The 230686-nt window shown below is 49.8% G+C and carries 194 protein-coding genes, 5 tRNA genes, 3 pseudogenes and 3 CRISPR repeat arrays (2 of these 205 running past the window's edge); of the genes and pseudogenes, 150 read left to right on the plus strand and 52 right to left on the minus strand.

The annotated features are described in order from the left end of the window. From CXIVA_RS09260 to CXIVA_RS14550, 3 genes are all read right to left on the minus strand, one after another. On the minus strand, positions 1–1048 hold the 5' portion of the coding sequence (locus CXIVA_RS09260) for a hypothetical protein (RefSeq protein WP_013977760.1). 479 nt of this gene lie to the left of the window's left edge; the window shows 1048 of its 1527 coding nt (coding positions 1–1048); the start codon lies at positions 1046–1048; its stop codon lies off the left edge, out of view. 87 nt (positions 1049–1135) lie between these two features. After that, positions 1136–1597, minus strand: a complete 462-nt coding sequence (locus tag CXIVA_RS14545; protein ID WP_013977761.1) for a WYL domain-containing protein — start codon at positions 1595–1597, stop codon at positions 1136–1138. After that, positions 1570–2931, minus strand: a complete 1362-nt coding sequence (locus CXIVA_RS14550; RefSeq protein ID WP_013977762.1) for a relaxase/mobilization nuclease domain-containing protein — start codon at positions 2929–2931, stop codon at positions 1570–1572. Before CXIVA_RS14550 ends, CXIVA_RS14545 begins: the two co-directional genes overlap by 28 nt. 595 nt (positions 2932–3526) lie before the next feature. Between CXIVA_RS14550 and CXIVA_RS09275 the strand changes: the two genes are divergently transcribed. The 23 genes from CXIVA_RS09275 (at position 3527) to CXIVA_RS09385 (ending at position 33383) form a co-directional block, all read left to right on the plus strand. Further along, entirely contained in the window at positions 3527–3745 is a 219-nt protein-coding gene (locus tag CXIVA_RS09275; protein WP_041727813.1) for a helix-turn-helix transcriptional regulator, read from the plus strand. A gap of 52 nt (positions 3746–3797) precedes the next feature. Next, the gene (locus CXIVA_RS09280) at positions 3798–4400 is read left to right on the plus strand and encodes a DUF1819 family protein (RefSeq protein WP_013977765.1); all 603 of its coding nucleotides are present in this window, start codon (positions 3798–3800) and stop codon (positions 4398–4400) included. A 76-nt stretch (positions 4401–4476) separates the two neighbouring features. Next, positions 4477–5055, plus strand: a complete 579-nt coding sequence (locus CXIVA_RS09285; RefSeq protein WP_013977766.1) for a DUF1788 domain-containing protein — start codon at positions 4477–4479, stop codon at positions 5053–5055. A 13-nt stretch (positions 5056–5068) separates the two neighbouring features. Then, positions 5069–8713 carry a BREX system P-loop protein BrxC gene (gene brxC / locus CXIVA_RS09290; RefSeq protein WP_013977767.1) on the plus strand — a complete coding sequence of 1215 codons (3645 nt, stop codon included), beginning with the start codon at positions 5069–5071 and terminating at the stop codon, positions 8711–8713. An 11-nt stretch (positions 8714–8724) separates the two neighbouring features. Then, positions 8725–9564: a trypsin-like peptidase domain-containing protein gene (locus CXIVA_RS09295; RefSeq protein ID WP_013977768.1), complete on the plus strand. Its 840-nt coding sequence runs from the start codon at positions 8725–8727 to the stop codon at positions 9562–9564. Beyond that, on the plus strand, positions 9557–13207 hold the full coding sequence (gene pglX, locus CXIVA_RS09300; protein ID WP_013977769.1) for a BREX-1 system adenine-specific DNA-methyltransferase PglX: 3651 nt from the start codon (positions 9557–9559) through the stop codon (positions 13205–13207). The genes CXIVA_RS09295 and pglX overlap by 8 nt, the downstream gene beginning before the upstream one ends. Positions 13208–13219: 12 nt before the next feature. Beyond that, a complete protein-coding gene (locus tag CXIVA_RS09305) occupies positions 13220–14209 on the plus strand; it encodes a Fic family protein (protein ID WP_013977770.1) in 990 nt (329 codons plus the stop codon). A gap of 14 nt (positions 14210–14223) precedes the next feature. Beyond that, complete coding sequence (locus tag CXIVA_RS09310) at positions 14224–17907, plus strand: hypothetical protein (protein ID WP_013977771.1); 3684 nt, start codon at positions 14224–14226, stop codon at positions 17905–17907. Positions 17908–17925: 18 nt separating this feature from the next. Next, complete coding sequence (gene pglZ / locus CXIVA_RS09315) at positions 17926–20493, plus strand: BREX-1 system phosphatase PglZ type A (RefSeq protein WP_013977772.1); 2568 nt, start codon at positions 17926–17928, stop codon at positions 20491–20493. Between the two features lie 27 nt (positions 20494–20520). Beyond that, positions 20521–22581 (plus strand): protease Lon-related BREX system protein BrxL, encoded by a 2061-nt coding sequence (brxL, locus tag CXIVA_RS09320; protein ID WP_013977773.1) that lies wholly within the window; start codon positions 20521–20523, stop codon positions 22579–22581. A 28-nt stretch (positions 22582–22609) separates the two neighbouring features. Next, positions 22610–23650 (plus strand): DUF4297 domain-containing protein, encoded by a 1041-nt coding sequence (locus CXIVA_RS09325; protein ID WP_158309838.1) that lies wholly within the window; start codon positions 22610–22612, stop codon positions 23648–23650. Then, positions 23634–25316, plus strand: a complete 1683-nt coding sequence (locus CXIVA_RS09330; protein WP_013977775.1) for a hypothetical protein — start codon at positions 23634–23636, stop codon at positions 25314–25316. Before CXIVA_RS09325 ends, CXIVA_RS09330 begins: the two co-directional genes overlap by 17 nt. A gap of 1 nt (position 25317) precedes the next feature. Next, complete coding sequence (locus CXIVA_RS09335; protein ID WP_013977776.1) at positions 25318–25653, plus strand: hypothetical protein; 336 nt, start codon at positions 25318–25320, stop codon at positions 25651–25653. Positions 25654–25689: 36 nt separating this feature from the next. Continuing rightward, positions 25690–26247, plus strand: a complete 558-nt coding sequence (locus CXIVA_RS09340; protein ID WP_013977777.1) for an O-acetyl-ADP-ribose deacetylase — start codon at positions 25690–25692, stop codon at positions 26245–26247. Positions 26248–26306: 59 nt separating this feature from the next. Continuing rightward, entirely contained in the window at positions 26307–26945 is a 639-nt protein-coding gene (locus tag CXIVA_RS09345) for an NADAR domain-containing protein (RefSeq protein ID WP_013977778.1), read from the plus strand. Positions 26946–26951: 6 nt separating this feature from the next. Further along, entirely contained in the window at positions 26952–27206 is a 255-nt protein-coding gene (locus CXIVA_RS09350; RefSeq protein WP_013977779.1) for a hypothetical protein, read from the plus strand. Then, complete coding sequence (locus CXIVA_RS09355) at positions 27206–28126, plus strand: restriction endonuclease (protein WP_013977780.1); 921 nt, start codon at positions 27206–27208, stop codon at positions 28124–28126. Before CXIVA_RS09350 ends, CXIVA_RS09355 begins: the two co-directional genes overlap by 1 nt. 366 nt (positions 28127–28492) lie before the next feature. After that, positions 28493–29137, plus strand: coding sequence for a cyclase family protein (locus CXIVA_RS09360; RefSeq protein WP_013977782.1), 645 nt, complete (start codon positions 28493–28495; stop codon positions 29135–29137). Between the two features lie 515 nt (positions 29138–29652). Continuing rightward, positions 29653–30426 carry a nuclear transport factor 2 family protein gene (locus CXIVA_RS09365; RefSeq protein ID WP_013977783.1) on the plus strand — a complete coding sequence of 258 codons (774 nt, stop codon included), beginning with the start codon at positions 29653–29655 and terminating at the stop codon, positions 30424–30426. 21 nt (positions 30427–30447) lie between these two features. Continuing rightward, positions 30448–30924: an Rrf2 family transcriptional regulator gene (locus CXIVA_RS09370; RefSeq protein WP_347475626.1), complete on the plus strand. Its 477-nt coding sequence runs from the start codon at positions 30448–30450 to the stop codon at positions 30922–30924. Between the two features lie 57 nt (positions 30925–30981). Then, a complete protein-coding gene (locus CXIVA_RS09375; RefSeq protein ID WP_013977785.1) occupies positions 30982–31602 on the plus strand; it encodes a 4Fe-4S binding protein in 621 nt (206 codons plus the stop codon). Positions 31603–31618: 16 nt separating this feature from the next. After that, positions 31619–32413, plus strand: a complete 795-nt coding sequence (locus CXIVA_RS09380) for a protein-ADP-ribose hydrolase (protein ID WP_041728896.1) — start codon at positions 31619–31621, stop codon at positions 32411–32413. Beyond that, positions 32394–33383, plus strand: a complete 990-nt coding sequence (locus CXIVA_RS09385; protein ID WP_013977787.1) for a hypothetical protein — start codon at positions 32394–32396, stop codon at positions 33381–33383. The genes CXIVA_RS09380 and CXIVA_RS09385 overlap by 20 nt, the downstream gene beginning before the upstream one ends. 68 nt (positions 33384–33451) lie before the next feature. Here the strand turns inward: CXIVA_RS09385 and CXIVA_RS09390 are convergent, their stop codons facing one another. After that, on the minus strand, positions 33452–33616 hold the full coding sequence (locus tag CXIVA_RS09390; protein ID WP_013977788.1) for a hypothetical protein: 165 nt from the start codon (positions 33614–33616) through the stop codon (positions 33452–33454). Positions 33617–33706: 90 nt separating this feature from the next. Here CXIVA_RS09390 and CXIVA_RS13500 point away from each other — a divergent pair, with 90 nt between their 5' ends. From CXIVA_RS13500 to CXIVA_RS09430, 9 genes and pseudogenes are all read left to right on the plus strand, one after another. Beyond that, on the plus strand, positions 33707–34447 hold the full coding sequence (locus CXIVA_RS13500) for an acyl-CoA dehydrogenase (protein WP_148267810.1): 741 nt from the start codon (positions 33707–33709) through the stop codon (positions 34445–34447). A 78-nt stretch (positions 34448–34525) separates the two neighbouring features. After that, complete coding sequence (locus tag CXIVA_RS09400) at positions 34526–34813, plus strand: transposase (RefSeq protein ID WP_013977790.1); 288 nt, start codon at positions 34526–34528, stop codon at positions 34811–34813. A 77-nt stretch (positions 34814–34890) separates the two neighbouring features. After that, positions 34891–35199 (plus strand): IS3 family transposase, encoded by a 309-nt coding sequence (locus CXIVA_RS14505; protein WP_013977791.1) that lies wholly within the window; start codon positions 34891–34893, stop codon positions 35197–35199. Positions 35200–35211: 12 nt separating this feature from the next. Further along, positions 35212–35718, plus strand: a pseudogene (locus CXIVA_RS14385) (IS3 family transposase); the annotation flags it as partial. 66 nt (positions 35719–35784) lie between these two features. Continuing rightward, positions 35785–36954 carry a hypothetical protein gene (locus tag CXIVA_RS09410; protein ID WP_013977793.1) on the plus strand — a complete coding sequence of 390 codons (1170 nt, stop codon included), beginning with the start codon at positions 35785–35787 and terminating at the stop codon, positions 36952–36954. A 19-nt stretch (positions 36955–36973) separates the two neighbouring features. Continuing rightward, the gene (locus CXIVA_RS09415; protein WP_041728908.1) at positions 36974–37210 is read left to right on the plus strand and encodes a helix-turn-helix transcriptional regulator; all 237 of its coding nucleotides are present in this window, start codon (positions 36974–36976) and stop codon (positions 37208–37210) included. 60 nt (positions 37211–37270) lie between these two features. Then, complete coding sequence (locus CXIVA_RS14240) at positions 37271–37897, plus strand: hypothetical protein (RefSeq protein WP_013977795.1); 627 nt, start codon at positions 37271–37273, stop codon at positions 37895–37897. A gap of 88 nt (positions 37898–37985) precedes the next feature. Beyond that, the gene (locus tag CXIVA_RS09425; protein WP_013977796.1) at positions 37986–39764 is read left to right on the plus strand and encodes a DUF262 domain-containing protein; all 1779 of its coding nucleotides are present in this window, start codon (positions 37986–37988) and stop codon (positions 39762–39764) included. A 41-nt stretch (positions 39765–39805) separates the two neighbouring features. Beyond that, complete coding sequence (locus tag CXIVA_RS09430) at positions 39806–41476, plus strand: AIPR family protein (protein WP_013977797.1); 1671 nt, start codon at positions 39806–39808, stop codon at positions 41474–41476. Between the two features lie 208 nt (positions 41477–41684). Here CXIVA_RS09430 and CXIVA_RS09435 read toward each other — a convergent pair. Beyond that, positions 41685–42593 (minus strand): annotated as a pseudogene (locus tag CXIVA_RS09435) (IS256 family transposase); the annotation flags it as partial. A 496-nt stretch (positions 42594–43089) separates the two neighbouring features. Here CXIVA_RS09435 and CXIVA_RS09440 point away from each other — a divergent pair. The 5 genes from CXIVA_RS09440 to CXIVA_RS09460 all read left to right on the plus strand — a co-directional run bounded on the left by CXIVA_RS09440 (position 43090) and on the right by CXIVA_RS09460 (position 46591). Beyond that, positions 43090–43455 (plus strand): ACT domain-containing protein, encoded by a 366-nt coding sequence (locus CXIVA_RS09440; RefSeq protein WP_013977799.1) that lies wholly within the window; start codon positions 43090–43092, stop codon positions 43453–43455. Between the two features lie 19 nt (positions 43456–43474). Continuing rightward, the gene (locus CXIVA_RS09445; protein ID WP_013977800.1) at positions 43475–44119 is read left to right on the plus strand and encodes a flavodoxin family protein; all 645 of its coding nucleotides are present in this window, start codon (positions 43475–43477) and stop codon (positions 44117–44119) included. A 200-nt stretch (positions 44120–44319) separates the two neighbouring features. Beyond that, on the plus strand, positions 44320–45132 hold the full coding sequence (locus CXIVA_RS09450; protein WP_013977801.1) for a nitroreductase family protein: 813 nt from the start codon (positions 44320–44322) through the stop codon (positions 45130–45132). Positions 45133–45134: 2 nt separating this feature from the next. Then, positions 45135–45581, plus strand: a complete 447-nt coding sequence (locus CXIVA_RS09455; RefSeq protein WP_013977802.1) for an Rrf2 family transcriptional regulator — start codon at positions 45135–45137, stop codon at positions 45579–45581. Then, positions 45578–46591 (plus strand): NADP-dependent oxidoreductase, encoded by a 1014-nt coding sequence (locus tag CXIVA_RS09460; RefSeq protein ID WP_013977803.1) that lies wholly within the window; start codon positions 45578–45580, stop codon positions 46589–46591. The genes CXIVA_RS09455 and CXIVA_RS09460 overlap by 4 nt, the downstream gene beginning before the upstream one ends. 200 nt (positions 46592–46791) lie before the next feature. Here the strand turns inward: CXIVA_RS09460 and CXIVA_RS09465 are convergent, their stop codons facing one another. Together CXIVA_RS09465 and CXIVA_RS09470 are read right to left on the minus strand one after the other, a co-directional pair. Next, positions 46792–47118: a branched-chain amino acid transporter permease gene (locus tag CXIVA_RS09465; RefSeq protein WP_041728917.1), complete on the minus strand. Its 327-nt coding sequence runs from the start codon at positions 47116–47118 to the stop codon at positions 46792–46794. Positions 47119–47123: 5 nt separating this feature from the next. Then, positions 47124–47834 (minus strand): AzlC family ABC transporter permease, encoded by a 711-nt coding sequence (locus CXIVA_RS09470; protein ID WP_013977805.1) that lies wholly within the window; start codon positions 47832–47834, stop codon positions 47124–47126. A gap of 113 nt (positions 47835–47947) precedes the next feature. On the opposite strand from CXIVA_RS09470, the gene CXIVA_RS09475 reads away from it, so the two are divergent. From CXIVA_RS09475 to CXIVA_RS09535, 15 genes are all read left to right on the plus strand, one after another. Further along, positions 47948–48490, plus strand: a complete 543-nt coding sequence (locus tag CXIVA_RS09475; RefSeq protein WP_013977806.1) for an XRE family transcriptional regulator — start codon at positions 47948–47950, stop codon at positions 48488–48490. 332 nt (positions 48491–48822) lie between these two features. Then, entirely contained in the window at positions 48823–49335 is a 513-nt protein-coding gene (locus CXIVA_RS14510) for an LPXTG cell wall anchor domain-containing protein (protein ID WP_013977808.1), read from the plus strand. Between the two features lie 193 nt (positions 49336–49528). After that, the gene (locus CXIVA_RS09485) at positions 49529–50104 is read left to right on the plus strand and encodes a DUF3841 domain-containing protein (protein ID WP_013977809.1); all 576 of its coding nucleotides are present in this window, start codon (positions 49529–49531) and stop codon (positions 50102–50104) included. A 168-nt stretch (positions 50105–50272) separates the two neighbouring features. After that, the gene (locus tag CXIVA_RS09490; protein ID WP_013977810.1) at positions 50273–50809 is read left to right on the plus strand and encodes an O-acetyl-ADP-ribose deacetylase; all 537 of its coding nucleotides are present in this window, start codon (positions 50273–50275) and stop codon (positions 50807–50809) included. Positions 50810–50852: 43 nt separating this feature from the next. Then, a complete protein-coding gene (locus tag CXIVA_RS14155) occupies positions 50853–51008 on the plus strand; it encodes a hypothetical protein (protein WP_013977811.1) in 156 nt (51 codons plus the stop codon). Further along, positions 50995–51063, plus strand: a complete 69-nt coding sequence (locus CXIVA_RS13915) for an SEC-C metal-binding domain-containing protein (protein ID WP_347475649.1) — start codon at positions 50995–50997, stop codon at positions 51061–51063. Before CXIVA_RS14155 ends, CXIVA_RS13915 begins: the two co-directional genes overlap by 14 nt. A 71-nt stretch (positions 51064–51134) precedes the next feature. After that, positions 51135–51353, plus strand: a complete 219-nt coding sequence (locus CXIVA_RS09495; RefSeq protein WP_013977812.1) for a DUF6219 family protein — start codon at positions 51135–51137, stop codon at positions 51351–51353. Between the two features lie 196 nt (positions 51354–51549). Next, a complete protein-coding gene (locus tag CXIVA_RS14035; RefSeq protein ID WP_013977813.1) occupies positions 51550–51738 on the plus strand; it encodes a hypothetical protein in 189 nt (62 codons plus the stop codon). A gap of 350 nt (positions 51739–52088) precedes the next feature. After that, entirely contained in the window at positions 52089–56000 is a 3912-nt protein-coding gene (locus tag CXIVA_RS09505) for a SpaA isopeptide-forming pilin-related protein (protein WP_050979237.1), read from the plus strand. Positions 56001–56082: 82 nt separating this feature from the next. Next, positions 56083–57690: an isopeptide-forming domain-containing fimbrial protein gene (locus CXIVA_RS09510; protein ID WP_013977815.1), complete on the plus strand. Its 1608-nt coding sequence runs from the start codon at positions 56083–56085 to the stop codon at positions 57688–57690. 164 nt (positions 57691–57854) lie between these two features. After that, on the plus strand, positions 57855–58721 hold the full coding sequence (locus tag CXIVA_RS09515; RefSeq protein WP_013977816.1) for a class C sortase: 867 nt from the start codon (positions 57855–57857) through the stop codon (positions 58719–58721). A gap of 52 nt (positions 58722–58773) precedes the next feature. Continuing rightward, positions 58774–59532, plus strand: coding sequence for a hypothetical protein (locus tag CXIVA_RS09520; protein WP_148267814.1), 759 nt, complete (start codon positions 58774–58776; stop codon positions 59530–59532). Positions 59533–59704: 172 nt separating this feature from the next. Continuing rightward, positions 59705–60019, plus strand: coding sequence for a helix-turn-helix domain-containing protein (locus CXIVA_RS09525; RefSeq protein WP_041727822.1), 315 nt, complete (start codon positions 59705–59707; stop codon positions 60017–60019). 224 nt (positions 60020–60243) lie between these two features. Next, positions 60244–61272, plus strand: coding sequence for a hypothetical protein (locus CXIVA_RS09530; RefSeq protein ID WP_013977820.1), 1029 nt, complete (start codon positions 60244–60246; stop codon positions 61270–61272). A gap of 59 nt (positions 61273–61331) precedes the next feature. Then, entirely contained in the window at positions 61332–62006 is a 675-nt protein-coding gene (locus CXIVA_RS09535; protein ID WP_013977821.1) for a TIGR00266 family protein, read from the plus strand. A gap of 82 nt (positions 62007–62088) precedes the next feature. On the opposite strand, the gene panF is transcribed toward CXIVA_RS09535, so the two are convergent. After that, complete coding sequence (panF, locus tag CXIVA_RS09540; RefSeq protein ID WP_013977822.1) at positions 62089–63579, minus strand: sodium/pantothenate symporter; 1491 nt, start codon at positions 63577–63579, stop codon at positions 62089–62091. A gap of 1 nt (position 63580) precedes the next feature. After that, positions 63581–63853, minus strand: a complete 273-nt coding sequence (locus tag CXIVA_RS09545; RefSeq protein WP_013977823.1) for a YhdT family protein — start codon at positions 63851–63853, stop codon at positions 63581–63583. A gap of 314 nt (positions 63854–64167) precedes the next feature. Between CXIVA_RS09545 and CXIVA_RS09550 the strand changes: the two genes are divergently transcribed. The 8 genes from CXIVA_RS09550 (at position 64168) to bsh (ending at position 73577) form a co-directional block, all read left to right on the plus strand. Further along, the gene (locus tag CXIVA_RS09550; RefSeq protein WP_013977824.1) at positions 64168–65256 is read left to right on the plus strand and encodes a sulfite exporter TauE/SafE family protein; all 1089 of its coding nucleotides are present in this window, start codon (positions 64168–64170) and stop codon (positions 65254–65256) included. Between the two features lie 100 nt (positions 65257–65356). Continuing rightward, positions 65357–66034, plus strand: coding sequence for a helix-turn-helix transcriptional regulator (locus CXIVA_RS09555; protein ID WP_013977825.1), 678 nt, complete (start codon positions 65357–65359; stop codon positions 66032–66034). Positions 66035–66225: 191 nt separating this feature from the next. Beyond that, positions 66226–67170, plus strand: coding sequence for a hypothetical protein (locus CXIVA_RS09560; protein WP_013977826.1), 945 nt, complete (start codon positions 66226–66228; stop codon positions 67168–67170). Positions 67171–67548: 378 nt separating this feature from the next. Then, positions 67549–69999, plus strand: coding sequence for a LuxR C-terminal-related transcriptional regulator (locus CXIVA_RS09570; RefSeq protein ID WP_013977828.1), 2451 nt, complete (start codon positions 67549–67551; stop codon positions 69997–69999). A gap of 141 nt (positions 70000–70140) precedes the next feature. After that, positions 70141–70857: an aquaporin gene (locus CXIVA_RS09575; RefSeq protein WP_013977829.1), complete on the plus strand. Its 717-nt coding sequence runs from the start codon at positions 70141–70143 to the stop codon at positions 70855–70857. A 153-nt stretch (positions 70858–71010) separates the two neighbouring features. Continuing rightward, complete coding sequence (locus CXIVA_RS09580; protein WP_013977830.1) at positions 71011–71418, plus strand: VOC family protein; 408 nt, start codon at positions 71011–71013, stop codon at positions 71416–71418. A 177-nt stretch (positions 71419–71595) separates the two neighbouring features. Beyond that, a complete protein-coding gene (locus CXIVA_RS09585; RefSeq protein ID WP_013977831.1) occupies positions 71596–72324 on the plus strand; it encodes a DUF6198 family protein in 729 nt (242 codons plus the stop codon). A gap of 278 nt (positions 72325–72602) precedes the next feature. After that, positions 72603–73577, plus strand: coding sequence for a choloylglycine hydrolase (gene bsh, locus CXIVA_RS09595; RefSeq protein ID WP_013977832.1), 975 nt, complete (start codon positions 72603–72605; stop codon positions 73575–73577). A gap of 72 nt (positions 73578–73649) precedes the next feature. Here the strand turns inward: bsh and CXIVA_RS09600 are convergent, their stop codons facing one another. After that, positions 73650–75596, minus strand: coding sequence for an FAD-dependent oxidoreductase (locus tag CXIVA_RS09600; RefSeq protein ID WP_013977833.1), 1947 nt, complete (start codon positions 75594–75596; stop codon positions 73650–73652). 142 nt (positions 75597–75738) lie between these two features. On the opposite strand from CXIVA_RS09600, the gene CXIVA_RS09605 reads away from it, so the two are divergent. Further along, entirely contained in the window at positions 75739–76779 is a 1041-nt protein-coding gene (locus CXIVA_RS09605) for a Gfo/Idh/MocA family oxidoreductase (protein ID WP_013977834.1), read from the plus strand. A gap of 22 nt (positions 76780–76801) precedes the next feature. Here the strand turns inward: CXIVA_RS09605 and CXIVA_RS09610 are convergent, their stop codons facing one another. Next, positions 76802–78448: a fused MFS/spermidine synthase gene (locus tag CXIVA_RS09610; protein WP_013977835.1), complete on the minus strand. Its 1647-nt coding sequence runs from the start codon at positions 78446–78448 to the stop codon at positions 76802–76804. A 236-nt stretch (positions 78449–78684) separates the two neighbouring features. Here CXIVA_RS09610 and CXIVA_RS09615 point away from each other — a divergent pair, with 236 nt between their 5' ends. From CXIVA_RS09615 to xdh, 7 genes are all read left to right on the plus strand, one after another. Beyond that, on the plus strand, positions 78685–79614 hold the full coding sequence (locus CXIVA_RS09615) for an exopolyphosphatase (protein WP_013977836.1): 930 nt from the start codon (positions 78685–78687) through the stop codon (positions 79612–79614). Positions 79615–79624: 10 nt separating this feature from the next. Next, positions 79625–81847, plus strand: a complete 2223-nt coding sequence (gene ppk1, locus CXIVA_RS09620) for a polyphosphate kinase 1 (RefSeq protein ID WP_013977837.1) — start codon at positions 79625–79627, stop codon at positions 81845–81847. 272 nt (positions 81848–82119) lie between these two features. Continuing rightward, entirely contained in the window at positions 82120–84237 is a 2118-nt protein-coding gene (locus CXIVA_RS13510; RefSeq protein ID WP_013977838.1) for an InlB B-repeat-containing protein, read from the plus strand. Positions 84238–84474: 237 nt separating this feature from the next. Continuing rightward, positions 84475–85056 (plus strand): GNAT family N-acetyltransferase, encoded by a 582-nt coding sequence (locus CXIVA_RS13920; RefSeq protein WP_013977839.1) that lies wholly within the window; start codon positions 84475–84477, stop codon positions 85054–85056. 201 nt (positions 85057–85257) lie between these two features. After that, a complete protein-coding gene (locus CXIVA_RS09635) occupies positions 85258–88911 on the plus strand; it encodes an InlB B-repeat-containing protein (RefSeq protein WP_013977840.1) in 3654 nt (1217 codons plus the stop codon). A gap of 304 nt (positions 88912–89215) precedes the next feature. Further along, positions 89216–89821, plus strand: coding sequence for a nucleotidyltransferase family protein (locus CXIVA_RS09640; protein WP_013977841.1), 606 nt, complete (start codon positions 89216–89218; stop codon positions 89819–89821). Positions 89822–89834: 13 nt separating this feature from the next. Continuing rightward, positions 89835–92399, plus strand: a complete 2565-nt coding sequence (gene xdh / locus CXIVA_RS09645; protein ID WP_013977842.1) for a selenium-dependent xanthine dehydrogenase — start codon at positions 89835–89837, stop codon at positions 92397–92399. Positions 92400–92596: 197 nt separating this feature from the next. Here the strand turns inward: xdh and CXIVA_RS09650 are convergent, their stop codons facing one another. Next, positions 92597–93235, minus strand: a complete 639-nt coding sequence (locus tag CXIVA_RS09650) for a helix-turn-helix transcriptional regulator (protein ID WP_013977843.1) — start codon at positions 93233–93235, stop codon at positions 92597–92599. Between the two features lie 172 nt (positions 93236–93407). Between CXIVA_RS09650 and hydA the strand changes: the two genes are divergently transcribed. After that, positions 93408–94802: a dihydropyrimidinase gene (gene hydA / locus CXIVA_RS09655; RefSeq protein ID WP_013977844.1), complete on the plus strand. Its 1395-nt coding sequence runs from the start codon at positions 93408–93410 to the stop codon at positions 94800–94802. 22 nt (positions 94803–94824) lie between these two features. Here the strand turns inward: hydA and CXIVA_RS09660 are convergent, their stop codons facing one another. Both CXIVA_RS09660 and CXIVA_RS09665 read right to left on the minus strand, forming a co-directional pair. Next, positions 94825–95172: a P-II family nitrogen regulator gene (locus tag CXIVA_RS09660; RefSeq protein WP_013977845.1), complete on the minus strand. Its 348-nt coding sequence runs from the start codon at positions 95170–95172 to the stop codon at positions 94825–94827. Between the two features lie 16 nt (positions 95173–95188). Beyond that, positions 95189–96430, minus strand: a complete 1242-nt coding sequence (locus CXIVA_RS09665) for an ammonium transporter (RefSeq protein WP_013977846.1) — start codon at positions 96428–96430, stop codon at positions 95189–95191. A gap of 384 nt (positions 96431–96814) precedes the next feature. Here CXIVA_RS09665 and CXIVA_RS09675 point away from each other — a divergent pair, with 384 nt between their 5' ends. From CXIVA_RS09675 to CXIVA_RS09700, 5 genes are all read left to right on the plus strand, one after another. Continuing rightward, positions 96815–97654: an EFR1 family ferrodoxin gene (locus CXIVA_RS09675; protein ID WP_013977847.1), complete on the plus strand. Its 840-nt coding sequence runs from the start codon at positions 96815–96817 to the stop codon at positions 97652–97654. Between the two features lie 363 nt (positions 97655–98017). Further along, positions 98018–99010 (plus strand): flavodoxin family protein, encoded by a 993-nt coding sequence (locus CXIVA_RS09685; RefSeq protein WP_013977848.1) that lies wholly within the window; start codon positions 98018–98020, stop codon positions 99008–99010. 21 nt (positions 99011–99031) lie between these two features. Beyond that, entirely contained in the window at positions 99032–100237 is a 1206-nt protein-coding gene (locus CXIVA_RS09690) for a class I SAM-dependent methyltransferase (RefSeq protein WP_013977849.1), read from the plus strand. 132 nt (positions 100238–100369) lie between these two features. Beyond that, on the plus strand, positions 100370–101071 hold the full coding sequence (locus CXIVA_RS09695; RefSeq protein ID WP_013977850.1) for an FprA family A-type flavoprotein: 702 nt from the start codon (positions 100370–100372) through the stop codon (positions 101069–101071). 27 nt (positions 101072–101098) lie between these two features. Continuing rightward, positions 101099–101566: a VOC family protein gene (locus tag CXIVA_RS09700; protein ID WP_013977851.1), complete on the plus strand. Its 468-nt coding sequence runs from the start codon at positions 101099–101101 to the stop codon at positions 101564–101566. Between the two features lie 59 nt (positions 101567–101625). Here CXIVA_RS09700 and CXIVA_RS09705 read toward each other — a convergent pair whose 3' ends face one another. Further along, the gene (locus CXIVA_RS09705) at positions 101626–102462 is read right to left on the minus strand and encodes a LytTR family DNA-binding domain-containing protein (RefSeq protein WP_013977852.1); all 837 of its coding nucleotides are present in this window, start codon (positions 102460–102462) and stop codon (positions 101626–101628) included. A gap of 473 nt (positions 102463–102935) precedes the next feature. On the opposite strand from CXIVA_RS09705, the gene CXIVA_RS09710 reads away from it, so the two are divergent. The 6 genes from CXIVA_RS09710 to malQ all read left to right on the plus strand — a co-directional run bounded on the left by CXIVA_RS09710 (position 102936) and on the right by malQ (position 109855). After that, a complete protein-coding gene (locus CXIVA_RS09710; RefSeq protein ID WP_013977853.1) occupies positions 102936–104282 on the plus strand; it encodes an ABC transporter substrate-binding protein in 1347 nt (448 codons plus the stop codon). Positions 104283–104441: 159 nt separating this feature from the next. Continuing rightward, positions 104442–105293, plus strand: a complete 852-nt coding sequence (locus tag CXIVA_RS09715; RefSeq protein WP_013977854.1) for a sugar ABC transporter permease — start codon at positions 104442–104444, stop codon at positions 105291–105293. After that, entirely contained in the window at positions 105294–106136 is an 843-nt protein-coding gene (locus tag CXIVA_RS09720) for a carbohydrate ABC transporter permease (RefSeq protein WP_013977855.1), read from the plus strand. A gap of 81 nt (positions 106137–106217) precedes the next feature. Then, complete coding sequence (locus CXIVA_RS09725; protein WP_013977856.1) at positions 106218–107231, plus strand: LacI family DNA-binding transcriptional regulator; 1014 nt, start codon at positions 106218–106220, stop codon at positions 107229–107231. A gap of 26 nt (positions 107232–107257) precedes the next feature. After that, a complete protein-coding gene (ugpC, locus tag CXIVA_RS09730) occupies positions 107258–108355 on the plus strand; it encodes a sn-glycerol-3-phosphate ABC transporter ATP-binding protein UgpC (RefSeq protein WP_013977857.1) in 1098 nt (365 codons plus the stop codon). Positions 108356–108367: 12 nt separating this feature from the next. After that, positions 108368–109855 (plus strand): 4-alpha-glucanotransferase, encoded by a 1488-nt coding sequence (malQ, locus tag CXIVA_RS09735; protein WP_013977858.1) that lies wholly within the window; start codon positions 108368–108370, stop codon positions 109853–109855. Positions 109856–109909: 54 nt separating this feature from the next. Here the strand turns inward: malQ and CXIVA_RS09740 are convergent, their stop codons facing one another. Continuing rightward, positions 109910–110503: a TetR/AcrR family transcriptional regulator gene (locus tag CXIVA_RS09740; RefSeq protein ID WP_013977859.1), complete on the minus strand. Its 594-nt coding sequence runs from the start codon at positions 110501–110503 to the stop codon at positions 109910–109912. A 154-nt stretch (positions 110504–110657) separates the two neighbouring features. On the opposite strand from CXIVA_RS09740, the gene CXIVA_RS09745 reads away from it, so the two are divergent. Both CXIVA_RS09745 and CXIVA_RS09750 read left to right on the plus strand, forming a co-directional pair. Further along, positions 110658–112154 carry a radical SAM protein gene (locus tag CXIVA_RS09745; RefSeq protein WP_013977860.1) on the plus strand — a complete coding sequence of 499 codons (1497 nt, stop codon included), beginning with the start codon at positions 110658–110660 and terminating at the stop codon, positions 112152–112154. 126 nt (positions 112155–112280) lie between these two features. Next, positions 112281–112934, plus strand: coding sequence for a phosphatase PAP2 family protein (locus tag CXIVA_RS09750; RefSeq protein WP_013977861.1), 654 nt, complete (start codon positions 112281–112283; stop codon positions 112932–112934). A 174-nt stretch (positions 112935–113108) separates the two neighbouring features. Here CXIVA_RS09750 and CXIVA_RS09755 read toward each other — a convergent pair. Beyond that, positions 113109–113180: transfer RNA gene (locus CXIVA_RS09755), tRNA-Glu, on the minus strand. Positions 113181–113402: 222 nt separating this feature from the next. Here CXIVA_RS09755 and CXIVA_RS09760 point away from each other — a divergent pair. Next, positions 113403–113918: a flavodoxin family protein gene (locus CXIVA_RS09760; protein ID WP_013977862.1), complete on the plus strand. Its 516-nt coding sequence runs from the start codon at positions 113403–113405 to the stop codon at positions 113916–113918. 182 nt (positions 113919–114100) lie between these two features. On the opposite strand, the gene CXIVA_RS09765 is transcribed toward CXIVA_RS09760, so the two are convergent. From CXIVA_RS09765 to CXIVA_RS09775, 3 genes are all read right to left on the minus strand, one after another. Continuing rightward, positions 114101–116242, minus strand: coding sequence for a Gldg family protein (locus CXIVA_RS09765; protein WP_013977863.1), 2142 nt, complete (start codon positions 116240–116242; stop codon positions 114101–114103). Further along, on the minus strand, positions 116242–117387 hold the full coding sequence (locus tag CXIVA_RS09770) for an ABC transporter ATP-binding protein (RefSeq protein WP_013977864.1): 1146 nt from the start codon (positions 117385–117387) through the stop codon (positions 116242–116244). The genes CXIVA_RS09765 and CXIVA_RS09770 overlap by 1 nt, the downstream gene beginning before the upstream one ends. A gap of 95 nt (positions 117388–117482) precedes the next feature. Further along, positions 117483–118838, minus strand: coding sequence for an NAD(P)-dependent oxidoreductase (locus tag CXIVA_RS09775; protein ID WP_013977865.1), 1356 nt, complete (start codon positions 118836–118838; stop codon positions 117483–117485). A gap of 314 nt (positions 118839–119152) precedes the next feature. Here CXIVA_RS09775 and CXIVA_RS09780 point away from each other — a divergent pair, with 314 nt between their 5' ends. Further along, a complete protein-coding gene (locus tag CXIVA_RS09780) occupies positions 119153–119737 on the plus strand; it encodes an isochorismatase family cysteine hydrolase (RefSeq protein WP_013977866.1) in 585 nt (194 codons plus the stop codon). Between the two features lie 18 nt (positions 119738–119755). Here the strand turns inward: CXIVA_RS09780 and CXIVA_RS09785 are convergent, their stop codons facing one another. The 3 genes from CXIVA_RS09785 to idi form a co-directional block, all read right to left on the minus strand. Beyond that, positions 119756–121345 carry an AarF/UbiB family protein gene (locus tag CXIVA_RS09785; protein ID WP_013977867.1) on the minus strand — a complete coding sequence of 530 codons (1590 nt, stop codon included), beginning with the start codon at positions 121343–121345 and terminating at the stop codon, positions 119756–119758. 8 nt (positions 121346–121353) lie between these two features. Beyond that, positions 121354–121683, minus strand: a complete 330-nt coding sequence (locus CXIVA_RS09790) for a hypothetical protein (protein ID WP_013977868.1) — start codon at positions 121681–121683, stop codon at positions 121354–121356. 175 nt (positions 121684–121858) lie between these two features. Continuing rightward, the gene (gene idi, locus CXIVA_RS09795) at positions 121859–122389 is read right to left on the minus strand and encodes an isopentenyl-diphosphate Delta-isomerase (RefSeq protein ID WP_013977869.1); all 531 of its coding nucleotides are present in this window, start codon (positions 122387–122389) and stop codon (positions 121859–121861) included. A gap of 161 nt (positions 122390–122550) precedes the next feature. Here idi and CXIVA_RS09800 point away from each other — a divergent pair, with 161 nt between their 5' ends. After that, on the plus strand, positions 122551–123462 hold the full coding sequence (locus tag CXIVA_RS09800) for a LysR family transcriptional regulator (protein ID WP_013977870.1): 912 nt from the start codon (positions 122551–122553) through the stop codon (positions 123460–123462). A gap of 5 nt (positions 123463–123467) precedes the next feature. Here the strand turns inward: CXIVA_RS09800 and CXIVA_RS09805 are convergent, their stop codons facing one another. Further along, the gene (locus CXIVA_RS09805) at positions 123468–124712 is read right to left on the minus strand and encodes a uroporphyrinogen decarboxylase family protein (protein ID WP_013977871.1); all 1245 of its coding nucleotides are present in this window, start codon (positions 124710–124712) and stop codon (positions 123468–123470) included. Between the two features lie 274 nt (positions 124713–124986). On the opposite strand from CXIVA_RS09805, the gene asrA reads away from it, so the two are divergent. The 5 genes from asrA (at position 124987) to CXIVA_RS09830 (ending at position 130268) form a co-directional block, all read left to right on the plus strand. Then, positions 124987–126012 (plus strand): anaerobic sulfite reductase subunit AsrA, encoded by a 1026-nt coding sequence (asrA, locus tag CXIVA_RS09810; protein ID WP_013977872.1) that lies wholly within the window; start codon positions 124987–124989, stop codon positions 126010–126012. A gap of 4 nt (positions 126013–126016) precedes the next feature. Beyond that, the gene (gene asrB / locus CXIVA_RS09815) at positions 126017–126817 is read left to right on the plus strand and encodes an anaerobic sulfite reductase subunit AsrB (protein WP_013977873.1); all 801 of its coding nucleotides are present in this window, start codon (positions 126017–126019) and stop codon (positions 126815–126817) included. A 15-nt stretch (positions 126818–126832) separates the two neighbouring features. Then, positions 126833–127822 (plus strand): sulfite reductase subunit C, encoded by a 990-nt coding sequence (asrC, locus tag CXIVA_RS09820; RefSeq protein ID WP_013977874.1) that lies wholly within the window; start codon positions 126833–126835, stop codon positions 127820–127822. A gap of 193 nt (positions 127823–128015) precedes the next feature. After that, positions 128016–129104, plus strand: a complete 1089-nt coding sequence (locus tag CXIVA_RS09825; protein WP_013977875.1) for a 5-bromo-4-chloroindolyl phosphate hydrolysis family protein — start codon at positions 128016–128018, stop codon at positions 129102–129104. Positions 129105–129116: 12 nt separating this feature from the next. Beyond that, complete coding sequence (locus CXIVA_RS09830) at positions 129117–130268, plus strand: toxic anion resistance protein (RefSeq protein ID WP_013977876.1); 1152 nt, start codon at positions 129117–129119, stop codon at positions 130266–130268. Positions 130269–130273: 5 nt separating this feature from the next. Here CXIVA_RS09830 and CXIVA_RS09835 read toward each other — a convergent pair whose 3' ends face one another. Then, positions 130274–131224 (minus strand): L-lactate dehydrogenase, encoded by a 951-nt coding sequence (locus CXIVA_RS09835; protein WP_013977877.1) that lies wholly within the window; start codon positions 131222–131224, stop codon positions 130274–130276. A gap of 137 nt (positions 131225–131361) precedes the next feature. Between CXIVA_RS09835 and CXIVA_RS09840 the strand changes: the two genes are divergently transcribed. The 3 genes from CXIVA_RS09840 (at position 131362) to CXIVA_RS09850 (ending at position 134823) form a co-directional block, all read left to right on the plus strand. Beyond that, positions 131362–132561 carry a hypothetical protein gene (locus CXIVA_RS09840; RefSeq protein WP_013977878.1) on the plus strand — a complete coding sequence of 400 codons (1200 nt, stop codon included), beginning with the start codon at positions 131362–131364 and terminating at the stop codon, positions 132559–132561. A gap of 1 nt (position 132562) precedes the next feature. After that, complete coding sequence (hflX, locus tag CXIVA_RS09845; protein WP_041727840.1) at positions 132563–133804, plus strand: GTPase HflX; 1242 nt, start codon at positions 132563–132565, stop codon at positions 133802–133804. A 194-nt stretch (positions 133805–133998) separates the two neighbouring features. Continuing rightward, entirely contained in the window at positions 133999–134823 is an 825-nt protein-coding gene (locus CXIVA_RS09850) for a LytTR family DNA-binding domain-containing protein (RefSeq protein ID WP_013977880.1), read from the plus strand. A 128-nt stretch (positions 134824–134951) separates the two neighbouring features. Here the strand turns inward: CXIVA_RS09850 and gap are convergent, their stop codons facing one another. Together gap and CXIVA_RS09860 are read right to left on the minus strand one after the other, a co-directional pair. Continuing rightward, complete coding sequence (gene gap / locus CXIVA_RS09855) at positions 134952–135986, minus strand: type I glyceraldehyde-3-phosphate dehydrogenase (RefSeq protein WP_013977881.1); 1035 nt, start codon at positions 135984–135986, stop codon at positions 134952–134954. Positions 135987–136208: 222 nt separating this feature from the next. After that, complete coding sequence (locus tag CXIVA_RS09860; protein WP_013977882.1) at positions 136209–136682, minus strand: gamma carbonic anhydrase family protein; 474 nt, start codon at positions 136680–136682, stop codon at positions 136209–136211. A gap of 303 nt (positions 136683–136985) precedes the next feature. On the opposite strand from CXIVA_RS09860, the gene CXIVA_RS09870 reads away from it, so the two are divergent. The 11 genes from CXIVA_RS09870 (at position 136986) to CXIVA_RS09920 (ending at position 151514) form a co-directional block, all read left to right on the plus strand. Further along, entirely contained in the window at positions 136986–137801 is an 816-nt protein-coding gene (locus CXIVA_RS09870) for an Ig-like domain-containing protein (RefSeq protein ID WP_013977883.1), read from the plus strand. 258 nt (positions 137802–138059) lie between these two features. After that, positions 138060–140672 carry a cation-translocating P-type ATPase gene (locus CXIVA_RS09875; protein ID WP_013977884.1) on the plus strand — a complete coding sequence of 871 codons (2613 nt, stop codon included), beginning with the start codon at positions 138060–138062 and terminating at the stop codon, positions 140670–140672. 157 nt (positions 140673–140829) lie between these two features. After that, a complete protein-coding gene (argC, locus tag CXIVA_RS09880; protein WP_013977885.1) occupies positions 140830–141825 on the plus strand; it encodes an N-acetyl-gamma-glutamyl-phosphate reductase in 996 nt (331 codons plus the stop codon). A 203-nt stretch (positions 141826–142028) separates the two neighbouring features. Continuing rightward, a complete protein-coding gene (locus CXIVA_RS09885) occupies positions 142029–143429 on the plus strand; it encodes a VWA-like domain-containing protein (RefSeq protein ID WP_013977886.1) in 1401 nt (466 codons plus the stop codon). Continuing rightward, complete coding sequence (locus tag CXIVA_RS09890) at positions 143426–144982, plus strand: AAA family ATPase (protein WP_013977887.1); 1557 nt, start codon at positions 143426–143428, stop codon at positions 144980–144982. The genes CXIVA_RS09885 and CXIVA_RS09890 overlap by 4 nt, the downstream gene beginning before the upstream one ends. A 1-nt stretch (position 144983) precedes the next feature. Next, positions 144984–146303 carry a leucine-rich repeat domain-containing protein gene (locus CXIVA_RS09895; protein WP_013977888.1) on the plus strand — a complete coding sequence of 440 codons (1320 nt, stop codon included), beginning with the start codon at positions 144984–144986 and terminating at the stop codon, positions 146301–146303. A 21-nt stretch (positions 146304–146324) separates the two neighbouring features. Next, on the plus strand, positions 146325–147152 hold the full coding sequence (larE, locus tag CXIVA_RS09900; RefSeq protein WP_013977889.1) for an ATP-dependent sacrificial sulfur transferase LarE: 828 nt from the start codon (positions 146325–146327) through the stop codon (positions 147150–147152). Between the two features lie 30 nt (positions 147153–147182). Further along, positions 147183–148496 carry a hypothetical protein gene (locus tag CXIVA_RS09905; protein ID WP_013977890.1) on the plus strand — a complete coding sequence of 438 codons (1314 nt, stop codon included), beginning with the start codon at positions 147183–147185 and terminating at the stop codon, positions 148494–148496. 97 nt (positions 148497–148593) lie between these two features. Beyond that, positions 148594–149604, plus strand: a complete 1011-nt coding sequence (locus tag CXIVA_RS09910; RefSeq protein WP_013977891.1) for an ABC transporter substrate-binding protein — start codon at positions 148594–148596, stop codon at positions 149602–149604. 180 nt (positions 149605–149784) lie between these two features. Further along, complete coding sequence (locus CXIVA_RS09915) at positions 149785–150726, plus strand: ABC transporter permease (protein WP_013977892.1); 942 nt, start codon at positions 149785–149787, stop codon at positions 150724–150726. Then, a complete protein-coding gene (locus CXIVA_RS09920; protein WP_013977893.1) occupies positions 150720–151514 on the plus strand; it encodes an ABC transporter ATP-binding protein in 795 nt (264 codons plus the stop codon). The genes CXIVA_RS09915 and CXIVA_RS09920 overlap by 7 nt, the downstream gene beginning before the upstream one ends. A gap of 172 nt (positions 151515–151686) precedes the next feature. On the opposite strand, the gene CXIVA_RS09925 is transcribed toward CXIVA_RS09920, so the two are convergent. Together CXIVA_RS09925 and CXIVA_RS09930 are read right to left on the minus strand one after the other, a co-directional pair. Next, positions 151687–152520: a hypothetical protein gene (locus CXIVA_RS09925; protein ID WP_013977894.1), complete on the minus strand. Its 834-nt coding sequence runs from the start codon at positions 152518–152520 to the stop codon at positions 151687–151689. A gap of 30 nt (positions 152521–152550) precedes the next feature. Then, complete coding sequence (locus tag CXIVA_RS09930) at positions 152551–153414, minus strand: DegV family protein (RefSeq protein WP_013977895.1); 864 nt, start codon at positions 153412–153414, stop codon at positions 152551–152553. Between the two features lie 316 nt (positions 153415–153730). Here CXIVA_RS09930 and secA point away from each other — a divergent pair, with 316 nt between their 5' ends. The 4 genes from secA (at position 153731) to CXIVA_RS09950 (ending at position 160154) form a co-directional block, all read left to right on the plus strand. Then, the gene (gene secA, locus CXIVA_RS09935; protein ID WP_013977896.1) at positions 153731–156304 is read left to right on the plus strand and encodes a preprotein translocase subunit SecA; all 2574 of its coding nucleotides are present in this window, start codon (positions 153731–153733) and stop codon (positions 156302–156304) included. A gap of 344 nt (positions 156305–156648) precedes the next feature. Next, positions 156649–157839: a cysteine desulfurase NifS gene (nifS, locus tag CXIVA_RS09940; protein ID WP_013977897.1), complete on the plus strand. Its 1191-nt coding sequence runs from the start codon at positions 156649–156651 to the stop codon at positions 157837–157839. Next, entirely contained in the window at positions 157826–158272 is a 447-nt protein-coding gene (gene nifU, locus CXIVA_RS09945; RefSeq protein WP_013977898.1) for a Fe-S cluster assembly scaffold protein NifU, read from the plus strand. Before nifS ends, nifU begins: the two co-directional genes overlap by 14 nt. Before the next feature lie 283 nt (positions 158273–158555). Then, entirely contained in the window at positions 158556–160154 is a 1599-nt protein-coding gene (locus CXIVA_RS09950) for a helix-turn-helix domain-containing protein (protein ID WP_013977899.1), read from the plus strand. Between the two features lie 12 nt (positions 160155–160166). On the opposite strand, the gene CXIVA_RS13515 is transcribed toward CXIVA_RS09950, so the two are convergent. Then, positions 160167–162074 carry a sensor histidine kinase gene (locus tag CXIVA_RS13515; protein WP_013977900.1) on the minus strand — a complete coding sequence of 636 codons (1908 nt, stop codon included), beginning with the start codon at positions 162072–162074 and terminating at the stop codon, positions 160167–160169. 107 nt (positions 162075–162181) lie between these two features. Here CXIVA_RS13515 and CXIVA_RS09960 point away from each other — a divergent pair, with 107 nt between their 5' ends. From CXIVA_RS09960 to CXIVA_RS09980, 5 genes are all read left to right on the plus strand, one after another. After that, on the plus strand, positions 162182–163546 hold the full coding sequence (locus CXIVA_RS09960) for an extracellular solute-binding protein (RefSeq protein ID WP_013977901.1): 1365 nt from the start codon (positions 162182–162184) through the stop codon (positions 163544–163546). A 75-nt stretch (positions 163547–163621) separates the two neighbouring features. Beyond that, a tRNA-Val gene (locus tag CXIVA_RS09965) sits at positions 163622–163694 on the plus strand. A gap of 23 nt (positions 163695–163717) precedes the next feature. Then, positions 163718–163791, plus strand: a tRNA-Met gene (locus CXIVA_RS09970). Positions 163792–163873: 82 nt separating this feature from the next. Continuing rightward, a complete protein-coding gene (cls, locus tag CXIVA_RS09975) occupies positions 163874–165427 on the plus strand; it encodes a cardiolipin synthase (protein WP_013977902.1) in 1554 nt (517 codons plus the stop codon). 37 nt (positions 165428–165464) lie between these two features. Then, entirely contained in the window at positions 165465–165932 is a 468-nt protein-coding gene (locus CXIVA_RS09980; RefSeq protein WP_013977903.1) for an HD domain-containing protein, read from the plus strand. Positions 165933–165946: 14 nt separating this feature from the next. Here the strand turns inward: CXIVA_RS09980 and CXIVA_RS09985 are convergent, their stop codons facing one another. Continuing rightward, entirely contained in the window at positions 165947–166504 is a 558-nt protein-coding gene (locus CXIVA_RS09985) for a prephenate dehydratase domain-containing protein (protein ID WP_013977904.1), read from the minus strand. Positions 166505–166716: 212 nt separating this feature from the next. Here CXIVA_RS09985 and CXIVA_RS09990 point away from each other — a divergent pair, with 212 nt between their 5' ends. Beyond that, positions 166717–167901, plus strand: coding sequence for a pyridoxal phosphate-dependent aminotransferase (locus tag CXIVA_RS09990; RefSeq protein ID WP_013977905.1), 1185 nt, complete (start codon positions 166717–166719; stop codon positions 167899–167901). Here CXIVA_RS09990 and CXIVA_RS09995 read toward each other — a convergent pair. Then, entirely contained in the window at positions 167862–169493 is a 1632-nt protein-coding gene (locus tag CXIVA_RS09995) for an FUSC family protein (protein WP_083835018.1), read from the minus strand. The genes CXIVA_RS09990 and CXIVA_RS09995 overlap by 40 nt on opposite strands. A gap of 69 nt (positions 169494–169562) precedes the next feature. Here CXIVA_RS09995 and srtB point away from each other — a divergent pair, with 69 nt between their 5' ends. From srtB to CXIVA_RS13520, 10 genes are all read left to right on the plus strand, one after another. Beyond that, on the plus strand, positions 169563–170324 hold the full coding sequence (gene srtB / locus CXIVA_RS10000) for a class B sortase (protein WP_013977907.1): 762 nt from the start codon (positions 169563–169565) through the stop codon (positions 170322–170324). Between the two features lie 105 nt (positions 170325–170429). Next, entirely contained in the window at positions 170430–170972 is a 543-nt protein-coding gene (gene ispF / locus CXIVA_RS10005; RefSeq protein WP_013977909.1) for a 2-C-methyl-D-erythritol 2,4-cyclodiphosphate synthase, read from the plus strand. 40 nt (positions 170973–171012) lie between these two features. Next, entirely contained in the window at positions 171013–172107 is a 1095-nt protein-coding gene (locus tag CXIVA_RS10010; RefSeq protein WP_013977910.1) for an aminoglycoside phosphotransferase family protein, read from the plus strand. Positions 172108–172130: 23 nt separating this feature from the next. Continuing rightward, on the plus strand, positions 172131–173537 hold the full coding sequence (gene cysS / locus CXIVA_RS10015) for a cysteine--tRNA ligase (protein WP_013977911.1): 1407 nt from the start codon (positions 172131–172133) through the stop codon (positions 173535–173537). Beyond that, positions 173522–173956: a ribonuclease III domain-containing protein gene (locus tag CXIVA_RS10020; protein WP_013977912.1), complete on the plus strand. Its 435-nt coding sequence runs from the start codon at positions 173522–173524 to the stop codon at positions 173954–173956. Before cysS ends, CXIVA_RS10020 begins: the two co-directional genes overlap by 16 nt. 91 nt (positions 173957–174047) lie before the next feature. Continuing rightward, positions 174048–174791, plus strand: a complete 744-nt coding sequence (rlmB, locus tag CXIVA_RS10025) for a 23S rRNA (guanosine(2251)-2'-O)-methyltransferase RlmB (protein WP_013977913.1) — start codon at positions 174048–174050, stop codon at positions 174789–174791. Positions 174792–174840: 49 nt separating this feature from the next. Then, a complete protein-coding gene (locus CXIVA_RS10030) occupies positions 174841–175422 on the plus strand; it encodes a sigma-70 family RNA polymerase sigma factor (RefSeq protein WP_013977914.1) in 582 nt (193 codons plus the stop codon). Beyond that, entirely contained in the window at positions 175419–177194 is a 1776-nt protein-coding gene (locus tag CXIVA_RS10035) for a peptidoglycan-binding protein (RefSeq protein ID WP_013977915.1), read from the plus strand. Before CXIVA_RS10030 ends, CXIVA_RS10035 begins: the two co-directional genes overlap by 4 nt. Positions 177195–177330: 136 nt before the next feature. Next, positions 177331–177990 (plus strand): HAD family phosphatase, encoded by a 660-nt coding sequence (locus CXIVA_RS10040; protein WP_013977916.1) that lies wholly within the window; start codon positions 177331–177333, stop codon positions 177988–177990. A 28-nt stretch (positions 177991–178018) separates the two neighbouring features. Then, positions 178019–178975, plus strand: coding sequence for a CPBP family intramembrane glutamic endopeptidase (locus tag CXIVA_RS13520; RefSeq protein ID WP_158309839.1), 957 nt, complete (start codon positions 178019–178021; stop codon positions 178973–178975). Positions 178976–179154: 179 nt separating this feature from the next. On the opposite strand, the gene CXIVA_RS10050 is transcribed toward CXIVA_RS13520, so the two are convergent. After that, the gene (locus tag CXIVA_RS10050; protein ID WP_013977918.1) at positions 179155–179697 is read right to left on the minus strand and encodes a glutathione peroxidase; all 543 of its coding nucleotides are present in this window, start codon (positions 179695–179697) and stop codon (positions 179155–179157) included. A gap of 728 nt (positions 179698–180425) precedes the next feature. Between CXIVA_RS10050 and CXIVA_RS10055 the strand changes: the two genes are divergently transcribed. From CXIVA_RS10055 to cas2e, 8 genes are read left to right on the plus strand one after another with little or no spacing between them, the layout of a single operon-like run. Then, complete coding sequence (locus CXIVA_RS10055) at positions 180426–183197, plus strand: CRISPR-associated helicase/endonuclease Cas3 (protein WP_050979240.1); 2772 nt, start codon at positions 180426–180428, stop codon at positions 183195–183197. Then, complete coding sequence (locus tag CXIVA_RS10060; RefSeq protein ID WP_158309840.1) at positions 183181–184938, plus strand: type I-E CRISPR-associated protein Cse1/CasA; 1758 nt, start codon at positions 183181–183183, stop codon at positions 184936–184938. Before CXIVA_RS10055 ends, CXIVA_RS10060 begins: the two co-directional genes overlap by 17 nt. Then, on the plus strand, positions 184935–185516 hold the full coding sequence (gene casB, locus CXIVA_RS10065) for a type I-E CRISPR-associated protein Cse2/CasB (protein WP_013977921.1): 582 nt from the start codon (positions 184935–184937) through the stop codon (positions 185514–185516). The genes CXIVA_RS10060 and casB overlap by 4 nt, the downstream gene beginning before the upstream one ends. Positions 185517–185565: 49 nt before the next feature. Next, the gene (gene cas7e / locus CXIVA_RS10070) at positions 185566–186627 is read left to right on the plus strand and encodes a type I-E CRISPR-associated protein Cas7/Cse4/CasC (RefSeq protein ID WP_013977922.1); all 1062 of its coding nucleotides are present in this window, start codon (positions 185566–185568) and stop codon (positions 186625–186627) included. Positions 186628–186642: 15 nt separating this feature from the next. Further along, positions 186643–187362, plus strand: coding sequence for a type I-E CRISPR-associated protein Cas5/CasD (cas5e, locus tag CXIVA_RS10075; protein ID WP_013977923.1), 720 nt, complete (start codon positions 186643–186645; stop codon positions 187360–187362). Position 187363: 1 nt separating this feature from the next. Continuing rightward, positions 187364–187996 (plus strand): type I-E CRISPR-associated protein Cas6/Cse3/CasE, encoded by a 633-nt coding sequence (gene cas6e, locus CXIVA_RS10080; protein ID WP_013977924.1) that lies wholly within the window; start codon positions 187364–187366, stop codon positions 187994–187996. A gap of 16 nt (positions 187997–188012) precedes the next feature. Then, complete coding sequence (gene cas1e / locus CXIVA_RS10085) at positions 188013–188948, plus strand: type I-E CRISPR-associated endonuclease Cas1e (protein WP_347475627.1); 936 nt, start codon at positions 188013–188015, stop codon at positions 188946–188948. Between the two features lie 6 nt (positions 188949–188954). Next, positions 188955–189890, plus strand: coding sequence for a type I-E CRISPR-associated endoribonuclease Cas2e (cas2e, locus tag CXIVA_RS10090; protein WP_013977926.1), 936 nt, complete (start codon positions 188955–188957; stop codon positions 189888–189890). Positions 189891–189966: 76 nt separating this feature from the next. Next, positions 189967–193593: a CRISPR direct-repeat array (repeat unit 28 nt; unit sequence GTAATTCCCGCGCGAGCGGGGGTGATCC). 76 nt (positions 193594–193669) lie between these two features. Here cas2e and CXIVA_RS10095 read toward each other — a convergent pair. The 5 genes and pseudogenes from CXIVA_RS10095 to CXIVA_RS10110 form a co-directional block, all read right to left on the minus strand. After that, entirely contained in the window at positions 193670–194578 is a 909-nt protein-coding gene (locus CXIVA_RS10095) for an IS3 family transposase (protein WP_041727858.1), read from the minus strand. Next, positions 194575–194862 (minus strand): transposase, encoded by a 288-nt coding sequence (locus CXIVA_RS10100; RefSeq protein ID WP_013977790.1) that lies wholly within the window; start codon positions 194860–194862, stop codon positions 194575–194577. The genes CXIVA_RS10095 and CXIVA_RS10100 overlap by 4 nt, the downstream gene beginning before the upstream one ends. Before the next feature lie 106 nt (positions 194863–194968). Continuing rightward, positions 194969–195728: a CRISPR direct-repeat array (repeat unit 28 nt; unit sequence GTAATTCCCGCGCGAGCGGGGGTGATCC). An 87-nt stretch (positions 195729–195815) separates the two neighbouring features. Next, positions 195816–196322: pseudogene (locus tag CXIVA_RS14395) on the minus strand (IS3 family transposase); the annotation flags it as partial. 12 nt (positions 196323–196334) lie between these two features. Continuing rightward, on the minus strand, positions 196335–196643 hold the full coding sequence (locus CXIVA_RS14515; protein ID WP_013977791.1) for an IS3 family transposase: 309 nt from the start codon (positions 196641–196643) through the stop codon (positions 196335–196337). A 77-nt stretch (positions 196644–196720) separates the two neighbouring features. Beyond that, a complete protein-coding gene (locus CXIVA_RS10110) occupies positions 196721–197008 on the minus strand; it encodes a transposase (protein WP_013977790.1) in 288 nt (95 codons plus the stop codon). A gap of 95 nt (positions 197009–197103) precedes the next feature. Next, positions 197104–198168: a CRISPR direct-repeat array (repeat unit 28 nt; unit sequence GTAATTCCCGCGCGAGCGGGGGTGATCC). Between the two features lie 723 nt (positions 198169–198891). On the opposite strand from CXIVA_RS10110, the gene CXIVA_RS10115 reads away from it, so the two are divergent. From CXIVA_RS10115 to CXIVA_RS10135, 4 genes are all read left to right on the plus strand, one after another. After that, complete coding sequence (locus CXIVA_RS10115; protein WP_013977933.1) at positions 198892–199224, plus strand: hypothetical protein; 333 nt, start codon at positions 198892–198894, stop codon at positions 199222–199224. Between the two features lie 66 nt (positions 199225–199290). After that, the gene (locus tag CXIVA_RS10120) at positions 199291–199746 is read left to right on the plus strand and encodes a hypothetical protein (protein ID WP_041727861.1); all 456 of its coding nucleotides are present in this window, start codon (positions 199291–199293) and stop codon (positions 199744–199746) included. 110 nt (positions 199747–199856) lie between these two features. After that, the gene (locus CXIVA_RS10125; RefSeq protein ID WP_013977935.1) at positions 199857–200066 is read left to right on the plus strand and encodes a hypothetical protein; all 210 of its coding nucleotides are present in this window, start codon (positions 199857–199859) and stop codon (positions 200064–200066) included. A 365-nt stretch (positions 200067–200431) separates the two neighbouring features. Further along, positions 200432–200767 (plus strand): hypothetical protein, encoded by a 336-nt coding sequence (locus CXIVA_RS10135; protein WP_013977937.1) that lies wholly within the window; start codon positions 200432–200434, stop codon positions 200765–200767. A gap of 135 nt (positions 200768–200902) precedes the next feature. Here the strand turns inward: CXIVA_RS10135 and CXIVA_RS10140 are convergent, their stop codons facing one another. Both CXIVA_RS10140 and CXIVA_RS10145 read right to left on the minus strand, forming a co-directional pair. Next, entirely contained in the window at positions 200903–201193 is a 291-nt protein-coding gene (locus CXIVA_RS10140; protein WP_013977938.1) for a hypothetical protein, read from the minus strand. Next, positions 201190–201453, minus strand: a complete 264-nt coding sequence (locus tag CXIVA_RS10145; protein ID WP_013977939.1) for a hypothetical protein — start codon at positions 201451–201453, stop codon at positions 201190–201192. The genes CXIVA_RS10140 and CXIVA_RS10145 overlap by 4 nt, the downstream gene beginning before the upstream one ends. A 350-nt stretch (positions 201454–201803) precedes the next feature. Here CXIVA_RS10145 and CXIVA_RS14130 point away from each other — a divergent pair, with 350 nt between their 5' ends. Further along, complete coding sequence (locus CXIVA_RS14130; protein ID WP_158309841.1) at positions 201804–201974, plus strand: hypothetical protein; 171 nt, start codon at positions 201804–201806, stop codon at positions 201972–201974. A 121-nt stretch (positions 201975–202095) separates the two neighbouring features. Here the strand turns inward: CXIVA_RS14130 and CXIVA_RS10150 are convergent, their stop codons facing one another. The 3 genes from CXIVA_RS10150 to CXIVA_RS13525 form a co-directional block, all read right to left on the minus strand. Next, complete coding sequence (locus CXIVA_RS10150; protein WP_013977941.1) at positions 202096–202965, minus strand: radical SAM protein; 870 nt, start codon at positions 202963–202965, stop codon at positions 202096–202098. A gap of 295 nt (positions 202966–203260) precedes the next feature. Beyond that, complete coding sequence (locus CXIVA_RS10155) at positions 203261–204082, minus strand: hypothetical protein (protein ID WP_013977943.1); 822 nt, start codon at positions 204080–204082, stop codon at positions 203261–203263. 182 nt (positions 204083–204264) lie between these two features. Further along, a complete protein-coding gene (locus tag CXIVA_RS13525; protein ID WP_013977944.1) occupies positions 204265–205215 on the minus strand; it encodes a LysR family transcriptional regulator in 951 nt (316 codons plus the stop codon). A gap of 336 nt (positions 205216–205551) precedes the next feature. Between CXIVA_RS13525 and CXIVA_RS10165 the strand changes: the two genes are divergently transcribed. Continuing rightward, the gene (locus tag CXIVA_RS10165; protein ID WP_013977945.1) at positions 205552–206850 is read left to right on the plus strand and encodes an MFS transporter; all 1299 of its coding nucleotides are present in this window, start codon (positions 205552–205554) and stop codon (positions 206848–206850) included. 185 nt (positions 206851–207035) lie between these two features. On the opposite strand, the gene CXIVA_RS10170 is transcribed toward CXIVA_RS10165, so the two are convergent. Further along, entirely contained in the window at positions 207036–209282 is a 2247-nt protein-coding gene (locus tag CXIVA_RS10170; RefSeq protein ID WP_050979241.1) for a SulP family inorganic anion transporter, read from the minus strand. Between the two features lie 408 nt (positions 209283–209690). Here CXIVA_RS10170 and rbr point away from each other — a divergent pair, with 408 nt between their 5' ends. Then, a complete protein-coding gene (rbr, locus tag CXIVA_RS10175) occupies positions 209691–210338 on the plus strand; it encodes a rubrerythrin (RefSeq protein WP_013977947.1) in 648 nt (215 codons plus the stop codon). Positions 210339–210422: 84 nt separating this feature from the next. Here rbr and CXIVA_RS10180 read toward each other — a convergent pair. After that, positions 210423–210495 (minus strand) — tRNA-Thr (locus CXIVA_RS10180). Positions 210496–210844: 349 nt separating this feature from the next. On the opposite strand from CXIVA_RS10180, the gene CXIVA_RS10185 reads away from it, so the two are divergent. Then, complete coding sequence (locus tag CXIVA_RS10185; RefSeq protein ID WP_013977948.1) at positions 210845–211606, plus strand: sirohydrochlorin cobaltochelatase; 762 nt, start codon at positions 210845–210847, stop codon at positions 211604–211606. 143 nt (positions 211607–211749) lie between these two features. Here the strand turns inward: CXIVA_RS10185 and CXIVA_RS10190 are convergent. Together CXIVA_RS10190 and CXIVA_RS10195 are read right to left on the minus strand one after the other, a co-directional pair. Beyond that, a tRNA-Leu gene (locus tag CXIVA_RS10190) sits at positions 211750–211834 on the minus strand. Between the two features lie 143 nt (positions 211835–211977). After that, entirely contained in the window at positions 211978–213999 is a 2022-nt protein-coding gene (locus CXIVA_RS10195; protein ID WP_013977949.1) for an FAD-dependent oxidoreductase, read from the minus strand. A gap of 264 nt (positions 214000–214263) precedes the next feature. Here CXIVA_RS10195 and CXIVA_RS10200 point away from each other — a divergent pair, with 264 nt between their 5' ends. Further along, positions 214264–215043, plus strand: a complete 780-nt coding sequence (locus tag CXIVA_RS10200) for a hypothetical protein (protein ID WP_013977950.1) — start codon at positions 214264–214266, stop codon at positions 215041–215043. A 36-nt stretch (positions 215044–215079) separates the two neighbouring features. Here CXIVA_RS10200 and CXIVA_RS10205 read toward each other — a convergent pair whose 3' ends face one another. Beyond that, on the minus strand, positions 215080–215856 hold the full coding sequence (locus CXIVA_RS10205; RefSeq protein ID WP_013977951.1) for an MBL fold metallo-hydrolase: 777 nt from the start codon (positions 215854–215856) through the stop codon (positions 215080–215082). A gap of 182 nt (positions 215857–216038) precedes the next feature. Between CXIVA_RS10205 and CXIVA_RS10210 the strand changes: the two genes are divergently transcribed. The 5 genes from CXIVA_RS10210 (at position 216039) to CXIVA_RS10230 (ending at position 219981) form a co-directional block, all read left to right on the plus strand. Then, the gene (locus CXIVA_RS10210) at positions 216039–216659 is read left to right on the plus strand and encodes a DUF47 family protein (protein ID WP_013977952.1); all 621 of its coding nucleotides are present in this window, start codon (positions 216039–216041) and stop codon (positions 216657–216659) included. Positions 216660–216672: 13 nt separating this feature from the next. Continuing rightward, positions 216673–217662 (plus strand): inorganic phosphate transporter, encoded by a 990-nt coding sequence (locus CXIVA_RS10215; protein ID WP_013977953.1) that lies wholly within the window; start codon positions 216673–216675, stop codon positions 217660–217662. 107 nt (positions 217663–217769) lie between these two features. Then, entirely contained in the window at positions 217770–218654 is an 885-nt protein-coding gene (gene dapA / locus CXIVA_RS10220; protein WP_013977954.1) for a 4-hydroxy-tetrahydrodipicolinate synthase, read from the plus strand. 31 nt (positions 218655–218685) lie between these two features. Continuing rightward, entirely contained in the window at positions 218686–219339 is a 654-nt protein-coding gene (locus CXIVA_RS10225) for an HAD hydrolase-like protein (protein WP_013977955.1), read from the plus strand. A 108-nt stretch (positions 219340–219447) separates the two neighbouring features. Then, positions 219448–219981: a nitroreductase family protein gene (locus tag CXIVA_RS10230; RefSeq protein WP_013977956.1), complete on the plus strand. Its 534-nt coding sequence runs from the start codon at positions 219448–219450 to the stop codon at positions 219979–219981. A gap of 92 nt (positions 219982–220073) precedes the next feature. Here the strand turns inward: CXIVA_RS10230 and CXIVA_RS10235 are convergent, their stop codons facing one another. Together CXIVA_RS10235 and ade are read right to left on the minus strand one after the other, a co-directional pair. Continuing rightward, on the minus strand, positions 220074–221387 hold the full coding sequence (locus CXIVA_RS10235; RefSeq protein ID WP_013977957.1) for an aspartate kinase: 1314 nt from the start codon (positions 221385–221387) through the stop codon (positions 220074–220076). A 158-nt stretch (positions 221388–221545) separates the two neighbouring features. Beyond that, positions 221546–223276: an adenine deaminase gene (ade, locus tag CXIVA_RS10240; RefSeq protein WP_013977958.1), complete on the minus strand. Its 1731-nt coding sequence runs from the start codon at positions 223274–223276 to the stop codon at positions 221546–221548. Positions 223277–223450: 174 nt separating this feature from the next. Between ade and CXIVA_RS10245 the strand changes: the two genes are divergently transcribed. Next, the gene (locus CXIVA_RS10245; RefSeq protein WP_013977959.1) at positions 223451–224818 is read left to right on the plus strand and encodes an NCS2 family permease; all 1368 of its coding nucleotides are present in this window, start codon (positions 223451–223453) and stop codon (positions 224816–224818) included. Here CXIVA_RS10245 and CXIVA_RS10250 read toward each other — a convergent pair whose 3' ends face one another. Further along, positions 224819–225451, minus strand: coding sequence for a 16S rRNA pseudouridine(516) synthase (locus CXIVA_RS10250; RefSeq protein ID WP_013977960.1), 633 nt, complete (start codon positions 225449–225451; stop codon positions 224819–224821). A 236-nt stretch (positions 225452–225687) separates the two neighbouring features. Here CXIVA_RS10250 and CXIVA_RS10255 point away from each other — a divergent pair, with 236 nt between their 5' ends. Together CXIVA_RS10255 and CXIVA_RS10260 are read left to right on the plus strand one after the other, a co-directional pair. Beyond that, positions 225688–226722 carry a hypothetical protein gene (locus tag CXIVA_RS10255; protein WP_013977961.1) on the plus strand — a complete coding sequence of 345 codons (1035 nt, stop codon included), beginning with the start codon at positions 225688–225690 and terminating at the stop codon, positions 226720–226722. 248 nt (positions 226723–226970) lie between these two features. Continuing rightward, entirely contained in the window at positions 226971–228878 is a 1908-nt protein-coding gene (locus tag CXIVA_RS10260; protein WP_013977962.1) for an ABC-F family ATP-binding cassette domain-containing protein, read from the plus strand. A gap of 117 nt (positions 228879–228995) precedes the next feature. Here CXIVA_RS10260 and CXIVA_RS10265 read toward each other — a convergent pair whose 3' ends face one another. Next, positions 228996–230003 carry a prephenate dehydratase gene (locus CXIVA_RS10265; protein ID WP_013977963.1) on the minus strand — a complete coding sequence of 336 codons (1008 nt, stop codon included), beginning with the start codon at positions 230001–230003 and terminating at the stop codon, positions 228996–228998. Between the two features lie 77 nt (positions 230004–230080). Between CXIVA_RS10265 and CXIVA_RS10270 the strand changes: the two genes are divergently transcribed. Further along, positions 230081–230686, plus strand: the 5' portion of a protein-coding gene (locus CXIVA_RS10270) for a LysR family transcriptional regulator (RefSeq protein ID WP_013977964.1). 270 nt of this gene lie beyond the right edge of the window; the window shows 606 of its 876 coding nt (coding positions 1–606); its start codon is at positions 230081–230083; its stop codon lies off the right edge, out of view.

The following is a 230686-nucleotide window of genomic DNA, read 5'->3' on the forward strand; positions in this document are numbered from 1 at the left end:
CACGGAAGGGAATGTCGAGCTCTTCGGCAAGACGCAGGGCCTTGCCTTCTTTGACGGCATCCCGGATTGTATCCGTACAGGAAGAAGAGCGAAGGATCTTATCACAGGCAGCGGAAACAGAAGGGAGCTGAACATCTTCGTCATCTGCCCAATGCTGTACAGATAGAATGACGTCGTAGTCCTGATCTGTAAGATTATAATGTGGCGCTATCTCGAGGAACCGCAGTAACATATTTTCGGCGTCTTCAAGTTCTGAAATACCTGGTACCGGTCCCTCATCGAGAAGTCCGTCGATCAGTGTTGTGATTCCTTTGAATTCTTCTTCAGTCGGCTGTCCGAACAGAATCTCTTCAGCGTTTGCCTTCTGCCAGCAGGTGAGAGAAGAGTATGCGTTTACAACACCGTTGACCGTACCTTCTATGAGCAGCCAGTGCCGGATCTCATCGGTTTCTGGCTCCAGCCTTTCCACGGCATGGATGCGGCCCCAACTGTGAACCTTCTTTGCCAGTTGAAAAATCTCGCTGTTCCCATCTTCCCATTTCTGTATATTCCAAACGGCGAAGATGGTGAATTCATCATAGAGACCCAGACGCCGGATAACCTCACGGACTTTCTCGTCATTGACAAGAAATAGCTCCATGAGTTCCATGCCGATTTTGACACATTCGATATGGGTAGAATGCAGCATCATGGACAAGGCTGTCTGAAAGACATTGCCGGCATCCAGTCTTGCCGAATGATCGATCACATACTTCTGAAGTTCATCGATCACACTGATAGCTCTGTTTTCCTTAGTCCAGACATTAAACAGGGCCTCAGCTTCCGGATAATTTCCGCTGGCGGCACTTTTCAGTGCCTTCGCCATACCTTTTGCCTGTGACGCGTCCAGACCTGAATGCTGCATGTGATACATAGCAACACCGTCCATTGCGCCGGGAGCCCATTTAAAGGGGGCGCCGTCCGGATCTTCATCCTGTAGAGAAAAGCTTTCATCAAGTATGCCGTCTGTTATATGGTCGCAGATCTGCTGATATATTGATTTTTCCATAAAACACCTCCGCAGGTAGAATGTATAGTTTTCCTGCTTACAATAAGAGTCTATCAAATGATCTGTCCTAAAAAACGGACTTTGAAATCAATCTTTATACTGCTCTGTAAGCCTCTTGGCCTCCGCCCTCATCTGATCCACAACAGTATCCGGAGCGACGATCTTGATGCCTTCGCCCAGCGCCATGATCCAGCCGAGAAACTGGTTGCTGACTGCGATATTGACATTGGTTCGGAAATGATTCTCGTCAACCGGAGCGATAAAGATGTCTTTGCCGAAGCGGTCGATCAGAACGCCGACCATGGAATTATCCGCTTCGATGGTGACACGGGTCTCTTCACCGCCGTACATGCCAAAGAGACTTTTGGTGTAGCGGGGAAGATTGAAAGCCTTGAACTGATCTTTGCCTTCACGGCGTTCATCGGTTACTGCGATCCGCAGCATCTTATCAACCCGGTAATGCTTGATCTTGCCATCTTCAGCATCATAGCCGACGAGATAGTAGTTCTCATCATCCCATATTAGGTCCAGGGACTGACGTGATACCAAGTTCCGTCTTTGCGCAGCTCCATTTTCTTCTCGACATTCCACTGATAATATTTGAAGCGGATCTGACTGTCTGCGCCGATTGCTTCGTGCAGCTTATCGACGTTATAGTAAATGCTCTCATTCATAGTCTTGATCCGGCCGGATATGATCACCTGGCGGTGCAGCTGTTTGCCTTCATGTTTGCTGACCAGCGCCTCCAGCTTTTTGATCAGTTCTTTCGATTTCTTATCGGTAATGAACTTGGCAGACTGCACGGAGTCCACAAGGAGCTTCAGTTCCGGCAGTTCAAAGTCCCGGCCGCCCAGGTGATAGAAACAGTCGCGGCCTTCTTTGACGGCAATGATATCCAGACCGAAATGACGCAGCTCCTCAAAGTCCAGATACAGCGTTTTTCGGTCCGCATTCACGCCGCAGGCTGAAAGCTTTTCTATGATCTGGGGCATGGTGAGCGCATGATTGTCGTCGGTCTCTTCCGAGAATATCTTTGCCAGATAGAGCATTTTCAGTTTTTGATTATCGCCTTTGCGTTCTTTATTTGCCATGGGAGTCCTCCATAAGATTCGGGTAAAAGATATGATGCCTTGAGTATACCATGAAGAAGTTGTGATCTGTCTCCTGAGGATCGCTTTTTCTGTCTCGAATTTTGTCTTTTCCGTTTTTTCCCCTGAAGCGATCTTGATGGCATTTTCTTTATCCAGTGCGTGCTGCCCGCAGCGTTGCGCCCAATATTCACGATCCGTGATCCGTACCTTGGCAGGAGAGAGGAGATCTACCTGATAGAGATTTTCTCTCTGACACATTTCCATCGTGAACTGTTTGAAACATTCCATGAAATGATCCGAGGCGTGATGCTTATTTCCGGCCGCACAATCGCCGGGATGGTCCATGAAATCCTCCCGTTCGACATCCAGCTTTCGGACACTGTTGATCACAATATGACAGTGAATATTACCGGCGCTGTTGTGTCCGTTGCGGTGCGTGCAGACAATGATCTGATGACCGGGAAATGACTTCCTGGCAAGTTCCATTCCGAGCTCCTGTGCACGTTCCGGAGTCAGACCGTTTTCGTCACGATCATTCGGATCGAAGCTGACGATGTAGTGATGAGCTTTGATCTCTCCGTAGGTCTGATTCTTTCCATACTTTGCATTCAGTGCCTGGCATTCCTGATTGAAAGAATAGGGGTCGCAGTTGATACCCTCCAGCAGGAAAAAATCACGCAGCATCATTTCACCGGATTCATCGAGAATCGGTTTGTTCGTAAATTCATCATGCTGCATGGTCAGGTAGTCTGTCGCTGAATCGTAATTGGCGTTATAGATCTTGATCTTCACTGTTGTATACGATTTCCTTCTTGACCACCGGGTGCCGGTTCGAAATGAGCTGGCGAACGTATTCTGTGCGAGGGAGTCTGGCGGCTTTCGCGTCTTCAGTCAGCACATCGTACATTTCTTTCGTCATCCGAAGGGTGATCTGGTAATCCTTTGAAGGCGACAGTTTTTTTCTTTGGTCTTGCCATAGGACTTGTCCTCCTCTTTGATTGTCGGAGACGGATCAAAAGCTGTGAGTGCTGCAGGCCGAACCGTTGCAAATAATGCGACTATTCATCGAGGGCTTGGGGAACCGTAATCCCCAACAAGATGCCTTGTGGTGAAATGCTCAGAAGAATGCTCAGAAGGAGTTATTGAACCTCAAGGAGAATCTTGCTCTAAGCTACTGAAAAAAGCCTCCTACTGAATAGTGGGGAGGCTAATCGCCCATTTGGTCGTGACAATCACGAAAAATGCACGAAAAAGTACTTGGGAAATATCAATATAGGAGAGTTGCAAAACTCAAGTTTCGATTGAAATTGAAAGCGACTATGATATGATAAAAGAGCCGCAGTATAAGCATTTATATGTGCTAAGTGAAAGCAAAAAGGTGACTATTATGGCAATGAACTATAACAAACTCTGGAAACTGTTGATCGATAGAGGGCTGATTAAAAAAGACCTGCGTGAGATGGCAGGCCTTTCCACCAATGTCATTGCAAAAATGGGAAAGAACGGAGATGTATCGACCGAAGTTCTGCGTAAAATCTGCAAAGCGCTGGACTGTGGTCTGGATGATATTGTTGAGATTGTTCCGGACGAGGACTCTGAGTCCTGAAAATGGGACACATGGACTGCTACAATACTATGGGAAAGAGGAACTTCTGATTATGGAGAGAAAAGAATACAGCGCCGGTGCTGTAAAGCATTCTTTCTGGTTTATGGAATTCCGCAAGGTTGTGTCTCTTCGTGCGGAGGGAAAGTCCTGGGATGAAATAAAGCAGTTAAATAAAGATGAAAATATATTCGGCGCTCCGACTCCGCTTCGCGCGAATCAGATCTGGAGCACAGTGTCGGGAAGAATGAAATGTCTGGATGATAGTTTTTATCCGGTTTTTCAGGCATGCGATATTGCTGCGCAGAAGCTTTTTGCGCTGGTGGCAGCCATGGCTTATGACACGCTGTTTGCCGAATTTGTATATGAGGTCGTTCGGGAGAAAATGATCATTGGCACGTCTGAACTTGCCGACAGTGATATACGCATTTTCTTCAAAAACAAACAGGAGCAGGACGACAAGGTTGCCAAGTGGACGGAAGCCACAACGAAGCGACTTGGCGCCTGCTATAAGACTATGCTCTTTGAAGCAGGTGTGACTGACAAGGCAAAAGACACAAGAAAGATCCTGAAACCGATTCTTGATCCGGCAATGGAAAGATGGCTGATGGATCACGGCATGGAATACTGCGTAAAGGCGCTGACGGGGGTTAGGTGAGTCTCCAAGAACACAAGCGATAGCGCAGTGTGATTGGAACAGACGAACCTATGCAGAATGAAATGGAGAAGAGGTAATGGCAAGCTTAACAGAACGGCTCGATCAGATGGAAGCCGCCATCCGGAAACCTTCTTTCCGGCAGTCAAGCGGCAGAGCCAATGAAGTGAATTACTGGGTGTTCGATTATCCGCCGGAAAAGGAACTGGAAGTCCGGGAGCGGATCGAATATCTGAAGAACAAAAACGCAAAGGGTGTTGATGGGTTTGAGCTCGTCGTGTTTGATCTCTATGACATCATCATCGACTATCTGGAGAAGGAAGACTTCCTGGAACAGTGTTACCGCTTCGAGAAGAAGCGCGGCCTTGACCGGATCACAAAAGCGGTCAGCAATTCCATGAAGGTCAACGATGATGACAGCCTGATTGTGCAGCACATCAAAGACAATACACCGGAGAATGCGGTGGTGTTCCTGACCGGAATCGGAAAGTGTTATCCGATCCTTCGGTCCCACAAGGTACTGAACAACTTGCACCAGGCATTTGTAAGAGTTCCGGTCGTTATGTTCTTCCCCGGAACCTATAACGAACAGGAGCTGATCCTGTTCAACGAGATCAAAGATGACAACTATTACCGGGCCTTCCGGTTAGTAAAGTGACGGAGGTAGAAAGATGCTTGTAAAAGATATGTTTGCCAAGAAGATCGACCGTGAGATTCAGGGTGTCATCATTGTTGGCCAGGGTGAAGAAACAAACGTATCCCAGGAACTGGATGAGTACGTAGTCACACGAGAATTACAGAAGCATTTTGCAGACTTCTTCTCCGCATATAAGAAAGGAATCCTCGGAACCACCCCGAAGATGGGCGTATGGATCTCCGGTTTCTTTGGAAGTGGTAAATCTCACTTCCTGAAGATTCTGTCCTACCTTCTGGAGAACAAACAGGTTGGAGATAAAAAGGCGCTCGATTTCTTTGTGGATGACAAGAAGATCGTCGACCCGATGGTGCTGGCAGATATGAAGCTGGCGGCAGAAACACCGACGGATGTGGTTCTCTTTAATATCGATTCCAAGAGTGATACCGGTAGCAAACAGAATAAGGATGCCATCGTTAATGTTTTCCTGCGTGTCTTCAACGAGATGCAGGGATTCTGCGGATCGCTTCCGCATCTGGCAGATCTGGAACAGCAGCTTACTGAAGCCGGACGTATGGATGAATTCAAAGAGGTATTTGCGGACGAATATGGCAAGCCCTGGGAAGAGAACCGTCATAAGTTCGACTTCATTCAGGATACCGTGGTTGACGTTCTCGTTGATATGGATTTCATGAGTGAATCGGCAGCGCGGAACTGGTGCGAGAAAGCGTCTGAGCCGTATCAGATCAGCATTGAGGATTTCGCTAAGAGAGTAAAGGCCTACATCAATGCAAAGGGCAACAATCATCATGTTGTCTTCCTGGTTGATGAGATCGGTCAGTATATCGGCGAGGACAGCAAGCTGATGTTAAACCTCCAGACCGTAACAGAGGAACTGGGGAAAGAATGCCAGGGCAAGGCCTGGGTCATTGTGACCAGCCAGCAGGATATTGATTCTGTCATAAAGGTCAAGGGCAATGACTTTTCCAAGATTCAGGGACGCTTTGATACAAGACTGTCCCTGTCATCTGCAAACGTAGATGCCGTTATTAAAAAGAGAATTCTGGATAAGACCGATACAGCGGCGCAGACATTGCGGCTGCTCTATGATCAGAAAGCAACCATCATCAAAAACCTGATCGTATTCAATGATGGTGTGGAAAAGAAATTATATGCAAACGGCAGCGACTTCTCTGAAGTCTATCCGTTCGTACCATATCAGTTCAACCTTCTGGCCAGTGTGCTGACCTCGATCCGTACACACGGAGCATCCGGCAAACATCTGTCTGAAGGAGAACGTTCTATGCTGGCGCTTTTCAAAGAGTCGGCAGCCAAACTGAAAGACGAAGAGATGGGCGTCATCGTACCGTTCCATCTGTTCTATGATGCGCTGGAGAACTTCCTGGACCACAGCCACCGGGGCGTCATTATCCGTGCCTATGACAACACCAAGATCAATCCGGAGCATAAGGAGTCCGGTGTCTTTGCCATAAACGTTCTGAAGACACTGTTCATGATCAAATATGTCCTGGAGATCGAGGCGAATATCGACAACATCACTTCCCTGATGATTAGCAACATCGATGATGACCGGATTGAGCTGAAGGGAAAAGTGGAAGAGGCTTTGAAGATCCTGATGCAGCAGATGCTTGTGCAGAAGAACGGCAGCCTCTATGTCTTCCTGACGGATGAAGAGCAGGAGATCAATCGTGCGATCGACAGCCAGAATGTCGAGATGGCGGAAGTGATCAATAAAGTCTCCGAGATGATCTTTGAGGATATCTTCACTGACAAGAAGTATCGTTATCCGTCCTTCAACGGCAGATATTCCTTCTCCTTCAATCAGGCAGTCGATGACCGTCCGTATAAGGCGAACCAGAACTACGATATCGGCCTGCGAATTCTGACGCCGTGGTATGAGGGTGGAAATGATGACGCGACGCTGCGTATGATGTCCGGCCAGGGCAAGGAAGTGCTGGTGGTTCTTCCAAATGATGCGGCGTTCCTGGATGAGATCCGACAGTATCTCAAGATCGAGAAGTTTCTGCGCCTTAATACGTCCACGCAGCTGACCAAGTACGAAACGATCAAGGAAGCAAAGCGCGTGGAGATGCGGGAGCGCAATGCCAACGCAAAGCTGTATCTGACAGAAGGGCTGAAGGATGCGACCATCTATGTCAATGCCGATACGGTCAAGACGAATGCAAAGGAAGTCACAAGCCGGATCAATGAAGCCATCGGCAGACTGGTGCAGACGGTTTATCATAAGCTGTCTTATATCGACGCGGTCTTTGGTGAAGCTGATATCTGCAAGATGTTCCGGACATCCAACCAGATGACACTTGGGCTGGAAGGTGGAACAGACGCGAACCAGCATGCGCTTGACGATGTTCTGGCTTTCATTGCCGGAAACAGCCATATGCACATGAAGACCTCTATGAAAACGGTGAAAGATCGTTTCATGAAAGCGCCCTATGGATTTGTGGAAGATGATGTTCATTGGCTGGTAGCGCGGCTCTTTAAGCGCGGAGATCTGGCATTCACGGTGAATGGAGCAAGCGTCAATCTGAACAATAAGAGCGATGAAGAGATCATCAGCTTTATTACAAAGAAAGCGTTCGTAGAAAAGCTCCTCATGGAAGAGCGTATCCGTGTCGCTGACAAGGATAAGAAAGAGGTCCGTGATGTCATGAAGGAAGTCTTCGGAACCGGCTCTGTGGCCGAGGACGAAGACACCATCATGAAGAATTTCCAACGATATGCAGAGAATACGATCCATGAGATCCAGCGTCTCGAACCCCAGTATCAGAGATTTGCATATCCGGGCAAGAAGGTGATGGAATCCGGCAAGAAGCTGATGCAGTCCGTGATCCAGATCCAGTCTCCGCTGGAATTCTTTCAGTACGTTTCAAAGATGCGGGAGACCTTCTATGACTTTGCAGAAGATTATGAGCCTGTGAAATCCTTCTTTGGAAGTGAACAGCAGGAGATTTTCACGCGGGCACTGGAGATGCTGGCGATCTATGACGACAGCAAGACCTATATCGTAGACACGGAGTTGGAAGAGATTGTTCATGAGATGCGGTCTATTACCAGACAGGATAAGCCGTATGGTAACATCCCGAAGCTTCCGAACCTGCGGGAACAGTTCATGACTTCTTACATGAAGGTACTGGACAAAGAGGAAAAGCCGGTTCTGGACGCAATTGAACAGGCGAGAGCGCGTGTCATCGAGGTGTTGGAACCAAAAGAATACAAAGATACCTATCTCGGCCGTTACAATACGCTGTTCAAAGAAATCCGGGATGGGGCCGAACATTGTAACAATGTTTCTTCGCTCCGCAGTTACGCCGATAAGGCAGAAGCACTGAAGATCCGTCTTCTAAATGAGATGGATACCAGAGATGAGCAGATCCTCAAAATAAAAGCAGAAGAAGCAAGGCGTGCAGCAGAGGAAGCTGCCAGAATAGCAAAAGAGCAGGGCAAGCCTGCCTGCCGTATCGCAGAGCCTCCTGCTCCATACCATACGAAGAAAACCAAGAATGTGACCATTAAGCATGTGACACACACATCTTCGTGGAGATTAGAGAGCAAAGACGATGTAGATAAATACTTGAATGCACTCCGCAAATCACTCCTTGCGGAACTGGATGAAAATGACATTGTAAACGTGGAGTTTTAACTGGAGGTAACATGGTTCCAAAAAGTATATCTGAGAATATGATGTATAACACCGTTAAACTTGAAACGCTTAACGGCTCAGCTGGAACTGGGTTTTTCTTTGATGTTTCTGTACGAGGGAAAACTGTTCCGGTCCTTATGACTAATAAGCATGTCGTTAATAACAATCCTCATGAAGCAATGACATTTTTACTTCATCTATGCGATGGTAATGGGGGAGATTCAGGAGAAAATTTTAAAGTGGTTTTTAACACAGACTGGATTTTCCATCCCACACATGACATTTGTTTTACATACGTTGCACCGCTATTGACTGAAGTTCAAAGGCGAACCGGAAAAACAGTATTTTATAGATCAATAGATGAATCAATTATCTACACCGAAAAAAAGCTTGAGGATCTTAATGCGCTAGAATCAGTTGTAATGATTGGATATCCAACGGGCCTTTGGGATAGTTTACATAATTATCCATTATTTAGAAAAGGCTTTACGGCAAGTCATCCTGGCTATGATTTTAATGAAAAAGGAATCGGGCTAATTGACATTGCTTGTTTCCCGGGATCATCAGGATCGCCGATTTTCATTCTTGATGAAAATGGTTATTCAGACAAAGAAGGGAACAGTTATATTGGAGCAAAAAGACTGATTTTCCTTGGCGTTCAATTTGCTGGTCCAACAATGGATGTAAATGGAGATATTATTCTTATTGATATACCTACACAGCAGAAAGCCATTTCGCATGCAAGAACAATGGTTAATTTGGGATATTACATCAAAGCACATGAATTACTGAAATTCAAACCCATGGTAGAGCAAGTTTTGTTGAAAAACGGAGAAATAGATAATGAATAAGACCGCCATAAAGAATTTCGCCATCTGGGCGAGAAATAAACTGATCGCAGATATCAGCTATCGTGCAGGCCTTATGGGGATTACTGCAGATGGGATCCATACTGCGCTTCCGCAGTCTACCGGTCAGACAGAATTTTATGATATCGGGACAGCAGAACCTTATGCGATCACGGGAGAAGCAATCCGTCAGAGAAAACATCTGGTGGAACTGATCCAAAGAAAAGAGAAGGATACAGATTATAAGACTGCTTATAAGTACATCATCGAGGAGGTCGCCTATACCTGGTTCAACCGCCTGATTGCTGTGCGCTTTATGGAGGTCAATGACTATCTGCCGAGCCATATCCGCGTGCTGTCTTCCGATACTGGAAAGATGGAGCCGGATCTGGTGACAACACCCTTTGATTTGGAGCTGGACTTCACCAGAGATGAGCAGCAGACAATTCTGGAACTGAAAAATGTAAATAAGCTGGATGAAGTATTCCGCCTGCTTTTCATCAAACAGTGTAATGCTCTCAATGAGATCCTTCCCGCACTTTTTGAGAAAACCCATGATTATACGGAACTTCTTCTGAATCTCTCCGTCATCGATCAGGATGGTATAGTTTACCATCTTGTGCATGATATTCCGGAGGAAGACTTCGATGTGGAACGAGGTGGCCAGGTCGAGATCATCGGCTGGCTGTACCAATATTACAACACGGAACCGAAGAATGAAGCCTTTGCAAAGAAGGGCAAGATCACCAAGGAGGAAGTGCCTGCAGTAACGCAGCTCTTCACGCCTGACTGGATTGTCCGTTATATGGTGGAGAACAGCCTTGGCCGTCTGTGGGTGGAGGGGCATCCGAATGATGATTTGAAGTCTGGATGGAAATACTATCTCGAAGAAGCAGAGCAGGAACCGGAGGTGCAGACGCAGCTTGCGGAAATTCGAGCTGAGTATGCGAAGTTGAATCCGGAAGATATCCGTGTCATTGATCCAGGTATGGGCAGCGGACATATTTTAGTCTATGCCTTTGATGTTTTGATGCAGATTTATGAGAGCGCCGGGTACAGCCAGCGCGACGCTGCCAGAAGCATTCTGGAAAACAATCTCTACGGTCTTGATATTGATGACCGTGCCTTTCAGATGGCGTACTTTGCCATCATGATGAAGGCACGGCAGTACAACCGGCGTATCCTGAACGGAGAGTACAGGCCCAATGTATATTCCATTCAAGAGAGTAATGGAATTGATCGTAATCAGCTCAAGTATTTTGGCGCGGGCTTGAATGAATTGGAGAAGAATAATGCCATCACGCAGATGAACGTACTTCTCGATACATTCAAGGATGCCAAGGAATACGGTTCAATTCTTTCGGTAGAGCAGTATGATTGGGATCTGCTGGATCGATTTGTGTCCAACATCGAAGTGATTGGACAGATGAGTATGTACACGGTGGGTTTGGATGATACCGCGGAGGAGTTAAAGCAGCTGATTGCTCAAGGAAAGGCACTTGCGCAAAAGTATCATGTGACAACTACGAACCCGCCCTATATGGCCATTAGTAGTGGAACCGGAAGGCTCAATGAGTATGTCAAGAATTATTATCCGGATAGCAAAAGCGATCTTTTTGCCGTTTTTATTGAAAAATGCAAAAGCTTGACTTTTAATCAAGGTTTCGATGCATTGATTACTATGCATAGTTGGATGTTTTTATCCAGTTTTGAGAAATTACGATTAAAAATAAAGAATACTGATATTATTAATATGGCACACTTAGGTGCTAGAGCATTTGAAGAGATAGGCGGTGAAGTTGTACAGACTACAGCATTTGTGTACCGAAACACTTCTTTTTCGGGGTGGAAATGCACATTTGTACGAATTGTTGATGCGAAGTCACAGTTAGAGAAAGAACGAATATTTCTGTCTGGAACTCAAAGATACTTGTTTAAGCAATCGAATTTCGACAAGATACCTGGGACTATATTTGGATATTGGATAAGCGATAAAACTATATCTGCTTTCGAGAATGCAGAAGATTTTATGTCTAAATATGCAGAAGCCGAAGGAAAAAATGTAACTACTGATAATGCTAGGTTTATTCGATGTTTTTGGGAAATATCATCTGAAGACACTGGTACATTATCAATGGGGAAAAAGTGGCTTTTGTGTGCGATGGGCGGAACATACAGAAAATGGTTTGGTAATGTTCAAAATGTTATAGATTGGTCGTCGAAAGCACGTAATTTTTATAAAGAAGCCCCTGCGGGAAGAATTATAAGACAAGAGTTTTGGAATTTACCTGGTGTAACATGGGGAAAAATAGGGACTGGTGATGCTAATTTTAGATTGTTGCCTTCTGAGTATATGTATCAAGAGACAGCCATTTTACAAAAGAAAATGGAAGACTCTCTGTTTTCACTTGCATTATTAAATGCTGCAACAAGTACTTACTTCTTAAAAGTAATAAGTCCTACGATGAACTTCCAACAGCAGGATATAAACTCAATTCCCATTCCTAAAGTAGGAAGTGAGGACAAGGCTAGAATTATAGAAATCACCAAAAAACTTATCCATAGCTCGATGGATGATTGGAACTCCTTTGAAACAGCATGGGGTTATGAAAGCCATCCGTTAGTAAAAATAGGCCTTAGATATTGCAGGCTGAATGATAATAATACAACGATTGAAGAGAGCTTCCGTGCCTGGTCAGATGAATGTGAAGGCCATTTTGAACAACTAAAAGCAAATGAAGAGGAACTGAACCGTATCTTTATTGATATCTATGGATTGCAGGATGAACTGACACCGGAAGTAGAGGATAAGGCTGTAACTATTCGCTGTGCTGATCTCCAGCGAGATATAAAATCACTGCTGTCATATGCGGTCGGCTGTATGTTTGGCCGCTATTCCCTTGGTACCACTGGACTTGCTTATGCCGGTGGTGATTGGAATGAGCAGAAATACGGGCAGTTCAAGCCAGATGCGGATAATGTCATTCCGATCACGGATGAGGAATATCTGGAGGATGATATCGTCTCCCGCCTCTGTGACTTCCTGAAGGTCGCCTTTGGCGAGCAGACGCTGGAGCAGAACCTGGACTATATTGCCAAGGCGCTTGACAACAAGGGTGATTCCAGCCGTGAGATCATTAGAAATTATTTCTTGAATGATTTCTTCAAGGATCATTGTCAGACTTATTCTGTGACCGGCTCCGGCAAGCGTCCGATTTACTGGCTCTTTGACAGCGGCAAGCAGAACGGATTCAAGGCTTTGATCTATTTGCACCGTTACAATGCGGATACGATCGGAAATCTTCGTATTGATTACCTGCACCGTATGCAGCGTGTCTATGAGAGTGAGATCAGCCGCATGCAGGATATGATCGACCACAGCACGAATGCTCGTGAAGTGGCACAGTCAACGAAACGCCGCGAAAAGTTGCAGAAACAGCTGAAAGAATGTCGTGAGTACGATGAGAAGCTTGCGCACTTGGCATTGTCTCGTATTGAACTGGATCTGGATGATGGGGTGAAAGTCAACTATCGAAAGCTCCAGATAGCAAACGATGGCAAGTTCTATGAGGTACTTGCGGATTCCAAGAATATCATGGCTAACGACAAGCTGTGGAAGCAGTATGTTGAGACATGGAAGAAATGACGGGAGAGGGATATGAGTGAAGTATACCAGCCGCCATTTCAAATGACGGAAGAGATTACAAATCTAATTGTGGAGATCGGAGAATACGTCGGATCGATCACGACATATGAATCGATGCATCAAAACCCGGTGCTGCGCAGAGAGAGCAGAATCAAGTCGATCTATTCATCTCTGGCGATTGAGCAGAACACCTTGTCGCTGGATCAGGTGACGGATGTCATTGAAGGGAAGAGGGTGTTGGGGCCTCCGCAGGATATCCGCGAGGTTAAGAATGCATACGAAGCATATGAACGTGTTTCTGCGCTAGATCCATACAGCGTGAAAAACCTGCTTCTTGCGCACAAGCTTCTGATGGATGGTCTGGTGAAAGAAGCCGGAAGTTTCCGAAGCGGGAATGTCGGTGTATATGCGGGAGATCAGCTGATTCATGCCGGAACACCGGCAAAGTATGTGCCTGATTTGATGGCACAGCTGATGACGTGGCTGAAAGAGTCGAAATTGCATCCTCTGGTGAAGAGCTGCATCTTCCATTATGAATTTGAGTTTATTCATCCTTTCGCGGATGGAAATGGCCGAACAGGCAGACTCTGGCAGTCGTTGATTTTGCAGAATTGGAAAGAAATCTTCGCCTGGCTTCCGGTGGAGACTTTGGTGCATGAGCATCAGGAAGAATACTATGAAGTGCTCGGGCGCGCGGATTATGCTGGAGATTCTACCGAGTTTGTTGAATTCATGCTGCGGATGATTCGTGATGCGTTAAAAGAGATCAGCGAGAATCAAAACAATGATGTCGTAATAAATGTCGCATCAAATGTCGTAACAAATGAGGATAAAGTCCTTGCTTTGCTGAGACAGGATGGAAAGCTGACCGCCAAGGTGCTGGCGTCTTCTTTGGGATTAACACAGCGACAAGTACAGAGGATATTAGCAAATCTGAAAGAGGAAAAAAAGATAATCCGTCACGGGGCCAGTAAGAACGGCTATTGGGAAGTGACAGATTGATGGGAGTCTATTGAATGAGTGTTACTGGCAAGATTAAGAGAAAAACGCATGTAAAAAATGTAGCCGCGGCACAGCCTGGCCAGGGAGATGTGTTATATCGTGCTTTGACTCCGACGAGTGATATACAAAATGGGCAGGAGTATATGGCTGCCCTTGATTGGGCGTTGGAACAGGATGATATTCGCAACATTGCTATTTCCGGTCCTTACGGGTCTGGGAAAAGCAGTGTCATTAATACATACATAAAAACAAGGAAACGTCAGAATGTGCTTCCTATTTCTCTTGCTGCCTTTAATCTGGAAGATATGCATACCAGTGGTGAGAATATTGACGATGATCTCGAAACAGGTATCTTAAAGCAACTATTCTACCATGTGCGAGCAGACAAAATACCAAAGAGTCGTTATCGGAAAATTCAGCCAGAAAAGTGGGTGGCGAATGCTCTTTTCGCGGCGCTCGGAGAACTGTTTTTATTAATCTTGCTGTATTTTGCACTCCCAAACCAAATGCAGACATTTACTGCATCGATAAGTAACCTTTCGGGTGTTTTTAGAATAGTCGCAATTATTATAGTACTTGCGATCATTTGGGTTGCATGTTTTGCTGCCGTTAGATGGTTTAGAAAAAATGGCAGTGTTCAGGAAATTAAGATTCTGGATAAGGCTACATTGAAGAATGGCGATAAGGATGACAACGAATCCGTATTTAATAAGAACTTGGATGAAATCATCTACTTCTTTGAGGAGACGGATTATCGTGTTGTTGTAATCGAGGATCTTGATCGCTTTGAAAGCACGAATATTTTTGTGGCTTTACGTGAACTGAATAATCTTCTCAATCATTACGAAGGCATTTCAGAAAAAGTTACATTCATATACGCCATCAAAGATGATATGTTCCAGAAAGAAGGGGAACGGACTAAGTTCTTTGACTTTATAGTCCCAATCGTTCCCTATATAAGCTCATCGAATTCAGGGGAGATACTGCGAGATCGTCTTCACTTTGATGATCAGAAGAATGAAAGCAGTCTATATGAGATTTCCGGTCAGTATATTTCGTTAATATCTCCCTACATTAGCGATATGCGCGACCTGGAATGTATCTGCAATGAATTCATTGTTTTTAAGAATACGCTTAAAGGAAATCAGCATCTTGATTTGAATGATCAGCGGATGTTCTCGTTGAGCGTATTTAAGAACTTGTTCCCAAAAGATTTTGCCCAGCTTGAAGATGAAACGGATGACAGTATCGTCCGATGTGCCTTCAATGATAGAAAGCGCTTTATTGCGGAAAAGGAAGATCGTTTAAAAGAAAAGCGAGAAGAGCAAGAGGAGATCATTCGAAAAGTAGAACAAGAAGTATTCAGCGATTCCAGAGATATCAAAGTCGCGCTTTTGATGTGCCTGATGGATTATAACGGCTGGGTTAGAAATATCACAGAGGGAAATAATAACTATTCATATGCAGACCTACTGAAAGATGATTTTGACTTTGACACACTTAAGAAAAAACAATTGAGTGTACATTATGCGTCGTATCTCAGTGGAACTTCATACCAGAATATTTCTGATATCGAGGCGCAAGTTATAAAAAAAGGTGGCGACTATTTCGATCGTCTTGATCGTGTAAAGAAAGGACTCGATGTCTGCAGAGAGGATGCTAAGAAGGAAATCGAGGAGTATGAGCGTACAATGAATGAACTGCGTACGTACTCGATCCAAAAAATAATTTCTGAATTTGGTACGGAATTCCTGAGTGAGGAAGTAAAGGAAAATGACCTTTTGGTATTTCTGCTAAGGAATGGATTTATAGATGAGAACTATGCGAATTATATCAATTATTTTCATCCAAACAGCATTTCAAAGGACGAGATGAATTTTATTCTCGCTGTCCGCAATCATAGATCTGAAATGGATTATACCTACCCGTTAAAGAGTGTTTCTCAGATATATGATCGGTTGCAGGATTACGAATTTCAACAGAAAGAAGCCTTAAATTACAATCTCACAGACTATGTCTTAGAAAAACGAAGAGGATCTTCCGCCGAAGGATACCTGATATCGCAACTAACAAACCATTCTGTAAGTAGTATGTCTTTTATAAAGTCATATATCGAAAGAGGCCGGAACATCGAACGGCTCATTCAGCTTCTTTGCCATGGAAACGATCATTTTTGGGTAGATGTCTGCAAAGATACAGGAATATCTCTTGAAACAAGGTTTGTGTATCTCGGCTTGATACTCTCATATGCCTCGACAGACGATATTGTGGCTCAGGATAAAGCAGAATCTAACGAAGATGCTCTTACTGACTTTTTCCTGAGTAATCCCGATGTCCTTGAGAAAATGGAAGGAGTTCCAGCTGAAAAACAGATTCAGGCTATCGATGCACTTGGACTAATATTTACGGATCTGGAAACACAGAACCTTAATGAAACTATCAGGCAGCATATTTTTGATAATTCATATTACGAAATCAATGAAGCGATGTTGCATAGAGTTGTTGAGTGGAAAAATCCGGAGTTAGCAGAAAAACTGAAATCTGAAAATTATTCCATTATCAGAACAATAGCATATCAGCCGCTGACAGATTATGTCCATCAGGAATTTGATCAGTATGTTTCTGACATAGTTTTAGGAATCCCTTCCAACACAGAAGAGGATATAGAGTCCGTTGAAGATATACTTGAGCGTTTGAGTCCAGATGGCATAGAACAGGCTCTTTCAGTTATTGAAAAAGAAAAGGTTGTTTGGAACGATATTAACGACTGTTGCAAGTCTGGATCAGAAGATGACGAGAACTATAAACAGAGTATATGGACATATCTTCTCGTCAATGAAAGGATCCTGTGTTCATGGGAGAACGTCGAGACATATTTTGGAGAATACAGTGGCGATGATACATGGGTGGCATATGTCTCAAATAATATAGACGCTCTGGTTAATGGCGCTGGTAAGGTGGAAATATCAGCGGAAGTAAAAGAGCAACTGTTATTCGCGGATTTGTCAGATAGTGTCTTCCGGAAATTTATATCTGGGATTTATAAAGAGCATTATAACGATACACTGAGCAAGCTAAATCCCATGAAGATTCAAGTGTTGATCGAAGAGCATGCGTTACCGTTCAGAAAAGAGTATTGGGATGAGCTTTCAACAGTTGCTGCAGATTTAAGAGTGCTATACGCCGAGGTCAATAATCAGGACTTTGTCCAATCTCTTGATGAAATAGATCTTACAGTGGACGAAGTAAATAATATGCTTGAATCGGATATGTTTGATAGTGATCAGAAAGACAGTATTCTTAAGAAGCTTGTACCGGCAGAGATGACGATCGAAACAGCGCGTATCCTTCGATTATTAACAAGGCCGGTTCCGAAGGAATACATTGACAGGGCATGGCGGTTACTTCCCGACGATGAAAAATATCAATTGTTTCTTAATCAAATGGAAGTTTACGCGAATAGTGAGCTGCCGGTTTTATTTGGACAATTATCGCCCGAGTATCAGCAATTCGTTGAGAGGACGCGGCACAAATATACTCTGGGATACTCCGATTATAATAAGGCGTTACTTGATAAACTGAAAACGCATGATTATATAACCAGTGTTGAAGATACATATATTGAGAAATCAGATAAACTGACGTTTTCGAGCAAGAAAGAGCATGTGCTCACCGGCTACGTTAAGAACGCCAGGTAAGTGTGGGGGGGATAATTTATGGCAGAGCTTAACCTGAAACAAATCATAGACCGGTTGAATGCAGAGTTTACAGGAGATACCCGGAAACTCGTGTTTTGGTACGACGATAAAGGCGAATTTGCAGAGGACATGGACAGTGTTGTTCTGGAGAATGCTAAGATTTATCATCTGGAGCCGGATAATCAGTTTTATACAAAGAGATTTTTGGAACGAGAAGATACAACGACCAATTACCTGATCTATGCACCGTTCCCGAAGCCGGATGTCAAAGATAATCACTTGGAGGACACTCTGCTGTACTCCAAGCGGTTCTTTGCGGACCGCGTGTCCTTACTGTCCGTTGATCTAGGCATTGAAGAGAAGTACAAACCGGTCATTGAGAAGCATATCAAGTTCTTTGCTAATAAAGAAAGAACGCAGCGATTTTATGATCTTGAGATTGAGAACTTTAATGAAGAGAACATTCTGGTTGGGATGCTTGCCAGCATCTGCCATACCCGGACGTGCTCTTTTGAAGAGGTCATCCGCGTCATATTGACTGATGGCAGCCTGGAGGACAACAAGTTCCTTGTGGAGATAGAGAAGTATGACCTGCTTTCGGCATTCTGGAAACTTTGTGAGCAGCATTTCGGCTATACAGATCCGAAACCGAATCTTGAGAAGCTGCTTGTCACGATGTTCGTGACGGCCACAGAACGGGAACTGTCGGGAGAAGTGCCGCAGCCGTGGAAGACCTTTGTTTCCTATAAGTCCGGAAACATCATTGCATTCCTGGATAATCTTTCAAACAGTGTTCTTTATCGGGATCGTTATGATGAGTTGTCTGCGCATGTGGCGACAGGACTGAACCTGACGACTGCGCTTTCGGGATATCTCCCTGAGGATCTGGTGGATTGTGATACTTTCATCGCGATTGATCAGATCATCGTGAAGTGGATTGTGGAAAGATTGACTGCTGAGGACACAGGTGCAAAGCTGGATCGTTATGATATTCCGACTCTCTGTGATAAGCGTTCAAAGATGCATTTTGGGAGGAGAACGGAAAAGACATATCAGCTCTTATCCAGTGCATTCCGTTTGATAGAAGCGGCGAATTATATAGCTCCGGAGGGATTTAAGAATATTATTGACCGGTACCGGAAGACAGATCATCTGATCGATCAGGAGTATCGGAAGTTCTATTACGCTTTTGACAAGGTGAATGCTTTCGAAGAAAGCAGAGAGGGCGGCCTGGGCCGTGCGATGGAAGAAACTAGTGCTTTTGAGACTCTGCGGTCATTAGTTGAAAATATCTATACCAATGAGTATCTGGCTAAGCTTCTTCCGAAGTGGAACGAAGGCATCCAAGAAGAGAATGCCATGAGTGAGATCCCGCTTCAGCGGAATTTCTATCGTAGGCATGTCTTAAATTCAAAAGAACGGACGGTTGTCATCATTTCGGATGCGATGCGCTATGAAGTGGGACAGGAACTGTTCCGCAGAATGCAGGATGATCCGAAGTGCACAGCCAAAATGGATGTGCAGCTCTCTGTATTACCGTCTTATACAAGGCTTGGAATGGCGTCGCTTCTTCCGCATAATACTCTGACTATGACGGATGACTTCCGTGTGTTGGCAGATGATGTGCTGTGTGACAGCCTTTCCGGAAGACAGACGGTTTTGCAAAGCCATGAGACGAATGGCGTGTGCGTTCAGTTTGATGATATCAAGAACCTGAAATCCATGGATCTGCGGAATATCTTTACGGGTAAGCAAGTTGTATATATATACCACAATCAGATTGATGCCCGGGGTGACAAAGCGAATACGGAAGATGAAGTATTTGTGGCCTGCGAGGAAGCAATTCAGGAGATCATGTCGCTGATTACCAAAATCAACGGCAGCGCCAATACGCATCATTTCATTGTGACGGCAGATCATGGCTTCATTTACAAGAGAGACAAAGTGACGGAGAGTGACAAGATTGGCGGTGTGAGCGGCAAGAGTGCCTTTATCAACCGGAGATTCATCGTCGCAAAGGATCCGGTAGTTGATGAGGGCGTAGAATTCCTGCCAATGTCCATCATTCTGGGTAACCAGGATCCGAAGATTGTTTTTTATCCGATAAGCAGCAATGTGTTCAAGGTGGCCGGAGGCGGGCAGAACTTTGTGCATGGTGGTTCTTCTCCGCAGGAGATGCTGGTTCCTGTCCTGGATATCAAGATGGAACGCGGCACTGTAGAGACCAGACCGGCACAGATCGCGCTGGTCAGCATGGTGCAGAAGATCACAAATCTGATTACGACGATGGATTTCATCCAGTCAGACCCGGTAAGTGATACCGTGAAGATTGCAACCTATAAGCTGTACTTTATCTCGGAGGATAACGAGAAGATTTCCAACGAGAACATATATAAGGCAGACAGCCGTGATCCGGATGCTACGAAGAGAATTTTCCGCATGCGGTTCACATTCAAGAATAAGAAATATGATAAGAATAAGCAGTATTACCTTGTCGCCTATGATGATACAACCGGCCTTGAAAGCTTCCGCCATCCGGTCATTATGGACCTGGCGTTTGTGGATGATTTCGGCTTCGGTTTCTAAGATAGAGATACAGATTGGAGGCAGAGCATGACGGAATTTATGGAGAGCGAAGATAAAAGATCTGTCATAAGGAATAAGCTTCGCCAGCACTTTGACGGGAAGATTGTCCGCAAAGATCTAACCAAGAAGATAAAAGAAGGAGCAAATGTTCCTGTTTACGTGCTGGAATTCCTTTTGGGACAGTATTGCTCATCGGATGATCCGGAGGTCATTGAGCAGGGAGTAGAGAACGTAAAACGCATCCTGGCCGATAACTTTGTGCGACCGGATGAAGCCCAGAAGATTTTGTCGATGCTTCGCCAGAGAGGCAGTCATACCGTAATTGATATGATTACAGTGAATCTGGATATCAAGCATGACTGCTATGTGGCTGAGTTTTCCAATCTGGGCCTGAAGGCAGTTCCAATCGATGAGGAATATCCGACAAAATTCGACAGACTTCTCTGCGGAGGAATCTGGTGTATTGTGCAGCTGGATTATGAGTTTATCGAGGAAGAATGTAATGGCACACCAATTCATATCCGGAAGCTGACACCGATTCAGATGCCTCACGTAGATATCGATGAACTGAAAGAAGGACGTAAAGCCTTCTCGAAAGAGGAATGGATCGATGTTCTTCTCCGTTCCATCGGTATGGAACCGGATGAGCTGAATTATCGAGAGAAATGGCTGCTTCTGACAAGAATGCTGCCGCTCATTGAGAATAACTTCAATCTGTGTGAACTTGGTCCAAGAAGCACCGGCAAATCACACCTATATAAAGAGATTTCCCCGAACAGCATTCTTGTGTCCGGCGGACAGACCACAGTCGCGAATCTGTTTTACAACATGGGAAGAAAAACGGTCGGACTGGTCGGCCTTTGGGATTGTGTAGCCTTCGATGAAGTTGCCGGTATTCGCTTTAAGGACAAGGACGGCATACAGATCATGAAGGATTATATGGCTTCCGGATCCTTTGCCCGCGGCAAGGAAGAAAAGGCAGCCTCTGCTTCTATGGTCTTTGTCGGCAACATTAATCAGAGCGTGGACGTGCTTCTGAAGACTTCTAGCCTTTTTGATCCATTCCCGCCGGAAATGGGAACAGATACAGCGTTTCTTGATCGTATGCATTGTTATATCCCCGGCTGGGAGATTCCGAAGTTCCGTCCGGAGCACTTCACCGATGATTATGGTTTCATCACTGATTATCTGGCTGAATTCGTAAGGGAGTTGCGAAAAGAGCAGTATGGCGATGCCTTAGACAAGTATTTCCGCCTGGGGAAAAACCTGAACCAGCGTGATACGATCGCTGTCCGCAAGATGGCCGGCGGTTTTGTAAAGCTGCTTTATCCGGACGGTGTGTTCACAAAAGAAGATATTGAAGAAATCCTGACGATTTCGCTGGAGATGCGTCGCCGTGTCAAGGAACAGCTGAAGAAGTTGGGCGGCATGGAATTTTATGACGTGAATTTCTCTTACATAGACAATGAATCTTTCGAAGAGAAATATGTAAGCGTACCAGAACAGGGCGGCGGAAAGTTGATTCCAGAAGGTATGTGTAATCCCGGGCAGGTTTATACCGTGTCGCAGGGCAAGTCCGGCATGATTGGTGTGTTCCGTCTGGAATCCCAGATGCTCCCGGGCAACGGCAAATTCGAGAGGACCGGCCTGGGATCCGACCGGGAGTGCCGTGAAGCTTCCAATACAGCCTTCAGTTTCTTGAAAGCCAACGGAAACCGGATCAGCGGAGCCATCAGTACGACAACAAAGGACTACATCGTAAACTATCAGGATCTTCAGGGGATCGGCATGACCGGTAAACTGGCACTTCCGACTTTGATTGCGTTGTGTTCTATTGCTCTGTCAAAGCCTACAGTCAGCAGCCTTGCTGTGCTCGGCGAGATTAGCATAAGTGGAACGATGATCAAGGTTGATGAGCTGGCCAATTCGCTGCAGGTATGCCTGGATAGCGGGGCAAAAAAGGTCTTGCTGCCGATTACGTCTGCAGGAGATCTCGGCACTGTCCCGGCAGATCTCGTGGGTAGTTTCAATTTGATTTTCTATAGCAGCGCTGAGGATGCGGTGTATAAGGCGCTGGGTGTGGAGTAAATGCAACAACGGAAGGTGGTGGAACAGTTTGGACATTCCTGTTTACTACTTCTCTTTGCCGCATGATTTATCAGGCAGCAGGAGTAAAAACCGATTTCGAGCAGAGCTTTTGTGGGGCGTTAGTAAAATGCTTGACCTAATGGAAGGCGAGCAGGATTTTACTATGGTCTTTGATTATGCCTGTGATATTGAAATACATTACAAGGATGGCTTTGAGTTTTTTCAGATTAAGACGCATGGGCGCTGTAAGTCATATACCACAAAAAGGCTTACTAAAGTTGAGGGTGAAGGCTCGATTCTAGGCAAGCTGTATGTTCTCGCGAAAGGTGACTTAGCAAGAAGTGTCAGGGTCGCTGTTGTTAGTAATGTCCCATATAACTCAATGCCCGCCGATCAGTTAATCAATTGTTTTGTAAAGCTGCCTGAGAAGGATCAGAGGGAAATTGAGAAAGCACTTAAGAAGGAACTGAGTATAGATGATATCGATTTCACAAAGATATTTTATATTCAGACAAATATGGATCTAGAGCATCCGGATGATGCCGTTCGCGGTAAGTTAACCTTTGTCTTTGAGAAAATTAAGAAGTGTGAACCTACAAATCCAAATGCTCTTTACCGCCTAATCGTTGACACTGTTTCTGATAAAGCGTGTTATGAATATTCTGCTGATGATTATGAGGAAATTAAAAGATTAAAAGGCCTTTCAAGGAACCAGTTTGATGAATTACTGGACCTTCATGCAGAGAAATCAAAGACGGGATTTCAGGCGGCAGTCGAATACATCGAAAGTTTGCCTGGTGTTAAAGAACGAATGACTTATAAGCGATCATTGCCTAACGTTCTCAAGTTGTTGTCTACTTCTTGGAATATTAAAGAAATAGAAAAGGAAATATCCAGATTTCTCTTGGTACATGACGTTGGAGATACTGATAGCGCTATAGATTTATTGATTTCAAAATTCAATGATCGATTTCCGGTAGAAGTAAGTAGAGCAGATAGAGTCGTATTATATATTGTTATTCTTAAACGATATGAAGATGGAGTGTATGGATATGAAGATGACATTTAAGGAGTTATATCTTTTCTCCCCACAAGAAAAGAAGGCAAAGAGGATCTCTTTTGAAGAAGGAGTAAATGTCATTACTTCTAATCAGGAGGATGGCACTGACAGAGGTAAGTCTGTCGTTATGCGTAGTTTGTACCACGCCCTTGGTGCAGAAAGTCATTTTGAAACGAAATGGGACACAAAGAGCAAGATATATATCCTACATCTGTTTATCGATGGGAATGGGTATTATATTTATCGGTCTGCTGATTTATATAAATTTTTTGATGAGCATAAAAAACTTCTGTTTGTGTCTACACACAGCCACGAGTTGTCTGAAAAGATCAAAGAGTTTACTGGATTTGCAGTTATGTTACCGGGAAGGACAAGTGAGAAACTAGAGATAACCCCGCCAGTGTATAACTATTTACCGTTTTTCTTAGATCAGGATCATTATGATGGGAGCAAGTACTCATCATTCAAGAACCTACAGCAATATGCGAATTATAAAGACTCTGTGCTGTTTTATCATCTTGGGATATATGATGAATCGTATTTTGAGCTTGTAAGAACAAAAGAGGCGTTGTCAGAAGAATTCAGCGCTCATAAGTCGCGGCTTGATATGCTCCATGCAATGCAAAGTGATATAGAAAGTAGACTTGGAACAGGGGCCTATTCTACAGACATTGATGCATTACGTAAAGATGTCGAACTATATCGCAAAGAATACGCTGATGTGCTGTCAAAGCTTAATAAGTGCAAAGCGAGATTGGTTGATCTGAGAAATAGCTTGTTTGAATACGAAGCATTGCTTCATGAGATGAGCTCTCTTTCAGATGCCAATGAAAAAGAAATTAAACAGCTGATTGAACACAAGTGCCCAGAATGTGGATCCGTAATTACAGAAACTACTTCTTTAAGGAGCAAGCGGTACAACCTTGCTGAAGATATTGTAACAGTTAAAAACGAATTACAAGTCTCAATACAAAATGCTACGCAGGATATCGAAAAGGAAGAAAAGAAGTACCAGAGTCTGTTAGAGCAGCTGGCGGCATACGAGGCCAAAGTTAAAATCAATACCAAGCAGGCAGATGACATTATCCGATATAAAGGGTTATGTGAAATCCGTGAGGGAATCATAGCGGAACGTCATGACGTGTCTGATCTCATCGATGAAGAAGATGAGAAACTGAAGGAAATAGCTAAGGAAATAAGAAAATACGGAGAAAAGAAAAAACGTATTGAAGACAAATACTATGAACTACTGGTAACCGCAAGGACAAAGTTTGGGCTGAGTGAAATTGAGCCCGAAAAATTCAAGAAACTTACCAATAACTTTGTTGCTAGTGGAAGCAACAAAAATATAGCCACAGTAATATGGTATTTGGCAATCTTGAATTTGCGCCAGGAATTCAATCCCAATGCAATTGAATTCCCGATAGTGTTTGATAGCCCCAATAATGTTGAAACTGATAACGTGAAAAAACATGCATTGTTGCAGTACATTCTCGACAATGCAAGCGGCCCACAGCTTGTTCTTTCCAGCATTGGCTTTGATAAAACAGAGTTTACCACCAAAGGAAATATAAATGTTATTAAGTTGGAAAATGCAAAATACTCGTTGCTAGACGATCAGTCCTATACAGAGTACAAAAACATATTAGATGTATTGTGTGATGCGGAGATTTGATATGCAGGGACAGTATAAAGTCATCACCCTCTGCGGCAGTACCCGTTTCAAAGATGAGTTCATGGATGTCCAGAAGCTGCTGACGTTGGAAGGGAACATCGTAATCAGCGTCGGTCTCTTCGGCCATTCCGGCGACAATGAAGTCTGGGAGAACATGGACGAGGGTACGCTGACAAAGACAAAAGAAATGCTGGACGATATGCATAAACGCAAGATCGATATGGCTGATGAGATCTACGTCATCAATGTCGGCGGATATATCGGATCCAGCACCAGATCAGAGATCGAATACGCGCTGGCGAACGGAATGCCGGTCCGCTATTTGGAAGAAATATAGTTGTGTGCTGAGGGCACATGGGAGAGGAGGATCGCCATGAAACAGGGCAATACTGTTATCCGGACAATTCAAGGCGACATCACAAAGGTTGACTCTGTGGTGGCGATTGTAAACGCAGCAAATAAATCGCTTCTTGGCGGTGGTGGTGTCGATGGGGCTATTCATCGTGCTGCCGGGAAAGAACTGCTAGCGGAATGCCGGACATTGAATGGATGCGAAACCGGCGAGGCGAAGATTACAGGGGCTTATAACCTTCCCTGTAAATATATCATTCACACGGTCGGGCCAGTCTGGCACGGCGGCGGACATCGTGAAGCAGAGCTTCTTGCGAACTGTTATAAGAATTCCCTGCAGCTGGCAAAGGATCATGGTATCCGCAGCATTGCTTTTCCATCGATCTCTACGGGTGTGTATTCTTATCCTCTCGATGAAGCTGCTGATATTGCTGTTCGCACTGCAAGTGAGTTTGTAAGTGCTAATCCGGATGCAATTGATGAAATTATCTGGGTGCTTTTTGATGCCGGAACAAAAGCTGCTTATGACAAGGCTCTTGATGTATTAGACGCAGAGATATCAGTCGACGACATAGAATGAATCGGACAATGGAACAAATGATCCTGTGATGGTCGGTTTTTTCCATGAAAACGAGGCCTATGGGTGCTTCAGTAACTGGTATCCGGCCGAATTTGATTATGCTGGCAGAATGCTCACCTTATGACAAGAAATGGGAAATCGGTATTGATATCAACGATCCCGACAGGCTCGTTATTGCCAAGTGGAAAGGAAAGAATCTACTCGGCAGAATTCTGATGGAAGTTCGCGAGGAACTGCGTCAGGAAATCCAGTCCTCACCGCATGGAAAGGTGGAATATGTTGATGCTCGCGATCTGGAACCGATCAAAGAATGGAACATGACTGCCGGAGAACTCAAGCGGATACCGCAGTTCTATAATGCGATCCATGCGCATAGCGACACCTTAAGAGGGCATTGCGAGAGGGATGTATTCTATAATGGCTATTCTTTGTATGATTGGGAAGTTACTATGCGCACAAACATGGGCGGAGGCCTGCCGGTCATCGGATTCTACGAGATGAAGCAGGATGTGTATGATACCGTCCGCCGCTTGAAAGCACAGGATGTGACAAAGAAGCAGCGATTGGATTTCTGCACCAAGTACATACCGGTATTGGAGATGATCGACGCAGATCCAGACTTAAAAGAAGCCTGTGCAGATCATTCCATTTATAAGAATGACGATAAGCATGGGAGCCTGATCCATTTCCTCTATTGATACTTTATGGAAGATACCTACCAGAACGATATTGTGGTTCACAACTACGGTGATCTGGTGGAAACCGGAGGAATGAAGGATAAAGTAGCTGCTCCGGCAGAAGAGGATCTGAGGGCTCTTTCTGCAGAACAGGTACTGGGCTGTATAGTATGGCATTTTAGAAGAGATCATTTTGACAATGGATCTCTCATTCATAGCGGTATTGCCGAAGGACATATGCTTCGGATACTGAAGGTTTATTACGAGAAAGAGGTGAACTGATGGCCGTTCCAAAGTTTTTTGAGTTCTTTGAAGGATTCCTGAGAGCAACACAGGATGGAGAGTTGCATACAGCCAAGGAAGTCAGGGAGATCATAGCAAAAGAGATGAATATTTCAGATGCAGATCGTCTGGAGATGCTGCCCAGCGGAAAGCAGACCACATTTGCTAACCGAGTTGCATGGGCAAGGACATATCTCGATAAAGCCGGGCTGATAGAAACTCCTACCAGAGGAAAATACCGGATTACGGAAGCAGGTAAGAATGCGCTGACTTCCGGAGAAAAGATCGATCTGAAATATCTGGAGCGGTCTGACAAATTTAAAGAGTTTCATAAAGCGGCGACTTCCAAATCGGCAGAGGACACGGATCAAGATAATACGGAATCCGATGAGTCGCCCATGGAAACACTGGATGCCGCTTTCCAACAGGTCAATGCGACGCTTGCCAGCCAGCTCATGGACGAAGTGATGAAGCTTACTCCGAGCGAATTTGAACGGCTTGTGGTGAAACTTCTTCTCAAAATGGGCTATGGAAGCGGGATTGAAGAAGCTGGCATGGTTACACAGCCGTCCAATGATGGCGGAATCGATGGAATCATTAAGGAAGACCAGCTGGGCTTCAGCCATATTTATATTCAGGCTAAACAGTGGGCAGTGGATCAGACTGTAGGCAAACCGGAAATTCAGAAGTTTGTTGGTGCTCTGCAGGGGCAGCAGGCGCAGAAAGGCCTCTTTATTACAACAGCAAAGTTTTCAAGCGGAGCGTTACAGTTTGCTGATAATCTCCTTGGTGCAAAGGTTGTGCTGGTAGATGGAACTGCTCTCACAAAGCTGATGATTAAGCATAATGTCGGCGTATCTGTTGAGCATATCTATGAAGTTAAGAGATTAGACAGTGATTTCTTTGCTGAGGAATTGTGAATGAACGTCTGGGATTATAAGGATTGAATGGAAAGAAGACGTGAGTTATGCCATCTTGGATGGATTGATTTTTCAAAAAGTGAACGCAACAAGGTATTGAGCGTGCTGGATCTCCTGTCAGAGTCTAGCACGCTCGACGAGCTTGGAATTCGGCGTTTTATGGTATTATCTCACTAAGAGCAAGGCTCCGGAAGGATGCGTTCCTATCGGAGCCTTTGTCAATGGGAGATGAATATTTTTTGGTCTTTACTTGACACAAGCAGATGTTTTTGCGATAGGGTTGAGTTAGTGATTTGGATAACGCAGGGTTGTGACTGTGGTTTAGATGTCAGCGCGACAACTGGGATTTGTAAAGGAGTGTAATGAATGAGAGTGATTGACTTAACACATGTTATTGAAAGTACTATGCCTGTTTATCCGGGTACCGAACCACCAATCTTTGAATCGGCTAATACTTATGAGAAAGATGGGTTTAAGGAAACAAGAATATCTATGTTTACACATACAAGAACTCATATGGATCCGCCTGCTCACCTGTTTCGTGACAGGACTACATTGGATGCTTTTCTCCCGGACCAATTTATCGGAAAAGCGTTGGTGGTTGACTGCACTTCATTAAATGAAGGCGAGCCAATCACCATGGAGCATTTGCTGGCTTATGGAGAGAAGGTAAAAGATGCTGATTTCCTGTTGTTCTATCTTGGATGGGATGAACGTTGGGGCACGAAGGAATATTTTGGAGACTACCCATGTATCGATGATTCTGTTTTGGATCACATTCTTGATGGAAACTACAAAGGGATAGGATTTGATGTGATCGGTCTTGACCCTATTGCAGATGAAAACCTTACACGGCACAAAAAACTGTTTAAGAACAAGGATATTATCAACATAGAGAACCTATGCAATCTTGGGAAATGTGGATCTGAACTCTTTTGGTTCAGCTGCTTTCCGTTGAAGCTCGCGGATTGTGATGGGTCTCCTATACGTGCGGTTGCGTGGTTTGAGTAGCGCAAATTCCAGTTTGTAGACATGTTTGGGCAAACGAGGAAAAGGTGCGATAAGTTCGGGCAAGCGTGGATAGGGCAATTTTGACATTCACAATGTCCACTCTTGCCATATTGAGACGGTATGTTTGATGTCAAGGGTCGAAGGGAAGTAGGCGCGAAAGCTTAAGTATACTGCGGTTTCGGGCAATCGGGCAAATTTGGCATCGGACAGACAAAACGCTTCTCGGCAACTTATCCAAAGTAAAATCAGGTCAAAAAGTGTGAGAGTTGAGTTGCCACGATAGATGTCACTATGTTGAGTTGCCGAGTTAGATGTTGGGAAGTTGTGGCTGTGAGATAGATGTCAGAACTAATAATAAATTCCGGATGCATAGAAAGCGTCCGGAAAATTTTTTGGAAAAAATAGATGTAACCATTGACATTACACCTGCGGCGTGTTATATTATGATCACCAGATGAAACCATAGCGATTACAACCGATAAAAATATTAGTGACAATCTAAGGAGGATACCATCATGACAAACAAAGAAAAGGCGCTGGCACTTATCGGCACATTCGCAAACGGTGATACCGCAAAGGCAAAGGAGCTTCTTGCTCCCGGCTACATTCAGCACAACCTCGCTTATGGCACAGGCGCTGACGCTTTTGTAGGCAGCGTTGCCTATCTTGCATCCGCTCCCGTTAAGACTACGGTCAATAACATCCGTGCATTCGAGGATGGCGACAAGGTGTTCCTGCAGACTATATATAACTTCGCAGGAGCCGGAGAACAGGTCGCCTTTGACATCTTCCGTTTTGATGCTGATGGCAAGATTGCCGAGCATTGGGACAATCTCGCGGCCAAGGCAGAACCAAATCCGTCCGGTCATACGCAGATTGACGGCTACGATTCGCTGGAAGACCTCGATAAGACTGAGGAGAACCGTGATATCATCAAGAACTTCCTTCATGATGTAATGCAGGGCAAGGCTCCCGAAAAGACACCTTCCTACTTTGACGGTGACACCTATATTCAGCACAACACAGGAATTGCTGACGGCCTTTCCGGCCTCGGCGCTGCTCTGGAGGCACTTGGAAAGCAGGGCATTCAGATGATCTATGACAATATCCATCAGGTTCTTGCGCAGGGCAATTATGTACTGGCCGTTTCCGAGGGCACCTTTGGCGGAACTCCTACTTCCTACTACGATCTGTGGAGGGTTGAGAACGGTAAGGTGGCAGAGTACTGGGATGTCATGGAAACCATTGCTGATAAAGAGACATGGCAGAACCAGAACGGCAAATTCTAATGTAACCGTTGAAATTACAGCATGCGTGATGTAGAATGGCAGCCGGAGGTGGTTTATATGCAGATATCGAGCAGATTTACGGTGGCTTTACATATCTTCACCTGTGTGGATACGTTTAAGGATGAATATAAGGTTACGAGTGATTTTCTCGCGGGAAGTATAGGAACCAATCCGGTCATCATTCGAAAAATACTCACACAGCTGCAGAGTGCAGGGCTTATCACAGTAGCAAGGGGAACTGGCGGAATCTCGCCAACAAGAGAACTGTCGGATATATCCTTTTATGATGTATATCAGGCCATAGAGCCTGTTGAAGGCGGAGACTTATTTCGGTTTCATGAAAAACCGAGTCCGGAATGTCCGGTAGGACGAAACATCCATGCTCTTTTGGATGACAAGCTGAAAAACATTCAAAACGCTATGGAAGATGAAATGAAAAAGTACACCATAGCGGACTTGAGGACAGGAATGCAGGACATTCTGACAAAAGAAACCTGACAAAACGGGACTCCGGGACAGACAGCTTCGGGGTCTTTTTCTAAGGAGGCGTAAACCGTGACAGCAAAAGACTATCTTGACTATATAGTGAATGAAATACATCGAACAATTGTAGCCACTGTCGATGACGAGTGCCTTCCGGTGACGGCAGCAATCGATATGATGGACAGTGATGAAAATGGGCTGTATTTCCTTACTGCAAAGGGAAAAGGCTTTTATGACAGACTGAAGAAAAGAGAATTTCTTGCCCTGACTGCGATGAAAGGCGAGGATACCATGAGCAGCGTGGCTGTGTCTATCCGCGGAAAAGTTCGGGAGCTTGGATATGAGAGGATTCCGGAACTGTTCGAGAAAAATCCGTATATGCGTAAGATATATCCAACAGAGGAGTCTATGCATGCTCTGACGGTGTTTCAGATATATGAGGGCAGCGGGGAGTGGTTTGATCTTTCAAAGAAACCAATCGAGCGTGCCTCCTTTACATTCGGAGGAGCAGAGAAAAAGGCAGAGGGATATTTCATTACTGATGCCTGCATCGGCTGTGGAAGTTGTGCGGCAGTCTGTCCGCAGAACTGCATCATGACAGATAGTATTCCCTATGTGATCGAGCAGGAACACTGCCTGCATTGTGGGAACTGCATGACGGAATGTCCTGTAGGTGCGGTGGAAAGAAGGTAATCACATGAACGAGAAAATGACACAGAATCAGCGGCTGGATTATCTCGTAGAGGAACTTAAAACAGATTCTGTTCAATATAAAGATTTGGAAACGCCTAAAGACACCGAAGGAAAACGACGCATTCTTCGGTCGCTTATGAACATCCGTATGCCGCGAAGGATGGACGAATCTGTTCTCCGCATTCAAGATGATTATCTGAAAGAGCGACTCCGTGAAAATGGGATCGTGGAGCTTTCGGACATTCCTGTGATACGTAACGGGCTTTCCATCTGGCAGGGTGATATCACAAGGCTAGCTGTGGATGCTATCGTAAACGCTGCGAATTCTCAGATGTTGGGCTGCTTTGTCCCGATGCACACCTGCATTGACAACTGCATTCACACTTTTGCCGGAGTCCAGCTTCGAGCAGAGTGCAGCAGGCAGATGAATCAGCTGAGGATCAAATACGGCAAAGATTATGAGCAGCCGACTGCTGTTCCAATGCTGACGGACGCCTATAATCTTCCTGCGAAAAAGGTAATTCATATCGTAGGCCCGATTGTGCAATACAAGCTGACGCCGGAACTGGAGAAGGAACTGACAGACTGTTACCTGAATACCTTGGATATGTGTCTTGTTAATAATTTGAGAAGCGTGGCATTCTGCTGTATTTCTACAGGCGTATTTCATTTTCCGAACAAGCGGGCAGCTCAGATTGCCGTCAGCGCCGTAGACAGCTGGCTCTCACAACATCCGGGTGCTATGGAAAGGGTGATCTTTAATGTTTTTAAGGACGAGGATAAAAAATACTATGAAGAACTTATACGATGAAATGCCGAACGGTTATCAGGAGAGCATTCAAAAGGGACTCAGTGCGGTGCGTTATTTCAGCAGAAATATGACATTCGAAACAGGTTCTAAGGAGGAACGACTCTCTGGATTAAAGAAAGAGATCGAAGAGGCAGATGCTATTGTGGTCGGAGCGGGTGCCGGACTTTCTACTTCCGCCGGACTAACCTATAGCGGAGAGAGATTTGAAAGGTACTTCTTTGATTTTGCAAGAAAGTACGGCATCCAGGATATGTATTCCGGCGGTTTCTATCCCTTCCCCGATGAAGAAACACGCTGGGCGTGGTGGGCAAGGCATATCTATTTCAACCGATATATTGATGCACCGAAGCCTGTCTATAGGGAACTGCTCTCACTTGTGAAAGATAAGGATTATTTTGTTGTTACAACGAATGTAGATCATCAGTTTCAGAGAGCAGGATTCGATAAAAGGCGTCTGTTCTACACCCAAGGAGACTATGGACTTTTCCAGAGCGCCAATTCATCCATGCAGAAAACCTATGATAATGAAGAATGGGTAATGAAAGCAATGGAGGCTCAGGGGTTCAGAAGGGACGAGAATGGGGTGTTTCAGGTTCCGGAAAGTGATGAACTGAAAATGAAGATTCCGGTATCGCTCATTCCGAAATGTCCAGATGATGGTTCGGATGTTACTATGAATCTTCGTGCGGATGATTCCTTTGTCGAGGATGAAGGGTGGCACAGAGCGTCTGCGGCATATGCGGACTTCCTGCTTAAGACTAAGAATCTTCAGGTGCTTTATCTGGAGCTTGGCGTAGGAGCCAATACACCTGTCATTGTGAAGTATCCGTTCTGGCAAATGACGATGACAAATGAAAAGGCAGTGTATGTCTGCATCAATTATGGTGAGGCATTTTGTCCGAGCGAAATTGCAAACAGAAGCATCTGCATTGATGGGGATATTGGTGATGTGTTTGCGAAGATGAAATAAAGACAGGGCTTTAAAAGAAAAATCAGGCTCCTCACTACTGATTAGGTTCAGTGGCAAGGAGCCTTGTCTTATGCTTCGATGTCGATTGTGGTGCCGGACTTGAATTCCACGGTGAAGTGGTCGGCGAAGATGGTGATTTTCTCGATGAGCTTTTTGACCAGAGCCTCATCAAACTCTGTGATGTCGGTTTCCTGACCGACGATGAAGTCCTGTAGCTCCTTGATCCGGTTCATGGCTTCTTCCAGGTGGTGGCTGTCAAGCTCGGATTGTTCTTTTTGGTCGCGCAGCCGGAAAATCTCATCGGCGATGGCGTCATAGGAATCATGATGGAAGAGTTGTCCAAAGAAAGCTATACTTTCGCTTTACTGGCAATGATCGAGAATGTGTTCATCAGAGGAATGATGGAAGGCTGCACACCGGAGCAGATCAAGAAGTATGTTGTTCCTACAATGAAAGGAGAGAAACTTTTGGCACTCGCACTGAACGAAGCGCCGGGTGCTCTGTTCTTTGACGGTTATTCAACCAAGGCAGTACGTGACGGAGATAATTGGATCATTAACGGAAATAAGTGCTTCATCACTCTTGGTGATGTAACTGACTATTATATCGTGATCGCAAGAACGGGTGAGCCGGTCAATCCACTGACAGGAGAAGGGCTTGTTTCATTCATAGTTCCTGCTGATGCTGAAGGTATTTCTGTCGGCCACATTGAAAAGAAGGTTGGCTGGAAAGGCAGCCATACAGGAACTGTTTATTTTGAGAATGTCAAGGTATCTGATGCAGACAGAACACTGGCACCGCTCTTTGTTGTCGGAGCAAACTTCATGGGGGCTTTGTATGCTGCATGTGATCTCGGCGGCGCTGAAAAGTGTATCGAGCTGACAGCAGCTTTCCTGAAGGGCAGGATTCAGGAAGGGGGCCTTTCTGTCTGGGACGCACATGAATCAATAAGAAATAAGGTAGCAGAACTCGAAGTCAAGGTAAGAGTTCTCAAAATGGCTGTCTATAGCTTCCTTCAGGACTTTTCCAACGGAGAGCCGAATTTTGTTGGTACTAGAATATAAATAGTGCAAGTCAAAATGAGAAAGTCCCAAATAGACAATACATGATACAATAGAAACATCGTACTGGAGGAGGATCTCATGATGGCAAGGCAACATGACAAACAGTTCAAACTGGATGCAGTCCAGTATTATTTCGAACACAAGGAGCTAGGTGTTCGTGGCTGTGCCCAAAATCTCGGTGTAGGTTACAGCACCCTGACAAGATGGCTGAGGGAGTTCCGGGAGTCTGGCGATATTACTGTTCGTGGTTCCGGTAATTACGCCTCCGATGAGCAGAAAGAAATCGCTCGTCTGAAACGTGAACTCCGTGATGCCAAAGATGCACTTGATGTACTAAAAAAAGCAATCAGCATTCTGGGAAAATAACAGAAGCTATTTATCTCGGGGTTTCTAAAAAGACGGAAGCTGCCAGAAAACAGGGCCGCCGGGTTTCCGTCTCCGGAATGCTGAAATACTTAGGCGTTTCACGGTCAGGATATCGTTCCTGGCTGAACCGTACTCCTTCTGATACAGAAAAACGCAGGGAATACATAAAAAGAAAAATACAGGATATTTATGAGGAATCGAAGCAAAACTACGGAGCCCCTAAAATAACAAAAAAACTACGTCAGAGGGGAGAGATCATCTCAGAACGTACCGTTGGAAAATGTATGAGGGAAATGGGGATCAAAGCCCAATGGGTGAAACCATGGACCATCACTACCATAGACTCTGATTTGAGTTACGAACTGAAAAACCTCCTGGATGAATAGTTTAGCCCTGATCGTCCCAATGCGGTATGGTGCAGTGATATCACGTATATCTGGACGGTCGATGGCTTTGTCTATCTGACAAGTATTATGGACCTGTTTTCCAGCAAGATTATTGCCTGGACACTTAGCAAGACATTAGAGGTATCCTGTGTGATTGATACCATCAACAAAGCGAAAGCCAAACGGAACACAGAGCTTCCATTGATTATCCACAGTGACAGAGGAAGTCAGTATGTATCTAAGGCATATCGAGATGCTACTGTAAAAATGCAGCGTAGCTACTCGAAAAAGGCTTTTCCCTGGGATAATGCATGCATTGAAGCATTTCATGCACTGATCAAACGGGAATGGCTGAATCGTTTTAAAATACGTGATTATCAGCAGGCATATCGTCTGGTATTTGAGTATATCGAAGCCTTTTATAATACCAAACGTATTCATAGCCATTGCGATTATATGTCACCGGATGACTTTGAAAAGCTATACGAGCAGACAGACGAACTGCTCTTAGTAAGTTAAGATAAGGATAAATTTCTCATTTTAACTTGTGCTAAATCTTGACATAGGACCAATCAAAAGATAGAGTTGCTTGTAAAAAGGAAAAAAGAGCTTCAGCAACAGGCAGATGGATTATCGATAGAAGATGCGGAACAGAAACTTTCTGAGACACTTCGTCAAGCCGATGAAATAGAAGCGAAGATTGTAAAGACTACTGAAAGAAGCCGGATACTTCTGAAGCAGATATATCAGGTGAGTGCCCAGCTTGAGGAAGCTCAGTTTGCTGGAGAACGTTATCATGCACTCGAGTCACAGTATTCTTCTGATTTGAAGAGGCTCGAATTCATTATAGACGGGAAGTTAAAGGAGAAGAAGATTGTTCCGCCATCCAATTGCCCGTATTGCGGTCAGGCATTGGAGAATGTTCCAAGCGTCGAAGAAAATTACATCGAGACAGCGGAAATTGAATACAATAAAATTAAACTGCACTTAAGCGATCTACAGACAGTTATCAGAGATAACGATACAAAGATTGATAAACTAAAAGATCAGCTATATGGGCTTGACGAGGAGAACGGATACATCGAATATAAAATTAATGATGAGTTAAAATTGGCTGCAGCTGATTTACAGAAGAAGATTGTCTTGTTCCAGGACGTTATCGATATGCAAAAGGAGTTGTATGCAATTGATAAGATGTCTGCCGAGCTTAATACGGATGCCTATAAAAAGGAGAACGAAGAGGACTTTAGCATACGGACATATAATGGTCGAGATTCGCTGACTCCCGAGACGTGGAAGGAGCTGAGCACTTCGCTTAACCAGATGATAAAAGAATGTGGGTACCCAGGAGATCCTGAATCAAGATTGAATAAGGATACTGCTGATGTTATCGTCGGAGCAAAATATAAGAAAAACGAGGGCAAGGGATACCGTGCGTATCTGAATACGATAATGCTGTTTAACCTGATGAAGTATTTTGAACGTAAGGCGGAATATGCTCCACATCTTCTGATTCTGGATTCACCAATTTTGTCGCTGAAGGAGAAAAAGTACGATATCTCTGAGAAGGAAGCTGCAACGAAGGGAATGAGGCATTCACTATTTCAGTACATGGTTGATAACTGCTGGGAAAACCAGGTAATCATCGTGGAAAATGAGATACCAGAAGATGTGGATTACAAAGACAGCTACATTCAGGAATTTTCTAAGGATGAGAAGAATGGAAGATGCGGTTTTTTGGAATCAGAACATTGATAAATACGGGGTTACAGAGATGAAAAAACGAGTAAGTTATAATAAGCTTTGGAAATTGCTGATAGACCGAGGTCTGAAGCGCACTGATTTGAAGGAACTCTGTGGGATAAGTTCGGCATCGATTGCGAAAATGGGTAAAAATGAAAATATGACCACTGGAGTCTTGGCGAAAATCTGTACAGGACTGCAATGCGACGTATCGGATATTATGGAGATGGTGCCAGAAGATGATGCTTCGAGCGAAAAGGTACGGTAAAGAGATTACAAAAGCATATATGAATGATGAGAACAAGTGAAAAAAGGAGTACATATCCTTATGTGTAAGCTAATAGACATTACAAGCGTACCGGTTGAACCTTTTCTAGACTTGCTTTTGCAAGATAAATCCACCAAGAAGAATATAATCTGGGCGACAGACACTTATCAAGGCTACGGACATGGATTTTCCGATAAGGAGCAAATAAATAAAAAACTGCTTTTGCTGCATGCAGACATTATCAAACCGCGAATCCAGAAGTCCCAGGAAGAACAGGCAGCCAGGACGCGGAAAAAAGCCGAGGTCTTCACACCGAAACGTGTGGTAAAAGAAATGGTGGATATGCTTGAGAAAGAGAACCCGGGCTGCTTTGACGATCCGGATGCTACGTTTGCGGATCTTTATATGAAGTCCGGTATGTATATCACGGAGATCGTGACAAGGCTATTTCAGAGCAGTAGAATGAAGGTACTGTTCCCGGATGATGCAGAGAGATTGAATCATATTTTTGCTAAGCAGGTATACGGGTGTGCTCCTACAGAGATCATCTATCGGATCTGCCTCCGCTATATCTTAGGCTTCAGTGATGAGATCAAGATAGAGAAAAATAATATCAAGCTGTGCGATACGCTTGAATATGCCAAGGATGGGACGTTAGAAGAGAATCTGGAAAAATTGTTTGGCTGATGTATTAACGAGATTATATACATATGCCAAAATTCGTCAGAGGTATTTAAGGCTGGTGAATTAGAAAATAGGAAGGACAACGCATCAAATGAAAACCAACGACAGACAACTAACTGAGCTTATGAAGGAAGTGGATAATGGTGCAGCTCAGCTGCCGGACTTCCAGCGAGGATGGGTGTGGGATGATGGTCGCATCCGCGCGCTGATATTAAGTGTCATCCATAATTTCCCGGTAGGAGCGGCGATGTTTTTAGAATACGGGAACGAGAGCATTCACTTCAAGCATAAGCCGATTGAAGGCTCACCAGCGAGTCCGGAAACACAGCCTGATGAATTGATCCTTGACGGGCAGCAAAGACTTACTTCTTTGTACAATGCCCTCTACAGCAAAAATCCGGTCCATACAAAAACGGACAAGGGAAAAGCGATTGATCGCTACTATTATCTCAATATCGAAAAGGCTCTTGACCCAGGAGCTGATGATGAGGAAATCGTATTTTCTGTTCCTGCCAGCAAGCAGATCACTTCAGATTTTGGACGGAAGGTTGATATGGATCTTTCGACCAGGGATCAGGAATATAAACTGAAGATGTTCCCACTGAATATCATCTTGGACACATCGGAGGAGCAGAATTGGCAGAACAGCTACTTTGCTTATCATGAATATAACCCAGAAGTGATAAAGGAATTTACAGAGCTATTTTCAAAGGTAATCAACCCGACACAGCAGTACCAGATGCCGGTAATACTTTTGGATAAGACCACTCCGAAAGAAGCGGTATGCCAGGTCTTTGAGAATGTCAATACAGGGGGCGTTTCGCTGACGGTGTTCGAACTTGTCACGGCAATCTTTGCCATGGATGACTTTCAGCTAAGAAAAGACTGGGAAGACCGGAGAGAAAAATACTTCTCTGGAGATCTGCTTTCAAAGGTAACAGCAACGGATTTCTTGACTGCTCTTACCCTGCTTTCTTCCTATAAGAAAGGCGGAACCGTAAGCTGTAAAAAGAAGGATGTGCTTGCACTTACGCTTCCAGAGTATCAAAAATATGCGGATGATCTCTGTGAGGGCTTTACACTTGCAGAGAAGTTGCTCAAGGAAGAACGCATATTCTCAAGCGCTGATTTGCCATACAGCACCCAGATGATACCGCTATCCGCTATTTGCACAGTGCTGATGGATGATAATCGGATACGCACAACAACTGTAAAAATCATGGTAAAGCAGTGGTACTGGTGCGGCGTCTTTGGTGAATTATACGGATCGGCAAATGAGACAAGATATGCAAATGATATCGTACAGGTCACGAAGTGGATAAATGATGGTGGAGAACTGCCGAAGACAGTGAAGGACTTCTACTTCAACCCAATGAGACTGCTAGGATTGCAGTCCCGTCAGTCTGCAGCATATAAAGGCGTGATGGCACTGATCTTGAAGAATCATGCCAGAGACTTTATCTCCGGCGCGGAAATGGATTTCTCAACTTTCTCTAATGAGAAGATTGACATTCATCATATATTCCCAAAAGATTACTGTATCAAAGCAGGATACGACAGATCAAAATGGAACAGTGTCCTAAATAAGACTCCACTTTCGGCAAGTAGTAATCGCGAAATCGGAGGGTACGCACCGTCTGTATATTTGGGCAGACTCGAGAAGAAAGGCTCTGTTTCGCCAGAGGATCTCGATGGATATGTGGAATCACACTGGATTGATCACGATTTTCTGCGCGCAGATGATTTCACGAACTTCATGGTTGATAGAGCCAGGAAGATTCTGAAGGCCATCGAGCAGATAACCGGGCGGACAATCTCTGGTAAGGATTCTGACGAAGTGAGACAGGCGTTTGGAGCCAGCCTTGACTAGCTCTTTTAATTATTCCAGATAATCTCTATGAGGTAGAAATAATGGCAAATGACATCAAAATGAGAAGAGTTACTAATAAGCTGCAGGAAGTTTTTCAGAATAAAGTGGATATGAGTGACTTGACAATGCCCAATGATAACCATTTTCTGACACGCACATTAGCGGGTTTAGCCTTGATGATGAAAAGTGGTTTGGATGTGGACAGCAGCTGCTCCCATATAACAGACAATTATCATGATATGGGAATTGATTCGATCTACCTGGATGAATCTCAAAAAATGCTTTTTCTAGTGCAAAGTAAATGGAGAAATGATGGCAAAGGTGGCGTTTCTCAGTCTGAAATGCATACGTTTGCTGACGGTGTAAGCAGAATAATAGATATGGACCTTGATGGGGCAAATCAAAAAATAATTGCGGAGAGGGATAACATAGAAGAAGCATTAACATCCTTCGGGTATCAGATTCAAGCAGTTTATATTCATACAGGTGATCAAAAAGTGAATGATTATGCTTTTAGGCCAATGAAAATATTACTTGATCATACAAACGATGAGGATAATGAAATATTAAAATTCGATGAGATTACTTTAAATGACATATATTCTTATTTTGCCAAAGGGCAAGGGCCTGAAGAAATTTCATTAGACGATGTAATGATATCAAATTGGGGGAAAATTTCTGAACCATACTCAGCTTATTATGGAACTATTTCAGCAGCAACTATAGGCGAATGGTATCAGGAATATGGAAATCTGTTGTTTGCAAAGAATATCAGATATTACAAAGGAAATACATCAGTTAATGACGGTATGGAGCAAGTTCTTCTTCATGAACCGGAAAATTTTATTTTTTATAACAATGGAATTAAAATACTTTGTAAGTCTGTAAAAAGGAAGCTAAAAAACGCAACAACAAATGAAACAGGCTTGTTTATGCTTGAAGGAGTCTCTCTTGTAAACGGAGCGCAAACAACTGGAACAATAGGACATGTATATTTAAACCATAAGGAACAAACCGTCAAAGCAAGAGTAATGATTCAGATTATCGATCTAAGTCAGGCAACTGATGAAGCAGCGGCGAGGATCACTAAGTTGTCAAATACTCAGAATAGAATTGAAAACCGGGATTTTGCTTCCATGGATCCGGTACAGGAAAAAATAAGACAGGATTTGAGCTTTGCACATTTTTCATATTTATATAAGAGTGGAGACGATATGACAGACCCGTCTTGCCAACTCACTTTTGATGAGGCTATTATTGCTATGGCGTGCCTGAACAGTGATATATCTTATTCTGCAACGGCAAAAAGAAATATTGGCGCTTTATCTGAAGATATTACTAAGCCACCTTATAAAGTCCTGATAAATGCAGGAATTAACACAAATGAATTATTGAACAGTGTTATGATTGTGAGATATGTAGACAAAGAATTGAGAAAGAGAAAGCAAGAGCTTTCTGGCAAAGAAAGGCTTGTTACAATACATGGAAATAGGTTTATTGCATATTGCGTATTACAGCAGCTGAAAAAGGATGTTAATTTTTCGGACAAGCCGCTATATGGAGAGCAATTACAAAATCGAACATACAAACTTGTGGATAGCCTGATTAAACCGATTACTGATTCTATAAAGGAAATATTCCCGGATTCATATCCGGCAAATATATTCAAAAATATCACAAAATGTAAGGATATTTACGAAAAAGTAAAATAATGTGGCAGGCATTGCCTGCTACATTATTTTGGAACAAAGGGAGCATGAAATTCTTTCTGTAATTTGGGGCCTTTCATGAGATGAGATATATCTGAATGGGAAAAACTTCCCTTCAGCACCTGTCTACTGTTTATCAGAAATCGGCTGGCATGTCAAGGACACCCGGCAATTCCGGGCATTTCTGGTTTCGGCATATCAGCTGATTTTTCTATTCTGGGATCCTGTCCGGGTACATGATCGCCAGTTCTCCCAGGATCTGACCCCAGTTCCGGATCGGCATCGTCCATTTTCTGGTGGCTTCGAACGTGGCCAGGTACAGAGCCTTCAGAAGTGTCTGAGCGCTTGGAAATACGGACCTCTGACGGTTCAGCCTGCGCAGCGTGGCATTAAGCGACTCGATCGCATTGGTCGTGTAAAATGCCTTCCGAACGTCCGCGGAAAACTTGAAGATCGGAGAAACGGCATCCCAGTTCTCATACCATCGTTTCATGGCATACGGGTACTGCGGCGACCATTTTCCTTTCACTCTTTCGAGCTGCTCCAGAGTGGCTTCTTCATCTACCGCCGTATAGACTGTTTTCAGATCTTTGGCGAATTCTTTCATGTCTTTGTTTGCCACATATTTCAGCGTATTTCGTACCATATGGACGATGCAGCGCTGCTGTTCCGTCTCCGGGTAAGCAGTTGTGATCGCCTCTTTGATCCCGGAGAGTCCGTCCGAGCATAGGATCAAAATGTCCTGGACACCACGATTTTTCAATGAATTCAATACAGTGAGCCAGTATTTGCTGCTCTCGTTCTCGCCGATGACCAGAGAAAGGACTTCCTTCTTTCCTTCGGTGTTGATTCCCAGAACCACATATGCGGCCACCTTGTGAACGATACTATCCTCCCGTACGGAGAAATGGATGGCATCGATGAATATGATCGGATATACCGCGGCAAGCGGCCGGTTCTGCCATTCTTCGATCTGTGGGAGGATCTTGTCTGTAACATCGGAAATGAAGCCCTCCGATGCCCCTATCAAGACGGTGATCTTCGTCATCAGGCGCTTGACCAGTTCTTCGCCAAACTCTGTGATGGTGGTAGGCTGTTGCTTGATAAAGTCCTGCAGGTCTTGAATCAGGCGCATCTGTTCGTCCTTGACCACGCTGTCAACCTCGGACTGCTTCCGCATGTCCCGGAGTCGGAGGATCTCATCCGCGATGGCATCGTAGGAGAAAAGTTTCCGCTCTGCTGTGCAGTGCGGAAAGGGTGCACTAAAACAGCGGAAGACCTGCTCTATTATAGCGCGCAGTGTGCACTACGGAAGCGGTATATACAACCAGTTCACCATGCCACTTTTATTTTGCGTTATACTGCTTTATAGATTTTCACTTTTATTTTGTGTTATACTGTTTTATAGATTTTTTGACCCTTGTATTTTCCCTTATCAGCGTTTATAAACGCTGACGGGACGATATCATACAAAGGAAACAACAAGGGAAAGCTCACCTGCGACAAACCCGGTGCTTTTAAGGGTTTACAGAAGATCTAATAACAAAATACAACAGTTATTAAATCTCTTAAAATAGATGAAATCTCAATCAGAATTTATTTGGAGATTAGGTTATATGGAATTGAAAAAGATAGCGCACAATCTGACTGTTTGTAAGGTGAAGAATGTATCAGACATAGACATGACGTCTGAATTCTATTTTATTGGCAGAACAGATGAAGAGATTTCCTTAGTTTGTAAAACGGAAGATACTCCGGTTGAGACTGTTGAGCGGGATGATGGATGGAAAGGTTTTCGTATTCAGGGAACGCTGAATTTTTCTTTGATTGGAATTCTGTCAAAGCTGTCAGGCATTCTTGCGGATCATAAAATAGGCATCTTCGCAGTTTCCACGTATAATACAGACTATATCTTTGTAAAGGAAGAAAACCTTGACAGGGCATTAAATGTCTTGGCATCGGAAGGATATTCGATCGTATAATTGGAGGAAGGGACTTACTATGAAGGTTATGGTATTAAACGCAAGCCCGAGAAAAGCCGGGAATACTGCTAAATTGCTTAAAGCAGCAGCAGATGGCGCAAGAGATGCAGGAGCAGAAGTTGAGTATATTGACTTATACGATCTGACTTTTACCGGATGCAGAGGCTGCATGCTCTGCAAGCGAAAAGGTGTAGAAAGATGTCATTGCTATTGGAAAGACGACTTATCACCAATCATTGATAAAATATTTCGTGCGGATACGTTGCTGATCGGAACGGCGATTTATCTGGGAAGGCCGACGAGCCGTTATTTCGAATTGTTAGAGCGCCTGCATTTCTGTTCGCTGTCCTATGACGATTACAGCAATTACTTTAAGGGTAAAGTAAACGTCGGGTTGTTCGTCAGCATGAACGCTACCAAAGAGTTCTACGAGCGTCTATATAAAGCAAAATTTGAAGAGTATGCCAAAGAACTGGAAATGCTGGGTGGTAAGGTAATCCTGTATCCCTGCTATGATACTTTGCAAGTATCGGATTATTCGAAGTTCAATATGGCAAGCTTTGATGAAAGTAAAAAGAAATTAGTACACGAAAAGGATTTTCCTAAGGATTTGGAAAATGCCTATCGGATAGGGCAGGAACTATGTAAATTCCAGTATGTATGAATATGATTTGTAATCAGAGGTAGAAACAAAGGTTTCGATAAAAATGGAGCAGGCACTGCAGATGGAGCGCCTGCTCTTTTATTCGTTGCTGGTCTTTAGCAAATAGATAAGGTCGAATTTTTCTATTGACAAAAGCAGGAACGCCTGATAATGTATCTGTAGCAGATACAAATACATTAAGAGCGAAAGGAAAAAGATATATGAATACAGAAGTGATCAGAGAGAGAAAAAGTGTGCGAACCTATAAAAAACAGGAGATTCCGGAGCAGACTCTGGACAAAGTGAAGAACTATCTTCAGAAAGACACCGGTCTGTTTGAGGTTCCAATCGAGTTTACGATTCTGAATGCAAAAAATGATAATGTCAGCAGTCCGGTGATCATTGGTGCAGATACATATATAGCGGGAAAATACAGACGACAGAAGAATGCAGAAATTTCATTTGGGTATGCATTCGAGAAGTTTGTTCTCTATGCAACGTCTCTGGGGCTGGGTACGGTATGGCTGGCTGCGACGATTGATCGCAAAGCATTTGAAAAAGCTGTGCATTTGAAGGAAGATGAAGTGATGCCTGCAGTAACACCTCTTGGCTTTGCCGCTGAGAAACGTTCCATTCGTGAGGGTATGATGCGGAAAGGCCTGAAATCGGACAGCCGCCGTCCGTTTGAACAATTGTTTTTTCAGGATGATTTTCAGAAGCCATTAAATCAGGCGGCCAGCGGGATATGGAATCTGCCATTGGAGATGGTAAGGCTTGCGCCTTCTGCTACAAATAAGCAGCCCTGGAGAGCCGTTGCTGAGAAGGACAGGGTGCATTTTTATGAAAAGAAGACGAAAGGATATGCAAAGGAATCTACGGGGGATATTCAGAAAGTAGATTTGGGGATTGCTCTCTGTCATTTTGAAATCGCTGCTGAAGAAAGTGGATTAAAAGGCAGATTCATCCAGACTGATCCTGGTATTCCGGTAGCGGAGAATACCGAATACATAGCAACGTTTGAGTTGGAGGGGTAACTATGGATACGAAATTTTCATCTGCCATCCATGCGCTGATCCTGATTTCGGAATCGGAGACGCCGATGAATTCTGAACAGATCGCAGCAAGTGTCGGAACAAACGCAAGTTATATCCGAAAGCTGACGACAAGACTTAGAAAAGCAGAAATTATTGAGGGACGCCGTGGCATCAGCGGATTTCGGTTGGTCAGAAAACCGGAGGATATCTCACTTCTTGATATCTACAGGTCTGTTACGGAAACGAATTCCCTGCATCTGTTTGATATCCATCAGAATCCGAATGACGCCTGTATTGTCGGGCATAACATTCGTCCCGTTTTGAACGGAATGTTTCGGAATATGGAGGAGTGCGTGGAAAAAGAGCTTGCGGGCATCACACTGGCGGATTGTATCAGCAACATGCGTGTGTATGTCGATGAGCAGAACGAGAAGGAGGCGACGGAATGAAGGCAGCAGTACTTACACACTACGACAAAAATGGTACAGAACTTGAAATCCGAGAGGTGTCTGTCCCTGTTCCGGGAAATGACGAGGTTCTCGTAAAAATCGAAGCAGCGGCTGTCAATCCGCTTGACAATATGATCGTTCGGGGCGAAGTGAAGCTGATCGTCCCATACAGAATGCCGCTTATTATGGGAAATGAGTTCGCTGGTATTGTTGAAAAAACAGGAAAGAACGCCGCACAGTTTCAACCTGGAGATAGGGTTTACGGGAGGATGCCTCTGAAGAAAATCGGTGCTTTTGCAGAATATGCAGCGGTAAAAGAGTCTGCCCTTGCTGTGATTCCGGACTATTTATCATTTGAAGAAGCAGCGACAGTTCCGCTTACTGCACTGACCGCGATGCAAGCTTTTGAAATCATGAAGGCAAAGGCAGGTGAATCTGTATTTATCTCGGGAGGAACCGGAAGTCTTGGTGCAATGGCAATTCCTGTCGCCAAAAGTCTTGGGCTGCATGTATACACGAACGGAAGTGAGGAAAATGAAGAGCGTGTAAAAAGGCTTGGCACAGAGAGATTTATTGACTATAAGAAAGAAAACTATGCGGATGTATTAGCAGATATAGATCATGTCCTTGATACGCTTGGGGACCGTGAACTTCCAAATGAATTCAAGGTGTTGAAAAAAGGCGGCAGTCTTGTATCTCTGCGAGGCTTGCCAAATGGCCGGTTTGCAAAACGAAGTGGTATGTCTTTGTTTAAGCGAATCCTATGTCAAATGGCAGGAAGAAAATACGACAAGATGGCAGCGAAGAAAGATCAGACGTATGATTTTCTCTTTGTACATGAAGATGGACATCAGCTGGGGAATATTGGAAAAGTTTTTGACAAGGATCATCCGCTGGAAACATCTATTGATGAGATCTTTCGCCTGGATCAGATTAATGAAGCAATGGCAAAGGTAAAACGTGGGAAGTCTAAGGGTAAGACAATCGTTATTATGGAGAAACAAGAATAATAAAAAAAGGCAGGCACTCCAGGCGGAGCACCTGCTTTTTTATTCATTTCCAAACGGGTGACAGGCTTCTCGTCGATCTGATAGAGAACGACATCCTTTCTGCAATTTTAATAACAGGGAATAAAATTGGGAAAAGGATACAGATTCCGGCTTGCTGCTAAAAATCAAGCGGGCATTTCAGGCGTCATCAGAGGGGCATTTTAAAATACAAACTGAACAAGCAGCATATAGAGAATGGTTCCGCCGGCAATGGATAACAGCATCTGCTTTTTCCACAGATGAAGACCTGCAGTTGCAGCTATGGCAATCAACTCAGGGATGCCGTGTGAGCCTGAGAACAGGGATACATTTTTCAGACAGTAGATCACAAGCATCCCGAAAACGGCGCAGGGCAGAGCTTTGCCAAGGTAAACAATAAATTTCGGAGTTGGTTTCTTTGAGGAAAAAATAAGAAACGGCAGGAATCTTGTCAGCATTGTTCCCGCTGCGCAGATGGCGATGGTGATAATCTGTTCGGACAGCGTCATTGGACTCATAGTTGATTTGTCTCCTTCTGTTGGTAAAATGGTTCAATCGGTTTTCGGAACAGGATCAGAAGTGCCAGAATGACCAGCATGGCTGGAACCATAAAAGAATCGGCTCCGAAAATGATGAGGCATACAAGGGTGGCTCCGATGCCGATGAGACCGGTATATTTCTGCTCTTCCTTCATCCACTGGTTCATAAAGATGGTGACAAACATGGCGGTCATGACAAAGTCAAGGCCTTTTGTATTGAACTTCAGCAGGGAGCCGATCCATCCGCCGACAGTAGCTCCGGATACCCAGTAAATTTGGTTCAGGAGAGTGACGAAGAACAGGAACCATCCTCGATCAACGTCTTCCGGGATCTCTGCTGTATAGTTAATGGAAAACGTCTCGTCGCACATCCCGAAGATCAGGTAAAACTTCTTCCATCCGGTGTCCTTGAAACGATCCAGCATGGTGATTCCGTAAAACAGGTGTCTGGCCTGCACAAGAAGCGTGATGATCAGGGCTGCCATCGGCGCGAACGGAGACAGGAGCATGGTTACCACAATGAACTCGAGAGAACCGCCATAGATGAGTAAGCTCATCAGCATGGGATAGACAAATGAGAATCCGTTTACATTCATCAGAATCCCGTAGGCAAACGCAAGAAACCAGAAACCGGCAAAGATCGGTATGGTATATGGAAAAGCGGCCTTGAACGCTCTGGTCTTCATGAAAAATCTCCTTGAAATTCTATCTAACAAAATGTAAAATAAATATAACGGACACATCATAGCACTGTCCGGCATAATTTACAAGATGGAAAACATTTTTTCGGAGATGGGACATGGAAGCAGGACAGATCATCGCATATAATCTGAAAAGACTGAGAGAAGAACGAAAGCTTAGCCTGGGGCAGCTCGCTGAGCTGGCGGGAGTCAGCAAGGTGATTCTGTCTAAGATTGAAAAGGGGGATTCCAATCCCACGATCAATACGATCTGGAAGATAACGGGAGCATTTCATCTCCCTTATACCAGTCTTCTTGAAATGCCTGTAAGTACAGCGCTTCATATCCGGAAAAAGGACATCTCTGAACTGACAGAAGATAAATATCATATCTTTCCCTATTATACCAAGACCGCTGACAGGAATTTTGAGCTTTATCAGATTGAGGCGGAACCGGGGTGTGAGCATACTTCGATCGGGCATTCTTCCAACAGCTTCGAGTACATCATGCTGCTGGAAGGGGAAATGGTTCTGGAAACCGGCGGTGAGTGCCATGAGCTTGCGAAAGATGATGCACTGATGTTTGATGCTTCTGCTGCGCATACTTACAGAAACCCAGGAACGAAAACCGCGAAGGCGGCATTGCTGATACATTATATGTAAGGCGCGGAATACCTTTGAATAATAAATCACAGGTCATTTATAACGATAAACATAAATGATTGAAAAACGTGTGGGTTTCTGCTATAGTATAGTTGTTATTGTGTACAAATTTAGTAAGGTAAACGCATGCCTAAACGATGGAATCATGCAGATACTTTTAAACAGTACAAAGGGAGGTTCTATGAAAAGAAGAAAGCAAAAGAGGATGGAGGCTTTTGTGCTCTCTGTGCTTCTTGCGTCCAGTTTATCTGCTCCGTCGATTGCAATGGCAGCAGAAGCCCAACGTCGGCCATAACCGCGTCAAAGGCAATGTTTCTTACGTATGGGGAGCCATGCAGGACGCAGAGGGCAGGGATGTCAACGCGAACGGGGATAAGGCGGATAAGGTAATGCTGACCACGCAATTTACCGAAACAACCCCAAAGAATAATCCAGACAATCCGGACACACCGAGCAACCCGGATACACCGAGCAACCCGGATACACCGAGCAACCCGGATACACCGAGCAACCCGGATACACCGAGCAATCCGGACACACCGAGTACCCCGGATACGCCGAGCAATCCGGATACACCAGACAATCCGGATACACCAAGCAAGCCGGACACACCAAGTAAGCCGAGCAAGCCGGATACATCGAGCAAGCCGAGTGTAAAGAAGGGTTCGGTTACTCACACAAAAACGAATCAGACCACAAAAGCAGTGACGGCAAACAAGATATCTGAAAATCCTCAGACAGGAGATACAAACAATCTGTACACATGGTTCCTTTCCATGATTGCTTCTGTTGGAATGTGTGTGGCGGGCATTGTTCATTTAAAAAAGAAGAAAAGCAGTCGATAAATATTTGGCGGAGAGTGCGACGTAAAATCGTACTCTCTGTTTTTTTGCAGAAGATATATTACTTTTCCGGATATGTATTGGTATGTTATATTTAGAAAGGATACCAGTATGGCAAGACAAAGTGTTTTTGAAATGAAGCTTTCAAAGATTTATTCGCTTCTCATAGCCAAAGCAGTGAAAAAGGGAAGGACGATTGGTTTTATGGACAATTCAGCCGATTGCTGTATATGAGCAAATTCAGGAAAGTGGAATTTACCGGTGCGATTTTGAAAAATCAATATGGACAGATTTCAGAGACGACTATGACTGGCTTGTTCGGAAAATGAAAATTAAGATCGGCAGCCCGCCGGAAGGAGTTTCGTACCCGGTATGGGCCTGGTATATGCAAGATGGAGTTCGAAAAAAGCCAGATCTTCGCAGGGAACGATGGCAGTGCGGAAGGAATGGTGAGCAATTTGCCTGTATGGAAATCGATATTTCTGACGACTGTGTGGTCCTCTCTGATTTCGAAAACTGGAGTGTTATCCTGCTTCATGGACTTTTGTCTGATTCAGAGGAAGAGTATGAGCGATTAGAGAATGAATACAACGGATTACCGGAAAAGAACAAGAAAGCGTTCGTTGATAAAAACTGGGAACGAGTATTTGATCTCACGCCTTTGGACAATGATTGGACACGGAGAGGTGCTACGATACAGGCAACATTCTGGGAACTGCGGAAAGAGAACATCCGGAAAGTTCGCATTTTTACATCTGGTACTGCGGCTTGACAGGGCTTTTTGAACAGCAAAGGAATCATAAAAGATGGAATTACAGGATTATCTAAACTATGTAAACAGCGGGAATACGATTGAAGCCCCTTTGGAGGAGCTGATGTACGTTGAGATACTGACTGTATAATCTGCATTTTTTTGGGGAGAGGAGAACAAGTATACATTATGAGCGTCAGGATACAAATCGTTCAAGGTGACATCACAAAAGTGGATGATCTGGAGGCAATCGTGAACGCGGCGAACAACAGCCTCCTTGGAGGCGGCGGTGTAGACGGCGCCATCCATCGGGCTGCCGGACCGGAACTGCTCGCTGAATGCCGGACACTGCATGGCTGTCAGACAGGCGAGGCAAAGATCACGGGAGCATATAAGCTTCCGTGCAAATATGTGATCCATACCGTTGGGCCAATTTGGCATGGCGGGAACGATGGTGAGCCGGAACTTCTGACCAGCGCGTATCGGAATTCTCTGCAGTGCGCTGCAGACCATGGAATCAGGACAATTGCGTTTCCGTCTGTTTCGACCGGTGTGTACAGTTATCCATTGGATCAGGCAGCAGCGATTGCTGTGAGAACAGTAAAGGACTTCTGCGTACAGAACCCGGGCAAACTTGAAATCATAAGGTTTGTTCTCTTTGATCCGAGAACCCTGGCGGCTTATAACCGCGCTTTTTCTGAGACGGACTGGGAGAGTTTTGCCTGAGGGAAAAGATAACGATTGGAAATTATTTCGGAGGAGATAACCTATGATTACTGAACTGGAAGCGAAGAGAATAGAGAAAGAATTTGATGCGGTGGACATGGATGCCAACTGCAATTCGAGGGAATCTGGCCGAAGGTTTTCTGCGGCATGGAACCACTTATGGTCCGTTATGGAAAGAGAAAAAAATTTATCCGAATGATCCGTGTCCATGCGGGTCCGGAAAGAAATATAAGAAATGCTGCGGGAAGAACTAATCTTTTCTTTTATGCAGAACAGAGGGATCAGTTAACAAAACAGGGTCGAGAACCATTAACGGAGGTAAAGGATGAGATCACACAAATACTGGTCATTGGGAGCATTTGCCTGTATGATGATGGCGATGCTTTCCGGATATCGCAGAAAGAAAGAGAAGAATGGACATCATTTCTGGGCAATCAGCTCCTGCATCTGTATGGTCCTGGCGATTTACAGTGGACATCAGTTGATCATACAGAAGAAAAAACCGGCAGCGGAAATGGAAGAGCCGAGTGAGAATGGAAAGTAGAAACTGGAAAAAAATTCGGATAATAGAAAGTATCCTGTTTTCTGCCGGCTGGATATCCATCCTTCTGGCAGGAGCAGATTTTCCCCCGCCAAGGGGATTTTACCGGCTGGTGATTCTCGTCATCCTGCTGGATTTTGTGCAGAATCTTTATCTGCGCTGGCTTTGCAAAAACCTGATAACGAGGAGAACATTTCTTTTGAATGAACTTTTGTTTCTTGCAGCCGGGGTTGTTGTCGCAGTTTTATTTGTTCTGTGCAATGGCGGATTTCAGAAAGAATCAGGGATATGGATAGGAATCATCGCGGCGGTGAGCGTGGTCTATGGAACGGCCTTCTGGATCATTCACCGCCTTCTTGCAGCAAAAATCAGAAAAAGTGATGTCTGAAGCGGCGCCATTTGCGGATCTATGATCCGCGAATGGCGCCGTTACCGTGAACAGCAAAAAATGAAAGGAATAAAAACAGTTTATTTCTATAAAGGCAGCAGGCTGACCGGTGACAGCAGCAGAAAAAGAATCGGACCGCAGAAGAGAATGAAAAGCCTGGAATAGAGCATAAGATTTTTAGGGTCGGAAAAAATACAATGGAAACGTTACAAAAGGTAGACATTAATTCACAGGAGATTTGTTTAGAAAATAGTGCGTATTTTCGAAAATTGTATTATTAATTGTATTTTAACATTCCTGGTTTTTAATATCTACTTTTTTTGATGTTCTCTACGAAAGAGGTTGCAGCTATGAAACGTTCTAAGCATGAGAAGAAAAAATCCAATCATAAAACAGAAAAAAAACGTGGTCAACGGTCAGGAGTCAGAATCTTGCGTACGATCGGCGCACTGGTCATCATAGTCTGCATGCTGGTGGGATTTGTGCCGGTATCGGGAGCTGCTCCGAAGACAGAAGCAGAATATGTGCAGGGAACTGGGTACGAGACTGCACAGTCGAAAGACAGGACAGAGAAAACAGACGCTACGGATGGGGAAAAAGCGTCGGAACGTGTGTCCGCATCGGAAAAACAGCAGGAGTCTGCATCTGCCTCCACGGCGGAAAAACAGGAGAATTCTGGGGCCGCATCTTCAGCGGGCAATCAGCAGAGTTCCGAGTCCGCATCTTCAGAGGAAAAACAGGAGAAATCTGAGTCTGCGAAAGAGACGGAACAGAAGCAGGGAACAGAGACGCTTCCTTCCGGGGAAAAACAGTCCGGAAGCGATATGAAGTCTGACAGCCAGATGGAAGCAGAGGATAAAAGTATAGAGAAAAACAGTGTTTCCGCACTTCCCAGAAAACTGCAGGCCAACGGCTGGGTGCAGGTATGGTTTGATGGTACGGATGGAATGGGCACCGGCGAGGATGGCCAGGATACCAGGCAAAGTCTTTATACAGGTGCAACAAATGTAAGAAGGAATGTTGCGCAGGGAAGCACGATAACACTTCCCACTACTGCAGGTTCCAATAGCAAGTATACCTTGAAGGGCTGGTATGATATTGTCAACGGAAAATACTACCAGCCGGGAGCGACGGTAAGAATTAACGACAATACGGTGTTTTACGCGGAGTGGGTCCTGAAAAACTATAATCTCGGACCTTCGGCAGCTGTCGTAGCCAATCAGCCGGATATCAGCAGCTTTGTCAAAACAGACGTATTTGACTATAACGAGATTTTCAATATCAAGCATGGCGCAGTGCTTGACGGTTCGCTATTTCCAAATGGAAACCGCATGCATCAGAGCAGCGGATGGCCACGGCGATGGATTAGTGAAACATGGAAGGACTCGGGGGACCTGTCAAAGGGTTCGGATTTCCTGTTTACCAACTGGTTCTACCATAAGGCTTATCCGCCGCAGTGGCTTGGATTTCCCCAGGATGCAAAGCATTATAGGAATACTTATGCAGGGGATTCCCTAACGAAAGGGATTGTTAATAAGCGTTCCGACGCGCTGATGACAGATCTGTTTGGCACATCCGATGCGCCCGGAAAAGTGTCCCTGGGAGAAGGAAACTGGCTGTACCAGTATGATAATAATAAAAACTCAGAGCACTATGGCTACTACTATTACAACAGCGACAACAATGCAGCGGATTACAATCGGGAGAAAGGACGTTTTTATGTTTATCAGAACTCCCAGAAGATTGTAGGCGATAACGGCCTGGATGATGGCCAGTCGCATACATCTTTTATGCCTTTTGAAGCAGGAACCGGTGATATTAAGAAGGGAACGGGACAGACAAACTTCTGGTTTGGAATGCACAGCACCATTGATTTCTATCTTCCGGATGATTCCGGATCCGGCGGCAATAAGGCATTGGGAAATCATGACATGCAGTTTGAGTTTAGCGGGGACGATGATGTCTGGGTCTTTGTGGATGATCAGCTGGTGCTGGATCTGGGCGGCATTCACGGAACCAGAAAGGGATCGATCAATTTTTCAACCGGGAAAGTAACAGTGAGCGGTGATGATGGCTCGATGACGCAGATGCCTGCGATTCAGGCGGGGGACCACAAATTACATTTTTACTATCTTGAACGGGGATCCTCCTGGTCAAATGCATCGATCTATTTCAATATCGCACCGCGCTATGGGCTGACGATAGCGAAAAAAGACAAAGATACGCAAGCGAAACTCCGGGACGCACAGTTTTCTTTTTACATCGACAAAAACTGTACCATTCCAGCCAGACTCTGGAAGAGTGAGAAGAACAGTCAGGCGGATGCAGCTTCTAATACGTTTACATCTGATGAAAACGGAATCCTTTCCTGCTATGGCCTCAGACCGGGCGTTATCTATTACATCAAGGAGACGGGTGCACCGGCAGGCTATCCCTCTGTCGCGGATAAAACATTTGTATTGGATCTGGATAAAGACGGAAAAGTGACGCTGACCAATGATGGAGACGGTCTGGCAGAACTGGAGGACGGCGGGGGAACTGACCGACGGATTCTGCTGAATATCAGCAATAAGAAGCCGAAAGGAACCAGTATCAAAGCCGTGAAAAAATGGCGAAAAAAAGACGGAGGCGCATTAACGGAAGACCTTCCGAAAGGAGTGACCGTCCGGCTTTACCGCAAGGCTTATGACGCAGGAGCAGTGGAGCCGGACGATCCGGGAGATGAAACCGAATATACGGTGAAGGTTCTCACCCAGTATTTTGGATCGGATACGCATGGGTCAAACACAGACAATGCCCCGATTCAAACAGGAGATCTGACAGAAAGCATAAAGGTGAAAAACGGCGGTCAGGTCAAACTGACACTGAACGCGCATCCTGACAGCGATTTTGGAACCGCCATTTATGCGGTGACTGCAAACGGAAACACCATTTCCGCGGATGCGGGAAGTGCGACGAAATACACTAGCCGCAATATGCAGATTGCCGGAAACTGGGGATCCTACCCGCCCCAGAACGGAACATATACTATTGGCCCGGTGACGAAAGATACAACGGTTGTCATTACGCTGATCGGATATCTGAATTACACGCAGACCGGAAATACCGGATCTGTGAAACAGACCCTGGATATCAGTTCGAAGGTTTCGGAGGGAAGCGGATCCGGCAGTTCGGGCAGCGGACAGGGATCCGGCTCCCAGCAGACTGTGATTCCGGCGGAAAAGCCGAAGGATGCAGAACGGGCGAAATACAGCGACGGAAGCACGGTAGAAGATTTTGTCCTGTCTCCGGCCAATGGATGGGGCGAGAATTGGGATGGATGGAAGAACCTTCCGACACAGGATCAGGCAGGAAAGCATTACTATTATTACGTTTCGGAGGAAACGGAGCTTCCGGGCTTTACCGCATCCTATTCCGGAAATGCAGCTACAGACGGCACCGTGACCATAAAGAATGTCCGCAGGGAAGTGGACATTCCGGTGGCAAAGGTATGGTCTGACGGCAGCGATCAGCATACCGTGGACAGTGTGGAAGTCCATTTGCTGGCAGATGGAAATGATACGGGCAAAACACTGGTGCTGAATCAATCGAACGGATGGAAAGCTGCCTTTGCCGGACTGCCTGAGATCGGCAGCGATGGCAAGGCCATCACTTATACGGTGCAGGAAACAGAGAAAAAGGGATATACGGCATCGGTGACCGGTTCGCCGGCCGCCGGATTTACCATTACCAATACCCGCATGGTATCCCTTGCGTTTCAGAAAGTTGACGCGACCGGCGGAAGGGAGCTGAAAAACGCGGAGTTTTCCCTGTTCCGGGACCATCAGGCAGCGCAGGCGGTGTCTGCCTACACGAATGAAGCGATGACAGGGGATGTGACGACAGCGTTTGTGTCCGGATCGGATGGAATGGTTCATATTTACGGACTTACTGCTGGAAATTATTACATGAAAGAAACCAGGGCGCCAGGCGGTTATACAAGGATTGGCACGCTGATAAAAATTACGCTGGATCAGACAGGTAACATTTCTTCTGCGTCCGAAGTAAGTGTGGATAAAGAAGGAAAAGAAACAATCGTATCCGGAAATACTTATGTGGATTTTAACAGGGATACCCAGAGCCTTAAGATTAAAAACTATCCGGTGTCAAAACTGCCGGCAACCGGCGGAAAGGGAATTTTTCTCAGTATCCTCATCGGAGTATGCGGGTTGGGTACAGCAGTTTTTCTACTGCTGACAAATAAAAGAAAGTGCCGGAACTGACGGGCTTTCAGACTGACTGAATTTGAACGGTTCCTGCCGGGCAAATAAATCACTTTACTACTTTTTAATGGGAGGGAAAATTATGTTGTTACAGAGAGGACGAACGAGCAGACGACAGAATCGCCATAAAATTGCGGCGCTTGCGCTTGCCGGAATGATGATGGTTTCTTTCGTCACAGCAGGAGCGACGACAGCCAGGGCGGATACGGCGGCTGGGACGAAAGCAGCGATTACCGTTACGAATATCGACGCGGCGGATAACGCAGCATTAAAGGCCTACAAGATTGTAGGAAAGGACGCGAATGGAAACTGGAGTCCGGTGATTGCGGGAAGCATTGCGGATGTTACAAAGCCGACGGCAGCCGAAATTACTGCGCTGGCTGGCAAGACTGATCAATTAGGAACCGGGATCGAGCTGACGACCATGGATCACAAGACTTATTCGAAAGGGGATCTGGATTTTGGTACCTATCTGGTCCTGGTAGAACAAAATGACGGAGTGAAAAATATCTATAACCCGATGATCGTAAGTATCAATGATGATAAGGGAAACGCGCAGGCGGGAAGCGTAGATGCAGCAGGAAACTTTATTACCACGGACGGTACGACAGCATTTGCCAAAAAATCCCCGGTTGATATTACGAAAAAGGTAACAAATTCGGATCAGGACAATGAAAAGGGAAGTACCCTGACCGGTACCGGAACGACAGATGCGAGCCACGAAAGCGGTGCAGCGGTGACGGAAGCAAATTTTCAGATCGATACCACGGTTCCGTACTATTCTGACGCTTATACAACTGTTACCTTCGATGTCAGCGATACCGTGAGTGAAGGCCTCGACGCGCCGGAAGACATCAAGGTAAGTGTCGGAGGAACGGAAGTAGCGGCTTCTGCCGATAAATATACGCTTACACAGAACGGGAAATCTTTTAAGGTTTCCTTTGCCAGTGCATACATCAAAGCAAATCCGGATCAGAAAGTAACAGTTACTTATAAATCCAAACTGAACGAAAAAGCCACCAGCGGTTTTGATGCCAACACGAACAAGGCAACATTAAGGTATTCCAATAAGCCGGGTACCGACACAAAGACAAAGGAAGATAAAACCTATCATTATACCTTTGACATTGACGGAAATGTATTTGGCACTATGAAAGGGGAAGAAATCCGCAAAGTGGGTGTTGATGCGGTAAGTGGTGAGACCATCATTGAGAGAAAAGAAAATTCCTCAAATTCGCCTTTGGCGAATGCCGTGTTCCAGCTTAAGAAAGGTGATACAGTGATCGCTGAAGCTGCGACAGACGCGAAAGGTCTGATGAAATTTACCCAGCTGCAGGCAGGGGAGTACACACTCGTAGAGAAAACAGCTCCGGCCGGTTACGCCAAGGACAGCCGTGAGATTCCGGTTAAAATTGCGGCAAATCTGAATGATGACGGAACTCTTAAAGATTATTCGGTAACAATCAATAACCAGCTGACAACAACTTATACTGCTAATTATGAAGGAACAGAAGTAAAAAGTGTGGACCAGACAGGCAAGCAGGCGGATTTTGTCGATTACAAACTGGGCCAGCTTCCGTCTACCGGCGGATGGGGAACCAGGATGCTCACCATCTTCAGCATTTCCGCAATTGCACTGGCATCCGTATTGGTTGTGACGAACCGCAGAAAAAAAGGTAATATCCGATAAAAGGGAGCAGGCACACAGTATAGGGACTGATGTGCGGCATAAGGCACAGCAGGTGCCGGCATCGCCGGGGACGTGGTTCCTGAAATACGGAACCACGCCTGCTTTGTCAGGCATCTGAGGCGTTCCGGTATGGCGGAAATTGCGGCAGATGTGCAGAAATCATTATGGGGAAAAAGAAACAGGCACGCAGGAAGATATTTCATAAATTAAAGATACTTCTCATTATTCTGTGCTTCACGGTGGGCGTTTTGGGTCTGCTGTATCCATATATCAGTGAAGCCTGGAACCGATATCTGAACCGGGGAACGATCGGAAATTATGACAGGATCGTGAAACAGACGGATGAAAAAAGGAAAAACGAACTGTGGAAAGCGGCAAAGGTGTATAACCGGAAACATCCGGTCAATACGCTGTATGACGCATTTTCCGGTGAGAAGAAGTCAAATGCTGATTCGGAGTATGAGAAGGTACTGAATGTCAACGGTGAGGGCATGATGGGATATCTTGAAATCCCGGCGATAGACATGACACTTTCGATTTATCACGGGACAAGCGCGAAGGTACTGCGCCAGTATGTGGGGCATCTCCCGGGAACGTCCCTGCCTGTGGGCGGAAAAGGCACCCATGCCGTACTGTCCGCGCATCGCGGACTGCCCTCTGCGAAATTGTTTACAGACCTGGATCAAGTGAAAAAGGGTGATTTGTTTTATATTTACATTCTGGATCACGCAATGGCCTATGAGGTCGACCAGATCAAGGTCGTTACGCCGGACAGGGTGGAGGATATGGCGATTGACCCGGAGCAGGATTACGTCACACTGGTTACCTGCACACCCTATGGAGTGAATACGCACCGGCTGCTTGTCCGGGGCCATCGGACCGCTTTTCCGGCAAAGCCTGACACAGCGGCGCCGCGGAATGCGTCAGGAATGAACTGGAAGTATCTGATCTGGGCAGGAATCGCAGCTGCGGTCATCCTCCTTTTCCTTGCAGGTTACAGAAGGAGAAAGAGAAAACGAACACAGAACTGACGGGACATATGCGTCAGGAAGAAGGATACAGGGATTCATGAAAGAGGTCAGTATGTCGGGAAGCAGAAGTTATAAGTTCATATTTATTGCGGCAGTGCTCCTGCCGGCTGTTTTGCTGGGAATGCTGTTTGCCTTCCGCGTGTCTGCCGCGCCAAACGATTCCCTGCCGCCGCTGTCTTCGGAAACCGGGTCCCTTACCGTTACTTTTGTTTCGGATGACGGCACTGCGGTTCCAAACGCGGAGATTCAGCTGGTAAAGGTGGCAGATTTTTCGGTCAGTGACGGGAAAGGTGTCTATCGGTCTGCCGCGGAGTTTGCGTCTCTGCACATAAACTATGCGGATATGTCAACGGACAGATCCATCGAAACAGCAAACAAAGTGTACAGACTGGTGCAGTCCCGGAAAATCCATACGGACTCCGCGAAAACGGATACGAATGGAAAAGCGCGGTTTACAGGGCTGAAAAGCGGGATGTATGAGGTGTTCCTCGGACATCGTATGGATTATAATGGCAAAACCTATTATTTTGATCCGTACCTGATCGCGGTACCGGAAGCAGTTCTGGATAGTGACGGATCGGTGATTCACTGGAAATATCAGGGAATCGCGGTGCCGAAATCACAGAATATGAAAGAAAAGGCGGACAAACCGACACCGGTGCCGCCTCCGATACAGAAAAAACCGACCCATACGGTCAGCAGGATCACGCGGGTCAAAACAGGTGACAAGGGCAATCCGGTCCCCTGGATCTGCCTGATTGCGGCGGCCGCTGCGGGTATTGTGTGTATGACGAAGCGGAAGCCCAGGTAAAGAATATCGCTCTAAAGATTGGAAATCGAAAGGCTGCGGATCGGTTCCGCAGCATGGGAAAACCTCCCGGCGGATGTAAGAAATGCTTACATCCGCCGGGAGGCTTTTTTCGAATGGACGGCATAAATCAGTCGTTGCTGAAATAAAATCCGGTCATTGCCATGGATCCCAGATGGCAGATCGTATTGAAGGCTTCCGCATGGTCACCGTTGGCGGCGCCCAGACAGTAAATCTGTACCAGCTGGCAGACGGACCGGTGCGGTTCAATGAATTGCTGCGCCGGATTGAAATTGCCCAGGGAACATTGTCCAAACAGCTGAAATATCTGGAACAGGAAGGAATCATCCGGCGCAATGTCCAGACCGAGGGCGCGCTGAAAGTGGAGTATGAGCTGACGCCGATTGGAAAAAAATTCAAAAAGGTACTGACTGCCATCGAGGAGTGGGGAGAGGAATATATCGCATATTTAAACGGGAAAAAAGAATAAAAACCGGGAAGAAATCTTTCCATGGATACAGACTGCTGCCAGAGACTTTGTGAGAGTCAGGCAGCAGTTTTTTTCAGCGCGGGAAGCTTAATGGCGGATGACGCCCCCCAATTTCTCCGGGTGGTTTCCATTTAGTACCCATATGGGTACTATACAGAAAAATCGGGTGGATGGTATTCTGTATATGAATAAAAAAGGAAATGATCAGGAAGGAGGAGCGGATTATGGGAATAAGAGGCAAAAAACTTCTGATGCTTGGTTTGACACTGACAGCCCTTGGGGGGATGACGGCATGCGGCGGAGACAATAAGCCGGCTTCGGAAAAAGTGTCGGAGCAGGCAGCAGAGCAGCAGACAAGCGCAGAAAGCACGGAAAGTACAGAATCGGAAAAGAATGTCCCGATTCGGACCGGGAAGCATGAGAAGATGATCGGAACGATAACTGTGAAATCAGAGCAGATCATGATCGAACCGGCATTGACGGTATCTTCTATTTTCGACGTAAAACTGGCGGTAAAAGGGGACAAAGCTTATATTCTTTCAGACGGAAAGGTAAAAGAGTATACGTATGCCGACGGAAAACTGAGTTTCCGGAAAGACATCAAGCTGGAAAATGATTACAGAAAAATGGAAATGACAAAGGACGGAACCCTTCGTCTCAGCAGTTTTATGAAACCCTATATCGGTCTGAAAAACGAAAAACAGATATTCTCTTATGATGATCTGGACAATGTGACGGTACATCCCTCCGGAAAGTGGGGACTCAGCTTTTTTACCAATGCGGCGAAGGTGAATAAAGTGACGTTCCAGGGAGACTCTGTAAAAAAATCCGGCTTTCCGCTGAAAGAAATGGAACTGGTCCGCGAAATACAGATCGATGATAACTATATTTACGCGTCGGGAACCGCGAAGGGCAAGGGCGATGTATACGTATTTATTTACAATCATAAGGGTAAACTGGTGAAAAAGCTCAAAGACAGCGACGGCAGCGGACTCGGAAGCCCGACCTGGCAGATGCAGACCCAAAAAGGCTTTATTGCCCTGGATGGCAACATGCGGGCCTTTGATCTGTGGGATAAGTCAGGAAAATGGATCGGACAGGCCAGGAGCAATGAGCTGTTCGGAACCAGCTATCCATGGCTCAGCGACGGGCAGCTCATGCCGGATGGAAGCCTTCTGGTGATTATGACACAGAGCCGGGCGGACAAGAAAACAGACGAAGCGCTGGTATACAAGGTGACCGGGTTTCAGTAGGGAGTACAGGAACGTTATAAATAGCTGATGCAAGCGAATACAGAAGGAGGAGAGGTAATATGAAATATGAAATCAGAGAAGCTCCGTTTTCCGTACTGGAGTGCAGCCTGAGCGCGGGCGAATCTATGAAATGTCAGAAAGGCGCAATGGCCTGGATGACCCGAGGGATCACGATGCAGACAAAGGCCGGCGGAATCGGCAAGATGTTTAAAAAAGCGATCGCCGGTGAATCCGCGTTCTGGAATAATTATATGGCAGAAGCGGATGGTCAGATTGCGTTTTCTACCACCTTCCCGGGTAAGATTATTCCGGTAGATGTAGGTACGATGCCGATTGTGGCACAGAAATCCGCCTTTCTGGCTTCGGAAGCCGGTGTGGAAATGAATATTTATCTCCAGGAAAAAATCGGTGCCGGTTTCTTTGGCGGAGAAGGTTTCATTATGGAGCAGTTCAGCGGCCGAGGGTATGTATTCCTGGAAATTGACGGCGGATTTGTCGAGAAACAGTTGGAAGCAGGAGAGGAAATCGTGGTTGACAGCGGGTATCTGGCAGCCATGGACCAGAGCTGCTCCATGCGAATTGAACGAATCAAGGGAATCGGAAATGTGATGCTGGGGGGCGAAGGGCTCTTTAACACCATCATTACTGGACCCGGCAAAGTATGGCTGCAGACTATGCCGATCTCCGCGTTCGTAGACGGCATTGTTCCTCATATGCCGTTTAAGCGGGAATAACAGGTCCTTTCTTTCATAACCATATATTAAAACCAGGGCGCCCCGGAAGAAACTCCGCGGGCGCCCTGGTTTTTCAGAAATCTCAGAAACAGTTGTCCATAATATCCGGATCCAGCGGATGGTTCCGGCTGGTAATCAGGCCGATGACAAAATAGAGAATGCCTCCGGCCAGCAGCCCCCAGATGACCGCGTTGATGCCCGCGACATGGACAAAGAAATAGCAGAAGATATACGCCGCGACTGCGCCGATGGCGCTGGCGATAGCTGCCTGCTTCGTGCCCTTTTTCCAGAAGAGACCGCCGATCAGCGGCCAGAGGAAGGTGCATTCCAGTCCGCCGAAGGCAAACAGATTCAGGAAAAAGATGATGTCCGGCGGATCCAGTGTCAGCAGAATGGTGAACAGGCCAAGGGCAATGGTGATCAGGATGCTGGCCAGATGCATATGTCTGCCGTAGCGTTTCAGGCGTACCGGATCGTCTTTGACCACATAGTTTTTCCACAGATCCCTGACAATGGCAGCAGCGGCCAGAATCAGAAGAGAATCCGCGGTAGACATGACAGCTGCCATCGGAGCCGCCAGGAAGATGCCTGCAATGCCTACCGGCATGATTTTCTGCACGATATAAGGCACAAAATAATCGGAAGTCGGAAGGGTGTCAGTATCCACCAGCGCGCCGGCCCAGCAGCCGGCCAGATGCATGCCGACCATGATAAAACTGCAGGTAATGCAGCCGATCCACATGGCGGAATGCAGGCTCTTTGTATTTCGGAAGCCCATGGAACGGACAGCGGTCTGCGGGAGTCCGAGGGTACCGAAGCCCACCAGAACCCAGAAACTGATCAGGCTGCCGGGGGGATATTTGGCAAACAGATTGTCATAGACGCCCGGAAGGTTGTTCCGGAGCCCGGCATCAATGCCGGCAAGGCCGCCGCCGGCCCGCAGAACAAAGAACAGGAACAGGAAGGTTCCCACACACATAATGATGCCCTGCAGCGTGTCCGTCAGGGCAACCGCGGAAAAACCGCCGAAGGCAGTATAGGCGATGACAACGGCACCGAAGATAAACAGGGATATTTTGTGATCCAGTCCGGTGATGGACGCGATCAGTGTGGCGCCGCCGGTAAACTGCCCGATCATCTGGGCGATGCAGAAGGCCACCATCAGGATGCTGGTGACAATGACCAGGACACTGCTTTTGTACCGGGCTTTCAGATAGCCGACCACAGTGACCGCGCCGGTTCTCCGGGATACCAGGGCAAGCTTATTGCCCAGCACGCCGAGGACCAGAAAAGTGACGGGAACCTGTACGGCGGCGATCCATACCTGGGCATAGCCGTAGGTCAGCCCGGCAGCGCCGGGACCGGAGATAAAAGAACTGACCGAGGTGTAAGTGGCCATGGTTGTCATCGCGAGCACAAGGCCGTTCATGCTGCGGCCGCCGATGAAAAATTTTTTCTCTTCCGACATACCGGTGGAGGCGCTCTGTTTCCGTCCGCCGACGATGCCGAAAACAGCATTGGCCAGCAGATAGCCAATGAAGATAAGGAGAATGATTTTCTGATTTCCGGTCATATCACTGTTCCTCCCCGTCATTTTCTTCATCTTCATATTCGAAATTAATGAATACAAATTTTAACAGGATCCATACACCTGCCAACGCCAGTATAATGGTACCGAACACGGAGACGCTGAGCCATGCCGGCATACCGAGAAAATAGAGTCCGCTGCCATTGAGGGCGAAAGCAGTTGTAATGTGCCAGGCGCAGCAGATGGCCACCACAATAAGCGTTGCCCGGATCTCGCGGATGCACTGGGCATGTTTTTCCTGTCTGGTTAGTTTTTTCATACGAATCAATCACTCCCTTTTATTCCTGCCTGTGTTTTGCGCGGAACCGGGCATGCAGCCCGCTTGTCCCTCAGGCCGGTCCGTATTATCATAGAGGGCAGCGTGTGAAAAAGCAAGAAGATAATTCGGGTTTCGGCATTTTATGCTGCAGGAGCGCTGTGCGGGGAGATTTCTTGCCGTTTCACAGTTCGTATTGTAAGATTCCTCTGTAAGTTCCGGGAATGCTGCCGGGAGATTCCGGAGGGACAGACGGTGGAAAAGATGCCCCGTAAGCTCCGGGGATACAGAATGAGACAGAAGGGACAGACCAAAGGATGTCAAAGGATATAAGCAAAACCATGTCAGACAAAAAAGGGAAAGAACCCAGAAAGAATCGATGGGAGAAACTGCTGCTGATTCTCTGTCTGTCGGCAGCGGCAGGGACAGTATTTTTCGGAGCCGTGTTTTTCAGGCGGCCGGATCAGGGCATTCTGCGCCCCTGGCTGTTTGTATATTTCACCGGAATGGTTCTTTTCTGGCAGCTTCTCGTTATTTTCCGCGTCTGTCTGTGGAACGCGTATGGAATTGCCGGGATATTAAAAAGGGGAAAACGAATCCTTCTCCGGGTTTTGTCCGTGCTGTTCTGTATTTTTTTGATTCTGGCGCTGATGATTTTCTGGGGGATTGGGTGGCTGAGCAAACCGCTGGGAACCGAAATAAAGAAAAACGCAAACGGAACGTACAGCGGGGGCTTCGGCTTTTATTTAGAAAGGGATTCCCTGTATGAGGACGGCGGACCGTTTTATCTGCGTTATCTCAGACCAATGTCGGGACCTGAAGATACAGACGCTTCCATTACGGAAAAAGAATGGAGAGATGCCCGGGCAGCGGAAGCAAAGAAACGACAGGACGAGCAGAAAAAAACAGAGCGAAAATCTTCGGAAACAGAGACAACTACAGGCACGGCGGACAGACCGGCACAGGAAAAACCTGACGCCTCCTGCCGTGAGAGAGACGCAAAACAGGAGAAATCCGACCCTTCTTACCGTGACAGTCATGCAGAGCAGGAAAAGAGGATGCGGCAGACGGAGGCCGGTTACCGGGCAGTCAGAAAAAAATGGTACCCGAAATCAAAAACCTTTGAAAAAAATTATGACGCAAAAGGAAATTCCTACTATGTGCTGAAATCATCTGAACAGGAAATCCGGTATCTGATGTATGCCCGGGATTCTTCCAATAACCGATGCGGGCTGTATGTATACGGTCAGGTCCGCAGAAACGCAGATGGAAGCTACTCTCTGACAGACGCGGCCCTGAAAGATATTTACGCGTACGAGTATCGGACCGGAAAAGCAGTATCCAGCGGCAAAACCGCATGGTCAGACCCGGGCAGTGCGGAATACCGGAAGCTGACGGGGGAATAGACAGATGTGTCTAGTCAGGAAAATACGGCAGTTTCTCGCTTTCTGTCGTGTGATCGGAACAGTGGAGCACATATACTGATGGCTGAAAGGAGGAAAACACGTGGATCAGAAAAAGACAGGCCAGTTTTTAAAAACACTGCGAAAAGAAAAACAGCTGACCCAGGAAGGCCTGGCAGAGAAGCTTGGGGTATCCGGGAGAACAGTTTCCCGCTGGGAAACCGGGACAAATATGCCGGATATCAGCCTGCTTGTGGAACTGGCGGAATTTTATCAGGTCAGTATCCCGGAAATTATAGACGGAGAAAGGAAAAGCGAGGATATGAATCAGGAAACAAAAGAAACGGCAGTAAAACTTGCGGAATACAGCAAACATGAGGTGCATGCAGAAAAACGAAAGATCCTCAGTGTTCTGCTGACCATATTTGGTTTGTTTGTAATCGGATCGGCACTGGCGGTCTTTCCGAATGACAGCAGCTGGGGAAGCATCTATTCGATCCTTGGCGGGATTGTTCTGGTGACAGGAATCGCCCTCTTGCTGAAACCGGTGATCAGGAGGAAAAACATCCATATTTTATGTATTGCCGGATGCATTGCGCTGCTTTTCGGATTCTTTACCCTGTCAGACTATGTTACGGTGACACAGTTTCATCAGGTGCCGCGGTTCAGTTATGAAAAAACTTACGGTACGGATGAAGTGGTATATCAAACGATATTTTTTACAGCGGTCCAGAAAAATCCGGGAACCAATACAGAGGAGGTTGCGCTGGTAGGGAAATGAGGCCGCCTGTCGGTGAGTTCCGGCGGAAAGCCCGGGATGCCGGAAACGGATCCCGGGTTTTCCGCGTCTGTTCCGGTATGGCTTGTAGGAATGCTCCTGTCTGATCTGAAAAATAATAAAAAAGACACAGATTTTTAATAAAATCATGCTAAAGTGTTTGTTCAGAATAAAAATTTTAAGGGGAGAGTTTTATGCATTCAGTAAAAATCATGGCGGATCTGGCAGAATATCTGCCGCATTATCTGCAGCTGCGCGGGATTGTCATTATGTTTGCAACCGCGTTTGTGGCAGTATTTATCTGTGTCTGTATTTTAACGGCCTTCGGGCTGAAAAGTTCGGTTCCGGATGAAAAGCTTCCGGCCCAGATGAAGTCGGATCTGCGGCGGTACAGCGTGCGGAGCCTGGTGGAACGGTATTTTGAACTGATGGTTTCGGGGACGATTTTTCTACTGTTTACTTCTGCGTATTTTATGATCACCTATTTTGGCGTTGCGGGCGAACTGTGGGACAAATACAGCAGTTTTATCCTTCTGGGACTGATCGTCATGGCAGTGATTTTTAATGCCTGGTTTGATAAAAAGCTGATTCCGCTGGAAGTGCTCCGGCCGGGCGAGCGGGAGATCATGCATCTGATCGCCATCCTGTATATGCTTGTAATTTTTGCGTATATTAAGTTTGTCTATCAGAATAACAACTATGATTCGATCATTCAGTATTTTATTTTGCTGATCATCGGTCGTTTTGTGGGATTTGATACAACCATTGGCGGCATACGGAAGACGCTGACCATGGCAGTGAAGAATCTGCCCCTGCTGGCTATGGCACTGTCCGGGACAGGCCTGATTGCGCTGGTCGGTTTTAAAAGCGGGTATCTGATTGTGCAGAATGGTGTGGTATGGAATCTTTTCCTGGGGCAGCTATTCCTGGTGGTGATCATGTATATCATCCACAAAATCCGCAACCGTGCCTGGGCGCAGGCTGAGCGGGAAAGCAGGAAAAAAGCCCACAAAGTGGCCCAGCAGCAGGACTGGGAAGACAGGATGCAGTCCCGGAGAAAACAGAATCACAGCGGCCGCGGCAAAGAGAGCAGCCAGCTGAAGGATCTCGGGTATGATCAGTTCAAAGAACTGAAATAGCATCGGATTCGGACAGAAGCGTAGACGGCGGTCTGCAGGGAAACCTGCAGGCCGCTTTTTGACTAGAAAGACCCGAAATCGTACCGGAATCTGCGCCGGAAGCAGTCCCGAAATTGTGGCGGAAGCAGCCCGGAATCTGCGCCGGAAGCGACCCGGAATCTGTGCCGGAAGCAGCTCCGGTTTGCTCCGAAAGGAGGGAACCGGCGGGAAAACAGCGGGAATACTGGCCGTTTGGCCAGTTTACGTCTGGCTTTTGTACCGGTAAAATAACAGACAGAAGAACAAAAGGTACAGCAGAGGAATCAAAAACACAGACAGAAGAACAGATAAAAGAGGACAGGTGGAATCCTGCGGATTCAGAACAGGAGGGGGAGTGCTATGCCGGAACGGATGAAAATGACTGCTGATGAATATTATCATCGGCCGCAGACAGCCTATCGGCAGCTTCAGGCAGCCAGGGGGCCGAGGCAGACCGTGTATATCTGCGGCGTGACCGGGAGCGGGAAGACTTCGCTCGCGGCGGATTATCTGACCAGAAAAAAGCATATCTGCTGCTCCGGAGGCGAAATGGAAGCCGGAGAACTGGAACAGCTGCTGCAGATGAAGACAAAGGCTGCCGAAAAGAAACAGAAAGAGAATGCCGTGACCATCGTTGTGCTGGATGACCTGCAGTTTGTGGAAGGGGAAGAGCAGAGAAAGGCCTGGGCGCATCTGATCGAGGAAATGAGTGCCAGAAAAGATATCTGGCTGATTCTCATCTCCCGGGCGCGGATCCCCGGCTGGCTGAAGCTGGCGCATGCGCGGCATGTGTTTTCTGTTATCGGGGAAGAGAGCCTGTTTTTCAGCCGGGAGGAACAGGATCAGTACATGGATAAGCGGGGCCTGGCCCTGACCAGTGCCGTACTTGACCGACTGTGGGACCTGGGACACGGACATCCTCTTTTCCTGAAGATGTCTGCCCTGCGTTTTCTGGAAATTCCCGAGGACGCGGCAGACCGTCAGGCGGCGCAGATGCAGGCGATAGACGTGGCACGCAGGGATATGTGGGATTACTTTGAAATGGCAGAGCGCGAGCAGTGGGATGTGGAACTGCAGGAATTTCTGATGGAAGTATCTGTAGTGGAGCAGTTTGACCTGGCGCTTGCGCAGCATATCACCCGCCATCCGGAGGCCGGCAGACTGATCCGTCAGTCGCTGGAAATCGGCAGCTTTCTGGTGGAACATCAGGAAGGTGACCATACGTTTTTTGAACTGCGCCGACCCATGAAATATATGCTGCGGAGAAGACTGCGGGCAGAGTATTCCAGACATCGGATACAGGCGCTGTACTCCAGCGCCGGCAGCAGGTATGAGCTGGAGGGCAAGATACAGTCCGCCCTGCAGATGTATGACATCAGCGGTGACCAGGATGGAATATCCCGGGTTTTGATCGCGAATATCCGAAAGAATCCTGCCGATGGAGAGTATTTTGCCCTGCGGAATTATTATTTGCGCCTGGAAGAAGACACGATCCGTTCCAGTGTGGAGCTGATGGCGGGGATGAGTCTTATGCAGTCGATCCTGATGAATGCAGAGGAGAGTGAACGATGGTATGAAGAGCTGAAACAATACGCTGGCCGACAGACCGGCAGACTGCGGCGGAAAGCGGAGAGCGGCCTGCTGTATCTGGATATCGCGCTGCCGCACAGAGGCAGCATGGAACTGAAGTCGATACTCAGACATGCCGGCACGCTGATCCGGGAAAGGAAAACGGCATTGCCGGAGTTTTCCGTTACCAGCAATCTGCCTTCTCTGATGAACGGCGGAAAGGATTTCTGCGAATGGAGCAGGAAAGACAGGGAATTAGCCAAAAGTCTTGGAAAGGTCGTCGCACTGGTCCTGGGCAGATATGGCAAAGGGCTGGTAAACCTTGCATTGGCAGAAAGCCAGTTTGAGAAAGGCGGGGACAATTATGAAGTCCTGTCCCTGGCAGATGTGGGCAGAATGCAGGCAGAAGGCGGCGGAAAAAACGAACTGGTATTTGTGTCCATCGGAATTCTGACCCGTCTGTTTATTCTGAACAACCGGATGACAGATGCCACAGACATGCTGCTGAGTTTCCGTCAGACAGCCGAGCGGGAGGCGCCGCGGCTGCTGCCGAATATTGATGCCCTTCATACGCGGATGGAACTGCTGGCCGGCAGAAACAGCGAGGCCCATCGCTGGATGGAACAGGAGGCACCGGATGAAGACGCGGAATTTAACGGAATGGAACGATTCCGCTATCTGACGAAGGTGCGGGGCTATCTGGCGGCAGGACGGGAAGATCGCGCGCTCCTGCTGCTGGATTTGATGGAATATTACGCGGTGCAGATGCATCGTACCTATATTTCGGCAGAAGTCAGCCTGCTGAAGGCGATTGCGCTGCAGCGCATGGGCCGGGAAGACTGGAAGAAACATCTGCAGGAGGCGGTGACGCAGGCAGAAAGCTACCATTTTGTGCGGATCCTTTCTTTTGAAGGGACTGCTGTGTATGAGCTGCTGAAGTCCGGGGACCTTGTGTGGAAGGATCCGTCCTATCGGACACAGGTTCTGGAAGAATGCGGACAAATGGCGCATTTGTATCCCTCCTATCTGAAACGGAAGGGAGAGGAGAATGTGGTGCTGGGGGACAAGGCGCTGATCATTCTGCGGATGCAGGCAGAAGGGCTGACGGTGGAGGAGATTGCCCGGCAGCTGCATATATCGAAATCAGGCGTAAAGTATTACAATCAGGAAACCTATCGTAAACTCGGCGTAAACAACAAATCAGCCGCAGTGGCAGAGGCCAGAAACAGAAGACTGCTGTAGAAAAAGAAAGACCGGGCGTTTTTCCTTCCGGAAAACGGGAGGCTCATGCCATAACCAAACAGATACAGAAATCTGCACATTGACGGTCCCTTCCAGACTCGATACAATGAACTGTATACAAAAATCAAAGGAGGAGATATTATGAAAAAGTATGCAGCAGAATTTATCGGCACAGCAGTTCTCGTGATTTTCGGCTGTGGGACCGCCATGCTCGTGGGATGCAGCGCAGAATCCGGTACAGGGTATCTGCTTACGGCGCTGGCATTCGGCCTTTCCATTGTGGCTGAGGCGTATTGTATCGGCAATATTTCCGGCTGCCATGTAAATCCGGCAGTTTCCCTGGGTGTACTGGTCAGCGGCCGCATGACAGGAAAAGATTTCGCGGGATATGTAATCGCGCAGATCCTCGGAGCAATCTGCGGCAGTCTGCTGCTGGCAGGAATCTTTACACTGGGCGGTGTGCAGGATCAGACAGGAGCTTTTGGCGCCAACGGTCTGGCAGGTGTGCACGGATCAGCGGGAGCAGGGATTTTAGTGGAAGTGGTACTGACGTTTGTGTTTGTGCTCACCGTTCTCGGTGTTACTTCAGAGAAAGCGGGGCATGGATCCTTCGGCGGACTGATTATCGGCCTGACCCTTACCTTTGTACATATTTTAGGCATCGGCCTGACCGGTACATCCGTGAATCCGGCCCGTTCCATAGGCCCGGCTCTGGTGGCAGCGGCAAATGGAAACCCGGCGCCCCTTCACACCCTGTGGATTTTCCTCGTGGCGCCTCTGCTGGGCGGACTTGCGGCAGCGCTCTGCTATCTGCTTCTTGCCGGCAGGGACAAAGATCCGGAAGTCAGCGCATCATAACTGCAGAAATGAGAGACAGCGGAAGAAGACGCTGCGGCGGTCGGAGTGTAAGGCTCCGGCCGCTTGTTTTATAACAGGAGCTTTTCGGCTGCGTATAGGTTCTGCCCGGGCTTTGTGATAAAATAAACCCGTTAGAAAAAGGAGGAATAAGGAATGATTACAAAAATTCATCATGTGGCATTGAAATGCAGCGGAACGGAGAGTTTTCAGAAGACCGTGTCTTTTTATACCGATGTGATCGGCATGCAGGTGAAACGCAGCTGGGGAGAAGGCGCGGATGCCGGCGCAATGCTGACGCTGAACGGAGAGGATATTCTGGAGCTGTTTGCCGAAGGACAGGAGCAGGTGTGCAACGGAAGTATCCATCATTTCGCGTTTTATACCGATGATCCGGATGGCTGCATCGCGAAGATCCGGGCAGCAGGTTATGAAGTAACCGCGGAACCGGAGAATATCGACATCCTGCTGAAGCAGCCGGAAGAGGGCGCACAGTATCCTCTGCGGGTGGCTTTCTGCCGGGGACCGCTGGGAGAGTGCATCGAATTTTTCAGCGAACGATAGGAAACAGAAAACAGGAAAAGACGTAAATAGTCACAAAATTTAACAGATATTTTTAGAAGTATTTATTATTTATCCCCATGTGTTCCTTGTGATATGATAATAACAAGATGAAAATTATTTAGTAATAAATAAAAATATTTATTACTAGAGCGCAGGAAACAAGGAAAGGAAGATATCATGGAACACAAGGGGAAAAAAGGACGCAGATATTTTGTATTTATGCTGGGAGTCGTTGTCTCCGCAATTGGAATTGCATTCTTAAGCCGGGCGGGGATCGGCACTTCACCCATGTCGGGTGTGCCGTTTGTACTGAGTCTGGTGACGGCACCGTCCATGGGGGTATATACATTTATCGTCAATGCGGTTTTTCTGATTCTTGAAGCAGTTGTCCGGAAAAAGTTTACGGTGCGTCAGGCCATTCAGCTGCCGATTACACTGGGGTTCAGCGTCTGTATTGATCTTGCCCTGCGGGTAATTCCCAGTCAGTACGGCGGACCCTATCTGAATTCGGTGATTTTCCTGATGATCGGATGCTTTACACTGGCGCTGGGCGTCGCTCTGGAAGTGCTGGCAGATGTAATTATGCTTCCGGGAGAGGCATTTGTCCGCGCGGTTGCGCAGAAGCTGGATAAGCCTTTTGGAAATGTGGAAGTAGTGAATGATTCGGTGGTTACCGGCATCGCCATTGTGATTTCCCTGGTATCCTTCCACAAACTGAATGGAGTGCGGGAAGGTACGATTGTTTCTGCACTGCTGGTGGGACATATCGTAAAATTTTATACCGCGCGGCTGCGGGGACCGGTGAGTCGATTCCTCGGGACAGAAGAAGCGTCCCGGATGCCGTCTGCTGAGGATTCCGGCGAGTATCTCTATCTGCAGACCAAAGATGAGACCGAAACCGCCTGACCGCTGCCACCGGTTCTTTCCGGGCAGAATTTGCTTCTGCCGGAAAGGACCGGTATTTTTTTACGTAAAAAACTTTGGAATACTGTGCATGAAAGGGTTTCCGTTGCTATAATGAATCTGATGCAGAAAAAAGCGGATCAAAAACCGGCGCCGACGGCAGAAAAGACGGAACAGAAACCGACACTGACGGCAGAAAAGCGGAGCAGAAACCGCACTGACGGAAGAAGAAGCCGCCCGGATCAGCAGCCGGCTGCCGGAAGAAGATGGAGGCAATTGCTATGTGTACAGCTGTGACTTATCAGACAAAAGATTTTTATTTTGGAAGAACCCTGGATTATGAATTCAGTTACGGAGAGGAGATTGTGGTGATGCCGCGGAATTATCCGCTGGATTTCCGTCATATGGGGCGGAAGGAACAGCACTATGCCATAATCGGAATGGCCCATGTGGCAGACGGATTTCCCCTTTTTTATGACGGGATCAATGAAAAGGGCCTGGGGATGGCAGGACTGAATTTCGTGGGAAATGCCGTATACGCCGAACCACAGGAAGGAAAGGACAATGTGGCGCAGTTTGAGTTCGTTTTGTGGATTCTGAGCCAGTGCGCCTCTTTGCAGGAAGCCAAGGAACTGCTGCAGCGGCTCTGCCTGACGGGAACACCTTTCAGCCCGCAGCTTCCGGCCGCGCAGCTGCACTGGATCCTGGCGGATCAGACAGGGGCTGTTACGGTGGAATCCATGGCAGACGGACTGCATATTTACGAGAATCCGGTGGGGGTGCTGACCAACAACCCGCCCTTTGATAAACAGATGTTTCTGCTGAACCAGTATATGGGGCTGTCTTCCAGCCAGCCGGAGAACCGCTTCTCCAAAGAACTGCCCCTGCAGGCTTACAGCAGGGGGATGGGCGCCTTGGGACTGCCTGGGGATCTGTCTTCCGCGTCTCGGTTCGCAAAGGTGGCATTTACGAAAATGCATGCCTGCTCGGATGATTCGGAAGCGGGAAGCGTCAGCCAGTTTTTCCATATTTTAGGATCGGTGGATCAGCAGAGAGGGTGCTGCAAGGTCTCGGAGGGCGCTTACGAAATCACGATCTATACGTCCTGCTGCAATGCCAGCAAAGGAATCTATTACTATACGACCTATGACAATCACCAGATTTCTGCGGTGGATATGCACCGCGAAAACCTGGAGGGAAAGACCCTGGCGCGTTATCCGCTGATTACAGGAGAACAGATTCGGTGGCAGAACTAGGACGTTACGAAACAGGAAAAGCCGCGGCAGAGCGTGGAATCCGGCGAAACGGATTCCGTGGCAGCTGAAAACTCAGATATCAAGTGCTGCATGATATCCCTGGTAAACGGCATTGGTGATTGTTGATACCCGGGAAGCGTCGCCGATGACTCTCACAAAAGGAGCGGTGTCAAGCAGAGATTCTGCCAGTTCAGAGCGGGAACGCTGCCCCAGAGCACAGATCACAGAAGTGCCGGGGATCAGCACCTGACGGCCTTCGCCGGTTTCACACAGGAGGCCGTCTTTTCGCACCTCCAGGCCGCGGCAGCCGGTATGAACCGTTACATATTTTTCAATTTGCTGCAGAAGCAGCGGACGGTGGCGGATATTGGCATCCGGTGCCAGCTGATCCTGCATTTCCACCAGTTCGACCTGTTTTCCCTGCTGACCGAGATGAACCGCGCATTCACAGCCGGCCAGCCCGCCGCCGAATACGATGACGTGGTCAGTGATTTTATCCTGTTCCAGATAAAAGCGGTTGACGGAGATCACATGCGCGCTGTCAATCCCGGGAATCGGTGGAATGAAGGGTTCGGATCCCACGGCGATAATCAGGGCATCCGGCGCTTCTGTCTCTGCATAGGAGGGTGTGACTTCTGTATTTGTGCGTACAGTGACGCCGGCGCGCTCTGCAAGCAGTCGGTAGGTATGGGCAAGCTGATACATCTCATACTTAAAAGGGAGCGCCTGTTCGCTTTTCAGAATCCCGCCCGTCTGCGCCTCTTTTTCACAGAGGATAACCGTATGGCCGCGGCGCGCGGCTGTATATGCGGCATACAGACCGCCGGGGCCGCCGCCGGCTACCAGGACTTTCTTCGGGACGGCTGCCGGACGGATTTCATCTCCTTCCAGTTCACGGCCGATCAGGGGATTGACGGTACAGCGGCGGGTGGAAGTCACGGCCCGTTCTGCCATGCAGGTAAAACAGCGCAGACATTTGACGATTTCCTCTTCCCGGTTTTCAGATATTTTGCGCGGCAGGAAAGGATCGGCAAGAAGGGCGCGGGCCATGGAGATCATATCTGCTTTGCCGGAAGCAAGGATTTCCTCCATCTGTTCCGGATCGTTAAGACCGCCGATAGCGGCAACCGGCTTTGCGACATGCTTTTTGATTTCCGCAGCCAGATCCACATTGCGTCCATGAGGTTCAAACATGGAGGGGTGTGTAATGCCAAAGGTTTTCTGGTAGGTACCGGCAGATACGTGGATAATATCCGTGTACGGTTCAATGGCCTGGGCAATGCGTATCCCTTCGTCCAGATCGTAGCCGCCCGGGGTGAACTCCGCACCGCTCATCCGGAATTCAATGGGAAAATAAGGACCGACTGCCCGGCGGACGGCCTGCAGTACTTCTACGGCAAAACGGCAGCGGTGTTCCAGGGAACCGCCGTAGCCATCCTGCCGGTGGTTGAAGAGGGGGGAGAGAAACTGGTTGATCAGCCAGCCGTGTCCGCCGTGGATCATAACCATTTCAAAACCGGCCAGTTTTGCCAGGGCTGCGGTGTGACCGTATGCGGCGATGATGGACGCGATCTGTTTTTCCTGCAGGGCTTTCACCGGGACGCCGTCTGCGCGTATGGTATCGGACGGCCCCCACTGATGCAGGGACTGCTGCCGGTTTTTATCTGTCATGTAGGTGCCTGCAAACATGCCGGAATGGGAAAGTTCCAGACTGGGAACTGCGCCGTGGCGGCGGATAGCATCTGCTGTGTAGGCGGCGCAGGCCAGAGAATTCAGAATGGATTCATCCAGATGGTAGGCATGAGAGCCATCGGTAGCTGGATGCACCATGCATTCGCTGACTGTTACGGCAGCGGCGCCTCCTTTGGCGCGCAGTTCGTAAAATGCGGTGGATTTTGGGCCGATGCATCCGTCATTTGTGATATCTGTGCCGCCCATTGGCGCGGAAAACATGCGGTTGCGGAAGGTGGTTCTGCCAATGGTTATGGGTTTTGTCAAGTGGGGAAATTTACGTTTCATCAAGAGTACCTCCAAGATTTTTCTTCATGTAAATGTTATTATAACATCAAGCACAGAAAAAGTCACCGGAAGCGGAAAATGTCAGCGTCCATGATCGGAAGGCGCTGAAGTATCATTTGTCAGAAGAGAAAGGATTTTATTTATGAAACTTGGCATCATCGGATCAGGGGCAATTATCACGGATGCACTGGAAGCGGCAGGAGAAGTGCCGGAAATAGAAAAAAGAGCCATTTTTGCCAGACCCCACAGTCGGGAAAAGGCGGAGGCGCTTCAGCATACCTATGGAATTGGACAGGTGTACACAGATTACGAACAGCTGCTTCAGGAAAGCGGCGCGGATACCGTTTATATCGGGCTGATCAACAGCGTCCACTATGAATACGCGAAAACAGCGCTGCTTCATGGAAAACACGTGATTCTGGAAAAACCCTTCACGGGATCCGCCGATGAAACAGAGGATCTGATTGCTCTGGCGGAAAAACAGGGACTGTTTTTATTTGAAGCAATGACGGTATGGCACAGCCAGGTGTTCTGGAAGATGCGGGAGCTTCTGCCGCAGCTGGGATCCCTGAAGCTGATCAGCTGCAATTTTTCCCAGTATTCCAGCCGCTATGACCGCTATCTGCAGGGAGAGGTGACACCGGCCTTTGATCCGAACCGTACCGGCGGGGCGATGAATGATATCAATATCTACAACCTGGCCCTGACGGTGGGGCTGACCGAAGGCCTGACACCGGACGGGGAAGAGACAGAACTGCCGAAAACTGCAGTATATCAGGCAAATCACGGCTTTAACGGCGTGGATACTTCCGGGGCTCTGATGCTTGGGTATCAGAAGCCGGGACAGGAATTTTCGGCGGTGCTGCTCGGCGCCAAGGATTCCGACAGCCCTTCCTATGCTCTGGTGCAGGGAGAAGCGGGCTGGATGCGGATGGAGGGAAAACCCAACCAGATGCCGGGGCTGCGCTGGCAGCTGCGGGGAGAGAAGGGGGAAGCCAATTCCTTTTTCCCGAAACCGCAAAAAAACCGGATGGTACAGGAGTTTCTGGATTTCGCGCGGATCATCCGGGAAGGGGATTCAGAGGCGATGAAAGCCTATCTTCGTCTCACGCGCCAGACGATGAGAATCATGGATCGGATTCGTCCCCAGATTTATGCCGGAGATTTCAGCGATAAACTGTAAGGGGACGGAAATCTGCGGCAGGCTACAGGTCGGCCAGCAGACCCCGCAGCCCCTTTTCCCGGTATATCTTTTTATAGGTCCGAAGTTCCTCCTGGATCAGCGTGTCTATGGTCCGCATGCCGATCAGTTCCACCGGAGCCCGGTCATCCGTCAGGATTCTGTCTCCGGCCTGTACGGCAGTGAGCCGGGGAGCTTCTTTCCGGAGCAGTTCCGTCAGGTCCGTATCTGCGGTCAGGGAAGAGATATTTTGTCGAAGGCTGCGGCTCAGCGTTCCCGGGGATCCGGTGCCGGCAAACAGTTCCCGGTTGGTGGTATCTGCCACATCCACCGTGACACAGTCAGGGAAGACGGAGGCAATGGTATCGGTTAAATAGGCGGTGATGTCATCGCTTTTTTTGCCGGCGTCAGTTCCATGCATATTCATATTGACGATCATTACACCGTTTTTCTTCAAATGGTTCCGGACTGATGTGAAAAACTCTCTGCTGCTCATCTGAAAGGGGATCGTAATATCCTGATAGGCATCCACCATGATCACATCATAGGTTCCGGAATCGGCGTTCAGATAGGCCCGCCCGTCATAGGCAGTCACCGGGATGGAGGACGGCAGATGAAAATAGCGGCGGGCCAGGTGCGTGATTTTCTGATCGATTTCCACGCCGGAGATGGATGCCTGCGGGAAATACCGGCGGCAGGAGGCGGCAAAGGTGCCGGTGCCCATGCCGAGGACTAAGATGTCCGGATCTTTTCTGCCGGCCATGACGGGGGCCGCCAGGGCATAATCGTAATAAAGGCCGGTCAGACCGGGCTGTTTCATGGCAACGGACTGCACACCGAACAGCACATTGGTGGACAGAATCCGGCGGTCCGGAAGATCCTTCACCTGCAGATAATTGTAGATGGACTCCCCTTCGTAGGTCAGGTGATTTTCCCAGAAGGCAAAATTGGAAGTGTGTCCGAAGATTCCGGAGACAATAAAAAGCGCGCAGCAGATACTCAGGCATCGTTTTCCGCCGCCGTTGACGAAAAAATACACAGCGGAAAGCGCCAGGAGAATGCCGGAAAAAATCAGGAACGTGACGGCTGTCCCGACTGCCGGGATTGTGACAAAAGTGGGCAGAAACGTACCGATGATACTGCCGATGGTATTGCACGCGCCCAGCCGGCCGGCTACCCGTCCGCTTTCATCCAGGTCGGATACTCCAAAGCGGATCAGGGATGGGGTGACCGTTCCCAGGAGAAACAGCGGGAAGACAAAAAGAACCATGCAGGTGAGAAAAGCCGCCCAGATCAGGAGATTGGTATTGACGGCAATCACCAGAATACCGGTCACCGCGGCGATCAGGTATTTTCCGGCCAGAGGGATCAGTCCGATCCAGACAGCGGCAATGAGAATACGAAAAAAGAGTCTGGAGGGATTTCGGTCCCGGTCGGCCCACCGGCCTCCCATGACATTGCCCAGGGCCATGGCGATCATGATCGTTCCTATAATAATCGTCCATACAATCTGCGAGGAACTGAAAAAAGGTGCCAGAAGTCTGCTGGCGCCCAACTCGACAGCCATGACAGACATTCCCGCGAAAAATTCGGTCAGATACAGATACCAGCGGTGCGCCAGAATGTTTTTCCTGTTTTCGGACCTGGGGGCAGAACGGTGGTTTGTTTTCATGGTTTGTGTTTCCTTTTCTTTTGTGATTCAATCCTGATAAATTTTAGCACAGTACGACTTTGTTTGACGGTCAAAAAAATAATTCCGTGGTTTTTTACCTGTATTTTACATTTTTTTACAGAAACATGTAAGAAAGAATGTTGTATTTTTCCTACCATTAGAGCAGGCCGGCGGCAGGGAAAACCTATCTGCCGGACCGGAGAATCTGGAAGAGAAGATAGGAGGATCAATCAGAAATGTACGGTGTAATTGACATCGGTTCCAATACGATCCGTCTGGTCGTATATCGTCTGCGGGCTGACGGCAGGCTGAAACGTATGATGAATAAGAAATATGTGGTGGGACTGGCCGGATATGTGGATGCGGATAATAATCTGACCGGGGAAGGGCTGGACCAGGCGGTGGACGCGCTGCTGGAGCTGAAACTTTTGCTGGAAAGCATCCGGCTGAAAAAGCTGTATGTATTCGCGACAGCGTCCCTGCGGAATGTGATACACAGTGAAGACGCGGTGGAGGAAATCCGCCGGAGAACCGGATTTGATGTGCAGATCTTAAGCGGTGAGGATGAAGCGCGGTACGGCTATTACGGTTTGCTGCAGGAGCAGAATACCGGCAGCGGACTGGTGGTGGACGTAGGCGGCGGGAGCACGGAACTGACCGCATTTGCGGATCACCGCATTCTCAGTTCCCGCTCCCTGCCGATGGGATCCCTGAACCTGTATATGAAATACGTCGGGAAAATCTTTCCGGATCGTGCGGAAACAGAACAGATCGAACGGGAGGTCTGTCAGCGGCTGTCAGGCATGAAACTCCCGGAACAGGTGTCAGGAGCGCTGATCTGCTGTGAGGGAGGTTCTGCCAGAGCCGCCTGCAAACTGATCCGGGCGCGTTACAAAGACGCGGTAACCGGGGACACCTATGACCCGAAATATCTGAAGAAATTCCTGAATGATTTCCGAAAAGAGAAAAAAGAGCATATGCACCTGATTTTAAAGACTGTCCCGGATCGTGTGCATACCATTCTGCCGGGTATGCTGATTTTGAAAAATATTGCCGTGCAGTATGGCTGCAAACGTATGATTACTGTTTCCGGCGGCGTAAGGGAAGGGTATCTGCTGGCGCAGCTTCAGAGAGACGGAATACTTTCAGAGAACAGCATCGGATAGGAGGCAGAGGATGTCAGATAAGGAACAGACGTTGGAAAAAAAGGAGAAAAGCACGCCGTGTTACATGCAGAACCGGGAACTGTCCTGGCTGAAATTCAATGACAGGGTACTCAGCGAAGCCCAGGATGAGACCGTTCCGCCCCTGGAACGGCTGCGGTTTGTGACGATTTTTACGACGAACCTGGATGAGTTTATTATGGTACGAGCCGGAAGTCTGATTGATCAGTGGCGTGCGGATCCGACGCATCGGGATAATAAGTCGGGCATGACGGCGAGAGAACAGCTGGAAGCGATTTTCCGGGAACTGCGCCCGCTTTATGAAAAAAGAGACCGTCTGTACTACGAACTGGAGTATATTCTGCGCAGTTACGGGGTATCCCGCTTGAGTTACGCGGAACTGAACGCGGATGAACAGCAGTATCTGGAAACGTATTTTCATGAATCCATTCTGCCGGCGCTGGCGCCGCTGGTGATTGATACCCACCATCCCTTTCCTTACCTGCCCAATAAAATGATTTACATTGCCATGACGCTGCGGACAGAGAACGAGAAGCGGATTTTCGGTTTTCTGCCGGTGCCTCAGGTGTTGCCGGAAGTGATCTGGCTGCCGGGCAGGGAAATTCGCTATATCGCGCTGGAAGATGTGCTTTTGGAATACGCGGATGTGGCTTTTCCCACCTATGCCGTGGAAGAAAAGGTGCAGATGTGTATTACGCGTAATGCGGATATCCATGCGGAGGATGAGGATCTTGAGGTGGAAAATGATTTCCGCCAGGTGATGAAAAAGATGCTGCGGGACCGAAAGCACCTGGAACCGGTGCGCCTGGAACTGTCCCACGCCATCGGAACGAAGTTTATGAAGTTTCTGCAGAAAAAGCTGGGGCTGGAAGAGGGGCAGATCTTCTTTACAAAGGCGCCGATCCGGCTGAACTATGCCTACCCGCTGGGAGACCGTCTGAGTGAAGCGCAGAAAAAAGTGCTGCTGTATCCGCCGTTTGCGCCGCAGATGCCGGAAACGGTGCGCAGTGACCAGACGATGCTGGAACAGATCAGCCGCCGGGATCTCCTGCTGTCATATCCTTATGAATCGATGGAGCCTTTTCTGCGCATGGTGGATGAGGCGGCAGACGATCCGGACGTGCTTTCCATACAGATCACGATTTACCGCCTGGCGGGAACCAGCCGGCTGGCGGAGAGTCTGGTGCGGGCGGCGGAAAACGGCAAAGAAGTCACTGCCCTGATTGAGCTGCGGGCCCGTTTTGATGAACAGAGCAATATTAACTGGTCCAGACATCTGGAAAAAGCGGGCTGTACTTTGATTTACGGGATCCAGAATTACAAGGTGCATTCCAAAGTGTGCCTGATTACCCGCAGAGAGGGAAAAGGGATCTTTTATCTTACCCAGATCGGAACCGGGAATTATAACGAAAAGACGGCAAAAATGTATACCGATTTGTCCCTGATGATGGCTGACCAGCAGATCGGACGGGATGCGCGGATTTTCTTCCAGAACATGCGGATCGGCAATATCTGCGGACAGTACCATGACCTGCTGGTGGCGCCGGTATCATTGAAAAAGACGGTGCTGGAGGAAATGGACCGGGAGATCGCCCGCGGAAGAGACGGCCGTATGTTTTTTAAGATGAATGCCCTGACTGACCGGGAAATCATCCAGAAACTGAAAGAAGCCTCCTGTGCCGGCGTGCAGATCCGCATGCTGATCCGGGGCATCTGCTGTCTGGTGCCGGGGATTCCGGAGACAACGGAAGGCATTGAGGTGCGCAGCATTGTAGGGAGATATCTGGAACACTCCAGAATCTATCTGTTTGGCACGCAGGAGACAGAACGGATGTATATCGCGTCAGCAGATTTTATGACCAGAAACACGGAACGCCGGGTGGAGGTGGCCGTACCGGTGCGCAGCAAAGACTGCCGGAACAAGATTCACGGCATCATTGAAATGTTCTGGAAAGACACACGGAAAGCCAGACGGCTGCGCAGTGACGGCACCTATGAAAAAATAAGCGGCGCGCCCTATGACAGCCAGGCGGAGCAGATGAATCTTGCCCTGGAACACAGAGCAAAAGAACCGGATAAAAAAATACATCAGATACACGGCGCGTCACAGGAAGGAAGTCGCCATGCTGCAGAAAGAAAAGGTATCCGTTATCTGATTGCGCACAGCAGATGGATGAAAAAAAAACAGAGAAAAATAAAAACAGAAGACAGCTGAAAAAGTAAATTTTACACGGCAGACACAAATTCCATTGCCCATAGGGCAGTGGAATTTTTTTCTGGAAGGCATTTACGGGAACGGCAGAGAAAGGCTAGAGAAAAAGTATTTTACATATTCGTATAAATATTAATGCATAACAAAATATTGATATCATAATTGTTGATAGACATTGTAAAAAATACGCCCATATGATAAGCTTAATCATAATAACATAAAAAGGCACGAATTTGCTGCCAGATATGTCAGATACGAAAGGGGATAGTTTTGTCATGGGAAAACGAAAAAGAAAGTTTGTGCGGCCAGCTGCCTGCATTTCTCTGGCAGCAGTTACGTTGCTTGCAGGGACTCCGGGACTGGCGTATGGGGCTTCGACCGATACTGCCGCCAATACACAGACTGAGGCTGCGGCGAAACAGGCGCCGGCGGCAAGAAGCTCATGGGATGAGTGGCTGAAGAAACTTGCAGCATACAGTGCGATTTCATCGGAATTTCAGAAGTACGCGGCGTCAAGAGATTCCATCAAGGGAGATATCCTGATCAAAGAGACGGGAGATTCCGCATACAGCACCGAGAGTGACGCCGGCTATCCGGTGAAAGAGGGCAAATCCTATACCCTGGGACTGAAGCTGGATGTAACGGGAATCAAAAAAGACCTGAATGATATTAAAGATGCCGTCAGCAATAATGCTGCGGTCAAGGATTATTTCGGTTACATGGGCAATGGCGGACTGGATGTGGTAGGTGTCAGAAATCTGACCAGTAAACTGGAGGCTGACGTGACGATTCCGGAAGGGCTGGACGTATCCGGAGAAGAATTCCAGCAGGCGTTAAGTCAGCTGCAGCTGGGAGATAATTTCGGCCCGTACACCAGCAATGCGAAAGTCCATGTGGACAATACGGATGTGAAGGATTATGACCTGTCCGGATACAAATTCGCGGTGACCAGCGCAGCATATGATGAGAGTGCCAGAAAGGTGCATATTGTCATGGAGCTGCAGACACCGAAAAATTATAACGGCAAATCTTATGACGAGGTCAGCCAGTTTAATTTTGCCTGCCTGTATGCTGTCGTGGAAGCGATGCCGGATACCTATACCCTGGAACTGCCTGGACTGCAGGCAGACAGCAGCAAAAAACTTGGAAAAATGACAATCCGGGGCAGTATGGGAGACAATACCAGTCAGTCTAACTGCTATATGAGCGCCAATCTGACCTATTCCAGCGGCTTGTCCTTCCGCAGCAACTGGTACGCTACCCAGCTGGAGGGCGGACAGGATGCGCTGCAGGCAGACGGAATCTCCCTGACAGCGGTTCGAAAGGCCGCTCTGACCTATCAGGCCAACGGAGGAACGGGAACCATGGATTCGACGGAAGGCCTGCTGGGCGAATCGGTAAAGGCGGCGGACAATCAGTTCACCCGTGCCGGTTATACGTTCAGCGGATGGAATACAAAGAGTGACGGATCCGGAACCACAGTGGCAAGCGGCGCGGAAGTTCCTATGGACACGGAAGCGGTCACCCTGTACGCGCAGTGGAAGAAACAGCAGACACCGGTTGAAGAACATACCATTACCTTCCATCCCAACAACGGGGAAGCGGTGTTTACACAGACCGCACCGAACGGCGGGAAAGCAGTGAAACCGGAAAATCCGGCAAGAAAAGGCTATCAGTTTGCCGGCTGGTATGCAGACAGCGGGCTGAAGAAAGCGTATAATTTCTCCGCACCGGTGACAGGCAATCTGGACCTGTACGCAAAATGGAAGAAAACATCTGCACCGGCGAAACCGGTCAAGAAGGTGTCCGGCGTGCTTCTGCCGAAAGTAATTGCCTACGGCCGGCACAAACAGGTGCTGACCTGGACAGGCCTTACCAATGTGGACGGCTACTATGTCTATACCAACCACTGCGATGAGGCAAAAAAGCCGCATCCATTCAGAAAAGTGGCGGACTATAAGGCATCCAGAAAACGCGTATACACAGTGACGAATCTGAAAACTTATCATCATTACAAGTATTATGTGGCTGCCTACCGGATTGTAAACGGTAAAAAGAAAATTGTAAAAAACAGTGTAACCGTTCATTCTGTCTGCGGCAATACCAACGCGCGTTATACAAATGTGAAGAAGGTAAGAGTAAACAAGACTTCGGTCACACTGAAAAAGGGAAAGAGCTATCGGATCGGGGCGATCATTCACAAGCATCACAGCAGACGTCCCATCCTGGATAAGACCCATTGCGGTGCGGTTCGTTTTCTGTCCAGAGACAGCAAAATCGCCTCTGTGGATTACGCGAAGGGGATTGTCAAAGCAAGAAAGCCGGGAAAAACCACGATTTATGTCCTGGGAGTAAACGGCGTTCGGACAAAAGTAAGCGTGACAGTAAAATAGAAAGCTGGCAGCTGGCCTGTTCACGGGAGAGTTCCCGCGGACAGGCCGTTTTTATGAAATGCATGACGAATGAAATTTTAATCTGGACGATTGAGATACACAAAACAGGATGCTATACTAAGTTCAGATAACAGGGGATTTCATTTTCCGGCTGGGCTCATGCAGTGGGGATGCCGGCACAGGTGAAATTCCACAGAATAACACGCGGCGGGAGCCGCAGCCGAAAGGAGAAAAATCATGGCAGAAATTAAATACAACTATGAAAAAGAGCAGAACCGGGTGGCCGCTTATGACGGCAGCAAATGTGTAGGCACCTGTGAATATACAGCGCCCGGCAGCATCTGGATCATTACCCATACCAAGGTGGATCCGGCATACGGCGGGCAGGGCATTGCCGGCGCGCTGGTAGACGGCGTCATGCAGGAAGCAAAGAAAGCCGGCGTAAAAGTAAAACCCTTTTGTTCCTATGCCGCAAAGCTGTTTCAGAAGAATCCGGCCTATGGGGAGCAGGAGGACCATTCGGTGATTACGGTGTATGGCATGCCCACCTGTCCGGATTGCGCTTATGTGGACGCGCAGATTGCGGATCATCCGTCCTTTCAGTTTGTGGATGTGGGCGCCCATGTAAAGAACCTGAAAGCCTTTCTGCGTGTCCGGGACAAGAGTCCTGTATTTGATGACGCAAAGGAAAACGGTTATGCGGGAATCCCCTGTTTTGTACTTGCGGACGGTACGGTTACCTTATCACCGGAAGCCGTGGGTCTGCAGCCAAAACCGGCGGAAGGCAAGGCCTGCCGTCTGGACGGCAGCGGGTGCTGAATGCGGTTGTTTTCGGAATGAAATAAGTGAAAAACGAATCTACTTCTTCTTTGATTGTCAAAAAACAGTATAATAAATCAACAGTTTTACATGAAACGCACAGAAAGGGGGAAAAATAGAAGAAATAAGCCCGAATATTTCGGGGTGAAACAATGATTTGCAGGACTGTTATGACTTGAGAAATTGAAGGAGAGGTAATCAATGATGAGTAAGTGGTTCCATTCTGCCTGGCAGACAGGAAGACGAAGCAGGACATGGATCCGCAGCATGGGGATTGTTCTTGCGGTAATTTTATGCTTTACGATGCTGTATGCCGTTCCGGCGTACGCATTATCGAACTCGGCCGTTATTGTACTGGATACCAATGGAGGCACAGGCGGAGGCAAAGTAACGATAACAGAAGAAAAAAAGGTGGCTGCGCCCCTGCCCGCCGCACAGCAGAACGGATACGTGTTTAACGGCTGGTGGACGAAAAACGGTGAAAAATGGGGCAGCATTCTGAAACCGGGAGACCGAGAACCGAGTTCCAGCACCACCTATTTTGCCCGCTGGACAGAAATCAGCGATACAACAGCGAAAACCAATACTTATTTTTACGGAAAGGCGGCAGACGACAGCAGCGGAAGCGTGACTTACAATTACGGTGAGATCGGTACCGTGAACAAGGGGTTTACATATAATTACGGAACCATCGGCACAGTACCCGCGGCCGCTGACAGCGGCACGTATAACTACGGAACCATTGAGAATTATGGTTCTGCGAAGGGCTCCTGGGGACTGAGCAATAACTACGGAGTAATTAAAAACAACAGCGGAAATGTAAAAGACAACTACGGCATCATCGAAAGCAGCAGCGGAACCGTTTCTTCAAACGACGGAACCGTAAAGAACAACACCGGTACCGTGAAAGAGACGGAAGAGGGGTCTGTCACCTATAATGAAGGCGGGACCATTTCGGAAGCGAGAAACGGCACGATATACAATTACAGCGGCACGGTAACACAGTACTGGGCCAGCGGCAGTCCGAAAGTATATAATTTCGCGGGCGGAACCTTTGCATATAACAGCAGCAGCGGTGGTGCCACGATCTATGATCTGGGTGGAAAAACATCCGGCAAACCGGGACGATACGACAAAACGCTTTCCTGTTACAAGGTGGATCTTGGCAACGGACTGGTGAAGAGCTATGACGGTGATTTTATCCAGGCAAAGGACGGCAGTGTATTCCTGCCGGAAGGCGGGACAGGAACACTGACGCCTGCAGAGGGTGTGGATCAGCTGTACATGACCGGCGGCGATCTGACGAAGAATAACGATGGAACATATACTGTTTCTAATGTGAAAAAAGATACGGCTGTCAGTGATGTGCCCAGCTATTCCATCAGTTACGACCTGGATGGAGGCACACTGGCAGACGGCGATTCGAATCCGGCGGTCTACACGTCGAAGGATACCGTCACGCTGAAGAATCCGCAGGATAAAAAGAACAGTGAATATACGGAATACCTGTTTGACGGCTGGACCGGAACGGGACTGGACGCACCCTCGAAAGAAGTTACCATTCCGGCCGGCAGCACGGGAGACCGGAGCTACAAAGCCACATGGAAGCCAAATCCGGACCTGATCACCATTACATTCAAATATGATGAAGATTCCAGGGGAATCGTAAAGAAATATGATAAGAGCCAGGCAGGAAGTGCATTTGGAAGCCTGCTGAAGGATGCAAAGCTGGACAGCTATGTCGACAGAACCGGGTATGACTTTGCCGGCTGGCATACCGAGGCGAAAGGCGGCGAGAAGATTGACAGCACTACGGCGCGGCCATCCGGGGACACCACCTTCTATGCCCACTGGAAGATCCGCACCGTGACCATTCAGCTGGATGGAAATGGCGGCACAGACGGCGGCAGCTTCACAGGAAAGTACAAAGAGACAATCGGTGTGATTCCGATGAGCACCCGCAGCGGTTACATTTTTAACGGCTGGTGGACCAAAGATAAAAAAGGAAACTGGGGCAGCGTGCTGAGTGCCCGTGACGGCTTCCCGGCACAGAACACTACTTACTATGCCCGCTGGACGAAAAAGACTGCGGACAATACCACTTCTTTTATCAACGGGACTTCTGGTTTTGACGGATTCTATGATGCCGCTGATGAGAACAGAGGAAACGTTTCCGACAACTATGGTGAAATCGGCCTGGTGACAGAAGGCGGAACGGTAGGGAACAACTACGGATCGATTGCCATTTACAAGGGAGGATCCATCTCCAATAACTATGGTCTGATCGAGAAGAACAAAGGAAGTCTGAATTACAACTACAACCTGCTGACGGAAAACAGCGGAGAAGTGGATTACAATGAAGGCTCGCTGAAAGAAAACAGAGGAAAACTCCATAACAATCGCGCAGATGTGACAAACAATAAAGGTACCGTTGATTATAATTACGGTGTTCTTAGGGTGAATGATGAGACCGGCGGTGTGGATGCCAACCACGGAGAAATTCAGTTCAACGCCGGAACTGTTAACAGAAATTACGGCAAAGTACGCAATTTCGGCGGCACGATTAAGCAGGGCAGCAAAGACGCGGAGACGACAGAATTCTACAAAGTTCTTCCGGGTTCCAGAGTAGAAAAAGTCACCTATGAAAAGGGATTCACGGAATTTAAGAATGCGGGCTGGCTGGAAGAGAAAAAAGGAATCGGTATCATTCGGGTAACACTCACCAGTGACGCGCTGGAGGAAGCCTTTACGGTAAAAGCAGACGGCTGCAGCATCGTGAAGAACGAAGACGGCAGTTATACGCTGCGTAATGCAGCAAAGGATGTAACGATCAGCGCTGAGCCGGCGGCATACAGGATTTCCTATGATCTGGGCGGCGGCAAAGGGGTGAACAAGACAAGCTATACCTTTGATGATGAGGCGTTTTCGCTGAATATACCGATCCGAAAAGGGTACACATTCACCGGCTGGAGCGGTACGGATCTGACGGGGGAAGACAACATGGAGGTTACCGTGCCGAAAAACAGTCACGGTAATCGCAGCTACCAGGCACACTGGAAGCCGGTTACCTACAAAATCAGCTATAAGCTGAAAGGCGGAACAATCAAAGGCGTAAACCCTGCTTCTTATACGGTTGAGACCGCCGGCTTTACCCTGCGTAACCCGAAGCGGGAAGGCTATGTTTTCACCGGCTGGACCGGAACCGGGTTAATGGGCAGTGCAAAGACAGTAACGGTGAAACGGGGAAGCACCGGAAACCGGATCTACCAGGCTTCCTGGAAACGACCGGCCATGACCGCGAAACTGACCGCTTCCGGTAATACGGCGCAGAAGCTGACCTGGAGCAAGGCAGGCGCCCGGAAGTACGAGGTATACCAGGTACTCTGCTCAGGAAGCAAATATAAGAAAATAGCGGAAACGAAAAAAACATCCCTGACTGTGAAGAACCTGAAAAAGGGAACCCAGTACAAATATTATGTCATTGCCCTGGATTCTTCCGGGAAACGGATCGCAAAATCCATGGTGGTGCACAGTATTGTGGGAAATTCCGCGGGAAGACTGACCAATGCGAAGTCGGTACGTGTGACCGCACCCAAAAAGAAAATCCGGGCAGGGCAGACGCTTCGCCTGAACGTGACGGCAAAAGGCGTGAAATCCGGCAGACGGCTTCTGTGGAAGGGACATACATCGGAATACCGATATCTTGTCCTGAGCACAGAGTATGCCGGCACGGTTTCGAATGCCGTGAAAGTCTATAAGAACGGCACAGTAAAGGGAATGTCCAAAGGAAAAGTGAAAGTGTATGTATTTGCGGCCAACGGCGTATCTGCATACATAACGCTGGAAGTGAAATAACAAAAAAATAGACAGGCAGCACGGACTGTGCGGAACATGCAGCAGCGGCCGGATAAGAGGGATTCTTATCCGGCCGCTGCTGTTGTGTACAAAAAGTAAAAAGCAAACAAAAAGTGTTTGAATATAGGAAAAATAGACAAATGGCAGGTAAAAAATAATAAAAAACTAACAAAAAGTAATAAGAGACTTGCAGAAAATAAACTGCTTTCGTATAATATAACTAACAAAAAGTTTTTATAAAAAAATAAAATTATGAAGTAATATATTGATGAGGTGCTGTGGCTAATAAAAGGGAGTGAGACAGTTGCTTAAGGAAAAACAGATATGGAACGGTCTGGTTTTGTCTGCTGGTCTTTCCAGCCGGATGGGAGCCTTCAAACCACTGCTTCCGCTGCGTGGAAAAACAGTCCTCGGATGTACAGTAGACAGCCTTCTGGCTGCAGGTGTCAGCGAAGTCACAGTAGTAACTGGATACCGGGGGGAGGAACTGGAGGCCTATCTGTCAGCACATTATGGAAGTAACGTGCGTATGATACGGAATCAGCAGTACAGGGACAGCGATATGCTTGCTTCTGTTTGTGTCGGACTGACACAGATGGCGCCATGCGCGGCGTTTTTTCTTTTGCCGGGTGATATGCCTTTTGTCAGCAGAGAGACGCTGCAGGCACTGATCCAGGCTCGGCTTGCTACCGGGAGCCCGCTTGTTTTTCCGGAACTGGACGGACGCCGCAAGCATCCGCCGCTGATTGACGCATCACTGATTCCGCAGATTCAGAGTTACTGCGGAACAGAAGGGCTGCGTGGGCTGTGGGACAGTTATCAGTCTGTGATTCGAACCGTTCCCGTCAGTGATACGGGAGTAGGGATCGATCTCGATACAGGAAATGATTATGCGATGTATGCATCATAGGAGGAGGAACAGAATGTACCAGGTAAAAATCAACGGAACCGTATATCATTCGGAACAGGACAAAAAGCTGCTCCGGTTTCTGAGGGATGATCTTCATCTTACGGCGACGAAAGACGGGTGCAGTGAAGGCGCCTGCGGGACCTGTACGGTGTTGGTGGATGGAAAGAAGACAAAGGCCTGCGTAGTGTCTTTAAGCAGACTGGAAGGAAAAGAAGTTCTGACCGTGGAGGGGATTGATCCGGAGGAAATGAAAGTCTACGAGCATTGCTTTGCGGAAGCCGGTGCGGTACAATGCGGTTTCTGCATTCCGGGTATGGTGATTTCCGCAAAGAGCCTGCTGGATGTCAACTGCAATCCGACCCGGGCAGATGTGAAAAAAGCAATCCAGGGGAATTTGTGCAGATGTACCGGCTATAAAAAGATTGAAGAAGCAATCCTTCTGGCGGCGGATTTCTTCCGGGAAAAGCGTAAGATTCCAAAGAATCCCACCACTCTGCATATGAATGAACGGTTCAAACGGATTGACGCGGCAGAAAAAGTAAATGGCAGCGGAATCTATGCGGATGATATTGAAATAGAAGGGATGCTGTACGCAAAGCCGGTATTTTCAAAATATCCGCGCGCAAGAATCGAACGAATTGATATCAGCAAAGCGGAACAGCATCCGGACTGCGTCAAAGTGCTGACAAAGAAAGACGTACCCTGCAACAAAATCGGTCATATTAAGCAGGATTGGGATGTAATGATGGGAGAAGGAGACATTACCAGATATGTGGGAAATGTACTGGCGGTAGTGGCCACTCCGGACAAAGATAAGCTGGAAGAGATTGCCGATCTGGTAGAAGTGGAATATACCGAGCTGGATCCTGTAACCGATCCCTTTGACGCGCTCAAAGGAGATGCGCCTCTGATTCATCCGGATGGAAATATTATGAGCCGGGCAAATCTGGTTCGCGGAGATGCGGATGAAGCCATCAAAAACTCGAAATATGTCGTTACAAGAAAATATAAGACTTCCTGGCAGGAACATGGTTTTATGGAACCGGAATGCGCAGTTGCGCTTCCGGAGGGAGAAAACGGGATTCTCGTATACACTACAAGCCAGTCTGTATATGATGTACAGAGAGAATGTTCCACGATGCTTGGTGTGGAGCCGGAGCGTGTACACGCGCGAGCCAGCCTGGTAGGCGGTGGCTTTGGCGGGAAAGAAGATATGACGGTGCAGCCGTATGCGGTTCTCATGGCATGGATCACGAAAAAGCCGGTCAAAGTGAAATATTCCCGACAGGAATCCCTGGATTATCATGTAAAAAGGCATCCGATGGAGATGGAATTTACTACAGCCTGTGATGAAAATGGCAGACTGACGGCCATGAAGGGAATCATTATTGCGGATACAGGTGCCTATGCGTCGCTGGGCGGCCCGGTTCTGCATCGTGCCTGTACACACGCGGCTGGTCCTTACAATTATCAGAACATTGATATTTTCGGGATGTCAGTATATACAAATAACTGCGTGTCCGGCGCCTTCCGCGGCTTTGGCGTGACCCAGAGCTGTTTCGCGACAGAAATGAATATCAATCTTCTGGCAGAAATGGTGGGTATTGATCCCTGGGAATTCCGTCGGAGAAATGCGATCAAACCGGGAGATGTACTGCCAAACGGACAGCTGGCTGATCCAAATACGAATATGGAGGCCTGCCTGGATGCCATTAAAGAGACATATTATGCCCATCCTTATGCCGGTATTGCCTGCGGATTCAAAAATGCCGGAACCGGTATGGGGAAGAAAGATATCGGAAGAGTGCTTTTATCCATAGAAAATGGAAAAATTCATATCCGCACATCGGCTTCCTGCATGGGGCAGGGAATTGGCCAGATGGTTCTGACAGAAATCTGCCACGTGACAGATCTGGATCCCGCACTGTTTGTGTTTGAAACAGCGGATACCGTTCGGACGCCGGATTCCGGGACTTCTACCGCCTCCAGACAGACGGTGGTGACCGGGGAAGCTGCCCGGCGTGTCGGAGAAAAACTGAAGACTGCATTGGACAGCGGAAAAACAATAGAGGAACTGGAAGGCAAAGAGTTCTTCGGAGAATATTCCGTGAAATCCGATCCTCTGGGAGCAATCAAAGAGAATCCAATCAGTCATGTGTCTTACTCTTATGGCGCGCAGGTGGTGATCCTGAATGAAGAAGGGAAAATCGAAAAGGCTGTATCGGCCTTTGATGTGGGTACGCCAGTGAATATCCAGTCTGTGGAAGGTCAGATTGAAGGCGGGATGCTGATGGGAATCGGTTATGGAGTTACAGAGAAATTCGAATGCGTGGACGGCCGTCCGAAGAGCCGCTTCGGTACGATTGGCTTTATGCGCGCTATGGAGGCACCGGAACTGGAGGTCATACTCTGCCAGCCGGCAGAGGAAGACAAACTGCCGTATTCCCTGGGGGCAAAAGGCTGCGGCGAGCTTTGCATGATACCGACAGCGCCGGCATGCGCGCATGCATATTACCGTCTGGACGGGAAATTCCGAAACAGCCTGCCGCTGAAAGATACCTATTACAGAAAAGCATAAATGCAGGGATTGAAAAAGGTTTTATAATAAAAACGCCTGGGCCGAAAGAGGGTCCGGGCGTTTTTACCTGGAGCGCAGAAATCCCAAGGACAAAAATAAGGAATCATCTTGCGCAGGGCGGAAAGTATGCGTATAATAAAAGCTGACAAAAAGTTTTTTGCGCTAAATAAAAGTATACACCATAAGTGGGAGTCGATTCAGATCGATTTGATCTCGTCCAGATAACTGTACAGCGTATATTTGGAAATTCCCAGAAACTGGCAGACTTTCGGGCCGGATTTTGTGATCAGAAACGCGCCGGCATCGTTCAGCTGACGGATGACCTGGACTTTGTCTTCCCGGCTCATTAATGCCACGGGTTTGCCGATATTGCTGACACTCTGCTCCAGCAGTTCCTGCAAGAGGTCACTGACATTCAGGGCAATGGTTTCATTTTTTTCGGTGTCCGGACTGGTGCCGGTAATGGAATGGAGAAGATTCTCCGTGGCAAGCATCAGTGAGATATCATAATTGATGCCAAAGATGCCGATGATATTTCCACTGTCATCCCGGATGTAGATGGTGCTGGATTTGAGAATCTTGCCGTCTCTGGTTCTGGTAAGATACGCCAGCCGGTCTTCCCGGATGGTTTCCCGGTGGAGCAGTGATTCCAGAACGATGTGGGAGGGGCCGTCACCGACTTTCCGGCCGGTTACGTGACCGTTCTCAATGGCAATGATGGAATGTTCCGGATCGAAGGCCTGCAGGTCGTGAACCACGACTTCACAGTTGGAACCGAACTGACAGGCGATTCCATGGGCAATACTGGTGTATAGATCAATAAGGGATTTTTTCATGACAGGCCTCCTTGAATAAAAACTTCACTACTGTAAGTTGTGAAGTATTTCTTCAAGTGTAACAGCAACACATGAAAAATTCAAGACAATTATTTATTCCGGCTGAAAAAAAGTAATGCGATTGCCGAGCTTTTCAATGAAACAGAAGGCCTGCCCGGCAGCAGGAAAGGTGATGGAAATGAAAACACTGGTAAAAAACGGAACCTTGGTAACAGAAACAGGAGTATTTCCCGGAGATCTTCTGATTGAAGACGGGAAGATAGCAGCAATTGCGGAATCCCTGGAAGCGCCGGAGGCAGAGGTGATCGACGCTTCCGGGACCTATGTCCTTCCGGGGGCAGTGGATATTCATACCCATATGGACCTGGATGTAGGCATTGCCCGGGCGGTGGATGATTTTTACACTGGAACAGTGGCCGCGGCCTGCGGCGGGACCACCACAATCGTGGATCATCTAGCCTTCGGCCCGAAGGGGTGCAGTCCCTGGGAACCCATCCGGGAATACTACCGTCTGGCAGACGGCAACGCAGTGATTGACTATGGGTTTCATGGGGTTCTGCAGCATGTGAATGAAGACGTGCTGCGTGATATGGCAGATCTTGCGCAGCAGGAAGGGATCACCAGCTTTAAAGTCTATATGACCTACAATGACATGCTGCAGGATGAAGAAATTCTGCAGGTGCTGGAGCAGGCGAAAGCAAAGAATATCATGATTGCCTTCCACTGTGAGAATGACGGAATTGTCACACATCTGCGAAAAAAATTTGTGCGGGAACAGCACACAGAAGCCCGCTTCCATCCCTTGAGCCGTCCGGCAGAAGCGGAGGCGGAAGCCGTGAACCGCCTGCTGTATCTGGCACAGGTGGCCGGGGAGGCCCCGGTCTATGTGGTCCATCTGTCTTCGGAAAAAGGACTGGAAGAAGTGATGCGCGCCAGACTGCGGGGGCAGAAACATTTCGGCGTGGAGACCTGCCCCCAGTACCTTCTGCTGACGGACGCGGCCTATGAAGATCCCCAGGAGGGGCTGAAAGCGATTATGTCCCCGCCGTTAAGAAAAGAGAAGGATCAGGAGGCTCTGTGGCAGGCGCTGCGCGAGGGAGAAATTGATACCGTGGCAACGGATCACTGCCCGTTTACCTTCGCAAATCAGAAGCAGCAGGGAGCGAAAGACTTTACTGCATGCCCCAGCGGAGCGCCCGGCGTGGAAGAACGCCTGCGCCTGATGTATTCCGAAGGGGTAAGAAAAGACCGGATCACCCTGCAGCAGCTGGCAGAATACTGCTGCACCAATCCGGCCCGGATCGCAGGCCTGTATCCGAAAAAAGGCGTACTGCGGCAGGGCGCGGATGGGGATCTGGTGCTGCTGGATCCACGGAAAGAAACGGTGTTATCCGCCCGCGGAATCCATGGCGCCGCGGATTATACCTGCTACGAAGGCTGGAAACTGTCCGGCGCCATTGCGCTGGTGATGCAGCGCGGGCAGGTGATCGTCCGGGAGGATCAGTTCCTGGGTGCCCGCGGAGCAGGACAGTATCTCAAACGGGGAACCAGCAGCCTGTGCCGGTAACTACCGCAGCCATCAGACTGTGTCAGTAAATAGCGCTTGGTCCGTGTTCGCCGGTGCGGATCCGGACCGCGTCTCTTAATTCATAGATAAAGATCTTGCCGTCTCCCGGATTTCCGGTGCGGGCAATGGCCGCAATGGTATCCACCACTTTTTCCGCCCACTTTTCATCAGAGACTACGATTTCAAATTTGATTTTCGGCAGCATGTTGATGGCGACTTTGCTGCCTCGGACAATCTGCGTGTACCCTTTCTGGGTACCGCAGCCCATCACCTGGGTCACGGTAATGCCGTGTACGTCGATGGCGTTCAGGGCGTCTTTGATATCCTCATATAATTCTTCCCGCACAATGGCGTCAATTTTTATCATCATAATGCAGATTCCTTTCCTAATCCAGACCGTTGAAGGACGGATATGCGTTCTCGCCGTGCTGTGTAAGATCCAGACCACGGCGCTCTTCTTCCGGTGTTACCCGCAGAGGGGTGAATAAGGAGACGAGTTTCGCGCAGATCCAGGTGCCGATGACGGCAATGGCAATGGTAATGACAATGGAGATCAGCTGTGCCCGGAACAGGTGCCAGTCACCGAAGACCAGACCGTTCCAGCGTGCCACAGGATTGATGGAACGCCGGGTAAACAGACCGGTGGCAATGCCGCCCCAGATTCCGCCGATTCCATGGCAGCCGAAGGCGTCCAGCGCATCGTCATATCCGAAAAACTGCTTGACTCTGGAAATCATCAGATAACACAGGGGGCTGACCACAATGCCGGTAATCAGGGAAGCCCATACCGGCAGGAAGCCGGCGCCCGGCGTGATGGCCACAAGTCCCAGTACAGCGCCGGTGGAAGCGCCTACCACAGTGGGTTTGCCCTGCACGATGACATCCATGATCATCCAGGTCACCATGGCGGCGGCACAGGAGGTGTTGGTGGTAATAAAGGCGTGGGACGCGAGTACGCCTGCGCTCAGCGCGCTTCCGGCATTGAAGCCGAACCAGCCGAACCAGAGGAGGGAGGCCCCCAGCAGAATAAACGGAATATTGTGTGTCCGGTAAGAGACTTTATTATATCCCAGGCGTCTGCCCAGCATAATGGACAGAATCAGTCCGCTGACACCGGAACTGATGTGTACCACATTGCCTCCGGCAAAATCCACTGATCCGAGGATTTCACCCAGAAATCCGCTTTTTCCCCATACCATGTGAGCCAGCGGATAGTATACCAGAAGGGACCAGAAAATAATGAAGAAAAACAGCGCTTTGAACCGGATCCGTCCGGCCACGGAGCCGGTGATCAGCGCCGGCGTGATCAGCGCGAACATCATCTGGAAGGCAGCATAGGTAAAGGAAGGAATCGTCGGCGCGTAGGCGCTGGAGCTGTTTTCCAGATTCATGAAGCAGAAATTCTTCAAAGAACCGATGATGCCGAAATGATCGCCGCTGAACGAGAGGCTGTATCCCACAAGAATCCACATTACCGACGCCACTCCCATGATAAAGAAGGAAGACATCATGGTGTTCAGGACATTCTTGCGCCGTTCCATGCCTCCGTAAAAGAATGCGAGCCCCGGTGTCATGAGCATGACAAGGGCGGTTGAGATGATGATAAATGCCGTATCTCCGTGATTCATGTTAGCCCCCCGAAATAGTAAAGTAATGAAAAGGCTGCGCTGCAGGTTTTGCCCTTTGCCGGAAAAAGCGTGCCCTGGTGTATGGAACAACCGGATGCAGGGAGCGCCCCGGACAGCGGATGCCTTTCGCGCAAATAAAAAAAGGCGTCAGGAACGAGCGGTTCCTGACGCCTTTGTCAGACTACGGAGTTTAGATTACCATTCTGTGGATGAGCTGTCAATAAAAACAGGAAAATTTCTGAAGGCTGAAAACCAGGACATCCGTATTTCGCTGACTTCTCGGAAGGAGGTTCTTGTGATAAAATAAATGGGAGAAGAAGAAACGGAAAGAACCAGGGCAGGAACAGCGCCCGGATCCCCGGTATGCGGGCAGGGAGGAATGGAATGATCAGACGAATACACGCAGTATATTTCAGCGCCGGGGGCAATACGGCAGGTACGGTGATGAAAACAGCCGCCTCTATCGGGAACCGGTTCGGCCTCCGGGTGCAGACGGATGACTTTACCCGTCTCCGGGATCACAGCCGGGAAAGGGCTTACGGACCGGAAGATCTGGTGATTTTCGGCGTGCCCACATATGCGGGGCGGGTGCCCAATAAGATGCTTCCCTGCATCCGGCAGCTTTTTCATGGGGACAGGACCCAGGCGGTGGCCCTGGTAACCTTCGGCAACCGCAGCTTTGACAGTTCGCTGGCGGAACTTACCGAAGAGCTGACAGGGAACGGGTTTCATGTCATCGCGGCAGCGGCCGTGGTCTGCCCCCACAGTTTCGCGAATATCGGCGGCGGCAGGCCGGACCGGGAAGACCGGAAAATTCTGAAACAGTTCGCGGCGGATGTGGTGGCGAAGATCCGTGCCTGCGAAGGAATCCGGCCGGAAGACGACAGGCTTCCGGAGGCGGTCTCCCTGGGGGATTACGGTAAGGTGGGGCCATACTATGTTCCTATGGGGATGGATGGTCAGCCGGCTGTGTTTCTGAAAGCAAAGCCAAAGACAGACAGCAGAAAGTGCAGCCAATGCGGAATCTGCGCAGAAGGCTGTCCGATGGGTTCCATTTCTTTTGAAAACCCTGCGCAGGTCAGCGGAATCTGCATCAAATGCCAAGCATGTGTCAAAGGGTGCCCACAGAAGGCAAAATATTTTGATGATCCGGCGTTCCTGTCCCATAAGCAAAAACTGGAAACGGATTACCGGCGGCGGGCGGAACTGAAAGTGTTTCTCTGAGAAAAACAGAGGGCGTCCGGACCGAAAGGAATTTTTTCGTAGGAAACCGGCAGACGGGCAAACCGAAAGGAATATCTCTGAGGAAACCGGCAGGTGTTTATCCGGAAAAACGATTACACAGAACAGCGGATCAGGTCTTTTCCCCGGGGTCCCTCCTGGCGGGAACAAATGAGGGAAACCCGCTGTTTTCAACGGGCTCCGGTGATTCGGGCCGGACAGCAGCCGGCGGAACCGGGCCGGAAAGGCATTGGAAATAATCGGATTATTGCATTGACGGAGATTTGAGACGGAAAGAACGTATATGATAAAATAAAAGAGAAATACAGAGACAGACAGCCAGTATGGCGGAAAGCGAGTGAAAAGATGAAGATTTTAGGCGTATCACTGGGAACCAGAAACGGAAACAATGACACCATGTGTCGGGTTGCGCTGGAGGCTGCGCAGGAAGCAGGGGCAGAGATCGAATTTATCCACCTGTTTGACTGGGATATCAAGTACTGCAGCGGCTGTGTGGCATGTTCCAGAGGTCTGGTGATGGGAAAAGGCATGATCTGCACCCAGAAAGATGACTTCAAGGCACTGTATGAAAAGATGGTGGAAGCTGACGGTGTGCTGTTTGTAGATCCGATTTACGAATCCGGCGGATCCGGCCTGTTCCATGTCATTACCGACCGTATGGGCCCCGGACACGATACCGGACTGATGTTTGGCGCCAATGAACAGATGAAAGCGGCTGGCAAGGAAGGTCTGGATGCGAAATATTTCAAACAGAAAGCTATTTCTTTTGTAGGAATCGGCGGTTCTGACTGGGCGGTTCGCGTGGAGACGGATCACGCGATGCTGGCCATGAGCCCGGGATGGAAGGTAATCAACAACGAATTTTTCTCCTGGAGCAAAGATGTTATCATGCAGGATGACAAGATCGCCCGGATGCAGGAGATCGGACGCAATCTGGTGGAAGCTGCGAAAGAGATTGCGGAAGACAACGCAAAGTGCCATGCATTCCCGATCGCGGAACTGACAGAAAAGTCCTACTGGAAAGGTACTCCGGGTACCTGCCCGCATTGCCAGGGCAATGCCTTCTATATTTTCCCCGGAACAACACATGTAGTCTGTGAGCTCTGTGGACTGGAAGGCACGCTGAAGATCGTGGACGATGCCTTTACCTTTGATTTTGACCCTTCCACCGAGTGGCATGCCCATGATACTATGTCAGGAAAGAAAGCCCACGGAGATGATATTTTTGAAAATGAAGGCCGTCTGATGAATCTGGGCAAAGATCCGGAATTCAAGGCAAGAAAGGCACACTATACATCAGTAATTGCGCCGACACCGTCTCCGTCGAAAGAAAAATAAGCAGACAGAAAGGAAACACCTGTGGGACAGGCAGCAAGAAAGAAGCGCATTCTGGCTCCGCTGCAGAGAATCGGACTGAATAAAATTAACGATATTGCCGCCGGGCTGAAGGAGCAGTTTGGCGAAGCGAAAGCGGAAGAAATCATGAACGAGTGGGAGCGCCTTTCGGCGCTCCCCGGAACAGCGGAAGGAGCAGGCGCGCAGAATGCGCTTTACGAATATCTGAACAGTGATTTTGCCCTGAGTATGCTGGTGGCGTGCTATACAGACGCCGCGATTATCCGGCAGTTTGCGTTGTGGATTTACGAGCACCGGGAGCTGTTCGGCGGCACGATATTGGATGTGGGATGCGGGACCGGCATCCTCACCTGCTTTCTGGCATTGGTTCTTCCGGAGGCCAGGATTTTCGCGGTGGACCGTTCGGAAAACTGTATCCGGACCGCTCGGAAAATACAGGAGATCATGCAGGCGGAAAATGTGGAGTTTTGCCGGATGACGGCAGAGGAACTGCAGGGCAGGACCTTTTCCACGGTGCTGTCTGCCCGCACCTTCCATGAGAATATCGGCATCCGCCGGACGGAATACCGGTTCCGCGGATTTTCAGAACAGGCAGAGATCTATCGGCAGATCTATCTGCCTTATTGCCGTACTTTGAGTGAACGGACCGCGCCGGGAGGAACTCTGATCTGCATGGAGAGGAACCATATGGATACGGAATTTTACGGGATGCTGCAGGCGCTGGCAGACTGCGGCTGCCGGGTTCGCCCGGACAGCCTGACGGAGCTTTCCTGCGAGGAATCCGATTTTCGGGAAAAATCCTCGTTTTTATGCATGGCCGCTGATCGGACGGCCTGCGGGGAGGCAGACGCAGAACCGGATGCTTTGGACAGGGAAGAACTGTTTCGGGTCTGGAGTGAGAGAGCTTTCAGCAGGAGCGGAGATCCGGAGCACTTCACCCGCCCGCAGACCGACTGGTATGTGGAACAGCATGCCGGGGAACTGCTGGAAGGGTATGCCACGTATGATGACAGCGGGACCCAGCTGGCCCGGGCCTGCCTGTACCGGGACAGGAGTGATCCGGACGTGTTTCTGATGCATCAGGCCAATTACGGACAGGCGGGCGTGCAGGTGCTTCCCATGGAGGCCCTCGGGGAAGCCAGGGAGATCTTTGCGGATCACAGAAGAGTGGATGCGGCCCGTGGATTTCAGGTAAGGCCTGTCATCTGAGATCTGTCATCGAAAACATGTCTTCCGAGAAACTGTCTGAAATGTTGCGGACGCAACAGCGTTGACTGGGAAAAGCCGATAGTATTTTTACAGAACGTATGGAAAGCAGACAAAAGTCAAGGAGGACCAATTATGATATACAAAATTTCCGAGCGGGTAACCGTGCTTGGCAGCGCCGTGCAGAAGCCGAGTATCAGCATTACTTTTCTGGGCTATCTGGTGCGCGGGGAGAAAAATATTCTCATTGACACCGCACCGGAGAAAAAGGCGGAAGCCTACCTGGAGGAACTGGAGTCACAGATTGATCTGGGGGAGATTGACGCAGTGATCCAGAATCATTCTGAAGGCGATCACAGCGGGGCACTGAAGAAGATTTTGCCGAAGCTTCCGGGTGTGCCGGTATACTGCACGGAAGCCTGCAAAAAGAACCTGGCCGGGCATTTTCCGGATACGGAATTTATTGCGGTAGAGGATCGGTCTGAACTGCAGCTGGGCGATCTGAAATTCCGCTTTTATCATACACCGGGCCTGCACTGGCCGGATAATATGGTAACCTGGCTGGAAACAGAAAACATTCTGTTTTCCAATGATCTGTTCGGTCAGTATACCGCTGCGGAACCTCCGCTGGATACCGAACTGTCAGAAGAAGTGCTGCTGCAGGGAACAGAAAGCTATTTCAACAAGGTGTTCGGGCCATCATCACCGGAAGAGCGTCAGGTGATCGAAGAGATTCTCGCGCTGGTGCCTCAGACGATTGCTGTGGGCCATGGCGTGATTCTCAGGGAGAAAATCCACCTTGTGGCAGAATACTATCGCAGTAAAATCAAAGGATAGAAGGACAGCAAACGGAGGCAGAGCCTTATGGTGACCATCAGCGGAGTGAATCATTTTGCCATCAGTGTGCCGGATCTGGAAGAAACCATTGCCTGGTATCACCGGGTATTTGGATTTGAAGTCTTTGACCGGTCAGAGATTCCCGGCGAGGGGATTAAAGTATGTCATATGACGGGACATGGGCTGATTCTGGAGGTCTTCCAGCCGCCCGGCGGATGTACACTGCCGCCGGAACGAAGGATTCCCAATGCGGATCTGATGGTCAACGGCAACAAACATCTGTCCTTTGGCGTCCCGGATGGAGAGACCGCGAAACAGCAGCTTCTGGCAGACGGCGTGGAGCTGGTGTTTGAGGCAGAAGTAGACGATACATACGGAATCTTTATCCATGACAACAGCGGAAATCTGATCGAGATTTTTGAGGAAAAGGGTCCCTGGTACGACCGGATCGCGGAACAGCTGCAGGGGGTACGGCCCAAAGAAGAGCAGGGGTAGTGTTCAGAAAAGAATATGACACAGCAGACTGAAAGCCTGGTGGGAACAATGGAAACCGTTTAATGCCGGTTCCACTGTTCGCTCCAGGCTTTCAGTTCGTTGCGGAAAGCGGTGTATTTCTTTTCCGGGATCGGCAGGGCGGTGCCGTCTGCCAGGGTCAGGGTAAAACGGCGGATCGAACGGATATACAGCGGATTCACCAGATAACTGTGGTGGGGACGGAGAAATGCGTCCGGCGCCTGGCGGATGTATTCGGCAAGGCGCTCCATGGAAGGCAGGGAACCGTTCTGGGTATGCACCAGGGAATGGCGTCCTTCGTCGCAGTTTTCAATCCAGCGGATGTTGGTGGAAAGGTAACTGTAGGTCTCTCCCTGGCGGCCGCGGAACAGGAGGTAACGCGCGGTGTCCCGGGGAAAGAAAACTTCGGTTTCTTCCTGGGGGATATGATCGGTATGGACGTCATATACAGGGTTGCGCTCGTTATTTTTGACGGTGTTTGTGATATGGATGACGAGGATGCGCGGAATCCGTTCTTTCTGTCCGTCCGGATGGGTGATGGTTTTCTCTGCCCAGGTATACTGGAGCCTCTGATTGTGGGCATGGGTGACGCCGTCGGGGTAATGGGTGAAAACCCGGTATTTCAGGATGACTTCACAGGCGTGGGGAGCCGGAACGACGGCTTTGGCGGATATGCTGCTCATGGTGAAGAGCAGGGGGTGGTTTTTCTGGGTTTCCCAGAGATCCAGGATTCCCTGCCGGGATGTAAGAATCTGATTGTCTCTGGGTCCGATCCAGAGAATGTTTTCATCAATGGAATTGAAAAAGGGAGACAGATTGCCTTTGTAGTATTCACGAATGATATAGACAGATCTGCGGATAATATCATTGCGTTTCATAAACAAGTTACCTCAGTAGTTTTATAAAAGTATAATTATGATAACAGAAAAAATATAAAATGGGAATATGTATACAAATTTGAGGTTTGCATAGTGTATACGCGGTGAAACAGGAGGGATTCCCGGGTGGAAAAAGAAGAGAGACGGAAGGGTTCTAATGAATTTCCATAGATGTTTCCATGAAGATTTCCAAATAATGTGGAAACGTTTCCAAACATAAAACATACAGAATAAGAAATATGTATAATAAAAATGACGAAAAACCAGACGACATACACAAATGGAAACGTTTCATATTGGAATAACTGCCGAAAAATTGAAAATTAACCGGATGATATTGTAAATAAAATACAAACCATGTAAAATACAGGTAACTCGAAAGTAATTGATTTGGAAACGGAAAATAAAAAGATTTTGGAAACGTTTCCAAATCAGGTTTTCACTTAGGGAAACAAATCAAGGAGGAGAAAATTATGAAGAAAAGATGGGTTGCCATCGCACTGGTTGGCGCAATGGCCGGTACAATGCTTGCAGGATGCGGAAGCAGTTCTTCAGGGGGAAATTCCGGCAGCGCGTCCGGTTCTTCCGCCGGAGCAGAGACCACAAAGAGCTCCGGAAAAGGATCTGTTTATTATCTGAATTTCAAACCGGAGGCAGATAAGGCATGGAAGAGCCTGGCCAAGGAATATCAGAAAGAGACCGGTACGGAAGTTAAGGTCGTGACGGCGGCATCCAATGAGTATGAGACGACTCTGACCAGTGAAATGGGCAAGAGCGGCGCTCCTACATTATTCCAGGTAAATGGTGTCAACGGCTTAAAGAACTGGAAAGATTACTGCTATGATCTGTCCGGCTCCGATGTGTACAAACAGCTGACCAATGATGCGTACACACTGAAGGACGGCGACAAAGTGGACGGTATCGCTTATGTAACCGAGTGCTACGGCCTGATCGTGAATACGAAGCTGTTAAAGAAAGCCGGCTACACCACCAAAGATATCCAGTCCTTCAAAGATCTGAAGAAAGTTGCGGAAGACATCACCAAGAGAAGCAGCAAGCTGGGATTTGCGGCATTCACATCCGCAGGTATGGATGGTTCCTCCGACTGGAGATTCAAGACCCATCTGGCAAATATGCCGATTTACTTTGAGTACAAAGATGAAGGCGTAGATTCCTCCGAGACCCTGAAGGGAACCTATCTGGACAATTACAGAAACATCTTTGATCTCTATATCAACAACAGCACCTGCAAGGGATCCGAACTGTCCTCCAAGACAGCGGATGACTCCGAATCCGAATTCACCAAAGGCAAGGCAGTATTCTTCCAGAACGGTTCCTGGGAATACGCAAACCTGAAAAAAGCAGGCATGAAAGATGACGAACTGGCAATGATCCCCATCTATATCGGCGCCGGCGATGAAGCAAAACAGGGCTTATGCAGCGGTACCGAGAACTACTGGTGTGTAAACAGCCAGGCAAGCAAAGAGGACATTCAGGCAACGCTTGATTTCATGAACTGGTGTGTAACCTCCAAGACAGGTACCAAGGCAATGGCAGATGACATGGGATTCAACATTCCGTTCAAGAAAGCACAGAAAGCAACCAACCTGTTCCTGAAAGAAGACAAGGAAATGACAGATTCCGGCAAGACACCGGTATCCTGGGCGTTCTCAACCATCCCTTCCGAAGAATGGAAGAATACTCTGGGCAATGCGCTGACCGCTTATGCAGCAAAACCGACCGATGCGAACTGGAAAGAAGTGAAATCCGCATTTGTTGACAACTGGGCTGAAGAATACAAAATTTCTTCAAATGAATAATTGAACGTAACAGTATCCATATTTTGCAACATCATGGACAGGCAGGTGACCTGCCTGTCCATTTTTGACTTTCCGATCCGCTGAATCGGAAGGGAATCTGTCTGCAGAAGACCGCAGGGCATCTGGACAGATCCCGGAATTTCTCAAAGGGAGGAACTTATGGAAAAGGCATTAAAGAAATATTCGCCGATTTTCGTTATTCCTACACTGGCAGCTTTCGTTATCGGATTTATCATACCGTTTATTGAAGGCCTCTATCTCTCCTTCTGCCGGTTCACTACCGTCGGAAATGCTCAGTTTGTAGGGGTGAAGAACTACGTTTACGCATTGTCAGACAAGATGTTTACCCATTCATTCCTGTTTACCGTACTGTTCGCGGTGGTCTCTATTCTGACCATCAACATCGGCGGACTGGGACTGGCACTGCTTCTGACACGCAAGCTGAAGGGAACCAATATTTTCCGTACCATCTTTTTTATGCCGAACCTGATCGGCGGCATCGTGCTGGGTTATATCTGGCAGATCCTGATCAACGGTGTGCTTTCCGTAGTGGGCAAACCGCTGCTTGCGCTGAATTCCACCGCAGGCTACTGGGGCATGATTATTCTGATGGCATGGCAGCAGATCGGATATATGATGATTATCTATATCGCCGGACTGCAGAATGTGCCGGATGATATCGTGGAAGCCGCGGCCATTGACGGCGCATCTTCCATGAAGACATTCTGGAAAGTCAAACTGCCGATGATTATGCCGTCGATTACGATCTGTGTATTCCTGACGCTGACCAACTCCTTCAAACTGTTTGACCAGAACCTGGCGCTGACCGCCGGAGAGCCGAAGCATATGACGGAGATGCTGGCGCTGAATATCTACAATACCTTCTATGCCCGTGCCGGCATGCAGTGGAAGGGCTACGGACAGGCGAAGGCAGTGATCTTCTGCGTGATCGTCATCGTACTGTCAATCATTCAGCTGAAAACTACCCGCTCAAAGGAGGTGCAGCAGTAAATGAAAACCAAAAGAAAAGCTTCAAATTACATCTGGATGGTTCTGCTGATTATTCTTGCCTGCTTTTACATCTATCCGGTCTTTATGATTCTGATGAACTCCCTGAAGCAGGAGGACGCCATCGGCACAGCTACCGTATTTCAGCTTCCCACCAGTGAAACCTTTGCCCGGCTGGCGAACTACTGGCAGGCAATTACTGCCCAGGGCTTCCTGAAAAGTTTTGGATACAGTGTTCTGATTACTGTAACATCGGTTATCGTGATTCTGGTGTGCTGCTCCATGTGCGCATGGTACATCACCCGGGTAAAAAGTAAATTCGCGAAAACCTGCTACTACTTATTCGTATTTTCCATGGTAGTTCCGTTTCAGATGGTTATGTTTACCCTTTCCCAGACGGCTGACAGCCTCGGACTCAACAAACCCTGGAATATTTTCATTATTTACCTGGGATTCGGCGCAGGCCTGGCGGTCTTTATGTTTGCCGGATTCATGAAGTCCATTCCCCTGGAAATCGAAGAGGCGTCCATGATTGACGGATGCAATCCGATCCAGACCTTCTTCCTGGTGGTATTCCCGATCCTGAAGCCGACCCTGGTATCTGTTGGTATCCTGGAAGCGATGTGGGTATGGAACGACTATCTTCTGCCTACACTGGTGCTGGATCTTACGAAATATAAGACCATCCCGATGCTGATCCAGTATTTCCGCGGCAGTTATGGAAAAGTGGAAATGGGGCCGATGATGGCAAGTATCATCATGACGGTGATTCCGATTGTCATTGTATACCTGCTTGGTCAGAAACATATTATTAAAGGAGTCGCTGCAGGCGCAGTCAAAGGCTGATCCGGCAGCAGGATTCCGCTGTATGCGAAATACAGGCCGTATCTGCCGACAGGCGGAGCGAAAGAAGAGGGGGAGTGCTGTATGACAATAAAAGATGTGGCCAATGAGTCCGGATATTCTGTCGGTACGGTGTCCCGCTGTCTGAATCATGCGCCGGGCGTATCGGAAAAAGCCAGGCGCGCGATCATGGCAGTGGTGGACAAGCATCATTTCCGGCTGAACAGCAATGCCAGAAATCTCAAACAGCAGCATCAGCAGGCGGGAATCGCGATTGTCATCAAAGGAATGCAGAATATGCTGTTTGCGGAAATCATGGAAAAAATCCAGGGAATGATCACACGCAAGGGCTATGAGGCGCTGGTCTACTACTTTGAAGAAGATGAGAACGAAGTGCTGGCAGCCAAAGAAATTGTGGAGGAACGCAGGCCCCAGGGCATTCTGTTCCTGGGCAGCAATCTGGAAAACTTCGAACATGATTTTGAAGGAATCAATATCCCCTGTGTACTGGTAACAAATTCCGGCGCGCACCTGAACAATCCGCTGGTCTCAAGCGTAAGCACGGATGACCGGACGGCAGCGGAATACGCCATTGATCAGCTTGTGGAAAAGGGACATCGTCAGATTGGAATCTTGGGCGGAAAACGCAGTTCATCCAATGCGGCCGGCAGTCGGTTCCTGGGCTGTGAAGACGCGTTCCGCAAGCACCATCTGGATTATGGAGACCAGAAACAGTATGAAGAAGCATACTTTAATATTCCGTCCGGCTACACAGCGATGAAACACCTGTTAAGCCGGATGCCGGAACTGACAGCGGTCTTTGCCATGTCGGATACACTGGCAATCGGGGCGATCCGCGCGCTCCTGGACAGCGGAAAACGTGTCCCGGAAGATGTGTCCGTCATTGGTTTTGACGGGTTGGAGATCGGTAATTATATGCAGCCGCGGCTTACAACCATCCGCCAGCATCAGGAACGGATGGCAGAACGCAGTGTGGACATCCTGCTGGACTGCATCGAGCAGAATGCTATGGCAGTCCATGAGATTGAGGCGTTTCATCTGGTACCGGGCGAAAGTATCGCAGCAAATGAGAAGTAACTGATTCGCAGTAGGAGGAACATGTAATGGCAGGCATTACTTTTAAAAATGTAGAAAAAACTTATGAGAATGGAGTCACTGTAATCAAAGATCTGAATCTGGAAATCAAAGACAAGGAATTTATCGTTCTGGTAGGTCCCTCCGGATGCGGAAAATCCACCACGCTGCGTATGATTGCCGGCCTGGAGGATGTGACTGCCGGAGATCTGCTGATTGGTGACAGAAAAGTCAATAACGTGGCACCGAAAGACCGGGATATCGCAATGGTATTCCAGAGTTACGCGCTGTATCCGCATAAGACAGTATACAAGAATATGTCTTTTGCGCTGGAACTGGCAAAAGTCCCGAAAGATGAAATTGACCGGAAGGTACGGGAAGCGGCAAAGATTCTGGAACTGGAAGAGTTCCTGGACAGAAAGCCGAAAGCGCTGTCCGGCGGCCAGCGTCAGCGTGTGGCATTAGGGCGCGCAATGGTCAGAAACCCTTCGGTATTTCTTCTGGACGAACCGTTATCCAACCTGGACGCAAAGCTTCGTACGGAGATGCGCAGCCAGATTTCCGCCCTGCATAAAAGACTGCAGACCACCTTTGTCTATGTGACCCATGACCAGACGGAAGCCATGACCATGGGAGACCGGATCGTAGTAATGAAAAAAGGAGTGATCCATCAGATTGATACCCCGCAGAATCTGTATAACAAACCCTGCAATATGTTTGTGGCCGGATTTATCGGCACACCGGAGATGAATTTTGTGGACGCGAAGGTCGAGAAGACGGCGGCAGGCTATGACCTGGTCTACGGCAGCAGCCGCGCCCATATGAACCGGGCGGAACTGGATCCGTATGTGGGCAAAACAGTGGTCCTTGGAATTCGGCCGGAACATCTGCTGGGCGATCGGGACAGTCTGGCAGCACATCCGGAGAGCATCATGAAGGTGCATGTCAGCCTGGCGGAAATGATGGGATCGGAGATTAATGTATACAGTGAATACGCAGGTGCCAGCTGGATCGCGAAAGTGCCGTCCCACCTGAATATTCAGACGGATGATGACGTGGAGCTTACACTGGATCCGGAGCGGATTCATGTATTTGACAAAGAGACAGAGTATGTGATCTGTCAGTAAGGGAGCGAAGGATTGAAAAGAGCAAGCGGAGTATTGATGCATATCAGTTCGCTGCCGTCTCCCTGTGGAATCGGAACCATGGGACAGGCAGCGTATGAATTTATTGATTTCCTGGCGCGGGCAGGCCAGTCCTTCTGGCAGATTCTTCCGATCGGTCCCACCAGCTATGGAGATTCTCCGTATCAGTCGTTTTCCACCTTCGCGGGCAATCCGTATCTGATCGACCTGGATGAGCTGAAAAAGGAAGGCTGGCTTCTGGCTGGTGAATATGAGGACTGCGGCTGGGGAGATGATAATACCCGGACTGACTATGGCGTATTGTATCAAAAGCGTTATCCGGTGCTGCGCCGGGCAGTGAAACGGATGATGGAGCATCCGCCGGAGGAGTACCGGCAGTTCTGCCGGTCCCAGGCGGACTGGCTGGAAGATTACGCGCTTTTTATGACTTTGAAATCACAGAAAGGCGGAAAAGCCTGGTATGAATGGGATATGCCATGGAAAACCAGGAATAAAGAGGCCCTGCAGCAGGCAGAGGAGACCTGGCAGGAGGAAGTTGTTTTCTGGAAAGCGGTACAGTATCTGTTTTTCCGGCAGTGGAATCAACTGCGGCACTACGCCGAAGAGAAGAAAATTCAGATCATCGGGGATCTGCCGATCTATGTGTCCTATGACAGTGTAGATGTCTGGTCCCACCCGGAACTGTTTCAGCTGGATGGAGAACTGCGTCCCCTGGCGGTTGCCGGATGCCCGCCGGACGGGTTTTCCGCTGACGGACAGCTGTGGGGCAACCCACTGTTTGACTGGAAAGGAATGGCAGCAGACGGGTATGACTGGTGGATCCGGCGAATTGAGCATCAGTGCCGGGTATACCATGTGCTGCGGATCGACCATTTCCGTGGATTTGATTCGTATTATTCCATTCCTTTCGGTGCGCCGGATGCCAGCGGGGGACACTGGGAAGAAGGGCCGGGGGTTGCCCTGTTCCGAACCCTGAACGATAAGATCGGACGCCAGCACATTATTGCGGAAGATCTGGGGTTTTTGACGGATTCGGTACGGAAGCTCCTGGCGGACTGCGGATTTCCGGGAATGAAAGTGATGGAGTTCGCTTTTGACAGCAAGGCATCGGATAATGCGGAGTATCTGCCCCATAGTTATCCGCGGCACTGCATCGCCTATATCGGAACCCATGATAACGAGACGGCGAAGGGATGGCTGGAAAGCCTGTCCCCGGAGGATTTCCGCTATGCCAGAGACTATCTGCGGTTAAGCGATAACCGGCAGGATCATTACTGGGAAATGCTCCAGGCACTCTGGGCGACCGCGGCGGATATCACGATTGTGCAGGCCCAGGATCTGCTGGGACTGGGGGCGGAGGCACGGATGAATGTTCCTTCCACCACCGGCGGAAACTGGTGCTGGCGCGCGGCGCCCGGCGTCTTTGATGACGCGCTGGCAGACAGGATCCGATACAGCTGTGATCTGTATTGCCGATGCTGATTCCGGGAAGCAGAGGCAGGGATGCCGTAGATACGCGAATGTCGGCTTCGCGGGTTATGTGGGAGAGCGGCCGGGATCCGTATATTCCGGAAATACCGCTAAAATTCCTTCCATGGAGATCGTGCTGGCCATCCGGCTGAGTTCCTCGATGGAGCTGCCCTTCGGATCGGTGAGCCAGCGACGGTACATGGCCAGGATGCCGGTGGTAAAATATTCGGTATAGTACAGAAGCTGATTTTCTGGTTTAAAAGTATGAGATTTCGCCGCCTGCAGAATCGCTTCATAGAAAATGTCGTGGACACACTGCCAGAAAAAAGAACGGTTGGGTCCGCGGGAAATCTGCTGAAAGAATTCCAGATCCTCCAGTATGGTGTCATCCAGCATCTGGAAAAGAGCCGATGCGTAAAAAGGGTGGCTGTCCATGGCAGTGGAATTCTGCAGCAGCTCGGAGAGTCCCGCCATGCGTTCGCGCAGAAATTCTGTCAGAACTTCATCGGTGGTGCTGTAATGTAAATAAAAAGTTTTTCGGTCGATGTTTGCCCGCCGCGCGAGTTCGGCGATGGATATTTTCCCGTTTGGCTTTTCCAGAAACAGGCTTTTGTAAGCCTGCCGGATGGCCAGACGGGTTTTTTTAATTCTTCGGTCCATGAATAATCCTCATTTTCGTTAGTACAGTGGAATAAGATACATCTGCAGGCAGAATGACCATTGTGATTGGGGCTTTCTGATATTATAATCCACACATGTAGAAAAAACAACATAATAGTGGATTTCGATAGATATAGAAAATGAGGTGTATCACATGGCAAACCAATGGAAATATATGGCACAGAGCGCGGAGCGCAGGACGGTGAGCATTTTGGTGCGGCAGCTGCTGAAGCGTTTGAATAAAACAGAGGATACAGCCAGCCGTTCTGAACAGTATGTAAAAATCCTGAATCTGGCGGAACGCTATGTAGGAAATGAAAAGAACAAAGAATCCTTCGACCGGGTCCGGGAGATTGCCCGGGATCCGGAAAACCGCTGGGTGCGCTTCATCAACCGTATTATTGATGAAACGGATGAAAATTACGCCCATAAGATGATTATGACCCTGGGGTACAACGCCTTCCTTCAGGGAACCAGGATGATCCGCAGAAACCGTGAGATCTACCACTGCAATATTCCGTGGCTGATTCTCTTTGATCCGACCGACGCCTGCAATATGCACTGTCAGGGCTGCTGGTCCGGCACTTACGGACGCAAGAACAACCTGTCCTATGAAGATATGGACAGAATCATTACCCAGGGGAAGGAGCTGGGGGTCTATCTGTATATGCTTACCGGCGGGGAGCCGCTGGTCAGAAAGAAAGATATTCTTCGTCTGGCAGAGAAGCACAACGACGTGGAATTCGGCATTTTTGACAATTCCACACTGATTGATGATGCATTCTGCCGGGAACTGCTGCGTCTGGGCAATATTACCATGATTCTCTCGATTGAGGGAACACCGGAGACCAATGACGCGCGCCGGGGTGAGGGACATTACGCCCAGGCGATGAAAGCTATGGATCTGCTGAAGTCTTACGGCATTGTATTCGGCACCTCCATCTGCTATACCAGAAATAATATCGAAGCGGTGACCGATGACAGCTTTCTGCAGATGATTTCGGAAAAGGGCGCCAGATTCGGGTTCTATTTCCACTATATGCCGGTGGGAAACAATGCTGTGCCGGAACTGATGCCGACGGCGGAACAGAGGGCGGCAATCATTGACAAGCTGCGCTGGGTGCGCACGGGAGACTGTCCCATTGAATTTTTCCCGATGGATTTCCAAAACGACGGGGAATTTGTAGGCGGATGCATTGCCGGCGGAAGAAACTACTTCCATATCAATGCCAGCGGCGACGCGGAGCCCTGTGTGTTTATCCATTATTCGGATTCCAATATTCATGACAAGAGCATTCTTGAGATTCTGCAGTCCCCGCTGTTTCGGAAGTATCATGAAGGACAGCCGTTTAACCGCAATCATCTGCGTCCCTGCCCGATGCTGGAGAATCCGCAGCTGCTGCGGGAGATTGTGGCAGAAACCGGCGCCCACAGCACCAATGCGGAATCGGAAGAGTCCGCGGAGCATCTCTGCGCAAAATGCGATGCATATGCCGCGGAATGGAAGCCGGTGGCGGAACGGATCTGGGCAGAAGAAACCCATAAGCCCAAGGGATACGAGAATTATACGGAAGAAAAAAGAAATCATCCGGAACTGGCGGCCTTTGAACATGCGTCGGATCCGGCAGCCAATGATCTAAAGAATTCTTAAAGTTAGCCGGAAATTGCCTTTGCCTGCGTTTTTTGTGGTATGATCTGACTCATGGCGTTTTCTGTATACAGAACAGACAGCAGAACGGAAGGGTTTTGCGGAAACAGTAAGAATGGAGCAGAAGTTATGAGTCAGAAGAAACGTGCATATCAGTTGTTTTTGCTTTTCGCGGTGCTGGCAGTGGTGATTACCGCGCTGGTCTGCCTGGTGGATGTGCGGCCGGTGGGACCGCTGGGGACAAAGGTGGGCCTGTCACACCTCAACAAGGCGGTACATCAGGCCATCGGATTTCATACCGGGCTTTATAAACTCACCGAGGTGCTGGGAATTCTCGCGATTCTGACGGCCCTGTCCTTTGTCGTGATCGGTATCCTGGAGTGGATGGCCCGCAAAAGCTTTCATCGAATCGATCCGGCCATCCGCAGAATCTGTGTGATATATATTCTGGTTGTGATTTTATACGGACTCTTTGAGGTGGTTGTGGTTAACTACCGTCCGGTTATCATGCCCGGCAGTGTGCAGCCGGAGGCCTCTTTCCCGTCCTCCCATTCCATGCTGGCGACAGCTGTCATGGGAACTGCGGTGATCGGCTGGCAGAAGATACTGAAAAAAAGCAGGATGCGTCTGATTCTGCAGACAGCGGCGCTGGTGATTCTGGCGCTGACAGTGGTCGGCCGGCTGATTTCCGGCGTGCACTGGTTCAGTGATATTGTGGCGGGACTGCTGTATGGACTGACACTTGTGAGCCTGTACCGTGCCTGGATGACAGAAGAAGAGTAATCGAAAAAATAACAGAAAAACTCCCCCTGGCTTTGGAAAGGGAAGCGGTTGCGTTCCTTCCGGCAGGGGGAGTTTTTCTGTGTAAATCCTTTCGGTAAGCGGAAGCAGACCGTTCGGTTCCAATAAAAAAGAGGCTGCCGTACGAATCCCTTCGTACAGCAGCCCCATGAAGAGTAGTTCATAGGGGAATCGAACCCCTGTTTCCGCCGTGAGAGGGCGGCGTCTTAACCGCTTGACCAATGAACCACGTGAAATAGATATTACCATGTGCGGGCAAAGAATGCAAGTGGTTTTACAAAAAATATTGGGAAACAGCAGAAAAAATGTATGCGGCGGAAAAAATGCATTACATCACATAGGAAAAAGGTGTACAATAACAGACAGCCGCAGGACGCAGAGAAAGACCCTGCGGCGAGAAGGAACAGAGACAGCGTTCTTTATTCAGAAAACGCGAAAGGAGCATGTGATATGAACATATTAATGTTAACCGGCAGTCCCCGCAAAACCGGCAATTCGGCAGCCATGGCGAAAGCATTTCAGACAGGCGCGGAGCGCGCGGGACACAAGGTAACTGTCTGTCCGGTAGGCACGATGAATATCCACGGATGTCTTGCCTGCGAATACTGTCATACCAAAGGCGAGGGCACCTGTATCCAGAAAGATGATATGCAGGAGATTTATCCGCTGCTGGAAACCGCGGATCTTATCGTCTTTGTATCTGCTGTACACTATTTTGGCTTTACCGGTCAGCTGCAGTCGGCAATTTCCAGATTTTACGCGCCCCACAAACCGGCAGCAAAGAAATATGCCATGCTGTTAAGCTCCGGCTCTCCGGATGTCTATGGAGGCCTGGAGCAGCAGTATCATAATATGCTGGCGTTTTTCGGCGCTGAGGATCTCGGAATCCGGGAACTGCATGGCGAGGAAAATAAGACAGAAGCAGCCCTGGCAGAGATTGAAGCCTTCGGCGCTTCTGTCAAATAAGCAGCGAAGGAAAATCCCCGCTGTGAGAAAGCAGTGCAAACGGTTTACACAGCTGTGCGTTCAAATGAAAATAGCGGGAATCGCTGAACAGACGATGGCCGGTGTCCTCTCCTTTTTGGGAGAAGGCACCGGCCATCCCTGTGTTCAGCGATATGCTCGGAGACAGGGGAGAAAAATCGTTTTTACACCCGGCGTCTCCGGTTAAACCAGATCACAATGCCGACGAGTAAGAGCGCAATCGGAAGCGCCAGTACCAGGATCACCAGGGAAGCATTGGATAAGGCGTTATTTACCGTGAGATTGGATACCGTATAGTTCCTGGCTTTGATGGATACGGAAGCGGAATCAGTATCTGCATAGGTGGCGGTGATGTCAGAGAGAAGTTCGGTGTTGTTGCCGGCTACAGTCTGATCAATGCTGTCATCCAGCATCAGGGAAGAGGCAAGCACGGTCAGTTCGCCGCCGGTGGAAGAGCTGGATACCGATGCGCCGATGTCATAGGTGCCGGTACGGTCGCCCTTTTCTTTCGCCAGATCTTCCTCTGACTTAGGGGTGCTCAGATCCTTTTTCTGATAGGCTTTTCTGCTGGTCTGCAGAATGCTTTGATAAGTCAGCTTGCTGCCTTTTTTCACAGCGCTTGTAATACCCTGGGCATAGGGTGTGAACAGATAGCCGTCAATAGAGGATCCCAGACTGTCGCTGACTAAGTTCGGCAGCAGATAACAGGAATACTGATAATATCTGCTGGAGGATCCTTCGATAATCATGCCGTTCCAGATTTTCATGCCGTAAGAGGACAGAATGGAATCAAAATTGCTCATGTCTGACGCCTGCTGATAGCTGGTGGTGATCAGAACCTTTCCGCCGGCGTTCAGATAGGCTTTCACTTTGGCCGCGTCTTCTTTGGAAAAATCTTTCGTCGGTCCGTTGATGATTACAGCAGAAGCGGAAGCGGGGATTTTCTTCACTTTCAGAAGGGTCAGGCTCTTGACGGTATAATTCTGTTTGCTCAGCACAGCGGAAGCATTCGTACCCAGCGAAGTTTCACCGTGGCCGCTGATGGTATAGATCACAGCGGAACGATCGGAAATCACATAGTTGATGGCGCTGGTGATCTGACCTTCCCCGTCATAGGCGGAAATGCCGGAGCTGCCGGAAGAGCTGTAGCTGGAATAACTGGAGTAATCGTATTCGTACAGATTGCTGTAATCAATGACCTGGGATTTTTTCCCGCTGACTACGATCAGACTGCCGGCTGTCGGCTGGGAATCGGTATAGGTTTTGTAGAAGTTCGGGCTGGCAGTGGTATCCACGTATTTTACCTTGATATGACGGGAGGAGCCCTGGTAATTTTTCAGCGTTTTGCGGATGACTTCATCTTCACTGGATTTTTTGTTCAGCACATAGATGGTGACATCCTGATCCAGGGATTTCAGGATTTTTCTGGTATCGGAGGAAATGGTATACAGTTTGTTGTAGGTTACGTCGATACTTTTCATCCCGGCTGGCAGCTGGGAAGCGCCGGCGTTTATGCCGATGACAATTGCAATGCCCAGTGCCACAAAAGCAGAGCTGAAGGCGCCGGCCTTGATGCGGCGGCCCTTTTTCCCCGGTTTCTGCCAGCGGTGCCTCAGGTTCATCTGGAACGTCAGGAAAAGGAAAAGACCGGATACCGTCAGATAGTAAAGGATGCCGGTAATGCTTATGGTGCCGGACATGAAATCGCTTAAATAGGTGGTGATGGATACCGCTCCGGTAATGGTCTCCAGAACGGCGCTGCTGCTGGAAAACAGACTGGAAATATTGGACATCATGTAGCTGGCAAACAGCAGGGCAAAGGAGCCGATGGCCGCAATGACCAGATTTTCGGTCAGGGAAGAGATAAAAAGACCGATGGAAAGAGCCAGTACCCCATAGAGCCAGATGCCCAGAATGGCAGTGTAAGATTCACCCATTGGCACAGTTCCGAGTGCGGACAGGAAGATCGGACAGAGACAGATGGCGCCGCATCCGATACTGAAGATGAATACCATGGCCAGATATTTTCCCAGGATAATCTTCTGGATAGGAACCGGCGAGGTGAAAAGCAGCTGATCGGTTTTTAATTTGCGGTCTTCTGCCATGCTGCGCATCGTCAGCACCGGGACGATAATGAGCAGGATGAATTCCAGGCTCTGAATGGAATAGGACAGATAAGCGTATCCGTAGCTTAAATTATAGGCATAAAAATAAAGGTTAAATACAAAGAAAAAAACAGCCAGAAAAACCCAGCCCAGAACTGACTGGAAATAAGACCGTACCTCGCGTTTCCATACTGCGCCCATTAGTTTTCCTCCTTTTTGGCTTTGGCATGATGATCGGCAGCGTCAGTGCCCGGATCGGGTTTGGACCGGCTGGCGGAAGCTTCCGTGTCTGTTTTGGAGGCAGCGGTTTTAGCGCTGCGGCGGGCTGAGGCACGGGCGCGCCTTGCCTGCCTCCGGTCTGCCCGGGTAGGGCGGCCGAAAATCAGGGAATCCGCGGACTGGGACAGCTCCTGATCCTCCTGCTGTGTCAGGCGGATAAATACATCCTCCAGGGAATTGGTGTCTTCCTGCATGCCGAGTACAAGCAGATCATGGTTCACGCAGAACAGGGAAACCTCTTTGCGCAGGTCGGTATCCGGTTCGGCCAGGATGCGGATCAGATACTGGCCGTTATTCGGATCCTGGGAAATGGTACAGGATTCCATATGGGGCAGATCATTCAGGGCACGGACATTCTCTTCCGATCCCTGAACGGTGACAGAGAGTTCCTGCCGGCCGCGCAGACTGCGTTCCAGATGTTCCGGCGTATCTTCTGCCACCAGCCTGCCGTGGGAAATGATGAATACTTCGTCGCAGATTTCGCTGATTTCGGACAGAATATGGGAACTGATAATAATGGTATGCCGGTTTTTCAGAGAACGGATCAGGGCACGGATTTCTCGGATCTGCTGCGGATCCAGGCCTACGGTGGGCTCATCCAGAATCAGCACGTCCGGATATCCTAAAATGGCCTGGGCCAGGCCGACCCGCTGCCGGTATCCTTTGGACAGATTGCGGATCAGAGAATTCTGCACCTCGAAAAGGCCGGTGCGCACCATGATTTCTTTCACGGCTTCGCTGCGGAAATTCTTCTTAATTCCCTTCAGTTCGGCGGAGAAGGACAGATATTCTCTGACGCGCATTTCAATATAAAGAGGAGGGAGTTCGGGAAGATAGCCAATCTGCTGTTTGACTTTCGAGGGATTTTTCCGGATGCTGCAGCCGTTGACGATCACGTCTCCGCTGTCAGCACCCAGATATCCAGTGATGATATTCATAGTGGTGGATTTGCCGGCGCCGTTGGGACCGAGAAATCCGTAGATTTTTCCGGACGCAAGTGTCATCGTCAGATCATGGATGGCAGTCCTGCGTCCGTATTTTTTCTCAAGATGCTGTAGTTCAATCAAAACTGATCCTCCTTTTTGTGTGTTTTCGGAGTCCAGTATAAGAAAGAATTGTGTTGGAAAAGGGGTAAAAAAGTGATTTTTCTGTGATTTTCCTGTTAATTTGCCCCGTTTTGTCCGGCTGCCTGGTCAGCTGCCTTGCGTGCCTTCCATTCTGCCAGATGGTCTTCCCGCCATTTCGCGTCTGCTTCCGCCTGGGCTCTGCGGGCGGCCTCGATCTCTTCTTCCGTCCGGGGCGGCAGTCCACGCATGTAGCGGTCCATGTCCACCGCAATCATCTTGGAGTAGTAAGCGGCATGGACGACGGTGTTGGCGCCGGTCACGACATCACCGGAGGCAAATACACCGGGCATGGTGGTTTCACCCAGATGGTTGACCTTCAGGTTTCCGTCCCGGTTCAGCTTCAGCTTGTGGTCCCGGTTTACCAGCCGGTCCTGGGGCTCCTGGGAAGCGGAGATGATGATCGTGTCCGTCGGGATGAGACGGGCGGTATTTTCCAGCAGATGCACCTGTCCGTCCGCGGTGATTTCCGTATCACAGATGACAGGACCCTGATCCTCAATGCGCAGGGGCGCTTTCTGATATTCGAATTTTACGCCGTCTAACAGCGCGTAATCCAGCTCGGACTGGGAGGCCCGCACCTTGTCCCGGCGGACATAGACGGTAACATTGCGGGAACCGTGGCGGATCGCGGTACGCGCCACATCCATGGCGGCATTTCCGGCGCCGATCACAGCCACATTGTCCCCCAGATCGTAGGAGTCCGGATTGTTCAGGTAGTTGATGGCGTACTGCACATTGCCGAAGGATTCTCCTGGGATGCGCAGACGGCGGGGACGCCAGGCGCCTGTGCCGACAAAGACAGATTTGTATCCGTCATCCAGAAGGTCCTGGATGCTTAAATAGGTGCCCATGGCAAAGTTCGGGCGGAAATAGATGCCCAGCTCCTTTAACTTTTCATAATAGCGGTCCAGGATGGAATTGGGCAGGCGGAATTCCGGAATGCCGTAGCGCAGGATGCCGCCCAGCTTATCTTTTTCATCAAAAATAGTAATGGTATAGCCCAGAAGCGCAAGGTAGATGGCAATGGTGATGCCTGCGGGCCCCGCGCCGATGACAGCCACTTTCATTCCGTTGTCCGGCGCCCTGTCCTGGAGCAGGCGCTCAAAACAGGTGTCGGAAATATAGTGCTCGATGGCGGAAATGTGCACGGCATCGCCTTTAATGCCGCGGACACAGTGCCCTTCGCATTGTTTTTCATGGTCGCAGACCAGAGAACATACCAAAGACAGGGGATTGTTGGCAATCAGCATCTGTGCCGCATCCATCATCCGGTTATCCAGCAGCAGCTGGATCATTTTCGGAATATTCGTGTTGATCGGGCAGCCTTTTCTGCACAGCGGATTTTTACAGTTTAAGCATCTTTTGGCTTCGGAAATAATTAATTCAGCCATGACAAATCCTCCTTCATTATTGTTTTATCCGCGGCAGCAGCAGTACAGATCCCGCATGCCGGCCGCAGGTTTTTCTTTCGGTATCTAAAAGATACCACATAGATCTTACATTGTATACATAAAAAGCGTTGTATACACACAACTTTCAGTTGCATAAAAATGTATTTTTGACAATACAAGGACAGAATTTAGAAGGAAAACGGATCCCTTGCGTCCGGATCCCCCTTCCGTTATGATTAAGAAAAAGGCCGGACAGATTACAGAGGATCAAAACTTTCCTGTGAGAAGCCGGATACATACAGGGAGGAAGGAAAATGAAGCAGTTTCGAGCAGATTCCGCAGTGGTTGTCATAGATATGCAGAATGGATTCCTGGAGCGGGAATCCTCCCTGTGCATACAGGGAGCAAAGGAGACGGTGCCGGCTTGCAGCCGGGTGATTCGGCAGGCGCACAGAGAACAGGTGCCGGTGTTTTTTGTGAACCGAAGATACCGGGCGGACGGCAGTGATGTGGAACTGGTGCGAAAAGAACGGTGGGAACAGGGCGGACGCCCGTTGAGTGAACTGGCCTGCGGCCCCCTGTCCGCGGAAAATCCCCCGGAACTGGGAGGCGGTCCGCAGGATTATATGCTGGTAAAGCCCCGGTTTTCCGCTTTTTTCCATACGGAGCTGGATCTTTTGCTGCGCAGAAAGCAGATCAGGACAGTTTATCTGCTGGGAACTACGACGCCGAACTGTATTCGCACGACGTGTTATGACGGGCTCTCACTGGATTATGAAGTGGTAATTGTCGCGGACTGCTGTTCCTCCAATACAGAGGAAATCCAGCAGGCAAACCTGAGAGACATGGAGAATATCGGCGCGGAGATTGTGCAGTCCGGAGATTTGTCCGAAGAATAAAAAAGGCGCCGGCGTCAGTTATTTGCGCCAGCGCAGGATGGAAACGATCAGGATGCACAGCATGACAATGCCCAGGAGAAATCCGATGACGGAAGGCCAGGGCAGACCGAGGATCCGGGGAGATATGCCGCTCAGCGCAAGAATGGCGCCGCACAGAAAAAAGGTAAACAGCATCACCGCGTAGATCAGACGGCGCATATTGCCGCGGTTGGCCCGCAAGGTGTCCGGTGAAGTGTTTTCGATAATGTTCAGAGTCAGTTTGCCGCTTTTGGCAAGTCCCAGAACATCGGAAGTGTCTGCCGGAATATCCATGCTTTTCATGATGGATTTGTACAGCCCGTAGGAGTGTTTCTCCAGGCTTTTCCTTAAGTCGAAATTGTTCCAGGCTTCGGTGCGCAGATGGGTGGAAAAGATTTCCATCAGGCTGACGTCCGGATCAATTTTGCTGACGGTCCCTTCCATGGTGATGACGCTGCGGCTGACAATGGTCAGATCCGGCGGAATCACGATCTCGTTTTCGGTAATCAGGTCCAGAAATTTGTGCAGAAGAATTCCCACGTCAAAATGACCGAAATCCGCGGAGCGGTATTCCTGGACGATGGCGTTCATCTGGGTGATCAGACGGGCCTGGTTAATGGGCTTTTTCGGTTCGCCGATCATGAGGAAGGCGTTTTCCAGGGCGTAGATATCGTTTTCCCAGATGGCGCGGATGGCTGAAATCAGAATAGAGCGCAGATGGCTGCTGATCTCGCCGGTCATGCCCCAGTCAATCCAGGCGATCTGGCCGCCGGTGACGATCAGGTTGCCGGGGTGGGGGTCCGCATGGAAAAACCCGTCATCCAGCACCTGTTTGCAGTAATTTTCCGCGGTTTTCCGGGCGATTTCGTGCAGGTCGTAGCCGGCTTCTTCCAGCTGGCGAACCTGGTCAATCTGATAGCCGTGAATATGGGACATGGTCAGCAGGTGCTCGGTGGTGTATTTTCGATAGACTTTCGGGCAGGTCACATAAACCAGACCGTCGATGTTTTTCCGGTAACGGTCGATCGCGGCGGCTTCGTTCAGAAAATCCAGCTCCTGCTGGGAAGTCTTCCAGAGTTCGTTCAGGATCTCTTTCAGGTCCAGCATTTCACTGAGCCCCATGATCTTGCGGATCAGGAAGATATTATTGCTGATGAGACGGATGTCTTCATACATGGTCTGCAGGATGCCGGGACGCTGCACCTTTAATACCACATGCCTGCCGTCGGTTAAAATGGCGGAATGTACCTGAGCGACAGAAGCGGAACCGAGGGGAACCGGATTGATGTAGGAAAAGACCCGGTCTGCCGGCTGCTTTAATTCAGACTCGATGGCAGGAAGAATTACGTCAAAACTCAGAGGAATGACGTCGGTACGCAGTTTTTCCAGTTCTTTGCAGTATTCCAGCGGAATCATGTCCGGCCGCATGGACATGATCTGACCGAATTTGACGAAGGCAGGTCCCAGGTCTTCGAGAATTTCCCGCAGTTTGACCGGAGTCATGCCCCGCGCCACATGATGTCTGGCCAGAATGCCCATGATTTCGGCGAAACGCCGGGCCGGATGATTTTCAAGTCGTTCGTTGCTCATGAAATTAATTATTCGGCGGAATCTGTATCCGCGTCACATTCCGTATCCGTGGGGTCAGCGTCAGCGTCTTCTGCTTCCGCAGCATCGGCTTCGTCCAGTTTTGCCCGGAGGGCGTCACGTTCTTCCTTGCTGAGCGCGGCGATTTTCTCCGCAAAACGGTCGGCTTTTTTTGCGCTGGCTTTGTGCTTTAATTCCTGATTCAGGGCTTTGCCCTCTTCTACGGTGATTTCGCCTTTTGTCACTAAGGCATCAATGCATTCTTTTGATTTCTCGGTTGTAACGGCGGCTGCGCCGATCCCTGCTAAAAGGAGTGTTTTGATCGGGTCACTGAATTTCATAGGAACCTCCTGTTCAAATGATGGCCGTAGCCACGTGAATGTGATTGCGCTTTCGCTGCTTTCATTTTAACAAAGTTTGGAACAGATTTCCATCCAAAAGCCGGCGGAACTGCTGTTTGTTTCTCCTGCAGGATCACTTTGAACAGGCTTTCTGCAGGATGGAAAGCGTGATCTGTCAGCTCAGCGCCCGCAGAACCATCGGCGCGGCGGTGAGAAACCAGCTGGCGTAGGAAGCGGGGGAAAGCCGCAGCTCCTCTGCCAGTGCGCTGGCAGAAACCTTCTGTATGGCCATGGCTTCTTCCGGATTCGGCTGCACGGGCCCGCGGTAGGTTCCGAGCAGCACGTGGTCATATTCGTATTCATAGAGCTGCTCATGAAATTTGTGGAGATAGACAAAGGATGTGAGTTCCCGCAGCCCGTGGCAGCCGGTAATTCCCAGCTCTTCTTCCAGACGGCGTTCCGCGGCGGCCAGGATGGTTTCGCCGGGGCGCGGATGGGAGCAGCAGGTATTGCACCAGAGACCGCCGGAGTGGTATTTGGTCAGTGCCCGCTGCTGAAGGATCAATGCCGGCTCCGGGCCGCTGTCATCGTACAGAAATACGGAAAAGGCCCGATGCAGCAGGGGGGCACGGTGCGCTTCGGATTTGCCCGCAGTCCCGATGGCACGGTCGCAGGCGTCTACTAAGATCAGGGTATCATTCATCATATAAGCAACCTCGTGTATTTTTTGCTTATTGTACCCTGCGGGAAAAAAAGTTGCAATGGATTGTGCCGCGGAAGCCGGCATAGTAAAATAAAAGACAGCAGTATATCAGAAAGAAAAAGCCGGAGCAGAGCACCGGAGACGAAAACAGGGAGGAGCGGAGCATGACGTCACAGCAGCTGGAAATTTTTATCAGCGCGGCCCGCAATCTGAATTTTACGCGGACAGCGGAGGAGTGCCATACGACCCAGCCCACCATCAGCCGGCAGATCGGCCTGCTGGAAGAAGAATGGGGGTTTCCGCTGTTCATCCGCACGAACCGTGAGGTCCGTCTGACGCCGGAAGGGACTGTGATGTGGAAGCGGGTGCAGGATGCCATGCATCTGATTGACGACGGCATCTGTCAGGTGATGGAACATGGGGCGGAAATCAGCGGCACGCTTAAGATCGGTTATCTGGAGGCCATGGACTCGGATTTCTTCGTGATGCCCACTGCTGTATTCTTCAGCAAAAACTATCCGAATATTGAGATTTCGCTGGAAAGCCGATCCTTTGCGGAGCTGCGGGACAAGCTGGAAAACGGGAGTCTGGATCTGATTTTCACCCTGAGTTTTGAACTGGCGAATTTTGCGGACGCGGCATATGGGGAATACTATCCGGTGTCGGCGGGACTGACGGTTTCCCGCAGTCATCCGCTGGCGGAACTGGATCACATCGACCCGGAGCGGTTCTCGCGGGAAGTCTTTTACCTCCCGTATCCGGAAGACTCCCCCCATCGCACGGAGACACTGAAAAAAATTCTGCGCCGGATGGGGATCGACTGTCAGCGGATCCGTTATGCCGGCAACCAGGAATCCATGCTTCTGCAGGTGCGTACCGGCAGGGGCGTAGGATTCCTGGATACCAGCGTCCGGTCCATCCTGAATACGGATTTTTACCGCTTTTTTGAAGTGCCGAAGGAGATCGCACCCTTATCTGTGGCGTATGTGTGGAAACGGGAAAACTATAACCCGGCGCTGGCCCTTTATATCAGCACGCTGACAGACAATGAGTTTATTGATGTATACAATAACTGAGGCAGTCAGTACGCGCCGTATTTCCTGGTGGCTTCTGCCCAGGCAGCCACATTCTCCCGGGAGCAGGCATCCAGGGACATGGAGTTGGACATGATGTAGCCGCCGCCCGGGGCGCAGATGTCCAGAAGCCGCCGGGTTTCTTCCACGACCCGTTCCGGCGTGCCGTGCATCAGGGTTTCGGTGCTCATGTTTCCCGCGATGCAGGCGGTATCTCCCAGGACACGTTTCGCTTCTTTCATGTCCTGTTTTTCAAAGAAATAAACCACTTTGCCTTTCGGAACCTGCTTCAGCGTTTCCAGGCGTGAATAATAATTGCCCTCGCACATCAGCATAGGCGTAATGCTGTTTTCTATGCAGGCGTCGATCAGGCGGCGCAGCGGCGGCCAGTAGTACTGCTCGTAATCCTCCGGCGACATGAATTCATCCATGCCTGCGTGCAGCGGAACAAAGAGGTATTCCGCGTGCTGCATCTTTGCGGTATCAATGGCGGCCGGGATGGTGACGTCGGCGTATCGGCTGACGGCCTCTGCCAGCTTTGCCGGATCTTCCGCCAGGTCCATGACAGTGTTGACCAGACCGCGGATGCAGTCCGCGAAATCATCAAAGGGATTTAACGCAACCGCGTGGCCGAAGAGGGGGTAGCCTTCCGATACCGCGTGGAGGCACAGCTCTGTCATACCCTGCAGGTACTCCAGGGTGGACTGCCCGGCGTCCAGAAAGGCCTGCAGTGCCTCCTGTACCGGAGGAATGCCCAGGGCGCCGAAGCCCATGACGGTGGTGGAACACAGACTGTACAGATTCAGACCGGACAAACCGGCGAGGGCCGGATATTTTTTTGGAAGAACCTGTGTCATCAGATAGGAGGAAGGGTCCCGGAGAAACGCATCATAATCCTCTTCTTCCAGAAAGCAGCCGTCTGCCATCTGATAGGGGGCATTATCACCGAGGTCCGGTGTTTTGCCCGGCCAGGAAAAATAGGCGGCGTTTAAGCGGCGCAGGGTTTTCTCCGGGAAAAAGGTCGGGGCGAACAGCACATCCGGATCCATCTCACGGCACAGCGTATCCATGGCGGGGATCACGCTGCGCGCATCTTTCATGGCGTCTTTGATGGTGACGCCGTATTCCAGACAGTACATATTTCCGATGGTGGGGATAAAAGGCACCCGGTCCGGCGTGCCGAGGGCGACAGCGGTCTGCGTCCGCTGGCTGCGGACGGCGATGGGCGGCAGTGTATTCGATGACAGTTCCATAACAGATCCTCCTCTTTTTTCTTCAATTGATCTGTTATCAGGATAGCAGAGAGATGCCCATGCAGTAAAATTGTGTATTTCTATGGAATCATACGGGATCTGTATGGCAGGAAAACACCAGGATCAGACAGCGGGAAATCCGGGAGTCGCATGTACAGCAAAAAAAACAAGGTACAACCATTAGTTGTTGCGCGCGCAACGTGATACAGACAGCGGAATGGATTATAATAATAAAGCAATAGAAAACGTGCGTGAAAAAAGAAAGGAGACTGTCTTGGGATACGTATTAAACCGTGAAGAAACAGCCCGGCTGTTTCAGCTGCTGGGCGGACGGTACCGTCTGTACGCGCCGGTCAGAAAAGAAGGGGAAGGCAGATTTACAGCCACAGATGTGATCCGTTATGAGGATGTGGCACAGGCGGATGAAATTGAGTGGGATGTCCGGTCGGATTATTCCTTTAAGGAAATTCTGACGCCTCTTTCCGAGACGCTGTTTTATTTTACGGAAAATGAGGTGAAAGAAGCGGATACGGATGCGCGGGAAGTGCTGGTATTTCTGAGAAACTGTGATTTGTGCGGACTGCAGCGCTTAGATCAGATTTATCTGGGCAACGGAGAGCAGAAGGACTGGTTTTACAGGCGTCTGCGGGACAAGGTGAAATTTGTGCTGATGGGCTGTGCCGAAAGCTGCGCCGACGGCTTCTGTGTGGATATGAAGAGCAACCGGGCCGCGGACGGGTATGTGATGACCATGGATGCCGCCGGAACGGAGTTCCGGGTAACCGCAGAAGACGACAGCATCCGGGAACTGCTGGAAGAAGCCGGGGCGCGTCCGGCTGACGTGACGCCGGCAAGGGTCACAGAGAACCGGGTGCATGTAACTGTTCCGGAACAGGTGCCCAACAGCATCTATCAGTCCCCGATGTGGGAGGAATATTCTGTCCGCTGTATTAACTGCGGACGCTGCAACTTTGTCTGTCCGACCTGCACCTGCTTTACCATGCAGGATATCTTTTATACTGACAATGGAAAGGTGGGAGAACGCCGCAGAGTCAGCGCTTCCTGTATGGTGGACGGATACACCAATGTGGCCGGCGGCGGACAGTACCGGAGAAGCAACGGAGAGCGCATGCGCTTCAAGGTGCTGCATAAAGTCTATGATTTCCGCAGAAGGTTTGGCTATGATATGTGCGTGGGGTGCGGACGCTGCGATACCGTCTGTCCGGAGTATATCTCCTATTCCGCCTGCATTAACAAATTGAATCAGGCAGTCAGAGCAGAAGCAGGGAAGGAGGAGTGATCGTATGGCAGTAAGCAAAGAGAATGTGTATGTACCGTTTCCGTCGCGGATTCTGAAAGTGATTCCCCATACCGCGAAGGAATATACGTTTCGGATGGAGTTTCACGGTGCGGTGAAACCGGGTCAGTTTTTTGAGGTATCTGTTCCGAAATACGGGGAAGCCCCCATTTCTGTCAGTGGAATCGGCGACGGATTTGTGGACCTGACGATCCGGAAAGTAGGCCGGGTGACCGATGAAGTATTCGAACAGTATGAAGGACAGTCCCTGCTGCTGCGCGGCCCCTTTGGCAACGGCTTTGACACGGAGCGGTATGCGGAAGGAGAAGTGGTGGTTGTGGCCGGCGGCACCGGCGTTTCCCCGGTGCGCGGCGTGATCCAGGCGCTGGCGGAAAGCAGCGAGCCGAAAGACAAGCATGTGATCGTAGGCTTTAAAAGCCCGGATGATATGCTGTTTCGCAGTGATCTGAAGGACTGGGAGGAAAAACTTGACCTGTGGCTGACGGTGGACGGCGCTCCGAAAGGCTATGAGGGACGGATCGGTCTGGTGACGAAGTACATTCCGGATCTTCCGCTGCGGGATCCTTCCAGCGCCCAGGCAGTAGTGGTGGGACCGCCGCCGATGATGCGGTTTACCGTACAGGGACTGCTGGGAATCGGCTTTCAGGAAGAGAATATCTGGGTGTCCCAGGAACGGAAGATGTGCTGCGGCCTGGGCAAGTGCGGCCACTGCCGCATCGGTGAGAAGTATGTCTGTCTGGACGGACCGGTGTTCCGGTACACGGAAAGCAAGGAAATGCTGGATTAACGGAAGGAGCGTATCATGAGTCTTGATATCAATATGAAACAGCTGAAAAGAAATGCCTTTCGTCTCTCCAAAGTACGGGGAGAAACTGCTTCCCGTGTGCGGATTCCCGGCGGGCTGATCAGCGCGAAGAGCCTTGCGCGGATTACAGAGATTGCGGAAGAATACGGCAACGGTTCGGTGTTTGTCACGAACCGTCAGGGCGTGGAAATTCCGGGGATTCCCATGGAGTGCGTGGACGAGGTCAATCAGAAGCTGCAGGCAATCATAGAGGACACAAAAGTCAATCAGGAAGAGCGGGATAAGGGCTATCCGGCATCCGGCACCAGAAATATCGTGGCCTGTCCGGGCGCGCGTCTGTGTCCCTTCGGATGCTATGATACCACTGCTTTTGCGCAGAAGATGGATCAGGCCATATTTCCCAACCATCTGCATATGAAAGTGGCCTTTACCGGCTGTTCCAATGACTGTGCCAAAGTGCGGATGGATGACTTCGGTATTATCGGCATGACAGAGCCCCAGTATAACAGAGACCGCTGTGTCAGCTGTGAGCAGTGTGTCAAATACTGCAAAATCCGTTCGGTAGGCGCGCTGAAAATGGTAAACGGCAAAGTGGTCCGGGATGAGAATCTGTGCATCGGCTGCGGCGTGTGCGTGAATTACTGTCCTACCCGTGCCTGGACCAGAAGCAGGGAGAAGTATTTCCGTCTGGTGTTGCTGGGCAGAACCGGCAAGAAGAATCCGCGTCTGGCGGAGGACTTTATCAAATGGGCGGATGAGGACAGCATCCTGAAAATCGTGAAAAATGCCTATGCCTACGTAGAGGAATACATCGATCCGGAAGCGCTGGAAGGCAAGGAACATGTAGGGTATATTGTGGACCGCACCGGATTCGAAGAGTTTGTCTCCTGGATTATGAAAGATGTGGAACTGCCGGAAAAGGCGGAAGTGGCCAGCCGGATCTACTGGGGCGGCAAACGTTACGACCGCAGCAACAATCTGAAATAAAATTAAATAAAGCATTCGAAAAACACCGGATCCATGCCGGTTCTGCCAGTTCCTGGCAGGATCGGCATGGATCTTTTGCGTGTTTTTCCGATAGAGAAGACAGGAAGGAGCAGAAAGAAATACCAGTTGCCCGCCGGTTTATGGTATACTGAAAAAAATGTGGAAGCAGTTGAACAGAGTAAAGGATAGCAGGATGAATGATGATTACAGAACGTATGGAGAGAAAATAGCCTCCATGATTAATGCGTCCATTGCCAGCGGGGATTTCCGCGGTATGTCCCGGAAAGTGTCGGAACTGGCCCAGGACGCGGTGAACCGGGCAGGAGAAGAAATCCGCAGCCGTTTTCACAGGGAGCTTCCCGCTGCCTTCCATCGGTCTGTCGTAAATAAGGCGGCAGCTGTCGCGGGGACGGTGCTTTCGGCGGTGTTTGGCACAGCGTCTTTTGTGGTATTCCTGGTAATGCTGGCCCTGGCAGTCCACAGCGGCTGGCCGGTTTTTCTCGTATTTACGGTTCTGTTCGGGGCATTGACCGGCGGCCTGGCCTATGGGACCTTCCGGTTCCGTGAAAAATGGAATGCCTGGAACAACTGCAGGCCCTACGCGAATCTGGTGGGAGACCGTGGCAGTGTGGGACTGGAGGAACTGTCCAGAGGCAGAAATCTGCCCCTGGCAAAAGTCAGGAGGGAAATCCGCGGGATGCTTCGCTGCGGGATGATTCCCCAGGGACACCTGGAGGAAACCGTTTCGATGCTGTTTCTGACGGATCAGGCTTATGAGGAGTTTTCCCGCATGTCTTACGCCCGGCAGAAGCAGGCGGAAGAACAGAAAGAAATGGAAGAACAGCTGACAGAGGATGCCCGGCAGGTGCTGGCAGAAGGCAGCCGGCAGCTGACAGAAATCCGGGATCTCGCGAACCGGATGCAGGATCCCCGGATGAAGCAGGAGACCAATGATCTGGGGCAGCAGGTGGAACAGATTCTGGCACAGGCGCGCCGGAACCCGGCATCGATTTCCCGGCTGCGCCGGTTGATCGGTTATTATCTGCCGACTACGGTGAAAATGCTTCATGTATACGCGGATATCGAAGCCCGGGGGCTGGATACAGACAATGCGGAAGAGACAAAACGGGAAATCCGTGAAACCATGGGCACCATTCGTCAGGCATTTGACGCGCTGCTGCAGGATATGGTGCGGGATATGAGCTGGGACATTCAGTCGGATCTGTCCGCCATGAAGACCATGATGGAACAGGACGGCCTGACCGGGGAAACGCACAGATAGGAGGACAGAAAAATGTCAGAAGATTTTAAGGATTTCAGTATCACACCGGAACTGCGTTTTGATGAGGCAGCGGATGACGTGCCCCGTACCCGTCCGGAACAGGAGCAGAAACAGAAACAGGACATGCTGGACAGCAGTGTGCTGAGTCCGGAAGAACTGGCCCAGGCCGAGCAGTTTGCCGGTCAGATTGACCTTCACAATACCCGGGCGATTATGCAGCTCGGATCGGGAACCCAGAAAAAAATGGCGGATTTTTCCGAAAAAACCCTGGCAAATATCCGAACGAAGGATCTGGGGGAAACAGGACAGCTGATTACGGACCTGATGACCGAACTGAAGAATTTTGACGCCGGAGAGGAGAAGAAGGGCTTTCATCCCTTCCGGAAAAACGCGGCCCGCCTCAGCAGTCTGCGGGCGAAATACAATAAAGTTGAGACCAATGTAAACGCGATTGTGGATGTGCTGGAGCATCATCAGGTCACACTGCTTAAGGACATGGATCTGCTGGATCGCATGTACGATCTGAACCTGGCCTATTTTAAGGAATTATCCATGTATATCCTGGCAGGGAAAAAAGCGCTGGCCCGGACCAGGGACGGAGAGCTGAAGCAGCTGCAGCAGAAGGCGGAAGCCAGCGGACGGCAGGAAGATGCCCAGGCAGCCAGGGACTGCGCGGCGATGTGCGACCGCCTGGAAAAGAAGATTTATGATCTGGAGCTGACCCGTACGATTTCCATTCAGACCGCGCCGCAGCTGCGGCTGGTGCAGAATTCAGACTCGGTGATGGCGGAGAAGATCCAGTCAACCATTGTCAATACCATCCCTCTGTGGAAGAATCAGATGGTAATTGCCGTGGGCATCGAACATTCCGCCCAGGCGGCCCGCGCGCAGCGGGAAGTCACGGATATGACCAATGACCTGCTGAAGAAAAACGCGAAAGCGCTGCAGTCCGCGGCAGTGGACAGCGCCAAGGAATCGGAGCGGGGCATTGTAGACCTGGAGACTTTGCAGGAAACCAACCAGACACTGATCTCCACGCTGGACAGCGTGCTGCAGATCCAGAAGGAGGGGCGGGAAAAACGCCGCAGCGCAGAGATCGAACTGCAGCATCTGGAGGATGATCTGAAAAAGAAGCTGCTGGAACTGTCAGAAGAATCCCGGTAAACCGCTTAGTTCACCGCTTCCCGGATGACACCGGACAGGACCTCTGCAGATGCGGTAAGCTGTGCCTGTTCGGCTTCGCTCAGACGGATCGGCACATGGCCTTCGATTCCGTCTTTTCCCACAATGGCAGGCATGCTGAGCGCCACATCTCTCAGGCCGTATTCGCCATGCATCATTGCGGAGATCGGAAGAATGGACTTTTCATCCCGGACAATGGCCTCGCAGATTCTGCGGACTGCCATGGCAATGCCGTAATAGGTGGCGTGCTTCTTTTCGATGATTTCATAGGCGCTGTTTTTCACCGATTCTGCCAGCTGCTCCATGGCTTTCGTATGTTCGTGATGCCCGCGCATGGAGCAGAAGTCATCCAGCGGGATTCCGGAGACATTGGTGCTGCTCCAGGCAGCGATCTCGCTGTCGCCGTGCTCTCCAATGATGTAGGTGTGGACACTGCGGCTGTCGACGGACAGGTGTTCGCTGAGCAGGTATTTCAGACGGGCAGTATCGAGGACAGTACCGGAACCGATGACGCGCTGTTCCGGGAGACCGCTGTATTTTACGGCTGTGTAGGTCAGGATGTCCACCGGATTGGCGACGATCAGCAGGATGCCGGGGTAATTTCTTTTTTTGAATTCCGGCATAATATTCCGAAAGATCCCCACATTTTTCTTTACCAGATCCAGCCGGGTTTCACCGGGCTTCTGGCTGGCGCCCGCAGTTACGATGACGACTGCGGCATCCATGATATCGTCATAGGTTCCGGCGCTGATCTGCATCGGTTTCGTGAAGGGAATGCCGTGACTGATATCCAGCGCCTCTCCTTCCGCCTTGTCCGGATTCGCGTCAATCAGGACCATTTCGGAAAAAAGTCCGCTCTGCATCAGGGCAAATGCGGAAGCGGATCCGACGAAACCGCATCCTACGATAGCTGCTTTTCTTGAATTTATATTTTTCATTGTGCTGCCTCCTTTCAGATCTGACAGTTGTTTTTTTCTTTACAGCTGTAGTATAGCAGGCAGTTTTTGCAATGAATGTGGTTATAACCACGTTTCACCGAAGTATTAAAAAAGAAACAGGGAGACAGAGAAAAACGATGATGTGTGAACCAACCGTGAAATTATATGATACAGATCCCTACGGGGTGGAATTTTCCGCTGAAGTTAAGCGGATTACGGAGAAAAAAGACCGGATGTATGAGCTGATCCTGGATCAGACGCTGTTTTTCCCGGAAGAGGGCGGACAGACAGCAGATGGGGGCACCATTGCCGGATGGCCGGTGCTGGATGTGCAGATCGAGGGGGATGTGATCCGCCATATCATCCGGATCGAAGATCCGGCGCAGGTACCCGTGCCGGGAGATTCCGTAGATGGAAGGATTGCGTGGGAGGAGCGGTTTTCCAACATGCAGAACCACACCGGCGAGCACATCATCAGCGGCCTGATTCACCGGCAGTACGGCTATGAGAATATCGGATTTCATCTGAGTCAGAACACGGTGACGCTGGATATCAGCGGGTTTCTGGACCAGGAGCAGCTGGATGCCATTGAGCGGAAGGCCAATCAGGTAATCTGGAAAAATGTGCCGGTACATGGGCGGTATCCGTCTTCCGGAGAACTGGCGGCAATGGAGTATCGCAGCAAAAAGGAAATCGACGGACCGGTGCGCATCGTAACCATTGAAGGGGTGGACCGGTGTGCCTGCTGCGCGCCCCACGTAAGCCGCACGGGAGAAATCGGGGTCATCCGGATTCTCTCAGCCATGAAAATGTCCGACGGAATGCGTCTGACGATTCTCTGCGGGCAGCGCGCCTTCGCGGACCTGCAGCGCAAGACCCGGGTGCTGGAAGAAATCTCCCGTCTGACTTCCAGAAAGCAGGAGGAGGCGGCAGATGGTGTCCGGCAGCTTCTGGAAGAAAAGGCTGCCCAGCAGCAGAGGATTTACCGGCTGCAGACGGAACGGATGGAAGACAGCCTCCGGACCGTGCCGGAGCAGCAAAAGGACGTGTTTTTGTTCCTGCGGGATCTGGACAGCCAGATCCAGAGAGAAGGGGTGAACCGTCTGATGGAGGGGCACGGGGGATACTGCGGAATCTTCGTGGAAACCGACACAGACAGCTGGCGGTACATTATCGGGAGCAGCAGGGAAGACGCGCGGGTCTGCAGCCAGATCCTGAAAGAGCAGCTGGAGGGCAAAGGAGGCGGAAAACCTGCGATGGTACAGGGCTCTGTGACCGGAGATCCGGACCGGATCCGGGACGCACTGCTCCATTTGGAGGACAGCAGGTGTGAGTGAGATGATACAGATCAGACAGGAACAGGAGTCATTCGTGCTGGTGGCAGCGGCGCTGGAAGAGGAACAGGCGGCGTGGGATTCTCTGGAGGAACTTCAGGAACTGGCGGAAACCTCCGGCGCGGCGGTAGTCGGACAGGTTCTGCAGAATCGTTCCGCTTTTGATCCGGCCACTTATGTCGGATCCGGAAAAATCGAGGAAATCCACTCCCTGCTTCTGCAAACGGGAGCCACCGGCATTCTCTGTGATGACGAACTTTCACCGGCACAGATCGCGAATCTGAATGATCTTCTGCATACAAAAGTGATCGACCGCACGCTGGTGATTCTGGATATCTTCGCCCGGCGGGCATCTTCCGCAGAGGGAAAAGCCCAGGTGGAGCTGGCTCAGCAGCGCTATAACCTGACCCACCTGGCCGGACTGGGACGTTCCCTGTCCCGGCTGGGCGGGGGAATCGGCACCCGGGGACCGGGAGAGAAGAAGCTGGAGATGGACCGCCGCCGAATCCGCAGCAGGATCTCCCAGCTGAAAAGAGAAATCCGGGAAATCCAGCAGCACCGGCAGGTGACCAGAGAGAACCGGCAGCGCTCCAGCATCCGGCAGGCAGCGGTGGTGGGATATACCAATGCGGGCAAATCCACGCTTTTAAACTGCCTGACCGGCGCGGGCGTGCTGGAAGAGGACAGGCTTTTTGCCACACTGGATCCCACCACCCGTCTGCTTCAGTTAGAAGGCGGACAGGAGATCCTTCTGACCGATACCGTAGGGTTTATCTCCAAACTGCCCCATCACCTGATCGAGGCGTTTCGCTCCACCCTGGAGGAAGCGAAATACGCGGATTACATCATTCATGTGGTGGATGCCTCCAGTCCGCAGATGGAAGAGCACATCCGGGTGGTTTATGAGACCCTGGAGCAGCTGGGGATCGGCCGCCACAGAATCATTACCCTGCTGAACAAAATGGATCTGGTGGAGGGTCCCCTGTATTACCGGGATCCCCACGCGGTAAAGACGATTCGGACTTCCCTGCGAAAGGGGGAGGGCACAGAACTTGTGAAACAGGCCCTGACGGAACTGCTGCTGGAAGAGTCGGTCTATCTGGAGCATTGCTTTCCCTATGCATCGGCCGGTAGCATTCAGCTGATTCGGAAATACGGAAACCTGCTTGCGGAAGAGTATACCCCGGAAGGCATACGGGTCCGGGCATACGTACCCCGGGAAATCTACCGGAAAGTGAAGCCCTGACGGAGACTCCTTCGAAAACAGCCGATAATCTGCGGAAGAACACTCAATTCCCTACAAAAAGTTGTGCTTTTCTATTTTTGGTGTCAGAGAAAATGATGTTCGTTCTTGACCATATTGCGCGGAAATAGGAAAAATGTTATGTTACATAGGAAGCAAAACCTTGGTCTGACAGAGCAGAAACGGGAGGCAGCAAGATGAACAAAAGGCAGACAGAAGAGGCGCTCCGCAGAACCCAGGAAATCCTGCAGAAGTTCTACCAGAAAGATCTCGGCCCTGTATTTTCTTACTGTTCGATCGATGTTACCTGGATCGGTTCCCGCAGGGATCAGCGCAGGGATCAGTTTGAAATAGGAATGCGGGCCTTCCGGGACAGTGTGGAAAGATATTCCCGGCAGATTACGGCGGCCCACATGACCAACCAGGAGTTTCTGATTGCGCAGAACAGCGGCAAAACATGTACCGTCATCGGCAGATATCAGATGCTCAGCGATGAAAACGAGGAAGAGATCGCCATCGGTTCCCGCAGGTGTGTCATGGTCTGGGAACTGATTAACAATCTGCTGAAAGTAAAACATCTGTGCATTTCCAGCCCGCTGGATGAGTGGGAGTCCTGTGACAGAGAGAACCGGGACGCCATGCTGGGCGCAGCTGCCAAAGAATACGCGGAGCGGCGTGCCGGCAGAATGTCTTCGGATGTGCGGATCGTATTTACCGATAAGGACGGGGTGGTGCATTTTCTGCATCCCAATGAGGTCCTGTATTTTATGGCAGACCGCAAGCATACGGTTGTGCATACGGTGGACGGCGATCTTTCCGCCAGGGACAATCTGGCGGTGTTTCGTCAGAGCGTGGGCGAGTCCCGTCCGTTTCTGCAGATTCACAGAGGATATATTATTAATGTAAACTTTATCTCACAGATTCGCCCCTATCAGGTGATTATGCAGGATGACAGCCTGGTGCCGATTCCGCTGAAACGATACACCGAGACAAAACGGCGGATCCGTGATATGTTTGAATAAAGTAAGCAGCCCCTTTTTCTGACGGCAGTTCCGGGATGTTGTATTTCCCCCACAGCATCCCGCGGGCTGCCTTTTTTCAGCAAAAAAATCCGTATCGACCAGTCAGCGGCCGATACGGATTTCGTGATTCAGGCTTTGGCGTCTGTCCTTGCGACATGCATCACAAGATCAATGACTTTGTTGGAATAGCCCCATTCATTATCATACCATGCGATCAGTTTTACAAAAGTATCGTCCAGCATGATTCCGGCTTTCTCATCGAAGATACAGGTGTTGTAATTGCCCCGCAGGTCGGCGGAAACAATTTCATCGTTGTTATATTCGATGATGCCTTTCATGGTGGTTTCGGAAGCTTTGCGGACTGCGTCGCAGATGGCTTCGTAGGTAGCCGGGGTCTTTAATTCTGCTGTCAGATCCACGACAGAGACATCGTTGCTGGGCACCCGGAAGCTCATGCCGGTCATCTTGCCGTTCAGTTCCGGAATTACTTTGCCCACTGCCTTGGCTGCGCCGGTGGTGGACGGAATGATGTTGTTGAATACGGAACGTCCGGTTCTCCAGTCACGGCCGCCGTTGGAATCCACAGGCTTCTGCTTGGATGTGGAAGCGTGGATGGTGGACATCAGCGCCTTTTCGATGCCGAAGGTATCATGGATGACTTTCGTCAGCGGTGCAAGACAGTTGGTGGTGCAGCTTGCGTTGGAGACAATAGTCATAGTAGCCGGATCGTAGTCGTTGTGGTTTACGCCCATGACGAACGTTGGGATACCGTCACTTTTGGCGGGGGCTGTCAGGATGACTCTTTTGGCTCCGCCGTTGAAATGTTTGGAAGCTGCTTCTTTGGTAAGGAATTTTCCGGTGGACTCAATGACGTATTCCGCACCGCAGCCGGCCCAGTCGATATCTGCCGGATCATCTTCACTGAAGACCCGGATGTCTTTTCCGTTGATCCGGATACCGGTATCGGTAGCTTCTACGTCACCCTGGAAACGGCCGAATACAGAATCGTATTCTACCTGATATGCCATTCTCTTAAAGTCTGCGTTGTGAATGTTGATGCCGCAGATCTCAATATCTGCTGTATCGCTTCGCTCCTCCAGGCTGCGAAGAATCACCCGCGCAATCCGGCCAAATCCATTGATGCCTACTTTAATCGTTCCCATTGGTAAAAACCTCCTTTAAATTTGTGCCATCGGATGGCACGTTTTACCTGATTAGAGAAAAAAATCCCATCTCCAGCATGTATCATACCATTCTTTTTCATATTTTTCAGCGATTATACTAAAAAATACATAATTCTGTTGAAAAAAATTGTAAACTTTGTTAAAAAGTTATCAAAAATGGCAAAAAGGGGAGTTTTATACAACGGGCAGAGGTGCGGGAGATCAGTCCTGTCTGCTCAGCCGGATATATTCCAGGGCGCTTTCCTGATTCTCCTGAATTTCCCGGGCGGTCAGAGGGCGGATGATTTTTGCCGGGAAACCCATGACCAGTGAATTGTCCGGAATCACGGTATGCTGGGTCACCAGCGCCCCTGCGCCGATCAGACAGTTTTTGCCGATGACCGCGCCGTTTAACAGGATGCTGCCCATGCCTACCAGGGTGTTGTCACCGATCCGGCAGCCATGGAGGACGGCTCCGTGTCCTACTGTGACATGGTCCCCAAGCACCACCGGCGCGCCTGCGTCCACATGGATCACACAGCAGTCCTGAATGTTGGTGCCCCGGCCGATGGTAATGGTATCGTCTTCTGCGCGGAGCACGGCGTTGTACCAGATGCTGCTGTCCGCACCGATGGTGACCCGGCCTTTCACGATACTGCCTTCTTTCAGAATTACGGATGGATCAATCACTGGCATAGTTTATCCTCACTTTCTGTTTGTATCCCGTCCTGCGGTATTGCTGCAATTCCAGTCGGATCCGATGACGGAGGTCTGGCAATGCATTTCTATTATGAAACAGCAGAAGCAGAAAGAAAACCCCGTTTTTCTGAAAACGGAGCGCAGCGGGATCGGATAAAACGGTGCGGATGCGTTATTTCGCGCCATGGACATCATGCGGAAAGAGGTGTATGCTTAGGGAGAAAAATACAGGATCTGCGCAACCTGATAGCCGGATGCTGTATTTTAAGAGATTAAAAATAAAAAGGGAGGAAATCGATAATGGAAAGAAGATTTGGGAAAATCAGAAAGGCAGGAATCGTGTTCCTCTGTGCGGGAGTAGTGGTGGCAGCCGGAGTGCCGGTATCCACTGTGCATGCGCAGGAAGCGGCCGCAGGACAGAAGATGGCGGTTACACGCGCCGCATCCGGGAAAACAGCAAGAACCCTGACACCGAAAAAGCAGTACCTGGTGCCGAAAATGACATGCACACTGAAACTGTCCGGTGTGAAGGCCGCAAAAGTAAAATGGAGTTCTTCCAGCAAAAAAGTGGCTACAGTCAGCAAAAAAGGAAAAGTAAAAGCTCTGCGGTATGGCAGGGCGACCATCTGGGCAAAATACAAAGGGAAAACCTACAAAGCCCAGATCATCGTAGTAAGCAAGAAAAAGGCCACAGATATATTTGCGAAAGAAGTGGGAAAAGCGATTAAAAAACAGTATCCCAATGATCTGGACCGGCTGCTGGTGGCTTCTGATTTTGTAGTTTCCAGCTTTTCCTATGGGAATTACTACACGGCGGAAGATTTGTTTGTCCATGGAAAGGGAACCTGCGCGGCAGGCGCCAAGATGGTGGAAAAAATTGTAAAATCTATGGGGTATCCGGCGAAAACACGCTTCGCAGCCAAAGATAAGAAGAGCAGGTATCCTTCCAATGTCATCTTTGCTTCCCAGCATTACAATGTGCAGGTGAACGTAAAGGGAAAAACCTATTACATTGACGGAACTCCGGGTTCCGGCGCCGTGTATCTGTCCACTTCAAAGAAACCGCTGTTTTGTATGGTCATGGGATATGTGACGATGGATGAAATCCATAAATAATTGACATTTCTCCGGTATTCTGCTAAAGTGGACTGACAACAGCATACCGATGAACGAGGGAGTAGTTTAAATATACGGTCAACAATCCCGGCCTGCGTGCCTGGCGGTATATACCATTTTGATTTTGTTATGGTTATGAGACTTTTTCATACAGGATTCCAAGCGAATGCGATGGATTTTTGTATGGAAGAGTCTCATTTTTTTTGAACGGTCTGCCCGCTGATCGGTACAATCAAGCAAAATGGCGAGGAGAAATGTATGAAACGATACGAACAGATGGAACAGGACCGGGTGCTGGAAGACCTGGCGTCCACACGGAACGGACTGTCTCCGGAGGAGGCCGGGCGGCGCCTGAAACAATACGGACGAAATGCCCTGCAGGAGGGGAAAAGGCAGAGCCTGCTGCAGGTCTTCGCGTCCCAGTTCAAAGACCTCCTGGTAGTGATCCTGATTGTGGCGGCCGTGATCTCCATGCTGTCAGGCAGTGTGGAAAGCACCGTGGTGATTTTTGCCGTACTGGTGCTGAACGCAGTCCTGGGAACGGTGCAGCACAGGAAGGCGGAGCAGTCCCTGGAGAGCCTGAAATCCCTGTCGTCGCCGAGCGCCAGGGTGCTGCGGGACGGACAGGTGGTCAGCATAGATTCCGCGGAGGTGGTGCCGGGGGATATCCTGCTGGCAGAGGCCGGAGACCTGATTGTGGCGGACGGCCGCATCCTGGAAAGCCATTCCCTGCAGGTCAATGAAAGCTCGCTGACCGGCGAGTCCACCAATGTGGAAAAGACGGACGAAATCCTTGCCGGGGATCTGCCGCTGGCAGACCGCAGAAACATGGTGTATTCCAGCGCGCTGGTTACCTACGGGCGGGCAGTCATCGTGGTAACGGCGACAGGAATGGATACGGAAATCGGCAGAATTGCTGAACTGATGAACGCCACCAAAGAGAAAAAGACCCCGCTGCAGGAAAGCCTGGATCAGTTCAGCAGCCGCCTGGCGGTATTGATTATGGTGATCTGCGCGGTGGTATTTGTCCTGGGATTTTTCCGCAGCCATCTGTCCCTGGTGGATTCTTTGCTCTTTGCAGTGGCGCTTGCAGTGGCGGCCATTCCGGAAGCCCTGGGTTCCATTGTGACGATTGTCCAGGCCATGGGTACGCAGAAAATGGCACGGGAGCATGCCATTATCAAAGAACTGAAGGCCGTCGAGAGTCTGGGATGCGTTTCTGTGATCTGTTCGGATAAAACCGGAACCCTGACCCAGAACCGTATGACCGTGCAGGAAGTATATACCGATGGAGGCATCCGGGATTTCCATGCGCTTGACCTTCAGGCAGAACCGGACCGCAGACTGCTCTATGACGCCGTGCTGGCCAACGATTCTTCCTATCGAGACGGGGAAGGGATCGGGGATCCCACTGAATATTGTCTCCTGCAGATGGCGGAAGCGATGGGCGTATCTCATGAAGAAATCCGCGGCGCCCATGAGCGCCTGTCGGAGCTCCCGTTTGATTCCGACCGCAAGCTGATGTCAGCGGAATACTGCATGGACGGCAGATATCTCCTGTTTACCAAAGGGGCGCTGGATGTTCTTCTGGAGCGCACGGAGCATATCATGACGGCCCGGGGAACGGTTCCTTTTGACGCGGAAAAACGGAAAGCAGTCCAGGAGGCCAACCGGCATTTTTCGGAAAACGGACTCCGGGTGCTGGCGTTTGCCTGCAGAGAACTGCCGGAGCAGACAGAACTGACCGTGGAAGAGGAGTACGGATATACGTTTCTGGGCTTAATATCCATGATGGATCCGCCCCGGGAGGAATCTGTGACGGCAGTGGCAGAAGCCAAGCGCGCGGGAATCCGTCCGGTGATGATCACCGGAGATCACAAAGTCACGGCCGCGGCCATCGCGAAGCAGATCGGGATATTTGAAGAGGGCGATCTTGCCGTGACCGGTATGGAACTGGATGCCATGTCGGAGGAAGAACTGGACCAGAAGGTGGAGGAAATATCCGTCTATGCCCGGGTGTCGCCGGAAAACAAGATCCGGATTGTGGAAGCCTGGCAGAAACGGGGACACATTACAGCGATGACCGGCGACGGAGTCAATGACGCCCCCGCGCTGAAAAAGGCGGATATCGGCGTAGCCATGGGGATTACCGGCACGGAAGTATCAAAAGACGCGGCCGCCATGATTCTGACGGATGACAATTTCGCCACGATCATCAAGGCGGTAGCCAACGGCAGGAATGTATTCCGGAATATTAAAAATGCCATCGAATTTCTGCTGTCCGGAAACATGGCGGGAATCCTGGCCGTATTATACGCGTCCATTGCCGCTTTGCCGGTACCCTTCGCAGCGGTGCATCTGCTGTTTATCAATCTGCTGACGGATTCTCTGCCTGCCCTGGCCATCGGGATGGAACCGCCGAAGAAAGACCTGCTTTCCGATCCGCCCAGAGATCCGCAGGAAGGTATTTTAACCAGGAGATTTGTCCGGGATATGGTATTTCACGGCCTGCTGATTGCCGTGGCTTCCATGACAGCGTTTTATCTGGGCGATCCCGTCGGACACCATGGCGCCGCCATGACGATGGCGTTTTCCACCCTGACCCTTGCGCGGCTGTTCCACGGATTTAACTGCCGTGACCGGCATTCCATCTTCCGCATCGGGTTCCGCAGCAACCCCTATTCCCTCGGAGCCTTCGGCCTGGGTCTGGTTTTACTGAACCTGGTATTGTTTGTGCCGTTTCTGCAGCCCTGGTTCAGTGTCAGCCGGCTGACCGGCTTCCAGTACGGGATGATTTATCTGCTGGCATTTCTGCCGACGGCGGTGATCCAGTGCATCAAAGTGATCCGGGAGCACAGGGAAAAAGACTGACCGGCGCGTGCCGGCGTTCCCGGAATGGATGCCCGGATCCGGGAACGCTTGTGCTGCCGGAAAAATTGCTATAGAATAGAGAAGTTCAAAGCAGTGATCCGGCGTCTGTCAGCAGAGGATGCGGCAGAAACGCCATGAGAATACGGGAGATTTCATCATGAAAACAAAAGTGTATATTGACGGGCAGAGCGGAACCACCGGTCTGCAGATCTATGACAGAATCGGCGCACGGGAGGATCTGGAGCTGCTCCGCATTAAGGAAGAACTGCGTCATGATACGGAAGAACGCAGAAAATACCTGAATGCAGCGGATATTGTATTTCTCTGCCTGCCGGATGCGGGAGCCAGAGAGGCAGTGGCGCTGATTGAGAATCCGGAGGTGCGGGTGATTGACGCGTCCACCGCACACCGCACGGCGGAAGGGTGGACCTACGGCTACCCGGAGCTGTCACCGGAACAGCGGCAGGCGATCGCCGGCAGCAAACGAGTGGCCAATCCCGGCTGCCACGCCACCGGCCTGATTTCTTCTGCGGCGCCGCTGGTGCGCATGGGAATCCTGCCGGAGGATTATCCCCTGACCTGTTATTCCCTGACCGGTTATTCCGGCGGCGGGAAAAAGATGATCGCGTCCTATGAAAGCGCGGACAAGGCAGAGGCGCTGTATGCCCCCGGAATCTACGGACTGTCCCTGCGCCACAAGCATATTCCGGAAATGCAGAAGGTGACAGGTCTGAAATTTCCGCCGGTTTTCATGCCGGTAGTGGATGATTATTACAAAGGGATGGCAACCACCATTATGCTTCAGAACCGTCTCCTGCCCGGAAAGCCTTCCGCCCGGGAGATCAGCGAACGCCTGGCGGAATATTACGCCGGCGAACGGTTTGTTTCGGTGATGCCTTTTGGGGAAAGTGACAGTACGCTGTATGCCAATGCCCTGGCGGGCACCAATCGGCTGGTCCTGACCGTATGCGGCCATGAGGATCAGACGTCCGTTACCGCGCTGTTTGACAATCTTGGAAAAGGCGCCTCCGGCGCGGCGGTTCAGAATATGAATATTATGCTTGGGCTGGATGAGGCGGTCGGTCTGCAACACGGAACGAATACCTCCCGGGAGGAGAAAAAAGACTGCGCATGCGGAAAAATACAGGCATGACGCGGTCTTTTTTTGAAAAAGGAAAACCGGCGGTTGCGGGAAAGATAACCTACGAAAACGCAGGGTAATATAACCCAGTAATTGTGTAGATGAAAAGACTGGCGGATTCGGCGGTTTCTTGATATAATAAGTAATATTTTGGGCTGCAAAGCGCATAGAATTCCACAGAAAAGGAGCAGGGCCGGAAGGCCCGGAACAGGTGTATGCAGAAACAGAACCAGGAAGAACTGTATAAGTACAAGCGGCGTCTGGCCGCGCAGATCATGGATTATGTCCGGGACCAGCTGATCGTGGCCCTGCCCTTTTTTCACAGGGCGATTCTGAAAATGCCCGTGGAATTTTATGGAATCCGGGATGACGGGGCAGGCAATCAGCTTCCGGCGGGCATGGGTACGGACGGAGTTTCCGCGTTCGTCCATCAGGACCGGGCGCTGGAGCTGTTCCGGCAGGAGAAGGAGCGGCTGCCCAGAATCTATCTGCACATGCTGCTGCACTGTATTTACAGCCATCCCTTTTCCTATGAGCAGATGCGGAAGGAATACTGGGATTTTGCGGCGGATGCCGCGGTGGAACATACGATTCTTGAGATGCGCCGCCAGGAATTCACCCTGCAGGAGGATGAACTGCGCCGCAGAAAAATCGAGGCGCTGAAGCAGCGCGCAGGCAGTATGACAGCAGAGAATGTGTACCATTATCTGTATACACATCCGGAAGAAGCGGAGGAACTTCTGCGGGACAGCAGCCTGTTTTGTCAGGACATTCATCAGTTCTGGATTCCGGACAGCACTGCTGCGCACAGACGGAAGTATGAGAAGAATCCCCATCCCGGCATAAACAAAATCAGTCAGGACTGGAAAAAGCTGGGACAGAGCGTCAAGCTGGACATTCAGGTGTTTGAAAAAAACCAGGGACTGGCCCCGGGATCTTTATCGGAAAATCTGCAGGAAGTGGTGCGGGACCGGTACAATTACGAGGAATTTCTGAGGAAATTCGCGGTTACCAATGAAGAGATTCATATCAACCATGAGGAATTTGACTATATTTATTATACCTACGGAATGGAGCGGTACGGCAATATGCCGCTGATCGAACCGCTGGAATACCGGGAAACCAAGAAAGTGCACGATTTTGTCATTGCCATTGACACATCCGGGTCCTGCCAGGGATCTACCGTACGCAACTTTCTGTCCCGGACCTATTCCATTTTGAAAAGCACCCGGAGCTTTTTCCATGAGGTAAATATCCATGTGATTCAGTGCGACGCGAAAGTACAGTCCGATGTGAAGCTTACCAGCGACGAGGAGTTTGAAGCTTATATGAAAGAAATCCGGATTTCCGGATTCGGCGGCACGGATTTCCGTCCGGTGTTTCAGCATGTGGATCAGATGATCCGCGAAGGGGAATTTACCGACTTGCGGGGGCTGATTTATTTTACGGACGGCATGGGAACGTTTCCCGAACGGATGCCGTCCTATCAGACAGCATTTGTCTTTGTCAGCGATTGGAACAAAATACCGAAGATCCCTGCCTGGGCCATAAAGCTGGTGCTCAGGGATGAGGATTTTCAGGAGGATGACTGGAAAAAAGGAGTATTGCAGGAGTGAATATAAAAGAAGCGAAAAATCAGATTGAACAGGCGGTAAAGATCTATCTGACGAAAGATGAGTACGGAAATTACAGGATTCCGCTGGAAAAACAGCGGCCGGTGTTTCTGGTCGGCGCGCCGGGCATCGGCAAAACGGCAATCATGGAACAGATTGCCAGAAAGCTGGATATTGCCCTGGTATCCTATTCCATGACCCATCATACGAGACAGAGTGCCATCGGTCTGCCGTTTATCGTACACAAATCCTATGGCGGCGAAGAATTTGATGTCTCCATGTATACCATGAGTGAAATCATAGCTTCTGTCTATGAAAGCATGGAAAAGAGCGGGAAAAAAGAGGGGATTCTTTTCCTGGACGAGATCAACTGTGTTTCGGAGACTCTGGGACCCTCCATGCTGCAGTTCCTGCAGTACAAGACCTTCGGCAACCATGCGGTACCCCGGGGCTGGGTTGTGGTAACTGCCGGGAATCCGCCGGAATTTAACCGCTCGGTGCGCGAATTCGATGTAGTGACCCTGGATCGTCTGAAAGTCCTGGAAGTGGAGCCGGATTATGACGAATGGAAGATCTATGCGCAGCAGAACAGTCTGCACAAGGCGATTCTCACCTATCTGGATATTAAGAAGGAAGACTTCTATGAGATTGAAAATACGGTGGACGGGAAGAACTATGTGACGGCCCGGGGCTGGGAGGATCTGTCCCAGGCGATCACTCTCTACGAGGAAAACGGTTTTCCTGTGGATGAGACCCTGGTGAGCCAGTATATTCACAACAAGCGGATCACCGGCGAGTTTTCCGCCTATTATGAACTGTATAACAAATACCGCACCGACTATCAGATCCAGGATATTCTCACCGGGACTGCCAGCGCCATGGTACAGAAACGCGCCCAAAAAGCTTCTTTTGATGAACGGATCTCCATTATGGGACTGCTCCTGGAAGCCCTGCTTCCGCAGATCAAGGCCAATATTGCGGAAGAAGAAGATCTCAAGCTGCTGCTGCCCCGGCTGCGGTCTATGAAAGAAAAACTGTCTGCCGCGGATCAGGGAACAAAACGGGGCTTTGTGACGGATGCGCTGGACGCCCTGAACGAAGAGCTGGCGGCCGAGATGCAGACCGGGGAAGCCGGAAGCGGACTGACGGAAGAGCAGCGCAGAAGCTATCAGTACCGGATGGCATTCGCCGCAGCCGTCAGCCGGCAGATCCGTCTGGAAAACCCTGCGGAAGAGACAGGAGCGTTCCAGATCCTGTCCGGACAGTACGCAAAACGGGTGGAGGCCATGCAGAAGGAATCCGCCCTGATTTCCGCCAAGCTGTCCGAACTGTTCCGGTTTGTGGAGCAGACCTTCGGAGACGGCAACGAGATGCTGATCCTGGTGACAGAACTGACGGTAAATTACAGCAGCGCGAAATTTATTGCGGAACACGGCTGCGACGCATATTACAGATACAATAAGAAGTTTCTGCTCTATGAACGCAACCGGGAGCTGATGGACGAGCTGAATGCGCTGGCAGAACGGGAGAAATCCGGAGAGGATCTGATGATCTGATATGAATGACCAGTTTGAATATGAGAAGACGGACCGCGGCATCCGGCTGACAAAATATATCGGAAACGCGGCAGAAGTGGCGCTGCCCACGGAAATAGACGGCGAACCGGTGACAATTCTCGGAAGCCACGCGTTTTTTGAAAACGGGATGGATATCCGCAGGATTCTGGTCCCGGGCACTGTGAAAGTGATCGAAGCGTATGCCTGCGAATTCTGCCTTGGGCTTCGGGAACTCCGCTTAGCGGAGGGTGTGGAGGAACTGCACCAGGGCTTTCTGGTGGTGAGCCAGCAGCAGGAGCTGTATATTCCCTCTACGGTACGCCTGATTGAGGCGCCGGATGAGCTGGGTACCGCCCTGCGGATTTCCCCGAAGAACCCCTGGTACCATACGGACGGATATGCCCTGTACCGCCGGACGGAAGACGGCGGGCTGGCCCTGGAAGCGGTGCGAAACGGGGCGCAGCGGCAGGAATATGAGATTCCGGAGGGCGTGACACAGATCAGGGCCCATGCCTTTGACAGCCAGACGGCGCTGCGCCGTCTGACCATTCCTTCCACGATGCGGGAGATGGCAGAAGGGGTTCTGGTGGATTTCCGGAATCCCTTCAACGAAGAAAGCGGCATAACGGAACTGATCCTTTCCCCGGACAACACCAGTTATTTTATGGAAGAAAGCGGTCTGTACCGGCATCTGCCGGAGGGCGGTCTGGAGCTGATCCGTTATTTCGGCGACCAGCAGGACGTCATACCGGCGCCGGAAATCCGGGTGATCGGACGGGGTGCCTTTGCCAAATCCAGGATCCGCAGGATTACTATTCCGTCCACCATAGAAAAAATATACGGGGAAGCTTTTGCGGACTGTCCGCTGGAAACCGTATTTTTTCAGGCGGCGGAAATGGAGATTTTCTTCCCCAGCATTCACCCCTATCTGCTGAAAAACGCGCTGAAAGGGTTTGGCGCAAACGGAAAATTATATGATTTTTCCTTCTATGACCGGGTGCTGGAGGATCCTTCCCTGAACCCGGAAAAAGTCCGTATGATTCTCTGCCGGCTGAAATATCCGGAAAATCTGCCGGAAACAGTCAGGGAGACCTATATCGAAAACCTTTCCGAACATGTGGAGCAGATTGCTGCCAGACAGGCGGAGAAAAAGGACCTGGACGGATTAAAGCAGATGGCGGAGCAGGGTTTTTTCACCGCGGCCAATGTGGACCGTGTTATAGAGATCCTGAACCGGGCGCACTGGCAGGAAGGGCTGACAGCCGTTATGAACTACAAAAATGATACCATTGGAAATCAGGCGTTTGATTTTTCCCTGTAGCAAAAGATGAGGAGACAGGATATGAATGACATTCACGCGAAACAGGAAGCACTGAAGGCATATTTGAAAGAACTGGGCAGTGTGGCGGTGGCATTTTCCAGCGGGGTGGATTCCACCTATCTGCTGAAAATAGCCAAGGAAACACTGGGCGATCAGGTGATTGCAGTCACTGCCCGTTCCTGCTCGTTCCCAAGACGGGAACTGCTGGAGGCAGAGGCGTTCTGTGAGAAGGAGGGGATCCGCCATTTTATCGTGGATTCCGAAGAACTGGAAATCGAAGGATTTGCCCAGAATCCGGCAAACCGCTGCTATCTGTGCAAGCATGAACTGTTTGAGGAGATCCGTCAGATCGCCCGGGAACAGGGAATGCAGTATGTGGCAGAGGGATCCAATATGGATGACAACGGGGACTACCGGCCCGGCCTGCAGGCAGTGGCGGAACTGGAAATCAAGAGCCCGCTGCGCCATGCGGAATTATACAAAGAAGAGATTCGCGCGCTTTCGAAGGAACTGGAGCTGTCCACCTGGAACAAACAGTCCTTTGCCTGCCTGTCCTCCCGCTTCGTATATGGGGAGACGATTACCGAGGAGAAGCTGGGCATGGTGGACCGGGCGGAACAGCTGCTGCTGGATCTGGGATTTCATCAGATCCGGGTGCGGATTCACGGGACAATTGCCCGGATCGAAATCGATCCTTCGGAATTTCCGAAGCTGATTCAGGAGGAAACCCGCAGGCTTGTGACCGAACAGCTGAAATCTTTCGGCTTTACTTATGTCACAATGGATCTGAACGGTTATCGGACCGGAAGTATGAATGAGACACTGACTGACCAGAAGCCGGAGGCCTGATCAGCCGCAGAACAGAACAGGAGAACAGCCATGCTGGAACAAGAGATGCGTCAGATGGTGGAAGCCGACTTTGACGCCCACCGCGCAAGCGGAGAACGACAGAACTATTATTTAAACCACTGCTCTTTTAACCGGGGCGGGGAGACACTGGAGGCAGTCTATCTGCCGAAACTGTTTGATCAGAAAACAAAAAAGAAATTTGAATGGATTGTAGAGACCACCTACGGGATTTTTGAAAAAATCATTCTCCATTATATTGAGGATGCAGACTACCGGAAAGGGTTCGGATTTCCCAGGGAAATCGAAGAGCTGATCTGCGTGCCGAATCTGTACAGGAGTTATCTGCCCCAGGCCAGATTTGATATTTTTTATCATGAAGCAGATGAATCCTTTGGGTTCTGTGAAATCAACGCCGACGGGGCAGGAGCCATGAACCGCCAGCTGGAACTGCAGAATTCCTTAAAGGAAAATCTTCTGTACCGGCAGCTTTCGGACAAGTACCAGTTTGAAATGTATGATCCGATTGATCAGTGCATCCATGCGCTGCTGGATCTCTATGATACCTATGAGAAAAAGATCGACCATCCGAATATCGCGGTGCTGGATTTCCTGTATGAAGGCTCTTCCCTGGCGGAGTTTGAAATTTTTGCGGAGCGTTTCCGCAGCATGGGCTATCAGGCCCAGGTCTGCGACGTGACCAAAGTCCGTTACCATGACGGCGCCCTCTACGCGCCGGACGGCATGCGGATCGATCTGGTGTACCGGCGCGCGGTGACGACGGACCTGATCAGCCATCTGGATGAAGTGCAGGACTTCCTTCAGGCCATCCGCAGCCAGGCTGTCTGTGTCATGGGATCCATCTGTACGCAGGTGGTGCATAACAAGAGCCTGAGCGTGATGCTGCACCGGCCGGAAACCCTGGAGCTGCTGACGCCGGAAGAACAGGCATTTGTGAAGGAACATTTTCCCTATACGGCACGCCTGACAGAAGCGGAGCGGTCCCGGTATGAAGCGGATAAAGACCGCTGGATCATCAAACCGGAAGACAGCTATATGTGTGACGGGGTCTATCTGGGAACGGATGTGGAGCAGGAGGAATGGAACCGCCTGCTGCAGGAGTGCGCCGGAAAACCCTATATCATTCAGGAGCTGTATCCTTATGAGCGGACGGACAATATTGATTTTGCCGCGGAACATCCCAGGTTCGAACAGTATGTAAACATGGAAGGCCTCTATGTGTTCGGCGGGCATCTGGGCGGTGTTTTCCATCGGCAGGCAGTGGGAAATGCCATTATCAGCGAAGTCAATGAGCGTTCCCTGCCGACACTGTTCCTTGCTCCTTGACACGGGAGAAAAATATTAGTATTATTTTGCTATAACAGTTTCATGTGGTAAAGGACTAAATTACCACAAAAAGAAAACAGGAGAGAGGACACAGGAAATGAAGAAAAGAATCATTACCATTGCGTTAACAGCGGCTATGGCAGCCGGTCTGGCAGCCTGCGGCAGCAGCGGCACAGGCAGTTCTTCCACAGGCGGATCCGCGGGGGCTGAGGGTTCCGCGAAAGCGGAGACCACCGGCAAACATTACACCATCGGAATTGACCAGTCCCTGGAGCACCAGTCTCTGGACAAGGCCACCAAGGGGTTTGAAGCAGCGGTCAACAAGAAATTCGGCAAAGACAATGTTACCATTGACCTGCAGAATGCCCAGAATGAAGCGGCTAACAACGCCACCATCTGCAACGGATTTGTATCCAGCAAGGTGGACCTGATTCTGGCCAACGCCACACCGGCGCTGCAGGCAGCATCTCAGGCCACTGCGGATATTCCGGTACTCGGCACATCCGTTACCGATTACGGCGAGGCACTGGGCATCGATGATTTCAGCGGCAAGACCGGCACCAATGTATCCGGCACTTCCGATCTGGCACCCATCGACCAGCAGGAGCACATCTTCAAGGAACTGCTTCCGGATGCCAAAAACATCGCGATTCTGTACTGCTCCGCAGAGCCGAACTCCATCGTACAGGCCAAGAGCTTTGAAAAATATGCCAAAAAAGACGGATTCCAGGTAAAAGTATACACAGCGGCAGATTCCAACGAGATCCAGTCCGTTACCACCAAGGCATGCCAGGAGTGTGACGCGCTTTATATCCCGACAGACAATACCTTTGCGGCAGCTATTGAGACAGTGAAAAATGTAGTGAAGCCGGCAAAGAAACCTCTGGTAACCGGATGGGGAGATGTGGATGCAGGCATCGCGGCAGTGTCCATTGATTATTACGAACTGGGATACCAGACCGGCGAAATGGCCTATGAGATTCTGGCCAACGGAAAGAAGCCGGGCGATATGGAAGTGCAGACGGCCAAATCCACACAGAAGACTTATAATAAAGAACTCTGTAAGGAACTGGGCATCAAGGTTCCGGATGGATACACAGCAGCTTAAAGACAGCAGACACATGATATCCCCTTTGCAGGGGGGCAGGAAAACGGGCAGCGGAGAAATCCACTGTCCGTTTTCCTGTATTTTTTCGTGATTTCTATACAAAAATCAGGACAAATCATCTATAATAAAGTTTAGACTGTCAATGGCAGTCGGATTAAAAAGTAGATAGGAGAAAGAATCGTGATTGTTGGAGCATTATTTCAGAACCTCAGTCTGCTGTCTTTGCTGAGTTCCCTGCCGGGGGCCTTCGCACAGGGACTGATCTGGGGGATTGTCGGCTTGGGCGTATATATCAGTTACAAGGTACTGGATATTCCCGATCTGACGGTTGACGGGAGTCTGGCCACAGGAGGCGCGGTGGCGGTTATGTGCATTCTGCACGGATGTCCGCCGGCGGTTTCGCTGGTCATTGCATTTATTTCGGGACTGGCAGCAGGTCTGCTGACCGGTTTCTTTCATACCACACTGGGGATTCCGGATATTCTGGCAGGAATTCTGTCACAGATCGCCCTGTATTCCATTAACTTAAACATCATGGGCCGATCCAACCAGGCAGTCAGTGTCGATATGTACCGTCTGGTGGTTTCCCTGCGCCATATTCCGCATGCGCTGGTGGTATCCATCCTCTTTATCATTGTCATCATGATTCTGGTTTACTGCTTTATGGGAACAGAATTCGGATGCGCGCTGCGTTCCACCGGATGCAATAAAAACATGTCCCGGGCCCAGGGCGTGAATACCAATGTGGCCATTCTCGTGGGACTGATGCTGTCCAACGGCTTGGTGGGACTGGCCGGCGGCCTGCTGGCACAGTACCAGGGCAACGCGGACGTCAACATGGGCCGCGGCGCCATTGTCATCGGCCTGGCCGCAGTCATCATCGGACTGGTCTTAGGCGAGGCGATTTTCGGCAAACGCCTGAATTTTATCGGAAAGATGGCATTCGTGGTAATCGGCGCGGTGATTTACTATCTGGTAATTACCGTTGTGTTATGGCTGGGTCTGCCGTCCAATGACATGAAGCTGTTCTCTGCAATTATTGTAGCGGTGTTCCTTGCGGTACCGTATCTGAGCGGCAAGAAGAAAGCCTCATTCAAGAAAGCGGGGAAAAACAAATGTTAAAAATCGAACACGTCTGCAAGACATTTAATAAAGGAACCATAAACGAAAAAGCAGCTCTGAAAGATCTGAACCTGGAACTGGAAAAAGGTGATTTTGTTACCGTCATCGGCGGAAACGGAGCCGGCAAATCCACCATGCTGAATATGATCGCCGGTGTCTATCCGGTGGATGAGGGAAGGATTCTCATTGACGGCACGGATATCACCGGCCAGCCGGATTACCGGCGGGCGGCATATCTGGGACGGGTGTTCCAGGATCCGATGATGGGGACAGCAGCAGATATGGAACTGCAGGAAAATCTGGCCATGGCATACCGGAGAGGCCACAGACGGGGACTTCGCTGGGGAATTTCCGCAAAAGAGAAAAAGATCTACCGGGAGCACCTGGCTTCTCTGGGACTGGGATTGGAGGACCGTATGACGACAAAAGTGGGCCTTCTGTCCGGAGGACAGCGGCAGGCAGTGACTTTGCTGATGGCTACGCTGCAGCAGCCGAAGGTGCTGCTTCTGGATGAACATACCGCAGCGCTGGATCCGAAGACCGCTTCCAAGGTGCTGGGGCTGACCGAGAGCATCATCGGGGAAAACAACCTGACTTCCCTGATGGTGACCCACAATATGCGGGATGCCATCCGGCTGGGCAACCGCCTGATTATGATGAATGAAGGTCATATTATCTATGACGTCAAAGGGGAAGAAAAGAAAGGCCTGCAGGTTTCCGAACTTCTGAAAAAATTCGAAGAAGCCAGCGGAAGCGAACTGGCCAATGACCGTATGATCCTAAACTGACCGCAGGATTCAGGGACGAACCGGCCGGAAACAGGGCAGAAGGCGCTGACCCGAAACGAAGCGGAAGAAATCAATCGGAGATGAGCCGGCCGGGAGTACAGCAGGAACAAACCGGCCGGAAACAAACCGGCCGGGAAGGAAAAGAAGGTCACTGCATGCAGGAAAGCGGAATTCAGACAGATTCGATCTCTGCCAGCCGGACAAGAAGATCCATGGCCTTATCCATCAACAGTTCGTCCCGGATGGCTTCGGCGTCTTCGTCATCGGTATCTTCGTCCAGAAATTCGGCCGCTTCCTCTTCGCTGACGGTGAGACCTTCCAGTCGGGCCACTTCATGGAGAATCAGCTGGGAGCGGATGCTTTCTTCCGCTTTTTCCCTGTATTTTTTCTCCAGGCCTTCTTCGGTCTGCCCGGTGCGTTTCAGATAATCCGGGAGTTCCAGGTGAGAGGAACGGATCCGATAGAGAAAATCCTGATACAGTTCATCGGCAATGGCATCCCGCAGTTCGGGATCTACGGAGAGCTCCGAACGGGAGGCGATGATGCGGATCAGCGCGCGGCAGATCTGGTCATAGATTTTGTCGTCTTTGTAGGACTGCAGTTCGTCCCGGATGGCTTCCTCCCATTCCCGGAGCGTATCATAGGAAGAAAAGTCCCGGGCGAAGCTGTCATCCATCGGCTGAAGGCAGCGGAGGACAGGCCGTCTGCGCCCGGCGATCCGGGCGCTGGTATAGGTGCCCGCGAGATCAGACACACAGGTATCTGAAAGATCGGCGGGAGCCGGAGCGGCATCGGAAGCAGCCGCTGTCTCCTGCAGCGGATCCGGGGACAGGGCGGAAGCGTCCGCCGACAGTCTGGCCGGATGTCCTTCCGGCCAGGAGCTGTCTTCGATCAGGTCAATCTGATTCAGATGCTGCTGTTTCAGCAGTACGCGCTGCACCTCATCCAGAGTAACGGTGAGGTGCTTTATTTTCAGGTGAATGTGTTTATAGTCTCCCAGTTTCATAGTTCCTCCTATCGTGTCTGCGCGGGACGGTCAGTCTGCCAGTGTGCCGGCCAGGCCGATGGCACCTCTGCCGCTGTGGCATGAGATCACACCGCCGGTCATCACATATTCGCAGGATTCAAATCCGGACGCGTATGCGAATTCCTTCATATAATCCAGTATACTCTGATCCAGACCTTTGGAAAACATCAGATAGAGGCAGTCTCGCTTCAGATTGTATTTTTCTGTAAAATCACTGAGAAATCTGCGGGCAACCCGGGCCATGGAGCCCCGGTATTTCTTTGTAGTGATCAGGCGTCCATCCGGATCGATCTCAATGAGCGGCTTTAAGTTCAGAAGTGTCGCTCCCAGATACTGGGCATTGGACACCCGGCCGCCGGCTTTCAGATATTCCAGGGTACCGGGAATAAAGTGACAGACGGTGCGGTCGGCCAGGGCCTGGATCTGTGCCGCAAGGGCCCCGTAATCGGAAACGGTGTCTTTCTGCTGCTGGATGAGCTTCCAGGTATTGACCAGATGGGCAGTGCAGCCGCCGGAGACGCTTTTGGTATCGATTAGGTAGATATCCTCAAACTTCCGGATGGCGTGGCTGCAGTTGGAATAAGTGGAAGAGGCAGTCGAGGAGTAGGCGAGATGGTAAATGACGCATCCCGGATGTTCCTGCCGGATCCGGGTGAAAAATTCCTGATATTCCGTAGTATTGACGGCAGAAGTGGTCGGCACTTTGCCGGTGGTTTCGTAGTATTCGTAGATCTTTTCGACGGGAAGCAGGCCGTCCGGGTGGCTTTCGGAGTTCAGGATCACATGCATGGGAATGACCTGGAAGCCGTAACGGCTGATGAGTGCCTGCGGAAGATCAGATCCGCTTTCTGTGCTGATAATGATGTCTTTCATGTAGTTTGTATTTCCCCTTTATCTGTTACACACTTATGTGCTGTTCTGGTTCAAATTGTACTCTACCGACCCGTGTAATGCAAGATATTCAGCAATTTGCTTTCCGGTGTGGAATTTCCTTTCCTTCACAGATTGTTTACAAATCGTTCATTGAATTGCTTTGTAATGCTTTCGGAAAAGTGATAAAATATTTAACTGTCGTAGTGAAAATAAGAATACTGCGGAGGATTGCGCGCATTGCCGCCGGCAGACGGCGGAAGAAGAGACAGGAAACGGCGCGCGGGAGTTCTCCGGATGAACAGGAGTATAGACGCCTATGGGAATGATGGAAAAAATATTCGGCACCCACAGCCAGCATGAGCTGCGCCGCGTGACGCCGATTGTGAAAAAAATTGTGGCGCTGCGGCCGCAGTTTGTGGAACTGACGGATGAGCAGCTGAAGGCAAAGACACCGGAATTCAAAAACCGTCTGGAAAATGGAGAATCCCTGGATGATATTCTGCCGGAAGCATTTGCGACCGTAAGGGAAGCCTCCCGCCGGGTGCTTGGCATGGAGCATTTTCCGGTGCAGCTCACCGGCGGAATCGTTCTGCATCAGGGCCGTATCGCGGAGATGAAGACCGGTGAAGGAAAAACCCTGGTATCCACGGCGCCGGCTTATCTGAATGCCCTGACCGGAAAAGGCGTACATATCGTTACCGTCAATGACTACCTGGCGAAACGAGATGCGGAATGGATGGGCAAAGTACACGAATTTCTGGGACTGTCCGTTGGCGTGATCCTTAATGATATGGACAATGATGCCCGCCGGGAAGCCTATGGGTGTGACATTACCTACGTTACGAACAACGAACTGGGTTTTGATTACCTGCGGGACAATATGGTGATCTACAAAGAGCAGCTGGTACAGCGGGATTTGGCCTTTGCCATCATCGATGAGGTGGATTCGGTGCTGATCGATGAGGCGCGGACGCCGCTGATTATTTCCGGTCAGAGCGGCAAATCCACCAAACTTTACGAAGCCTGTGATATCCTTGCCCGTCAGATGGAGCGGGGCGAGGCCAGCCAGGAATTCTCCAAAATGGATGCCATTATGGGAATCGAGGTGGAGGAGACCGGTGATTACATCGTCAATGAGAAGGACAAGGTCGTGAACCTTACCCAGGACGGTGTGAAAAAAGTCGAGAACTTCTTTAAAATCAAAAACCTGGCAGACCCGGAAAACCTGGAAATCCAGCACAACATCATCCTTGCGCTGCGGGCCCACAGTCTGATGCACAAAGATCAGGACTATGTGGTAAAAGATGATGAAATCCTGATTGTGGATGAGTTCACCGGACGTATCATGCCGGGCCGGCGATACTCCGACGGCCTGCATCAGGCCATTGAAGCTAAAGAACATGTAAAAGTCAAACGGGAGAGCAAGACCCTTGCGACAATTACCTTCCAGAACTTCTTCAACAAATATGAGAAAAAAGCCGGAATGACCGGTACTGCGCTAACAGAGGAAAAAGAGTTCCGGGATATTTACGGCATGGATGTCATTGAGATCCCTACCAATAAGCCCATTGCCAGAATTGACCACCAGGACGCGGTCTATAAGACAAAAGCAGAGAAATTCAACGCGGTAGTGAAGGAAATCGTAGAGACTCATGCCACCGGCCAGCCGGTACTGGTAGGCACCATCAACATCGACACTTCCGAGCTGCTGAGCCGTATGCTGCAGAAAGAGGGAATCAAGCATAATGTCCTGAATGCCAAGTTCCACGAACTGGAGGCCCAGATCGTTTCCGAGGCCGGCGTGCATGGAGCGGTTACCATTGCCACCAACATGGCTGGACGAGGCACGGATATCAAGCTGGATGAGGAAGCCCGGGCAGCCGGGGGATTAAAGATCATCGGTACCGAGCGTCATGAGTCCAGACGTATCGACAATCAGCTGCGCGGACGTTCCGGCCGTCAGGGAGACCCGGGAGAATCCCGTTTTTACATTTCCCTGGAAGACGACCTGATGCGACTGTTCGGATCGGAAAAACTGATCAATATGTTCAATGCGCTGGGTGTGCCGGAAGGCGAGCAGATTGAACACAAGATGCTGTCAAAGGCCATCGAAAACGCACAGAAGAAGATCGAAGGCAACAACTTCGGTATCCGTAAGAATCTGCTGGATTACGATCAGGTCATGAACGATCAGCGAGAGATCATCTATTCCGAACGCCGGCGTGTACTGGACGGCGAGAGCATGCGGAGTGCCATCTACAAGATGATCACCGACCGCGTGGAAAGTACAGTGGATACGGTGGTTCCGGATGAAAAGACCGAAGAGGGCTGGAATCTTACCGAATTGAACGAACTGCTGCTTCCGGTGATTCCGATAGCGCCGATTACCCCGGCGGATGTGGACGGCATTTCCAAAAATGAATTAAAACAGCAGATTAAGGAAAAAGCCGTCAAATTATACGAAGCCAAAGAAGCGGAATTCCCGGAACCGGAGATGATCCGGGAACTGGAACGGGTGATTCTGCTTAAGGTCATCGACCGCAAGTGGATGGACCATATCGACGATATGGAGATTCTCCGGGAGGGAATCGGCCTCCAGGCTTACGGTCAGCGGGATCCGCTGGTAGAATACAAAATGGCCGGATTTGAGATGTTTGACGACATGATCCGCAATATTAATGAAGAAACCGTCCGTCTGCTGTTCCATGTCCATGTGGAGCAGAAAGTAGAACGGGAAGAAGTGGCCAAAGTGACCGGCACAAACAAAGATACGGAAACCGGCACACCGGCGCCGAAAAGAAGAAAAGAAAAGAAAATCTATCCGAATGATCCCTGCCCCTGCGGCAGCGGCCTGAAATACAAACAGTGCCACGGACGGAAGGGCGCGTAACCTTTTCCGGAAAAACGATCCATCGGATCAAAGAGAAGGAATCAGAATCCGCCGCTGCAGGATGTCAGCCCACAGAATGGATGCTCTGTGATGGAATGGCACAGGTCGGCGGATTCTTTGAGTTTTGCCGGATTCGTGGGGAAACCTGTTGAAACAAAGAGTAAAATTATATTTTGAAAAATATTTCTGAAAATTCTCCTCAATTCCTATTGACATGGAGTGAATACGGTGCTATGATTCACACAGCTGATAAATCATATATATCCGATATGATATAAGAAATTCAGCAATGAACAGATAGACAGCAATATTCTGAGTTTGACAGATTAAGAAAGTGTGACGATATGTTAGTATATGCAGATAACGCCGCAACCACCAAGATGAGTCCGGTTGCATTAAAGGCTATGGAGGACTGCCTGGAAAATGTATACGGCAATCCCTCCAGTCTCCATACCCTTGGCCAGCAGGCTGCGGAGATTCTTCAGAAAGCAAGAGAAGATGTAGCGGAATGCCTGGGAGCCAAACCCAAAGAAATTTATTTTACTTCCGGCGGAAGTGAGGCAGATAATCAGGCGATCCGCACAGTTGCGTTAAACGGTGCGGAAAAAGGCAAGAAACACATTATTTCCACACAGTTTGAGCATCATGCCGTACTGCATACCCTGCAGAAGCTGGAGCGCGAGGGCTTTGAAGTGACTTACCTGCCGGTGCATGAAGACGGCCTGGTTCGTCCGGAGGAGCTGGAGGCAGCTATCCGTGAGGATACCGCCCTCATTACAATTATGTATGCCAACAACGAAATCGGTACGATTCAGCCGGTGAAGGAAATTGCGGAAATTGCCCACAAGCATAAAATTCTGTTCCACACCGATGCGGTACAGGCAGTCGGCCATGTACCGGTGAATGTAGCGGAAGAGGGGATTGATCTCTTATCCTTATCCGGACATAAGTTCCACGGTCCGCGGGGAATCGGCGTACTCTATGCCAGAACCGGTATTCGCCTGCGGAACCTGATTGAAGGCGGCGCCCAGGAGCGCGGCAAGCGCGCCGGCACAGAAAACCTGCCCGCGATTGTAGGCATGGCGGCAGCCATGAAAGACGCCGTTGCCCATATGGATCAGAATATGGCTTATGTATCGGGACTGCGGGATGAGCTGATCGAAGGCCTGAAGAGCATTCCCCATTCCAAAGTTAATGGAGATTTAAAGAAGCGTCTGCCCGGCAATGTCAACATGGTATTCGAAGGCATCGAAGGAGAGTCCATGCTGCTGTTGCTGGATGACAAGGGAATCGAGGCATCTTCCGGATCCGCGTGTACATCGGGATCCCTGGATCCGAGCCACGTGCTTCTTGCCATCGGCCTGCCCCATGAGGTTGCCCACGGCTCTCTGCGTCTGACACTTTCAGAGTACAACACTGAGGAGGAGGTTCAGCATATTATCCGTGAACTTCCAAAAATCGTAGCATATTTACGGGATATGTCACCTGTCTGGGATGAACTGCAGAAAGGAGAAAAGCAGTATGTTATACAGTGAGAAAGTAATGGATCATTTTCGTCACCCGAGAAATGTAGGAAAACTGGAAGATGCCAACGCAGTCGGTGAAGTAGGCAACGCAAAATGCGGCGACATCATGAAGATGTATATGAAGATCAATGATGACGGTATCGTAGAAGACGTAAAGTTCAATACTTTCGGCTGCGGTTCCGCAATTGCCTCCAGCTCTATGGCGACTGAGCTGATTAAGGGAAAAAGCATCAACGATGTGTTAAAACTGACCAACCAGGCGGTAGTAGAAGCGTTAGACGGACTTCCTCCGGTAAAAATGCACTGTTCCGTACTGGCGGAAGAAGCAGTAAAAGCAGCACTCATTGACTACTATGAGCGAAAAGGTCTGGATTATGATCACGAGGCATTAAAGATTGACGATACCGAGTATCTCCATGACGAGGTACACGGCGAAGAATAAAATGCCCCGGTCAGACAGAACCGGATTATAATTTCAGCAGAATACAGCAAAACTCCAAAAAAGATACCAAGCAGAAAGAGACTGCTGTGCCGTTATCAGCCGGTACAGCAGTCTTTTTTGATGCGCCCGGCGGCGGATAAGTGTCCTGCCCGGCGGCGGATGAGTGTTTTGACCGCCGGCGGACACGGTTGCAATGGATGCAGATACTTGCTACACTACATGAGATGGATGGATTGTATCATGATCGGCACAAAGCCGAATGATGGAAAAGAGGATGCTGACAATGTACCGACTGATGTTACTGGATGATGAGAAAGTTGTAATCCGGGGGATTCAACGGGTCTTTGACCTGGAATCCATGGGATTCGACCTGGTGGGGACCTTCAATAATCCCCTGGAGGCGATTGACGCGCTGGAAGAGCTGCAGCCGGACCTGATCATCACAGATATCAAGATGCCGCAGATGAACGGCCTGGAGTTTTCTGTCCGGGCAAAGGAGATTCTCGGTGATGTGGAAATTGTGATTTTTTCGGGATATGGAGATTTTCAGTTCGCGCAGACCGCAGTCAAAATCGGAATCAGCGACTACTTGCTGAAGCCGATCAAAAAAGCGGATTTCACCGCGATGATGCAGAGCATGTATGCCCGCATACAGGAGAAAAAAGAAAAAAGCAGTTATTTCCAGTCACTGCAGAACTATATGGATACCAACCGGGCCGAATGGAAAAACCGCCTGTTTCTGCGCGCTGCGGAAGAGGGGATCCTGGAGGACGGGGATCTGACAGAATTGAAGCGCATTCTGGAGTTCGATCCGGAGACTGCCCCGTTTCTTCTGGTTCGTTTTGATCTTCTGAAGCTTCCGAGCCGGGAAGACTACACATCGGAAGTGGGAATGATTGCCCAGAGTTTTCAGGAAGAGATGGAACGCTATGGAAACTGTGAAGAATTCGACAACGATGAAAGCATGTATTTTATCCTGATTGGTCCGGAGCCCGACAGCTTCAGGGAAATCCGGGAGACTGTGGCCGGATTCTGCGGACAGCAGCGGGAGAAAGGGTGCCGGATTCTGTATGGGATCAGTGAGATCCACTGCGGGATCCGGGAGATGTTTCAGGCTGCAACTGAGTGTCAGAATCAGATTTTTACCATTGAACTGCGGCAGTCCGAGGCAAAGGATATTCAGCAGGCCTTTGAAAAGACGCAGAATATGCCGTATGTGGAACTGGATCATCTGTTTCGGGCCATCGGCGTGTCTGACCGGGAGGGAATCCGCCGGTCGCTGGACAGCCTGTACAATTTTGAAGAAGACGCGCAGAATAAGCTGACATTGGATTATGTCACCAGCATCTCCTATCTGATTGTCATTCGCATGTATCTGATCAATAAGCGGTATGCGGACTCGGGGTTTGTGATTCCCGGTGAAATCCTGAGCGCGCGGAATATCCGCCGGCAGTATCCTTCGATGGAGGCGCAGCGTGCGCAGATGCAGAAGCTTGCAGAGGAACTGGCGGATGTGATCGCCAGCCAGCAGAGCGGTTCCGCTTCACGGTCTGTTCAGATGGCAACGGATTACATCGCCGGACATTTTCATGAAAATATCACGCTTCAGTCCGTTGCGGAGGAAACCAGTATCAGCAAGAACTATCTGAGTAACCTGTTTAAAAAAGAGATGGGCACCACCTTTCTGCGTTATGTGACCAATCTGCGTTTAAATAGGGCGAAAGAATATCTGCTGGATACGGATATGAAGCTGAATGATATCGCAAAGGCAGTAGGGTTCCATGATTATGCCTATTTTTCCCAGATTTTCAAAAAAAATACCGGGATGACGCTGTCGGCCTATCGGAAAGGCGGCGGGCAGAAGGAGCCGGCAGACAGATAAATAGGCTTTCGGTCAGACCGGCGTGGTTTTCACCGGGAGGGTGATGTGGCAGACTGTCTGGCTGCCCTGAACGCTGTAGCTGAGGCCGTAGGCTCTTCCGCAGAGAATCCGGATCCGGCGGTTGATGTTCTGGATGCCGTATCCGTCCAGCTCGAAGGTCAGAAGATTCGGGTCATCTGGGTCGTAATCCAGCAGCCGCTCCATTTTCTTTAAATCGATGCAGGTGCCGTCATTGCTGACGGTAAGATGCAGATCCCTGCCCAGAAAGACACGGATGGCAATAGTGCCGCCCCCTTCCAGGCGGTCGATGCCGTGTTTGATCCCGTTTTCCACAATCGGCTGCAGGAAAAAGCGGGGAATATACAGCTCCGGCAGATCCGCCGGGAGATCGAAGGTATAGTTCAGCCGGTCTTCATAGCGGAATTTCTGCAGGATCAGATAGCTTTTCACATACTGAAGCTCCTGGGAAAACTCGGTAAAGGAGCTGTTGTTTTTCATAAGGCTCAGCCGGAAGGTGTCTGAGAGAGCAGTGATCATGTCACTGATTTCATCTTCCCCGTGTTCCAGGGCGATCCAGTTAATGGAATCCAGGGTGTTATAGAGAAAATGGGGGCTGATCTGGCTCTGCAGCAGGGCGAGTTCCGCGTCTTTCTTTTCCAGGTCTTTTAAGTAGATCTCCTTGATCAGCAGGTTCAGACGGTTCAGCAGGCCTTCGTAAGAGCGGTACATCTGGCCGATTTCGTCGGTACGGCTCCGGTACAGATCTGACAGGGCGGCGAGGTCGGCAACCGGCGCTTCTGTCAGAATATTTTTGGCAGAAAAAGTCTCCGGTGCCGGGTTGTCCGTGGGAGAGGAACCGTCCGCGCCGGTGCCTTGCGGATCCGCGGAATTGGCGGAGGATTCCGGCGTTTCGTGATAAGAGGCATCCATGGCACGGGACAGCTGGATGATCGGCTGTGCCATATTCCGGGAAGAAAACTGGCCGATAAAAATCATGATCAGCAGAACCGCCGCGATCAGAACCCACATTTCGATCTGGAGCAGCCGGCTGCTTTCCCCTACTTCTTTGTAAGGCGTGATCATATACAGCTGATAGTCGGTGGTGGGGATTGTTTTCCGGGAAACCAGATAGTTTTCGCCGTCATAACGGACGAGCTGGTTTTTATTTTCAGAATCCAGCTGTTTTAACGCGGACTCGTAGTCTGTGCCTTTGCTGTTGCACATCATCAGATCGCCGCTTGGATTATAGACCAGGATATTGGCAGTGGAACCCCAGTCGCAGGATTCCCAGATGGAGTTCAGATAATCATTGTCCAGGTAGATCATCACATAGCCCAGACGAGTCTGGTAATCATCCATACTGTAAATGGGGCGGGCCAGGACGATGTCATTGACTTTCTGGGAGGTGTTATTGCGCACCGGGTAGTAGTTGCCCCGGTCCAGCGCGGCATGGCAGTACCAGCCGAAAGGTGCCACACCGGATACCATCTGATTGAACCACCATTTGTGCTCAATGTTGTGAAAGGTAGAAATGTCCGTGTCCGCCAGTTCGGTGGAAAACAGGGTATGGTCCGTGCCGGTGATGACAATGGAATGAATATATTCCCGTCCGGAGAGGGAATTGTTGATGTAATAGGCTGTATCCGTATCGGAAGGGTAGGTTTCGCCTTTCAGGGACTTTTTCAGATAGGATTGCACGGATGAATTGTACAGAATTTCACGGGAGAGGTTTTCCACGTCTTTGAATACATAATCCAGCTGGGTGCCAATATTGTTTGCTTCGGTTTCCTGATTTTTTAGGATTGTATCATTGGCATGCGGGACCAGGATTGCGAGAAAACCCACGATAACAACGGCGATAACCGGTATGGCAATCAGAAAAAAAGCGGCAAACAGCCGGGTCTGGAAATTCTTTTTCATGGGAGATCCTCTCTTGGCGTATTGGTTTCCTGTTTATCATACAATACGGAAAAACACCGGGCAAGTTTTTCTATGCTTTGTCCCGGTTTCGCGTTATAATTCTGTGTATGAAAAAGAAAAGCGCAAATTATCTGTCCCTGCTGCTGACGGCGGTTTTGCTGATCCTCTGTCTGACCGGCTGCGGCGGGACACAGTCAAAGAGCGGAGCATCCGCAGAAAAAGAAGCAGCACCGTCCGGCGGCAGGACATCCGCAAAGCTTACGGTCTGGATGTTTAATGATATGAGCACGCCGGGGGATTACTACATTACCTACTGGAAGAATGTGGAGAAGGAGACCGGATACCGGATCACTGTGCGCACTTACAGCACGCAGCAGCTGAAAGATAAGCTGAAGATCGGCGTGGCCACCAAGGAACTCCCGGATATTTTTACCGTGTGGGGCGGAAGTTACCCGGAGTTTCTCTTTGACGCCAGGGCCTGCACACCGGTACAGAATTATCTCAAAGAGTCGAACACGCTGTTTAAAGAATCCTATCTGCAGACTTATACTGACGGCAATAACTATATCATCCCCTGTTTTCCGGAGGCGTATACCGTCCTGCTTTCCAACGATAACTTACTGAAAAAACTGGGACTTTCCGTGCCGAAGAACTGGGAAGAGCTGATGCAGTTCGTGCGGGCGGTCCGGCAGTACAATGCCGTAAACGGGACGGATTACACACCGATGGAACTGGGAGACAAAGACAACTGGGCCGGCGATCTGCTCTACAGCACGATTGTTAACCGGATTGACCCGGATGCCATCGAAAACCTGGCCAAAGGAAAGATCAGGCTGGACAGCGCGCCGTTCCGTCAGGCGTGTGACCGGATCCGGCAGCTGATTGCCGCTGGCGCGTTTCCGAAGGATTTTCTGGAAATGGGAGATACGGAAGCGGTGGAAAATTTCAGCCAGGGAAAGGCGCTGCTGATGGTGAATCAGTCCCCGATTCTGCAGTACCTTCAGAACAACATGGGAGAGGATAATTTTTCGGTGAATCCGTTTCCTTCCTGCAGCAGCAGGCACGATAAGGACTACAGCCAGTACAATCTGGCGATTAATTATTCCCTGGAACCGGGACTCTGTATCAATTCCTACAGCAATTATAAGAATGAGGCGGCGAAAGCCTGCCTGAAATTCGCGGATGCGGTCAACCGGATCAATGTGGCCGAAGGCGGATATATCGACATTACCGACAAAAATATCGTGGCGCCGCTAACGATCGCGAAACCGACCCGTCAGCTGCGGGAGATGCTGTTTTACGCCAAAAAGGAGTCGCCGTACCTGTATTCCCTGCTGAAGCATCCCCAGGCGGATGATTTCCGCAGTATGACCAAGAAACTTTACGCCGGAGAATACAGCACGGAGGTGTTTCTCCGGGAAGGAAAAAAATACCTGAAATTCTCACAGATAAAAATGAAAAAAAGCTATTGACAACATATCAGTAAGAGTGTTATAGTAGCATAGTCGTCAGCGATACGAAAGAGCTTACGACAGCAGATAACACTTGGGATCTTAGCTCAGCTGGGAGAGCATCTGCCTTACAAGCAGAGGGTCACAGGTTCGAGCCCTGTAGGTCCCATTTTACAAGATATATACTGATATGGCGAGATAGCTCAGCTGGCTAGAGCATGCGGTTCATACCCGCAGTGTCGAGGGTTCGAGTCCCCCTCTCGCTATTGTTTTAACCCGCTCTGTGAGCGGGTTTTTTTTCTTTTCCCTACAAGGTGTTCCGGCACCGGATGACAGGAGGAGGAAGCGATGCGCACAGAACAGAAAACAAACGTAAAAAACGGCATCGCCCGTCTGATTTTTATTCTGGCGGCGATTACCCTGCAGATTTACTGGCTGGTGGGGCTGGTCCAGCGGCTGAATGACCGGTTTTCCTGGATCAGTCCGGTGATAACGGCGGCTTCTGTCGTAGTGGCGCTGTATGTGTTCGGACGGCATACCAGCAGCTCGATACGGATTCCGTGGATCATTCTGATTCTGGTATTTCCCTTTGTGGGCGTGGCCCTTTATATCCTGATCGGCATTGACAAGATCGCTTTCGGCGGAAAGAAACGTTTTTCAGAAATTGACAGGATTTTGTTCCCTATGATTCAGAAGGATCCGCAGGTGCTGGAAGAGATGGGACGGCACAGCCGTTCGGCGGCGAATATTTCCCGGTATCTGCAGGAGACCTGCGGCTTTCCGGTTTACAGAAATACGGAAGTGACCTATTATGGAGACACACGGGAAGCGCTGCGCGCGCAGAAGGAGGCCATGGGGCAGGCAAAGCGCTTTATTTTCCTGGAATATCACGCAATCCAGGAAGCGGAGGCCTTCGGCGGCATCCTGCATATCCTGAAACAGAAAGCGGCAGAAGGCGTGGAAGTCCGTATCTTTTATGACGATATGGGATCCATCAGTTTTATCAGCACGGATTTTATCCGCCGGATGGCTGCCTATGGCATCCAGGTGCGGGTATTCAACCGTCTGGTGCCTCTGCTGGACGTATTCATGAACAACAGAGACCACCGGAAAATCACAGTGATTGACGGGGAGATCGGCTTTACCGGTGGTTACAATCTGGCAGACGAATATTTTAACATCGTGCATCCCTACGGCCAGTGGAAAGACAGCGGAATTCGCCTGCAGGGAGAAGCGGTCCGGACGCTGACCATGCTGTTTCTTGAGATGTGGACGTCCATTCACCAGGGAACCTTCAACCAGCGGGTATTTGAACCGTATCTTGCTGACGCGTCCCTTCCGGCGGCCGGAGAATACGGCTTTATTCAGCCTTACGGCGATTCCCCTCTGTCTGAAGAGCATGTGGGTGAAAATGTCTGCATGCATATTCTGAACCGGGCCAAGGACTATGTATGGTTTACGACACCGTATCTGATGATTACGGATGAACTGGCACGGTCCATGAGACTGGCGGCACGCAGAGGAGTTGACGTGCGGCTGATACTTCCCGGGATTCCGGATAAAAAGGCCGTGTATGCCATGTCCCGTTCCTATTATTCCGGCCTGGTGCACGACGGTGTCAGGATTTTTGAGTATACACCCGGATTCCTGCATGCCAAGCAGTGTGTGTCGGATGATATGGTGGCCACCGTCGGAACCATCAACCTGGATTTCCGCAGTCTGTTTGAACATTTTGAAAACGGCTGCTACATGTACGGCACCCATGCGGTGATGGATATTCGGAGTGATTTCCGGAAACTGTTCGCGGAAAGCCGGGAAGTGACACAGGAATATCGAGGCCACCGCTCCATTGTAAAACGGGTCATTCAGTGTGTCCTGCGTCTGATCGCGCCGCAGTTTTAACAGGCAGTCTGGTTTATTTTGAAGGAAGATGACATGTGTGAATAAAGAAGCCTATCTGAAAGAAGTCAAAAAAATCATGAAGAACCCAAAAATCCGGGAAATGCGGCACTATTCCGTCCATGGATCCAGCACGGTGCTGCATCACAGTTTGAGTGTGGTGAAATATTCCTATAGGATTGCGGAACTCCTGCATGTGAAGGTGAATGAAAAAGAACTGGCCCGGGGCGCCATGCTGCATGATTTCTATCAGTACAGTTATAAGGAAAGTGAAATCAGCGCTTGGGAGCATGGCACTGGCCATGCCCGCAGAGCGTTGGAGAATGCTTCCAAAGAGTATGATTTGACAGGAAAAGAGAAAAATATCATTAAGTCCCATATGTGGCCGCTGACGCCCAGGGATATTCCCCGCTGCCGGGAAAGCCTGATCGTCGGCCTGGCGGATAAGCTCAGTGCCGTACAGGAACGGTCCGCGCAGATAATCCACCGGATCCGGAAGCTGAAATAACACCCGGAGCCGGATCAGCCCTTGATAAGACAGAAGGTTACGGCGTGGTTTGGCTGGTCTTCGATATCGGAGGCGATGCATACCAGACCGTTGGCTTCGCCGGCCGCTTTGCTGCAGATGACGGCAGTCGTAATGGAAAGTTCGCCGTCGGAAAGCATCTGGGCCGCCTGGGCGGTGTCCGGGGTATCCACATCTGCCCAGTACGGATAGTGCAGGGCGATGAATTCCTCGGTCTGTTTCAGCGCGAAGAGATGGGAAGCCACTTCCCGGATATCAAAATCAGCAACAGTGCTTCGCCGAAAGAGGCAGTAGTGAACCGGAAGCGTCAGTTCCGCTTCCGGGGTGTAACTGTCTTTCGGAAAGACCTGCGCTGTTTCAGAAACCGGCCTGCCGGCCTGGTCTGCGACGGCAATGACGCCTTTGGAGACAGCGCTGGTATCCAGACTGCGCCGGACTGCCGCGGCGGAAATTAACGGAACCAGTTCCGCATCGGAAAGTCCCTGGCTTTTTATCAACTGCCGGGCAGCAGCTTCTGTATAACTGCCGGGCAGTCCCATATATCCTATTTTCATAATTTTATCATCTCCTGCGTTTTCTTATTTATTATACAGAAGCTCATAAGAAAAATCCAGCGTACCCGACTGCCTTGAATTTAATGAGTTAAAGTGCTAAAATGATTGGAAACTGCATGGGGCTGCTCCGGCCGGACTCATCCCGGGACCGGTGTCCGGGCAAAACCGGCAGAAAATTCAGAAGCAATACAGGAAGAAAAGGAATCGACCGAATGGAATTCAATCAGGAAATCGCAGCGCTGGAACCATCAAAATCCGTGATGCTTATGGCAAAAGCGAGAGAAATGCAGAAAACAGACAGCTCTATCCTTGACCTTACGGCAGGGGATCCGGATTTTCCCACACCGGAACCGATCTGTGAGGAGGCCATGCGCTGGCTGCAGAAGGGGTATACCCATTATACCGAATCACAGGGAAACGCGGATCTGCGCCGGCGGATCGCGGAGAAGCTGAATACAGAGAACCACGCGCCTTTTCAGGCAGAGAACATTATTGTGACACCCGGCGGGAAATTCGCCATCTATCTGATGGTGCGCACGCTGTTAAACCGGGGGGATGAAGCGATCTGGCTGACTCCGGGGTGGGTGTCCTACCCGTCCATTGTACAGACTGCCGGCGGGGTGCCGAAGGCAGTGCATCTGCGCTATGAAGATCAGTACCGGATCCGGGAGGAAGCGCTGGAAGCCGCAGTGACAGACCGAACCAGACTGCTGCTGATCAATTATCCGAACAACCCTACCGGCAAGATCCTGACCCCGGAAGACCGGGAGGTCCTGCACCGGTTTCTGACGCGGCATAAAGACATTTATCTGCTGTCGGATGAAATGTATGAAAAAGTCATATTTGACGGAAAAGAAGCCGTCAGCATGGCTTCGGATCCGGATCTGTTTGAACGGACCATCGTGATCAACGGGTTCTCCAAAAGCGCGGCCATGACCGGGTGGCGGATCGGCTACGCGGCATGCAGCCGGGAGCTGTGCCGGACGGCCATGAAGCTGTTTTCCCATACCATGAGCTGCACGGCCGGATTTATACAGAAAGCAGCGCTGAAATCCATGGATCTGCCGGAAGAGACCGAACGCATGCGGATACAGTATGAACGGCGCAGAGACATTCTTGCGGAAGGCTTTGCGCAGATTCCCGGTGTCCGCTTTCAGGTGCCGGACGGAGCGTTTTATGCCTGGGTTCGGTTTGATGTGGAGAAGACAGGCAGTGAATTCGCGGAAGAGCTGCTGGAACAGGCAGGAATTGTAGGGATTCCCGGAGATGCGTACGGCGCGGAGGACGGATGCTATGTGCGGTTCGCCTTTGCGGTGTCGGAAGATGTCCTGCGGCAGATGGTGGTAAGGCTGCGGGATTACATGCGGCTGAGACAGGCAGACAGCTCATCCATGTGATGATCGATCTGCTCCTGCAGGTTCGGCAGCTCCCGGCCGTCCGGAATACTTGCCTGCAGCGCATACAGCCGCTGGATCAGAAGATAGGATTTGATGATCAGCTGATCCCTCTGGTGCCGCAGGCAGGAAGGGGAGATCGGCCCGCGGTGCAGCCGGCGGAATCCGAAGGCCAGAAAGAGATAGGCTGTATGCTCCGGGTCTGCATCCTCCGCTGTGTCAGGCAGGGAGGCCAGATGCTTCCGGATCCTGCCGAGGATATCCAGAATGTACAGCATCTGCAGCCGGGTGCGGATCGGAAAGATATACCGGTTGGCCAAAAGGGCAATGGCGGCGCCGATCAGGGTGTAGACCAGCCGCTCCAGCAGCACGACGGTGACAGAAGAGTGCACGGTCTGCACCGCCATGGCAGAACAGGTAATGTATGCGACCATGGAAGTATAGCCGCTGGCGGAATAAATAAAAAAATTGGCAACGGTCATAATGAGAATGCGGCTATAAAGATCCCCAAAGACAGAGAACAGGAAAAAGCAGATCAGGATGCCGAAGATACTGCCGGTAACCCGCTGGCGTACCCGGTCTCTGGTGCCTTCCGAGAAGGGGATCATCATGAAAAAGACGGAAATCACCAGCCAGTAGACATTTTCCAGGCCGCTGACATAAGAAAACAGCAGACAGGGAGTAATGACGATCAGGGTGCGCAGGGCAAAGCGGAACCGGAAGTTCCGCAGATCCGGTCTGTTATAGCGGAAGGTGAGTTTTTTATAGTTTGGTTCCGGCTTTGTATCCTGAAAGATGCGGGAAGCCTTTTCCCGGAGGGTTCGGGCCCGCTGAAGAGAAGCGGAAGCATCCGGGCCGGCCAGCGCGTCCGGCCGCAGAAAATAGTCCGTGCACTGGAAAAACGCCGGAAACTGGCAGTACCAGTTTACCCGTCCCCGGGGCAGAACCTGACCCCGGTTGGCCGTATAGATGGCTTTGCTGATTTTGTGGCTTACGGTCCGCAGTTCGCCGCGCACCTGTTCCAGCAAAGCGGTGTCGCCGGATTCGGCAGCCCGGACGAGCTGCCCGGACAGGGCAAGCCCATAGGCGGTCATTCCTCTGAGCCGGTCCGGCTGGGGACGGATCAGAAGGGGAATCAGGACAAAGAGTCCGATGATCAGAAAGGATACCCCCAGAGCCTCCGCCCGGGTCAGAAGCGCGGAAGCAGTATGCGCCGGGGCAATCTGAAAGAAGATCAGCGCCATGCCTGCCGGGAAATAATTGGCAGGCTGATACTCATCAATATGAAAATATGTGATCCAGAACAGGGCCGCAGCATTGACGGTCAGGCACAGGATTACATCCCGGACCGCCAGCCAGGCAGCAGCTGCCATGGCCAGATAGATCACAAAAGTAATCAGCATGCAGCCGGCCTTTTTCTGCATACTGCGGAAACTCAGGTAAGACAGAGTCGCGAAGGGCGCGATCATCGTATTGTCCATTCCGAAGTACCGCCAGGTCACCAGAAAAATCAGTGCGGCCACCACAGTAGGGGCAATGGCTGTTTTTGCAGTTTTCTGTAAATCTTTACACCAGTGTATCGCCCATTTTTTCATGTCATCAGTATAGCATGTCTCGCAGAGAAAAAGTAGTAATGATCCGGCGGCGGTGTTATAATCGTTATTATGAAGAAAAAGAAAACAAATCAGGCAGGCCGTGTGATTTTCTGGATTGTGTTCCTGCTGGCACTGGCAGTGGCAGTTTTTTCCGGATGGAATCTTTATAAAATTTATTCCAATTATCATCGTTCCAACACCTTGTATACAAAACTGAATCAGGATTATACTCGTCCGAAAAAGAGCGGTCCCCGCTGGTATGATAACATCCAGGTGGATGTGGCGGCCCTGCAGAAAAAGAATCCGGACTGCAGAGCCTGGCTGTATTTTGAAAATGAAGAAATCAGCTATCCTGTGATGTATTCCGGCGATGACAGCAAATATCTCCACACATCCTTTGACGGGACGTATTCTTATGCGGGCACCCTGTTTCTGGAAGGGAAGAACCATCCGGATTTTCAGGACAGCCATACCATCATTTACGGCCATAATATGCGTAATTTAAGTATGTTCGGCCGCCTGCGGTATTACCGGCAGAAGTCCGGCTATTACCGGAGCCACCAGTATTTTCAGATCATTACTGCTAAGAAAAAGTACCGGTACCGTATTTTTGCCTACGGGGACGTGGCGGAAGACAGCAGCGTATATCAGGTGCCCTTCGGGCCGGATGGGAAGTTTGCCGCCTTCATCCGCCGCCTTACAGCGCAGTCGGACCGGGATACGGGCATCACAGTCCGGAAAACAGACAAGGTCATCACACTGTCCACCTGTTCCGCGGAGCAGCGGCGGACGGTGGTGCATGGCGTGCGGGTCAGCGAACATGACAGTTAGCCGGCAGCCGGGAGGATTCGGTGAAAATGGTTCAAAATCCTACACTTTTATGTTACACTTAGAACAAAGTGGGAAAGTTTCGGCTGCAGAGACGGAGGAAAAGATATGCGAGTGGGAACCGGATATGATGTGCATCGTTTTGCGGAAGGCAGACCGCTGATTCTGGGCGGCGTCAGAATTCCCAGCGAACTGGGACTTCTGGGACACTCGGACGCGGACGTCCTGATTCATGCGATTATGGATGCCATGCTGGGAGCAGCCGCGCTGGGAGATATCGGACAGCATTTTCCGGATACGGACCCGGCTTACCGCGGGGCAGATTCCAGACTGTTGCTGCGCCGGGTGATGGATCTGATAGAGGAAAAGGGTTACATTGTAGGCAATATTGACGCTACCGTTATTGCCCAGGCACCGAAGATCGGCCCCCATATTCCCCGTATGATCACCAATCTGGCGGAAGATCTCGGGATCGATCCGGATCAGATCAATATCAAGGCCACCACAGAAGAGCATCTGGGATTCACCGGACGCAGAGAAGGAATTGCCGCCCAGGCGGTCTGCCTGCTGGAATCGGTCTATGACAGGAGTGTTCCGGTGGCCGACAGTGAAAGCGCCTGCCCCGGATGTGCCGGATGCCGGCAGCAATGAGCAACAGAAATGACTGCCGCAGGGCGGTCAGGAGGACAGCATGATTAAGTTTAATGAGATTATGAACAAATTCCAGGTGGAGGGTGAAGTGACCCAGGTGGAACCGCTGGGCCACGGCCGGGTCAACCACACCTTTGAAGTGGTGTGCGGCGGCCGGCACTATGTGCTCCAGGAGATAAATCACATGATCTTCAAATATCCGATTGATGTGGTGAACAATCTGTTCCTTGTGACGGAATATATGAGAAAACAGATCGCCAGGGAAGGCGGAGACCCGGAACGGGAGACACTGACATTCCTGCGGACAAAGGATGAGAATCAGCTGCTGCAGACGGATGACGGGGGATATTTCCGCCTGTACCGTATGATTGACCGGGGCGTGGAGATGCAGAAGCCCCGGACTCCTGCGGAAGCCTTTGAAGCGGCGGCGGCCATCGGCAAATTTCAGCATGAACTCATCGGATTTCCAGCGGAACAGCTGTCAGTGACCTTCCCGGAAATGCACAACATGAAAAAAAGGATCCGCACGCTGCTGGATGCGGTGCGTGCCGATATCTGCATGCGTACATCCAACTGCCAGGAGCAGATCCACTTTGTCCTGGACCGGGCGGACCGGCTGTATGCAATCGAAGACGCGGTGCGGGCCGGCGCCATTCCGAAGCGTGTGACCCATAATGATCCGGGCTATAACAATATCCTTCTGGATCAGGATACGGGCAAGGCGCTGTGCCTGATTGACCTGGATACGGTTATGAGCGGAGCCTCGGTCAATGACTTCGGCGACGCAGTCCGTATGGGAGCGGCTTCCGTGACAGAATTCGAACGCGACGGGGACGTGGAGCTGGATCTGAAGCTGTACCGGGCGTACCTGGAAGGCTATCTGTATTACATGGGTGCCCATCTGAACCAGGAAGAAAAAGACTTTCTCGGGGAGTCGGTATGGCTGGCTGCCATGGAGCGGGGGATCCGTTATCTGACCGATTACTTAAACGGCGGCTATGTGGGCTCTGATTTTTCCGATGAGAAGGAATACCTGTACTGCGCGGTGAATCAGTTTTATCTGGTCCTGGATATGGAAGAAAAGCAGGAGCAGATGGAGGAAATCCTCAGGGAAGTCTTGATGAGCGCAGAATAACACAGCTAAGGGAGAAAATTAGTATGGAAATATATAATACTCTATCCAGAAAAAAAGAAGAATTTGTACCGCTGCAGAAGGGCAGGGTAGGGATGTATGTCTGCGGTCCTACCGTGTACAATTTTATCCATATCGGCAATGCCAGACCGATGATTGTATTTGACACGGTGCGCAGATACCTGGAGTATAAAGGATATGAAGTCAATTACGTATCCAATTTTACGGATGTGGACGACAAGATCATCGCCAAATCCATCGAAGAGGGGATTCCGGCAGATCAGGTGGCAGAGCGTTATATCGAAGAATGCAAAAAAGATATGGCGGCCATGAACATTGAGCCTGCCACCACCCATCCCCTGGCGACAGAAGTGATCCCGGACATGATTCAGATGATCCAGGATCTGATCGACAAGGGATATGCCTATGCGGCAGAAGACGGGACTGTATATTACCGTACCAGAAAGTTCCGGGATTACGGCAAACTGTCCCACAAAAACATCGATGATCTGGAGGGCGGACACCGGTCCATTCAGGTCACCGGCGAACAGAAGGAAGATCCCCTGGACTTTGTATTGTGGAAGCCGAAGAAAGACGGGGAGCCGTACTGGGATTCTCCCTGGTGCCAGGGCCGTCCGGGCTGGCATATTGAATGCTCGGTCATGAGCAAAAAATACATCGGTGACGAACTGGATATCCATGCGGGAGGCGAAGACCTGATTTTCCCCCATCACGAGAACGAGATCGCCCAGAGTGAGGCAGCCAACGGGGTGCCGTTTGCCAAATACTGGATGCACAATGCCTTCCTGAATATCAACAACAAAAAAATGTCCAAATCCCTCGGCAATTTCTTCACTGTCCGTGAGATCGCGGAAAAATACGACCTGCAGGTGCTGCGGTTCTTTATGCTTTCCGCCCATTACAGAAGTCCGCTGAATTTCAGCGCGGATCTGATGGATGCGGCCAAAAGCGGCCTGGAGCGGATCCGCAATGCGGCGGATCACCTCAGACATCTGGAGGAAAATGCCGCAGGTGAGATGACAGCGGAAGAACAGAAGCTGTATGAGGAGAGCCGGAAGTATGTGGACAAATTCGAGGCCTCCATGGAGGATGACTTCAATACAGCAGACGCCATTGCGGCCATTTTCGAATATGTCAAATTCTGCAACACCCATGCTTCCGAAACCAGCAGCCGGGGATTTGCGGATGCCCTGTACCAGCGGCTGATCCGCCTGACGGATATTCTCGGCATCCTTGTGGAACCGGAAGAAGAGGAATTCCTGGATTCCGATATCGAGGCGCTGATTCAGGAGCGCCAGGAAGCCCGTGCCAGCAAGAATTTTGCCCGCGCGGATGAAATCAGGGATCAGTTAAAGGAAAGGGGAATCATTCTGAAAGATACCCGGGAAGGCGTGACATGGCAAAGGGCATAGATTCCTACATCCGGGAGCGGTTTCAGGTAAAAGACCGGGATATCCGCACCTACTCCCCGCTGACACTGGCCTATATCGGGGACGGGGTCTATGATCTGGTGATCCGTTCCATTGTGGTGGGAAGAGGCAATACGAAGCCCCATCTCCTGCATGAAAAGACCAGCAGTGTGGTCAAAGCCAAGGCACAGTCGGCGATGATTGACTTCATGCTTCCGGAAATGACGGAAGAAGAAGAGCACATCTACCGCAGAGGCAGAAACGCCAAATCCGTTACGATGGCCAAGAACGCGACCATGACGGAATACCGCAGGGCAACAGGATTTGAGGCGCTGATCGGATATCTGTACCTGACGGATCAGACCGACCGCATGCTGGACCTGATCGCCATTGGCCTTGCGGGGATTCAGGCAGACATCTGAATCAGCAAAAGAAATCATCCGATCCGATCGGAATCTGCAGGTGGGGCATTGTCCCCACCTGTTTCAAAATAGGAAAATAAGGAGCACCTTTATGGAGAATACTCAGAAAATCGAAGGCCGCAACGCGGTAATGGAAGCCTTAAAATCCGGAACCACCATTGACCGCCTGTACATCCAGGACGGATGCAGGGATGAAGCCGTCCGGCGGATTCTTCAGAAGGCAAAACAGGCAGGCTGCGTCTATGATTTTGTACCCAAAGAGCGGCTGAATCAGATGTCCGAGACCGGCAGACATCAGGGGGTGATTGCCCTGGCAGCGGCTTACGCGTATGCCACCGTAGAAGAAATCCTGGAAAACGCCCGTGCCAAGGGAGAAGATCCGTTCCTTTTCCTGCTGGACGGAATCGAAGACCCGCACAATCTGGGGGCGATTATCCGTACTGCCAATCAGGCAGGAGCCCATGGGGTCATTATTCCCAAACGCCGGGCAGTGGGACTGACCGCCGCGGCAGCCAAGGCATCCGCGGGAGCGCTGATGTATACACCGGTAGCCCGCGTGCCGAATCTGGTGTCCGTAATGAAAGAGTTAAAGGAGCAGGGCCTGTGGTTTGCCTGCGCAGTCATGGATGGGGAACTGATGTACCGGCAGAATCTGACCGGACCGCTGGGCCTTGTGATCGGCAGCGAGGGCAGCGGTGTCAGCCGCCTGGTGCGGGAAACCTGCGATTTTACCGTATCCATTCCCATGATGGGGGATATTGACTCACTGAATGCTTCCGTGGCAGCAGGCGTACTGGCCTATGAAGCAGTGCGGCAGCGCCGGTACAGCGAATAAACGGCGGACACAGGAGCAGGCCTGCCGTATCTGAAATAAGGAGATGGGGATGACAGAGAGCAAATACGCAGCCGCTGCCGACGAAGCGCTGATTGCCAGACTTCGCGGCGGAGAGCAGGAGATTATGGAATATCTGCTGGATAAGTATAAATATCTGGTCAGGAGCTGTGCGCATCAGATGTTTCTCAAAGGCGGGGATTCCGATGATCTGATGCAGGAAGGCATGATCGGGCTGTTTAAGGCGATACGGGATTATCAGCCGGAAGGGGGCAGCTTTTCCGCCTTTGCCAGACTGTGTATCCGCCGTCAGCTGTATACAGCGATCGAACGGGCAAACCGCAAAAAACACGGTCCCCTCAATCACTACGAATCCCTGCAGGGCGAGATGAAGGAACCGGGACATCAGCCCAGCCCGGAGGACATTCTCATTGATCAGGAGACCGGCAGACAGTTTGAACAGAAGCTGTGGGACGCATTAAGCAGCTTTGAAACAGAAGTGCTGCAGCGGTATCTGACCGGGATGGGATACCGGGAAATCGCAGCAGCGATGGGACGTGAGCCGAAAACTGTGGACAATGCCATCCAGCGCATCCGCACCAAGGCACAGAGACTGACGGAGGAAAAAGGATGAAGCAGTTACGCAAAGCAGGAATCTGCCTGATGGCATGGCTGACAGCCGTGATGCTTTTTATGGGACATGGAATTTCCGCCAGGGCTTCGGTCAGCCGCGTGGCGGAACGGGAAGCCGCGCGGAAAATTCTGCAGGAAAACGAAGGCAGCTACAGCACCGTTGTGCGCAATGACAACGGAGCGCTGTCGGTCGGTTTTATCCAATGGCATGGCAATAATGCCCTGGATGTGCTGCGTCAGATTGTACTCAGAGATAAAACCACAGCGAAAAAGCTGCTGGGAGATACCCTGTATCATGAGGTGCTGAATGCTCCCGACTGGAGCAAACGCATTCTGTCCGATCCAGAAGCCGGAAAAATCCGTTCCCTGCTGCAGACAGAGCCCAGCAAGACCGTGCAGAATCAGATGGCAGAGGAGTACATCGATGACTATATGAGCGACGCGCGGAAACTGGGCATTACCAATTCGGCCGCGCTGGTGTTTTATGCGGATATCGCCAATCAGGGCGGCGCCGGAGCAGCCAGAACGATTGGCAGACGGGCGATTAAAAAGGCCGGCAGCAGTGCCCGGGTTATGCTGAATGAACTGATGGAAGCAACCATGACCTATGGGCCGCTGGCTAAATATTACACCCGGCGGTTCCGTACGTACCGCTACTGCACCCAATTGGGCTGGACCTATCGGAATAAGGGCGACTATCCCATTGCCGCAGCCGGCAGCGGCAGCGCAAACGGAAAAAGTGAGATCAAATGGCTGCAGTCCAGCTTAAATACCATCTTCCGGGAAGCTGCGCTTTCCTCTTACTGCATCAAAGTAAATGGCAGCTATGACACAGAGACACGCCAGGCAGTCACCAGACTTCAGTGCATGACGGGGCTGGAGACTGACGGTGACGCCGGATACGGCACGGTGAAAGAGATGCTTTATCTGCTGGCGGCGCCGGCGGCTTTCGACACCAAAATTACCGCATATCTGAAGATCGATGACCGGACCGTATCAGACAACCATCCGGCGGAAGCCATGAAGATCAGCAAAACCGCTTACAAAGTCAATACCGGACACGCAGATATCGCGCTGGTCAGCAACGGAGACCGGATTGCCGGACAGTTCCGCTGTGTCAGCTCCAACCGCCGTGCCGCGACGGTGAATGACAAGGGTGTCCTGCATGTCGTCGGACATGGTTCCGCCCGGATCACCCTGACACAGGACAATACCGCCACGGTGGTCAGAGTCTGGGTCTATTCGACAGATCCGGATACATACGCGAAGCCGAAGAAAGAGGTATCTGCTTCCGCATGCGGCGACCGGAACAGCGTCCGCTGGGTGCAGGCCTGCATGATACAGCTGGGATATTCCGGTGAGACTGCGGACGGCAAATGGGACGCCAAAACCACAAAAAATGTAAAGCGGTTCCAGAAGGCAGCAGGACGGAAAGTGACCGGAGCAGCTGACAAAAAAACCATACAGGCCCTGGATTGCCTGTACCATATTCAGAAACAAAGTCTGAAAGCCGGAGCTGTCCGCCGGAACCATACCGTGCGTATCACCTGGAAAAAGAATACTTATGCCACGGCTTATCGGGTTTATCGGAAAGAAAAAGGAAAAAAATGGAAACGAATCGCAGTAGTGCGCAGCAACGTCAAATCGGTCTATATTGATCGGAAAGCAAAAAAAGGAGTGACCTGTTATTACCGTGTCAAAGCAGTTGCCGGCTATGGAAGCCTGCTCCGGCAGGGCCGGGCAGTGACATCCAAGGCTGTGCACATTGCCTGAAGCGGTGACAGCCAAGGCTGTGGTATCTGCGGACTGAGGATGGGTCTCGTCTGCCTGCGTGCCGCTTCCGCGTAGAGAAATCTGCTCCCAGCGGGCTGCAGATGGATGCTGTATGACACAGGAAAAGGAGCAAAAATTGAATTTACAGGAAACCCTTCAGCAGAAAAAACTGGTGATCTTTGATTTTGACGGGACCCTGCTGGATTCCATGCCCATGTGGGCACATATCGGCACGGATTACATTACTTCCAAGGGGATTCTTCCCCCGCCTGATCTGGAGGAGACGCTGATCTCCAAGACACTGGAAGAAAGCGGGGAATACTATATCAAAGAACTGGGGCTTCCGATGACGGTTCCGGAATATCTGGATGATCTGTTTACTTATATCGAAGATGCCTATGCCCATCGGATCCCATTAAAAGCCGGCGCACTCGATTTTGTCCGCATGGTGGCCGAACAGGGAAAAGCGCGCTGCATTCTGACCACTACCATGCGCAGATGTGTGCTGGAAGCCATGAAAAACCATGGCCTGGATCAGTATATCGATACGCTGTATACCTGCGGGGAACTTGGCATGAGCAAGAAAACGCCGGACATCTATACATGGACCGTCAAAGCCATGGGCGCCGCGCCGGAGGACACGGTTTTGTTTGAAGACGCCCATTTCGCGATCCGCAGCGGAAAAGAAGCCGGCTTAACAGTAGTGTCTGTCTATGACGATTCCGTGGCGGAGGAACAGGAGTTTATCCGAAAATATGCGGATTTTATGATTCATGATTTTCGGGAACTTGTATAGGAAGATGCGGATGAAGAGAAAAACAGCTATGAAGGACAGAACATATTTCAGTATTGCAGGCTTTGGAATGCTCGGGTATTCCATGGCAAGCCTGTGGATCTACCGGCTGGTAACGCTGCTTGCCTATCGGTGGAATCCGCAGCTGGCTTCCAGCCAGTATTTTACCTGGTTCGTATATTACGGCCTTTTATTCGGTGTGGGAGGACTGATCTGTTTCCGGATCCTGCGTCATCTGCCCAAAAAGAAAATATTCCGTCACCGAATGCGTCCGTCGGATATCTTTCAGGCCCTCTGTATTTCCCTGTTTCTTATGTATGTGGGATCCGGCATCGGACAATGGCTGAACCGGTTGCTGTCTGCGTCATCGGAAAGCACAGTAAGCAGCAGGTTCAGTGACCTGATCGAACAGTCCGATCTGCGGATTGTCATACTTATTGTGGTACTCATCGGACCGATCGCGGAGGAATTGATTTTCCGGAAATTACTGATCGACCGGATGATTGTCTTCGGAGACCGTACGGCGATTCTGCTGTCTGCATTCCTTTTTGCCATATATCACGGAACCTTTACCCAGTGCTTCTATGCCTTCTTTCTGGGGCTGGTGTTCGCCTATGTATACATCCGAACCGGACGGCCTTTTGTAAACATTGGGCTGCACATGCTGATCAATGGAATCGGGACACTGGGTCCCATCCTATTGAGCCGTATATTGCATCAGTCCATCAGCAACATTACCGCAGGGTCACTGCGCAGTATTGGAAATCCGATGGCGCTGATCGGCGTCGGAACCTATTCCATGGTGTTGCTGGTACTGGCGGCGGCAGGCATCGTGTTTCTGATTCTGCGTCTGCACCGGGGACTGGAAATTCGCCTGGGGGAACGGTCGATGCCTGCGGGACCGACGGCACGGGTCATGTTTCTTAATGCAGGCATGCTGGGATGGGTTGCCTGGTGTACATATCTGTTTGTACGTTCGCTGTCATGAGGAATACATGCATATTTGCTATATTTGCAGCAACTGTTTCTTGTCGGAAAAGCGCCGGACTGACGACCTTTTATCGGGTCGCCGGTCCGGCGCTTTTTAAAGGAAAAAATTCTTTTTTAAGGAGGAGAGAGTATAGAAACTGTCACACACTTCAGGTATGCGGCAGATCATAACATGCATTACAGCAGTTTTTCCACTGCGGCGGAAACCTTTTCCATGCTTTCTGTCGGTTCGAAACGAGCAACGACAGCGCCGTTTCGGTCAACCAGGAATTTTGTGAAATTCCATTTGATCTCCGGATTGTTCTTGTAATCTTTATCAATCTTGTGGAGCATTGCGCCCATCATAACCGCTTTCGGACCTTTGCCAAAGCCTTTGAAGCCCTGCTGGCTCTTCAGATATGTATAGAGGGGAAGGGCATTCGGCCCGTTAACCTCAGACTTCTTCATCTGCGGAAACTGAGTATTGTATTTCAGTGTGCAGAATTCGTGAATTTCCTCATCGGTTCCCGGCGTCTGGCCTGCAAACTGGTTGCAGGGGATATCCAGGATCTCCAGCCCGCGGTCGTGAAAAGCTTCATACATGGTTTCCAGATCTTTGTACTGGGGAGTAAATCCGCATCCGGTCGCTGTATTTACTACCAGTACTACTTTGCCTTCATATTCTTTTAAAGATAATTCTTCTCCATTACGGTCCATTACTTTGTAATCATAAAAAGCCATTGTCAAACCTCCTGTTCATGGAATGTATTTATTAAAATTATATTTGATAAAATATTTATAGCAGATTTCAGAGAAGCTGTCAACAGAAAAATAAAAATAATTGCCGGAAAATCTAAAAATGATTTACCAGAAGCAGTTGGGAAGAGGGGCGGAAAAGGGGCAGCCGGACAGGAATCAGCAGGAGAGTAGGAGAATACGACACGCAGAACAGAAGTTCAGAACAAAAATTCGAAAGTGCAGGGAGGATTTTGGGACTCCGGAAGATGTAAGATGAACAAAGAAATAAAGAAAGAGTGCATGTAATCCGTGAGGGGAAGAGATCAGAATGCAATGGGTCAATCACAGGAAAACGCAGCGAATAAAAAGAAGATTTTGGGAGGATACGTTATGTTGCTTTTATTTTTTCTTTTTTGCTTTTTCTTTTCGGAGATGGATGATTTGTAGTGTGCAGTATAAATGAAGGGCATAGGGCTCCGGAGTGGCGGAGAAAAACATTGAGGAGGACGATATTTTGCAGTCAGGAGACAGGATGGGGATTTTTGTTATTTTGATGATACCACTGGCGGTGTTGGTGAAGTTGGTTAAGGGGCAGAGGTAGGGGATTAGGGTAAGGGAAACATGAGCATGTTATATACAAAAAATTAGTATAGTGCTAAAATTTAATTCAAGCTTGTTATTTATGTGCGGTAAAAATTTTTGCATTATTTTGAGATGACCTATTGAGGAAAATGATGGTGATTAGTGATAAAATGTGTACTCCTTTGTGGGCGAAAAAAGAAGAGCGGGCAGGTCGATTTTACTGGTTGTCGTTGGTTACACATCTCGAAGATACGATGAATGTATCCAGATGGTTGTGGAACAATTGGCTCAGCGACAGACAGAGAGAATTCTGTATTAACTCGATAAATCCTTCCAATGAGGAGACGGCATCAGACTTAGCAGCATTTTTAGGAGCTGTTCATGATATTGGGAAGGCGACACCGGCTTTTCAAACACAGAAAGGTTTTAGCAATTCACCGGATTTGGATGTGATGCTTCTTGAAAAACTGGAACGGGCAGGATTTTCTGGAATAGCGGATTTGACGTTGACTGGCTCTCGAAAGAGTCATCATACTGTAGCAGGAGAGTACCTGCTTTCGCAATTTCAAGTCAAGGATGATATAGGATCTATTATCGGAGGACATCACGGAAAACCGGCAGATGAGCGATTTGAAATTGAGGATCAGTCTGCATATGTGGAAAACCTTTTTCAAAATGAAGATAAAACTTCTGAGATCTACAAGAAATGGTCACATGTTCAGAAGGGGATTTTTAACTGGGCGCTGGAGGCAGCAAGTTTTGAAAATGCAGATCAACTGCCGGAAATTTCTAAGCCGGGGCAGGTAATTTATTCAGGATTGCTTATTATGGCAGACTGGATTGCAAGTAATGCGGAATATTTCCCGCTGATTCCAATCGATTCGGAATATAATACTGATTGTACCGCCAGATATAAAAATGGTATTTCTGCATGGTATAAAAATCTTCCGCTTCAGATTCAAAGTTACCCGCAGGCTGATGAATTGTTCAATTATCGTTTTGGATTCCAGCCAAGGAACTTTCAGAAAATTGTCTGTGAGACGGTCGGCCATATTCATGAACCGGGAATTGTTATTCTTGAGGCACCGATGGGGCTGGGAAAAACAGAAGCAGCTCTTGCAGCAGCGGAAGAAATCGCATCTAAAACCGGAAGCAGCGGCCTGTTTTTTGGACTTCCTACACAGGCAACATCAAACAGTATGTTTGAAAGAGTCCATCAATGGCTGGAAAATCTTACGGATGCATATGATGAAAAGCAGTCACTAAGACTTCAGCATGGAAAAGCTGCATTAAATGAAGAGATGAACAGACTGCAGAATGCATCTTCCGTTGATCTTGATGGGGAGAGCGGCAGTAATGTTTATGTGAACCAATGGTTTTCGGGACGAAAAAAGGCGTCACTTGATGATTTTGTGGTTGGTACAGTGGACGGATTTCTTCTTACTGCCTTGAAGCAAAAACATCTGGCACTTCGGCATCTTGGTTTTAGCAAAAAAGTTATAATTATTGATGAGGTGCATGCGTATGACACCTATATGCAGCAGTATCTCGAAGAAGCTTTGCGATGGATGGGAGCATATGGAGCACCGGTTATTCTTGTATCTGCGACACTGCCATTGGAAAAAAGAAAAGAATTGATTTCGGCATATTTAAAAGGGAAAGGAGTGAAAGGTAGGGATATTGTTTTTCCGGAGATACTGACCGGATGTCATTATCCGCTGATCAGTTATACAGACGGGATGACAGTGAAAGCACAGGCATCATTTGAACCGGTAAAAGATAAGATTGTCTATATAAAAAAAATAAGTGAAGACGGATTGCTGGATAAGGTCACGGAATTATTGAAGGGAAATGGTGTCATTGGCATCATTGTTAATACAGTAAGTAAGGCGCAAAAGCTCGGAAAAATCTGTAAGGAGCATTTTGGAAATGATACGGTTGACATCCTGCATTCAGCTATTATTGCAACAGACAGGGTTCGAAAAGAAAATACTCTGATGCGCATGATTGGAAAAGGCGGTGACCGTCCTAAACGAAAAATCATTATTGGAACACAGGTTATAGAGCAGTCTCTGGATATTGATTTTGATGTTTTGATTACAGATCTGTGTCCGGTTGATTTACTGATACAGAGAATCGGAAGGCTGCATCGGCATGAAATTCAGCGGCCGGAAAGACATAGAGAACCTGTTGTGTATGTAATGGGGACCAGTACCCAGTTGGAATTTGAAAAAGGCACCGAACGAATTTATGCCAAATATTATCTTATTCGTACTCAATATTTTCTTCCGGGTGAAATACGGATTCCAACAGATATCCCAATTTTGATTGATCAAGTGTACGGTGGAAAAAAAATTGAACTCCAGGGAGAACAGGGGAAAATTTATCAAGCAAGCAGCAAACAAATGGAACTGGATAAGCAGAACAAACAAAATAAAGCGCTTACGTATCGTATTGATGCTCCGCACATCAGAATAAAACCGGACAAGTATAATCTCATTGGCTGGCTGGAAAACCCGGATTTTTCCAGAAGTGATGAAACAGCAGCTGCTCAGGTAAGAGATATTGCAGATACAATTGAAGTGATAGCTGTAAAACAGACAGGAAATGGATATGGAACTTTTGATAACGAAGAGGATATCTCGGCCAGAATAGATGAACCAGGAATTTCCAGGGAATTGACAAAACAAACGATTCGTCTCCCGTTATTTGCTACGAGAAAGAAGGGAATTTCAGCAACGATTGAGTTTCTGGAAAAATATAATCTGAAATGTTTACCTGACTGGCAGGATCAGCCTTGGCTTAAAGGGTCTTTGGGAATCATTTTTGATGAAAATGGACGGTTTGGCATGAATGGAATTATACTAAAATATGATAATGAGTATGGACTGCGAGAGGAAAAAAATGATGGGAAGGTTTAATTTGCTGGACGAACCATGGATTTCGGTTCTGGATGGAAAAACAGGAGAAAAGAGAGATGTATCTTTGCTGGAGTTTTTTCAAAATGGAGGAAAGTATCAAACGCTGGCTGGAGATACGGAAACGCAAAATTTTGCTGTGATGAGATTTTTACTGTCAATTATTCAGACAGTTTTTTCGAGATTTGATTTTGAAGGTGCTGTATTGCCGGGAGTAGAACTTGACGAGAGATGGGTACAGACAGAGTCTGTTGATGAAGATGATCTGGATGAATATTGCGACGCTGTTTCAGAGTGCTGGGATCGGTTATATTTAAACGGCAGTTTTCCAGATGTTGTATCTCAGTATCTTGAAAAATGGAGAGATCGGTTCTTCCTTTTTGACGAGGTTCATCCATTTTATCAGGTGAATCAACAGGAGATGAATGATATCATGGAATTGATTCCTCAAAAAAGTCAGCCGACTACGATTTATGGTAAAAACTTAAACCGCACAATTTCTGAAAGTGAAAATAAGATCGCGTTATTCTCACCAATTGTGCAAACAGGCAGTGGTAAAAGAAGCAAAAAGGATATTATGACATCAGCGCAGCTTGTAAGATGGCTGATCACATTTCAAGGTTATTCGGGACTAGCGGATAAAGTATCGTTGGTGAATACTGTTGAAAAACAGAGACCGTCAAAGGGGTGGCTGTTTGACCTTGGAGGTGTTTTTCTGCAGGGAAGCAATGTCTTTGAAACGCTTGTTATGAATTATATTCCAGAATTTCCGGCAAACAGGAAGCAACTCTGTGGAAGGATACAAAACCCCTGTTGGGAAGCAGACGGGAGTCTTGTTGTCAAGAGAATTTATTCAGGAAAACAGATTGATAATCTTGCAGAATTATATACAAACTGGAGCAGATCCATCTATATAGATCCGATGATGGATATGGCAGATCCGGTGGAAATCAACATAGTAAAATTGCCTGAGATTGAGCATACTGAGAATTCGATTGAGCCAATGACATTATGGCGTTGGAATGAAAACGGACCTAATAAAAATCATTTCACACCGAAAAAACACAATGCAGAGCAGGCTCTGTGGAGATCATTTGGAATTATTGCCATGAACCCTTCTTCCGGCGAGTCCTCCAGGCAATTCAGACCAGGCATATATGGACAGTATCGCAGATTAGCAAAGGTTGCTGGAAGCAGGTGGACTAATTTGACAGGAGTCAGCATGGCGGATGATGGAAATGCGACGTCATGGCTTCCTGTAGATGAAATTTCGGATAGTTTTATGATCAATGATTTGGTTATTGCAGATGAGGAACCAGATGGCTGGATTGTTCGCATAAATGATGTAGTAGAAACCACAAAAGAGGTTGTTTCTACCATTTTTAAGAGCTATCTTAGAGGTATATGTGAAATCAGAGATTTGAAAGTAACAAGTCCTATGGATCCAAATGCTGCAGGTTTTATTGAGAGGGAAATTGCAGAGATGTACGCTCTGATCGATTCTTCCTTTAAAGAATGGATTTGTTCGATTGAACCAGGTGATTCAAAAGAAGAAAAAATCAAGTCCTGGAACACTCAATTAAGGCGGCAGGTGCTGAATAGAGGCGAAGAATTATATGAATCCAGTATGATGCGGGATTTAACAGGAATAGAGAAGGATAACAAAATCGTAAATATCGCAACAAAATATTGGCAGTTTGTTTATCGTGTAAATAATAAACTGGGAAAAGGAGGAGCAGCTTGAATACAGAAAGTAATAAACCATCTGTATACGATACCATGGCAGGAATTTTGGCACATATGAATGGCCCGCAGGAAAAGAAGAATATCGCAGGGCATCTTGCTGCGATCCGAAATTCTATTGGTAAAGGGTATGAGAATACGGCAGAAGTCTGGCCGATTATATTTCCATTGATGCCAGCGGAATATCTTGGAAATGGCGCCATGACGTATGAAGAAAAGGCATTGCTTGTTACTTTGCAGCTTTATGCCATTGGACAGCAAGGATCAAATAAAACGCAGGGAGATAGGAGCAGGAATTTTGGAAGTTCCCTTCGTAACATTCGGGGAATCGAGTCAGCTGCGTTGGACAGGCGTTTCAATACGATGCTTACTGCAACGACATTTGAGGAATTTGCGTATCATTTAAGACAAATATTCAAGCTTGCAAAGTCTAAGAATACATTTTCAGTAAATTTTCCTGCATTGGCAGAAGATTTATTTTGGTACCAGAAAGATAAGGATAAAATGGTTTGCCTTCGATGGGCAAGAGAATATTATCGTCCGTCATTGAAGAAGGATACTGTTTCTTCAGATGAATGAAAAAACTAGTGGGTATAAAAGCAAAGACATAATAAAAGGAGATTAAAAAATGGCAGAAAATCGTTTCTATCTTGACATGCATGTAATTCAGACACTCCCGCCTTCAAATGTAAACAGGGATGATACGGGCAGCCCGAAAACTGCTGTATACGGCGGTGTGCGTCGTGCAAGGGTAAGTTCTCAGGCATGGAAAAGGGCAATGAGAAAATATTTCCTTAACGAATCTGAAGAGGATCTGGGAGTAAGGAGTCTCGATGTAGTGAAATATGTTTCGGATAGAATTCGTGCGGCTGATCCTTCTGTAAATGAAGAGAATGCAATGGATATGTCGGAAAAACTATTTAATGTTGCAGGAATTAAAACAAAAGATCAAAAAACAAAAGCGTTGTTTTTTTTAGGAAAAAAACAGGCAGAGGAGTTAGCTGCTGCCGCTATTCAAGGAGAGACAGATAAAAAGACTGTGCAGGAAATTTTCCGCAGCAATCCTGCGGTGGACATAGCTCTCTTTGGAAGAATGGTTGCGGATGACCCTTCTTTAAATGAAGATGCTTCAGCTCAGGTTGCCCATGCAATATCTACACATGGCGTTCAGACAGAGTTTGATTTTTATACTGCCGTTGATGACTTGGCTCCTGAAGATAATGCTGGCGCTGGCATGCTTGGAACAATTGAGTATAATTCTTCAACCTTGTATCGGTATGCCAATATTGCGATGCATGAGTTAAGCAAGCAACTTGCGGACAAAGAACAGACAATTCATGCAGCCAAATTGTTTGTTGAGGCGTTTGCCAATTCAATGCCGACAGGGAAAGCGAATACTTTTGCGAATCAGACACTCCCACAGCTTTTAATGATAAACATTCGCCAGGATAGACCGGTGAATCTGGTTTCTGCATTTGAAAATCCGATAAGTTCTAAGAATGGAATTGTTGTGCCGTCGATAAATCGTCTCTTTGATGAAGTTAAGAAAACGGAAAAATTTGTATCTGTTCCTGTTAAATCATTTTATGTTGTAGATGAAGATGTTAATAAACCGGAATGGGCAGTAGAGGAAGATACTCTTTCTGATCTTTTAAATGATTTTGCAGAAGCCGCAGGAATGCTTCTTTAAAGGCAGGTGATCGTTTTGAAAACGGTTTTACTAAAATTTGCCGGCCCTTTACAATCATGGGGTACGGATTCCCATTTTGAAACAAGACATACGGATACTCACCCATCTAAAAGCGGTGTACTTGGAATGATTGCGGCCGGTCTGGGATATGGTCGTGATGATGATGAAAATTTGTCCAAGCTGAATGCATTACAGTTTGCTGTTCGTGTTGATCAAGCCGGGCAGATTTTACGAGACTATCATACAGCGAAAAAATATAAGAAAAATGGTGAATTGGAAAGAACATATGTCACTAATCGGTATTATTTGCAAGATGCAGTTTTTCTTGTTGCTCTGAGCAGTGACGAAGAGAGTTTAGTGAATGATGTAAAAACTGCCGTGACATATCCATATTATCCAATTTTCTTAGGGCGGAGAGCGCTTCCGCCTACGGCGGAGTTGTTTCAGGGGATATATAATACAGATGCAGTTACTTTGCTGAAAGAATATCCCTGGCAGGCATCTGTACGGTATCAGCAAAGGCATAGCAACCGTATTCAGATCTATGCAGATTCTGTGTTATTGGACAGTAACAGTATTCGCCTTAGAAACGATATTGCCTGCTCATTTTCTCAAATTCAAGGGCGCAAATTCCGTTTGAGAAAAGAAGCCAGGATTACCGTGGATGCAGTGATACCGGACAAACCGGACAAAAAAGATGAGCATGATATATTTAAGGCGTTAGGAGAAGATTGATATGTACTTATCACGAGTAGAAATCGATGTCCGAAATAGAAGAAAAATAAAAGATCTGACTCATCTGGGAGCATATCATAACTGGGTGGAATGCAGTTTCCCAAATGAGTGGAAAGAGAGCATTCGAAGTCGGAAATTATGGAGAATTGATACCTTGCAAGGGCGGAGGTACTTGCTACTGGTCAGTGAAGAAAAGCCAGACTTAGAAAAGCTTGAAAAATATGGAATTCATGGAAGCGCTCAGACAAAGTCTTATGACAAGTTTCTTACTTCTATCACAGAGGGTGGAATATATAGATTTCGAGTGACATTAAATCCTGTAAAATCAATTTCTCGTGGGGAAGGAAAACGTGGCAGGGTTGTACCGGAGATTACAGCAACACAACAATTGCGGTATCTCGAAGAACGAGCTGATCAGTTAGGGTTTGAATTGATTCCTGATGAATATCAAATTGTAGAGAGGGGATGGGAGGCATTTAGAAAGCAAGGGCAGGAGATGATCCGTCTTAGCAAAGCAACTTACGAAGGTCTTTTGAAAATAACGAACAGGGATGTGTTTTATCATACACTGACCCGTGGAGTGGGAAAGAAAAAGGCGTATGGTTTTGGCCTTATGACAGTAATTCCGGTGTGAGAGGAGTAGTGTTATTGTGGCAGTTTTAAAAACAAAACTTTCAGAAATGCCTAGAATATCCGACAGAGTTACATACATCTATGTGGAACATTCAAAAATCAACCGTGTGGATGGTTCGATCACAGTTGCGGAAAGCAGAGGTATCGTCAGGATACCAGCTTCTATGATTGGCATTTTACTCTTAGGGCCAGGTACCGATATCAGTCACCGAGCTATGGAACTGCTAGGGGACAGTGGAACCAGTGTTGCATGGGTAGGGGAACAAGGCGTTCGGAATTATGCTCATGGAAGGAGTTTGTCCCATACATCTCGTTTTTTGGAATTACAGGCAAAACTGGTCAGCAATACTCGGTCAAGACTGCAAGTCGCTCGGAAGATGTATCAGATGCGTTTTCCGGAAGAAGATGTATCTTCTCTTACGATGCAGCAGCTTCGCGCAAAAGAAGGTGCCCGTATAAGAAAAATATACAGAAAAATGTCTGCCGAATACGGTGTAGACTGGAATGGAAGGACTTATGATCCTGATGACTTTGAAGGGGGCGACCCGGTTAATCAGGCTCTTTCTGCGGCTAATGTAGCGTTGTATGGATTGGCATACAGCGCTATAGCTGCTATGGGACTGGCTACTGGATTAGGATTTGTTCATACAGGACACGACTTATCATTCGTATATGATATTGCGGATCTGTACAAAGCTGATATTACAGTCCCTGTAGCATTTGAAATTGCCTCGGAGTACGAAGAAGGGGACAATGTTGGAAAAATCTCGCGACAAAAAGTTCGTGATAAATTTATTGGCGGGAAATTGTTTGCAACAATTGTCCGTGATATACAACTGTTATTCGGAATTAAAGAAGAAGAGCAATTGAATGTGGAACCGCTAAGTTTGTGGGATAACCGAGAGGGAAACATAAAGTATGGAATAAACTATAGTAACGAAAATGAGGATTAAGCGAACATGCCGTTTACTGTTATTGTATTAAAAAAAGTCCCAAATTCTTTAAGAGGGGATTTAACAAGGTGGATGCAGGAAATTGCAACTGGCGTTTATGTCGGCAGCTATAATTCCAAAGTAAGGGAATATTTATGGAAGCGTGTCACAGATACTGTGGGTCAAGGGGAGGCATCCATGTGTTATGCCTGCAGGAATGAGATAGGGTATTCTTTCTGCACTTGCAATACAGACAGACAGGTAGTTGACTACGATGGCATTCCGCTCGTTTTAATTCCTGCAAAAGATACGGAGGAAGAAAATATAGCGGGAATTTCAATGGGTTTTAGCAATGCCAATAAATTTCGTCATGCATGTCAGATGCGAAAGATTTCAGGAACAACTAAATTAAGTCCAGAACTGAACACTGGATGTTCCGGAGTTAATAACAGTAATAACCAGGATATTGTGTTTCTTGATATTGAAACTACAGGGCTTGATGCAGAATCTGATCAGATTATTGAAATTGGAGCCATAAAAATATCAAAGAATCGACAGACCGAGTTTCATAGATTGATTAATTCAGAGATGCATATTCCAGATATCGTGCAAAAGCTGACTGGGATTACAGAGGAAATGCTTAAAACAGGAAGCACGTTAGAGGACAGTATACGCGATTTCGATAGATTTATTCAATCTGCAGTTTTGATTGGATATAACGTGTCATTCGATATTAAATTTTTAAACAGAGCATTTGAAAGAATGTCCTTAAATACGATACACAATAAGACATTGGACTTATTGCGTGAAGCGAAAAGGGAAAACTGCTTTCAGGATAATTATAAGTTTGAAACAACTCTTAAAGAGTATGGTATCGATCAGTCAGTTTTTCATAGAGCACTTGAAGATGCAAAACTGGTGCAGTTATTATATAATAAGATGGGATTTGTGAAGAAGCTGTAAGATGGGATCGATTGAAAGTGAATAAAATCCCGTATGTTCAGAAGAAAAAATGGGGGATTTCTGGGATTTTTTTGCTGTAATTCCCGCGCGAGCGGGGGTGATCCTGAGCGTAAAATTGGTTAAAGAGTCGGATTTGAGTAATTCCCGCGCGAGCGGGGGTGATCCCGCCGCAAGGCTGTCAATCTGCTTCTGCATTGCGTAATTCCCGCGCGAGCGGGGGTGATCCTACTGGCGTTTAGCCATGCGGGTAACAAGGTAAGTAATTCCCGCGCGAGCGGGGGTGATCCTCCGTTCCATGCCATCCCAGCTTGCTTGTGGACGTAATTCCCGCGCGAGCGGGGGTGATCCTATATATACCGTCCTTAAAAATCGCGTCTGTGGGTAATTCCCGCGCGAGCGGGGGTGATCCCAGCCTGTGCCATTCTAGCGATGCTATTCAGCCGTAATTCCCGCGCGAGCGGGGGTGATCCTAACCAACCCTTCGTCCAGACGCTCTTTAAACCGTAATTCCCGCGCGAGCGGGGGTGATCCTGGAACGTTATCCAATTGTATCGCCTCCTTTCTGTAATTCCCGCGCGAGCGGGGGTGATCCCTCTTCCATAATTTCGAAAATATCATATGGTTCGTAATTCCCGCGCGAGCGGGGGTGATCCTGAGTTACACCGGTATGACAATTCGGGAACTTGGTAATTCCCGCGCGAGCGGGGGTGATCCTTGAAAGAAAGGCAGGAGAAAAAAGATGACTGAGTAATTCCCGCGCGAGCGGGGGTGATCCTCTGCATGAATCCATCGCCCACAGGCTCACCAGGTAATTCCCGCGCGAGCGGGGGTGATCCTGCGCAATCACGTTTTTGTTTTCTTCCGGCAATGTAATTCCCGCGCGAGCGGGGGTGATCCCGAGCGGACCGCCGAAGGGAGAGAACTTAGTGAGTAATTCCCGCGCGAGCGGGGGTGATCCTTCCACCGTCAAGCACGCTGATCTTTACACGGAGTAATTCCCGCGCGAGCGGGGGTGATCCTGCGCCGCAGCAGCGTGGGACGAAAAGAACGGAGTAATTCCCGCGCGAGCGGGGGTGATCCTCCACCGCCCGCATATGCGTCGCATGGAATTTCGTAATTCCCGCGCGAGCGGGGGTGATCCTCTGATTCGCCCTTCCCCAATAAATTTATGAAGGTAATTCCCGCGCGAGCGGGGGTGATCCCGCATGGAGCCGATCGAAAAAAAGATACAAGATGTAATTCCCGCGCGAGCGGGGGTGATCCTAATTTTATACGGCCGTTCTGGCCGGGCGGAGAGTAATTCCCGCGCGAGCGGGGGTGATCCCGGTGGTATCACGTGGTTTGCCAGCAAAAAGTTGTAATTCCCGCGCGAGCGGGGGTGATCCCGGCGTTTTGCACAAATTTAGAGCCAGACACCTGTAATTCCCGCGCGAGCGGGGGTGATCCTGCGCAGCGGCAGCCTGGGACGAAAAGAACGGAGTAATTCCCGCGCGAGCGGGGGTGATCCTATGTTTTTTTGTCATCCATTTTTCACCTCCTGGTAATTCCCGCGCGAGCGGGGGTGATCCTACTGGCGTTGAGCCATGCGGGTAACAAGGTAAGTAATTCCCGCGCGAGCGGGGGTGATCCCAGCACCATCATCATCGCGACATCATAGCCGTTGTAATTCCCGCGCGAGCGGGGGTGATCCTCAGCGCAATTTTTGCATGGCTTCCGACAACGGGTAATTCCCGCGCGAGCGGGGGTGATCCTCATTTTTACACCGGAGCAGGTGTACCAGGTAAGTAATTCCCGCGCGAGCGGGGGTGATCCTATCGCATCCATGCCAGCGCTTCCGGTTCTGGCGTAATTCCCGCGCGAGCGGGGGTGATCCCATGTGTACAGCTATGTGTTATGTACAACTGTCGTAATTCCCGCGCGAGCGGGGGTGATCCCGATGTGGATGCCTTCGCGGAAGCGTATCTTGCGTAATTCCCGCGCGAGCGGGGGTGATCCTATTCTTTGCTTTTGACTTTTGACCGTCCAAAAGTAATTCCCGCGCGAGCGGGGGTGATCCCGGCGAACGGCTAAACAGCATCGCTAGAATGGCGTAATTCCCGCGCGAGCGGGGGTGATCCTCAAGTAATCAACGTGATTCTTTCCGTCAATTAGTAATTCCCGCGCGAGCGGGGGTGATCCTCAGGTAATCCACGTGATTCTTTCCATCAATGAGTAATTCCCGCGCGAGCGGGGGTGATCCTGCGCCGCAGCAGCGTGGGACGAAAAGAACGGAGTAATTCCCGCGCGAGCGGGGGTGATCCTGCGCCGCAGCAGCGTGGGACGAAAAGAACGGAGTAATTCCCGCGCGAGCGGGGGTGATCCTGACAGCGACAAGGAAGACCTGAAGCGCGCGAAGTAATTCCCGCGCGAGCGGGGGTGATCCCATGGGATTGGCCATGGAAGGCGGCAGATCAGGGTAATTCCCGCGCGAGCGGGGGTGATCCCGGCGGACGAGGATTGCACGGTGATTGCTTAATGTAATTCCCGCGCGAGCGGGGGTGATCCCCAGCCATACACAGCGGCAATTTTTCCCGGCAAGTAATTCCCGCGCGAGCGGGGGTGATCCCAACAATCTGTGTGTAAGGACTAATCAACTCAAGTAATTCCCGCGCGAGCGGGGGTGATCCCACGGTTGACGTTCTGGCCAGAAGATCAATGTTGTAATTCCCGCGCGAGCGGGGGTGATCCCAACGGAAGTTGGACAGGATAAATGCATGTGGGGTAATTCCCGCGCGAGCGGGGGTGATCCCGAGCGATCCGCCGAAGGAAGGGGACTCAGCGAGTAATTCCCGCGCGAGCGGGGGTGATCCTGCTCGGAAGGTCATATCCTCTGCTTTGACGAGGTAATTCCCGCGCGAGCGGGGGTGATCCCAGGCGAACACCGGGAAAGGGCTGCAGTGGTTGGTAATTCCCGCGCGAGCGGGGGTGATCCTCACGGCATTTTTTAAAGCCCGTGAAAGCACCAGTAATTCCCGCGCGAGCGGGGGTGATCCCGCCGCGCCGCCGCAATTCTCTGCGCACGGAAGGTAATTCCCGCGCGAGCGGGGGTGATCCTGCTGAGAAAGGCAAACAAAAAAATGTCGTTGGGTAATTCCCGCGCGAGCGGGGGTGATCCCCCTCGCAAGCAGGCCCCACGCAAGTCGGCTCCGTAATTCCCGCGCGAGCGGGGGTGATCCTACGGCGATCCTGACGGCCTGGGCGATCTGCAGGTAATTCCCGCGCGAGCGGGGGTGATCCTCCGACAAGAGGCCGGCCATCAGCAACCATGTAGTAATTCCCGCGCGAGCGGGGGTGATCCTGGATTGACTACGCAAAGCCCTGCGATAATGGGGTAATTCCCGCGCGAGCGGGGGTGATCCTACCATTAGTCAAGATTCCGAACTTTGCTTTTGGTAATTCCCGCGCGAGCGGGGGTGATCCTAATTGCACTATCTTTGATATTTTGTAAATTCAGTAATTCCCGCGCGAGCGGGGGTGATCCCTTTGTCCCCTGTGCCTTTGGCGCATAATTCCCGTAATTCCCGCGCGAGCGGGGGTGATCCTGCCATATTATGATCTGATTCTTTGATCCCAAAGTAATTCCCGCGCGAGCGGGGGTGATCCTCACCCCGGATGTAAAGCACGTCACTTTTTATGGTAATTCCCGCGCGAGCGGGGGTGATCCTCACATCACAGGAATTGGAAATGCTGGTCCTATGTCAAGATTTAGCGCAAGTTAAAATGAGAAATTTATCCTTATCTTAACTTACTAAGAGCAGTTCGTCTGTCTGCTCGTATAGCTTTTCAAAGTCATCCGGTGACATATAATCGCAATGGCTATGAATACGTTTGGTATTATAAAAGGCTTCGATATACTCAAATACCAGGCGATATGCCTGCTGATAATCACGTATTTTAAAACGATTCAGCCATTCCCGTTTGATCAGTGCATGAAATGCTTCAATGCATGCATTATCCCAGGGAAAAGCCTTTTTCGAGTAGCTACGCTGCATTTTTACAGTAGCATCTCGATATGCCTTAGATACATACTGACTTCCTCTGTCACTGTGGATAATCAATGGAAGCTCTGTGTTCCGTTTGGCTTTCGCTTTGTTGATGGTATCAATCACACAGGATACCTCTAATGTCTTGCTAAGTGTCCAGGCAATAATCTTGCGGGAAAACAGGTCCATAATACTTGTCAGATAGACAAAGCCATCGACCGTCCAGATATACGTGATATCACTGCACCATACCGCATTGGGACGATCAGGGCTAAACTGTTCATCCAGGAGGTTTTTCAGTTCGTAACTCAAATCAGAGTCTATGGTAGTGATGGTCCATGGTTTCACCCATTGGGCTTTGATCCCCATTTCCCTCATACATTTTCCAACGGTACGTTCTGAGATGATCTCTCCCCTCTGACGTAGTTTTTTTGTTATTTTAGGGGCTCCGTAGTTTTGCTTCGATTCCTCATAAATATCCTGTATTTTTCTTTTTATGTATTCCCTGCGTTTTTCTGTATCAGAAGGAGTACGGTTCAGCCAGGAACGATATCCTGACCGTGAAACGCCTAAGTATTTCAGCATTCCGGAGACGGAAACCCGGCGGCCCTGTTTTCTGGCAGCTTCCGTCTTTTTAGAAACCCCGAGATAAATAGCTTCTGTTATTTTCCCAGAATGCTGATTGCTTTTTTTAGTACATCAAGTGCATCTTTGGCATCACGGAGTTCACGTTTCAGACGAGCGATTTCTTTCTGCTCATCGGAGGCGTAATTACCGGAACCACGAACAGTAATATCGCCAGACTCCCGGAACTCCCTCAGCCATCTTGTCAGGGTGCTGTAACCTACACCGAGATTTTGGGCACAGCCACGAACACCTAGCTCCTTGTGTTCGAAATAATACTGGACTGCATCCAGTTTGAACTGTTTGTCATGTTGCCTTGCCATCATGAGATCCTCCTCCAGTACGATGTTTCTATTGTATCATGTATTGTCTATTTGGGACTTTCTCATTTTGACTTGCACTATTTATATTCTAGTACCATGCTTATCATTGGTAATTCCCGCGCGAGCGGGGGTGATCCCATACCGGTTTGTATGGGATCCGTGCCGCCCGGGTAATTCCCGCGCGAGCGGGGGTGATCCCTTTGTCCTTTGCACTGATCCCGTCAGCGCTATGTAATTCCCGCGCGAGCGGGGGTGATCCTGATTCCGGCATCAAGGCCACCTCGTCAAAAAAGTAATTCCCGCGCGAGCGGGGGTGATCCCACGGGACGGGCTCCCATATTGATAGTGCCAACGTAATTCCCGCGCGAGCGGGGGTGATCCTATAAGACGGTGATTTCACTTTAATTCTATGAAGTAATTCCCGCGCGAGCGGGGGTGATCCTCTTAAAATCCGGATCCTGCGCGTACCGGTAAGGTAATTCCCGCGCGAGCGGGGGTGATCCCGCTGGCCGAAGCGTTCATAGATAAACATGAACGTAATTCCCGCGCGAGCGGGGGTGATCCCAGGAGGCTGACCAGATTGCCGACATTCTTAGCGTAATTCCCGCGCGAGCGGGGGTGATCCTGAAAGAAACTCACCCAAAGCAGTACGATTATAGTAATTCCCGCGCGAGCGGGGGTGATCCCAGGAAAAACTCAACCGGCTAAAATACATATACGTAATTCCCGCGCGAGCGGGGGTGATCCCGCCCGGATATCATCCGGGCAAGCTTGAAAAGTGTAATTCCCGCGCGAGCGGGGGTGATCCCATAAAGGAGATGCTTGACGATGGCAAAGAAGGGTAATTCCCGCGCGAGCGGGGGTGATCCTCAGACCCTCTCTCTCTCAATTTCTTGAGATAGGTTGGTCCTATGTCAAGATTTAGCGCAAGTTAAAATGAGAAATTTATCCTTATCTTAACTTACTAAGAGCAGTTCGTCTGTCTGCTCGTATAGCTTTTCAAAGTCATCCGGTGACATATAATCGCAATGGCTATGAATACGTTTGGTATTATAAAAGGCTTCGATATACTCAAATACCAGGCGATATGCCTGCTGATAATCACGTATTTTAAAACGATTCAGCCATTCCCGTTTGATCAGTGCATGAAATGCTTCAATGCATGCATTATCCCAGGGAAAAGCCTTTTTCGAGTAGCTACGCTGCATTTTTACAGTAGCATCTCGATATGCCTTAGATACATACTGACTTCCTCTGTCACTGTGGATAATCAATGGAAGCTCTGTGTTCCGTTTGGCTTTCGCTTTGTTGATGGTATCAATCACACAGGATACCTCTAATGTCTTGCTAAGTGTCCAGGCAATAATCTTGCTGGAAAACAGGTCCATAATACTTGTCAGATAGACAAAGCCATCGACCGTCCAGATATACGTGATATCACTGCACCATACCGCATTGGGACGATCAGGGCTAAACTATTCATCCAGGAGGTTTTTCAGTTCGTAACTCAAATCAGAGTCTATGGTAGTGATGGTCCATGGTTTCACCCATTGGGCTTTGATCCCCATTTCCCTCATACATTTTCCAACGGTACGTTCTGAGATGATCTCTCCCCTCTGACGTAGTTTTTTTGTTATTTTAGGGGCTCCGTAGTTTTGCTTCGATTCCTCATAAATATCCTGTATTTTTCTTTTTATGTATTCCCTGCGTTTTTCTGTATCAGAAGGAGTACGGTTCAGCCAGGAACGATATCCTGACCGTGAAACGCCTAAGTATTTCAGCATTCCGGAGACGGAAACCCGGCGGCCCTGTTTTCTGGCAGCTTCCGTCTTTTTAGAAACCCCGAGATAAATAGCTTCTGTTATTTTCCCAGAATGCTGATTGCTTTTTTTAGTACATCAAGTGCATCTTTGGCATCACGGAGTTCACGTTTCAGACGAGCGATTTCTTTCTGCTCATCGGAGGCGTAATTACCGGAACCACGAACAGTAATATCGCCAGACTCCCGGAACTCCCTCAGCCATCTTGTCAGGGTGCTGTAACCTACACCGAGATTTTGGGCACAGCCACGAACACCTAGCTCCTTGTGTTCGAAATAATACTGGACTGCATCCAGTTTGAACTGTTTGTCATGTTGCCTTGCCATCATGAGATCCTCCTCCAGTACGATGTTTCTATTGTATCATGTATTGTCTATTTGGGACTTTCTCATTTTGACTTGCACTATTTATATTCTAGTACCAGGTAATTCCCGCGCGAGCGGGGGTGATCCTACTTCATCATTGCATTTGCAACGTTATCTGAAGTAATTCCCGCGCGAGCGGGGGTGATCCTGTAATTAGATGTGTAGACACTGACGGAATAGCGTAATTCCCGCGCGAGCGGGGGTGATCCCGGCTACAAGTTCAACCAAAATAGCGGTTTCGGGTAATTCCCGCGCGAGCGGGGGTGATCCGCTGAAACACTTAAATGCCCTGTTTGTGGCTCAGTAATTCCCGCGCGAGCGGGGGTGATCCCGTGGTGTAACTTTGCCCTGATATACATTCATAGTAATTCCCGCGCGAGCGGGGGTGATCCCCAGTGGAACGGTCCCGCCGGGTTACAATTAAAGTAATTCCCGCGCGAGCGGGGGTGATCCTGCTGGCGGTGATCCGGACACCGAGAACGGCGCGTAATTCCCGCGCGAGCGGGGGTGATTTTGCTGTATGCTTCACTGCCAAACCTGCCAGAGCGTAATTCCCGCGCGAGCGGGGGTGATCCCGGTCATAGCAGTCCGGACAGATGAACGGATGCGTAATTCCCGCGCGAGCGGGGGTGATCCCCGCCACGCTCCGACAGGCTCCGCGCCCATGCCGTAATTCCCGCGCGAGCGGGGGTGATCCTGTGCTGCGCCGCATGATTTCCTTTTTCGGCTTGTAATTCCCGCGCGAGCGGGGGTGATCCTTATATCAGATACCGGTTGTCGCTACGATAGCAGTAATTCCCGCGCGAGCGGGGGTGATCCCCAGTCAGAGCGGAATGCAAGCGAAATAAAAACGTAATTCCCGCGTGAGCGGGGGTGATCCCGGGAAAACGTTGATCGTTTCAGGCAGATCGGCGTAATTCCCGCGCGAGCGGGGGTGATCCTCAAAATAAAAAGCCCCTACGTCCTTCAGCGCAGTAATTCCCGCGTGAGCGGGGGTGATCCCACTTTTAACGGGTTTTGTTAAATCCAATTTCGGTAATTCCCGCGTGAGCGGGGGTGATCCCATCGCAGTTCCTCCTAAAACGTTTCTTCGCTTGTAATTCCCGCATGAGCGGGGGTGATCCGCAATATCTGACGATGAATCAGATCCAACAACTTTTGCAATATATTTTTTGTTGTCTGAAGTTGTAACGCCTATTTTTGAGGCTCCGTTTACCACATGGGCACATGTAACAATGTATCCGTCCTTGGATACGACAACACCGGATCCTGCTCCGCCCGATACCTGTGCTCCGAACCATGACTGGCTTGTCTGCAGGTTCTCTGTGGTGATGGCAACAACGCTTGAGCTGATCTTCTTGGCTACCGATGCGGCACTGCCTGTACTGCTGGCCGATGTCGCTATGCTGCCGCTGTCGCTTACCGTATTTATGACAACGTTTCCCGTGCCCTGAGTATAGATGTAGAACGCGCTTCCTGTAGCACCGGCCATGGCACACACAGCAAGGGCGGCTGCCTTTTTCAGGAGACCGCTGCCTTTTGGCTTGCGGATCATCTGGTGGAGGTTTTTTCTGTTTCGTTCGTTTCTGTTTCTGCTTTGCATAATAGGCTTTATCACTTCTTTCTTCTGTTTTTCTTTGCACCCTAAATATGCTTTAAAACCGTGGAAAAGATGGCTCAGAAAAATGTGAAAGTGTTGGAAATGCATATACGTATGCAGAAAAAGGAAAGGCGGCTTCTTTGATAAGATTTCCTTGTGCCAAAACACATACAAGGAGGAATTTTTATGCATACATTTCTTATTGATTCAGCAGTGACATCCTATCTCGGCTTTGAAAAGGGCAGGTATGAAACAGGAAGAAGACAGACTCAGCGATGATTTCACTGAGTATGTTCAGAAGCTGACTGAAAAGGTTCTGAAAAGCCCTTCCCTGAAAAGAGTGACTGTCGGCAGCAGTCATGAGCTTTTTCAGTATTTTTCAGAGGATCTTGCCAATGTGACAAAAGATATTGCGGGGCATTTCTATTCGGCAGGCAGTCAGGCTGACATTATGCCGGATGCGACACTGATCACGGCAAAGGGGAAACTTGACGGGGAAAGAGCCATTATCATCATCAGAACAGACCATAAGCCTGCACCGTTCAGCAGCGCCGCAAAGGATGACGTGCGTATTGTGTGAAGACAGCTTCTTCCGTCATCGCCGAAGGCAGATGAGGCGGTTGTTGTCTGCTATGATTCACAGCGCGTGTTCATCATTGAAAAAAAGTATACCGTGGACGGAAAATCCGAAGCGATTCTTAACAGCTCGTGGATCCATGGTGATGCTTCAATGACGGACCGCCAGAAGGAAAATGCAGTAAAGAGGATCATCAGAAAGGTGCAGAAGGAAACGCAGGATGAAATGTATATTCCAAAGCTCAAATCAGTTCTTTCCCAGAATGCCGTTACTGAGTCTCCTGTGAACGTCAAGGAAGTCATCGAAGATGTCATTGGTCAGGAGGCTGATCAGTACATGAAGGCGGAAGGCGTCGGAGAGAAGGATGAGATGCAGAACTATTCTGATTCTTCAAAAGTTACAGTCACCACCGATACGGGCATCAGAATCACTGCTGAGGCTGATGACGTTCTGAAAGGAAAAGATATCAGGATCGATGACGGAAAAATTATCATTTCCGGATTCAGTGAATACAAAATCAGCTGATGATTTTTATCGGGAACTCAGTTCCCGATTTTTTTGTTTTTCATGGTTGAAGAAAAGCCTTCTGATGATCCATATTAAGGGCGACTAAAAGAAATAATGGAGGAAAATATATGAAAAAGAATTTTAAAGAATATATGGAAGGCTATGATGCAGCGTTAAAGCTGCATCATGAGGCATTCCACGCATACTGCATGGAGATGCGGGAAGCTGCTCCAACAGCAGTAAAGGAGGCCCTGCAGACAAACTACAGGACTCTGCTTCTTGCGATCAGGAAGCAGGAGCTTGATGATCTCAGGAAGGAGCAGAAGGGCAGGGGGTAACTCCTGCTTTTTTGTTTCCCCGTATGCAGAAAAAGGCTGATGCACCACTTCTGGTAGAATAGAAATAGGGAAGGGGAGATGGATATGAATGCAATATCAGCCATTATCAGCGGACACTTTTCTGCAGGTGTATCCGCCGTACTCGTTCTGTCAGGAATCCTGGCGTATGCGGGGCTATATGTGATGTGCCCCGGAACGCTGCGTGATGCAGACACTGAAACGGAAAAAGAAAAGGCAGGAAGGAAAATAGCCGGAATTATATGTGCTCTGGTCACTATTCCGCTGCTTTTCGCACCTGTATTCTGAAAAAAAGGAAGAAAAAGAATATGCTATAATAGAAATAGCAAAAGAGGAGGACCAAAAAAATGGAAAAGAAATTTACTGTAAAAAGACCTAATGTAAGATATGTTGCTACAAAATTTTTTCTTGACGGTGATAACATCGTTGCATGTGCGTCGCTGATTGATGAGCTTGAACAGATCACGCTTGATGAAGCGGCTGACATCGTGTTTGTTCAGGACAGTACGCCGGCTGTTGAAAATTACCATAACTATCATGGCAGAAGAACTGCGATCATCAGATGCCACAGACCTGAAGAAAAGACATATCAGTACAGTGCCGAGGAAACAGCACGCCGTCTTCATATGACTGATATGACATTTGTGAAGGCGAGCGGGAAAACTGTAGAGATCCAGTATTAGGCCAAAAAAACAGGAGCAGGGAGCAGGGATCTCTGCTTTACTTTTTTGGAAATAGAAAAAGCGGACAGATGAGCCCGCTTCTTCTTTCAGCATTGAAGAGGAGATGACAGACGCCAGCTCCGAGTAGACCGAAGTCTACTTCACGCCATAGGCGGTCTTCACGAAGAACGGCTTACGCCGACTGTGGCCATAGAAGACCATATCCTCCCAGAACTTGACGTTTCTGGTGATTATGCCCTCTATGCGCGTGCAGGCGATAGGGCCTTTCCGCCAGTCATGGCGGTTGTTTCTATCGTACAGCCTGCCCGACACGCCTTTCGGCAGATCCTCCGTAATGCCCCAGTCGCATTTTGACCAGCTGAGGTGCTCGACCAGATAGCCAAGCTCCTTTCCGTTTGAGCCGTGCAGAAGATGATCGCCAATCATTCTACACAGCTCAGATGAAGAGACGCCGTCGATTGACGACGATTTACTAGGGAAAATGATTTTTTAAGATCATCATCCCATTCGCCCTTCGTAATTCTCTCACGGAGGTATTTATTGGACACGCCAAGGTGTTTCTCCTCAACGTGTTCAATAAACTGGGCGTCCATCCCAGCCTTAAAATCCACGATTGCGTCGTGGATATTAGGTTCGAATGCTTCCTCTCTTAATGTTTGTGTATTTAATGCTCTTTTTGTTTCCATATCGACAACCTCCTTCTTTTCTACTTTTTTTAATTTAAAACAGAAGGCTGTCGAAAAGAATCGGCAGCCTTGAAGGTAATTCCCGCGTGAGCGGGGATGATCCCGAGCGGTATGCGGACGGGAAGAAGCTTAGCGAGTAATTCCCGCGCGAGCGGGGGTGATCCCGATCGGATTTTCTGTTTTCTGATTTCTCGGATCAGCTCCGTAAGTGTAGACATAAAAGAAAAATTCGTGAGTTGACGCGAAGCGTCTCGTTTTGTATACTATTTATATAAGGGGACATGGGAGGAAAACTTCTGGTTCTCGGGAGCAATTTTGAGTTATGAAACATGTAGAAGGGAGAGAAGCATATGGCGGCAATTATTGGAGTATTGATCTGGCTGATCTGTTTGATTCTGGTTATCTATCTGACGCACAAGAAAAATCGTTCGATGGTCGGCATGGTAATTTTCGCAGTCTTTTTGCCGGTTATTGCGTTGATCGTAATATTGTGTATGAAACCGATTCCCCGGGTGGAGTAAGCCTGCAGTTTCGTCATGGTAAATAATCAGGGTAAATAATTAACGAGCGGTTCCTCTCGTCTGAATGATTTTTTCATTCAGGCGGGAGGATTTTTTATCCTGCAGCGGACGCATGCTGCGCTTACAGTGCCCGCCAGGATTCCTTCCGGTAGCCCTTATGGGCCCGGATATCCGCAAGACGCGCAAGCATGGCGGGAATGTCGTCGTTCAGTGTCCCTTTCAGCATCATATAGTTGGAGGCGTGATTCGAACGGAAGACGGTGCCCGGCGCGTCGACTTTCCGGAGAAAGAGTTCCATTTCATCCACCAGTTCCTCCGGTTTCAGCAGTTCCATCTGTCCGGATGCAAGCTCCTGCCGGATCGGCGCTGCGGGATCCAGCATCAGTGTGAGAAAGCCGACGTATTCCGGACGGATTCCGCTGATTAAGCGGGCAGAAGCAACTGCGTGCTCTTCGATCCGGGCACGTCCGCCCAGGCCGGAGATGAGCGTGACAGAGACGGCAATGCCGGACTGGCGGAGGCGCAGGCCGGCAGCCAGGATTTCGTCGGAAGATACGCCTTTGTGAATCCGGGACAGGACCGTGTCATCACCGGATTCGGCTCCCATATATACCATGGCGAGGCCGGCAGAGCGCAGCTGCTTCAGTTCGTCAGGCGTTTTTCGGAGCACATCGGCAGGGGTGCCGTATGAAGTGATCCGCTCCGCGGAAGGGAAGTGCTGCTTTAATTCTTTCAGGATTTCCAGCAGTGTTTCCGTGGGAAGAATGAGCGCGTCCCCGTCTGCCAGAAAAATGCGTCGGAAGATATCGCCATAGGCGGCAGCTGTTTCATGGATATCTTTCCGGATTTCTTCCAGGGTACGGATTCGGAAGTTTTTTGCTTTGTACATGGTGCAGAAGGTGCACTGGTTGTGCGCGCATCCGATGGTTACCTGCAGAATCAGGCTTCTGGCTTCGCTGGGCGGCCGGTAGACAATTCCTTCATAATTCATAGCTGTGCTCTCCTGTGGCTGCGGGATTGTAAATTCCGTAAAATACGTTTGCCGCTATCATACCACGGATGGAGGAGCATTTCAAAAAGCGGGACTGCTGCATGGGCACAGCAGTTCCGCTTTTTACAGGAAACGGGGCAGCTGCATGGGCACAGCAGTTCCGTTTTTACAGGAAACGGGGCAGCTGCATGGGCACAGCAGCTCCGTTTTTTACAGGAAACGGGGCCGCCGCGCAGTGCGGCAGCCCCGTCCCGGTGTAAGAATCGAATGGAAGGGTATCGTCGGAGCAAAGAACTCAGACTGCCCAGTGATCTTTCTCTTCTGCATACAGGTCTGGAAGGATTTTTGCCAGATTGGAGAATTCCTTCACATTGTGGTTCAGCAGGCAGTAAGGCCCCGCATCCGGAACAGTGAAGCCGTCCGGGATGGTTTTGACTGCTTTGCCGTTGTCGTCAATGGTGTAACCGAACCAGAAGCGGGAGCGGAGTTCGGATCCGCCTTCCGCAGGACGGAGGAAGTGGGTCATCACCACATCCAGATCCGGGGTCTGATCATCCCCGACAATGGTGGTTTTCGCGCAGACCAGTGTACTGCAGGCGTCGGTATCGATTTTGCTTTCATCATAACCCAGTTCCGAAGGGCGTTTGAACGCGATGATCAGCATGCCTGCGCCGCCCGGCAGCCCGATGTCTTCCCAGATATGGTGCACGCTTCCCCAGTGGCGTTCCCGCATGGATTTGGTCATATCCAGCGCCCGGGCCGGATCTTCCAGATAAACATCATAGTGGTCTTCGTTGTTCCAGCAGGCATAGCGCAGCCGGTCAATGGGGTGCCATGCAAACCACCAGTCGAACATTTCTCCGGTTGTATTCGGGAAAAAGGTCTTGTTGGCGATGACCGCCGTGCCGTTTTCCAGCTTCCACCAGCCGAATTCTCCCGGAAGGTAACCCGGCAGGAACAGATCGTTGCGGTCTTCGATCCGCGGCGCTGTAGCTGGATCCAGGGGTTCTTTGGTGATCTGGCTGTATTTTTCCTGTTCGCCCCAGTATCCGTCGGCAGCATAGAATTTATAGTATGATTTCTGCTTGTCAGCATTGGTGCAGGGTACTTTGCTCATGGTGTCCTCCTTTTTACACTTCTCCTGTTTTGTTAGTTTCAGTATAAAATGGGGCAGCTTCAGTGACAAATGAAAAAACGGGAAGATATTTATAACGGATAGTTATAAATAAACATAAACGAATCGAAAGAATGAAAACAAAGGAGATCGGTGCTGCAATTGCACGGGCAGATCCAGCGTGTTTATTCTGCTTCAGCGGGAGCGTTTTTGTTTTCCGAAGGAAGATCCGGGAGCAGGTCAAGGAAGTATTGCAGACTCTGTTTCCGGTTCTCTGGATCCCAGACGCAGATAATGCCGCCAAACTGATCTTCAATCCGCAGTTTTACCATATCCATTTGGTCCGTGGAATAGTCGAAGTAGTTGTCGGCCAGCAGGATGGCGTGAGATGAGGTGAAAAGATACCGGATGTCATAGGCATTGCGGAAGGTATAGCCGATCTGCGGTGTTTTCCGGAAGCGGGCCAGCCGTTCCGTGAGATCCTGCAGATAGTACTGGCCGTCTTCGTGGGTGATGATCTGGACCATGGGTTCGTCAGCAAAATCCGGTGTGGTGACGGAGGTTTTTGCGGCTAGAGGGTGAGTTTTGGACAGGAGCAGATACATATGGTCGAAAGCTGCATATCGATATGGGAGATGCAGCGTATTGATGTAGAAACGTTCAAAGTCCGGTATCAGGATCAGGTCATATTTCTGCGCAGAGGCCAGGTCTCTTTCCAGATTGGTCATATAGTCAAACTCATAGGTCAGATGGATTTCCGGATGCAGTTCCTGCATACGGCGAATCAGGGGATGAAAATAGAGATCGGGCCGGGCGGTGCTCAGCACGCCAAGGGAGAGGGTATGATTGTTTGCTTCCAGTAGACGGCAGGTTTGCAGATAAGAGCGGTCCATTTGACCGATCAGCGGTTTCCAGGCGTCATACAGCATCTGGCCAGCTTCGGTAAGGGCGTGGGAGCGCGTGGTGCGGGTAAACAGGCGCAGATTCAGATTTTTTTCCATTTTGGCAATGCTTTTGCTGACTGCCGGCTGTGTCATATGGAGCACTTCGCCGGCACGGGCAAATCCGTTTGCGTCGACGACAGTAAGGAAAATATTGATCTGCTGAAGAGTCAGTGTGGAGAGCGCGTTATGCATGGGTATCCTTTCGTTTTGGCAAAAGAATCAGCGGTTTCTAAGATAGATTTTACCATAAAATATATTGATAACCAACAGGAATAAATGTGGAGAATTAAGTTATTTGACGGTGAAAGGGGCAGAAATTATAGTGAAATCATACAGAAACTTGCTGTTGAATCGAACGGAATCTGCTGATTTGTTAAAGAAATGTTGTGTAAAGGGAAACGTCCTGCATAGTAACAGTAAGAGGCGAAAAGGAGGTGCGGCACAATCCCTCCGGGTGATACACGCAGGCAGCAGGCAGCGATCCTCAGCGGGAGATTCCATACGTTTCAGTGAAGGGAGAGAAATGGTATGAACACATCAACAAAGGCCAATAATTTTGGCAAAAAAGGGTGGTCCATGATTATCTACTGTGCCATCAGCTATTACCTGGCAGCCGCTTTGTCCACCGATACGCTGAACTGGTATCCGGCGGCTTTTTCCGCCGCGCACCCGGAATGGGGAAGCGGCGTGGCCAATCTGGCCAATGCAATGTCAGGAATCGGCGGATGGCTGGGCATTGTCGCTGCGATTATTTTCAGTATTATGGCAGCGAAAAGAGGCAGCAAATTCATGGCGGTATTCGGAAATATTCTCTGCGGCATTTTCTGCCTGATTATGGCACTGACGCCAAGCCTGCCGGTATTTCTGGCAATGATTGTCTGCAATACTTTTGTAGGCGGCAATGTACAGCTCAATGTTGTGCCGAATAATATTATGAATATCTGGTTCCCGCGTAAGAAGGGACTGGCACTTGGCTGGGCCACTATGGGTCTGCCGATCTGTACGGCTACGATTATCCTGATTCTGAGCGCAATCGGCAATCCGCGCACCGCGTATATTTTCATTGCGGTACTGTGTTTCTTTGTGGCGATTATCTCCGTGTTCTGGGTAAAGAATACACCGGAAGAAGTAGGCGCTACGCCGGATAATGAACCGATTGACCTGGAGTTCGCCAAAGCGATGAAAGAACGGCAGGAAAAAGAGGCGAAACGGCTGACGAACCGTGTGATTCTGAAAAACAGAAATACGTATCTGATTGGTATCGGTCTGGGGCTGCTCTGGCTCACTACCATCGGTCTGGTATCTAATTTTATTCCCCATCTGTCTGCCAGCGGCGTGAATCCGCAGTTCGCGATTCTGATGCTGACAGTGGCGGCGTTAATCGGAATTGCCGGCAGTTATGTGTGGGGACTTCTGGATTTGAAGTTCACAACGAAACGGGCCTGCATCATTTACGGAATCTGGTATCTGGTGGCTCTGATCATTATGATCCTTCAGAATGGCTCCACAGCGCTGGTTTGGCTGGCGGCAATCTTTGTGGGCTTTGGCATCGGCGGCATCGGCAATCTGATTCCTTCGATGATCGGCACCTGCTTTGGCCGGTTCGGATTTATTCAGGCCAATCGATGCATTGCGCCGATGAATACGGCCGTTCGTTCCTGCGCGCTGATTATTATCTCGGTGATCGGCGTACAGAATCTGAAGCTTGCGTACTGGGTATTTTTCGCGCTGTCCGTGATTGGCACCGTGATGATCTGTCTGATCAGACAGCCGGAGTATGATGAAGAAACAGGAGATCCCGTCGGTATTTATGGAGATGAGGACTGAATCGGTATGGAGATGCCGGCTGAATCGGAGCGAAGATGACGGCTGATTCTGTATGAATCAGATCATTCAGATGGAAATGAAACAGAGAAGAAAATAAAAATCAGGCTGGCTCGCTGGGGTCAGCCTGATTTTTATTCCGGTAAGAAATCGCCGGCAGAGAATGGTTCTTATACGCCGGGCAGAGATTAGTGGTCCTGGGGATCCTTTTTCAGGTTTTCTAAAAGGGATTCCAGGTGATGCAGGAGCTCCGGATTCTTTTCCTCCAGCTCCGCCCGGTGTTTTTGCCTGTTTTCCTCCATCAGCCGGTAAAGATTTGGGTATTGTTCCCGGAAAAGGTGATATTTGGCTTTCCGTTCTTCCAGAATGGAGCGGAGGGTAGCCGGATTTGCGATATTGATTTCCTCCTCCAGGTGCGACTGCTGTTCCATCAGCAGCTGTTCCACCTGGGTCAGGCGCTCCCTGCGCTGCAGCTGTCCCGGATTCTCACAGGCGTCACAGGACCGGGGAAGATGGTCCAGACGGTGCGCCAGGGTTTCCTGCAGAAGATTCAGCAGATGCTCTTCATCCAGCATGCTCCAGTGTCCGTGACTGAAAAACCGTGTGGTGCGGCGGATGATTTCTTCGTTAAAGGGTTTGCCGGCGGCAATATCCGCGGTAATATTTGCCACGATTTCCTGCATTTTATGTTCCGCTTCGTCGCCGTAGGCCCACTGGAATTCTGTGATCTGCGGTGTGAGGATGGAAGGGCGGAAGGTTTTTGCTTCTCCCGTTTCTTCCAGGGGATAAGGGCGGCGCAGACCCAGGGACTGAAGGGCCAGCGCGACAGTCGGGCGTACCGCGCCGTCTTCGATCAGTTCTTCCGCGCCGAACGCCCGCAGCTGGTCATTGACGGAACCCACATGTCCGGCAAGAATCAGCCGGATCTGTCTGGATTTCAGCTTTTCGTAGAAAAGCAGCAGCTGTTCCGCGGCGGAAATGTCGATGCTGTTCATCGCGCTGGTATCGACAATGATCTGCCGGCAGCCTTCATCGGCTTTTTCCTGAAGCTCCTGTTGGAACTGTTCGATGTTGGCAAAAAACAGGGAACCGGCAAAGCGGTAGATCACCGTGTCCTTGATGGCATGGGCGTTCCGGAAGCGTTTCAGCGGGTAAAAACCGGGCTGGCCGGGAATGACCCCGAGGAAATCCCGGGGCGGATCAGAAGCCCGGATAATATAAGTGATGAACGAAAGGGCAATGCCGATTAATACGCCGTAGATCGTGCCGAGGATCAGTACCGCGATGAAGGCGGCCCAGAAGATGATAAATTCGCTTTTGTCCACTTTGCGCAGCTTAAAGGCCAGATCGAATTCCAGGATGCCGATCAATGCGGCGATCACGATGGCAGTCAGTATCGGGACCGGCAGATATCCGATGAATCCGGTTCCGAAGAGCAGAATGCCGCCCATGGTCAAAAAGGCGAATACGGACATCATCTGAGATTTTACGCCGAAGGCATCCGCGATGCCGGTACGGGACACGCTGCCGTTGGCCGGCGGGCATCCGCAGAAGGCGGAAATCAGATTCGCGGCAGCGTAGGCGGCGATTTCCCGGTTGTTCGCGATCCGGTCATCGTGCTTCATGGCATAATTTTTGGTGGCGAGAAGGGTTTCCGCGACAATAACAACGGATACGGTAAAGGAAGTCAGAAGAATCGTGCGCAGAGAACTTCCGACAGCTGTCAGGCCCGGAACCGACAGGCGCGGCAGACCGGCGCTGACTGCCGGGAGAAGCGCGACGCCGTGTTTCTCCAGATGGAACAGGGGGGTCAGAAGGGCGCCGACTGCCATCATGACCACAGACATGGGCACCCGCGGGATGAACCGGGCACAGAGCCGGATGATCAGGACGGTGGATACGCCGAGAAGCAGGGACAGCAGGTGAAAATGCTGCTGTCCCTGGCTGCCGATATTTTTCAGCAGATGAAACAGCTCTCCGGTGCCTGCGGTGCCGCCGAAGAGTTTCGGCAGCTGCATCAGAATAATGGTACAGCCGATGCCGCTGATAAATCCGCCCATAACCGGGGAAGAGATAAACTTGATCAGCCGGCCTGCCTTCAGCAGGAAAAACAGCAGAAGCCACAGACCGCTGAAAAGCGTGATGACCGGAACAATGGTCAGCGCGCCAGAGGATTCCGGGGCGATGCCAAGGGTGACCAGGGCGCTGCCCACCAGGGCACAGGGGGCGGCATCGATGCCGAAGACGAAACGGGGAGAGGAAGAGATCAGCCCGAAGATCAGAATCGGCAGCAGTGAGCCGTACAGGCCGTAGATTGCGGGAAGGCCGGCAATCTGGGCATATCCCATGGAAATCGGGATCGATACCAGCGCGACAATGATGCCGGCGGGGATATCCTGCTTGAAGTTGGAACGGGCGTAGTGTTTCAGTGTCATAAATTTCTCGGCGGGGAAACCCACAGGCCTGCCTGTGGGAAAAACCGCTTCTAACCTGCCTTTCTTATATTCTGTAAGAGAACGCTTACGCGTTTCCGATCGTCGAATATTTTTGTAATCTGTGGGTGCGATGATTTTTGCACTATCTAAAAGACATTATACTCCTATCATATCTCCATTGTTACAAAGATATTCAAAAAGATTCCTGAAGGAAGAAAAAAACGGCGCAGATACAAAAAAGTAAGAAGAAAGTGTCAAAAAAACTTGTGTTGTTTTCCTAATTAACAGTATAATGTGAATGAACAGCAGAAATATGCGGACTGTTTGGCACTGTGCCGGGATAAATGGGATACAGACGGCAGGACGCAGATTCTATGACTTTGAATCACAGAAACGGAGGAACCAGACATGAAATATGTATGCAAAGTATGCGGTTATGTGTATGAAGGAGACAACCCGCCGGAAGAATGTCCGAAATGTCATCAGAAAGGAGTGTTTGAACCAGTGAGCGAAACAAAGAAAAATCCATATGCAGGCACCAAGACAGAGAAGAATCTTCTGGAGGCCTTTGCGGGAGAATCCCAGGCCCGGAACAAATATACCTACTTTGCGTCGGTAGCCAAAAAGGCAGGCTTTGAACAGATCGCCGCCTTATTCCTGAAAACCGCAGAGAATGAGAAAGAACATGCCAAACTCTGGTTCAAGGCGCTGGGTATGCTGGGTGATACCGCGGAGAATCTGGAAGCCGCTGCTGCCGGGGAAAATTACGAATGGACCGATATGTATGACCGTATGGCCAGAGAAGCGGACGAAGAAGGGTTCCATGAACTGGCAGAGCAGTTCCGCGGCGTGGCAGCTATCGAAAAGACTCATGAAGAGAGATACCGCAAACTGCTGCACAATGTGGAGATGCAGGAAGTGTTCCGCAAGAGCGAAGTCAAAGTTTGGGAATGCCGCAACTGCGGACATATCGTAGTCGGTACGGAAGCACCGGAGATCTGCCCGGTATGCAAGCATCCGCAGGCCTTCTTTGAGGTACGGGAAGAAAATTACTAAAGATTCTGCCGTAAGCCGCTTCCTTCCGGCGGTGGGCAGATGAGAATATAAAAAAGTCATCGGATGTTTCCGATGACTTTTTTAAGCTACCGACGGGAGTCGAACCCGTGACCTCCACACTACCAATGTGGCGCGCTACCTACTGTGCCACGGCAGCTTGCTGTCTGAGCGATTATTATTTTCGCTGACCAAGCTAATATACTATAAAGAATCGTACTTGTCAACGGTTTTTTTAAATATGTTAAGAAAAAAGTTAATTGCAAAAGTAAATTCCATCTTGGGATGGAATTTAACCCTTCCGAAAGCTTCCACGGATAAGAGTGGAATTTAACGGTTCCGAAAGTACCGGTAAGAAATTCTGATTTCTGCTGTCCCGATTGAATCCGACACCGTCATGTACTATACTGAATACGGGTGTAAGATCATCCGCGGACTGAATACTTCCGCACTTCCCGGCAGGAACAGCTGCGGGAAGAGCAGGAATCGAACAAGCAGGAGGAGATAGTGTGAAACAGGGGATATTGCTGGTGGCCCACGGAACTTCCGCCGAAGGGGCAGCCAAAGGAATGGATCAGATTTACCGGGAATTAAAGGGAAAATGCGCAGATGAACCGGTGTATCAGGCTTATTACGGAAAGGTAAGCCTGGAACGCATGGATCGGAGCAAAGCAGAGACACCGGTGAATTCACTGGAAGAAGCGATGGAGCAGATTGCGGCAGACGGGATTGAAAGCCTGCATGTATTTCCGGCCATGTTGCTGGGCGGACCGAAGTACGACCGGATTCTGGCCTGTATGGACAAGTACAGGGACCGGATCCCGAACATTACCGTAGCGGATCCGCTGCTCTGCACACAGGTGGGCGAGACTGAGATCGTGCATGTGCTGCGCAGGATTCTGGTGCCGGTGTCCAACAAGGATTATCTGGTGGTGGCCCATGTGAACAACGAAAAGACCGCCAGGGTATATCAGTCGATTGTGGATCATTTCCAGCGTCATGACCTGACAAATGTGCATGTGATGTTTCTGAAGGGAAGTCCGGATGTGCATGAGATTATCAGCCATATCCGCAAAGAAGAACTGGTGATCTTCCCGTTTATGGTATTTTCCGGCAGACATGTGGAAAAAGACATTTTCGGCCCGGAGGACTCGGTTTCCGCAGAACTTCGGCGCAGAGGATACCGTACGACCGTCATCCGCAAAGGACTGGCGGAATATCCGGAATTCCGTCAGCTGTTCTATATGAGCTGGGGCATCGGATTCCGTTAGACCGAAAAAAGAATCTGCCATCCGGAACTGTGTACGCAGTTTCGGATGGCAGATTTTATTTCGTGTCATCGTTTCAGAAATGATGGGACAGAAAAACTGCCGCATGTCAGAGAAAAACTCTGTCCATGCGGCAGTGCCGACAGTGCAGGAAGAGGGACTTGAACCCTCATGAGCGCAATGCTCACACGGACCTGAACCGTGCGCGTCTGCCAATTCCGCCATTCCTGCGTCTTCGTTCTTTTGTATCTGTTCGAACGAACTCATACATCATAGCAAAGGAACGAAGAACTGTCAACAAGTAATGGAAAAAAATTGAAAAAATTGAAAAAATTTTTAATCCAACTTTCGGGTCCGGCGTTCAGACCAGAATTTCAGACAATCTCCATTGCGGCAGTCCAGGCTTCACGGACCGCGTCACCGATTTGCCGGGCGCCGATACAGTCGCCGATTTCCCAGACAGGAACGTGGATGGCTGCCCGCAGATCATCGGAGGGGTGCGGACGCCGACCCATGGCATTGACGACAGAGTCCGCGCGCAGGGTGATGGCAGTACCGTTCTGCTCCGCGATGACATAATCTTTTCCGACTTCGGTGACTTTGGCGTTTACTTCATAATGGCACCCGTGCTGATCCAGAAAATCGTGTACGGCAGTGCGGTAGAGGCCGACGCATTCCGGCATCAGGCATTCCTGCATTTCCACAATGGTGGTTTCGATGCCCCGGTCGATGTAATCGGCAGCTGCTTCGCAGCCCACCAGTCCGCCGCCGAGTACAATGGTGCTTTTGCCCAGGGCAGAAAAATCGGACGCGTAGGCATCCATGGCGGTCACAGCGTGTGCAATCCCCTTGATCGGAAGAATGAGATCATCGGATCCGGTGGCCAGAATCACGGCATCCGGCTGGATTTCCCGGATCATCTCCGGTGTAACTTCGCAGTTTAAGCGGATATCGATGGGACGTTTCCGGACTTCACGGATCAGCAGGTCCTTGAAGTGGCGGATATCAATTTTGTGTTCGGTGTGATCCGTAAAACGGAGGATGCCGCCCAGGGCATCGGAGCGTTCACAGAGAATCACCTGATGGCCGCGGTCGCAGGCAGTCACAGCGCCCTGCAGGCCGCCGCATCCGCCGCCGATGACCAGTACCCTGCGGCTGGCTTTGGGCTTCGGCATATCTTCCGGGAGTATTTTGTGGTGGGACGCCGGCCATACGGTGTATGGGTTGATGGTGCAGGAATCCAGCGGCGGGAATTTGATGGAAGGCCGTTCGGTTTCGTGTTCGCCGGAGGGACCCGGATAACATCTTCCGCAGCGCAGGCAGCGGCGGATTTCATCCGCGCGGCCGGTTTCTGCTTTTACAGGAAACTCCGGGTCCGCGAAGAATTCCCGTCCCAGGGAAATCATATCCACTTTGCCGGAGGCAATGGCTGCTTCCGCCTGTTCCGGGGAATTGATTCCGCCGACGACGGCGACAGGCACAGACACATGTTTTTTGATTTCCGCGGCGCTGTCAATGTTGACACCGTGGGGCGCGTAGGCCGTGGTAAATTCCAGACTCCGGGAGGAGCTTAAATAGTGGCCGCAGGAGACGTGCAGCAGATCGATATAGGGCTCAAACTGTTTGACATAGCGGATACAGTCCTCCAGTTCCAGACCGCCCTTCAGATGCTCGGAGCTGCTGACCCGCACTTCAATGACGAAATCCGGTCCCATGGCTTCCCGGACAGCTGAAAGCAGTTCCACGGTGAAGCGCGCTCTGTTTTCAAAGGATCCGCCGTATTCGTCGGTGCGTTTGTTGTACATCGGAGACAGGAACTGTGCCGGCAGCCAGCCATGGCCGCAGTGGATCATGATGCCGTCCCATCCGGCATCCCGGAACCAGCGGCAGGCGGTGATGTAATCCTGGTACAGGCCGTGGATTTCTTCTTTGGTGAAGGCTTCGACCTGTGTGCCGTCGGGCAGAACTTTGGCCGAGGGGCCTTTGGGATTGATGCCGTCGCCGAGATTGCCTTTGATTTCGCCGGTGCTGATTAATTCTCCCATGGCAAGGGCGCCGTAACTTTTGATCATTTCCGCGGTCTTTTTTGTGATCTGAAAGATTTCGTCGTCCCGGGAAGTAAAATCAATTTCCGGTTCAAAGGGAAAGCGTTTGTCATAGGTGTGGTTCGGGCTCAGCTCGCCGAAGGTGACGGTTCCGGCGCCGCCGGCGGCTTTGGATTCCAGCATCATGAAGGCGCGTTTCGGTGTGCCGGGCGCATAGTGGAAGGCCGTGCCTTCGATATAGTGGAGAAAGGCAAAGAGCGCCGGGGCTGCTTCGATACGGTTTTTGATTACTTTGGATCCAACCTTGAGGGGGCTGAATAAATGTGGAAAATAAGGGTTTGTTTCGGGCATAACACATATCCTTTCCTTAAAATCAGTTCTTTTGTTCTGGCGTTTTTATCATAGCGAAAGCAGAAAAACCGCACAATCATTAACTGCGGCAGCAGTGTCGGTTATGCGACAGAACAGGGGGATGTGTTGCGGGAAATCAAACGGATGGGAATTCCTGCGGTCCTGTGGTATGATGGATCGTGTGCTGCTGTTTGATTCAAATATCGATCCGTCGGATCGCGGAATGCAGATACCGATCCGCCGGATCGCGGAAAGAGAAAGAAAATGAAAAGACCAAAACCGCATATCCTGCCGGCAGGATTTATTCACAAATGCATTATTAAAGATAATCAGGATTTTACGGATTTTAATTATGAAAATTATCTCAGGGAGTTTCTGAACGCGTCTGCCTGGTTTATGAAACGGACCGGCGGCGAGGCATTCCAGAAGCCGGTCAGCGAGGCCCATGGAGAATACGATGCGTATACCGGGACGTACAGCATTGATTTTAAACGCATCCTGGGGGAATCAGCGACAAAAGCGGTGAAATTCACCTCCCCGCAGATCATACGCAGCCCGGATGGAACGGTGTATACGATCCGGCCGGCATACGGCAGACATTATGACACCGTCCGCATGGATGTGCTGCTGCGGAATTATACACTGGAGGAGCTGGAGCACCTTGGCAGACAGCAGCGGCCGGGAATACAGAATCAGCCGAACCGGGACGTATGGGCCTATCTGCACCTGCTGGGGCGGCAGAAGAACCTGCTGTTATACTATCCGGTGGTATTTTTCCGGCAGTCCCAGGATTCTGCCGGGGAAATACAGGCCATCGTGGACGCACTTTACGCAGATTTCAGCAGTTCCTTAAATTACCGCATGCTGGCAGCCGCCAGATATGAGACGTATCTGAGTGTGTTTTACGAAAACCAGCTGCTGATTCTGCAGAGCAGTACGGAAGGACTGGACTGTGTGGATCAGGTTCCGGTGAATATGAGTCCCACCTTCTGTGAAATCCTGGACTGCTACGATCAACTGGATTATTTTGACCGAAGGGCATAGTGTTTGTTTTCAGCCGGATTATTTTGCGCGAAGGAATTAGCGGCTGTTTTCCGCCGGAATCCGGATTTTGGAGTGCCCGTACTGAATGGTGACGGTGGGAATGCCCAGAAGGACTTCTTCCGAACCGGGGACAGGGACCGGATGGGAGGCATTGGCCAGCACTTCACGCAAAAAGGATTGGGGCAGGGGTTCTGTGGTGTGGCTTCCCAGATAGGAATCGAAAGGAAGGGACAGGGCATAGGTTAAGGTATGGCACAGAACTTCCAGGGAGTCATGGTTGTCCGCAAACATGAAACAGTCATCGCTAAAGGCGTCTCCGGACAGCAGCAGGCGGTCTTCCACGGCCAGCAGACCGATTTCGCCTTTGGTATGCCCCGGCAGATGCACCAGCTGCACATGCACGCCGCCCAGGTCATAGGATTCTGTTCCGGACAGCGGATGGATGACTGTCTCAGGAGCCGCGATGTATGCGGCTTTTTTTTCTTTTGGCAGCCCATAAGCAGCGGCAAACTGGAAAAAGGTGGAAATTCTGGCAGTGCGGGTGCAGGTGCGCTGATAAGCCTCCAGATCTGCCGGGTGCAGCCAGGCCTCCGCAAACTGCCAGTCTCCCTGGACATGGTCAATGTGTCCGTGGGTATTGATCAGACGGTAAGGGACGTCCAGAAACTGCTCCGCAAAGGCGCGGTTGTCACCGATGCCAAAACCGGCATCCACCAGGATCGCGGAGCGGGTGCCCCGTATAATACTGAAGTACGTGCCGTCAACTTCCTGTATGTGCCAGACGTGGGGGCTGGCCTGAATGATTTCATGCATAAAAATTCTCCTTGCTCAATGATAATATGATAATGTAAGCATTATACCCCATACGTTCGGATTTGTCTCTGCACGGAATTTTTACACAGACTTTACGTATGGGTGTTTTTCTTTTCCTATATTTTACTATGATAAAATACGTGACAAAAGAATGAATAAAAATTGAGAAGGATAAGAGACCTATGAGCAAAAAACAGGATAAATTATTTGTACAGCTTCTGCGGATCGCGGAGAACATGAAACAGACCGCAGCAGAATTTCAATCTTATCAGATTCTGGAAAACGGCAAAAACATGACAGAATTCTCCGATCGGATCAAGGAACTGGAGAGTGTTGGAGATACGCTGGTACATGAGACGATTGTGGAGCTGAACAAATCCTTTATCACACCCATCGAGCACGAGGATATTCTGCAGCTCGCGGAACGCATGGATGAAGTGGTGGACGGCATTGAGGAAAGCACCATATACATGGATATGTTCGGCCTGTATCAGAAGGATGAATATATTGAGGCATTTAAGGAGAATCTGAAGCTCTGCACGGAAGAACTGCAGACCGCGGTGGAGCTTCTTGCGGCGAAAAAACTGGCGGACATTCACGCCCATACGGTCAATGTGAAGAGTTATGAAGAAACCTGTGATCATGTGGAACGTACCGCCATCCGGGAATTGTTTGAAAAATATAAAGAAGATCCGCTGACGATCATGAAGCGGAAGGATATTTACCAGCTGCTGGAGAATACGGTGGACAACTGTCAGCTCGTGGCGAAACTGCTGGATATGGTAGTGATGAAGAATATGTAGGAGGACAGCATCCATGACGATATTGATTGTGATCATACTGCTGGCCTTCTGTTTTGATTTTATCAACGGATTTCACGATACGGCAAATGCGATTGCCACCTGTGTTTCCACCAGGGCGCTGAAGCTGCCCATAGCGATTGCCATGGCTGCAGTCATGAATTTTCTGGGCGCCATTCTGTTTACGGGTGTGGCGGAGACGATCGCCAAAAATATTGTAAATCTGGATCTGGTGAAAAACGGCTCGGTGGTGCTGGCTACGGCTATCGGCACGGCAATCATCTGGAACCTGCTGACCTGGCTGCTGGGCATCCCAAGCAGCTCTTCCCATGCGCTGATCGGTGCCATGATCGGCGCTTCCATCGCGGACGGCGGCGCCTATGCCATCCATGTCAGCGGTGTCCTGCGCATTATTTCCGGCCTGATCGCCACTCCGTTCATTGCCATTGGCGCAGGCTATCTGATGTTCAGCCTGTTTAAAAAGCTATTCTTCCATGTCAACGCGGTAAAGGGGAACCGCGTTTTCCGGAAAGTGCAGATTTTTTCTGCTGCGTTCCAGGCTTTTTCCCATGGGTCCAATGACGCGCAGAAGTCCATGGGAATTATAACCATGGCGCTGGTCAGCCACGGGGTGCTGCAGACCATGACGGTGCCTCACTGGGTGCAGATCGGCTGCGCGGCGGCCATGTGTCTGGGTACTTCCATCGGCGGATGGAGAATCATCAAAACCGTGGGAACCGGCATTATGAAAATCCGGCCGGTGAACGGTGTGGCTGCGGATCTGGCGGCTTCGCTTGTGATACAGGTGGCCACACATTTTGATCTGCCGGTCAGCACCACCCATGTGATTTCCTCCTCCATCATCGGCGTCGGGGCATCCCAGAGGATCAAGGCAGTGAAGTGGCTGACCGCCCGCAAGATGGTGATGGCCTGGTTTATTACCATCCCGATTACGGTAGGGGTGTCCTTCGGACTGTTTCATCTGATTGCGCTCTTTCTTCACTGATTCGTTCCGGACTGTAATAAAACCTTAATGATTCAGACATTGTAGTTTTGCGCTGGAAGGAGTACAATGAGCTACAGCTATGTACAAAGAATCAAGGAGGATCGAATATGTCAATTTTCAAAGGTGCCGGAGTAGCAATCGCCACTCCGATGAAGGAAGACGGAACGATCAATTTTGAAGCATTCGGAAAGCTGATCGAAATGCAGGTTCAGGGACATACGGATGCGATTATTGCGGTAGGCACGTCCGGAGAAGCGTCTACGCTGGAAGATGATGAACATATGGAAGCAGTCCGCTACTGCATTGACAAAGTGGCAGGGCGGATTCCGGTAATTGCCGGAACTGGCTCCAACAATACCGCCCATGCGGTTATGATGTCCAAACTGGCCCAGCAGGCCGGCGCAGACGGCTGTCTGGTGGTAACTCCTTACTATAACAAGGCTACACAGGACGGACTGATCGCAAGCTATACCGCCATTGCTTCCGCTGTGGATATCCCAATTATCATGTATAATGTCCCGTCCCGGACCGGATGCAATATCCAGCCGGAGACAGCGGCATACCTGGGAAAACATGTGGACAACATTGTGGCCATCAAAGAAGCCAGCGGAAATATCAGTCAGATCGCCCACACCATCGAGCTGGCGGAAGGCTCTCTGGATGTGATTTCCGGCAATGACGACCAGATTGTGCCGATTATGGCGCTGGGCGGCATCGGCGTGATTTCCGTGCTGTCCAATGTGGCACCCCGGTTTACCCATGACATGTGCCAGCTGTGTCTGGACGGTGATTTCGCGGCAGCCCGGAAGATGCAGATCCAGGCACTGCCGCTGATCCGCGCGCTTTTCTCGGAGGTCAATCCGATTCCGGTGAAGGCTGCGCTGAACATGCTTGGCATTAAGGCGGGCATTCCCCGTCTGCCGCTGACAGAGATGCGGCCGGAGCATCAGACGGTGCTGCGCGCGGAACTGGAAAACATGGGACTATTATAAATTTTCGTTACGGCACAGAAACGGACAGCCTATGAGACAGAAAAGATACGACACCTTATTATTTGACCTGGACGGCACCATCGTGGATTCCGGACCGGGAATTATGCGGTCCGTCCAGTACGCGCTGGATCATTTCGGGCTTCCGGATCAGCCGGAGGAGAAGCTGCGCCGCTTTATCGGACCGTCCCTGATGGATTCTTTCACTGCGTATTACGGGATGAAGGAAGCGGACGCCCGCAGAGCCGTGGAATATTACCGGGAGTGCTATGACGGCTCCCAGGTGCTGAACGCTTCCCTGTATCAGGGGATCAGAGACAGCTTAAACTGGCTTCAGGCAGACGGCAGGCAGATGGTTCTGGTGACCACAAAGCCGCTGGTATTTGCGGAACGCATTCTGAAGCATTTCCATCTGGATCACTTGTTTCCGAATAAAGTGTGTCCGGAACTGACCGATCCCAGTTCAGACAAGGGACGTCTGATCCGGACCGCAGAGAAAAAAGCAGGGTTTGACCCGGCAGACGCGGTTATGATCGGGGACACCCGGTATGATATGGCAGGCGCAAGGGAAACCGGCGTGGATGCCATAGGCGTGACTTACGGATATGGGACACCGGAGGAGCTGAAACAGGCAGGAGCGGATCTGCTGGTGCATTCACCGGCGGAACTGTACGCGGCTCTGTCCTGATTACCTGCCGGAGCTATATGCGGCACTGGCCGGAACGGCCGGAAGGGATTTATGCGGCTCCGGTTTAGGAACCGGCGAAGAAGTAAAAATACAGGGGAGGACACAGAGATGGCACTGACTGCAGAAGAACTGTTTCAATATCGGAGAAGCACAAGGAAATATCAGGAAAAACAGATCACAGAAGAACAGCTGGAAAAGATTCTGGCCGCGGCGCAGAATGCGCCGCTGGCTATGGGAAACCGGAAAAAAACACATCTGACCGTTGTGCAGGATCCGGCGCTTCTGGATGCTATTCGGGCATGCTGTCAGGTAGAATCCCGCAAGCATCCGGGAACCATGCTGGATTCTTTCCATGGGGCGCCGACAGCCATTTTCGTGTCGGAGGCAGGCATTTCGGAAGACAGAATCGAACTGTGCGACGCGGCCTGCATCATTGAGAATATGATGCTGGAAGCCACAAATCTGGGCCTGGGCTGCTGCTATATCTGGGGCTGTCTGCCGCTGCTTAAGGCGGACCGGGAGTTGGTTGCACGTCTGAAGCTTCCGGAAGGGCATGAGATCCTTTCGGGATTTGTATGCGGGACACCGGTGAAACCGCTGTACGCAAAGGAAAGGGAACCCTTTGGCGTGACCAGAATTTAACGGGAGAACCGGAAAAACAGAATAAGAACAGAAAGAAAAAGAACCTGCCAGAGCGGCAGGCCCTTTTTCTTTCTGGACCGGAACAACCGGTGTTATTCTTTTACAAACACATCGTAGATGCTTCGGATCGCTTTTTCGAAGTCTTTCTCCTCGATGCCGATGATGATGTTGAGTTCAGAGGACCCCTGGTCGATCAGGCGGATGTTGATATTTGCCTTTTCCAGGGAAGTGAATATTTTGGCTGCAGTCCCATGGGCGGATTTCATACCTCTGCCAACCACTGCGATCAGGGCAAGACCGGAGTCAATCTCTACGGTGTCCGGCTGCGCGAGGCGGTGAATGCCGGATACCACCCGCTGTTCTTTGTCTAAAAACTCGTCTTCATGGACAGCGACGGTCATGGTGTCAATTCCCGAAGGCATGTGCTCAATCGAGATGCCGTTTTCTTCAAAGGCCTGCAGGACTTTGCGGCAGAAGCCGATTTCGGAATTCATCATGGCCTTGGTGATCTGTACGGTGCAGAATCCCTTCTTTCCGGCGATACCGGTAATGGTATATTTGGATTTTCTGGCGGAACTTTCTACAATCCAGGTACCTTCGTCTTCTGGACGGTTTGTGTTTTTGATATTGATCGGAATACCGATTTCCCGGATCGGGAAGATCGCGTCCTCGTGCAGTACGGAGGCGCCCATATAGCTGAGTTCACGCAGCTCCCGATAAGTGATGGTATTGATGGCTTTCGGTTTGTGCACGATGCGTGGATCGGCAATCAGGAAACCGGATACATCGGTCCAGTTTTCGTAAATATCCGCTTTGGCAGAAGCAGCCACTACGGAGCCGGTGACATCAGAGCCGCCCCGGGAGAAAGTTTTGACGCGTCCGTCTTTTCCGCGGCCGAAGAAACCGGGGATGACAGCTTTCGGATGTTCCTCCAGCGCCTTGCTGAGGACTTTCTTTGTTTTGTACAGATTCAAGGCACCCTCTTCGTTAAAGAAGATGACATCATAGGCGTCGATGAAGTCATAGCCCAGATAGCAGGCCATGATCTTGGCATTCAGATATTCGCCGCGGGAAGCCGCATAGTCTTCATAGGGGGTTTCTTTCAGGGTGGCGGCAATTTCGCGGAATTCATCCTCCAGTGTCATGGACAGTCCCAGTCCCTGGATGATCTCGTCATAGCGCTCCTTGATCAATGCCAGCTGCGCGTCCAGATCGCCGCCTTCCACAGCGATGGCATAGGCTTTCAGAAGCATGTCGGTGACTTTGACATCGTCTTTGAAACGCTTGCCGGGCGCGCTGGGGACAACAAATACCCGGGATTCATCCGCGCGGATGATATCGCCGACTTTCTGGAACTGCGCAGCATTTGCGAGAGAGCTGCCGCCGAATTTTACTACTTTTTTCATAATGATTGGTTCACTTTCTTCTATAGATTTGGCACGGAAATCAGATTCGACACGGAAATCCGTTGGATGCAGATACAAAGCCGATGATAGCATAAATCAGCGGAAATGTTTAGAGCTGAATGCATTTTTTGCGGAAATCCAGGGAAAAATCTGGAATTTTACGCTTCGATGGGGATAAACTGAAAGTCTGTCACGTCAAAAAGCCCCAGATCGGTAAGCTTTAATTCCGGGATCACCGGCAGCGACATGAAACACAGCGTCATGATCGGATCGATGTCTTTTCGGATGCCCAGAATGTCAAAAGCCGCGGAACGGAGATCAGTCAGCTGCCGGCTGACATAGGCACCGGTCCGGTCGCTCATGATGCCGCCGATGGGCATGGGCATAGAGGCCAGAACTTTTTCATCCTGCACCAGCACAATGCCGCCTTCCTGCTGAATCAGCGCCTGCACAGCGGCATAGATTTCTTCGTCAGATACGCCGGCGGCAATGATATTATGGGAATCATGGGCAATGGAAACCGCTGCGGCGCCCCGGCGGATGCCGTATCCCCTAAGCAGCGCGGCAGCCATGTGGCCGGTGGCGTGGTGCCGTTCGATGACAGTCAGTTTTACAATGTCCGGATTCCGGCGGGAGTCAAGATCTCCGTCCGGGGTCAGGACAATATCAGCCGTCCCCTTGCCGGTAACAACGCCTCCCGGCTGGATATCAATGACATGCACGTGGGAGGAGTTCAGATGGAGCTTCAGCCGCTCCCGGGTGAAATCCTTGATATGGAAGCTGGAGCGCATGGCGGAACTGTCACAGCGGCGGGTATCCGGCAGATAACGGCCGTTCTCTGCACAGAGCACACCGCCGATCAGGACTTTGGACACAGAAAAATGGGTCAGATCTTCAAAAAAGACCAGGTCGGCCCGCAGTCCGGGTGCCACCGCGCCCCGGTCGCGCAGTCCGTAAGCCTCCGCGGCATTCAGCGTGGCCATCTGGATGGCGGTAAAGGGACTGAGCCCTTCTTCGACGCAGAGCCGGAGATGGTGGTCGATGTGTCCCTCGGTAAAAATGGTTTCCGGCTGGCGGTCGTCAGAACAGAGCAGGCATCTGCGGGAATTGGCCGGGGTGACAGCTTTGACCAGTGTACGCAGATCGTGGCAGGCAGATCCCTCCCGCAGCAGTACGTACATACCAAGAGAAAGCCGTTCCAGCATTTCCTCCTGGGAAGAGCATTCGTGGTCAGTCCGGATGCCTGCGGATACGTAGGCATTGAGAGCGGCGCCGGACAGACCGGGGGAGTGGCCGTCGATGACCTTGCCGGCCTTATGGGCGGTCATGAGCTTGTCAATGGCGCTTTCCGTGCAGTGGATCACACCGGGATAATCCATGAATTCTCCCAGTCCCGGAACCCGGGGATCCTGAATCGGGACTTCCATGGCAGCGGCGTCAATGGTGGCTCCGTTGTGTTCAAAAGGCGTAGCCGGCACACAGGAGGGCATCATATAGCGGATGTCCAGTGCGGTGCCTTCCGCAGCTTCCAGCATATAGTGAAAGCCCTCCATGCCGCGCACATTTACAATTTCGTGGGGATCCGCGATGATTGTGGTGGTGCCGCGGGGAACCACCATACGTCCCATTTCTTCCGGGGAGACATAGGAGGATTCGATGTGGATGTGGCTGTCGATCAGACCGGGAGCCACATAGGCGCCGGCGGCGTCGATTTCATGATCGCAGGAGTAGCTGCCGATTCCGGCGATTACTCCGTCGGCAATGGCGATATCGCCTTCAAGGATACGGGCGTTGTAGACATCGACAATGCGGGCAGTTTTGATTACAAGGTCTGCGGGTTTTTCGCCGGCGGCTGTCCGGATCCGGCGGATCAGTTGTTCTTTTGTCATTGTGGTAGTTTCCTTTGTGTGGATAAAAAATTTATACTTGCATTCATAGGGAACAGCATATTATAGTATTCATACTGTAATCTATATTATAGCCAAAGTTGTCATTCCCGGCGAGTCTTTTCTTCCAGGAGGATGCCGCGGAAGGACAGGGGAGAGACAAGGAGAGAGAAAATTATGTTAGAAAAGATCTTTCATCTGAAAGAACACGGAACCACGGTGAAAACGGAAGTTTTTGCCGGAATTACCACCTTTTTGGCCATGGCCTATATCCTGGCTGTGAATCCGAACATTCTTGGCAATGTCATGGATATTAACGGAGTCTTTGTGGCCACGGCGCTGGCTTCGGCAGTCGCCACGTTTATCATGGCATTTCTGGCCAATTATCCCATTGCCCTGTCATCGGCCATGGGACTGAACGCGTATTTCGCCTTTACGGTATGTATGACCGATCTGAAGGGTACGCCGAATGCGTTTACCATTGCACTGACCGCAGTGTTTGTGGAAGGTGTGATTTTTATCATTATGTCTCTGTTCAAATTCCGGGAACAGATCATCAACGGGATCCCGGCCAATCTGAAAATTGCCATCACGACGGGTATCGGCCTGTTTATCGCACTGATCGGTCTGGAGGGCGCCGGCATCACCGTGTCCAATGACTCCACGCTGATTTCCCTGGGAAATGTGGGAACCCCGCAGGTGGCCCTGTGTGCTGTCGGATTTTTGATTATTGTCATCCTGAACCATTACAATGTAAAAGGATCGGTACTGATCGGAATCCTGGGTACCTGGGTGCTTGGCATGATCGCGCAGAAAACCGGATGGTATGTGGTGGACGCGGCTCATGGAGCTGCCAGCGTATTTCCGGATTTTTCCGCCGGACTCAGTTTCAGCGGCTTGAAGAATACCGCCTTTCATTTTGACTTTAAGTGGGCGCTGACCCATATGGGATCTTTTATCGCGATTCTGTTCAGCTTCCTGTTTGTGGATCTGTTTGATACCGTCGGCACGGTCATCGGTGTGGCGGATAAGGCCGGGCTGCTGGACAAAGACGGAAAACTGCCCCGGGTCGGCCGGGTGCTTCTGGCGGATGCCATCGGTACAGTATTCGGCGCCTGCCTGGGTACCTCCACAGTAACCAGTTTCGTGGAATCCGGAACCGGCGTCAGTGAAGGAGGAAAGACCGGTCTGACCTCCGCGACTACCGGTGTTCTGTTCCTGGTGTCCCTGGTGGCCAGCCCCATTTTCCTGGCAGTGCCGTCCTTTGCCACAGCGCCGGCGCTGATCTATGTGGGAATGCTGATGTTCTCCAGCGCGACCAAACTGAAGCTTGCGGGTGATATGGCAGATACAGTCAGCGCATACCTGGCCATTCTTCTGATGCCTCTGACCTATTCCATCGCCAACGGAATCATGTTCGGTATCATGAGCTGGGTGATTCTGCGTGTGTTCCAGAAACGGGCAAAAGAAGTCAGCCCGGTGATGTGGGTGATTTTCGGCCTGTTTGTATTCCGGGTGATTACACTGGTGACCAATCTTCACTGATCAGCGGTTCTGCAAAGAGGCGCACCGCAGCAGCTGCTGCAGTTCTTCCGGCGTAAGCCGCCGGTAAGCGCCGGGCTTTAAAGAGGGATCCAGCTGGAGAGGACCCATGGAGACCCGCTTCAGACTGCGGACCGGCCTGCCGACGGCGGCGCACATGCGCTTTACCTGATGGTACTTTCCTTCCTGAATCGTCAGGAGAAATTCGGATCCGCCGCTGTCCGGCAGAAGATGCAGTTCTGCCGGAAGGGCGGTGAAGGGATCACTGTCCTGCACTGGAAGACCGGCAGCGAACTGCCGGATCTGTGTATCTGTCATGGCGCCGTCCACACAGACATAATAGGTTTTGTTTACATGGTGCCTGGGGGAAAGAAGGCGGTGAGCCAGAAGGCCGTCATTTGTAATCAGTACAAGCCCCACCGTATCCCGGTCCAGACGGCCTACAGGAAAAAGACCCTTTCGTTTCCTGTCATGGATCAGATCCAGCACCGTTGTGTCCCGGCTGTCTTCCGTGGCGGATATGACGCCGGCCGGCTTGTTCATCATATAATAGACATAGGATTCATAAGCCACCGGTTTTCCCTGCCAAAGGACAGAAGCTTCCGCAGGTACGGAAAATCCGGGATCGCGAATCACGGTTCCATTGACTTCCGCAGCACCCCTGCGGATTTCTTTTTTATTTCACTGCGCGCTCCGACGCCCATATCAGCCAGATATTTGTCTAATCGCATAAAGTCTGTTCCTTTCCTGTCTTTTCGCATCTGCATGCAGCTTCAGTATAACAGAACAGGAAAAGTCTGCAATCCCGGGAAATGTTCTCCGACCGTATGATAAAGAAAAGACAATACTTGCGCAAAAACAGGAAAGCGTGTATGATTTCTGGTATGAACGTAAAAAACAATGAAAATAAAAATTTCATCAAAACAGGAATTTCTGTGCTCGCAATGCTGGGAATCATTACGGTTATGATCGGGCTGTCGCAGATTCTCGGGGAAAAGGAGATTATTTTCCCGGAGATTGCAGCGTTATCCGCCGGACTTTTCCTTGCGCCGAAACGAAGCTGGCAGGTAAGCGGTATCCGCATGATTGTGCTGATTTCTGTCTGTGCGGTCTGCGGGGTAGCCATCGTCAGATATGTGCCGTTTCCGCTGCTGGGGCAGATGATCCTGGCATTCGCGGTCTGCCAGGTGATCCTGGGGTTCAGCCGTACCACATTTGCACCGATGATATCGGCTATGGTGCTGCCGGTGCTTCTGCAGACTGATCAGTGGATCTATCCGCTGGCCGCGTCCGGCCTGACCGCTTTGATCGTACTGCTGTACCGGCTTCTGATCCATGCCGGAGTTTGCAAAGCAGAGACCTATGAGCCGGTGCCGGATCGGGCCGGATGGCTGGATGCAGGCAAGCGTGTGCTTCTTGCCGCCGGTTTGGTGATCGTATTTCTTGCCGCCGGCTGGCAGTTCTGTGTCGCGCCGCCCCTGCTTGTGGCTTTTCAAGAGTTTTCCAATCCCCGGAGCAAAGCCCGGAACGTACCGGTGAAAACGGTGGCAGTCATTGCAGCCTGTGCGGGGATCGGCGCCTATGGCCGGCTGTTTTTAACCGAGACGGCAGGTGTGCCGCTGACTCTGACGGCCGTGCTCACAGCGGCAGGGACCGCGGCTGTGCTTCTGGGCGGGAAACTGTATCTGCCGCCGGCGGGAGCCCTGGCGATTCTGCCGATGCTTCTGCCCGCTGCGGCCCTTGCGCTTTATCCGGTGATGGTTCTGGGAGGAGCTTCCGCCATGATGCTTCTGGCCCGGCTGTTTTTCCGCACGGAAGATGCGGCAGAATCCGCTGCAGAGGCGGAAGGTTCCGCTTATTGGAAGACGCATACCGCCCGGGACGGTGTTTCCTCCGGTACGTATTAATCGCGTCAGCACATCTGCATACAGGAAAGATATCCCCTGGGATGTCGGACGGTTCTGTCATAGGGAATCAGCCGGTATCCCGGGGGTTTCTGCTGCCGCCGGAAGACTTTCGGCAGCGGGAACGGTGCCGGCAGGTACTGTACAAGAAGACGGAAACAGAGTAAAATTGAAATGTTATGGTCCTGATGCCGTTTTGACAGCGTGTTTCGGCAGAAGGACAAAATGATCTGAAACAAGGAGACAGCGGATTGAATATCTTATCGTTGGAAAATATATCAAAATCTTATTCCGAGCGGCCCCTGCTGGACCAGACGTCCTTTTTCCTTCAGGAAGGAGACAAAGTGGGAATTGTCGGCGTAAACGGAACCGGCAAATCTACACTTCTGAAGATTGCGGCAGGTCTGGAGGAACCGGATGCCGGCAGCCGGATTACAGCCAGTCATGCGGTGATCCAGTATCTGCCGCAGATGCCGGAATTTCCCGCGGATATGACGATTATCGAACATGTGCGCGCGGTGATGCAGAAGGCCGTCAGCTGGGATATGGAAGGAGAAGTCCGGGCCATGCTGGACCGGCTGGAGATCTGGAATCTGCAGCAGAAAATCGGGGAGCTGTCCGGCGGCCAGCGCAAACGGCTTGCCCTGGCAGAAGTCCTGTTGAAGCCCTGTGACATTCTGATTCTGGATGAGCCCACCAACCATCTGGACCTGTGGATGGCGGAATGGCTGGAAACCTATCTGAAGGGATACCGGGGCAGTCTGATGATGGTTACCCATGACCGCTATTTCCTGGACAGTGTATCCAACCGCATCGTGGAAGTGGATAAGGGAAAAATCTACAATTACGATGCCGGTTATTCCGGCTTCCTGGAACTGAAGCAGGAACGGGAGGAAATGGCGCAGGCAGCGGAGCGCAAACGCCAGTCCCTGCTGCGGGTGGAACTGGAATGGGTCCGCCGGGGCGCCCGTGCCCGATCCACAAAACAGAAGGCCCATCTGCAGCGCTACGAAAATCTGAAAAATCAGAGCGGGCCGGTGCAGGACCGTCAGGTGGAGATGGACTCCGTGTCGTCGCGTATGGGAAACACGACCATAGAGATTCGCAGTCTGTGCAAAAGCTACGGGGACCGCACACTGATCCGGGATTTTTCCTATATCTTTCTGAAACATGACCGGATCGGATTTGTCGGACACAACGGATGCGGCAAGACGACCCTGATGAAAATGCTTGTGGGCGCCCTGCAGCCGGATTCCGGCGAAATTCTTGTGGGTCAGACGATAAAGATCGGCTATTACAGCCAGGAGGTTACCTTTGACCCGAGCCGAAAAACCGGAAATAAGGCAGACGCGGCTTATATGGATCCTGAGCTGCGGGTGATTGACTATATCCGGGACACGGCGGAGTATGTCCGGACAAAGGACGGGCTCATCAGTGCCTCCGCCATGCTGGAACGCTTCCTGTTTCCGCCGGAAGAGCAGTACAGCAGGATCGGCAAGCTGTCCGGCGGGGAACGCCGCAGACTGAATCTTCTGCGTGTGCTGATGGAAGCGCCCAATGTGCTGATTTTGGATGAACCCACCAATGATCTGGATATTACGACCCTGACCATTCTGGAAGACTATCTGGACCGTTTCAGCGGAATCGTCATCACGGTATCCCATGACAGATATTTTCTGGACCGGGTCGTCCGCAGAATCTTCGCCTTTGAAGAAAACGGCCGCCTGGTGCAGTATGAGGGAGGCTATACGGATTATCAGCGGAAAGCAGGGGAAAAAGCCCTGATGGATACAGGACGGGATACCGGAGCGTCCCATCGTGCCGGCAGCGGATCCGGCGGGCGGATCACAGATGCCGACGGGCATGTGCTGAGCGGAAAAGCGGCCTATCAGGCACAGAAAAAGCAGGAGAAAAAACTGAAATTTTCCTATCAGGAACAGCGGGAATACGACACTATTGAAGAGGAAATCGCCGCGCTGGAAGAAAAAATGGAACAGCTGGATGCGGAAATGGCCCATCATGCCAGCGACTATCCGAAGCTCAGAGAACTGACAGAGAAAAAAGAAAAAACAGAAGCAGCATTGACTCAGAAAATGGAACGGTGGGAGTATCTGGAAGAACTGGCGGAAAAAATCGCCGCGCAGAACACTTCCGCATAAACATTTCTGCCGGACAGCAGTCTGTCCGGCAGAAGTGCTCGTCCGGTAATCGTCTGTCCGGCGGAAACGTTTTCTCGGCAATCGTCTGTCCGGCAGAAGTGTTCGCCCGGAAAAATGTCAGTCCAGATTGGAGGCAAAGTTGCCGAGCACCCGGAGATCGTGGGACATTAAAGACAGTTCGTGGATGACTTCATCCATCCCGCTGCTCATCAGATCACCGCTGAATTCGATGAAAAACATGTATTCCCAGTTGTGCTCAAGAATCGGCCGGGACTCCAGACGCACCAGGTTGATTCCGTGCACGGCAAAGACTGTGAGGATATCATGCAGGGAACCGGAGGCGTGGGTGGCCGTCAGGGAGATGCAGATTTTATCTCTGCGGTCCCGCAGCTCCATCCGGGGAGAAATCACGACAAACCGGGTCGTATTGTGGGTGTTGGAATTGATGGTTTCTTTGAGGATCTTCAGACCGTAGAGCTCCGCCGCCCGGGAAGAACAGATGGCGGCAGCGTGGGGATCTTTGGTCTCGGCGACCATCTTCGCGCTTCCGGCAGTGTCTGCCTGGGGCACCTGCTTCCATTCCGGGTGAGCGTTGAGATACTGTTCACACTGAAACAGCCCCTGTTCATGGGAATAGACCGTGCGGATATCTTCCAGCTTTACACCCGGGAGCGCCATCAGGTTATGACTGACGTGAACCGTGGTCTCGCCGACAAAAAAGTAATTATAGACAGACAGCAGGTCATAGACCTGGCGGATGGCGCCGCTTGTGGAGTTTTCGATCGGGAGGATGGCATAATCTGCCGCGCCGCTTTTTAACGCCTCAAAGGTATCCTCAAACTGATACAGTCCCCTGGCCCGGACGTTCGGGCCGAAGAAGTCGATGGCGGCCATTTCGCTGTAGGCGCCGGGTTCCCCCTGATAGACCACGGTTGGGTCTTCCACCGGAAGCCGGCGGGATTCCAGGGCGTGCAGATAGGCGCCGTAGGTTTTGCCGGGAAACTGTCCGTTCGTGCTTTCTGCCTGACTGGTGTCTTTAAGCAGTTCCATTTTTCGTTTCATTAAATGCACGATCTGCCGGTTGACTTCGCCAATGGCACCGTGCAGCTGATCAAGTGAATGCATAGCTGTTCTCCTGGATACAATTTTACTGTCCCCTATGATAGCATAAAACCATCGGAATCACAAAGGGAGGAAACCGAATGACTGACCTGCAGATCATGTACTTTCTTACAACGGCCAAAAACAAAAGCTTTTCCAAAGCAGCCCGGGAACTGTATGTCTCACAGCCTGCGGTCAGCCGCCAGATCCTGAGCCTGGAAAAGGAGCTTGGCGTGACGCTGTTTGCCCGGGAGGCCAGGCAGGTGAAACTGACGGAAAGCGGGCGGATGTTTTACGATTTCTTTGAAAAATACCGGGCGGATCTGATGGATCTGAAAATGCGTGCCAGAATCCGTGAACAGTCAGAAAAACGGATTCTCCGGTTCGGCATTATAAAAAACTGGGATTTATCCAGACTGGTGGTGCCTCTGCTGCGCCGGTTTTCCGAAATACATCCGGACGTGCAGGTGGAGATTGACAGTTATGAGCCGCACCAGGTGCGGGAATTGCTGCAATATGGAAAAGAAGACGTGATCCTGTCCATTGAGGCGGATACTGCCGGCGACTGCATGATCCGGGATCAGGTCATAGCCCATCTGCCCCGGGTGCTTCTGTACAATGAGCTGACCCGGCCGGAGACAGAGGGAATTCCACGTCCGGAAGATTTTAAAAAAAGTGTGTTTCTGGTGTCTTCCAGCGGGGATTAT

The sequence above is a fragment of the Clostridium sp. SY8519 genome (assembly GCF_000270305.1).
Taxonomy (GTDB): Bacteria; Bacillota; Clostridia; order Lachnospirales; family Lachnospiraceae; genus SY8519.

Bases quoted from the DNA above. Each gene is read 5' to 3' on its own strand.
- CXIVA_RS09275 (WP_041727813.1), top strand. From the start codon at position 3,527: ATGGCAATGAACTATAACAAACTCTGGAAACTGTTGATCGATAGAGGG.
- CXIVA_RS09280 (WP_013977765.1), top strand. From the start codon at position 3,798: ATGGAGAGAAAAGAATACAGCGCCGGTGCTGTAAAGCATTCTTTCTGG.
- CXIVA_RS09285 (WP_013977766.1), top strand. From the start codon at position 4,477: ATGGCAAGCTTAACAGAACGGCTCGATCAGATGGAAGCCGCCATCCGG.
- brxC (WP_013977767.1), top strand. From the start codon at position 5,069: ATGCTTGTAAAAGATATGTTTGCCAAGAAGATCGACCGTGAGATTCAG.
- CXIVA_RS09295 (WP_013977768.1), top strand. From the start codon at position 8,725: ATGGTTCCAAAAAGTATATCTGAGAATATGATGTATAACACCGTTAAA.
- pglX (WP_013977769.1), top strand. From the start codon at position 9,557: ATGAATAAGACCGCCATAAAGAATTTCGCCATCTGGGCGAGAAATAAA.
- CXIVA_RS09305 (WP_013977770.1), top strand. From the start codon at position 13,220: ATGAGTGAAGTATACCAGCCGCCATTTCAAATGACGGAAGAGATTACA.
- CXIVA_RS09310 (WP_013977771.1), top strand. From the start codon at position 14,224: ATGAGTGTTACTGGCAAGATTAAGAGAAAAACGCATGTAAAAAATGTA.
- pglZ (WP_013977772.1), top strand. From the start codon at position 17,926: ATGGCAGAGCTTAACCTGAAACAAATCATAGACCGGTTGAATGCAGAG.
- brxL (WP_013977773.1), top strand. From the start codon at position 20,521: ATGACGGAATTTATGGAGAGCGAAGATAAAAGATCTGTCATAAGGAAT.
- CXIVA_RS09330 (WP_013977775.1), top strand. From the start codon at position 23,634: ATGAAGATGACATTTAAGGAGTTATATCTTTTCTCCCCACAAGAAAAG.
- CXIVA_RS09335 (WP_013977776.1), top strand. From the start codon at position 25,318: ATGCAGGGACAGTATAAAGTCATCACCCTCTGCGGCAGTACCCGTTTC.
- CXIVA_RS09340 (WP_013977777.1), top strand. From the start codon at position 25,690: ATGAAACAGGGCAATACTGTTATCCGGACAATTCAAGGCGACATCACA.
- CXIVA_RS09345 (WP_013977778.1), top strand. From the start codon at position 26,307: ATGGGTGCTTCAGTAACTGGTATCCGGCCGAATTTGATTATGCTGGCA.
- CXIVA_RS09350 (WP_013977779.1), top strand. From the start codon at position 26,952: ATGGAAGATACCTACCAGAACGATATTGTGGTTCACAACTACGGTGAT.
- CXIVA_RS09355 (WP_013977780.1), top strand. From the start codon at position 27,206: ATGGCCGTTCCAAAGTTTTTTGAGTTCTTTGAAGGATTCCTGAGAGCA.
- CXIVA_RS09360 (WP_013977782.1), top strand. From the start codon at position 28,493: ATGAGAGTGATTGACTTAACACATGTTATTGAAAGTACTATGCCTGTT.
- CXIVA_RS09365 (WP_013977783.1), top strand. From the start codon at position 29,653: ATGACAAACAAAGAAAAGGCGCTGGCACTTATCGGCACATTCGCAAAC.
- CXIVA_RS09370 (WP_347475626.1), top strand. From the start codon at position 30,448: ATGCGTGATGTAGAATGGCAGCCGGAGGTGGTTTATATGCAGATATCG.
- CXIVA_RS09380 (WP_041728896.1), top strand. From the start codon at position 31,619: ATGACACAGAATCAGCGGCTGGATTATCTCGTAGAGGAACTTAAAACA.
- CXIVA_RS09385 (WP_013977787.1), top strand. From the start codon at position 32,394: ATGAAGAACTTATACGATGAAATGCCGAACGGTTATCAGGAGAGCATT.
- CXIVA_RS09390 (WP_013977788.1), bottom strand. From the start codon at position 33,616: ATGAACCGGATCAAGGAGCTACAGGACTTCATCGTCGGTCAGGAAACC.
- CXIVA_RS13500 (WP_148267810.1), top strand. From the start codon at position 33,707: ATGATGGAAGAGTTGTCCAAAGAAAGCTATACTTTCGCTTTACTGGCA.
- CXIVA_RS09400 (WP_013977790.1), top strand. From the start codon at position 34,526: ATGATGGCAAGGCAACATGACAAACAGTTCAAACTGGATGCAGTCCAG.
- CXIVA_RS14505 (WP_013977791.1), top strand. From the start codon at position 34,891: ATGCTGAAATACTTAGGCGTTTCACGGTCAGGATATCGTTCCTGGCTG.
- CXIVA_RS09415 (WP_041728908.1), top strand. From the start codon at position 36,974: ATGAAAAAACGAGTAAGTTATAATAAGCTTTGGAAATTGCTGATAGAC.
- CXIVA_RS14240 (WP_013977795.1), top strand. From the start codon at position 37,271: ATGTGTAAGCTAATAGACATTACAAGCGTACCGGTTGAACCTTTTCTA.
- CXIVA_RS09425 (WP_013977796.1), top strand. From the start codon at position 37,986: ATGAAAACCAACGACAGACAACTAACTGAGCTTATGAAGGAAGTGGAT.
- CXIVA_RS09430 (WP_013977797.1), top strand. From the start codon at position 39,806: ATGGCAAATGACATCAAAATGAGAAGAGTTACTAATAAGCTGCAGGAA.
- CXIVA_RS09440 (WP_013977799.1), top strand. From the start codon at position 43,090: ATGGAATTGAAAAAGATAGCGCACAATCTGACTGTTTGTAAGGTGAAG.
- CXIVA_RS09445 (WP_013977800.1), top strand. From the start codon at position 43,475: ATGAAGGTTATGGTATTAAACGCAAGCCCGAGAAAAGCCGGGAATACT.
- CXIVA_RS09450 (WP_013977801.1), top strand. From the start codon at position 44,320: ATGAATACAGAAGTGATCAGAGAGAGAAAAAGTGTGCGAACCTATAAA.
- CXIVA_RS09455 (WP_013977802.1), top strand. From the start codon at position 45,135: ATGGATACGAAATTTTCATCTGCCATCCATGCGCTGATCCTGATTTCG.
- CXIVA_RS09460 (WP_013977803.1), top strand. From the start codon at position 45,578: ATGAAGGCAGCAGTACTTACACACTACGACAAAAATGGTACAGAACTT.
- CXIVA_RS09465 (WP_041728917.1), bottom strand. From the start codon at position 47,118: ATGACGCTGTCCGAACAGATTATCACCATCGCCATCTGCGCAGCGGGA.
- CXIVA_RS09470 (WP_013977805.1), bottom strand. From the start codon at position 47,834: ATGAAGACCAGAGCGTTCAAGGCCGCTTTTCCATATACCATACCGATC.
- CXIVA_RS09475 (WP_013977806.1), top strand. From the start codon at position 47,948: ATGGAAGCAGGACAGATCATCGCATATAATCTGAAAAGACTGAGAGAA.
- CXIVA_RS14510 (WP_013977808.1), top strand. From the start codon at position 48,823: ATGCAGGACGCAGAGGGCAGGGATGTCAACGCGAACGGGGATAAGGCG.
- CXIVA_RS09490 (WP_013977810.1), top strand. From the start codon at position 50,273: ATGAGCGTCAGGATACAAATCGTTCAAGGTGACATCACAAAAGTGGAT.
- CXIVA_RS14155 (WP_013977811.1), top strand. From the start codon at position 50,853: ATGATTACTGAACTGGAAGCGAAGAGAATAGAGAAAGAATTTGATGCG.
- CXIVA_RS09495 (WP_013977812.1), top strand. From the start codon at position 51,135: ATGAGATCACACAAATACTGGTCATTGGGAGCATTTGCCTGTATGATG.
- CXIVA_RS09505 (WP_050979237.1), top strand. From the start codon at position 52,089: ATGAAACGTTCTAAGCATGAGAAGAAAAAATCCAATCATAAAACAGAA.
- CXIVA_RS09510 (WP_013977815.1), top strand. From the start codon at position 56,083: ATGTTGTTACAGAGAGGACGAACGAGCAGACGACAGAATCGCCATAAA.
- CXIVA_RS09515 (WP_013977816.1), top strand. From the start codon at position 57,855: ATGGGGAAAAAGAAACAGGCACGCAGGAAGATATTTCATAAATTAAAG.
- CXIVA_RS09520 (WP_148267814.1), top strand. From the start codon at position 58,774: ATGTCGGGAAGCAGAAGTTATAAGTTCATATTTATTGCGGCAGTGCTC.
- CXIVA_RS09525 (WP_041727822.1), top strand. From the start codon at position 59,705: ATGGCAGATCGTATTGAAGGCTTCCGCATGGTCACCGTTGGCGGCGCC.
- CXIVA_RS09530 (WP_013977820.1), top strand. From the start codon at position 60,244: ATGGGAATAAGAGGCAAAAAACTTCTGATGCTTGGTTTGACACTGACA.
- CXIVA_RS09535 (WP_013977821.1), top strand. From the start codon at position 61,332: ATGAAATATGAAATCAGAGAAGCTCCGTTTTCCGTACTGGAGTGCAGC.
- panF (WP_013977822.1), bottom strand. From the start codon at position 63,579: ATGACCGGAAATCAGAAAATCATTCTCCTTATCTTCATTGGCTATCTG.
- CXIVA_RS09545 (WP_013977823.1), bottom strand. From the start codon at position 63,853: ATGAAAAAACTAACCAGACAGGAAAAACATGCCCAGTGCATCCGCGAG.
- CXIVA_RS09550 (WP_013977824.1), top strand. From the start codon at position 64,168: ATGTCAAAGGATATAAGCAAAACCATGTCAGACAAAAAAGGGAAAGAA.
- CXIVA_RS09560 (WP_013977826.1), top strand. From the start codon at position 66,226: ATGCATTCAGTAAAAATCATGGCGGATCTGGCAGAATATCTGCCGCAT.
- CXIVA_RS09570 (WP_013977828.1), top strand. From the start codon at position 67,549: ATGCCGGAACGGATGAAAATGACTGCTGATGAATATTATCATCGGCCG.
- CXIVA_RS09575 (WP_013977829.1), top strand. From the start codon at position 70,141: ATGAAAAAGTATGCAGCAGAATTTATCGGCACAGCAGTTCTCGTGATT.
- CXIVA_RS09580 (WP_013977830.1), top strand. From the start codon at position 71,011: ATGATTACAAAAATTCATCATGTGGCATTGAAATGCAGCGGAACGGAG.
- CXIVA_RS09585 (WP_013977831.1), top strand. From the start codon at position 71,596: ATGGAACACAAGGGGAAAAAAGGACGCAGATATTTTGTATTTATGCTG.
- bsh (WP_013977832.1), top strand. From the start codon at position 72,603: ATGTGTACAGCTGTGACTTATCAGACAAAAGATTTTTATTTTGGAAGA.
- CXIVA_RS09600 (WP_013977833.1), bottom strand. From the start codon at position 75,596: ATGAAACGTAAATTTCCCCACTTGACAAAACCCATAACCATTGGCAGA.
- CXIVA_RS09605 (WP_013977834.1), top strand. From the start codon at position 75,739: ATGAAACTTGGCATCATCGGATCAGGGGCAATTATCACGGATGCACTG.
- CXIVA_RS09610 (WP_013977835.1), bottom strand. From the start codon at position 78,448: ATGAAAACAAACCACCGTTCTGCCCCCAGGTCCGAAAACAGGAAAAAC.
- CXIVA_RS09615 (WP_013977836.1), top strand. From the start codon at position 78,685: ATGTACGGTGTAATTGACATCGGTTCCAATACGATCCGTCTGGTCGTA.
- ppk1 (WP_013977837.1), top strand. From the start codon at position 79,625: ATGTCAGATAAGGAACAGACGTTGGAAAAAAAGGAGAAAAGCACGCCG.
- CXIVA_RS13510 (WP_013977838.1), top strand. From the start codon at position 82,120: ATGGGAAAACGAAAAAGAAAGTTTGTGCGGCCAGCTGCCTGCATTTCT.
- CXIVA_RS13920 (WP_013977839.1), top strand. From the start codon at position 84,475: ATGGCAGAAATTAAATACAACTATGAAAAAGAGCAGAACCGGGTGGCC.
- CXIVA_RS09635 (WP_013977840.1), top strand. From the start codon at position 85,258: ATGATGAGTAAGTGGTTCCATTCTGCCTGGCAGACAGGAAGACGAAGC.
- xdh (WP_013977842.1), top strand. From the start codon at position 89,835: ATGTACCAGGTAAAAATCAACGGAACCGTATATCATTCGGAACAGGAC.
- CXIVA_RS09650 (WP_013977843.1), bottom strand. From the start codon at position 93,235: ATGAAAAAATCCCTTATTGATCTATACACCAGTATTGCCCATGGAATC.
- hydA (WP_013977844.1), top strand. From the start codon at position 93,408: ATGGAAATGAAAACACTGGTAAAAAACGGAACCTTGGTAACAGAAACA.
- CXIVA_RS09660 (WP_013977845.1), bottom strand. From the start codon at position 95,172: ATGATGATAAAAATTGACGCCATTGTGCGGGAAGAATTATATGAGGAT.
- CXIVA_RS09665 (WP_013977846.1), bottom strand. From the start codon at position 96,430: ATGAATCACGGAGATACGGCATTTATCATCATCTCAACCGCCCTTGTC.
- CXIVA_RS09675 (WP_013977847.1), top strand. From the start codon at position 96,815: ATGATCAGACGAATACACGCAGTATATTTCAGCGCCGGGGGCAATACG.
- CXIVA_RS09685 (WP_013977848.1), top strand. From the start codon at position 98,018: ATGAAGATTTTAGGCGTATCACTGGGAACCAGAAACGGAAACAATGAC.
- CXIVA_RS09695 (WP_013977850.1), top strand. From the start codon at position 100,370: ATGATATACAAAATTTCCGAGCGGGTAACCGTGCTTGGCAGCGCCGTG.
- CXIVA_RS09700 (WP_013977851.1), top strand. From the start codon at position 101,099: ATGGTGACCATCAGCGGAGTGAATCATTTTGCCATCAGTGTGCCGGAT.
- CXIVA_RS09705 (WP_013977852.1), bottom strand. From the start codon at position 102,462: ATGAAACGCAATGATATTATCCGCAGATCTGTCTATATCATTCGTGAA.
- CXIVA_RS09710 (WP_013977853.1), top strand. From the start codon at position 102,936: ATGAAGAAAAGATGGGTTGCCATCGCACTGGTTGGCGCAATGGCCGGT.
- CXIVA_RS09715 (WP_013977854.1), top strand. From the start codon at position 104,442: ATGGAAAAGGCATTAAAGAAATATTCGCCGATTTTCGTTATTCCTACA.
- CXIVA_RS09720 (WP_013977855.1), top strand. From the start codon at position 105,294: ATGAAAACCAAAAGAAAAGCTTCAAATTACATCTGGATGGTTCTGCTG.
- CXIVA_RS09725 (WP_013977856.1), top strand. From the start codon at position 106,218: ATGACAATAAAAGATGTGGCCAATGAGTCCGGATATTCTGTCGGTACG.
- ugpC (WP_013977857.1), top strand. From the start codon at position 107,258: ATGGCAGGCATTACTTTTAAAAATGTAGAAAAAACTTATGAGAATGGA.
- CXIVA_RS09740 (WP_013977859.1), bottom strand. From the start codon at position 110,503: ATGGACCGAAGAATTAAAAAAACCCGTCTGGCCATCCGGCAGGCTTAC.
- CXIVA_RS09745 (WP_013977860.1), top strand. From the start codon at position 110,658: ATGGCAAACCAATGGAAATATATGGCACAGAGCGCGGAGCGCAGGACG.
- CXIVA_RS09750 (WP_013977861.1), top strand. From the start codon at position 112,281: ATGAGTCAGAAGAAACGTGCATATCAGTTGTTTTTGCTTTTCGCGGTG.
- CXIVA_RS09760 (WP_013977862.1), top strand. From the start codon at position 113,403: ATGAACATATTAATGTTAACCGGCAGTCCCCGCAAAACCGGCAATTCG.
- CXIVA_RS09765 (WP_013977863.1), bottom strand. From the start codon at position 116,242: ATGGGCGCAGTATGGAAACGCGAGGTACGGTCTTATTTCCAGTCAGTT.
- CXIVA_RS09775 (WP_013977865.1), bottom strand. From the start codon at position 118,838: ATGGCTGAATTAATTATTTCCGAAGCCAAAAGATGCTTAAACTGTAAA.
- CXIVA_RS09780 (WP_013977866.1), top strand. From the start codon at position 119,153: ATGAAGCAGTTTCGAGCAGATTCCGCAGTGGTTGTCATAGATATGCAG.
- CXIVA_RS09785 (WP_013977867.1), bottom strand. From the start codon at position 121,345: ATGAGCAACGAACGACTTGAAAATCATCCGGCCCGGCGTTTCGCCGAA.
- CXIVA_RS09790 (WP_013977868.1), bottom strand. From the start codon at position 121,683: ATGAAATTCAGTGACCCGATCAAAACACTCCTTTTAGCAGGGATCGGC.
- idi (WP_013977869.1), bottom strand. From the start codon at position 122,389: ATGATGAATGATACCCTGATCTTAGTAGACGCCTGCGACCGTGCCATC.
- CXIVA_RS09800 (WP_013977870.1), top strand. From the start codon at position 122,551: ATGACGTCACAGCAGCTGGAAATTTTTATCAGCGCGGCCCGCAATCTG.
- CXIVA_RS09805 (WP_013977871.1), bottom strand. From the start codon at position 124,712: ATGGAACTGTCATCGAATACACTGCCGCCCATCGCCGTCCGCAGCCAG.
- asrB (WP_013977873.1), top strand. From the start codon at position 126,017: ATGGCAGTAAGCAAAGAGAATGTGTATGTACCGTTTCCGTCGCGGATT.
- asrC (WP_013977874.1), top strand. From the start codon at position 126,833: ATGAGTCTTGATATCAATATGAAACAGCTGAAAAGAAATGCCTTTCGT.
- CXIVA_RS09825 (WP_013977875.1), top strand. From the start codon at position 128,016: ATGAATGATGATTACAGAACGTATGGAGAGAAAATAGCCTCCATGATT.
- CXIVA_RS09830 (WP_013977876.1), top strand. From the start codon at position 129,117: ATGTCAGAAGATTTTAAGGATTTCAGTATCACACCGGAACTGCGTTTT.
- CXIVA_RS09835 (WP_013977877.1), bottom strand. From the start codon at position 131,224: ATGAAAAATATAAATTCAAGAAAAGCAGCTATCGTAGGATGCGGTTTC.
- CXIVA_RS09840 (WP_013977878.1), top strand. From the start codon at position 131,362: ATGATGTGTGAACCAACCGTGAAATTATATGATACAGATCCCTACGGG.
- hflX (WP_041727840.1), top strand. From the start codon at position 132,563: ATGATACAGATCAGACAGGAACAGGAGTCATTCGTGCTGGTGGCAGCG.
- CXIVA_RS09850 (WP_013977880.1), top strand. From the start codon at position 133,999: ATGAACAAAAGGCAGACAGAAGAGGCGCTCCGCAGAACCCAGGAAATC.
- gap (WP_013977881.1), bottom strand. From the start codon at position 135,986: ATGGGAACGATTAAAGTAGGCATCAATGGATTTGGCCGGATTGCGCGG.
- CXIVA_RS09860 (WP_013977882.1), bottom strand. From the start codon at position 136,682: ATGCCAGTGATTGATCCATCCGTAATTCTGAAAGAAGGCAGTATCGTG.
- CXIVA_RS09870 (WP_013977883.1), top strand. From the start codon at position 136,986: ATGGAAAGAAGATTTGGGAAAATCAGAAAGGCAGGAATCGTGTTCCTC.
- CXIVA_RS09875 (WP_013977884.1), top strand. From the start codon at position 138,060: ATGAAACGATACGAACAGATGGAACAGGACCGGGTGCTGGAAGACCTG.
- argC (WP_013977885.1), top strand. From the start codon at position 140,830: ATGAAAACAAAAGTGTATATTGACGGGCAGAGCGGAACCACCGGTCTG.
- CXIVA_RS09885 (WP_013977886.1), top strand. From the start codon at position 142,029: ATGCAGAAACAGAACCAGGAAGAACTGTATAAGTACAAGCGGCGTCTG.
- CXIVA_RS09895 (WP_013977888.1), top strand. From the start codon at position 144,984: ATGAATGACCAGTTTGAATATGAGAAGACGGACCGCGGCATCCGGCTG.
- larE (WP_013977889.1), top strand. From the start codon at position 146,325: ATGAATGACATTCACGCGAAACAGGAAGCACTGAAGGCATATTTGAAA.
- CXIVA_RS09905 (WP_013977890.1), top strand. From the start codon at position 147,183: ATGCTGGAACAAGAGATGCGTCAGATGGTGGAAGCCGACTTTGACGCC.
- CXIVA_RS09910 (WP_013977891.1), top strand. From the start codon at position 148,594: ATGAAGAAAAGAATCATTACCATTGCGTTAACAGCGGCTATGGCAGCC.
- CXIVA_RS09920 (WP_013977893.1), top strand. From the start codon at position 150,720: ATGTTAAAAATCGAACACGTCTGCAAGACATTTAATAAAGGAACCATA.
- CXIVA_RS09925 (WP_013977894.1), bottom strand. From the start codon at position 152,520: ATGAAACTGGGAGACTATAAACACATTCACCTGAAAATAAAGCACCTC.
- CXIVA_RS09930 (WP_013977895.1), bottom strand. From the start codon at position 153,414: ATGAAAGACATCATTATCAGCACAGAAAGCGGATCTGATCTTCCGCAG.
- secA (WP_013977896.1), top strand. From the start codon at position 153,731: ATGGGAATGATGGAAAAAATATTCGGCACCCACAGCCAGCATGAGCTG.
- nifS (WP_013977897.1), top strand. From the start codon at position 156,649: ATGTTAGTATATGCAGATAACGCCGCAACCACCAAGATGAGTCCGGTT.
- nifU (WP_013977898.1), top strand. From the start codon at position 157,826: ATGTTATACAGTGAGAAAGTAATGGATCATTTTCGTCACCCGAGAAAT.
- CXIVA_RS09950 (WP_013977899.1), top strand. From the start codon at position 158,556: ATGTACCGACTGATGTTACTGGATGATGAGAAAGTTGTAATCCGGGGG.
- CXIVA_RS13515 (WP_013977900.1), bottom strand. From the start codon at position 162,074: ATGAAAAAGAATTTCCAGACCCGGCTGTTTGCCGCTTTTTTTCTGATT.
- CXIVA_RS09960 (WP_013977901.1), top strand. From the start codon at position 162,182: ATGAAAAAGAAAAGCGCAAATTATCTGTCCCTGCTGCTGACGGCGGTT.
- cls (WP_013977902.1), top strand. From the start codon at position 163,874: ATGCGCACAGAACAGAAAACAAACGTAAAAAACGGCATCGCCCGTCTG.
- CXIVA_RS09985 (WP_013977904.1), bottom strand. From the start codon at position 166,504: ATGAAAATAGGATATATGGGACTGCCCGGCAGTTATACAGAAGCTGCT.
- CXIVA_RS09990 (WP_013977905.1), top strand. From the start codon at position 166,717: ATGGAATTCAATCAGGAAATCGCAGCGCTGGAACCATCAAAATCCGTG.
- CXIVA_RS09995 (WP_083835018.1), bottom strand. From the start codon at position 169,493: ATGAAAAAATGGGCGATACACTGGTGTAAAGATTTACAGAAAACTGCA.
- srtB (WP_013977907.1), top strand. From the start codon at position 169,563: ATGAAGAAAAAGAAAACAAATCAGGCAGGCCGTGTGATTTTCTGGATT.
- ispF (WP_013977909.1), top strand. From the start codon at position 170,430: ATGCGAGTGGGAACCGGATATGATGTGCATCGTTTTGCGGAAGGCAGA.
- CXIVA_RS10010 (WP_013977910.1), top strand. From the start codon at position 171,013: ATGATTAAGTTTAATGAGATTATGAACAAATTCCAGGTGGAGGGTGAA.
- cysS (WP_013977911.1), top strand. From the start codon at position 172,131: ATGGAAATATATAATACTCTATCCAGAAAAAAAGAAGAATTTGTACCG.
- CXIVA_RS10020 (WP_013977912.1), top strand. From the start codon at position 173,522: ATGGCAAAGGGCATAGATTCCTACATCCGGGAGCGGTTTCAGGTAAAA.
- rlmB (WP_013977913.1), top strand. From the start codon at position 174,048: ATGGAGAATACTCAGAAAATCGAAGGCCGCAACGCGGTAATGGAAGCC.
- CXIVA_RS10030 (WP_013977914.1), top strand. From the start codon at position 174,841: ATGACAGAGAGCAAATACGCAGCCGCTGCCGACGAAGCGCTGATTGCC.
- CXIVA_RS10035 (WP_013977915.1), top strand. From the start codon at position 175,419: ATGAAGCAGTTACGCAAAGCAGGAATCTGCCTGATGGCATGGCTGACA.
- CXIVA_RS13520 (WP_158309839.1), top strand. From the start codon at position 178,019: ATGAAGGACAGAACATATTTCAGTATTGCAGGCTTTGGAATGCTCGGG.
- CXIVA_RS10050 (WP_013977918.1), bottom strand. From the start codon at position 179,697: ATGGCTTTTTATGATTACAAAGTAATGGACCGTAATGGAGAAGAATTA.
- CXIVA_RS10055 (WP_050979240.1), top strand. From the start codon at position 180,426: ATGATGGTGATTAGTGATAAAATGTGTACTCCTTTGTGGGCGAAAAAA.
- CXIVA_RS10060 (WP_158309840.1), top strand. From the start codon at position 183,181: ATGATGGGAAGGTTTAATTTGCTGGACGAACCATGGATTTCGGTTCTG.
- cas7e (WP_013977922.1), top strand. From the start codon at position 185,566: ATGGCAGAAAATCGTTTCTATCTTGACATGCATGTAATTCAGACACTC.
- cas6e (WP_013977924.1), top strand. From the start codon at position 187,364: ATGTACTTATCACGAGTAGAAATCGATGTCCGAAATAGAAGAAAAATA.
- cas2e (WP_013977926.1), top strand. From the start codon at position 188,955: ATGCCGTTTACTGTTATTGTATTAAAAAAAGTCCCAAATTCTTTAAGA.
- CXIVA_RS10100 (WP_013977790.1), bottom strand. From the start codon at position 194,862: ATGATGGCAAGGCAACATGACAAACAGTTCAAACTGGATGCAGTCCAG.
- CXIVA_RS14515 (WP_013977791.1), bottom strand. From the start codon at position 196,643: ATGCTGAAATACTTAGGCGTTTCACGGTCAGGATATCGTTCCTGGCTG.
- CXIVA_RS10110 (WP_013977790.1), bottom strand. From the start codon at position 197,008: ATGATGGCAAGGCAACATGACAAACAGTTCAAACTGGATGCAGTCCAG.
- CXIVA_RS10115 (WP_013977933.1), top strand. From the start codon at position 198,892: ATGAAACAGGAAGAAGACAGACTCAGCGATGATTTCACTGAGTATGTT.
- CXIVA_RS10125 (WP_013977935.1), top strand. From the start codon at position 199,857: ATGAAAAAGAATTTTAAAGAATATATGGAAGGCTATGATGCAGCGTTA.
- CXIVA_RS10135 (WP_013977937.1), top strand. From the start codon at position 200,432: ATGGAAAAGAAATTTACTGTAAAAAGACCTAATGTAAGATATGTTGCT.
- CXIVA_RS10140 (WP_013977938.1), bottom strand. From the start codon at position 201,193: ATGATTGGCGATCATCTTCTGCACGGCTCAAACGGAAAGGAGCTTGGC.
- CXIVA_RS10145 (WP_013977939.1), bottom strand. From the start codon at position 201,453: ATGGAAACAAAAAGAGCATTAAATACACAAACATTAAGAGAGGAAGCA.
- CXIVA_RS14130 (WP_158309841.1), top strand. From the start codon at position 201,804: ATGGCGGCAATTATTGGAGTATTGATCTGGCTGATCTGTTTGATTCTG.
- CXIVA_RS10150 (WP_013977941.1), bottom strand. From the start codon at position 202,965: ATGAATTATGAAGGAATTGTCTACCGGCCGCCCAGCGAAGCCAGAAGC.
- CXIVA_RS10155 (WP_013977943.1), bottom strand. From the start codon at position 204,082: ATGAGCAAAGTACCCTGCACCAATGCTGACAAGCAGAAATCATACTAT.
- CXIVA_RS13525 (WP_013977944.1), bottom strand. From the start codon at position 205,215: ATGCATAACGCGCTCTCCACACTGACTCTTCAGCAGATCAATATTTTC.
- CXIVA_RS10165 (WP_013977945.1), top strand. From the start codon at position 205,552: ATGAACACATCAACAAAGGCCAATAATTTTGGCAAAAAAGGGTGGTCC.
- CXIVA_RS10170 (WP_050979241.1), bottom strand. From the start codon at position 209,282: ATGACACTGAAACACTACGCCCGTTCCAACTTCAAGCAGGATATCCCC.
- rbr (WP_013977947.1), top strand. From the start codon at position 209,691: ATGAAATATGTATGCAAAGTATGCGGTTATGTGTATGAAGGAGACAAC.
- CXIVA_RS10195 (WP_013977949.1), bottom strand. From the start codon at position 213,999: ATGCCCGAAACAAACCCTTATTTTCCACATTTATTCAGCCCCCTCAAG.
- CXIVA_RS10200 (WP_013977950.1), top strand. From the start codon at position 214,264: ATGAAAAGACCAAAACCGCATATCCTGCCGGCAGGATTTATTCACAAA.
- CXIVA_RS10205 (WP_013977951.1), bottom strand. From the start codon at position 215,856: ATGCATGAAATCATTCAGGCCAGCCCCCACGTCTGGCACATACAGGAA.
- CXIVA_RS10210 (WP_013977952.1), top strand. From the start codon at position 216,039: ATGAGCAAAAAACAGGATAAATTATTTGTACAGCTTCTGCGGATCGCG.
- CXIVA_RS10215 (WP_013977953.1), top strand. From the start codon at position 216,673: ATGACGATATTGATTGTGATCATACTGCTGGCCTTCTGTTTTGATTTT.
- dapA (WP_013977954.1), top strand. From the start codon at position 217,770: ATGTCAATTTTCAAAGGTGCCGGAGTAGCAATCGCCACTCCGATGAAG.
- CXIVA_RS10225 (WP_013977955.1), top strand. From the start codon at position 218,686: ATGAGACAGAAAAGATACGACACCTTATTATTTGACCTGGACGGCACC.
- CXIVA_RS10230 (WP_013977956.1), top strand. From the start codon at position 219,448: ATGGCACTGACTGCAGAAGAACTGTTTCAATATCGGAGAAGCACAAGG.
- CXIVA_RS10235 (WP_013977957.1), bottom strand. From the start codon at position 221,387: ATGAAAAAAGTAGTAAAATTCGGCGGCAGCTCTCTCGCAAATGCTGCG.
- ade (WP_013977958.1), bottom strand. From the start codon at position 223,276: ATGACAAAAGAACAACTGATCCGCCGGATCCGGACAGCCGCCGGCGAA.
- CXIVA_RS10245 (WP_013977959.1), top strand. From the start codon at position 223,451: ATGTTAGAAAAGATCTTTCATCTGAAAGAACACGGAACCACGGTGAAA.
- CXIVA_RS10255 (WP_013977961.1), top strand. From the start codon at position 225,688: ATGATTTCTGGTATGAACGTAAAAAACAATGAAAATAAAAATTTCATC.
- CXIVA_RS10265 (WP_013977963.1), bottom strand. From the start codon at position 230,003: ATGCATTCACTTGATCAGCTGCACGGTGCCATTGGCGAAGTCAACCGG.